This window comes from Candidatus Sulfotelmatobacter sp. (genome assembly GCA_036500765.1).
Lineage (GTDB): Bacteria > Acidobacteriota > Terriglobia > Terriglobales > Acidobacteriaceae > Sulfotelmatobacter.
The window spans coordinates 1-218189 of sequence record DASYBM010000013.1; the positions used below are offsets into that span (position 1 = coordinate 1).

Sequence of the window (218189 nt, forward strand, 5' to 3'; positions counted from 1 at the left end):
AGCGCTGGCGCATAAGGCCCTTCGCATCCACCGGCGCTTCGGTGAAGGCGAGCGCCTGATCTTCATAGATGACCTTATAGCCCTGCTCGAGCAGGTTCATGGTGAGGTCGGCGTCTTCCGCCACCGTGTTGATGGGATAACCGCCACCATGGCGTACCGCCTCCGTGCGCCATCCGCCGATGGCGCCTGGTATGACGGTGACCACGTTAAACAGATCCAGCGCGCGACGCTCAAAATTCTGGCTGGTGATGTATTCGAGCGCCTGCCAGCGCGTCCAAAGATTTACGCGGTTGCCGACTTTCGCATTGCCCGCCATGGCGCCGACTTTGGGATTGATGAAATGCGGCACCAGGCGCGAGATCGCATCCGGAGCGATGATGGTATCGGCGTCGATTCCTACGAAGATTTCCGCATCGCCGATGTGCTCGATACCGTAGTTGAGGGCTTCGGCCTTACCCGAGTTCGGTTTTCCGAGGATCAGAACTTTCCCCGCCGCGGTTTCCGCAGAGAAAGTTCTGCGCGCCACCTCGAGCGTGCGGTCTTTCGAACCATCGTCAATCACGATTACGCGCAGGTTGGGATAATTCGAGTTGAGCGCCGCGCGCACGGTGCGCTCGATTACTTTCTCTTCGTTGTAGGCGGGAATGAGCACCGCAACTTTCGGCCTGTAGGAAGCGACTTCAGCGGGTTTGCCGAGTATCTTCTCGCGCACACGGTCGTAAATCGCAGCCGCTCCAATAAAGATAAGACGACCGGTCATCAATACATCGCCGACAAGAAAGACCCAGGTGATCAAGGCGATTCCAGCCCCGAACAGCCAAAAACCGAATCGGTCGAGCCGGGCCCACCACAGTTCGCCCGCGGGCAATGGAGCCATTACGTCGGCGCGAGTTTTGCCGAGCAGTTCGTAAACCGGAGCGATCTCGTACCCGCGAGCCCGGATGCCGTCGATGATCGTGGGCAGAGCGCGCACGGTTTCGGCGCGATTGCCGCCGCCATCGTGCAGCAAAACGACGTTGCCACAGCGCAGGTTTTCCGGGCGGCAGGGCGGAAGATGTGAGAGCACATAGGCCGAAATCTTTTCGGCCGAAGGACTCCCGCTCCAGTCGTCGGGATCGATGCGGTTGCCGACGGTAACGTAGCCCATCTCCTGCGGAATCTCGAGCGGGCGCACCTGGTCCGCGGTATCGGGCTCCTCATCAATCGCATAGGGTGGTCGCATCAATGTGACGCGCACGCCCACCAGGCTCGCAAATAGGCGCTCCGCCAGATTGAGCTCTACCTTCACATAGGCGTTGGAGATGTTGCTGATGTCGGGATGCGTGAAGGTGTGGTTCCCGATGGTGTTGCCTTCGTTGTAAATCCGCTTCACGATTCCCGAAAACTTATCGGCCTGGATGCCGATCAGGAAAAAAGTGGCGGTCGCGTTTTTCTGTTTGAGCACATCGAGGATTTTCGGCGTCCACTGGGGATCCGGACCGTCGTCGAACGTGAGTGCAACTTTGTTCGGGCTGTAGCCATATCGACCCACGCGGTAAGGCTCGGGCAGGTTCTGGAAGACTTCATCGGCGATTAACTTGCTGGTGTCATCGCGGGTCAGGTCACGCGTACCATGCGCGGGCTTATCTTCGATGCGCAGGATTTCACCCTGACCCTCCATATCCACGCCTGCACCAGGGGGCACGTCGCGCAGTTTGTCAATTGCGCCTGCGTCGCCGGGTACGTCCCACACCCGCCACAAGGAGCGGTCTTCGCTGCCCAGGCGCCAGAGCGCGAATGTCTGGATGCCCAGGTTCTGCGCGGACCTCATGTGGTTCAGGGCGGTAACCGCATCCAGGAACCAGATATCGTGCTGCACGCTTCGTTCGTCGAGGTAGCTGAAATGCGGATTCATGGCGTCATCGTCAAAGTTGACATCTTCGTCGGAATCGCGCGCGGCTAGCCATGCATCCTGCACGCTGACAGTGCTGTCGTGTTCTTCGGGAGGCAGCGTTCCTTTTTTCGGTTTCAGGGCCCAGTCATAGCCATAATTTGCGATGGCGCAAATGATCTTTTCTTTGGGAATCACCTTCTCGGCAAATTTCAGGTTCTGTACGAACCAGTCTTGCGAAGCTACGGGACCGGACTCAGCCCCGGGATAATGCTCGTCGTAATTCATGAGCACCACGCCGTCGGCTCCCGAGGCGATCGCGGGATAATCGTATTCGTTGCTGTGCGGCGGCACGGCCACGTAGAGCTTCAGGCCGCGACTGTGCAGATCGCCGTACAATTCTTTCAACAGAGCCATATACCCAGCTTGGCCGCTCGGCGGAAAGGCCTCAAAATCGATCATCAGGCCGCGGTAATGCCCGGAGGAAAGAAACTGTCCGGTTTGCTGGCGAAAGTGAGCTCGCGCGTTCGGATCGTTGAGGAAGCCAACAATATCCCCGACCCAATTGGCGCCGTCTGAATTGTTCACCATAGGAAAGACTTCCATGGCGGGGTCTTCCGTCTTCAGAAACGGCATCACTTTGTCGTCGACCGGCAGGACCGAGTTGCCCTGCACGACGTCGAAATATTTATTGGTCTGGTCGTCGACGCCCTGGAGTCGTCCGTCTGGCGTGAGCACGTGAAGCCAGTCAGGATAAAGAATGTCAACCTGGTGGGCGTAGGCGCGCAGCGACGAGAAGCTGGCCGCATCCCAGGGCACATAGAAGGCCGCGCGAATTCCTTCCTCCTGATTCAATGTCACCTGCGACGCCGCCAGTTTGGATCTGCGGTGCGACCGCGCAACTATTTTTTTTAAGCGGTCGCGAGCTTTTTCCTTCTCACTCTCTTTCAGAGCTTTGAAGGCGCGCTTTTGCGGAGAGAAGAGAAGTTCGGGCAGTGGCTCGTCCCGCAGCGCGGTGTAGACGAAGAAAATAATCAGGGTAGAAACCAGGACCGCGGTAACGTCGACCAGGCGTCGCAGGCGTTTCCACCGGGCGCGTCGCGGATCATAGAAGACTGGCTGAGCCATGGGGAGGAGCAGTAACTGTTTATCGTATGCTGCCGAGCGCACCCGGTCAATTCTCGGCGACCGCAGGATGAGATTCGATTGCCCTTAGTTATGAGATGCAATTTCGCGCCACAGGGATTGCGCGAAACGCGCTATCATTCGCAGCGTGCGCGTGCAGGAACTGGCAAAGGATCTAGCAGGCAAGAAGGCACGTTTCTTTGTTTTGGCGAGTTTAGCGGCGCTGGGGTTGCGGCTATTCCTGGTGGTACGCTTTCCCGGAGTCGTTGACGATTCGCGATTTTATGCCGACATTGCAAACAACTGGCTGCATCACGGTACCTATGGCATAACCAACTCCGGGGCAATCGTGCCCACGCTCTCGCGGCTCCCCGGCTACCCCGCATTTCTGGCCGCGATTTTCGCGCTGTTTGGGACCGGAAATTTTCGCGCGGTCCTGCTGGTGCAGGTATTGTTCGACCTGGCCACCTGCTTTTTGATCGCCGATATGGCGCTTCGCCTTTTCTCCAGGCGAGCCGCGAAGGCGGCATTTCTTCTGGCCGCATTCTGTCCTTTTCTAGCTAACTATGCGGCTACGGCCCTGACTGAGACGCTGGAGATTTTCTTCACCGCACTCGCTCTCGAGTTGGCGTTGCGCGGGTTAGGGGCAGGCGAGGACGCCGCCTCGTACACAACATCACCGGCTCGTCTCATCTTGATCTGGCTCGGCTGCGGATTATCCGTGGGGGCGGCGATTCTGCTGCGGCCTGACGGAGGGATTTTGCTGGCAGCGATTGGCGGATACTTGCTCTGGCGGCTCGTGCGTCAGCTCAAGGAGCGAGGCGCTCTGCCGATTGTTGAACGAACTTCTGCTCAACGAACGCTTGCTCCTCGAACCATCCTCTGGGCCGGAGTGCTGCTCGCGGCCGGAGCCCTCGCTCCTCTGGTGCCGTGGACGCTGCGCAACCTGCACACGCTTCATCGCTTCGAGCCTTTGGCTCCGCGTTATGCCACCGACTCTGACGACATGGTGATGAATGGCTTCAATCGCTGGACGAAGACCTGGATTGCCGACTACGTCTCGGTACAAGAGATTTACTGGAGCGTCCCGGGTTCGGAAATCGATTTGACCAAGCTCCCCGATCGCGCATTCGATTCCGATTCACAGCGCCAGCGCACCGCGGCACTTTTCGCCGACTATAACCGCGATCACGACATGACTCCGGCACTCGACGCTCGCTTCGCAGCTCTCGCTGCCGAGCGGGTTCGCGCCGCGCCAACCCGATATTATTTGTGGCTTCCTGCACTCCGCATCGCAGATATGTGGCTGCGCCCGCGCACCGAACTTTTTCCGTCCGATCCGCGCTGGTGGGAGTTTAACGATGACGAACGCTGGCTCGCCGTCAGCCTGGGATTTGGCGCGATCAATCTCGCCTATGTGACGATGGCCGCTGCCGGCCTGGTGCGCGCGCGCGCAATTTTTGGCATCGGCCTATTCATTTTATTTCTGCTGCTGCGCTCGGCATTTCTCGGAACTCTGGAAAATCCCGAGCCCCGTTACACGCTGGAATGCTATCCCGTGGTCATAATTCTTGCGTCCGGGCTTTTTCACCGACGGGCATGAAGTTCCAAATCTGGAACGGAATCTGTGGAATGCCGTATTCAATCGTTTCAGGAAGCGCTAACTGCCGCAAATTCAACTTGAATATCGTGGCGATGAAGTTGCACAATAGCGCCCCAACAAGTCCCGGGGTCTTTTTGCCACGCGTTTTCGTTCCTGGGCAAAGGCAATTTTGTTATATGACTTTTTCACTGCGCATGGTAGTGCATGCGCTGGCGTTTCATTTTGTCCAGTTGGAGTTCGGGGGATAGCGCAATGATGATTCTGGGACGGGTTCGCGGGGTTCTCTCTTTGGTGGCAATGGCAGCCCTGTTTGTTGGGCTGGCCGCAGCGCAGGAAGCCACTGGCCGAATTGTGGGCAACGTAACCGATCAAACTGGCGCGGCGTTGGTCGGGGCCAAGGTCACGGCCACTAACCTTGGCACGCAAATCTCCAACTCGACGACCAGCGATAAGAATGGGTTCTACGAAATCCTCTCTCTGCCGATTGGCACGTACAAGATCTCGGTGGAAATGTCAGGATTCCGCCGGCAGGCCTTCGAACACCAGGCTCTCCAGATTAACCAGTCGTTGCGCCTCGATGCCAAACTGGTCGTCGGCCAGCTTTCAGAGGTCGTCGAGGTTACGGGGCAGGCGGCCAACGTCGAAACCGTCAATCAGACAGTGGGCACGAGCATTGTCGGCGAGACCATTCAGCGCGCCCCGTTAAATGGCCGCGACGTTCTCGATCTGGCGAAGCTCATGCCGGGCGTGACTGAGACCAATGACGACAGCACTGCGGCGGGTACCTACAGTATCGGCGGCGGACGATCAGATTCCGTGACTTTCCTGCTCGACGGCGCGCTCAATAATAACCTGCTCGACAACAGCGTCGTTTACAACCCTAATCCCGATACGATTGCCGAGTTCCGAGTCCTCGAGAGTAACTATTCGGCCGAATATGGACGAAACGGCGGCGGCGTGATCAGCGTAGTGACCAAGTCCGGCACCAACGATTGGCATGGAAGCGCCTTCGAGTTTTTGCGCAACGACGCCTTTAACGCCAATACTTTCATTAACAACGCTCAGGGCTTGCCCCGTAACGTGCTCAAGCGCAACCAATACGGCGCCACCTTCGGCGGCCCGATTAAGAAAGACAAGTTTTTCTTTTTTGTTGGCTATCAGGGCCAGCGACTCTCCGAGCAGACGACCACAACTCCCTTTACGGTGTACACGCCTGCGGAGTTGAACGGAGATTTTTCAACTGCCAATAATGGAAGCCCAGACCCAAACGTGGTCTGCTTTCTCACCGGTTATTATCCGGGTGGAACTGGCTGTGCCACGGATCAAAATGGAAACCCGATTCAGGGCACCCCGAATCCATACTTCCAGCAAAACCCTGCTCTGGCCGCGCAGGGCATTATTGATCCCACGACAATCGATCCCGTCGCACAGAATTACATCAGCAAAGGCATGATCCCCACCGACCCAACCGGCGTCCACGATTATCAGGGCGCGCAGAGCGACAACTACAACGAACTCACCATGAAGTTCGACTTCCTCGTCACCCAGAAGGACAAACTTTCCGTCACCCTGGGCGGGCGTCGCGAGCCTCTTCTGTTCCCGTTTAACTTCGCTACTGTGCCGGGCTATTCCAACATCAGCTATAACAACAGCTATTTCTCGAATCTCACCTACAGCCGAACCTTCACAACCAACCTGCTCAATGAATTCAGAGTATTTGTGCAACGAAATAATGCCGGGCAGGACGCCACCACCGGCGCGTTCAAGTCTCAAACCGCCGCTGCCATGGGCTTCGGGACGACGCCCGATCAGGCCACCGGTCCGCCGAACCTATGGTTCGACAACGGCCTGCAAGTCGGATACAGCGAACAAGGTCCCACTACGCTGGTCAGCAACACGTTTGGGTTTACCGAAGCTCTCACTTACATCCACGGCCACCACAACTTGAAATTCGGAACCGGCGTGTCCGCCTATCAGAACAATACACTTTACGACTACTATGTAAACGGAGAGTGGGACTTTTACGCCGGGGGAGCGGGATCGCAGAACGGGCTGGCCGATTTCCTGTTGGGCATCCCATCCGCGTATTACCAGTATCCCTCTGCGCCGTCGAACATTCGCAGCAAGGCTTATTACGGTTTCGCGCAGGATGAGTGGCGGATCGCTAAAAACCTCTCGGTCAATTTTGGGCTGCGCTACGAATACAGCTCGCCGAAGTTCGACACCCAGGGTCGTTCTTTCTCGGTGATTCCCGGAGTGACTACCCCGTCTATTGTTTTCCCTAACGCTCCGATCGGCATGCTGTTTCCGGGCGACCCCAACGCTCCGAAGGGAGTTAATTTTCCGCAGCGCAACAACTGGGGTCCGCGTTTCGGTTTTGCCTGGGACCCACGCGGCGACGGAAAGACCAGCGTTCGCGGCGGCATCGGAATGTTCTATGACGTCCTGAAGGGCGAAGACAACCTCCAGTTCAACGGACAGCCGCCATTCTTCTCCTCGGTGGGACTGTACTTCCCCAGCGTTTCTGGCGCTACTGGCCCGGTGGGCTACTACCAGGATCCCTGGGACGCAACCGGTACGGTGAACCCATTTCCATCACATCCGCCGGCATCGAACCTCGACTTTGGCGCTGCCGGATTTCTTCCCATAAATTCGGGAGGCTCGGTGTATCTGGTGGATCCCAATCTGCGCACCCCTTATACGTACCAATACAACCTCAGCGTGCAGCACGAACTGAAGGGCAATCTCCTAGCGGAAGCCAGCTACGTCGGCAGCAGTTCTCATGGCCTGACCTCATTACAAGACATCAACCCATTCGTGCTCGGCACTACGGATCGCATTTTGAACCTGACGCCCGGCAACAGTTCCTGCCTTGATGAAACCGAGACCCAGCGTGCGATAGATAACGGCACAAGCACGGGTCCCACTTGCAGCTTTGACAACTTGCTCGAATTCAGGAACGTCAGCCAGGCGGTCTACCACAGTCTGCAAGCCAGCCTCACCCGGCAATTTGCCGACGTGCGCTATATCGGTCACACTTATTTCACTCTGGGTTATACCTTGTCCCACAGCATCGACAATGCTTCTGGATTCCGTCAGCGGAACAGCAGCGTACCGACCTACAACACAGGTCTTTTCCGGGCCGACAGCGATCAGGACGTGCGCAACCGAATCACATTCAGTGGCGGATGGGACATGCCTTGGGATAGAGCATGGGAGTCCGGCCCAAAGCGCCTGACTCAGGGATGGAGTCTGTTCCCCATCGTCACGTATCATACGGGCTTTCCCTATGACATCTACGCGAGTCTGGGAGACCGATTTGATCCTCAAGCGGAAGGCCCATCGGCCGCCGGAGACCCCTACAACGTTCACGCAAATGTCATAGGGCCGTCTAATTCCCTGAATCCTCGCCATCCGCAGGACTTCGGGCAAGGTCCGGCTAACTACTGGTTCAATCCCAACAGCTTCAGCAACGCACAATGCCCCCCGAATAACGACCAGAATCAGCCCCCGGCCTGCACGCCGGGGCCGACTATGCTGCCCTCCAACGACCAAGTGGTGGCCAATCCTTCGCTGGCCACTTACGGCGGTTTGGCACGCAACTCCCTACAGGGCCCGGGCTTTGTGAATGTCGACCTGGCGCTGGCTAAAACGACTGCTCTGATCGCCGAGCGGATGAAGTTGGAATTCCGTGCTGAGTTCTTCAACATTTTCAACCACGCAAACTTCATCAATCCAGTGACCAACATCAATAGCGCCCAATTCGGCCAAGTGACCTCGACGCACGATCCACGCATTATCCAGCTGGCGGCGAGACTGACGTTCTGAACACTGCTGCGAGGAGTTATCACGCAGCGAAATGAAATTGGATTTTCTGAGCCGGCAACTGCGCCAGCAAGTGCGCTGCCGAAAACAACTTAGGAAATTGCCGAGGCTTCCGCCCGCTTACCCCAGCGGCGAGTCGCTCATGCGGAAGCGGGTGCGCACATGTTCCGAGATCAGTTCGATGGCGGGGCGGTTCTGCACCGGGTCGGCTTGTGCCAGATATTTCATGGCTTCGACCAGCAGGCGCTGGCCGTCGACATAACGAGGATCTGTGTTGCGCTCTCTGCGCTTATTTCCCAGCTTCGGGGGGACAGTAATCGTAAAAACCTTGGCCATGAATGGACTCAAACTGAAGGTTCAAGTATAGCGCGGTCAGTCTAGCTTCCCGCATGCAATTCTCTGCGCACCTTCATCCCTTTCAGATTCAATGACTTATCCCTTAGGTGAAATCGTTTGCGTCTTACTGGTCGTATTCAGTTTAAAAACGCTGTCGGGAATTTTCTTCTCGTTCAGCTGAATGTTGGAGTACTTGGTCAGGCGATAATCGCCCTGCGGCGTAATAAATTTCTGTTGCACCGAAATTCCCTTGTCGAGATCGATCCAAAGGAGAATCTTGTTGTAGGTGTTGCGAACTTTTTCAGATTTTGGGATCAATTGCAACTGAGCGGTGGCAACGCCGTTGACGGTCTCCGGACCGACATACGTTACGTCAAATGCCTTCACCAGATCCTGCCCGCTTCCGCCGAAGCCGAGCACGAGATAACTTTCGAACTCGCTTCTATTCTTGCCGAGATCGTAGACGGTCACCTGGTCGGGCTTGGGCTGATACATGCGGATGATGCCGTTGCTGAAGAGAACGTATTTAGGCTCCGGTTTCAGGTTTTTTGGATCGCCGCCCGCCTTCTTGACTTCGGCCATCATCTCGATGTCTTTGCCATTGCGACGGTAATAGATGGTTCCTGTCTCAATGTCGTCGAGTTCATCGATCACTTTTTCGTACGTATCCCATTCGAAATCGGCTTGCGTCGTGCGGAAGGTCGCAGAGGTCGAATCCATTTTTTTTAAAACCGCATCTAGTGGGGATGAAGTTGGCGCCTGCGGAAAAAAAAGAGAAAGACAGGAAATCAGCCCAATCGGAAGCACCAGCGAGAAACGTGTCATCTGCATTCGACCCTTGCGATTGCGATTCGGACGCCGCGCTCCAACTACTTGGCTCCTATTTTCAATCCCGCTTGGCCAGCACTTTGTAGCCTTGCACTTTTCCCTTGTGGTCGGAGACGGTTTCATAACTCACAATTGAAACCGCACCCGAAATCGGTTCGATAATCCGCAGCAACTGCTCGCGCACGGCCTGATCGTTGCCCGGCGAAATCGCGTTGGCCTCGACCTGATAGAAAAGATGGCCCTCGGCATCGGCTGACACGATAACGTCAGTCGGATGCGGAATCCGGGCGATGGGTTTGTCATTGAAGTTGATCACTCGCGGCGAGAACAGGACAAATAGGATGATCAGCGTCACCATTATGTCGTAGTGAAGCGTGCCCCGCTCGTATTGCCACAGAATGTATCCGCGAATTGTTCGCCAGACGGCGTTCATGGGCAAGGGCGCGCTGGGCGCGGTAGTCGTGAGTTCTATTCTTTGCAAGTCTACTCGTTCCTGGGTGAAAGCTTCTAGCTTCTAGCGTCTAGCTTGACACCCGGCTTACATTATCACGTTGTCACTCCGAACCGGAATTCTACGCCGGTGAGGAACCTGCTTTTCGCCGGCAGCTCAAAACTTCTTCGCCGTAATCCTATCCGCGCCAATATATGGCCGCAGCGCCTCGGGAATCACGACGCTCCCATCCGCCTGCTGATAATTTTCCACGATCGCAACCCAGGTGCGGCCGACGGCCAGCCCACTTCCGTTCAGCGTGTGCACGAAGTCGGTCTTATTCTTACCCTCCGGACGATAACGAATGTTGGCCCGCCGCGCCTGATACGACTCGAAGTTCGAGCACGACGAAATCTCCCGATACAACTGCTGCCCTGGCAGCCACACCTCAATGTCGTACGTCTTCGCCGAGGCCGCGCTCATGTCTCCGGTGCAAAGCTTGACTATGCGGTAATGCAGACCGAGCTTCTGGAGAACCTCCTCCGCATTGCGCGTGAGTGTTTCGTGCTCGTCGTAGGAATGTTCCGGGCGCGTGAACTTCACCAGTTCGACTTTCTGAAACTGATGTTGCCGGATAATCCCGCGCACATCTTTCCCGTACGATCCCGCCTCGCTGCGAAAACAAGGCGTGTAAGCGGTGAGCGAGAGCGGAAGCCGCGCCTGCTCGAGCACTTCGTCACGATAGAGATTGGTGACTGGAACTTCCGCTGTCGGGATCAGCCAGAGATCCTTGTCGCCGTGCGGCACGCGGAAAAGATCCGCCGCAAACTTGGGCAACTGTCCAGTGCCATACATCGATTCAGAATTCACCAGATACGGAGGAAGAACTTCGGTATATCCATGTTCGCGCGTATGAAGGTCGAGCATGAAGTTAGCCAGCGCTCGCTCGAGCTTCGCGCCCAGATCCCAATAGACTGCGAACCGCGCCCCGGACAGTTTCACAGCCCGCTCCAGATCGAGGATGCCAAGTTCCGCCCCCAGATCCCAGTGTGCCTTCGGAGTGAAATCGAACTTCGGCGCCGTGCCCCAGCGGCGCACCTCGACATTGTCCTCGGCGCTGTGGCCGATGGGGACGCTGGCGTGCGGCAAATTCGGAATGCCCGCGAGAATATCGCGCAGACGAGTATCAAGGTCAGCCGCAGTTTTTTCCAGCACCTGGATCTTTTCGCGCAGGTCCTTCGTCTGGCTCATCGCAGCGCTGGCATCCTGCCCACCTTTTTTCAGCTTCGCAATCTCTTCCGACGCCTTATTACGCTGCGCCTTGCTGGTCTCCGCTTCGGTAATGGCCTGGCGCCGCTCGGTCTCGACTTCCCGAAAGTCGCGCAGCACCGCAGCCGGATCCAGTCCGCGCTGGCGCAGCTTATCTTCCACAAGCGGTAGGTTTTCACGAACGAAATTCAGATCAAGCATGAGTCAGATCAGACCAAGTAAAGGAAACAACTAATGTATCGGAAAAGAGCCGCAGAATGCACGCAAGACTTAGCGGAGTCGGAGAAGAAAGGTCTGTACAAGGGTGTCCGAGAAAGGTTCGTATCAGGCATCCGACAAGGTTCGTATCAGGGCATCCGCTTTAGCGGTGCCGCCAGATGGCTCGGTTCCGACCCGGCTTCAGCCGCTGGGTTGCTGGGGCAGCGGCTGAAGCCGACTTTAGTCTCTGTCTAGATACGGCATGTCTAACGACATGCCCTGATACAACCCTTCAGTTAACTGCAACGCTTCGGAAAAGGCTTGTATCTGGGAGTTCATCGGTGGAATGATCAAGGGAAAGCGGAGGTGATCCATGGCCGCAGATCGGCATCCGGGCATCAGCATGCATAGACTGACAGTAGGCGGCGGATTGATGGGACTCGTATTCGCGATAGGCTGCGCTCTCATCTTCGTTATCGGATTCCCCGCACTCTGGTCCTTCGTCGCTTTCAGCGCCGCCTTCGGCATTGTCATCGCGATTGTTCTTCATTTGGCGAGCGGCCACCAATCCAAGCGCAATCAGCCGCTGTCGATTCTGTCCACCGACGAAAAGGGCGAAATGTCGGCGGCGCGCCCACGGGAAAAACGGGCGAGTCAGTTCCGCTCCACGGCTGTCATGTGCGCCCCATCGATTTTCCTGCGGCGCGCGTCAGCATCGCATTAGGCAGTGCACGGTTCGACTTTTCCCTCGACGACATCTTTGGCGTATTCCGCCCGCCTGTGTAAACTAACTGCGCGATGAGAACCTTCCCTCTGGGGAACGCGAAACCATGACCGCCGCGTCGGCTCCCGATCTCGGCGTGAGCGTGGCCGGCATTCCGCTGAAGAACCCGATTATTGCCGCCAGCGGAACATTTGGCTACGGCGTCGAGTTTGAAGACGTCGTGCATCTGGGCAAACTCGGCGGATTCGTCGTGAAGGGACTCTCGAAGGAGCCAATGATCGGTAATCCTCCGCCGCGCCTGTGGGAAACCGCGGCTGGAATGTTGAATGCCATCGGCCTGCAAAACATCGGCGCGCAAGCCTTTCTCGCGGAGAAGTTGCCGCACTTGCGCGAGATCAAGAACATCGTCGTGCTGGCCAATGTTTTCGGCTATACCCGCGAAGACTACGAGCGCACCATCGAGATCCTCAACGATGGCGAAGGCATCGCGGCTTACGAGTTGAATGTCTCTTGCCCCAACACCGCCCACGGAGGGCTGCAATTCGGCAGCGACCCGCGTTCGCTCGATGAAGTCGTGACCACCGCCAAACGCGTGGCGCGGCGTCCGCTGATCGTGAAGCTGTCGCCGAACGTGACCAGCATCGCGCAGATGGCGTATGTGGCGCAGGAAGCCGGCGCTGACGCCCTCTCGCTCATCAACACGTTCGTGGCCATGGCAATTGACCCTGAGACGCGCAAGCCGCGCATCGCCAACGTCACCGCCGGCCTCTCTGGCCCGGCGATCAAGCCCATCGCGGTGCGCATGGTCTACGACGCGGCACATGCCGTGAAGATTCCCGTGATCGGCATGGGTGGCATTTCCACTGCGGCCGACGTTGTGGAATTCTTGCTTGCCGGCGCCACCGCCGTGCAAATCGGCACGGCCAGCTATTGGGATCCCTGCGCCACCGAGAAAATTGTCGACGAGTTGCAGGAGTGGTGCGGCGATCACAACGTCGCCCGGCTTTCCGACTTCATCGGCGGTATGCTGCTGGAATGAACCTGGGTGTTAGGTCTTGGGTCTTCGCTCTTGAAAACCTCAAGCGCCGGCAAACCTAAGACCTAAGACCGGAAGTGTGGATCGGAGTTCCAGCGGCGTCCCAGAACGTACCATCGCGCAAAGCATGCGCCACTTCGAAAGCCCCCGGCTGGCTGCCACGTAGTCCAGTGAGTGCCGGCGGATAAACGGCTTCGCTCGAATGCCTGGACGAAGCGTCTGTCTGAGGGCTCTTGGCGAAACCGGGCAGCTTGGGCAATCCAAGTGCGCCAATGCCTACCGCAACCCCGTCGAGGAAATCGCGACGGGTGATTCGGCGTCCCATGCCCAATTTTTGATCGCGGGTACTTTCACTCATGACGCATGCAGGGATGGAAGGGGCGGCGCTCAGAATTCGAACGCCAGACGAGAGCGCTATCGGCCGTGAGTGTACCAGATCGAGCCAGGAGAGCGGTAATCGCGGCCTTCGCCCCACACCGCATGGGTCACGCCGTCGCCGTCGATGGCGAGGCCGAAGTAGTCTCCGAAAGGAAAGCGAAATCCGCGCGGCAGAATATAGTCATAGTCCGGGACGGGCCCGGAGAGCCGCGTTTCCGCGTTCCAGGTCGCACCGCCGTTGGTCGAGGTTCGATAATACGTGTTCCAGAGGCCGCGATTGGGATGGCCTGCCTCCGTCGCTCTGGCATCCATCCAGGCCACGCGAACGTCGCCGGACGCACCGGCGGCAATCGCAGGGAAGGCGTGCTCCACTCCATTCGCCGCATTCGATACAACGGTTCGCTCGGTCCAGCTCGCTCCCGCGCTGGTCGAAGAAGAGAAGTAGATGTGCTCTGGCCCGCCGTTTACCGAACCCGCGTTCCACAGAGCATAGATTGCGCCAGCGGCGTCCGAGGCCAACGCGATCTGCGGACCTAGGAATCCCGTTTCGCAGCTCTGCGCGGCACAGTCCGGAGGCGCGCTCGAAACATCCAGCAGAAGCGTGCCCCAGGTGCGTCCACCATCGTGCGAGCTGCTGACATACACGCTCACCGGGCGGGTCGGCATTTCATGGCGCGCGTAAGCGGTCCAGCCGAAATAAACGTTGCCCGCCGCGTCGACGGTGGCCCCGCCTGCCAGCGACCATCCGGGAGCGGGATTGGAATTCACCTGCACCATGCTGAAGGTCTGCCCGGCATCGTGCGAAGCCGCGACCAGAAATCTCTCTTCATGATTGAACCCGACATACACATCGGCTCCACGCACCGCCAGCACCGGCTTGTCGGTGTCTTCCCGGCCCCGTTCAGCCAGCGAGTAGGACCAGCTCTGGCCGAAGTCGAGTGAGCGCGCCACTACGATGTCGCGCTTGCTGTTCTGCATCCACGACGCATACACGGTCTGCCGGTCCACCGGATCGACCACAATCTGCGGATCGAACTGCCCGGTCGGAAAAGGTTCCAGGGCCTTCGAAGGCTGCCACGTCACGCCATTGTCATTGCTGACGACCAGGGCAACGCTGGGCGCCGTGCAAGTTGGACAATCCGGAACCGCTCCGTACTGCGGATAGAGAACGTACACGTGTCCGCGCCCGTCGGCGGCAATGGCCGGCTCCCATTGATCGCCGGTGTGATAGCCGATGCGCGTTGGTGGCGTGAATCCCGAGCCAGGCGCCGGGTCTACTGCCGCAGCGAATGAGTCTAAAGCCAAGAAAAACAAAGCCAATAGAATCAGCCGTGCGGAGATGCGCACAGTTCTTGGCCCGGCTTCGAAGCGGCGACTTTTGAATGCCACAGAACTTTCCCTGGGGGGAAGATTAAAACTCTGTCATGGACTTTACCGTGATTCTGAGGGAGCGTCAATCGGATCGACGGGGGATAGCGCAGGATTTTACAAGCCGGTGACTTAGTAGGTCCTAAATCGGCACCTGCTTATCTTTGCGTCCTGTGCGGCATTTCTTACCGTCCTTGCGGGTCAGGAGCGGTTGACTCTTGCCTCTGCCCGACGGAAAAAATTAAACCGCAAAGTGCGCCAGGAAATGCAGCAAAGGACGCAGAGGCTTCGAGACTACTAGACCTTGTTGGCGTTTGATCATCCAATGAGGCAGAATATGAACGTCATCACTGACCGACAGAACCAAGATCGACAGAACCAAGACCGACGCAGCCAAGACCGACGCAGCCAAGACCATGGAGCCAATCGCAATGGAGAAAGCCACTTTCGCAGCAGGATGTTTCTGGGGAGTCGAAGCCACCTTCCGGCAGATGCCCGGCGTAATTTCAACCCGCGTCGGCTACACCGGAGGCCAGACCGGGAATCCGACATACAAAGAAGTCTGCACCGACCGCACCGGCCACGCCGAAGCGGTGGAAGTTGAGTTCGATCCCGCGCAAGTGAGCTACGCCGATCTGCTCAAAGTTTTCTGGGAGAATCACGATCCCACGCAGGTAAACCGCCAGGGCCCCGATTGGGGATCGCAATACCGCTCCGCGATTTTCTTCTATTCGCCCGAGCAGGCTAAACAGGCGCAGGCCTCGAAAGAGGCGCTCGAAAAGGCTCACCGCTATTCGAAGCCAATCGCCACGCAGATCGTTCCCGCAGTGACTTTTTTCCCGGCGGAAGATTACCACCAGCAATATCTGGAAAAACGCGGCCTGGCCAGTTGCCACATCAAGGCGTAATCAACCGCGTGAGAAATACCCGCGCCCCGGTCAATGAGTGTAATGGGCGGCATTGCTTTAACTTAGCGGCGGCATTACGTTTGTAATTTGTTGAAGCCTGTCCTACTTCGTAATCTAGGGCGGAGTTTTATCATGCCTTCACGCCCCACCCTCTTCGGGCCGATTGTTTTCCTCGCCGTATGTATTCCACTTTGGATTAACGCCCAAGATGATTCCAGATGGCACATTTCCCCCACGGAGATGAATATCAAGATTGGCGACATTCAGCCTCTCCAGATCCTCGATGCTCAAGGCAGCGAGTTTCACACTGACGACTGGTCTGTCGACGATCCCGATTTGGCGCAGATTAGAGTAGAAAACGGCCACGCGGTTCTGTACGCCAAAGCTAGTGGATCCGTTAATGTCGCAGCATCGGCCGACGGAACGACGCTGGCTCGAAAAATCTTAATCTGGCCGCAGGGATCGAAGTTCAAGGGGATTCGCTGGAGTGTTCCGCCAATTGGTCGCGAAACTGGCACCCTACAGGCCGTGCCAGCCGACGATGGTCCGGATCTGTTCTCCCTAGATCAGACGGGTCAAGGAACTTATCTTCGTGCATTTTCAAACCGTGGATTGCAGCTTTGGTTGTATAGAATCCCGGAGGCATTTGGAAAAATCGAGTTTGTTTGTGGTGACGATCTCGGTGGCGCCGTATTAGCTGACGTTCACTCCGACTTTTACACGTTGTACGTGGTGAGCAAGGACGGAAAACCCCTTTGGCATCGCAAGTTCGAGGGGGTCAAGAAAGGGCATGCGCTTAACTACAGTAATTTGCTGCACCTGCTGAATCAATCCGTCGATGGAACTTGGGCTACGATAATCGGATTAGACGAAGCGACCGGGGCCGAGGCTTTCAGTCTCAAAATTCCAGGGTCCCGCGTGAGTGAGGTCAACATCACACGATCTGGAGACAAGATAATTTGTGCTCCCGGCCGTTCCGTTTCTAAAGCACTGCGTGTACTCACCAGCGGTCTCTTTGTAAATACCGATGGGGATGCTTACGCCGCGTTCACCGATAACGACTGGACTGTGGGCGCAGACACGTGTGCGGCGGGCTCTGTGGTTGATCCGCAAAAAGTTTCGTTTTCTCGCGACGACAAACTGCTTCTATGGCGAATCCATTCTGACGGCTCTCAGGAAACCAGCACCGTCGATGCATCCAAACATGAGCATTCTTCATTCAGCGCCCCGGTGACAGTTATGTCGCCGACTGGAGACATTATCCCGGACGGTTTTGACGGTGTCCTGTTGTCCGTTCGCGCAACGCACACAGACCTCTCACAAAAGGTAAGGGGCCCATCCGAGGAATTCGTTTATCGAATCACGAAAGACGGCGAGGTTGCCTACAGGTTCCCATTGCCCAGGTACGCTGGGGCCCTACACGACGAGATGGTGCTTGGAGAGAAGGATTTAGGTTTCGCGACTCGCGGTGGTACGCTAATCGCCTTTAACGTAGAAGATGGCAGCGAGGTTTGGCGCTGGAATTCGGGGGCCTCAGAAATCAAGATCAACATGGCAACGGCGGGAGGGGGATGTGCCGTAGATACACCCGAAGGATTGGTTCTCATACAAGACGGGATCAAGAAACGAGTGGTCGCTCCTTCAGGCTCGCAAATGTATACTCCCGGCGAATACATTCATACGGCTCAATGAGTCGATGTGAACTGTTGTAGCTCACTCGGGACGGCGTTAGCTCTTCCAAACCCATGCTGCACCCGCTCAGGCAGCGGTGAGAAGAATCGGCGCGCCCTTGGTGATCACAATCGTGTGCTCGTAATGCGCCGAGGGACGCCGATCCGCGGTGACCATCGTCCAGCCATCGGAAGCCATCTGCGACCGTCCCGATCCGGCGGCGATAATGGGCTCGACGGTTATGACGAGGCCTTCGGTAAGAATTTGGTCGGCTTTGGGATCGTGATAGTTGGGCACGATCGGCGGCTCGTGGATGGTGCGTCCAATGCCGTGGCCGGCGAGCTGGCGAATCACGGAAAAGCCGCTCTTTCGTACCTCGCGCTCGACTACGCGTCCAATTTCCGAGACGCGAAAGCCCGCCCGCGCCACCAGCATCGCTTTCGCGAAAGCGCGTTCCGCGCAGTCCACCAGCCGCTGCGCCTCCTCGGTGACTTCGCCCACGGGCACGGTAATGGCTGCGTCGGCCATGAACCCATCTTTTTCGATCGTTACGTCGAGCTTGACCAGATCGCCATTCTGCAGCGCGCGTTGGCTCGGGATGCCATGAACCGCCTCCTCATTCACGCTGATGCAGTTGACTCCGGGAAACTGATAGACCATCGCCGGAGCCGACTGCGCGCCCTGCTCGTGCATGACCGCTCCGCCCACATCGTCCAGTTCCAGAGTCGTAATGCCCGGGCGCACTGCGGCCTTCATCGCCGTCAGCATGGCTCGCACTACGGCCCCGGCGGCGCGCATGCCTTGCAATTCTGCCGGCCCGTCGATCGACATTCATGCCTCCGGTACAGTTGAGGAACTCACCGGCTGGCGAGGCCGGAAGAAGAAAAGCAAGATGAAGCCGCCTAAATAATAAGGCACGCTCTGCTCTAAGGTCGAACCCAGAAAGCGCTGGATCAGCCCAAACAAAGGCAGAGCCTCGCACAATCCGTAAGTGGCAAAGTACCCCGTTCTCCAATGATTCAGACTGATGCTGTCCTCAGGATCCGAGGCCAGACTTCCCTCCGCCCGCAGCGTCAGCGTGCGGCGCACCACGAAGATCACCCCAACCACGGCCACGCCCAGCGTGGTAAACAGGTAGCTCAGAGCAGGGTCGACCGTCCGCGCCGCGGGCCCAAGCGCTTCTCCCACGATTCCGCAGAGAACGATGCTGGCCAGCATCGACCACTGCACCGCCCGCAGTGTCTTCACGGCCTTGATCATGCACGTAATGCCATCGCAAAATGCGATCAGAATAACGCCGTTAAAATTATGTCATCCAAACGACATTGTTTGTCGCCGACAAGAAATTCTCGCGCGAATGTGGGGAGGACTACGAAAACATTCTACGGCGGAATCTGGTTTCATGAGAGATTTTTTTGGCGCTAATGAGAGTGAACCTGCTCCCGCCGTCCCGGCCGCATCCGTAAAAAGATCTGGAACGACACCGGGAAGTTGCCGTAGCTGGCGTCGAGCGCGGCGGGCTTGGAATAGATCGTCAGGTCGGCGCCCAGCCCGAGTCGCCACGCATGGTTTTGTACCAGGTCGCGCTCGCCGCCAAACGTGTAGGCGCCGATCCGATATACCGGGTGCACCGCCGCCTGCGGAAACAGTTCATCCTTGTCAACCAGTTCGACCCGCGAAAAAACGTAATTGCGTTGCCAAAAATTCAACGTCGATTCGAGCAGATAGCTGTTCAGCGTCGTGTTCGTGGCGATTTTATGCACACGCCCCCAGACCAGCGACGTCGCCCAATTACCGGATGCTTTGCCGCGCATCTTCTCGCTCAATAAGCCGGGCCGGCTGTATTCCACCGACGCCGTCTCGCGCCACTGGCTGCCCGGCTCCAGCGCCTCCGGATGCTCCAGACGCCCAATGCTGTATTGCGCCGTCCAGTTCGAGCTGGGCGCGACGAAAAATCGCCCCGACCAGGAGTCGAGCGGTGCCAGTTGAATGCTCCAGCGCTGTTCATTCGGCTCGCGCCCATTAAAGGCGGAAGCTTCCAGCTGGAAGCGATCGATCGCAAATCCGGTCGTGACGACCCCGAAGCTGGTGTGCGTCGAATCCTGCAAATGATGGCTCAACGGCGCCAGCGGCAGCTCCGACGCCGACGCGCGGTGCATGAAAGTCACCGGGCCCAGCGCGGGCTCAGCCGACGGCCCTCCGTACAATTCCCAGGAAATTTTCTTGGTCAGCGGCAGCGTGTAGAGCGCCGCCAGTTCCGCAAACACATTATGCGGATGCTGATGATCGACCAGCGGCTCGCCATGATACGTCTCTCCCGTCTGAAAGAGCTCGGGAAATCCCGGATGCGGCGAGGTCAGCGACTCGGCGGAAAACATCTGCCGGAAAAGAATCGTCCCCGCGCCCAGCCGGTGCTGTTCCATCAGCATGCCCCAGTTCACCGACTCGGCCTTGCCCTCGCCGCGAGGGCCGCCTTGCTGGTTGTAATCGATGAAGATCACGCCATGCGCCATCAGCATCCACCCGCCGTGCATCCACATCCACTCATTGCCCGGAACTGAAGCTGGTTGCCAGGATGTTCCGGAACCTTCATGCGGAGAAGGCAGTGGAGACGCCATCGATTCGTCCATCGACATCTGCATTCCTGCCATAGATTTTCCTGCCATCGAAGAGTCTTGGGACCTGTCCTGGGAAGTCGCTGCCGGACTCGCAACTGCCGAATCCGCCGGCGTGCTCTGCTGCCCCCAAGCCAGTGTGATCAAAAATAAAAAAGCAAATAGCTTCGCGAGAGGTAAGAGAGCAAATAGCTTCACGAAAACCTCGTTACGAATGCGCGGAAAAATCTCGTTGCGAATGTGAAGGAAGAACCTCGCGAGCGCCCGTAACGGGAAGGGCACGAGTTCACTCGTGCCGTTAGCGATCAAAAAAGTATCCGCGCTTTAGCGCCTGAGGGCAGCCTTCGGGTCAAATGGGGAAAAGCTTAAGAGAACTAGATTCGCAGCGGAGCAGCGCCCGGCGGGCTGTAGGAAGGAACGATGGACCAGGCAGAATGCGGAATCGGCAAGGCGCTGATGAGAACCTCCGCACCATTTTTCCGGCAGACTCGCGCCGTCAACGGTTGCGGCGAAAACGCAGCGCTCGGAATCGCCTCGTGATGGCCGCCGACACAGCAAGAAAAGTTTGTCGGCGCAGCAGGCGGAGCCGTTGGCCGATCACCCGGCTGGTGGCTGGGCTGATGATTATGACAGCCCCCCAAATGAGCCGGCTGCGTCTCAGGAAACTGCATCGCTGCGCCGGGCGAGACCGCGGCTAACGTAAACAGCAACCACGAGGCAACGATACCAGTGATCCCTTGCATATCGAAGTTAGGTTCCGGTAATTTTGACGCGGAGTTCTTCCGGCAGCCTCTGCCGGATCTCCTCCGGCAAGCGGTCGTGCACGCGCCGGGCGCCATGTTTGGCTGCGTCCAGGACTGTGACCGGAGCGGGCGTCGCTACGGCTACGCCCAGCCAGATTAGAGCCGAAAGGGCGAAGCCGGCCAGCGCGGCAATTTCCAACCAGAAGGCATGCCGTGGCCCCAGGCGCCAAATCACGCCAAAGGCCAGCAAAAAAACGACCGCAGAAATCGAAGCCAGCGCAATCAGCCCGACATCGATCATGCGATGGATCTGCTGGCGAGTGCGGCAGTATTCACAACCTGCGAAATGACTTTCATAGTCGCCGCACATCTCCGGCGCCAGGCCGGAAATATCATAGCGCCAGCCCGCCAGAATCTTGCCTACGATTGGATCGATGCACTGCTGACTCATGAGGATTTCGCGAAGCGCGCAAGCGAAATACGCCGACGAAATACGCCGACTAAGAGCGATCCTAAAGACCAAGCCCTAAAGATCCGTGGCCCTAAAGACGAATCGGCTCCATCGCCTCGTTCTGCGACGCCAGAAGTACGCGGTTCTGGAACAAACCACCCCGCGTGGCCAGAGCCTTTTCCGCCTCTCTCCGCGCTATTTCCGGATGATTGTTCTGCTCAGAGAGATGCGCCAGCACGACAAACGTTGCACTATTATCATAGTCGTTCAAAAAGAAATCGGCGAGCGCCAGGTTCGACAGGTGCCCCACCCGGCTCATCACCCGCTGCTTCACCGACCACGGATATGGCCCCCCCCGCAGCATTTCCAGATCGTGATTCGACTCCATGATCAACACATCGCACCCGCGCAGATGATCGCGCACGCTGACCGGCAAATATCCCAGATCGGTGGCGACGCCAACTTTGATGCCTTCGGCGTGAAAGGTAAATCCCACCGGGTCGGCCGCATCGTGGGGAATGGTGAAGGGCCTCACTTCAATATCGCCGACCTGAAAGCGATGGCCCGCTGCGAACGCTTCAAACTTCTCCAGCTTCGGACGCTCGCCCTTGTCGTTGCGCATGGCCCGCGCCCACGCCTGATGCGTCCCTCCGGTCATGAATACTGGGATGCGCAGCTTCTTGGCCAACGTTGCCAATCCGTAGACGTGATCGGAGTGCTCGTGAGTGATGAGAATCGCCGTGAGCGAGTGCGGATCCTCGCCCAGCGCCTTCATGCGCTTAAAAGTTTCCCGGCAAGAGATGCCGGCATCGACCAGAATTTTCGTGCACGCACTGGCCACAACCGCACAATTCCCGCGGCTGCCCGAGGCCAGCATCGCCACGCTTATTCCCACCGCAGCGGCTCCCACAATAACGCACCCATGTTCAACGCACCCATGTTCGCAGCATACGCGTCCATCCTGTGGAACGGGGAGTTACTTTTTGGTTAGCCAGCACTTAAGGGTGGCTTCCGGCTCTCGCCTTCGGCCCGGGAAGAGATTCCAATTTGTCTCCTCTGAGGAACAAGGTCCAACGCCTGAGGTCCGACGGCGCGTTCCGGAAGCCGGAAGCCGAAAGCCGGATCATTAATACGTGTAGAACCCGCGCCCGCTCTTCCGGCCCAGCCAGCCCGCGTCGACCATCTTGATCAGCAGCGGGCACGGCCGATACTTGGGATCGCCGAGCCCCTCGTGCAGCACGCGCAGGATGTCGAGGCAAACATCGAGCCCGATGAAGTCCGCCAGCGTCAGCGGGCCCATGGGATGCGCCATCCCCAGCTTGAACACTTCGTCGACCGCCTCAGCCTTAGCTACGCCTTCCATTACCGTAAACATGGCTTCATTCAGCAGCGGCATCAGCACGCGGTTCGAAACGAAGCCGGGCGCGTCGTTCACTTCCACCGGAGTTTTCTCGACCTTCAGGGATAGGTTGCGAGTTTCAGAAAAAGTCTCTTGCGAGGTAGCCAGGCCCCGGATGACTTCCACCAGCTTCATTACCGGCACGGGATTGAAGAAATGCATCCCAATCACTTTGTCGGGCCGCTTTGTGAGTGCCGCAAGCTTGGTAATAGAAATCGACGACGTATTCGACGCCAGAATAACTTCCGGCCGGATGAGCCGGTCGAGATCGCGAAAGATCTCAGTCTTGATCTCAAATTTCTCGGTCGCCGCCTCGACGACAAAATCGCAGTCCGCCAGCTGGCCGCGGTCGATCGCGATTTGAATTCGCCCCAGCGCGGCATCTTTGTCGGCGGCGGTAATCTTATTCTTCGCGACCTCGCGCTCCAGATTTTTGGCGATGGTCGCAATCGCGCGCTCCACAAAGCGCTGGTCCACATCGCACAACACGACGCTGAATCCGCCGCGCGCAAACACATGCGCGATGCCATTGCCCATCGTGCCAGCGCCCACCACACCGATTCGCTGAATATTCATGACACTTCCTCTCGGGAAAAAGTTCGAGTCTATCATTCAGCTTCATCGGGGAGGAGCAGGAATTAGCGCAGGAAAGGATCTAGATGGGCAGGGCTGAACTGCTCCAGGATAATGCCCGGCTTGAGATGCGGGCACTGGCGAGAATTGGGGGCGAGCGGTGCGGGCAAGAGGAGTGCGCGAAACCTCCATGCCAAGCACCCACGAGCACTGCCCGAGCCCCGCGCAAAGACCTCAGACGATCGGCGCTAAATCGCTCGTCGCAAGAGCCGGGCGTCGCCCCGGCCCGGTTCATCGCGCCGATAAAAGGCGGGCCTTATGCGTTCGAGCCCGAGAGGGTTCCAGAGGACGTAATCTTCCCGGCCACGCTGAACAGATAGCAGGCCTCGTGAATCGCTCTCCCATGGCTGTCAGTCTTGGCGGTTTCTACCGGGACGGGCTGCGAGCAGATCGCGCAATGCAGCACACTATGGGAAACCGGGTGGGAAACCGGCAGTTTGGCTTCCTTGCTCTGCGGAAGAGGCACGATGATTTCCTTCACGTTCCGCACCGGAATCTGTTCGAAGTAAGTTTCTTTCTTTCGCATGATGGGAGACTCCTTTGATTACGTCCAAACTTAGCAGCTCTCACTTCGTACGGGTCAGATCTTTTGGAATCTCTTTGGAGTCCGCACGGCGCATTTAGGGCCTCTACAGTTCGTCAACTAACGCCAGCGAATCGTTAAGTACCGCGTCGATTCCGCGCGGCCTCATCTGCTTGACGGGAAGGTCCGCCCGGCGAGAGGTCGAATCCTCTTTTTTAGGAGTCGTTTTTGTGCTTGCATATACCGTTACGTCATGATACGTTTACGTTACGTTCGGTTAACGTTAGGGTGAACGGTTAGGACAAATCCATGACAGCGCAAAACAAGAAAGCTCCGATGAACTTCAAAACCATGGTGCAGGTGGATGTTCCGCAGGGACGTAACGGAAAGCATAAGCTGGTTGTGACACGTATCCTCTCGGATCTCGATCAACTGGCGCCCGGCATTGCCTTGAAAGTGCCGCTCGCGGAATTGGTGGAAAGTAAGGAGAAGGTTCGCTCCGCGCTGAATCGGGCGATTCACAAAACCGGACGCGGCGTCGCCACGGCCAGCGATGCCACCTTCCTCTATGTCTGGAATGAAAGCGCGTAGTTTGTCGGCGTCCATCGTCGGGCCGGGCAAAGATCAAAGCGTCGAAAGCGTCGAAGAAGTATTTCCTTCTCGTGCTTCGCATAGGATCATAAGGCTCGATCACGGCGAGGCGGATGCACCCGAGATCCTCGCCGCCCTCCGAGGTGTAAAATGCCTTAGAAGACTCCTACTTTTCTCATCCCCAGTTCGAAAGGATCTCCCCCATGGCAACGTTGGAAGCCCCCGTCCGACCTCGCACTACGATGCATCTTGGGCCGTTTGTTACTGAGCCTTTTTACGATTTTCGCAACGAAGAGAACGCGCGGCGCATGCGCGCGGCCATCGCCAAAGTCCGAGGCCAGCTCGGACGCGAGTACGACCTGATTATTGGCGGCAAGCGCGTCAAGACCGCGGACAAGATCAAGTCGCTGAATCCGTCGCGGCCGTCGGAAATTGTCGGCATTCATCAGAAGGCGGGCAAGGATCATGTGGAGCCGGCCATGAAGGCCGCGCTCGCAGCCTTCGAATCGTGGAGCCGCATCAGCGTCGAAGAGCGCGCCAGCCTGCTGTTTCGCGTGGGTGACCTGCTGCGGCAGCGCAAGATGGAATACATGGCGTGGCTGGTCTTTGAGGTCTCGAAGAACTGGGCGGAAGCGGACGCCGATATTTCCGAGACCATCGATTTCTGCGAGTTCTACGGCCGCGAGGCGCTGCGCTTCGCCAAGGCGCAGACGCCCATCCAACTTCCCGGCGAGCGCGATACGCTGATGTACATTCCGCTGGGTGTGGGCGCGGTGATTCCGCCGTGGAATTTTCCCTGCGCAATTATGGCCGGGATGACCCTGGCCTCGATCGTCAGCGGCAACACGGTCATTCTGAAGCCGTCGAGCGATTCGCCGACCATTGCCGCGAAGTTTTTTGAGCTGCTCGAAGAAGCCGGGATGCCGGAGGGCGTGGTCAATTTCTGTCCCGGAGCGGGCGCGAGTTTCGGCGATGCCGTAGTCGCGCATCCCAGGACGCGCTACATTGCGTTCACCGGTTCGCGCGAAGTTGGGTTGCACATCAATAAAGTTGCGGCAACGCAGGCTCCCGGGCAGATCTGGATCAAGCGGACGATTCTCGAGATGGGCGGCAAGGACGCCATGATCATCGACGCCGACGCCGACATCGACTCGGCGGTCGAAGGCACGGCGCAAGCTGCTTTTGGATTTCAAGGCCAAAAGTGCTCGGCGTGCTCCCGCGTGATCGTCGATGAGCGCATCTACGATAAATTTCTCGAACAATTGAAAGCGCGAGTTGAAAAGATCCAGGTGGGCGACGTCACCGAGAACGCCGCCATGGGCGCGGTGATCAATGAAGGCTCGATGAAGACGATTCTCGAATACATCGAGCAGGGCAAGAAAGATGGCCGGCTCATCACCGGTGGCGAACGCGCTGCCGATGCGGGCGAAGGTTACTTTATCAGGCCGACGGTATTCGCCGACATTCCGCCGAAATCAAAGCTCGAGCAGGAAGAAATCTTTGGGCCAGTGCTGGCGGTGATTAAGGCGCGCGGTTTCGATCACGCGCTCGAAATCGCCAACGACACCGAGTTCGGCCTGACCGGCGCAGTGTACACCAAGTCGCGGGATAAGATCGACCGCGCGATTCGCGAGTTCCACGTCGGCAACTTGTACATCAACCGCAAATGTACGGGCGCGATGGTGGGCGCGCATCCTTTCGGCGGCTTTAATATGTCGGGAACGGATTCTAAATCGGGTGGCCCGGATTACTTATTTCTGTTCACGCAGGCGAAATCGGTGGGCGAGAAGCTTAGCTGATTTTCTTAGCAGGATTCCTTCCCGGGATACTGAGAAAATTCTCGGGACCGGATTTCCACAGCCCAAAACGGTCCTGCGAGTCAGCCTCCTGTATGAATGAATCGCATCGGGATTACCTGAACCGATTAAGATGAACCTATCAACATGAACCTATCGAGATGAACCGATCAAGATGAACCCGGCCAGCCAATATTCCGAGTCCTAATTTCCGTGTCAACATGAACTGGGCCCAAAGCATCAAACCGGAACACCGTCTGTGCGGAGGCGCCTATGTTGTATGTTCTGCGGTTGACGAGTGGAGACTGCATCGTCACCGCTGCCCGGAACGAAGTAAATGCCCGCGAGCAGGCCAGCAGTCTGGGACTGGAGGCGGGTGAGAGCGTCGCGAGCGCACGGCCGATGTCCAGATTCGCTCTGCGCTTGTCTCCTACCGACAACGGGTCTCTGGAGGTGAACTCCTGGGACGACTCCACGCTCGACGATATTCTGATGAACGAGTACCCCCTGTTGAATAAAGCGTTTCGAACCGCGAACTCGGTGCGGTTTATGCCATCGCCGAATTCGCAAAAGCCTCTGCTCGAACAACTGCGGGATGCGCACGAGCAGAACCTGGAGATCATTCGAAAAGGTCTGCACCAGGAGCTGGAAAGGCTGGTTCAGGAGTCGGCTGTCTCGGCACGAAAGGCAGCTCGCAAGTAACGCTGCTGCGGCAAATGTTCTTCGGGGACAATTGACAACAGCGTACACTCAGGCCGAGGTATCCCATCATCGCCTCTTCCGGCAGCTGCGCATGTGTTCTGGGCATGGTTCTGTGGGCCCTGGCCGCCATGCCGATTCTCAGCTGTGACTCTGCGAATACGAATTCGCCCCAAAATCTGAACTCGCTGCTCGATCCCATCCGCCAGAAATATGATTTGCCGGCCCTTGCAGGAGCCATTGTCACGAGCAAGGGACTCTCCGCTGTGGGAGCGATCGGCGATGCAAGTACGGGACTAACACTCCGGTCGGCGTTAACGACGAATTCCATCTCGGCTCCGATACCAAGGCCATGACCGCGACTTTACTGGCAACTCTCGTCGAGGAAGGGAAGCTCTCGTGGAGCACGACGCTCGATGAAGTGTTTCCTGAACTTGTACCAAAGATGAATCCAGCGTACCGGAAGGTCACGCTCGATCAACTGCTCTCGCATCGCGCCGGTTTTACGGATGCGAGCTGGCCCGCCGGAAAAACTTTCAGTGATGTGCACAGTCTGCCGGGGACGCCGCGGGAGCAACGCGCGGCTTACATTGCAATGATATTGAGCGAGCCTCCGGTCAACGAGCCGGGCAGCACGTTTCTCTACTCGAATCGCAGTTATGCCGTGGCCGGGGCGATCGCGGAGAAGGTTGCCGACATTTCCTGGGAAGCGCTGATGCAGACGCGCATCTTCGATCCGCTCGACATGAAGAGCTGCGGATTTGGCGCGATGGGAACTCCAGGAGCGAATACCGATCAGCGAAATATCGATCAGCCGTGGCAGCACAAGGTTGACGGGGGAACACACAACGCGATCGAACCCGGCCCGCGAGCGGATAATCCGCCGGCGATCGCGCCCGCCGGAACGGTGCACTGTTCGATCATCGATTGGGGAAAATTCATCACGGCGCATTTGCGCGGGGAGCAGGGTGAGGCGGGAATTCTGAAGCCGGAGACTTTCAAGCGTCTGCACACGCCGCCGTTCGGCGGAGACTACGCCTTCGGCTGGATCGTTGTGGATCGCCCCTGGGCAGGCGGACGCGCCCTTAATCATGCCGGAAGCAACCTGCAAAATTACGCCGTCGTGTGGATGGCGCCGGCAAAAGATTTCGCGGTGCTGGTCATGACCAATCAGGCCGGCGGCGATACCTTCAATGCCTGCGATGCGGCGGCCGGCACACTGATTAGTCATTACTCGAAGTAGTAAGCCACACAAGGGTGGAGAGGTCTACGTGGAGAGGTTCGTGTGGAGCGGGCACTCCTGCCCGCTGCTTTTGGCTCTGGCCCTTTGACTTGGGCCTAACCAACTCCCCTACCATATTCACTCTGCGCTGCCGAACGGCAAGGGATTGCGCTCGGTAAACTGGCGCTGATGCCAATAAGGATAAATTGGAGGCACGTCGGTGGCGCGGTCCAGTTCGGCTATTTGCCCGGATGTCAGCGCCCATCCGGTTGCGCCGAGATTCTGCCGCAACTGTTCTTCGTTACGCGCACCGAAAATTACGGTGGAGATTGTGGGCCGCTGCAGCAGCCAGTTCAACGCGACCTGGGTCACAGTTTTCCCAGTTTCCCTGGCAACGTCCTCGAGCGCGTCGACCGCCCTGAATAAATATTCATCCGGCACTTGTGGCCCCTTATCGGCAGTCTTGTGTAGTCGGCTTTCTTTCGGCAACGGCTGGCCGCGGCGAATTTTCCCGGTCAGCCGTCCCCAGCCCAGCGGACTCCAGACCAGCGCGCCCACACCTTGATCGAGACCCAGCGGCATCAGTTCCCATTCGTACTCGCGGCCGATCAGCGAGTAGTAGACCTGATGGCCAACATAGCGCGGCCAGCCATAGCGGTCGGACACGTTCAGCGATTTCATCAGGTGCCAGCCGGAAAAATTCGAACAGGCGATGTAGCGGACCTTTCCGCTCTCCACTAGTTGGTCAAGTGTGCTCAGCACTTCCTCGATCGGCGTGAGCGCGTCGAAGCCGTGCAAGTGATAGATGTCGATATAGTCGGTCCCCAGGCGGCGCAGGCTCGCTTCACACGCCTGAATTAGATGGTGACGCGATGAGCCCAGATCGTTCGGACCGGGCCCCATGCGGAACGTTGCCTTGGTGGAAATCAAGACCTTGTCGCGCCTCCCGGCGACTGCTTTACCGAGAATCGTTTCGGAGCGGCCGTCTGAATAAACATCCGCCGTGTCGAATAGATTTACACCGGCTTCCAGACAGATATCGACGAGCCTGGTGGCCTCGGCAACATCGCTGGCGCCCCAGGCTTTGAAGAATTCGGTGCCGCCGCCGAATGTGCCAGTGCCGTAACTCAAGGCGGGAACTTTAAGTCCGGATCGTCCAAGCTGCCGGAATTTCATGGAAGGTAGATGCTGGAGGAGCAGTAACGATGCACGCCAAGGGGAAACCAAGTCCGGAGCTGGCACTCTGGAATTTCACAGAGACGGTTCTACCGTCGTATTCGGCAAACAAATAAGTAAAACAATTCAATCCTTTCGGCAGCGGTAGTACGGGAGGATTCATTCCTTACGCAGCTTTAATATCGGATCGGGATGGCAACTTATACGGCACGACCGTCGAAGGGGGAACGGCCGGGGGGGATCTGTTTTCAAGTTCACGCCGTAGCTTCCGACGGAGAGATTCTCACGCTCTACAGTGCTGAAACTTAGAAACCAGAAAGGCCGCCCGCAGGCGGCCCTTTGAACATAACTGAAAGCTACGGCGCAACTCCTGCCGGCGGTTGTGGCACCGCGCCGGTTGTTGTGGCGGCTGCGGCTTCGTTCAGAATCCTGTGGTGAATGGTGAACAGCGCCAACTCCAACCGGTCCGACACGCCGATCTTGTCGTAGACGTTGCGCAGGTAATTCTTGATGACCTGCTCGGTGGTGCCAAGCTGCGTCGCGATTTCTTTGTTCTTGTAGCCCTGAACAATGAGCGCGACGATGCGCAGTTCTTTGGCGGTGAGGCGGTCGCGCACCCGCAGGCCGACCATATCGTTTTCGGTGAGTTCGCTGGGCACGGCGACATCCTGCACCCAGGTTTCGCCGCGCGCGACTTTGCGCACGCAATCGACGAGCGCCGCGCTGGTCACGTTGCGATAAACCACCCCGTGAGCGCCGTTCGACATGTGCCGCTGTGCGCTTTCGCCGGTATCGGCGAGCACAATCACGCGAGTCTTGGCTTTGTTGGCGGCGACGACGATCGCGGCGAAGTCATTATGAAATCCCGCGGCCACCACCAGCACCGCGGCGCGAAACTTGTCGAGGGCCATGAACATCTGTTCAGGCGTCTGGGCTTGGGCCACAATCCGCATTTCATCTTCCACGGCCAGCACTTTGGCTATGCCCGCCCGGAAGATCGCCTGGTTATCGGCCAGAATCAGTTTGAGCATGTTGTTAACGCTCCACAAAAGTCTTGTTCAGAATGACTTGGTCAAACTAGCTAGTATGTTCACGAAAAGAATCTTGTTCACACGCCTTCTCAACGGCTATGAGTTCCTGACGAACTCGTAGGAGTCGATCACGCAGGCTACGCCGCGCCCTTCGCCGCCCTCGCCGGTTTCATCGGCGCGCACCACCCGGCCCTTGCACTGGATGGTGACATTCTCCTGGCCACCGGTCATCTCCGGGGGCAGCGTGATTTCAAATTCCACCGGCGAACCGATTTGCATCGAGGAATCCGCGCGAATGTAGACTCCCGCCGCGCTCAGATTGCCGGTCACTCCTTTGGCGTCTCCGCCGGTTTCGCCCTGATGAATCTTAATCGGCAATTCCAGCGGGAACCGTTTTCCGGTCCGTGCTTCTTCGCCCACGGTACCTCCTCTAGGCTGGCCTGTCGTCTTCTTCTCGTCTGCGAATGAGGCCAACATTATTCCCATCACCCACGATTCGATCACACAATTGGACCAAGCTTCTGAAAACATTAGAAAGCTCGGCAAAACCAAGCTCCTGGCGGGCGCAAGCCCACTTTTGTGCTCACGCTGGGTTATATCACGAAAGACACTCGTGTAAAAGCCTGATAACCCATTAGTTAACGGTAGCAACTAGGTTCCCCCTGAGATGAGCGTATTAGTAGCGCCGCCGTCCCGGCGGCTGTCCGGCGGGCGTCTCGCCCGCCGCGCTAAAGCTACCCATGTTAAGAGTTTTTGGCCCATTCCGCTTACCCCACACCGGACGCCCTCGGGACAGCCGCGAGGACAGCGGCGCTACGATGATGCCGACTGAACGACGGGGGCAGGCCTTGCGTGATAGTGTTTTCTTCAGACAGCCTCGAGCGAAACAGGAGTGCATGAATATGACGATCTGGAATGGAACCAGCAATTCTCAAGTTCGATCTCTTCCAACTTTGATCGTCGTCATTGCGCTCTTTATCGCAACAATGGGAATCGCCGTCGCGCAAACCGCGCAGAAGCCCGCGGCCCAGGCTCCCGGACAAAAGAGTACCGTTCCGGCCGCCGAGGATGCGAAAGCTTCCGAGCCACCTAACGTTCTGGTGCAACTGAATGGCGCGCTGGAAGCTTTGGCGGCCAGAGTGTCGCCGGCCGTGGTACAGATTCTCGTGACCGGCTATGGACCCCTGCGGGAGGAGGATCGGTCGCAGACCGCATTGATCGTCCGCCAGCATGCGGTAGGCTCGGGTGTAATCGTCGACTCCAACGGTTACATCATGACGAACGCTCACGTGGTCGAAGGCGCGCAGCGCATTCGCGTCGCCCTGCCGCTTCCGATGGGCGATTCCGCCGGTCAGGTTCCCATTGGCAAGCGGAGAATTCTGGAGGCCCATCTCATCGGGCAACATAAAGAATCCGATTTGGCGCTGCTGAAAATTGACGAGACCGCTTTGCCGACGCTGCCATTGATCAGCCAACAGCGGCCGCATGTGGGCCAGTTGGTGTTCGCAATTGGCAGTCCGGAAGGCTTGCAGAATTCGGTGACCATGGGCGTCGTCAGTGCACTCGCGCGCCAGCCCGACCCCACGAAAGCTATTACCTACCTGCAGACCGATGCTCCCATCAATCCCGGCAACAGCGGAGGCCCGTTGGTGGATATGAACGGTGCCGTCCTCGGGATCAACACGTTTATTCTGTCTGAAGGCGGAGGCAGTGAAGGTCTGGGATTTGCCATTCCGGCGCGCATCGTCGATTTCGTGTATCGCAGCCTGCGCAAGCATGGCCACGTGCATCGCGTAGAAATTGGCGCGGGCGCGCAGGAGATTACGCCCACGCTGGCCGAAGGCCTGCATCTGCCGCAGCATTGGGGCGTGGTGGTGGTCGATGTAACGCCGGACGGCCCTGCCGCCGCCGCGGGTCTGAAAATTCAGGATATCATCCTTTCCGCCGACGACCGGCGCATCGAAACTCTGCCGTCGCTCACGTCAGCTCTATATCTGCATCGTCTCGATCAGGTGGTGAAGCTGGAAATTCTTCGCGGCAATGAAAAGAAAACTCTGTACGTGCCGGCCATTGAGGCCCGCGATCACATGGACGAACTTCTCGACACCGTGAATCCTGAGAATAGTTTGATTCCCCGGCTGGGAGTTTTGGGCATCGATATTACCGACGACATGCGATCCCGATTGTCGCTGCGAATTCCAACTGGAGTGATCGTGATCGGACGGGCCGCCGACCTGATCATGCCCGATACCGGTTTACAGGCTGGCGACATCGTTCATCAATTGAATACTACGCCGATCGATTCCATTGCGACGCTGCGTGCGGCGCTGGCGGCGCTGAAAACCGGCGATCCTGTGGTGCTGCAAGTCGAGCGCTCGGCAGGGTTGCTGTATGTGAGCTTTGAGCTGGAATAACTATGGCGCGGACCTTGGCAGTGGTTCAGTTTTGCTTGCTAAACTGGATTGTGATCCCCAGCGGAGCCGTTCTTCAGGCGCAGAGAGGGATCTCCCGCTTTACCGCCCGGTGCGAAGCCAAACTGCACCAAGACCGGATATTGCTCGCTGCTCGATAGTGATCTTGATTTGGGTAGGATTAGCTAACGCATCCAAAGCTGCCATGAAAAAGCTCACGACTCACGACGTCAAAACGACCGATTCCAACCCGATCGAAAAGCCGTGCGTGGCTGTGAAAGTGAGCCCTTCGAGCCGAAAGGGTCCTCGAAAACTAGGCATCTTGAAAGGCAAGCTGGCAGTCGGCCCGGAATTTTTCGAGCCTCTTCCGCCGGATGAACTCGCCGGCTGAGAATAATGTCATTCATCTCTCGCCCGACTGTCCCCTACTCTGCCCAGGCCAGGCCGTCGGCGTACTTGCCGGTAGCGATCTGCGCCTGAACTGTCCACTGCGCCAGATCAATCGCCGCAACTTTCCCCGCGCCGGCGCAGGATACATAAGCCACCTTCCCATCGGGCCGAATCAAAATTTCCTGCGGCTTCTCGCCGACGTCGATGTTGCGAGCGACTTTCATGGTTTGCAGGTCAATGACCGACACCTGGTTCGTAGCCGGTATCGCGATCAGCAGCCAGCGGCCGTCAGCCGTGGCCGCCGAGCCGTAACCAAAGCCTGGCAACGCCACCCACGTTTTCACTCTCCTGGCTGCCGTATCGATTACTGCCAGCTGCGGTTTGGTTTGATCGGCGGTGAATACCAGCTTGTCGTCGGCGGAGATAGAAATTCGCTGGGCCTCGCCCGACACCGGAATGATCGCGAGCGTCTTGCGGCCAACCATGTCGAGCACGGAAACAGTGCCCGGTCCCACGTTCGACGTGTATCCGAGTCGTCCGTCGTGCGACAGCACCAGCATGTGCGACTGCTCCTGCCCGGTCGGAACCGCGCCCACAATCTTTCGGGTGCGTGGGTCGATGATGATCACGGTCTTGTCCAATTCGGTCGTGACATAGAGCATTCCGCTCGCCGGATCGAGCAGCGGGAAGTGGGGCCGCACGCCGTGGCCGAAATCGATGTCGCCGACGATCGAGCGCGATGGCAGATCGATGACGAGCATATCGTGTCCATCGATACCCGGCTTGCCGACGCCGGTGTTGCCGTAGATCGGTACAAACGCCGTGCGGCCATCGGCGGAGGCCGCGATTTCGTGGCCATGCACCCCGACAACTTTCTCGTCGATGGTCGCCACCTGTTTCGCGGTGACGGGATCGACGATGCTCACATTGGTGTCGCCTTGATTCACGACCAGGAGAGACTGCGCCGTGACGCTGGCTGAAAGAAAGACAAGAAGAGTTGCCAGTGCTGAAATCGGAAGGAGTCGCATAGCGGGAAAGTATAACGCAGCAATGAGGTCCAATCCGCATGTAGCGCCGCCGTCCCGGCGGCTGTCCGGCGGGCGTCTCGCCCGCCGCGCTGGGAGCAAGCGTACCGCAAAAGGTTTTAACTTGATTTCGCTTTCTGCGCCGAGGGCGGGACGCCCTCGTGACAGCCGCCGAGACGGCGGCGCTACTTTGCTCCCGCGGTGGTGGCGACGGCTTTGGGTTTGGTCGCAGTTTCGATCGCGATTCCCATCCCCGCACCAATTTCTTCCACTACGCGCAGATCGTCTGGAGTGAACGCGTCGGCTGCGGCGCGATAGAGAGCCAGCACAGCCGCAACTCCAGCAGTTCCCTCGAGCGGCACCGCCAGAGCGGAGCGCAGCGTGCTGAACTTTGTATTCTGCTCGGTATTCTGCTGTGTATTCTGCCGGCTGGAACTGTTCAGATAGCCGGGCTCCACCGATGGATTGCCGTTGAGGATGGCTTTGTGATTTTGCGCGACCCAGCCCGAGAGTCCTTCACCCTCGGGAATTCTCAGCGACGAGAATAAGCGGAAATTATCGCCGCTCACGAACTCGGCTGCGAGTGCGCCATTCTTCGCGCAGTACACCGCCATGGAATCGTGCGGCACCAGCCGTTTTAGACGCACCGCGAGCAGGGAAAGAATGTCTTCGGACCGCAGCGCGGATCCCGATTGGCGGTTGAGATCGAGAATTTCACGTCCCTGCTCACGCGCCGCCGAAATGCGCCCCGTCGAATCCGCGGAGTCGGAAGCATCGGCCGGCGCTTCGGCAGACTCGGCGAATCCCGCGTCCGGAGCCAGGCCACGTTCCACCTTGATATCCGTCGACAACTTCGGCGGAGATTGCAACGGTTGCTCGTTGGCCAGTTTCTCGAGCTCGATGTAGCGGCGTCGCAGAATCTTCACCACTTCCGGATCGAAGGCTTTTCCCGCATCCGCCGCGACCTTTGCCATAGCTTCGTTCAAGGGCAGCGCCTTGCGGTATTGCCGGTCGGAAGCAAGCGCATCCAGACAGTCGACGGCGGAGAGAATACGCGCGCCAATCGGGATCGCCTCCCCGGCTAAGCCATGCGGGTAGCCGCTGCCATCCCATTTTTCGTGATGAGCGCGCACGATCGGCACCACGGGATACGGAAAATCGACTTGCTCCAGAATCTCCGCGCCCACGATGGGGTGGATTTTCATCTTCTCGAATTCTTCCGGCGTCAGTTTCCCCGGCTTCGAAATAATGTGTTCGGGAACGGCCAGCTTGCCGATGTCATGCAGCACGGAAGCGGCGCGCAGGGCTTCGGTTTCGTCCTCGCTGAGGCCCAGGTCCTTGGCGAGTTCCATGGCATAAACGCGTACGCGCTGCAAATGTTCGCCGGTGGTTTCGTCTTTGGCTTCGATGGCGAGTGCAAGAGCTTCGATGGTTCGCAGGTGAAGACTCGAAACCTGCTCGGCGTGCAGTTTCTCGGTTTCGAGCTTGCCCAGGTAAAGCCGATACGAGCGATACATCAAATAAATCGGCGGCAGAACCAACAGAGACGATTGCCAGCCGATGTGCCCGTTCAAGAAGTGAACCAGGCCCGCCGCCGCCGCTCCCACGATGTAGTAGGGAAATGACCAAAGATAAATGTCAGTCCAGACTTTAAAAACGGCCTTGTCCTCGGTCAAGCCGATGATTGTCGACATGGCGCCCGTATTGAGGGCGAAGTGCGTAATGGCGGCGACCAGAAGCGCGAGTGGCCCGGGTGCGTGCAAAATGTACAGCACCACGAGCTTATAGGCGCCGTAGGCTACCGCGCTCGATACCGTCACTTGCGAAAGATTGAAGATGAGTTGCACCAGCTTCACTTGGCGCGCGGGGCGCCAGTAAAACTGGCCGATCGTGGCCGCCAGCCCAATCAGCAAAGTTTCGGGCAGGCTTAGTTCGAGAATTCCGAGCAGGGTGAACAGGAAGTTCACCGACATCGTGCCTTCGACGCCCGGCAAGGTCACTTTGAGCGACGAGGCCAGCAGCGCCGCGATCAGGTAACACGCGAACTTCACCGGATCGCTGGAGTGCCAGTGCGAGAACGCCAAAGCAAAGCACACGGCCGCGGCAAATGCTACGCCGGAGATAAACACACGTGCGCCAATGAAACGTCCCCAGGACATGATAGTTAACTGAAATTTTCAACCAAGAATAGGAGGCTGTCCGCCCAAAACGTCGCTTTCCGATTACCAAAGGTTACCGGAGGGTTCCAAGTTAAATGAGTCATTTACAAAGGGAGCAACAGGGCCGGACGGGCGTCTGAACAGTTTCCACGTCGGGACAAGGTGTCCCACGCCCGCGCCATGGGACAAAGTGCCCTTTGTCTGTGCCAAGCAATACGGCCTAAGCCGCTGATAAGTAAGGGTAAAACTGTACCGCCTTTGGGCTTGCACCTGCATATCTATAGGTCACTTGCGGAGTAGTTACGCGCCCTGAGGCGCTCGAGTAGGAAATACGAGTGGGGGAATATGAAAAGAATCGTGCTTCTAATCTTGATCGTGCTGCTGGGGTCGGTAAGTCTGGCCCACGCCGGCACCGCCAGCAATCCAAAACTTTCGCCGGAACTGCAAAACTATAACGGCAGCCAGCAGGTCCAGGTGATCGTGCAATACGCACCCGGAACCCAGCTGAATTGCAGCGGGCTCCTCGGATTGGTCGGTTGCCTGCTCAATGACATTCTGAAGCTGGGGGGCACAATCCTCGGCGACTTGCCGCTGGTGAATGGCGTGGTTGCGCTGCTCGACGGCAACGGAATCCACAACCTGGCGAACCAGTCCAACGTGTTATATATCAGCAGCGACCGGCCGCTCGCGCCGTCGCTCAATAACGCCGCCGCCGCCGTAAATGCCGAGTATGCCTGGCAGTCCAATTACACCGGGGCCGGTATTGGCGTGGCCCTGATCGACAGCGGAGTGAGCAATAACCTCGATCTGTATGGCGGGCTGCTTTCGCGAGTGGTGTATCAACAGTCGTTCGTCGCGGGCGATTCGAACCCGCACGACCTTTACGGACACGGCACGCACGTCGCCGGCCTGATCGCTGGCGATGGCTTTAACTCCACCGGCTTTCTCTATAACAAGACCTTCAAAGGGATTGCCCCGGGAGCGAAGATCATCAATCTGCGAGTGCTGGATGCGAACGGCGCGTCCACCGACAGCGTTGTGATCGCCGCCATCAACCAGGCAATTTCTCTGAAATCGAAGTACAACATTCGCGTCATCAATCTGTCGATGGGCCGTCCTATCTACGAATCGTATACGCTCGATCCGCTGTGCCAGGCAGTGGAGAAGGCTTGGAAGAGTGGAATCGTCGTAGTCGTGGCCGCGGGCAACAATGGCCGCTTTCAGCAGACCGATGGCTATGCCACGGTTACCTCGCCCGGCAATGATCCTTACGCGATCACCGTGGGCGCGATGAAGACGATGGGAACGCCAACGCGAACCGACGACCTGATCGCCAGCTACAGTTCCAAAGGCCCGACGGTTGTGGATGCAATCGCCAAGCCCGACCTGGTCGCGCCGGGTAATTTGTTGGTCTCAATCGGGGCTCCGAATTCGACGCTCTATAACCAATATCCCGGCAATCAAGTGCCCTACAGCTATTACGTGAACGGCGGAAACAGTGCATCGTCGCCCAATTACTTCACTCTGAGCGGCACCAGCATGGCCGCGGGCGTAGTCAGCGGAGCGGTCGCGGACCTTCTTCAGAAAAGTCCCAGCCTTACTCCCGATCAGGTGAAGGCGCGGCTGATGTTGACGGCCTATAAGACGTTTCCGGTTTCCAGCAGCACCACAGATCCGACCACCGGCATCACCTACACCGACCAGTATGACGTGTTCACGGTGGGCGCCGGCTACCTCGACGTGGAAGCCGCGCTCAGCAGCACGGTAGTAGCGAAGGGAACCGCAATGTCGCCGGTAACGTCGTATGACGCGAGCACCGGCAACGTCTATCTCAACGACAACCCGACTGCCGTCTGGAATACATCCGCGACCTGGGCGAACTCGGCGGTGTGGGGATCGACGCAGTTCACCGCCGGTGCGCAGTCGGCGACCATGACCGGCACCAACGCCTTATGGGGCAGCAATGCCTTGTGGGGGTCCAATGCGCTCTGGGGATCGAACGCACTCTGGGGCAGCAACGCGCTGTGGGGAAGTAACGCCCTCTGGGGAAGCAACGCGTTGTGGGGCAGCAATGCTCTCTGGGGTAGCAGCGCCTCAGCCGGCGAACAGTAGAAGTTCAGACAACTCGCGAGACAAGGCCGCGATTCCGATCGCGGCCTTTTTTTCTTTGGGCATTCAAGGACAAAAGCATCCCACCCGCCATCTACGAAGATTTTCGTTGACACTACGAACATCTTCGTAGTATCGTCCTCTTCATGAAGCCGACTCCCGATAAACCCACCGCTTCCGAGCTGGAAATCCTTCGCGTGTTGTGGACCCGCGGGCCTTCTACGGTGCGCGAAGTGCATGAAGCTTTGAGCGAGAAAAGGGAACTGGGATACACCACGGTGCTGAAGCTTCTGCAAATCATGACGACAAAAGGCACGGTCCGGCGAAACGAAACCCAGCGCGCGCATGTCTATGAAGCATGCCTGCCGGCGGAGCAGACCAAACGTCAGCTTGCCGGGGACATGTTGCAGCGCGTCTTCGAGGGTTCGGCAAGCCAGCTCATGATGCATGCGCTGGCGGGAAGTAAGGCCTCGCAGGAAGAGATCAAAGAGCTGCGGCATTTGCTGGATGAGTATGAGCTTGGTGAATACGAAAGGAAGCGAAGATGATTACACCGGCGATGGCTACAGCGACGACCAGCGCTCTGACGAATTGGCTTTCCCCGGCGGCAATGCAGGCCCTGGGATGGGCGCTGCTGCACTTCCTGTGGCAGGGAACTGCTCTGGCCGCGCTGGCCGCGGTATTGATGGCATCGTGCCAGCGGGCATCGGCGCGCTATGTGGCGGGCGTGAGTGCGTTGGCGCTGATGTTGCTGGCTCCGGTGGCCACTTTCTTTTTCTACGCACAGCATTCCGCCGTTGCAGAAAGGCGTCTCCGCCCCACCTGGCCAATCGTGGCGGCGAATGGCCCGATTGCCTTGTCGCACAACGGATCGTCGAGCGGCGCATTTTCTAACGACGCAGCATCGCCCTGGCGTGCATACGACGTGCTGCCGTACCTGGTCGAGAGCTGGCTGCTGGGCGTGGCTCTCTTCAGCCTGCGTTCCGCGGGCGGATTCTTTCTGCTCGAGCGCAAACGGCGCAAGCAGTCTTTACTGGTAAGCGAACGCGTGCTTGAGATTTGCTACACGCTTCAGGATCGACTCGGATTGCGGCGAGCGATTGACTACTGCGAATGCAAGTGGTTGCAGGCTCCCGCGGTCGTTGGATGGTTCCGGCCGGTCGTCTTTCTGCCGGTGACTGCGCTCTCCGGGCTTTCGGAAGATCAACTCCAGGCGGTGATCGCTCACGAACTGGCGCACATTCAACGCCTCGATCCTTTCTTGAATGTCTTCCAGGTTTGCGTGGAGACGCTGCTCTTTTACCATCCTGCGGTCTGGTGGCTGAATAAGCGGATTCGCGCGGAACGCGAGCACTGCTGCGACGATGTGGCGGTCGCCCTATGCGGCAACGCCCTGGAATACGCGCGGGCGCTTACGCTGATGGAAGAGTGGCGCAGCGCACCCGCACTTGCGATGGCGGCGAACCGCGGTCCGCTCACCGAGCGCGTCGTGCGCGTCCTCGGTTTGAAAACGCTAGGCGCTGGAATGCGCGGCATTGGCGCGATCGGCGGCATACTCTGTTTGACTGCGGCGCTGGTTGCCGGCACTGCACTGTTGGGGATGGCGCATCCGCCGTCGGCTCGGGCTGCCATGATCGGGCAAGCCCAGGCTGTCTCCGCGGCCAGTTCGCCAGGCGTAGCAGCTTCGAAGCCAGCGCACCGCCAGAGCGACGCGCAGGCAGCGGCGAGAGCAACAGCGGCGTCGCCTTCAACGCCGGTATCGGCGTCCTCTTACATCGACGGCATGAAAGCCGCGGGCCTCGGCGATCTCACCGTCGACCAGTTAATCGCTCTGAAGATTCAGGACGTAACGCCGGAATATGTTCGGGAGTTGAAGCAAGAAGGCCTGCAGCCCGATGCGAATCGCCTGATCGGGATGCGCGTGCAGGGCATCACGCCGGAATATGTCCGCCAGTTGCACGCATCGGGTCTGAAGCCCGACGAGGAGCAGTTAATCGGCCTGAAAGTGCAGGGCGTCGACGGCGAATATTATCGCGGCCTGAAAGAGGCGGGATTGGATCCCGACATCGACCAACTCATCGGCCTGAAAGTGCAGGGCGTGACTCCAGAATATGTTCAGGAACTTCGAGCCGCAGGTCTTGCCGTCACCGCCGACAAAGTAATCGGCCTGAAGGTGCAGGATGTGTCTCCAGAATATTTGAAGGGCCTGCATGCGCAAGGCTTGCAGCCGAACGCCGACGAAGCGATCGCCATGCGGGTGCAAGATGTCACTCCCGAATATGTACGCGGGATTCAGGCCCTCGGCCTGAAACCGTCAGTCGACGAACTGATCGGCATGAAGGTGCAGGACGTAAGTCCCGAATACATCAAGGCGTTGCAGGCCGCGGGATTCAAGGTCGGCGTCAATGAGATTATCGGCGCCAAGGTGCAGGATGTCACGCCCGAGTTCATCGAGCGCGCCAGGCAGCACGGCTTCAAAGATCTGACGCTGCAAAAACTGATTCAACTGCGGCAGTTGGGAATTCTGGATTCCAAGGCCGACCTATAAACCGCTCATGGAGCGACGGACGCCTCGTCCGTCCAAGCCTGGGCGAAGCCCGGCGCAACGAGCACAGCGCCGCGAGTGTTCACTCTCGATTTCGATAAGGAGACGACTATGAGAATGCGCCGAACCCTTGCTTACCTGGTCTTTGCGTGCTGCGTAGTTCTGTTCGTCATCAAGAATCGCGCCGCAGAGTTGCGAAATGAAACGCGAAACGACGCGCAAGCTGAAGTGCGCAGCGGCGATTGGACGCTCAGCAAATCCGACGAACCCGGCAAAGTCGAATTCTCGCTGATCGAACATCATCATGGCGGAACTTCCAGCCATCAATCCGATTGGCCGGCGAATTCGTTTCAAGGCGTCGACTTCTCAAAATCTGGACGCCAGGACGTTCACTTCACCATCACGCGCGATGCGGGAAAAATTGAGTGCGAAGGGTTTCTGAACGATGGCGAGGGCGCAGGACTATTTCATTTTCATCCCGATCCGAATTTTCCGCGGGAGATGCAGGCGCTCGGGTTCCCGGTCGATGAAGAGAAGCAATACGGCATGGCGGTGATGGATGTAACCCTCGACTTCGCCCGAGAGATCAAGAACGAGCATCTCAGCAATCTCGACACCGACAAGCTGATTGCGTTCCGCATCTTCAAAGTGGACTCAGCTTTTATTCAGGCTCTGCGGGCGGAGGGATTGACGATTTCCGACAGCGATAAGCTAGTAGCGTTTCGCATTCATGGCGTAACGCCGCAGATGATTCATAGCCTGCATCAGGCGGGTTACTCGCCGGATGAAGACACGCTGATTGCGATGCGCATTCATGGCGCGACTCCGGAATGGATGGAACAGTTGAAGAAGGTCGGATACGATCACATCGAGTTGGAGAAGCTGATTGCCTTTCGGATTCATGGCGTTTCGCCGGAGTTCATCGCCAAGGTGCAGGGACTCGGCTTTGCGCATCCCGATCCGGACGAACTGATCGCGATGCGAATCCACAATGTAACGCCGGAATACATCGCCGACATGCGCTCGCGCGGAATTCACGACTTGAGCATCGACAAGCTGGTCAGCATGAGGATCCACGGCATCGACTAGGAAAGCGATTGCAGATTTCAGATTGACGATTTCTGATTCAAACTTCCCGGGTGCCCCATTTCTCGCGCGTGCTGTGCGCGAGAAGTGGCCTTTGATTTTTGGAAAGGCCCGTGCTCGCGACGATACAGCTCTTGTCATCCCGACCGAAGCCCGAGAGCCAGCGAGGACGTAGTGGGGGACCTGCTGTTGGCGGCCTCGCCAGATGAAACGAAAACCGCCCCGGCTCCCAATTCCAGTACTGCATTCCAGGCAAGCTTAGTGCGTGAACGCGACGTTCAGTCCAGTGGTGAAGATCAGGTCGTTACTCTTTGCGCCAGTCGGCGGGTTGGAGACATAAATGTCGCCGAACTGATTTTGCCAGCCCAGCCATTTGCTGATTTTTGTGACGGTGCCGAAGTTGAAGGTCGTGCGGTAATCGCTGGTGTCCTGGAGATCCGGATAGTAATAAAAGTTCTCGGTGATGACCGTGCTCTTGCCGAGTTTCTGGTTCAGTTCTTGGCCCAGAGTGAGAGCCGCGAACCGGTTGGTCACCCCATAAGAGGCGAAGGTGGGCGGATTCGTCGCCGGTAAGATCTCTGCCCCATTCGAATAAGTTTCATGGGTGTAGTTGAGGCCGCCGAGAATATTTAACACCGTCGCGTCGGACTTGATGGCGTGGTAGCCGAAGCCGCCGGTGTAGACCTGGCGCAGATCGAGGTACTGGAGCGCGTTGCTCATGAAGTCGCCGGCCCCGAAGACGAACAGGCGATCGCTCACGTTATGGTCATAACGAAGGCCGCCCTGAACCAGGTTCGCAACCGTGCTGGGCGTGGCAAGATTATTCTGGGTGTCGATCGAATTCGCGTACAGCGTGATCTTGTCGTTCAGCGTCGGATGGACGGCATTGAATCCGATGGCAAGATTTTCGGTCTCGCTATTGCCGCGGGCCACGGAAAATCCTACGTTCGCGCCGCCCTGCCAACCATGCATCAGTCCCGGATGCAGCGACTTGTCGTAGGCGGTCTGTTCGGCGTCGTTGCGGATTTCGGTCACATCGTCTTTGGCCGCTTCGACGGTGCCGGAGGTTTTGGTGACGATCTCAATCTTGCCATCGGTGGTCGTGACGGGGCCGACCGCGGTCTTGCCACCTTTCAGGCTGACGTGCAATTCCTGCTCGGTCTTGATCTCCTGAATCGTGTCGAACTTGAGAGTGACGTCTCCAGCGGCATCCGTGTGCAGGACCAGCGTTTTGCCGTCGGACTTCACGACCGTGCCCGTAAGCCGGTCGCCATTCTTCAGCGTGACCTGGTCGGCGAACAGAGCGGATGACAACGACAGCACGCCGAGCAGCGAGAATAATTGAAATAATCGAAATGTGCGCAACACGACCAACCTCCACAGGAAAAGAGTTTGAGAATAAAAGTTTAGCCGGGGTCACCCAAAAACGAGAACGGAACTCAATCAGAGAATTTAATTACGAAAATATGGACACGGTTGTGTCAAAGCGGAGACTTGCAGCCAGAGGATCTGCCCGCCATGCTCGATCACCATGTACGACCAGCGGGGCAGTCGGTCAGCGCTGAGCTAGCTCTTATGCTCGGTATTCTTGCTCTGATCGGCTGGAGGCTGGACCGGGGGTTGTTCCTTCATCCCGTCTTTCAGGCCTCGGATCGCCTCGCCCAAGCCCTTGCCCAACTCCGGTAACCTTTTGGGTCCGAACAGGATCAGGGCAACGATCGCGATGAGCAACAAATGTGTTGGTTGGAAAAGCTCTCCCACAAAACCTCCAAGGAACAGACAGCTATCGAATATCCCTTAACCCCTCTAGGTTACGGCGGGTTACTGGGGAAGTCAAACTTAGATATGCCAGGGTAGTGAGCAATTTGGCTTTCTAGAGTGCGGTGTCATCCTGAGTGTAGCCGTTTTTCAGGCGAAGCGAAGGATCTCAGGCTTAACCGGCGCGTCGCGTGAGCCAAATTGCGACACTGCCTAATGCCATCGGCGTTTCAGAGGCCAAACGCTCGGCCGGTTACCTCCGTGACCTTACCTCCGGACGCTTGGCCGGGCTATGTTTCCAGAGGGGCCTTCACGGCAATGGTCGGCCGAAAGCCGCCACCAGCAAGCGATCCAGTCTTAATTCAATTCAGGCGTTGGGGAGTCCGGTGAGAATCCAGGCGTTCATATATCTATTTCTGTTCAGTTTGGCGGCTGCCGCCGCGGCACAATCCACGGATGCGCAACGGACCGATCCAAAACCGTTGACCAGCATGCAGGTTACCGCCTGGCTGGTGGGCGGAGTTCCAGGCGGCCGGCTGGCCGGGCTGGTTGCGCAGCATGGTTTGGCAACGCTGCCCACGCAGAGCGAACTTCGGCAGATGGAGTCTGCGGGCGCCACTCAGCCGTTGATGCGGGCGTTAAGCTCGGGGAACGCCATGTCCGCGATGGTGGGTCCTGCAATTCCAGATGGGTTGGTGAAGGCCGCGGTGGAAGCCCGCAAACAACAGTTCAAAGAAGCGGAAGACGATTTGCATAAGGTGGTTGCCGGTGACGCGCAGAATTCCGCTTTGCATTTTGCGCTGGGCGTAATGTTGCGCCAGCAGGAAAGATGGGACGAGGCCTTCGACGAACTGGCGGAGGCGACGCGGCTGATGCCGGAGTTTCCAGAGAATCACGGCGCGCTGGCCTATCTTTTCTACCGCCTGGACGATGGCCCCAATGCGATCGCCGAGGCGCGCACGGCGCTCAGTCTCGATCCGAAGAATGCAGAGGCCTATCAGTTTCTGGGGCTGGGGTTGTACTCGAACGGCCAGTATGGGGCCGCGGTGCATGCCTACGAAGAGTCGCTGGCCCGCAACCCAGGCGACGATCGCGGCAATGCTGACACCTATTACGACATGGGTATTGCGTTGCACGCCGATGGAAACCTGCCCGGCGCCATTGCGGCCTACGAGCGGGCCCTTCGGTTGCGCCCCGAGTTCTGGGAGGCTCACGCGAACCTGGGGTTGATTCTGCATGAACAGGGAAATCTGAAACAGGCAGTGACCGAGTATCGCGAGGCCAAGAAGCTGGCGCCGGGCGAGGCCTCGATCCGCAACAATCTGGGCAATACGTATTGCGATCAGGGAAAATTCGAGTCGGCCATAGAGGAAATGAATGCGTTGTACCGGGAACATCCGGAATGGCAGCAGGGGCATGCTTGCCTGGCCAGCGCGTACATGGCGAAAAGGAAGTATGACGCGGCGGTGGATGAACTTCGGTTGGCGCTGCAACTGAATCCGACGGGATCGGCGGAGCACCGCGCCCTGGGGCAGGCGCTGCTGCTCGATAACAAGCCGGAAGAGGCGCTGCGCGAGCTGCGGCTGGCGGTTTCGCTGAATCCAGACTCGGAGGCGGCGCACCATCTGCTGGGAACTGTGCTCTATCAACGGCAAGAATTGCAGGCGGCGGAAAAGGAATTTCGCGAGGCGCTGCGGCTGAATGCCTCGGCGGACAACCACTATTCGCTGGCTGCCTGCCTGATGACCCTGGATCGATATGACGAAGCGCTGTCGGAACTGGAGGTTGCGGCGCGACTCGACCCCGAGCGCCAACTCTACCGCGCGCGACGCGAAGAGCTGCTCAAGCTCATGAAAGAACCGAAATCGCGTTAAGCGCAAATGATCTGCAAGCTGGCCGGTTGGCCAATGTCCCCGTTGTACTACGGTGCTTAGGCGAATCCTGAGACGGTCGATAGACTAAAAAGACCGGAGAACAGGACTGGAAGTCCGATGGCGACCAACGCAACCCGATCCCAGCAAGAGACCGTGAATGCCGTAGTGCATGCGGCTTTGGCCAAGGACGGCGCGTTGGCCAAGGAAATGATCCCCCGCGCCGAGGGCAGCGCCCCGCGGCGGGCTTCGGGATATGGTTTACCTTGTTCGAAATGCCATCTCTACTACCCGGCCGATCTCGATGCCTGCCCCACCTGCCACCACAATGAGCGAGTTTCGCCGGTAGTGGCGAAAATTCCAGTGAGAGCGGTGTCGAGCGAAGCCGATCCGATTCCCGATACGGCGGTGATCGAACAGGAGCGCGAGGAATTTCTGCGCCAGTTCAAGTCGCAACTTCTGGAAGCGCACGCCGACGTGGTCAAGGGGCCGGAAGCGTTCTGCAAGATTGGCGAACACCACTCGGGCGAGCCGGCCAGCGCGGAAATCTGCAATGCGTGCTACGAACGGTTACAGGAGCGAGTGGATGTATTCGAGGCGGCGCTGCATCTGGAGTTGAAAGAGGCGGCGCAGATTATTTACGACGCGGTCTGGGCGGATCCTTCCGATCCGAATAAGACGTATCAGAATGCCGCCAGCGCCCTGCTGACGGAGTTGCGCAAGCGCGCGGGAATGACTGCGGTGCTGGGGCCGTTTCAGCCGCTGGCGCACTAGGGTCGGTCGTTGGTCGTTGGTCTTCGGCGTCGGTACTTTCTCGGATTTAACGACTCATTTAACGGTCATTGTCCGTAAGTCGTTGCGTCTCCGTGCAAGTGATTGAAAAGTCGTAGAGGGCTCCTGGCAGGCTTCAAGACGCAGAGTTTTGCGCTGGATGAACCTTCCCCTATCCAGCCGATCGATCGTCGCAGCAATGGCCGTTTCCGGCTCCGGAAATGGCATCGTAGCCCCCCTCCTACAGCGTTTTGCCGGCTGCAAAGGGAATGGTGCGCCATGTAAGGCAGACCTGTACGTACAATTATGTATTAATATGAGATTACGCATCCCGCCAGGCGAATCGAAACGCTGCGCCCGCTTCCATCCCCTTGATATCGCAAGTTGATGCAGCAGGACTTTGGGGAGACGTTCGATCGACTGGCGGAATATCTGGCGAAGGGGTAGGCGCCTCGCTGCGCTCGGCGGGACGGGCGAAGGCGCCCGTCCCCACACAAGCCTAAGATTCCCAATTTTTCAATTTACCCGCGCAACAAAGGGCGGGTAAGGCAGGTGGGGCCGCCGCTGCCGTTGACGCAGAGTTCGCTGCCGGGGAAGGTGCGGACGTCGAAGCCGGCTTGGCGGAGGCGGGCGTTGGTCTTCTGATTTTCCTCGAGGGCCAGCAAGCGCTTGCCGCCGAGGGCGAGGACGTTGCAGGCGAGCGTGTCGCGTTCAGAGTCGTCGATGGGGAGGAACTGGAATCCGCGCGACTTGAGGAGTTCGACGGTCTCGACAGCGAGCCAGGGGAGATCGACGAGGGCAGTGTATTGGTCGAGCAGGCTGATGAGCGACATCAGGTGCAGACAGGCGGAGGGTCCGGAGCCGTAGGGAAGCGGCGCGGAGAGAACTTCCACGCCCTTCGGGGCGAGCAGGTCGCGCATTTGCGCGATGCCGGCGGGATTGGTGCGGTAGCCACAGCCGATCAGCAAGGTTTTCGAATCGAACCAGAGAATGTCTCCGGCTTCGGTGGTTCCGGGGGCGACGATCTTCGCCAAGGCCGGAATGCCGAGAAGCGTGCAGAACGAACCGTGATTGCGGCCTTCGGCGATGCGATTGGCCTTGCCGGGGCGCATGACGATGATGCCGAAGTCGGTGGCGAGAGATGCGTCGTGGGTGTAAACGGCGTCGAGCGAGAGATCGGGCGCGGGAGGGGCTTCGATCACCTCCGCGCCAGTGTTTTCGAGTTCGCGGCACAGGGCGTCATGCTGCGCCTGAGCCGGAGCGAAATCGGGCGCGCGGTGGAAGCCGAGGTCGCGCCAGCGAGCGGCCCGCTCAGGCTGGTTCCAGCCAGCGGTGCGAGGAGAGCAGACCAGCACGCGCTGGAGTGTGCCAACCATGGAATGGCCATTGAAAGTTGCGGCTGGGGAAGTTGTAAGCAGAGTGATCTCCTGTAAGGCGAAAAACTTTAGCAGCCTTAATTATTTTAAGGCAAGCGAAGTTGGGTCAAGAACTTTCTCGCGAGATGGTGGGGCTTACGCGCCGAAGGCGGTGAAGCGGGAGATCCCTTCGACTTCGCTCAGGGCGGGCTCTTCGCTTCGCCTGAAGAACGGTTCCGCTCAGGATGACCAGCATTTTTAGGAGAAGGAAGTGATGGGGAGGGCGGGGGAAGGCTGAAGCCCTTGCCAGAAGGACATTTCGAGTATGTCCCCTGGCCCCGCTAAACGCAAGTTAAAACCACCTCAGCGTCGAAATTTCCGTTGCCGATTTGCACTTTTCATGCTCAGCCGCTGCACAAAGCTTGCAACTTCTGTCATCCTGACCGGCGGAGAATCAAAAAATCGCCTGCGCCAGCGAGCGCGACCACTCGGCTGTTAAACTCCAGCCATGCGCGTGAAGATACTTGGCTCCGCTGCCGGCGGAGGATTTCCGCAGTGGAATTGTGCCTGCCCCAACTGCCTCGCGGTCCGGGCCGGAACCTTTCCCGGCAAAGCGCGCAGCCAGACTCAAGTGGCCGTTAGTGGCAACGACCGCTCATGGTTTCTGCTCGGCGCGTCTCCTGATCTGAGGGCGCAAATCGAAGCCACTCCGGAACTGCATCCCCGGGAACGTCATCCTGGGAAGATCGAGGGCGCGCGCAGCGTTCGTCAATCGCCGATCGCCGGCGCTGTGCTCGCCAATGCGGACGTCGACCACGTGCTGGGCCTTTTGCTGCTGCGGGAGTTGCAGCCGCTGCGGGTGCACGCGACCAGCTCGATCCGCCGCATTCTTACCGAAGACAATTCCATGTTCGCCATGCTGCGGCGCATACCTGGACAACTGACGTGGTCCGACTTCACTCCTCGGACATCGTTTGCTCTGGGCAAAGATTCCGGGCTGCGCGGCCGCGCGCTTTCGTTGGGCACCCACTATCCGGCGTACGTTTCAGCGCAGCGGCAATCGCAACTCGCGGCGGGAGAAGCGTCGTTGGGCCTGATCATTGATTCGAATCCCGATTCGAATGCCGATTCGAAAGTCGAATCGCCATCAGTCAAGCGGCTTGCCTACATGCCGGCCGTTCCTCAGATCGACGACACGCTGCTCGAAGAGTTCGAATCGGCCGACGTGCTGCTATTCGACGGCACGTTCTGGAGCGACGATGAGCTAATCCGGATTCAAGGGTCGGGACAATCCGCCTTACAGATGGGACATGTTCCGGTTTCGTCCGCGGAAGGCAGCATCAGCCGGTTGGCTGAGCTGCGGCGTCCACGTAAAATCTTTGTACATATCAACAACACAAATCCCATGCTGAACCAGGCCGGGCCGGAATACCGGCAGGTGCGCGAGAGTGGCTGGGAGATCGCGGAGGATGGATGCGAGATCGAACTATAAACGATCGACTTATAAACGATCGGCCTATAAACGATCGACCGGTAGACGATCGAACCGCGGATGCAAGCGCGGCCGACGCGGGCCTTCTTTCCTTCGATGGACTGCGCGCGCACTTGCGGGCCGTGGGCGAGGAACGCTATCACCACCAGCATCCGTTCCATCTGATGATGCACGAAGGCCGGCTGAACCGCGGACAGCTCCAGGCCTGGGCGTTGAACCGGTATTACTACCAGAGCATGATTCCGATCAAGGATTCGATTATTCTGTCGCGCGGGCCCGATCCGGTGTTCCGGCGCGCCTGGCGAAAGCGCGTGGTCGACCACGACGGCGATGCGACCAGCGAGGGCGGCATTAAGCGCTGGCTGAAACTGGCCGAAGCCGCGGGGCTGGACGCGCAGCAAGTACGGGCGGGGAAAGGCATCTTGCCCGCTACGCGCTTCGCGGTGAACGAATATCTGAATATTGTGCGCAGCCGTTCGTTGCTGGAAGCAGTGGCGTCATCGTTGACGGAGTTGTTTTCGCGCGACCTGATCACGCTGCGGATGGAGAAACTGCGACAGCATTACCCATGGCTGTCGGGCGGGCTGGCTTATTTCGAGGCGCGGTTGACGCAGGCGCCAGAGGATGCGAAGTTCGCCGTCAACTACGTTTACGAGAATGCGAAGACGCGAGCCGAGCAGGAGTTGGCGATTCAGGCGCTGCGCGACAAGTGCGACATTCTTTGGGCGCAGCTCGACGCGCTTCATTTCGCGTACGTGCAGCCCGGTTGGCCACCGCCCGGGGCGTTCATGATTGAGGGCAACTAGGTGGCAGCGCCTACAGATTCGAGCCAGCCGCGCCTCGCGCCCGGATGCCGTTGGGGCGGCACGGAGGAAGATCGCGTAATCCTGTTTCCCGAAGGCGCGATCAAGCTGCAGGGTACGGGGCGGCAGGTGCTGGAGCAATGCGATGGGCAGAGGACATTCGGGGAGATTATCGCGGTGTTGCAGAAACAGTTTTCGGTCGCGGATCCAGGGAAGATACGCGAGGACATCGGCAAGTTTCTGGAGCAGTTGCAGAAGAAGAGAATCGTGGATTACTAGTTACGGAAAATCGACTTCGGTATAACTGCCGGGCCTGGCTGCATTGATCGCCGCCGCCATGATCGGATAGCGGGACTGGCACATTGTGGTCAAGAAGAATGAGCATCGGCAGAGAAAGGGGCTACCCGGTCCACAGGAATCGGCGCGGCTACGCAGCGGGCGACAAACTGTAAAACCTCCATTATCTGCTCTTTGGAAATTTCGAACCACTCCGAGATTTCATCCACCGTGGCTCCGGCTTCGAGGTTCTCGAACACGACGGACACGGACAGCCGGGTGTTGCGAAACACCCACGCGCCGCTTAATCGTCCCGGCACGCTTTCCACGGCCGGGCAATGAGACCAATCGAGGGTCGACATATTTCACCTCCGTCATTTTAACCCTTATCGCGATTTGGAGGCTGCGTCGCGAGGGGATATGTGCGCATCGGTCACCAATCGCAATGGTCTCAGTATTCGTTGCTTATTGATCCCCCGTTATTAATCCATTGCTCCCAGCCCTCTCGCTCCCGATTCGGTTCCTTTACGCCAGTTGCTCCCAACTCACGTCGAGTACAGCACCCAGTTTCTTCCAAGTGTTGACCGACCCGGTCTTACGTTTTGTTTCAATCGCTGCGATGAGGGCACGTGATACTTTCGACTTTTTGGCGAGTTGCTCCTGGGTAAGCTTCCGATGCTCACGCCAAATGCGGAGCGCTGGCTCTCCCTTCATCCTGCGTTCGGTGATCTCGAGTGGTATGAGTTCGTCTTCGCCATTTTCAAGGCGCGCCTTTGCGGCATCGTAGGCTTTTACGTCGACGAGCATTTCCGCATCTTCCATCAGCTTTTGCAGATCTTCCACAGGAATCAGAGCAAATTCCCTGCCCTTACGGGTAATCGTTTCGATACGCATCAATAGATTCCTCCTCTCACTCCTACTTCCAAGACCCATAATTCAATGCGGTCGTCGTGCAACTCGTAAAGGACGCGCCAGTCGCCGATTCTCAGCCGATAGCCGTCTCGTCCCTGCAGCTTGGTAACATTGTTGTGCTGGGCATAAGGATCGGCGGCGATCTCTTTGATCTTGCTCACAATCCGCTTCTGCCAGTTCGCCGGAAGCCTGGAAAGCGCTTTGGCGAAGGATTTAGTCGTGACGACCTTATACACTGTACGATTGTTACCTCGAGTAACACTATCGTCAAGCGGGAAATGCGCCAGTAACCTTCCTCAGCGATGGCAAAAGCGGATATCTTAGAATTGGAAGGTCAACGATAATAAGACAGCAGAATTACTGAATTGTCGCCAGCAAAGGCTCATGGTTCCCAACCCTCTCGCTCTGATCGCCGAAGTCACGCATCGCTGCCCGCTGCATTGCGTCTATTGTTCGAATCCTCTGGAGTTGGCGGGCACGCGGGCGGAGCTTTCGACTCAGGAATGGGAAAGCGTATTCCGGCAATCCGGCAAGCTGGGGATGTTGCACGCGCATTTTACAGGCGGCGAGCCGCTGGCGCGTCCGGACCTGACGGAACTGATTGCGGCGGCTCGGTCCTCGGGTCTCTATACCAACCTCATCACGTCGGGTATCGGCCTCAACGAGACGCGGCTGGAGGCGCTGGTCGATGCGGGACTCGACCACATTCAGATCAGCTTTCAGGACTCGCGGGAAGAATCTGCGAACTGGATTGCCGGCGCTAAAGCGCATGCACATAAGATCGAACTGTCGCGGGCAATTCGCCGGCGGGTTGGGGCGAGGAAGCTCGCCTTCACGGTGAACCTGGTCGTGCACCGGCAGAATCTCGACCATCTGGAAGAGATGATTGCGTTCATCGAGCAAATGAATCCGGAGCGAGTCGAGATCGCTCACACTCAGTACTACGGATGGGCGCTGGCCAACCGCGCTGCCCTGCTACCGACGCGGGCGCAGCTGGAGAAGGCGGTGGCGATTGTCGCCGCCGCAGAAAAGCGGCTGGCTGGCCGCATGCGCATCGATTCGGTGGTGCCTGACTACTACGCGAAATATCCAAAGGCCTGCATGGGCGGCTGGGGACGAAGATTGATGCTGATCAATCCTGCGGGCAGGGTGCTGCCCTGCCATGCCGCGGAGGTATTGCCGGGGTTGTCGTTTGAGAATGTTCGCGAAAAGACGCTGGCGTGGATCTGGCAGGAATCGCCATCATTTCAGCGCTTTCGCGGCGAAGACTGGATGCCGGAGCCCTGCCGCAGCTGCGATCGCCGCACGGAAGATTTCGGCGGCTGCCGTTGCCAGGCTTTCCTGCTTGCCGGAGACGCGATGGTAACCGATCCGGCGTGCTCGCTCGCGCCCACGCATGAGTTGGTGGAAACAGTGGTGAGAGAAGTGAATGCGCTGGACGAGAATTCGGGCGCGACGGTAGCACAGGCTACGCCAGCTTCGTCATTTGTACAATTGCAGAAACAGAATACGGAGTTGTGGAGTTACCGCACGAATCCGGAGTAGGACCGGCTTCCGGCTCTCGGCTTCCGAAATTCTCAATACAAATGTGGAAGCCGGCTTCTTACCAGCGGACCCCGACGGTGATTGGGCGCAAGTCGATGGTAGTGCCGTTGCCTTTGCCGTGCAGATAGCGGAACTCGACGTAGAAGTCCATGTTTGGGCGAATCTTGCGGGTGATGCCGCCGCCGAAGCTTTCCCCATATTGATTCTGGCTCGACGACAGAAAATTACCGTTGACTGGAAGGCTGACGCTGGAGCAGGTTCCCCACCAACCGAAGAAGGGGTTGCAGGGAGAGCCCGGGATGGCGGACGAAGAATCGAGCTTGCCGGAACGATGGAAATACGCGGGTCCGCCGATGATGTACCCGCCCCAGTCCCTGGTGACGGGAATATTAATAATTGGGGATAGCAGCAGCGAGTAGACGTGGCTGGTGGCTCCCGGCGCCTGCGCGAGCGCGAGAGCCGAGTTGCGCAGCGGCAGATTGTCGAACTGGAAATCGACGCGCAAACCGAAATACTTGCTGTAATTGCGAGCAGCGCCGACCGCGGCGATGCCGCCTCCGCCGCGCACAAACTTCGCAGTCAAGCCGTTGGTTAGGCTCGCGCCGCCACCTACGTTGAACACCCAGTTTTTGTAGTCTTTCACTTTTGGCTTGCGCCCGGGCATGGACTCTTCCGGAGAAGCTTCCTGCGTGCCGGATTGGTTAGCGGGTTGGGCCTGTGGTGGCTGAGCAGGAGCTTGCGCGGCGGGCGGCTGCTGATCCGCAGATGGTTGCGACGGAACTGGTTGAGCCGGATCTTGTTGAGCGTGGACGGGTGGGGCTCCCGCGAGAATCGCCGCCAGAATCGTTACCAGGATTAAGGCCGGAGCGACGCTGCATCCGGGAACCGCCGCGAACTTTCGAATCATTCATTCTCCTCCCGCTGCCGGGGCGTGGTGGCGGACCGCAGCGCTCGGCCCGTTTGGGCAACCGAGAGGCGCTTTTGAAGGAACTTGTCCGCGATGCTCCCGCCGGTGTTGCACTCGCAGCAGGCAGGAACAATATTATCAATTTTGATGCGGATTCGGTCCAGGATGCCGCCCGCTCCTTACTGCCGAACCGAGGGGCGGACGAATGCGTCCGCCCCTGCGTGAGCATCTAGCTGGCTTGCGGTTTGCAGTTTCCGAGGCGCAAGGTCGCACGTATGATAGGGAATTCTATTTCTCAGCGGGAGATTGCTTGTCTAAGAGCACGTCGAAACCGGCGGTCGACACCACAGAGATCGAGCAAAGTTCCGCATGCCGCGTGGCGCTGATCGGCTTTGGAACCGTGGGTCGCGCGGTGGCGAGGATTTTGTGCGAGCGCGGCGACAGATCGCTGCGGCTTACATATATATGCAACCGCAACGTAGAGAGAAAGAAGCAGGACTGGGTTTCGAATCACGTTCCGAGCGATGTTATCTGGACCGACGACGTCGATTCTGTGTTGAATTCCGATGTTCAGATTGTGATCGAACTGATCGGAGGGCTCGAGCCGGCGGGAACGATTGTGCGCAAGGCGCTTGAGTCCGGGAAGTCGGTGGTCACGGCAAACAAGCAACTCATCGCGCGCCACGGTCCCGACCTGCTGGAACTGGCAAGCGGCAAAGGATGCCAGATCGAGTTCGGCGCATCGGTGGCGGGAGGAGTTCCGGTGCTTCCGGCATTGCGCACCGGACTGTGTGGAGACCGACTGCACGGCATCGCGGGAATTCTGAATGGGACGTGCAACTACATTCTGAGCCGAATCGAAAATGCGCGGATTCCGTTCAGCGAGGCGCTGGAGGAGGCGCAGGCTCGCGGCTACGCCGAGGCCGACGCGTCCGAAGATTTGGATGGCGGCGATGCGCGCGCCAAGCTCGCGATTCTGGCGCTGGCGGGATTGCACACGCGAGTCGCGCCGGAATCGATTCGGGCGCGGACGATTCGCGCCGTGGATGCGGTTGACTTTGATTATGCGGCCGAGCTGGGCAGTACGATTCGGCAGATATCGCGGGCCGATTTGAAAGAAAATACTTTATTCGCGGATGTGGGCCCGTGCGTGGTTCCGACCGATTCGCCGTTTGGCCGGGTGCAGAGAAATCTGAACCTGGTGCTCACTTCGGGCCACTATGGCGGCGATATGGCATTTCTGGGCGCGGGAGCGGGCGGCGATCCGACGGCCGTGGCCGTGATGTCGGACTTGATGTTTGTGGCGCAGAACCTTTCGGCCGGATCCAGAGATACTTCGGGCCACGCGTTCTCGCCGGCAAGCGCTGGTTCGGGGATCATTGCTCCGACCATCAGCAGCGACTTCGAGACGCCGTGGTACTTGCGATTTTTTGTGCGGGATCAGCCGGGAATCGTGGCGCGGCTGGCGCAGATTCTGGCGGCGCATCACCTGAACATCGATTCTCTGCTGCAAAAGCCGGGCTATGAGAAATCCTCGCTACCGTTTGTGATTACGCTGGAGCCTTGCCGCGATTCGCAATTGCGTCCGGCGCTGGAGGAAATGGCGGGGTTGGATTTCGCAATCCGGCCGTGCTTGTGTCTGCCTGTGTTGAAGTAGTTGAGTTGTAGCGGAACAAATTCAGCGCCGGTTATCACGGAATTTTGCGCGGCGAACCGGCGCTTGCCGAGATTAATTCCAGAAGGGATTTTTTAGACCGGCCGGCTTGAGCGCGCTGTCGGCGATCGCTTCCGTGCCGGATTCGTCCGAGATCTTCTCGTCGATAAAGCGGGACGGCGGCGGTGGAATCAACTCGTCTTTTCGTCCCGGCGTTGGGTCATAAGGATATTCAGATTTCATGCGTACCTCCCTGTTTATGATCTAGATTCATTAAACGCCTTTTAAGGCGGGCGCAGGCAGCGAAAGTTTGAATGGGTTGTATCGAAAAATGTGCGATTGAGGGATCGCGGTATCCGCGGGGCGGGATGTCATTTCAGGCGGGATGTTATTTCAGGTGGAAACCCTCGCGCGTGATTGCGTATAGCTTTTCGTCCGGCAAGCTATCTTCCGCAGCCGGAATCATTCGCTCGAATTGCAGACCGGCTTTCAGCATTACCCGTTCTGAGCCAACGTTGGTCGGGGAGCATCGGCCCTGAATTCGGGTAAGGCGGAGATTGTCGAATCCGAAGCTTACAATTGCGGGCAAGGCCTCGGAGGCAAAGCCTTGCCGGCGATCGGGCGGGGCAATGTAATAGTTGACTTCGCCGCAGTATTCGAAGGATGCCGCATCGGGTTCGTAGCCGATGCGGCAGAATCCGCAGTTTCCGACGATTTCGCCGGTCGGCTTTTTCACGAGGGCCCAGGGGCCCATGCCCCATTGGCGATACGACTGAAGGCAGAATTCGAGGAATTTCTCGGTGTGAGCCGTCCCTTCCCACACGGCCACGAGAGGCAGATCGGCTGGCCGGAATTCTCGCAAGCGCAGGCGTTCGGTCTCGAGTTCGGTCATTTTCAGATGCATGGGAGTAGAACGGTTATCATACTCAACGAGTTTCTGCATCATCTCAACCGAAAGGCCCTTTCATGAAATATCGCAAGCTTGGCCGTACTGGTTTTGACGTCAGCGAGGTGGCTCATGGTTTATGGGGAATGAGCGGGTGGAGCGGCTCGGACGATCGGGAATCTCTGGGCGCGATGCAGTTGGCGGTGGACCTGGGCTGCAATTTCTTCGACACGGCGTGGGCCTACGGCGAGGGCAAGAGCGACGGCTTGCTGGGCGAGGTTATGGCGAGAAATGCGGGCAATAGGATTTATGCAGCCTCGAAGATTCCTCCGGCGAACGACCGGTGGCCGGCGTTGCCGGAATACGAATACAGCGATGTGTTTTCAGCGCCGCACGTTTTCAAGTATGCCGATCTGATTCGCAAGCAGCTGCGTGTGGATACGATCGATCTGCTGCAATTCCATGTCTGGGATGACAGTTGGACCGACGAGCCTGAGTTCCGGTCGACGGTCGAGAAACTGAAGCACGACAAGACGATTCGATTCTTCGGGCTAAGCATTAATCGGTGGGAGCCGGAGAACGGGATCAAGGCTTTGCGCACCGGGCTGGTGGATGCGGTGCAGGTAATTTACAACATCTTCGATCAGGCGCCGGAGGACAAATTATTCCCCGTGTGCCAGGAACTGAATGTCGGAGTGATCGCCCGCGTGCCGTTCGATGAAGGCAGCCTGGGCGGCAAGATGACGCTGGAGACGCGATTCCCCGAAGGCGACTGGCGGGCGGGATATTTCGGTCCGGAAAATCTGCCGAAGACGATTCAGCGCGTCGAGAAGCTGAAAGAGATTCTGCCGGCGGAGATGACGCTGCCGGAGATGGCGCTGCGGTTTATCCTGTCGCATCCGGCGGTGAGCACGACGATTGCCGGCATGAGGAAGCCGGAGCATGTGCGGCAGAACATTGCCGCCAGCGACGCGGGCCCTCTGGACAAGAATCTGCTGGCGAAACTGAAGAACCATCGTTGGGACCGGCGGCCACAGAGGTGGTCGGATTAGGCTGTTCGTCGTGGTCGGTTTCCAATTATCTGTTCCCAATCTCTTCACCATGCCTGCGTCCGTCGAGTTGCCGTAACTGCACTTTCCTACGACTACTGGTAGTAGCTTGCTCCCGCAGGCTACGCTCCAGTGCTATCCCTAAATCCGACTGAAGGAATCTCTTTGCTCAGGAAATCGCTGCTGATCTTGCTGTCGGCGACTATGCCGCTGACCGCCATGCACGCCCAGAATCCCCGCGGATCGTTGCGAGGCGCGGTGCAGGACAGGACTGGAGCGCGCATTCCTGCGGCCAGGATTGTCGTGCAGGCCATCGATTCGCCGATGCAGCGCGAGGCCACCTCGGAAGACCGGGGAGAGTTCCGATTGGATGATCTGCTGCCGGGCGCATATCGGATGACTGTAACCGCCACGGGATTCGCTCCGGCGCAGGCCGAAGTTTCGATCGCGGTTAGTTCCGTGCGCGAGGTGACGGTCACGCTCCAAACTGCGGCCGCATCCGAAACGGTGAATGTGCGCGGCGAGAGTTCGTCGATTACTACGCAACCGATTGACCTGGTCAGCGTGGTGCATGAGGGAGTAATCAGCAGCCAGGATTTGCGGACGCTGCCGCTGGCGACGCGCAGCTTCGCCAATATTGCTTATCTCGCTCCCGGCACCGAGCCGGTCGAACCCTCGGATCCGACGAAGGCGCGAATCACTGCGGTTTCTACCGGGGGAAGTTCTGGACTGAACAACGATTTATCGGTGGATGGGGGGGATAATTCCGACGATTGGATTGGCGGATTTCTGCAGAATTTTTCCCCGGACACGATTCAGGAATTCGCGATGCGTACCGCGAACGAAGATGCGGATACGGGCGGGACGACGGCGGGGTCGGTCGTTATCACGACCAAGCGCGGCTCGAATGAATGGCATGGCAGTGGCGCGTTTTACGACCGGGCAGCAGCGCTGAATGCGCGGTTTCCGATTGAGAATCCAGCGCCGAGTCCCAAGCAGCCGTTCTCGCGGCAGAACTATGTTGGAACATTGGGCGGGCCGATCGCGCGCGATAAAGCCTGGTTTTTCTCTTCGCTCGAATATGTGCACGAAAATGCCAGCATCGCCTACAGCCCGAACAGCCTGTCGGAGTTCGAGGCGCTGGCGCAAATCGCGCAGGACGGACTGATCCCCGGCGTGCCGTCGATTACAGTGCCGCAGAATGTGCCGATTCCATTTCGCGACTATATCGGATCGATCCGCTTCGACTGGGCGGAGTCGACGAAATCGCAGTGGTTCCTGCGTTCGTCCGAAGACAGTTACTTGACACGCAATGCCTTAGTGGCGCAGGGCACGCTGCCCTCGACCGGGCTTACCACGCATAACAACTACTGGAACAACGTACTCAGCAATACCTACGAGTTCAGCCCGACCTGGCTGGGCACCTTTGTATTCGACGCCAGTTTGCTGCACCTGACCCAGACGCGCAACTCGACTCTCGGTTTCGCGCTGGCGTTTCCCTTCAGCTCAACGACGCTTACTGTGTCTGGCTTTGAGACTTACGGAGACAACCAGTTCGCCACACCGATCACTCTTTTTCCTTCGCTTCGTAATCAGCAGAAGTATCAGTTTCGCTATGACGTTGGGCATGCGACTGGCGACCACTCATTCAAGTTTGGAGTGAATTTTATTCATGAACCGGTGCTGAGTGGAGCGTTTCCCGGGAACCGGGAAACGCTGTACTCGTTTCCCAACGATCCGACGTATTACGCGCAGAATGCCAGCACGTTGGCTCAATTCCCCATCGACTATGCCAATGGCGCATCGACGACTCCTGCGGGCGACGGAAGTTTTTCGCAGAGCGTACAGCGGCTGGCGCTTTACGCGCAGGATTCGTGGCGGATGACGCGTCATCTCACACTCAACTACGGACTGCGCTGGCAGACGACGTTGGGATTGTTCACCGGATCCGGACGCAGCCAGGCGCAGAATCCTGCTTTCCTGACGTTGCAGGCGCTCCAGATTCCGATGACCGTGCCGCAGGACGACCGGAAGCAGTTCGGCCCGCGTCTGGGTATCGCCTACGCTCCGGGCAATAACGGCAAGACCTTGATCCGCGCGGGCTTTGGGCTCTTCTACAACGACCTCGCTCAGAACGGGTGGGCCACGGCTTTGCAGGGAGTCAATGCGCCGCCTGGACCATGCGTCGACCCCGTGCAGAATCCGGGCGGCCCCGAGAACGCAGGTTGCATCCCCGGAGACGCTTTTGGAGGCGCCGGCAACCTGATTGATGGGCGCTACCGTACGCCGTATGCCATTCACATCACGGGTGGCGTGCAGCACGCCATCAACCAGAATTGGACGCTGAGCGCGGACTACACGCACGAGCAGGGGAATCACGGCTACCGCGCCTACAGCTTCACCGGCGGCACCAATCTGTTCACGCCGCTGCTCGCGCCGACCGATCCCAATCAGGCCAGCTACGTCCCCGACTTGAATCTGTTTAAGTCCGACAATCGCTCCAGCTACAACGCTCTCATGCTGCACCTGCAAGGCAACATGTCGAGACACTTCAATTTAGTGGCGAACTACACGTTCTCGAAAGCACAGACGTGGGGATGCGTACTGGGCGAGCTGTTCGATTATGTGAATGGAGTCTGTAATCCCCTGAATCCGTTCGGACCCGGCGACTACGGTCCATCGGGCGAAGATGTCCGCCAGCGATTTGTTCTGGCGGGTATGGCTCATATTCCCGGCGGTATTGAAGTGAGCGCCATGTTCCAGGCAGAGGCGGCGCGGCCCTTCACTATTACGACTGCGGACAATAGCGGGCGCATCTCGGTCAACGGAGTGCCTACCGCGCTCGATGTTTTTCGCGGCACACCCTACATTCAGATGGACCTGCGCGTCGCGCGGCCGTTCAAGATCGGAGAACGCTGGCAAGTGATGCCGTTCGCCGAATTCTTCAATCTCTTCAACCGCGACAATCCGGGAGCTAACTTTGTGGCGAATATCGGTGCGCTGCCGCTGATTCCCCGCGATATTGCGACCGGCAACGCGACTACGATTTGCCTCGACTTCCCAACTTGCGCTCCGAACGAACAGGTTCCTGTTACGAGCTTCAGGCAGCTGGAAATTCCCGGCGGGGGATTGGGTGATTTCTTCGGACCGGGGACGACCGTGGGAATTCCGTTCGCGGCGCAGTTGGGTGTACGAGTTAATTTCTGAGTTTTACGCCTGCCTAGCGGACCAGCCATTCCGTCGCCGTGTGGAGGCTTGCGATCAACTGGCTGTAGGTGAAAGCGAACGCCGCGACCGTGACCACAGCGACGGCCAGCCCGTACCAGGGAGAATATCCACGATTCGAGGGGAGCCGGTCTTCACTTAGCAGTTCGCTCCACCGAATCAGGCGCTCGACGCGAGCGTTCATGATGGAAGCGGGGCTGTGCACGAGGGCGGCGGTTAAGTCCGTCGGTGGCACCACCGGAGCAAGCCGCGAAAGTTTAATTAGGGCGGCCGCCAAGTCGAGCGCCTCGCGGGCGTTGGAGACTGCGGCGTCATCGGACGCCATCTCCGTGGTTTCAAGCCATGCCCCTTCGAGAGCGGCCATTCCAGGAAAGGCGATGAAGCGCAGCAGCAATTTCTTCAGATTGTCGCGGCGGCGGACGTGCGCTAGTTCATGATTCAACGCCGTCTTCAATTCGTTCGCAGTCAGCAATGATTCGGCCGCGCCTGACAGCAGGATTCGCGGGCGAACGATGCCGACGGCGCTCAAGGGTGGTATGACGGAAAGGGGGGATGCCGGCGTAATTCTCAGCATCGGAACTGACGAAGAAGAGTCGACCAACTGGGTATTTCGAGCATCAATCGTTCGAGCATTGATCGTTCGAGCGTTAATCGTTTGAGCGTTAATCGTCCAGATGGAAATGGTGCGGGAAGCTCGGCGCAATGCCAGGCTGGCGTTGACGACTCCAAAAATCCCCAGCCCTGCGCCACAGATGCCAAGGGCCAGAGAAACGCCGCTCATGGGTTCATCGATCGCGCGAGGTTCGAGCAACAGAAATGAGGGAACGGTAAAGACCGCAGTAATGACGGCGGCTGTGATCAAAGGAAACATGCGCACCGCAAGCAATCGATCGGCAATGCGGTGCAGGGGAAGTCTCCGTCTCTGAATCGGCCAAGAAGAGCGTAGCCAGATGCTGCGCCAGCCAAGGCAGACGGCCAGCGACAGGACGCAGTACACCATCGCGAATACCGAGAAGGAAACGGCGAGGCCGCGCGCGGCAAACATGATCCCAGACATCAGGCTTTGTCCTTGTGGTGGGGATTGGCTGGGTTGGGCGCGTCCATACTACGAAGCTCACGTCGTTTCGCCTCGACGACGGCGCGCAGGTCATCGAGCAACTGGGCATCTCGGTCGGTCAGGATTTCCACGAGATACGAGAGCGGCAACGTCGAAGCCGGGCTCGCGTCCAGCAACTGACGGAAAGCTTCACCCGCCACTTCGCGATGCAGTTCCTCGCGGGAGAACCGGGCGGTGTAGCGGAAGGCGCGACCGTCGAGTTCGCGCGATAGCAGATTTTTCTTGAAGAGGCGGTCGAGCGTAGTCATCACCGTCGTGTAGGCCAGGTCTTTGCAAGCACCGTCGAGTACTTCGCGAACGGTGGCCGGGCCGCGCTCCCACAGAGCTGCGAGCAGACGCTCCTCGAGCGGGCCTAGCTGAGAGGATGAGGCGCGGAAGTGGAAGACGCGGTGCATGCGGCGAAGGCTGAGAGCAGGATTCTATCGCAGCAGCAAAGCTGGCGCTACGGGTCCGGGCGAATACGGGAGTGGCGGCCCCGGAGGGGCTCGAACCCCCAACCCTCTGCTCCGAAGGCAGATGCTCTATCCAATTGAGCTACGGGGCCGTGATGGCTTAACCCGTCGAGCTGCGCTCGACGGACGGCCGGGGGCGGCTGTCCCCACATTCACTCGTTTAGGGAAAAAATCTGGGGTGGGAAACGGGAATCGAACCCGCAACCGTCGGAGCCACAGTCCGGTGCTCTGCCAGTTGAGCTATTCCCACCACTGGCATTGATTATAGCAACTGCGGTGAGGGGATGTTAGAAGGGATTCGCAGTTGGGATTCGAGAATTCAAAAACAATCTGTGGCTGGGTGCGCCGGGCTTCGCCCAGGCTTGGACGGCCGAGGCGGCCGTCGCCACATGGATTTTTCTCCACTGGCTTCGTGCCCGCCATCTGAGTTCTTAGCCGCGGCCGATGCCTACGTATTCGAAGCCGAGGGCGCGGAGGCGGGTGGAATCGAGCAGGTTCTTGGTGTCGACAATCAGAGGCTTTTTCAGGAGATGCTTGATGCGGTCGAAATCGAGAGTGCGGAACTCGGGCCAGCCAGTGCCGACCACGAGCGCATCGGAGCCTTCGGCCGCGGCGTAAGCGGAATCGCAATAGCGCACGGAAGCATTGAGTTTCGTTTTGGCCTCAGGAATTGCCACTGGATCATAGGCGCGGACGTGGGCGCCTTTCGAAACTAAGTTTTCGGCCAGTCGCACCGACGACGATCCAGCCACGGAATTTGTGTTGGGCTTGAAAGCCAGTCCGAGGATGCCCACTTCTTTATTCTCGATGGAGTTCAGAGCGAGAGCAATTTTGTCGATTACGCCGTCGGTTAGGTGATGGTTCACGTCTCGCGCGGCGCTGAGCACTTTCAGGGGGACACCGTGGGCCTGGGCCAACTCCACTAGAGAGTCCATGTCGGACTCGGCGAAGACTCCGCCCATGCCTGCGCCTGGTTGCAGGCAGCGTGGAGCGATTTTCTTGTCGAGGCCGAGGGCCAGGGCCAGATTGACGGCGTCGGCATTCACGCGTTCGCACAGCGCGGCGACTTCGTTGATGAAGGAAATTTTTGTGGCCACGAAGGCGGTCGCGGCTTCGCGCACCAATTCAGCGGTCGACTGATTGGTCACGATAACGGGAACGCCGCGCATGACGAGAGGATGAAAAATCTGCTTGAGCATCTGCACTGCGTCGCTCGAAGTGGAACCCAGAATCAGGCGGTCGGGCCAGTTGAAATCCTCGACGGCACAGCCATCGGTGAAGAACATAGGCTGCGAAACTATGGTGGCTTGAAGTCCGGCGTCCTTGATGCTTTTTTCCAACGCGCCCGCTGTCCCCACGGGGGCGGGAGTCACAATCGTAAGAATGGGAGGCTTCGGGGCCAGCCGCGCGATGCGCAGGGCCACATCGCTCATGCCTTCGGCTTTGTCTTCCGCCAGGAAGATCACGGGAGTCTTGCGCGCGAACGATTCGATGTCGGTGGAGTAAGCGAGTCGGCCGGCGCGCACATTGCGCCGGATGATTTCTTTCAGGTTCTTTTCGAAGAAGGGAATATTGCCCTGGGCCATCTCCACCATGCGCGTGCGGTCGGGATGGCAGCAAGAAACCGGAGTGCCAAAATCTGCCAGACAGGCGGAAATCACTGTTCCAAGGTACCCTGAACCGTAAACTCCGATCTGCATTTGATGTGCTCTCCGTTCTTGCACCGGGAATCCGCGTCCGAAGTGGCGTTTGGTCGCGATCGCCGGAGTCTTGCCTACTCCTTATCTACAGGGATGGGTTCGGGTTTTCAACGCACGGGAGGGAGATGTACCTGGGCCCGTAGGAATGCGGCGGGAGTAACTTAACAGACGGTAACCGGGAGGGGATTACGACCAGTTATCGCGAAACGTAGCGCGAAACTTATCTCGAAACTTATTTCGAAAGTTATTTCGAAACCAGGGTACGACCGAGAAGAATGGGAGCCAGGTCCACCCAGCAATTGGGCCCATCTTCGCGGATTTCTTCGCGTACGAAGGTCAGTCTTTCCAGCAGGATGCGACGGCTGCCAGAGTAATGGGACCAGCGCGCGCGGGCTACTTGAAAGGCGCTCTGGGCGGCTGGTTCCGTGCCCATCTTTGCGATCGTAAGATGCGGAGTGTAGGACCATTCTTCCTTGAAGGCGAGCGCTTCGATGTTTAGCTTGCTGTGCAGGTGGCTCATGCCGCTGGCGGCGCCATCCACGCGAATGTAGATGGTGGGGGTCACCGGGACGAAGGATGCAACGTCGCCCAGGGTCACCTCGAACGGTTCCTCATGGCCGCAAATCCGCTCCAAGATCTGCAAGGCCTCCATTTCGGTGCCTCGCAGAGGGCGCGGAGGCAAGATGCTCAAATGAGCCGCTAAGTGGGGAAGGTCGGGATGCAGCTCGCGCCGGAGGTTCTCGACGAACTCTCCCGCGGCATTGTGAAGGTAGGCCACCAGCGCGTAACGCGGCTTCTGCATACTCGATGAAAATTATACAGCCGTCATCAGGTCGAGCCAGCGCATAAATGGAAGGCGACTCGCGACCGAGAGGCGGCGCGAAGGATCTCATTTATAATATGGAACAGTCGGGGCGTAGCGCAGCCTGGTAGCGCACCTGCCTTGGGCGCAGGGGGTCGTGAGTTCAAATCTCGCCGCCCCGACCAATGCCTCTCGTGATTTGAGCTGCTTACGCGACGCATTGCTGTTGCGGTCCGATTCACTCCGCGAGGATCGCACAGCGAAGAGGTGAAAAAGGCTCTCTGCTGTAAATCAGGGCCTTCGCGTAAGAGCTCGAACATGATGCGTCAGATCAAACTCTTTCCAACCCGGCAGGCTTCCCGGTCATTGTAAGCACCTGTTTTTCGAGCGTCTTTCTCTCGGCGACGCTGGTGTAGACTTCCACGGCGCTGGCAAAATCGCTGATTTGAATCGCTGGGGCATGAAGAGAACCGGTGTCGAATAATCGACGCAACTGGTCCATTCGAGCGGCAATCTCGGGGCCAGTGCCTTTCATCGTATCCAGACCGAACAAGCGAGATTGATTGTGGTAAAAGTCCACCAGATTGAATTCCACCTGGGCCTTTGCGGCGCTGGCAATCGCAATCTGCCTTCCTCCCGGCCGAAGCGCGCGGAGGCAACTCTCAAACAGCGATGCGCCGACCGTATCCAGCACCAGATCCACTAACTTGCCCTGAGTGGCGGCATGAATTTCGGTTTGCAAATCTTTTTGCTTGAGGTTGATGAATACGTCCGCGTCGGTGGCAGCGTCGGTGATGTCAGCGCCGATCACAAAGGCTTTTCGCCAGTGAGCCAGTTGGGTCGCGGCACGTCCCACAGCGCCGTTCGATCCCGTGATCAGGATTCGCTCGTCTGGCTGAAGCTGGCCGACTTCTACCAGAGATTGCCAGGCAGCCAAATATGGAACGCCGATCGCGGCTGCCTGCTCCATGGTCAAGGTTTCGGGCTTCTCTGAAAGCCACATTGTGGGGACAACGACAAACTCGGCATGCGCTCCTGGCCGCGTAACTCCGAACCCAGAGCCGCTTCCCCACACCTGCTTGCCTTCCCATCCATTGCCCTGAACATGATCCTGAACCACGACGCCGGCAAAATCGCGCCCGGGTGTATTGGGCAATGGAGATTTGAATCGCCCCGCGACGATCCCAATATCAGAGGGATTAATGCTCGAAGCTTTGACTTGAATGAGCGCGTCGCCGGGCGCAATCGATGGGGACGGCAAGTCTTCCATGGACAGCACGGAAGGAGGGCCATATTGGTGGAAGCGAAGCGCTTTCATGTGAATCCTCGTGATTATCGGAAACAATGATGATTATCCAAGTCGCCGGGCGATTCAAGTCGGCGGTAGAACTTTCGCCGCTCGGCCATCCTCGATAGCAAGAGTGCCGCATTCGTATTGAATTGGTTCGCGGCTCGTCGCTCTTGTTTGTGAACCGTAGAGTTCTTTTCGGCAACGTAAGGTTGCTCACTGTCATCTCAACGACACCAGCGACACGCCAAGGAGAAATGACTCCGTGAAAAAGAAGGGCAAGAATCAGAATGCCAGCGATGGCGAGCCCATGAATCAGAACGGCTCGGTTGACCAGATTCCACTCACTTCGTCGGCGGGGACCCGAAAGGGAGACATGCTTTACCGGAAACTGGGGCGAACCGGGGAACAGGTCTCGGCGATTGGGATGGGCGGGTTTCATCTTGGGCAGGACCGGCTTTCTGACAAGGATAGCTTGCGGCTGATACGCTCCGCGATTGATCGTGGCATTACCTTCATGGACAACAGTTGGGACTATCACGAAGGCCGGAGCGAGATCCGGATGGGGAAGGCGTTAAAAGACGGATATCGTCAGAAAGTTTTTCTCATGACGAAGATCGATGGGCGCACGAAGGAGGTAGCGGCGCGGCAGATTGAGACTTGCCTGGAGCGGCTCCAGACGGATCACATTGATCTCGTGCAACATCATGAAATCATTCGCTTCGACGATCCGGATCGCATCTTTGCCGAGGGCGGAGCTAACGAGGCGATGGTCGAGGCGAAGAAGGCGGGGAAGATCCGGTTTATTGGATTTACCGGGCACAAAGATCCGCATATTCATTTATATATGCTGAAAGTTGCGGCGGATCACGGTTTCCATTTCGATACGGCGCAGATGCCCTTGAACGTGATGGACGCGCACTTCCGCAGCTTTTCTCAGATGGTTCTGCCGGAGTTGGTTAAGCAGGGAATTGGTGTTCTGGGGATGAAGTCGATGGGCGACGGAGTGATTCTGAAGAGCAAAGTGGTGTCGGCGATTGAATGCCTGCACTATGCCCTGAGCCTGCCTACGTCGGTGGTGATCACCGGCATTGATAAGCCGGAGGTGTTGGATCAGGCCTTTGAAGCGGCCAAGACCTTTAAGGCGCTTGATCGCGAAGAGATGACGCAACTACTGGGCAAGACGAAAAAAGTTGCGATGGCGGGGAAGTATGAGATCTTCAAGACCTCATCGCACCACGATTCGACGGCGAAAAATCCGGACTGGCTGGGCGGGGACACCCCTGCGGTTCAGGCGCTGGCGCCGAGTGCGTGAGTCAGCGTCGGTCCCGCATTACCTTTTGCTGCCGCTATCGGACCTATGTGGTACTGCAGTTTGGCGTACGCCGGACCGGTTGAGCGGGAGATCCTTCGCTCCGCCTGAAGAACGGCTCCGCTCAGGATGACGTCGCGATTTGATAAGTCAGATTGATCCAGTACCCAGCAGGTTGATTCCTTGACAAGCGACAGCGAGTCGCCTAGCATCGCTGGCCAGACGTGAAACGTTGCCGCGAGGCCCAGATTTGTGTCGGTTGGTGAAGCGCAACTCACAGCTGAAAAACCTCCCCAGTTACCAGGTGAAGCGGCATGAAGTTGCTGTCGAGAGTGGTGTGGGCGGAAGGGATGTATCTGGCGCCGCAGCATTTTCAGGCGCAGAATCGCTACTTCGAGGAAGCCGTCCAATTTGCCACGGCCAGCTTGTGGAGAGATGCGTACGGACTGGCGGCCTGTCAGCTCGACGCCGATGCGCTGCGCAACGGAACTGTGAGCTTGCTGAGCGCACGAGGAATGTTTCAGGATGGCCTGCCTTTCGATATTCCTGAGTGCGATCCTCGTCCCGACCCGAAAAACATCGTGGAGCAATTTTTGCCCGCTACCGATAGCTTGACGGTTGCGCTAGCCGTGCCGCGCTGGGTGCAGGGGCAGCAAAATTGCGATCTTGACCCAATTCCCTCCGGGAGTGCCCGCTACACGAGCACCACCGAAATGGTGCACGACGAGAACACCGGTCTCGACGCCAAGCCGGTGAAGCTGGGGCGCAAGAATATCCGCTTGGTAGTGCTGCCTGCCGCAGATGAGAATCTGCTGACGATTCCCATTGGGCGGGTAATGCGGGATCAGTCGGGGCACTTCGTTTACGATCCCACGCACGTTTCGCCTTGCTTGCGGCTGAGTTCGAGTGAACGGCTGTCCTCGATGCTGAAGCGGCTGGTCGACATCCTCGAAGAGAAAAGCGCGGTTGTGGCCCAGGAACAACAGCAGACCGTTGGAGCATTTCAGACTGGGATGTCCGCGCGACAGGTTGCGCAATTCTGGTTTTTACATGCGATTAACTCGAGCCTGACGCCGTTGCGTCATATTTTGCTGGCGAAGCATAGGCATCCGGAGGAACTGTTTCGCGAAATGTCGCGGCTGGCTGGGGCGCTGTGCACGTTTAGTTTGGATAGTAGTCCGCGCTCGCTGCCGGCTTATAACCACTACGATCCGGGGCCGAGCTTCGCGGCGCTTGAGGATCACATTGTTCGGCACCTCGAGATTATCGTTCCATCGCAAGCCGTGGTGATTCCGCTGAAGTCGGCTGCGCGTTATTTTTACGAAGGAGAGATCCGCGATCAGCGTTGCCTGGGGCGCTCGCGCTGGATTCTGGGACTGAGGTCGCCGGTGGGCGAAGCGGACGCGATCTCAAAAACATTGGAACTGGTGAAGGTGTGTTCCAGCCAATTTGTTCCCGAGTTGGTGAAACGGGCGCTGCCCGGTCTGACACTAAACCATATGCAGGTGCCTCCGGCGGCGATATCGGCAAAGGTCGATGCGCAGTATTTTGTCGTCACCCGCAGCGGGCCGTGCTGGGAGCACATTATGCGAACGCGCAACGTGGGCGTTTACGTGCCCGATAAATTACCGTCGCCTGAGTTGGAATTGATTGTGTTGCTAGAAAGCTGACAGCTGCTATGGGATCTACGTCAGTTACGCCGCTAGGGAGTTATCGGGGATCAAGTCCGGCGATGGACCGGCGGGGCTGGAACCTCGCCTTGGGATTTCAGGAAGTGTTCACGGCTGTGGTGCGGTTGCGCTACAACCGGCAGGCGGTGCAGGACGCGGAAACATTTCGCGCGCAAATGCGGCAGGCGCTAAGGGTTGCGGACCAGGATGCGCGCACGCGCGGAGCCAGTCCGGAGGATGTGAAGCAGGTGATTCTTGCGGTGGTGGCATTTTTGGACGAATCGGTACTGAGTTCGGGGAATCCGGTATTTGCGAACTGGCCTCGGCTGCCCTTGCAGGCGGAATTATTCGGTCATCAACTGTTGGGCGAAGTTTTCTTTCAGGAATTGCAGAAGACTTTGAGCCGCAATGATTCGGCGGAGGCCGCTGATGTGCTCGAGGTTTATTACCTCTGTCTGCTGCTGGGGTTTAAGGGACGGTACGCGGCGGGCGGGGATCTGCGATCGATCATGGGCGCGATCCAGGAGAAGATCCGGCGGGTGAGGGGTCCGGCGGGGCCGCTGTCGCCGCGCGGGGCGATTCCGGCAGACGCGGTGCGGCTGGTGCAATCGGATCGCTGGAGCCGCAGGCTGGGAATCGCGGCGCTGATCACGGCCTGTCTGGCGGCGGCCCTGTTTGTGACGTTCAAGATTCTGCTGATGTCGGGAGCGTCGTCCCTCTCTGCGCTAGTCGCCGGGCTTGTGAAATAGGAATGAAATAGGGGGTTGGGATGTTGTACGTAATCACCACGCTCGTACTGCTGGTGTATCTGGTGGTGGTTTGGCTTCTCGGCCGGTATATGCCTCTGCACGGGCCGGCGGACGTTTGGATTCTGCGCGGCGTTCTGGCTCTGCTGGGGATCATCGGCGCGGCCGTCGCATATTTCTTCGTATACAAAGTAAACAAGGCAAAAGAAGGTTCCGAAGATGGCAGTGCTGCGCAGTCGGGCGGCGCTGAGGATATCGATGGGTTGGTGCGGGAAGCAGTAAGACGCCTGAAGCACTCCACGCTGGGGCGCGGCACCAACCTGGGCAGCCTTCCGCTGGTGTTTGTCCTTGGGGACGCCGGTTCCACCAAGACGACGGTGCTAATTCATTCTGCGCTCGATCCGGAGTTGCTGGCGGGGCAGGTGTATCGGGACAACGAAGTGTTGGCCACCTCAACCGCAAACATCTGGTATACGCGGCAGGCAATTTTTGTGGATCCCGCGGGCGGGATGATGGCACAAGCGGACCGCTGGAGACGCCTGGTACGACTGCTGCAGCCTGGACGATTTTCGGCAGCGATTGGCAAACGGGCGCAAGCGCCGCGGGCGGCAGTAGTGTGCTTTGATTGCGAAAGCTTTCTGCAACCGGGCGCGAGTGAGAGCGCGGTTTCGGCGGCGCGCCGGCTGTCGGTGCGGCTACAGGAGGTTTCGCAGCTATTGGGAATCAGTTTTCCGGTCTATGTATTGTTCACCAAAGTGGACCGGATCGCCTTCTTCGCGGACTTTGTGCGGGGAATGAGCAAAGACGAAGCCTCAGAAGTTCTGGGAACGACATTACCGCTGCGTTCGCTGAGCGCGGGCGTGTATGCGGATGAAGAGACCCGACGGCTCACGAAAGCATTCGATGAGATTTTCTATTCACTGGCGGAGCGGCGCATTGTGCTGCTGCAGCGGGAAAATGAAGGCGACAAGCTGCCGGGCATTTACGAATTTCCCCGCGAACTGAGGAAGCTGCGCACGCTGCTGGTGCAATTTCTGGTGGATTTGGCGCGACCGAGCCAGTTGGGTACGAATCCGTTTCTGCGAGGGTTTTACTTTACCGGGGTGCGGCCCGTGGTGGTGGACGACGTGGTGGCGGCGCCGGAAGTTCCGGTGGAAGCGGCAGACCCGGGATACAGCGGCGCCGGTGCTACGCAAATCTTTCGCGGGGTGGGTGCGCAACTACAAGTGGCGCCGGTGGCGGTGCGAACCGGGGGATCCCGCCGTGTGCCCCAGTGGGTTTTCCTGACCAGCTTGTTTAACGAAGTTCTGGTGAAAGACCGAGTCGCGCTGGCGACCAGCGGCAGCAGTTCGCGGGTGAATCTGCTGCGCCGCATCGCGTTGGGAGCGGCCGTTCTTATTGCGCTCATCTGTTTGACCGGCTTCGCGGTTTCGTTTTTTCGCAATCGAGCGCTCGAGACCAGTGTGCAGGATGCCGTTGCGGACTTGAGCACGGTGAAAGCCGTGACGACTCAGCCGGCAAGTTTGGACGACCTGAGAAAGCTGGACAATCTGCGGAGCGAACTTGCCGATCTCACCGACTACAAGGAAAATGGAGCGCCTCTCAGCTTGCGTTGGGGCTTGTATGAAGGCGACCAGATCTATCCAGATGCAAGACACGTTTATTTCGAGCGCTTTCGGCAACTGTTGTTGGCGGAAACGCAGAAGCGCGTGATTGACAATTTGCAGATCTTGTCAGGAAAGTCGGCGACCAACGCGTCCAATGAGAGTTATCAAAAGAGTTATGACGAGTTGAAGGCCTACTTAATCATGACCGATGGCACCAACGATCATGACTATGCCAAGAGCACGCCAAACTTTCTGACACCCGTTCTAGTATCCCATTGGATTGCCGATCGCGACATCGAGAAGGAGCGGAAAGATCTGGCGACTACGCAGTTCAATTTCTACGCCACAGAACTGGCGAAAGGAAATCCATATCCGACGGGAAACTCCAGCTATCTGATCGGCGGGGTGCGCGCTTACTTGAAGCAGTTTACGGGAATCGATCGGTACTATGCGCTACTGCTAGCGAGCGTGTCGCAGAAAGAGCAGAACTTTAACGAGCAGTTTTCCGATTCCAATGGAATTATCGCGAGCAGCCAAAAGGTGAAAGGGGCGTTCACGCGCGACGGCTTCGCGTCTGTGCAAAAGTATTTAGCCGACTCCGGTGCCTACACCGGCGGCGACGACTGGGTCTTGGGCCCGATTTCTAAAGACATGGACCAGGACATCCTTCGCCAAACGCTGACGGACAAGTACAACCAGGACTTCGTTAACTCGTGGAACGCGGTGCTGAAGAACTCGTCGGTTCTCGGTTATGGCAGTTACGTGGATGCGGACAAGAAGTTGAGCAGACTATCCGGGGTCACTTCGCCGTTGCTCGAGTTGTTGTATTTCATATCCCACAATACAGATCCCGCGTCGCCCGACATTAAAAAGCCATTTGATCCCGTAGCGACGGTTGAGCCACCGGGGCCATCGGACAAGCTTCCGGATCACTACATACTTCCCTCCAACAAAGATTACATCGATGCTTTAGGCAATCTGCAGGTCACGATCCATGCTCTGGCGCAGGGGACGGGTGCGCCCGATCCGGTCGAATTGGGGAAAGTAAACGACGCCGTCACCGCTGCCTATCAGGCCGTTGGAAAGGTAATCGACGTAGTGAAAGCGGATCACCAGTATGGGAACGAGAAGCAGGTACGAGCGCTGTTGGAGGAGCCGATTAAGAGCGTCGAAGCATTGATGAGCCGGGCGCCTGGCGACGTTGCGAACGGCTCGGCAAAAGGGTACTGTATGGCATTCGCAGGCGTGGAGCACAAGTATCCTTTCGACCCCGCTTCGTTGCAGGATGCGAAGGTCGATGATCTGAACTCGCTTTTCGCGCCAACTGGCGAGGCGTGGAAGAAGCTGAACGACGATGTCAAGCAGTTCGTGATCAAGAATGGAAGCCGATACGAAGTGAATCCTCAGGCCAAAGTAAAACCGACACGTGCATTCTTAGAATTCCTGAACAAAGTCGAGGCCTTGAGCGAGACCCTGTACTCAAGCGGCTCACCGCCGGCGCATTTCTCTTATATGTTGAAGCAGATGCCCAGCCATCTTGAGGGAGTCGTGTTGAAGATCGGACAGGTAACGCTCGAGGGCAAGGATGCGCAGCGTCAATTTGAATGGACCGGCGCAGCTGAGGAAGTTTCGGTCTCCCCAAAGAGCGGCGAGATTTCTTACGTCACGGAGAATGGACCCTGGGCGGTGTTCAGATTTGTGGCTCGCGCCAATCGATTGCCTTCGGGAACGCTGGAGTGGGTTGTCGAGAACAATGGGAAGCCTTCGACCATTCCAGGCGGAAATGTGATTGCATCGTATGACTATCAGTTACGAGTGGTGGGGAATGGTGGGAATCCGTTTAGCGATTTCCGCGGCATGAAGTGTGTGGGGCAGGTCACGCATTAGGAAGCCGAGCAGGTCGATGCGTTCTTCGATGCGTTTCTACGTTGAGGTTTTCTGGCCCGGTTGTCCGGATAGCCGGCCGAAGATGCGATCTTTCCACGAAGGGTGCATGGCGCGCAAGAGCAGGCAGGTAATGTTGTCGTCGCTATTGCCGCTTTTCGCCGCTGCAATCAGATCGGCGCAGGCCTTTTCGAGAGATTCCTGGTTGACGGCTTCGGCGATCTTCTCATTCTTCACGTAGCGCGACATGCCGTCGGTGCACAGCAGCAGCACGTCGTCGAGATTGAATTCGTGGTCGGCCAGGTCAGGCTCGACGGTATCGTCGGTGCCGAGGGCACGAACGATCACGTTCTGCATTTTGGATTGTTCCGCTTCTTCGATCGTCATAAGGCCGCGGCGGACTTGCTCCATCACAAGGGAGTGGTCGCTGGTGAGCTGGGTGATCTCGTTCTTGCGGATGAGATAAATGCGACTATCGCCGACATTGGCGATGGAGAAAAGATCGCCGTCGACGGCGACGGCCACAATCGTAGATCCCATGCCTGCCTGATTTGCGTTTCTGGCTCCGGATTCGTGGATGGTCTGATTGGCCAACTGGATGGCGCTGGCCAGGCTGATCGCTCGGGGCGAGACTGCCTCGAAGCTGGCTCCGCCTACAGAATCCACATTCGGTTCCTTGCGGCGGAAGTAGTCGAGAACGGTATCGACGGCGATCTTGCTGGCGATTTCTCCGGCCTGCTGACCGCCCATGCCGTCACAGACCACGAAAATTCCGTGGCGCAGGTCATAGCCGAAGTTGTCCTCGTTGTTTTTGCGAACGAGGCCGATGTCGGTGCCGCCGGCGGCTTGGATTACCAAACTCATGAACAGGAGTGCGAGCGGTAAATCCTATCGCACCTCAGGCTTTGGGTAAACAGGGAAGGGGGGTGGGATGTTCGTCGAGATAGGTCGAAGAGAATGGCCGACCTTCATCCGCGGCGCCTAAACATTTTATTTTTTTCCGCTTCCTTGAGAAGCGCCTGCCATTCCTCCTGCAGATTGTTGGCGGCGTAATGCGTGAAGTGTTTTGCCGATTTCAGTGTTATGACCGCCTGCTTGCGATCACCGGCTTCGATCGACGCTCGTGCTTGTGCCAGGGCGGACGACAGCTGCCGATCGGCGGAGAACTTGCGGCGCGTGGTGAAGATTGGAACGATGCGCGCGAGCAGCGGCAGCTCTGAAGCTCCAGGCCCGGGTAGCGTGTCAGTGCCGGCTTCGAGACGATCGAGAGCAGCGTAGGCTTTTCCCAGCGACCGAAGGGCGGCTAATTCATTCTCTTGTGCGGCCCGACATTGCTTCAGGGCAAGTTGAACCGTTTCGGAGTCGAGAACGGATGCTGGTTGCGATGCCAGAAATTCTACCGCCGCAGAATAGTGTTCCTGGCTGGTAAGAGCCTCGACCTTTCGCAGACAACCGTCGACTTCGCGTTGCAACGATTCCAGGCGGGTGCGCGCATCTTCCAGCAGAAAGAGAAGAGACGCGGCCGAGGGATCGTTGGCAACGGGAGTGAGCAGATCGACGACGGCGCGATAAGAACCGCGGGTCATCAGTTCCTGGGCCTGACGAAGCAATCCGCGAAGTTGGTTGGTCTTGAGATGTTGATCGGCTTCCTGGCGAGCGAAGTCCATCAACTCTGCGATCTCAGGAGAAGCGATGCCCTGCTTTTGGCAGATCTCGAGGAGGCGCAGGGCTTCAAGGTATCTGCCGCTGCTGAGGGCTTCATGCGCCCGCGTCAAATATTCAGCTCGGGAGAGTTCCGCGCTGTGCTGCGAAATCTGTGCCGTGATACTGGATTGGAGAGCCAGCAGGCGCTCGTTGCCTGGGACTTGCTGCAACTCGTCGCGCACGAGATTTAATGCTTCTTGGGGGGAAGTCTCGATCAAGCTGCGACAGCGCAGGACGACCTCATCGACGTGGCGGCGGGTTTGGGCTTCGCGGAGTTTGCGCGCCAAGTTCCCTTTGAATTTCATCAGGATGGGCTCGGTGGGCATGCGCTCGAGAGCCTCATCGACGAGTTGAGCGGCGCGAGTAAGCTCCTCCATGGTAGATGCGAGGGAGACTTCGTTTTGCAGTTGTTCGAGGATGCGGCGGCGCGCCTCTTGCTCGCGGCCGGACTTGGCTGCGGCCTGCAAGGTCATGAGCTCAGGATTCGATGGGTCGACGCGTTCGACTTCGGCGAGGGCTTCCATGGCGGCGGTGAAGTGGCGGGCGTTGATCTCTCGGCGGGCACTTTCGAGCAACTGTTTTGCTTTGGCCTGGCGAGCTGCTTCTTCGATCAGGCGGGCCAGGGCAACGTGGGCGGCGCGTACGCGCGAATCCTGGCCATCGACTGCGAGCGCCTTGGCAATGACGGCTTCGGCGCTTTGCAGATCGCCTCGGTCGCGGGCACTGTCGGCCTGACGCAGGTATCCGTCGATCAGTTCGCGGCGGCGCTTTTTCTGTTTAACGGTATCAAGCAGGTCGGACAGTTCCGAATTCGCGGGATCGAGACTGCAAGCCTCCTGGAGATCGCCGATGGCTTCTTCATACCGTTTGTCCGCGGAGGCTTCTTCGGCTTGATTGCGCAATTGGCGGATCTGTTCGGCACGCTGGCGGAGGGTGAGATTTTGTTGCACCTGCGCGATCAGTTGGCGTGCGCGTGTGTGCTGGCTGTCCACTTTCAACAACTGAAGCAGAACATCGCGCGCGGCGCCGTATTGCTCTTCCTGAACCAGGCGCTCGGCGCGTTCCATCCACTCGACTACCTGTTCCTTTTTTAGCTCGTGGGCCAGCGACGAAACTTCGGCGGCCATCTCGTCGGCAGTGGAATAGCGGTCATTGGGATTTTTCGCGAGCGAACGATCGAGAATACCCTCCAGCGCCGGGGGATACTCGTGCAGGAATTGGCGCAAGGGAGGATATTTCTCGGAGAGGATTTTCTGGACGATGCCATAGTCGCCGGTGAAAGGAAGTTCTCCAGTCAGCAACTGAAACATCACGATTCCGACGGAAAAAATATCGGACCGGCCATCGAAGGCTTCGTTTTTCAAGCGCTCGGGCGCCATGTATTGGAGAGTGCCGATGACGTGGCCGGTGCGGGTGAGCCGGCCGTCGGTTTTTTCCTGGCGTGCGATGCCGAAGTCCAGCAACTTCACTACGCCGTCGGGTTGAACAATGATGTTGGCGGGCTTAACGTCGCGGTGGATCACGTCATTGCGATGCGCGTATCCCAGGGCATAGCACACCTGCTCGATGATCTTGAGCTTGTGAGCCAAAGGCTGCGGGTGGGCGGACTGGATGACGCGGTCGAGAGGGTCCCCGGATAGATACTCCATCACGATGTAAGGGAACCCGTCCTGTTCGCCGAGATCGTAAACGATGACGATGTTGGGATGTTTCAGGGCCCCAGTTTTGGCGGCCTCGCGGTAGAAGCGCTGCAGCATTTCCTGGTCGCCGGTGAATCCTTCGGTGACGGTCTTGATCGCGACCTCGCGGTTTAGTTGGCGGTCGAAGGCGCGGTAGACCAGACCCATGCCCCCGCGACCGAGAAGGTCGATCACCTCGTACTTGCCGATGCGTTTGATAGGTGGCGCGCTCACGGGACTAAGTGATCTACTGGGGAGAAGGTTTGGGGGAAATGCCCTCTCGAACACCGACAAAGTTCAAACCAGTCTACTACGGAGTTGCCTTCGGGGCTAAACTCGCTAGTTTCCGTGGGACACATGGCGCGCAGCCAACCTTTTCGAAACCGTCAGATGGAGCTGCCAGGCCAGATCATGTTGAACTGATCGGCCAGGAATTTCTTGGCTTCTTCGCGCTCGGGCGTTGCAGCGTCTGGAGTGGAATTCAAGTACAGGATGTAGGCTTCAGCGGTGCCGTCAGTATCGCCGTCCATAAGACTCTTGCGCGCCCGAGCGTAAATTTTGCCGGGGAGGGTTTCGACTTTTTCCTTTACATCTTTAATCAATGCGATGCGAGCGTCGATCTCGACGTCGGTAAGGAACTGGACTTCATCGGGCGGCGCGTCGGATTGCTTGATGTGCTCGGTGTCCTCGGGCTTCACATTCTCGAGCACCACGAACTTCTTCTGGTTTGTTCGCTTGACGGAAGGATTAGTCGCAACGACAGCGCCATTCGAGTCTACGATGCGGAAGCCAACTTCGACAACGGCGCTCAAGTCGGTCGTCTTGCGAGTGTAGCTATAAGACTTGATGACGGGGCTGCGATTCGTTTTCGGGATGGAGTCGAGCTTACGATGCAAGTCCTCGACTTTTTTCTGTGCCGCTTCTACGGCGTCGTTCGCGTCCTTGATTTCTTTTTTCTTGCCGTGCGCCTGAGCGCCTTCCAGTATCTTTTGTTGTTTTTGCAGATCGAGGTTGGCGGCTTCGTAGTCTCGGTTCGCCTGATTCCATTCTTCGTTGGGAACCTCTCTATCGCCGGCATCATATTCGGAGGCGATGGACTCCACTGCCGGCGTTGAAAACGGCCGGTGCTCCAAGACATCACCGGTAAGCTGGAAGTTGGGTTCAACCCCCGGAGTGGCATCGGCGGCGCGAATGATTCTTACCGGCAGGTCAGTGGTCTCGAGGCCGGTGGCGATCGCGTCTGAAAGTTGATCGGCGAAACGCGAGCTGTCACGCCGCGAAGTCTGGTCGCGGAACCCGACTTTGATCGATAAGGTGGAACGGACGTTGTGAATCGCGATATTTTTAGTGCGCTCATCGCGCACATCGTCGCGGTTCTTGTACCGCAAAGCTTCGTTAAGATAGAGCCAGGCCACGCCGACCCCCGTGCCTAGCGGCTTGTCGAGGAATTTCTTCGCCTGCGCAAAATAATAATCGCTGAGAAACCCGGCAATCACCTCGAGGCGGAGTTTCAGATCCGCATCATCGGGACGCAGCGCACCGGCGCGTCGCAAATAGTCATAAGCCTTTTGTACTCCAATCTCGTTGACTCGTCCCTGGATCGGAATGTGAGCCGCTTTCAGCTTATTGGCTTCGTCGGAGGCGCTCTTTACATAGTCGGCCTCGAGAGCCGCCATCTGGTCCTTGACCAAGGCACGCTGCGCTTCCGGAAGGTCGGCGAGAACTTCGTAGGCTTCAATAAAATTCTTGTCCTGCTGGAATGCAACGCTCCGTTGTAACGCGTCATCGGCCGCGGCCCGGTTGCCAGACGAGACAAATTCCGCCTGGGCCTGCTGGAGCGCGGCGGTTGCTTCGGATGACGGTTTGAGCTCGGAGGCTTTCTGATAATCCTGAACCGCGTCGTGCCACTTCTGGCTGGCGGCCTCGGCTTTGCCGCGTTCGAAATGATACTTGTAAGTGGCGTCGATGATGGCGGCGATGCGGGGCTCTTCATCGGCAAAGGAACGGAACTCCGCGATCGCGGTTACGGCGTCATCATAGTGCTGCGCGGCGACCATAGATTCCGCGTGGCGCAAAGTCGTATCGACCCGTTTGCTCTCCGCCGCAATCGCGGTCTGAACGGACACGGCCGGCTCAAAGTGAGCATCGACTTCCAAGGCATGATCGGTCAAAGCGCGACTGCTGGCGAGATGAACATATCCCGCTGCGCGCCCGGAGAGGGCCTGCTTGTAGGCTTGCAATTCGGTGCGGGCTTTGTCGACAACGAGCGTCAATTCTGCGCGAACACTTTGCTGGAGTTTGATTGCGGCTTCGTTCCCAGGAAGCAGATCCTGCACTTGAGCTCCGCGCAAGAGGGCTGTCTTGAGCGCAGGGTAAGCCGGGGAATTCGTGGAAGCGGTCGTGCGATAAGCGGACAAGCCGTCGTCGCCTTCTTTCAGCAGGAGAGTTGCCAGGGACTGCTTGGCAGGATCGACGTGCGCGGCTTTCGGATAGCGGGCGAGATAATCCTGCCACTGGGCGACGGAATGGGCTCGATTGGCACGAAGGTATTCGCCAAGTTCGGTGTCGGGCGCGACCACGAAGACGATCTGCACGCCCGGTTTGAAAGGAGGAACCGCAGTGGTCCCGGCCGGCGATGAGCTCAATATTTGCCCAGTCAACGCCGCGCGATCCGCCAATTGCGAAAGAGTTAATGACTCGTCCTTGTCAAACTTTAGGTTAGAAGGAACCACGCACTCCGAGGCCGACCCGCGAGTAAGATTCATAACTCCGTCGGCGTTGCGCTCTATGGAAGTTACTGAGGAATTCAGCGGGATCTTGATGAGCTTGCCATAGTTGGACTTGCCGATCTTAGTCGCTCCGCCGCAGGAACGCACTTCAGTCTTGCCGTTGATTAGCAGATCGGTTATCTGAACGAAGGCGGCGCCCGTTTGTCCGTCAAATAATTCGATGGCCGTAATGGGAGCATCTTTAGAATAGATGGCAGAACTGGCCAGAACAATGAACAGCAAGACCGTGGCGGTCTTGCTTACACAGGACAGAAGACACAACTCTGCATGACATTTCTGACGTAGCGGCATACACTCCCCGGGATGACTGCAACTGCCATGGATCGCCTAGCAGGTGCCCCGTATCATACTCACGCGTCGCCCGAAGTCAAGCCTGCGCAAGTGGCGGGTGCAGGCACAAAAGTGCCACAAAATTCGATCGAGTAAGCATTGCTTAGGGTGCAGTTTTGGCGTAACCTACAACCCGAGTTAGAGCCACTCTCGACTAGAACATGGCGCCGTACGAGCCGAAAATCGACAGCCGGGAATTCGAGGTTGCCAACGCGGAGCAGTATCCGAACGCTTGGAGTGGAGAATCGCGCGCGGATATAACGGAGATCGCGTTTCGCCTTTGGGGTGCCGACCGGTCGCGGGGCAACGCTTTGACGTGGCATACCGAGAACGCCCTGGTGTATCTGATTGCCGACCTGGTGGGCGCGAGTGGGGGACGGATTGCCGAGGACGGTCCTACGATCATGGTGGCGCAGTTCAATAGTCCCGGCCAAGCACTGGTTTCCGCAAAACGCATTCAGACTTCGATTCTGGAGTTCGTAGCCTGCCGCCCGGGCGAACGAATCGGAACAGCGGTTTTTATGTACAAGCCGAGGTCGAGCGAACTGACCGGTTATAGCACTGAACTGGTGCAACTGGCGCTCGAAAAGGCTCTGCCCGGGCAGATCCTGTTAGCGGAGAGCATGTGTGATCGCTTGCGCGACCTTGCCGGTGCGGGATTTCGTCCGATTACAGAGGCGACTGGCGACGGGCAGAGCAGGCTCGTGGAGTTAATGTGGACCAACTCTGAGCGACTCGCTCAACTGCAAAGTTCAGCAGGCGATGAAGATAGACCGGTTGAACCGGTAGGGGGTAGCGGCACTCCGCTCGGCGCCACACGGATCGTCCATTCTCCGATTACGCGGCGCGAACCGTTGAATGAAATTGTCCCGCCAGTGGTCGGAACAGGAAATCTGATGGTTAAGGGAATAGGTGGCGCAACCTCACAGCGCACGGGCCAAGCTCCCAATAGCACGCACGACAGAGCTCCAGTATTCGAACGGTTCGCGGAGAGTCCCAGCCGGGCGTTCACAGATGGGCTGGACGAATTCCGAGATCGACCACTGTTCACGCGCAATAGGATTATCCTGGGCGTATTGGCGTTGGTTCTGGTGGCGGCGGTCGTTGCTGTCCTTTTCCGTCCAACTCAGGTGACGAAACGCCCGACTCAGCCGGTTGAGCCGCATCAAGACCAGATCGTTGGAGCGGAGAGTTCGGGTAAGCCGGCATCGGTTGGAACCGAATCCCCGGACAATAATGCACAGCCGGAAGCAGTGACGGTCAAGCCGAAAGCGAAGGAATCCCCAGCGGCCCCCCAGCAGCAAACGTCGAAAAAATCAACCGACAATCATAAGAGCAAGAAAGAAAATCCGGATGAGCCCGCGGCGCCGCCCTCCGAAGTTGGCGGGTACTCTCAAAAAGACATTCCGTTTTTGCTCACGACGGCTCAAGCGGATCTGGGGGCGGGGCGCTACGATGAGGCCAAGCTAAAATTTAAGAAGGTGCTGGCATTGCAGCCTAGCAATCAAGAGGCAAAAGAAGGGTTGCACAGGCTGGAGCTCTTTTCCAGGGATCAACAATAACGTTGGCCAACAGCGGTTCCGGTTGGCTGCTCTGACCTGTAATTCGTTGCCACCGTCTTTGAGATCGTTCCCCGAATTCGTTCTCCAAGTTCATTCATCGAGTTCGTTCGTCGAGTTCGTTCATCCAAGGACGGCTCTATGCCGAAACCATTTGACTTCGGTGCCATCAATCTGACGACGGGCGAGGATAGCTCAAGAGCGCATCCCACGCCGGAGACACCGTTTTGCGTTGCGATTCTGGGTGACTTCAGTGGGCGGGCGAATCGCAGAATTGTCAACGTCGAGACGATCGGCGAGCGCCGCGCCGTGTTGGTGGATCGAGACAACTTCGATGAAGTGCTGTCCCGCGCAGGCGTTGAAATTCGGCTGGCGATGGGTAACGATTCGCTCCAGTTGCGATTTTCCGAGCTGGACGATTTTCATCCCGACCGCGTTTTTCAAAATCTCGAGATCTTCGGGAAGCTGCGGGACCTCCGGGGACGCCTGCAAGATTCTGCGAGGTTTAGGGAAGCGGCGGATGAATTGGAATTGGGTTCGAGTGCTGCGGTACGAGAGTCTGAAAGGCTAGAAGCCTTGCCTGCGGCTGCCCCAGTCGCCTCTCGATTGGCCTCTGGCAGTCTGCTGGACGAAATGATCGAGCAGAGCGAGGCTCGCGCCATCACGTCTTCGTATGAGAGATCGAATGAACGATCTGGTAAACGGCGCGATGACGTGGGCGAGTTCGCGCGACGGATAGTCGCGCAGCACCTGGTGAACAGTCCTGATCCTCGGCAGCCGGAGGTGCTGGCCGTAATCGACAACGCGATCGGCGGCTTGATGAGCGCGATTCTGCACCATCCCGACTGGCAGGCACTGGAGGCGATCTGGCGGGCGACGTTTCTTCTGGTGCGGCAACTCGAAACCGGGTCGAACCTCAAGCTTTATTTGTTCGATATCACCAAGCAGGAATTGGCGGCCGACCTGGGTTCGGGAAATGACCTGAGGAATACGGGTACTTATCGACTGCTCGTGGAAAAGAGTGTTGGAACTCAAGGCGCTGAGCCGTGGGCAATTCTCGTGGGGAACTACCGTTTCGGTCCGTCGGAGGATGACACAAGACTCCTTTTTCGGATGGCCGAGGTCGCACAAGGAGCTGGCGCGCCATTCCTGGCCGAAGCCGAAGCTCAGCTTCTGGGCTGCTCATCACTCGAGTCCACGCCTCATCCCAGAGAATGGGCTCTGCCCGGGAAACTAGCTCGCTGGTCGGAACTGCGGCGGCAGACGGAAGCATCTGCGGTTGGACTGGCGCTGCCCCGATTCCTGCTCCGTCTGCCATACGGCAAGAAGACCTCAGCTTTAGAGTCATTCGACTTCGAAGAAATGACTGACAAGCGGGTTCACGAAGACTACCTGTGGGGAAATCCGGCTTTTGCGACTGCGCTCCTGCTGGCGGAATCCTTCAGTGAAGCGGGCTGGGAGATGCATCCAGGGAGCGTGGCGCAAATTGACAACCTGCCGATTCATGTCTACAGCCGGAATGGGCAGCTGGAATCGCAGCCGTGTGCCGAAGTTGCGCTGCCCGAGGATGCGGTCGAACGCATGATCGAGGACGGGTTGATTCCGCTGATTTCGTTCAAGGACCGGGACCTGGTGCGCGTGGCGAGATTTCAATCGGTCGCCGATCCAGCGCGGGGCCTGGCGGGACGGTGGGTGAAATAGCGGAGCCCGGATGCAACGTTCGCAGGATTACAAACACTATTCAGCGTGTGTAGAGGCTGATGGGGAGTGGCCGATTCCGCAAACAGTTCTGGAATCCAATAAAAAACGTCTTGGTGCTTGACTGCGGTTGGGGCTTGTGATAAACCGTTGCACCTACGACCCGTACGGCCCTTTGGCGAGAAGTTTTCCTGGACCGTATCGTTCCCCGGTCGCCTGCAATACCGGAATTAAAACAAGCGTCTAATTCAGTACTTCCTCGAAAACGCGAAGAAGTAGGGAGATAACATGGCAAAACCGAGCACGCAGCACAAATTAGATCGGGTGCGTCCGCCTCGCGTACAGATCACCTACGATGTGGAAACCGGCGGCGCGATTGAGATTAAAGAACTGCCGTTCGTCGTGGGAGTCCTGGGCGACTTCACCGGCCAACCCGAACAACCACTACCCAAGTTGAAGGAACGCCGGTTCGTCGAAGTTACCCCTGACAACTTCGATTCCGTGCTGGAAAGCATGAAACCACATTTGTCGTTTGCGGTGGAAAACAAGTTGAGCGAAGACTCGAATGCCGGCCAAATACGCGTCGATCTGAAGTTCAAGAGCCTGGAAGATTTCGAACCCGAGCAAGTAGCGCGGCAAGTAAAACCGTTGAAGGAGTTGCTCGACCTGCGCACGCGGCTCAACGATCTGAAGGGCACGCTCCAGACGAACGACAAACTGGACGAGGCTTTGCTCGATGCGGTGAGCAAAACCGACAAGCTCGACAAACTGAAATCCGAAGTCGGGAAGGGAGAACCCAATGCCTGAGACTGAGAAAATAGCTGGTAGTACAGCCGTAGTAGAACAGGCTGCTCCGTCGAGCCTTCTCGACCAGATCGTGGAACAGGGGCGATTCAGCGATGCGAGTGCGCGGGAGCGTGGCAAGGGGCTGATCAAGGAATTCGTGGCCCAGGTGCTGGAAGGTTCGATGACGCTGGGGCGCGACGCCGACCAGATGATTTCCGCGCGCGTAGCGCAGATCGATCATTTGATTTCGCTCCAGTTAAACGAAGTCCTGCACAATGCGCAGTTCCAGAAACTGGAGTCCACCTGGCGCGGACTGAAGTATTTGCTGGACCAGTCGGAAACCGGCAGTCAGTTGAAGATTCGTATCCTGAACGCCTCGAAGAAGGACTTGCTGCGCGACTTGCAGCGGGCGCCTGAATTCGATCAAAGCGCGATGTTCAAGAAGGTTTACGAAGAAGAGTACGGACTGTTTGGCGGCGAACCGTTCGGCGCCCTGGTGGGCGATTATGAGTTCAGCAAGCATCCGGAAGATTTGGAATTGCTGGAGAAGGTCTCCCAGGTGGCGGCATCGGCTCACGCGCCTTTCCTGTCGGCGGCTTCCTCAGAGTTGCTGAACATGGACAGTTTCACCAATCTGGATCAGCCGCGGGATATCGCCAAGATCTTTGACAGCACCGAGTACGCCAAGTGGAAGGGATTCCGCGAGAGCGAAGACTCTAAGTATGTCTGCCTGACTTGCCCGCGGGTCTTGATGCGTCTGCCGTATGGCAGAGATACTGCGCCGGTGGAGGGATTCAACTTCGAAGAGGGCGTGGACGGCACGGATCACTCGAAGTATCTGTGGGGCAACGCGGCTTTTGCGCTGGCCTCGAAGATGACGCAGGCGTTCGCCACTTACGGATGGTGCGTCGCGATTCGCGGCGTCGAAGGCGGCGGTCTGGTCGACGGACTTCCTTCGCATACCTTCCGCACCGACGAAGGCGATGTCGCTTTGAAGTGCCCGACCGAGATTGCCATCACCGATCGCCGCGAAAAAGAACTGGCGGATCAAGGGCTGGTTTCTTTGGTCCACTGCAAAGGCACGGACAAGGCTGCGTTCTTCAGCATCCAGTCCTGCAACAAGCCCAAACTGTATGACAGCGATGCGGCGACGGCCAATGCGCGGATTTCGGCGCAGTTGCCGTACATGATGGCGACCTGCCGTTTTGCCCATTACCTGAAGGCGATGATGCGCGATAAAATCGGCGGCTTCATGTCACGCGACGATTGCTGGCGCTTCCTGAATCGCTGGATCGGCCAGTATGTCACGCAAGACGACAAGGCTACCCAGACGACCAAAGCCAAGTTCCCCTTGCGCGAAGCGAGGGTGGATGTGGAGGAAGTCAAAGGCAAGCCCGGAGTTTATCGTGCGATCGCTTATCTGCGGCCTCACTTCCAGCTCGACGAATTGAGTGTATCTCTCCGGTTGGTGGCGGAGTTGCCGGCGGCAGCAAAGTAAGTAAATCCGTTCGTGGGCGTTTTAAACAGGGCTCGCTAAACAAGTCTGGATAAACGAAGTCTCGATAAACGAAGTCTCGATAAACAAAGTCTCGATAAACAAAGTCTCGATAACCAAGGCCCCCAGCGGGTCTTGAATTCAGCAGGTCGAATCAGGAGGAAAGCAAAATGCCAGGCGATCACTATCTTTGGATCAAAGGGGTAAAGGGAGAGTCGGCGGCGCAGGGCCTTACGCCTGACCCCGGCTCAGATGGCTACATTGAACTTAGCAGTTTTTCGTTTGGGGCATCCAATCCCGCCGATGTGGGCGGAGGCGGTCTGTCCGCGGGCAAGTGTTCGTTGTCGGACTTCAGCTTTACCTGCGACCTGGATTCCTCCAGCTACCAGATTCTGAAGAATCTCTACAACGGCACGCACATCGACACGTGCACCTTTATCAGCCGCAAGTCGACGGGCGCCGCCACACCGTTCACCTACATCGAGGTGGACATGTCCGATTGCTACATCACCAGTCATAGTACGGGCGGCGGATCGTCAGGAGTGCCATCCCAAAGCGTCAGCTTTGCGTACGCCAAGGTGGAGTTCCAGTACAGCACGCAAGACACGGATTCCGGCGCGGTTACCCAGGCCGGTGCCGCGACTTACGACATCCGCCTGACGCAACAGACATAGCTGGGCGAGACTGGCTTGGCAAGTGTTTGGCGGTTGTAACCTGGAAGTTGGAATACGCGAGGCATCTTCAGGGCGGGTCTTGCTCGGTACATGTGAGCCGCGCCCGGAGGTGCCTCGCCTTAATTGCAATAGCGGGTGGGCTATGAATGCGCAGGAACTATATCGGGCGGGCCGGTTGTCGGAGGCGATTACCGCCTTGGGCGCGGAGGTTCGCGAAAACCCGATCGACGCCCGTCGACGAACTTTTCTCTTTGAGTTGCTCTGCTTTGCGGGCGAATACGCCCGAGCGGACAAGCAACTCGAAGTTCTAGGCCAAGCCGGGCCATCGAGTGAAATCGGCGTCATGCTGTATCGCAGCGCTTTGTACGCCGATCGGCAACGTCAGGATTTGTTTGCCAACAGCGCGCCCGCAGCCGCGGCAGAACCTGCGGGAACGGCCACGGTCGGCATGTTCAACGGAAAGCAGTTCGAATCGCTCACCGACGCAGACCCGCGGATTGGGCCCAGGCTTGAACTTTACGCTGCCGGAAATTATCTCCTGCTGCCCTTCGAACACATCGCATCGATTCACATCCAGCCGCCGAAGCGGTTGCGCGATCTTTTATGGACGCCGGCAGCCGTCCGCACCAATTCGTCATTCAAGGGCGCGGAACTGGGCGAAGTTTTGCTTCCGGTGTTAGCGCCATTTTCGTGGAAGCACGCCGATGAGATTGTGCGCCTGGGGCGGGCAACGGTTTGGGAGTCGCAGCAAGGCTACGACGAGCAGATTCCCGTGGGCCAGAAGATGTGGCTGGTGGACGATGAGGAAATTCCGTTTTTGGAGTTGCGCGCGCTCGAGTTCGATTCCGCTGCCGTGGCCGCCTGATCCATCATGCCTTTTCCCGACGAACTGCTGAATCCTATCGAGGGGCCGAATCCCAGTGGCGCAAACCTTCGCTACGATCCCATTTACGACAAAATCAAAGAGGCTCGCAGGGAGGAAGATCAGCCCCCGCCGGGGATGACCGAGCGCGACCGCAAAGTCGCCGACAATAGTTCGGTCATCAAGCTGTCCACCGACGCCCTCACCAACAAAAGCAAAGACTTGCAAATTGCCGCGTGGCTCACCGAGGCCATGCTGAAGAAAAATGGTTTTGGTGGACTGCGCGGCGGACTGGCGCTCTGCCACGGCCTCATCGAGAAATTCTGGGACACGCTGTATCCGGAACTGGAGGACGAAGACTCCTCGTCGCGCGGCGCTCCATTGGGATTTATCGGCAGTAAGTTGGAAATTCCCGTGAAGCTGGTTCCGATGGTCGAAAAAGCCTCCTACGGTTTGCTCGATTACCAACAGTCTCGCGATGTTGGCTACGAAGATCAAGCCAAAGCGGACGATGCCAAAAAGAGGCGGGCAGCCGCTGTCAAGGAAGGGAAGCTCACCCCGGAAATTTTTGATCGAACCTTCGAGGAAACGCCGAAGAAGTTTTATGCGCAGGCGGAGAAAGATCTCGACGGTTGCATCGAAACGCTGGCTCAGCTCAAAAAATCGTGCGATCCCAAGTTCGGCGATGAGGGGCCATCGTTCGGCAAGTTGGAGACGGCGCTGACCGCAACCCGACATCTCATTCACGGCTTTCTGGAGAAGAAGCGCGAGAAGGAACCAGATCCGGTGGAAGTGGTTCCCACCGCCGAGATTGCTGAAGGCGCGGCGGCCGACGGTTCGGCTGCGGCTGCGAGCGGGGGATCGAGTCCAGTTCGAACTGGGGTTCTGATTTCGCTGGATAGTTCGTCGGAACCTCCCGACCGAATCGATGCGATTCGCAAAGTGGCTGAGGCCGCTGCATTTCTGCGGCGGCGCGAGCCTCAGAGCCCGGCCTCGTACTTGATGCTACGCGGTCTGCGTTGGGGAGAATTGCGTGCGGCCGTTGACCTGGCGGATCCGACGCGGCTGGAAGCTCCTCCAACCGAATTGCGCCGGCATTTGAAAAGGCTATTGCTGGATAAAAAGTACGATCAGTTGCTGGAAGCCGCCGAGAGTGCGATGGCGCTTCCGTGCAGCCGCGCCTGGCTCGACCTCCAGCGCTTCGTGGTAGAAGCATGCGATGGTCTGGGCAGCGGCTATGAAGCGATTGCCCGGGCGATTCGCTCGGAGTTGAAAGCGCTGATCGCCGATATTCCACAGCTGCTCGATGCCACTCTCATGGACGAAACCCCGGCGGCGAATGCGGAGACACGGGCCTGGCTGATATCTCTAAGCCAATCGCCAGCCGAACAGAAGCCAGTTGTTGAAGCCGAATTGACAGGCTCAGCAAATTCCAACGGAGCGGCGTCACGATGGCCGGGACAATCGACCGACGCTTATGTTTCCGCGCTGCAATTCTTGCGCGAAGGCCAGGAGCGGAAGGCATTCGAAATATTGCAACAGGATATTGTGCGCAAACGCTCAGGCCGCGAACGCTTCCGACGGCGAATGCAGCTCGTCCAGATTTGCGCTTCTACCAACAAAGGCAACGTCGCGCAGCCGATTTTGGATGATCTGGCTGCAGCCATCGAACTGCACAAGCTTGATGAGTGGGAGGACCCGGGTGTGGTGGCGAGCGCGTTGGCCACCATTATGAAAATGAGCACCAAGATTCAGGCGGACAAGGCCCAGCAGCAAAAACTATTCGAGCGCATCTGCCGGCTCGATCCGGCCCAGGCGCTGGGAGATGGGAAGTAAGTCATGGCCAGGCGCGATGCCAACGGACCGGTTACGCTCTCGGTGCTCGACCGGCTGATCGACCGCGATCCCAAAAATCGCTCGGAGATTCCCTTTACCCGCGCGCAGTCGTTGCGCGAGTTGAAACTGGGACTGAAGCGCGACCTAGAATGGCTGCTCAATACCAGAAAGACGATCGAACCTGCTGCGGACTCGGCGCGTGAGACCGTTCGCTCGGTTTACCACTACGGGTTCGCGGACATTTCTTCCAAGTCGGTCCTGTCGACCCGCGACCATAGCGATCTGCTGCGTGACATGGAAGCTGCAATCACCATCTTCGAGCCTCGCCTGAAGCGCCCCAAAGTTCGCATGGAGCAAGTGCAGGGCCGCGATCGGATTTTGAAATTCGTGATCGAAGGGCTGCTTTGCATGGACCCCGCGCCAGAGCCTGTGCGTTTCGATACGGTCCTCGAACTCGGCAAGGGCGAGTACGAAATCAAGGGGGCTGACCTTGCGCAATGAGCTAAGAAATTACTACGAGAGTGAGCTCACGTTTCTGCGCCAGATCGGAGCCGAGTTCGCCGACAAGTATCCTAAGATTGCGTCGCGCCTGGTACTCGAACCGGACCGCTGCGAAGATCCGCATGCGGAGCGGATGCTGGAAGCGTTTGCTTTGCTGGCGGCGCGGGTGCATCTGCGCATCGACGACGACTTTCCCCAGATCACCGAAGCGCTCCTGAACATTCTTTATCCGCATTATCTGAGGCCAGTGCCGTCGATGACCGTGGCGCAGTTCCATACGGACTCGGAACAGGGCAAGATGACCAGCAGCCTGAAGATTCCGAAGGGAACGGTTCTGTATTCGCGTCCCGTGGAAGGAGTACCGTGCAAATTCCGAACGTCCTACGAATGCACGTTGTGGCCCTTCAAAGTTTCCCAGGCTCAGTGGATGACTCCGGACCGCATACGCCCTGCGTTGCGCGCCTCCGAGGCCGCCGTCCTGCGAGTCGAGCTCGAATGCTTTCCCGACGTGTCCTTCGAAAAACTCGACCTCGAGACGCTGGCGTTTTACCTGAACGGCGAGAGCGCAGTGGTGCACGGACTGTATGAATTGCTGTGCCGAAACTGCGTTCGGATTCTGCTACGCGATCCCGCGAATCCGAAGGCGCCCGTGCGCGAGATTCCGGTGCGGAATCTGCAACCGATGGGTTTCGGAGAAGACGAAGACGTATTGCAGTATCCCAGGCGATCATTTGTGGGATACAGGCTGTTGCAGGAGTATTTTGCGTTCCCCGAGAAATTCTTCTTCATGAGGCTGAAAGGGCTTTCGGAATTACAGCGCGCGGGGCTCACGACGAAGGCCGAGCTTCTGTTTATGATCTCGCCGTTTGAACAGGATGGCCGCCATCAGCGCCTGGAAGTGGCTGTGAATGCCAAGACGCTCCGCCTGGGATGCACGCCGATCATCAATCTATTCGCGCAGACCGCCGAGCCGATTTTGGTAGACCAGACGCGTTATCAGTATCCGATTGTGCCCGACGCGCGGCGCCGGCAAACCATGGAAGTTTATTCCGTCGACGAAGTGGTCAGCACCGACGCGGAGACACATGAAACGGTACGGTATCACCCACTTTATTCGGAGAAGCACGTGGTGCAGGGCACGACTCCGGCGTACTGGTACGTGACCCGCTCGGCTTCGACGCGCAAGGGCGATGAGGGCACGGATGTATTCCTGTCGCTGGTCGATCTTTCCGCTCGTCCGATGCAGCTTGACTTCGACACGGTGACGGTGCGGAGTACCTGTACGAATCGCGACCTCGTTACGCGTCTACCCTTCGGCAGCGAGAACGGCGATTTCGAAATGACGGGAGGGGCGGCGATCAAGCGCATAGTGGCGCTGCATAAGCCGACGCGAACGCTGCGCCCTCCGTTGGATGGTAAGACGCTGTGGTGCCTGATCTCGCATTTGTCGCTGAACTATCTTTCGATTGTGGAAGACGGCAAGGAAGCGCTGCAAAAGATTCTCGAGCTATACGATTTCTCCGATTCGCCGGATACAAAAAAGCAGATTGGCGGAATCACCACTGTAGATGCGAAGCGGCACTTCACGCGAGTGATCTCAGAACACGGAATCGGTTTCGCCCGCGGGACGCGGGTGGAAATTGAATTCGATGAAGAGCAATTCAGCGGCGGCGGCGCTTACTTATTTGCCAGCGTGCTCGAAAAATTTCTGGGTCTGTATGTCTCGATGAACAGTTTCAGCCAACTGGTGGCGCGCAGCCGGCAGAGAAAGGAGCCGTTGGAAGAGTGGGCACCGAGAGCAGGACAGTCGGTACTAATTTAACGGCGGTTGATGCGGCGGCACCCGAGCAAGCATTGTCGGATCAAGCTTCATCAGATCGAGCCGCTCCTGATCTAGCTCTGTCCGAAGTCGCCGAGAAGCTCCGTCGCGAGCCTTTCTCCTTCGACTTCTTCCAGGCCGTGCGTCTGCTGGAGCGGTTTTTACCGGAGCGGACTTCAGTGGGCCAATTCGCGCATCCGGAAACCGAAGTGGCGCGCTTTGGAGCGAATCCCTCGCTAGCGTTTCCGGCCAGCCAGATCCAGGGAATGGAGTGGCCTGAGCAGAAGCCAGCGCACATGACGGTCAATTTCATGGGCTTGACCGGTCCCGAGGGGGTTCTGCCCAACCCTTATACGACCCTGCTCATTGAGCGGTTGCGGTTCAACGATTCGGCTCCTCGGGATTTTCTGGACATTTTCAATCACCGGATGATCTCGCTGTTTTACCGGGCGTGGAGAAAATATCGCTTCGATGTGGCATGCGAAGAGGGCGAGCGCGATTTATTTTCGCGCCATTTGCTGAGCCTGCTGGGATTGGGTACGGATGGTCTGCGCGATCGCCAAGCGGTGACCGATGACACGCTGATTTATTATGCCGGCTTGCTGGCGCAGCGGCCGCGATCGGCGCAGGCGTTGCAACAGATTCTGGCGGACTATTTCGAAGTACCGGTTGCGATTGAGCAATTCGCGGGAGGCTGGTATCGCCTGGATCGCGAGACGCAGTGCCGCTTTTCAGACGGCAAAAGCGAGAGCGATGAACTCGGCTTTGGCGCAGTCGTGGGCGACGAGGTGTGGAACCAGCAGTCGAAGGTGCGCGTGGTTCTGGGTCCGTTGTCGCTGGAGCGCTATGCGGATTTTCTTCCCGATGGCTCGGCTTGGGAAACGCTGCAGGCCTGGGTGCGTTTTTTTTCGAACGACGAATGGGATTTCGAAGTGCAATTGATTTTGGAACGCGAGCAGGTCCCGGCCTGCACGTTGGGGGCGGAAGGCGTATCTGGTCCGCAATTAGGCTGGGTGTCGTGGGTGAAGTCTGTTCCCTTCAACCGCGACCCGGACGATACCGTGCTGGCGCTGAAAGCAGCAGAAGGGTGACGCCATGAACCTGAAATCTTTAATCGGAAAGTTGAACGATTCTACACGCGCGACGCTGGATGCAGCGGCATCGTTCTGCCTGGCGCGCAGGCACTATGACGTCGAAGTCGAGCACTACCTGACGAGATTGCTGGATTCGACGGACAACGACGCGGCCGCGATTTTCAAACACTTCGAAGTCGATACCTCGAGATTTTCTGCGGAACTGGCGCGGGCGCTGGACAAGCTGAAAACGGGCAACGCACGGACGCCCTCTTTAAGTCCGACGGTTATGAGAATGCTGATTGAGGCCTGGACGATCGGCTCGATCGACTACAGCGCTGCGCAGGTGCGCACCGGCTTCACCATTCTCGCGCTGGCGACACATGACGAATTGGTGCGGCTGATGCGCGAGGTGAGCCGCGAATTTCAGAAGATTCAGGCGGATGAGTTACGCAAGGACTTCGCCTCCATCGTCGGGAATTCGATCGAGGAGGAACAGGCAGCGGCAGCAGTTGCCGCGGCGGCGGCCCCGGGTGCCTCTGCGAACGCGTCGCGCCCCGGCGGCAAGACTCCCAATCTTGACCAGTTCACTATCAATCTCACGGAGAAAGCCAAGACCGGGAAGATTGATCCAGTGCTGGGGCGCGATTTTGAGATTCGCCAGGTGGTCGACATCCTGATGCGGCGTCGGCAGAATAACCCGATTCTTACCGGCGAAGCGGGAGTGGGGAAGACCGCCGTGGTAGAAGGCTTTGCGCTGCGCGTCGCCGACGGCGATGTGCCTCCGCCGCTGCGCAATGTCACGGTGCGCACTCTTGATCTGGCTCTCCTGCAAGCGGGAGCGGGTATTAAAGGTGAATTTGAAAATCGACTGAAGGGCCTGATCGAAGAAGTGAAGGCATCGCCCATTCCGATCATTCTGTTCATCGACGAAGCCCACACCATGATCGGAGCGGGCGGGCAGGCGGGGCAGGGAGATGCGGCGAATCTATTGAAGCCGGCGCTGGCGCGCGGCGAGTTGCGCACCATCGCCGCCACGACCTGGTCGGAATACAAGAAATACTTCGAGAAAGATCCTGCGCTGGCTCGCCGTTTCCAAGTCGTAAAGGTGGAAGAGCCGGTTGAGATGCAATGTATGACCATGCTGCGCGGCATTGTCCCGTCGCTGGAGAAGCACCATAAGGTCCGCATTTTGGATGAGGGATTGAATGCCGCCGTGCATCTTTCACACCGCTATCTCGCGGGTAGGCAGTTGCCCGACAAAGCGGTGAGCGTGCTCGACACGGCGTGTGCGCGGTTGGCGCTGGGACAAAGCGCAACTCCGCCTGCCATTGAAGACAGCGTTCGGCAGATCGACGATTTCGCGGTGCAGAAACGCATTCTGGAACGGGAAGCCTTGGTGGGCACAGACCATCGCGAGAGACTGCAGGAAATTGCCACGAAGAGCGCGGAAATCGAATCGCGTCTGGCCGGCTTACGAACCCGTTTTGAGAAAGAACGCGACCTGGTGACGACGATTCGCGACTTGCGGTCGCAACTCGAGGGCGCGGCTGCCCAGAATGGCAACGCCGCTGCACATGCCGAAATACCTGGAGTCGCGACCGGGCCCTCAGGGTCAACCGCTCCGGGCGATGCTGCTACAGCTCCAGCCTCTGCTGCTTCGTCATCCTCTAGCACGGCGACCGCGGTCGAAGAAGCCCCCAAGGCCGTGGATGTAACCGCCATGCGCGCTCAATTAGCGCAGGCCGAGAGTGATTTAGCAGTGTTGCAGGGCGAGTCTCCGATGATCCGCGTCGCCGTCGATGCTCAGCTGGTCGGCGAAGTGATCTCGGCCTGGACGGGAATTCCCGTCGGCAAAATGATGAAGGACGAAATTTCTACGATCCTTTCTCTGCCGAACTTTTTGGGCCAGCGCGTGATTGGGCAGATCCACGCGCTCGAAATCATCAGCCAGCGCATCTCGACCTCGCGTGCGCGTCTCGACGATCCCAACAAGCCAATCGGAGTTTTCATGCTGGTCGGGCCCAGCGGAGTGGGCAAGACCGAAACCGCACTGGCGCTCTCCGATCTTCTGTACGGCGGTGAGAGAAATCTGATCACGATCAACATGTCGGAGTTCCAGGAAGCGCATACCGTGTCGACGCTGAAGGGTTCGCCTCCGGGCTACGTGGGATATGGCGAAGGTGGGGTACTGACCGAGGCAGTCAGGCGCCGGCCGTATTCGGTGGTGCTGCTCGATGAAGTCGAGAAAGCGCATCCCGATGTGCTTGAGCTTTTCTACCAGGTCTTCGACAAGGGACACATGGAAGACGGCGAGGGCCGCGAAATCGATTTCAAGAACACGATTATCATTCTCACGACCAATGCAGGCACTGACACCATGGCGAAACTGTGTGCCGACCCCGAGACAATGCCGGGGCCCGAAGGCCTGGTGAAAGCGCTGAAGCCGGAACTCAATAAGATTTTCAAGCCGGCATTTCTGGGTCGCATGGTGCTGATTCCGTACTTCCCCATTCGCGACGAAAATCTGAAGCAGATTATCCGGCTGAAGCTGGGAAAGATTCAGCGCCGCATGCAGGAAAATCACAAAATCGAGATGACCTTCGATGGCGCGCTGGTAGACGCGGTTGCGAGTCGCTGTACGGAAGTAGAAAGTGGCGCGCGCAATGTGGATAACATTCTCACCAACACGCTGCTGCCCGACATTTCGCGACAGCTTTTGGGACGGATGGCGGCGAATGAGCCGATGGAGCGAATTCATGTTGGCATTAGCGCCGATGGGGCATTCGATTATCGATAGCTTCGCCTATCAATATCCTGCATGTCTTGCAAGTAGTCAGGGAAGGACCGCTTCGTGCCGGACGACAACACTTACACACAAGATGACCGTCTGATTGCCCTCGATACTCCGCTGGGAAAAGATGTGCTCCTGTTGCAGCAATTGACGGGATACGAGGGGATTTCGCGGCTCTTCAATTACGAATTGGATCTGCTGGCCTACGATAACGATTCCATTGCCTTCGACAGTATCGTCGGGCAGAAAGTCTCCATCACGATCCAGCTTCCAGATGGCACGCCGCGCTATATCAGCGGCTACGTGAGCCGTTTTACGCAAGGGGACACCGACGACCGGATGTTCACGCATTACCGCGCGCAGGTTGTCCCGTGGTTATGGTTTTTGACGCGGCAGGCGGATTGCCGTATTTTTCAGAACCTCGCGGTGAATGACATTATTAGCGAGGTGTTCAATCTTTTCGATTTCAATGATTTCCGACTCAACCTTACGGGCAGCTACCCTGAGCTCGAATATTGCGTGCAGTATCGCGAGACTTCGTTCAACTTCGTTTCGCGGCTGATGGAAGAGTTTGGCATTTTCTATTACTTCGATCACACCACGGAAGGCAAACACACGATGGTGCTCGCCGACCAATCCAGTACGCTTCCGGCGTGCCCCAGTTCGCCGATCAGTTACGACACGCAGGTCGGCGGCCTCGAAGATGCCGAAGCGATCGACAACTGGCACGTCGGGCAGGAAGTGAGGACCGGGAAATACACGGTCACCGACTATAATTTCACCACTCCTTCCACGAGCTTGCTGGCGAACGACCCGACCGTGATCGACCTCTCTGCCAGTCAACCGCTGGAACTGTTCGACTACCCTGGACTGCACACCACCAAGGATGAGGGCGACACGGTGGCCAAGGTGCGCATGCAGGAAGAGGAGGCGGTTTACATGGTGGTGACTGGGACGGGAAACTGTCGCGGCCTGGTGTCGGGCTATTCGTTCGAATTGCAGAACCACTATCGCGATGACCAGAACACCAACTACGTGGTCACCGAAGTTCGGCACTTTGCGACGGTAGGGCAAACGTACACCGGCGACAAAGAGGGGACGGAAGAATATTCCAACAATTTCAGCTGCATTCCCGCATCGGTAACTTATCGTCCCGCGCGAATAACGCCAAAGCCATTTGTGCAGGGACCGCAACCGGCGTTGGTGGTGGGAAAAGCGGGTGAGGAAATCTGGGTCGACCAATACGGGCGCGTCATCGTGCAGTTCTACTGGGACCGGTTGGGACAACAGAACGAGAACAGCTCCTGCTGGATTCGTACCTCTCAACCGTGGGCCGGCGGAAACTGGGGAGCGATGTGGATTCCGCGCATCGGACAGGAAGTGCTGGTCAGCTTTCTGGAAGGTGATCCGGACCGTCCGGTCATCACCGGACGGGTCTACAACGCGAACCAGATGCCGCCGTATACTCTGCCGGATTACCAAACGCGCAGCACCTTCATGTCGCGCAGTTCCAAAGGCGGAGGCACATCCAACTACAACGAACTTCGTTTCGAAGATCTGAAGGGGCAGGAACAGATCTTCATGAATGCCGAGAAAGATATGGACCTACGCGTGGAAAACGACTCGCGGGAATTCATTGGCGCCAACCGGCATCTCATCGTGACCACGAACCAGGTCGAGCAGATCCAGACCGACAAGCATCTGCATGTACAGGGCAGCCATTTTGAAAAGATCGACACCGATATGTCGCTGAACGTTGGCGGAAATCAGATGGAGAGCGTGACCGGCAACAAATCGCTCAACGTAACGGGCGATCAGAAAGAAAGTGTTACCGGGAATGTCTCGCTCAGTGTGACCGGCAACCAGAGCGAGAGTGTAACCGGCAATGTATCGCTGTCGGTGACAGGGGGAAAAGACGACTCCATCACTATGGGTTACGCGATGACCGCGATGAGTATCCATCTCAGTGCAGAGACGGGCATCGTGATTGAATGTCCGCTGGGAATCACGCTCAGTTCGGGCGCCAACTCTATCGACATCGGACCCACGGGCGTGTACGTCACAGGAACCCCCTTTGCTTACATCAACAGCGGTAGTTCTCCGGCCAGTACCAGTGACCCCAGCGCCGGGTCGCCGGACAGTCCTGATTCTCCGACCGATCCCAACGATCCCGATACGGCCGACGACGGCAGCAAGGGTACGAAGTTGAATTGACTACGGCACCATCACCGTGAACTCGCCGGGAGTGACGAAAGTGATGACGCCGGCCCACATGCACATGTTCATCGAAGTATTGTCGAGAGTGGGCATGTTGCCGAGCATTACGGTCGGAGCTCCGGGCACCCAGGGCGAGGTGGTGGCCGGAATGCAGGGCATGGGAGTAAGGACGCCCATGGCGGCTGCGGTAGCCGCCGCTACCATGGGGTTCGCCGGCGACATGCACATGCCGAAGGGCATGATGTTTACCAGCGGAATATAGTCCATGATGTTGGCGTCAGGAACTTCGTCGGTCATGACGCGGTTGATGGGCAGAACCATGAGCGTGCTTGGAGCCATCCCCATGGTGCACATCATGGATGCCCCCATGCAAACTTGCATCGGCATATGAGAACCTCCTGCCAGCCGGTTGCACGGCATTTTAGCAAAGTTGGAAGTGAATGCAATGGAAAGGATCGGAGACTTGCCCTGGGTTTTTCGGGCTGGACGCTCCCTTCTCTCTTCGTAGAAGAGATAGGTTCTCAACCTGATGCGCACTGGTGAGGAAGCGAATGCTAAAACCCAAAGTTACGAAATATAGAGTCGTCGAAGGGGATTGTCTTTGGAAGATTGCGCAGGCCCAATACGGCAATCCAACGGTGTGGCCTGAGATCGCCGAGGTCAACCAACTACCCGATCCCGACCTGATTCTGATTGGGATGACGCTTCGCCTGGAACCGGTTCACGCACACCGCTATCATCCTCACTCTGCGCATCCCGGGCACGGCGCCGCTGGCGCAGCCAAGACCCCGCATTCGGTTGGAACCAATCCCACGCCGCCGTTCCGCCTCGATGCCCCTAACGCGGTAGATTCGGGTGCCGTGCCAAAGAGCGCCAAACCCGGGCAAACCGTGACACCGGCCGCGATGCCCCAGGGGCACCTTCAGCAGGCGATCAGTATGGTGCGCGGGACAGGCACCTCCCTCGCTCTCGCGGTGCTGCCGCCCGCGGTTCGATACAAATTCGACGATTTGGCAGCCATTACGTTGTCGAGCTGGGAAGTGGATATGGTGCTACGGTTTATTGGGGAAGTGAGCCTCCAACTGAAAGGAAAGATGACGGAAGTAGAGCTCAGCCAAAGAGGAACGCTGACTGGAAAACTGAAAACCCAATACGACTCGGAGTTCGGAAATCTGTTGGGACAGGTGAAGGTTGGATTCAATTCGCAGACCAAGGCTGCACAATTGTCCTGTAACTTGGCCGTGGCTGCCAAGCTGGATGGACAAGTGTTCGTAGTCACCCAATTTGAACCGATCCCGCCCAATCGCCTGAAATATTCTTATAAGCCGCGCGGCATCCAGGGCGAATTCGGAAAAATTACCTTTAGCGGCACTTTCGGGTTCGAATTGGAAGTAATCCTCAAGGGCCCCGGCGCTCCCCCGAGCGCGGAACCAATGCCCGAGCCCGAGCCGGCAGCGGTACCCCTCCGGCCAAGGCCTAGTTTCTGGACTCGAAATCTTGCCGACGCTCTGGTGGTTGCCGGGACCGCGATCATCATTGTCGATGTGGTTAAGGATGCCGCCACATTTGGAGCCGGAACTGTGGAATCGCCGCTTTCGTTCTCCGCCGCTGCGGCGCTTTTTGCGAAAGCAGCGGCGATGGCTCCGTAACAACATGAGTCGAAGAATCAGTGGAATTGTCGCTGTCCTAATCGGATTCCTGTTTGCGCTCCAAAGCCTGTGTTGCTTTGCTACCGCATCGTCCTTCGCCGCAATGTTCCGCGGGGCCCAGAATGTCAGCGCCAATGATCCCCTGCCCCAAGTGGTTTGGCAGTATGCAGTTGCCGGTTGTCTGTGGTTAACGGCAGGAATTATCTACCTTCTCAACCCAATGCGGATTCGCCGATGGTGCGTGGTACTGGCAGTGGTTGCTTTGTTTTACGGGTTACAAGGCTATCGTCAGACCGAACCGATCCTGCTTTCCTGGTCAGGAATTTTCCATGGGGATTTCGTTGCACTAGGAGCAGCCAGTGCCGCGATAACTTGCCTGCTCGGGGCACTGGGTATTTGTCACTGGGCGCTTGAGCGAAGATTACAATAAATGCTCCAGATTTGCGTCGGGCCCGGAAATCATGCCGCAGAAACCAAGGGCCGATTCGTTTTCATAGCTTCGCCTGGAGGGAACCCCTCCCGTTAACCCGGAAAGAACCTTAGTAACGTTGCTGCCAGCCCTAGCATCCTACACTATTGATAGATAGATACACAGAAGGTGGACCTTCTGGAGGGTAGGGTATGGCGAAAATCAAATTGACCTCGGGAATGTGGAGAATCGATCCCCAGAAGTGGTCGCGAGTGATCGATCGATGTGGGCAACCGGTGGCATCAGTCGATGCGGACGCAGATTCCAACGGTAATGCCAGCCTGATAGCCGCGGCGCCGGACATGTTCGAGTTGCTTCAGGAGTTGGAGAATGAAGCATCCATTTCGGAAGGAGTGCGGGAAGAGATTCAATTGGTTTTGCGCCGCGCGCGCGGCGATTTTGGCCTGGCGATTTTCTCCCGCAGTGCAGCCCGCGTGCTACGCGCCAGAACACAAGAGTGGCTCAAGTTCATGGAAGGCCTGTGGAAGTCGGGCGACGCGAAAGCATAACCGCTCCAGCCAGTTCCATCGAATCCGGTAGCAGCACAAACGACTGTCCATTCCTGGCGGCGTCGCATCCTTAAAATTCAGCAGTTCGGGGCTTTCCCGTGCATTCCATTCCTTCTCGGCGGATTTTGGGCTCCGAAACTTTTCGATCCTGATTTGCCCTTTGCTTCCTGGCGCAGGAATTGCTATCGTGGGCAACCGTGCCCAGAATGGCTTGGCATTGTTGTTCCGGGCCGGCCCAAGTGTTCCTCGCCGCGATTCTATGAAGCAGCTCAAGCCAGTTCTGTGGACGAAGGGAACATTCCTGACGCCCCAACATCTCCAGGTGCAGGATCGCTTCATCGAGGACGCGCTCAATTTTCGACTACAAGCGCTCAAGTTCTGTCCGTGGGGTTTTCGCGATCTGGCGATCAATGCGGAACTGCTGGCGGAAGGGCAGTTTGCAGTGACGCGCGCCACCGGCATTTTTCCAGACGGGCTGCTCTTCGAGATTCCGGAGGCCGACCCCCCGCCGCCATCCAAATCGCTGGAAGAATTCTTCGAGCCCGGGGTGAAGAGCCTCGATATGTACCTCGCGATTCCTGACTATCGGCAACGGGGATTGAATGTTTCGACCGGCAAGGAAGGAGGCACGCGGTATCTCGCGGAAGTTACCGAGTTTCGCGACGAAAATACCGGCAGCAGCGAGAAATTGATCCAGGTGGCGCGGAAGAATATGAGGCTGCTGTCGGATTCGGAGAACCGCGAAGGCTCTTCCGTGTTGCGCATTGCGAACGTGGAAAAAACTGCGGCTGGCACGTATCAGTTGAATCCTCGATTTATTCCACCACTGATCGAGATTGGCGCGAGCGAGTATCTAGTCGGATTGTTACGCGGCCTGGTGGAGTTACTCTCGGCCCGCAGCACGCAGCTTTCGGCCGGACGGCGGCAGAAAAACCAGAGCCTGGCCGATTTCACCGCTTCCGATATAGCCAACTTTTGGTTGCTGTATACCGTCAATTCCAACTTCCCGGCATTTTCCCATCTGTATGAGAGCAAGATGGGTCATCCCGAGGAGTTGTACGCGGCGATGGTGGCGCTGGGAGGATCGCTCACGACATTTTCTCCCAAGCTCCGGCCACGCGATCTGCCGCTCTACGTGCACGATTCCCTGGGCCCGATTTTCTCGGAACTCGATGAAAAGCTCCGCTTGTTGCTGGAAACGGTAGTGCCGACGAACCTGGTTTCGCTGCCGCTGAAGTTTGCGCAGGACTCCATTTACTCCACAGCCATTGACCACGATAAGTATCTGACGAATACGCGCATGTATTTGGCGCTAAGCGCCGAAACCACCGAAGAAACCATCATTCAGAAGGTGCCACAACTGGTGAAAGTCTGTTCGGCGACGCACATTGAGCACCTGGTGAGGCAGGCCTTACCAGGAATTCAGTTGCGCCATCTGACCAATCCGCCCAGCGCGATTCCAGTGAAATTGAAGTATCAGTATTTTGCGTTGAACCAATCGGGACCTGCGTGGGAGGCTGTAACCCGTGCCAGAAATTTCGCGGCTTATGTTCCGGGCGATCTTCCGAATCCCACCCTCGAATTGTTGATCCTCTTGCCCCAAGCGAACTGAAAGCCGCCGTTTGCAATTCGGCTACGCGCCGGGATTGGTTGGCCATGAGATCCCGCTCAGCGACGTGCTCTTAGCTTTCTCCTGAGAACGGATAACGCTCAGTACGACCCGCAGTGGTGAGACTTCCGACTCAGCGCTTGAGAACGAAGTAGAGCACCAGCAGAACGGCAATAAAGAAAAGCACCGTCAGTGTCAGGAATAGCGGCCAGTATGAGACCTGAGGCGCAGGAGTCGCTCCAGCGGCAGATGCGGGCGGCGGCGTTGGTGGCGGCGGAGCGGGCATGGCTGGTGCCGCAAATGCGGGCAGGGACGGCGAAGCGGTCGCAGCTTTTTGTGCCGGTGCGGCGTCGCCCGCCGGAGGCATGGGTTTCACGGAAATTACTTGCGTGTATGCGCTTGGACCGCTGGGGGCCGACGGTAATGGAACTGGCGTACCCTCGAAGTTTGGGCGAGAGAATGCGCTTGTAGCACCCGCGGATGGCAGAGACGTTGGTGAGACTGTCGGCGGCTTGGGCATTGGCGGATTGATGGACAACGGAGTCGGGAAAATCGGCGGAGCAGGCGGGACTGACACCGCTGGCGCCGGCGCGACAAACGGCGGGGCAAACGGAGGAACCATTGGCTCCTTCGTCGGCGGAGGAAGAACCGGATCAACTGTGGCTCGGGGTAGCCCTGTCGAGGGAGGCGGCGAAGTTGCACTCGAAGTCCGCGAGGGCACGTCGGGGCTGAACCAGCCGGTGAATCCCGTGCCAGACGGCTCGTTTCCGGCCATTCCGGCTGAGGGAGGCGGTTCTTCGGCCTGCGGCTTCACTGGGCCAAACATCGCGGTGAAATCACCAACGTTCTTTCTTGGAGGTTCCTGCCTGGGCGTGAGAGCCGGAGTTTCCGAAGGCCTGTCTCCGCGGAACGGTCCTTGAAAGAAGCTGGTAAATTCCCCGGGCTTGGGGCCGTGCTTGGCGGGTTGAGCGCTGACTGCCGGAAGGCTCTTGGCGATGTTTTCGGGATGGAAAGCCTCAGAAGGATTGCCGATACTGAATGGAATTCTTGGTGGGACGGAAACCGTTGCAGGCTCGGAATTCCGCGGAGCCGCAGGTCGAATGCCGGACTTGTCTCCCCAACTGCTCGCACCCGACAGAGGGGCCGAAGGGTGCTCTGGTTCGCTCGAAACTGGTTCGCTCGAAACTGGTTCGGTCGAAACTGGTTCGCGCGATGGAGAAGGGTTTGCACCTGACTTGGGTTGCAGGTCGAATTCACGGAACAGTTGCGTAACCGGACCTGGAGGACGTTCGAGAGCTTTGGGCTCTTTCTCGGTTACTTCCGCGGTTGGGGCTTCGCTTTCCAGGCTTGGGGTCGTGGGGATGCGAAACTCCTGCGTATCTCGCGCTTGATCTTCATATTGCTTCACCCAGGCATCCAACGTAACTTTTTCCGGAAGTCTGGAAACAACGTAGGCGTAAAGCGTCCCACTATAGCGGCCAGTCTCGAGTACGAGCCCCACGGGTTCGGGGGCAACACGGCGAAACGACTCGAGAACCCAGTGCACGGTAGGCTGGTTCGGTTTCTGCGGCTCACAATGCAGAATGTGCACCAGAACCCGCTCGCCTCTGACTTTGTCATTGGCGATGAAGGTTTCGACGCCACCGGTGGTGAGCGACTCCAGCAACTCGTACTTGTCCCCGAATTTCATTCTCGAGGCAGGATTATACCGCGGGAGTCGCTGAGACGATTGCCGTTGGCTTGTTTGAGCCGGAATTTTTTCTTGACTTGCTCCGACTCCAGCATCAAAATTGCGGTCGCTCCCCACCGCCGCAGGTGAGATAGTTCTCTGGAGTCATCGAAATCCTCGTCGGTGACCGCCAGTATGAATCGAAAAGACTAGATCGCACGGCCGCGACTGCACAACTCGTCCGGCTGGACCAAGTGAAAGCGGAGTGAAACGTTTCGGTTAGCGCCGTCACCATTCGAGAGGGATTTGTCTTAGCAGGAGTTCTCCATGAGTTTGTTTCCCATGAATTTGCTGCGGAACAGTGAGAAGAGCTTTCAGGCGGGTTTTGTGTTGTTGCTGCTGTTGTGGTTGGCCGGATCGGCTGTCAGTTTGGCGGGAGATCAGAAGAAGGCACCGCCGGCTCCAAAAGCGCCAGCACCCAAAGCCAGCACCCCTCGTGCTCCTACGTCGAAGCCTTCGACCAACCGTCCGGCGACGGGTACGCACACGACTAGTACCGGCAGGTCCGGAACTGCCAGCAAGAACAGCACACCGAGAAAAACTGGTTCCGGCTCGACGATGGGAAGGACAGGTGGCAACGCGCCGAGAGGGAACGTGACCAAGGCCGCCATGAAGCCCGTGCCTGGAAGACAAGTTTCACTCAAAGGCGGCGGTACAGCGAGCATTCGCCCGAATGGCCAAATCCGTTCGATTAATCGGAACGGGATGCGGATCGATCACGGCCTAAACGGAAGCCGCCATATCGAGAGCACGCACAATGGAGCGCGCATCGTAACCACGGGCAGAGGCAGAGGCTATGTTCAGCGTCCTTATGTCACGCGTGGTGGCCGTACTTATGTGTCGAGGACGGTGGTTGTCAATCATGTGGCCTACGCCAGGGTATACCGATCATACTCATACCATGGTTATTGCTGCTATTACGGTTACCACCCAGCCTACTACTATGGGCCCGCATATTACGGGTGGGCGTACCATCCGTGGGCGACGCCAGTGTATTACGGATGGGGCTGGGGTGGGGCGCCATGGTACGGATACTACGGCGGGTATTTCGCGCCGTATCCGACCTACCCTTCGGCGGCATTCTGGCTGACGGATTATCTGCTGGCGGCCAACCTCCAGGCGGCTTATCAGGCGCAGGCAGCATCGAATGCGGCAGCGGGCAATGCGCCAGAGAATGCTGGATCAAACGACGCTGCGCCATCTCAGGGATCCGGCGATACACAAGCAGCAAGTTCGGGCAGCGTGACGCTGACCCCGGAAGTGAAGGCGGCGATTGCGGAAGAAGTGAAGGCGCAACTGGCGGCGGAACAGGCCGAGGCCAAGCCGGCTGATTCCGGTGGCGGGCAGCAAACCACCCAGCCCTCGTCCACCCAGCCCTCGTCCACCCAGTCCTCGTCCACCCAGTCCTCGTCCACCCAGTCCTCATCCAGCCCAGCCACGGAAGAAGTCCCCGCTGCGCTTGATCCGGCGCGGCGCACGTTCGTCGTAGCCAGTGATTTAGCGGTAACCGGCGATGGCCAGGAATGCCAGCTCAGCGCAGGTGACGTCATCACCCGCATTACCGACACACCCGATGACGACCGGAAGGTTACCGTGAGTGTCGCGGCCAGTAAGAAAACGGATTGCGCCGCAGGCAAACAAGTAGCCGTCGCGGTCGACGATCTTCAGGAGATGCACAATCATTTCCAGGAACAGCTCGATAACGGCATGAAAGATCTTTCATCGAAGCAAGGAACGGGTGGTTTACCGAAGGCCCCCGATGCCACTCCTGTCGCTTCGGATGTTCCGCCGCCGCCGCCCGATGCGAGCGCGGAGAAGGCCTTGCAAGATCAGCAGGCCAGCGCCGATCAGGTGGAGGCGCAAGTGGCGAAAGAAGCATTCAGTCAAGGTTCGTGACGATGGCGTCTTGCAGATGCACTTAATGAGGTGAGCGCGTCCACAGGTAGGAACCCAGAAATTTGCGGATGCAGTTCAACTTCAGCGACGGTTCTTAAGCAATTCGTCCTCGGTCTTCTGGGCTCGCCGCGCGCGATCCAAGGCGTCTTTGGCGGCCTGATTGTTGGGGTCCAAGGCCGTCGCTTTCGAAAAGGAAGCGATCGCATCTTCATACTTCCCATCGTCCAGTAATTTCGTTCCGGCGCTGATGAGAGACTCGGGAGTCGCCGCGACTGGAACCACCGCTTGAACCAGCGGAGGATATTCGATTCGATTGATCACATTCGTGACGCCTTCCACGGACGCAGCCATTTTTCCTGCCGTGGCCGAGTCGTCTTGCGTCAGAACCTTGCCGTCCAAAATTACTTCCCGAGCGTCCGAGACTTGCACTCGGATTGCGGCTTGACTCAAGGTTGGCGACGAATTCAGTTTGCCGGTAACGACGCTTTCGATTCGAAGTCGCCGGAAGGATTGGTACTTCAAGTATCCGACGCCCGCGACCAGCACGCCCGCGACAACCAAGACTATCAGGGCCAGGACGTGCTTCAGTTGGACTTTTCGCGGCGGCACAAACACGTGCTGTGCGTAGCTGCTCGCCAGCGCTGGATCGGTCGACTGTGCGGCGGCTACGCTTAAGGATGAAGCCTGAGCGCTGACTTGAGACGGCGTCGGCGCGGCCGAGGGTGGCGGAGCTGCTATATTCCGCGCAGGAGAAGATTCGGATTTGGGCGGGGCCGCAGAGACTTGCGATGAGCGAATTTGTGCGCCGCTTGTCGAAGGCGGGGCCACATTCATAACCGCGGGTTGCCCCGCTTGGGTGCTTTCCGTCTGAACGTTATCCACGACCGCGTTTGCGGCCTGCCCTGTTGTTACCGCACCGGTTACTCGCGGGCCGGCAATTACCTGATCCAGCGCCGCGATCAATTCTTCCGCGGTTTGAAATCGTTGTTCTCGTGCTTTGTCGATGGCTTTCAGAATGATCCGCGAGAGCGATTCGGGAATGTGAAGGTCAGGAGCGAGTTCGTGCGGCGGGCGCACGGTTCCCTGCATGTGCTGCATCATCAGGGAATACGGAGTGTCGCCTTCAAAGGGCAATTGCGCCGTCACCATTTGATAGAGCACAACTCCGAGCGAATAAATATCCGTGCGGCCGTCAATTTCTCCGGCGGCCTTTTTGCCCATGAATTGTTCCGGCGACATGTAGAGCGGCGTGCCCACGACCATGCCGGTCATGGTCATGCCCGGCTGATCGCCGCCGGCGGCTTCGCGAAGTTTCGCGATACCGAAATCGAGAACCTTGGCGATCTCCTGACCCTGTTCGTCGTGAGCCAGCAGGATGTTGCCCGGCTTGATGTCGCGGTGCACGATCCCCAGCTTGTGAGCCATGCCCAGAGCCCGGGCCGCCTGTGTGGCAACGCCAACCGCGCGCGGCACGGGGAACGGGCCCTCTGCCTGAAGAACTTCGCCGATGTTCTTGCCCTCGACCAACTCCATCACGATGAAAGGGCGGCCGTCCTCGGTATAGTCGAAATCGTCGACCCGGACCGCATTAGGGTGCCGCAGCTTTCGCGTGACTACGGCTTCGGTCTGGAAGCGCTGGAGGAAGTTGGAGTCTCCGGCAATGCTGTCGTTGACGATCTTGATGGCGCACAATTCGTTGAATGTGAGGTGCCGGCTGCGGTAAACGACACCCATGCCGCCAATGCCGATCTGGTCCAGAATCTGATATTTATTGCGAATAATCATGCCGGGCTGGAGTTCGTTGGTGTTCTGCAGACCGGTTTGGTCCGCGGGACACACCTTGTACTCGCCCGGATAGGTCTTGTGGCACGCGGGGCAGTATTTCATCAGTCACGCGAGGCAGCAGCCGTAACAGGGTCTAAGGGCCGCCTGAGAATGGCCTAGAGTAGCATGAAATGCTGGTGGCAGAGGATTGGTGTTTAGTCCTAACGCGATTGACTTTGGAAATGGGCAGAACTAACATCGGCGTCGAGTACTCGCGACTGCCGATCTCGATCGCGTGAGACTCTGGGATTATTGCCGTCTTCCTGTGAACAAGTTTCGCCCATCTCGAGCTCGACTGTTTATGCTTCGTGGGATCCTATTTTTCGCTATTTCAAGTCTTACACACGTCACCGGCTTCGCGCAGACTTTGGATATCGCCTCGCTTAAAAAACAAGCGAAAGAAGGAGATGCCCAAGCTCAATACGAACTGGCAGATGACTATCTCGAAGGGAAGGGCATACCGATCAACGCGAAGCAAGGAGTCGAGTGGCTGGAGAAGGCAGCCAAGCTGGACCATGCCGGGGCACAGTTTGTCCTGGGTTACATGTATCTAAAAGGCGGCGGGCAAAACATTCCCAAGGACCCAAAGCAGGGACTGGAATGGTTGCGAAAATCGGCCGACCACGGCAATGCCAAGGCGGATTATGCCCTGGCGCTCTTGTATCGGGATGGAGATGACGAGACTGGCATCGCCCGCAATCCGCACGAGGCCGCAAAATTGTTTCGCGCGGCGGCCCGGCAACCGGATTCGACCAAGTCACAATCGGCTCTTCAGGAGATGCTCGACAGAAGGCTGATCTCGAAGCAAGAGGCGAACTGGCGCAGTCTTGAGCCGACGAAGGTCGCGGAAAAAGGGAAGCCCTTTACTCTCGCCGAGATCGAAGCCGGACTTAAAGGTGCAATCACCCCCGTGCGGATGGCAGCGCTCGTTCATATCTATAAAGTCGATTTCAAGCTCAGCGCTGCTACACGACAACGCCTGAAAAATGAAGGCGCAGACGATAATTTGCTGCAGATAATATCTGACTCGCAGAGGTCGTCATAATCGGCCGGCGATCGTTATCGCCTACGCTCAACTGTTCCGATTGCGGTACAGCGCAGGATCCACGGCCCGAGCCATCGCCTCGACATTTAACTCCAGCTCCAGGAAATCCCGCACCGTTTTTGCGGCGCCCGTCGGGTCGGCGAGCGTCTTGCGGTATCCCATCCGGCAAACCGAGATTTCATTTCTGTGTTCTAGCCAGGCGATGACTTGCCGCAGGTGATCGCCAAAAGCGGCCGCGATCCGCGCTTGATCCACCGGCTCGATTCCACCGCGACGCTTGAGCATTTCATCCTGCGAGGCGAGGACCTCGGGGAGCGGACGCTCCATGAAGATCACCTTGTAGTTCCTACCGTGGGGAAGAGAAAGCAGAAGTTGGGAAATCACTTTTACGGCCTTGCCTTCCGCCTCATCGATGCGATCCGGTTGCTTGGGCAGGAGCTTGATCGGCTCCCACTCGCAATAGCCGCGCGGGTTGTCGATGTCGGGTTTGCGTTCCCGATCGGTGAGCAGCGGAAGGCCGCCGGCGGCGAGCATTTGCATCATCAGCGATGTGCCGGAGCGAGGTAAGCCGGAGACGATGGTGATCACGATTCCGCCGCTCCCGTGAAGCTTCCGACCGTCCAAGGTTTGCCATCCATGTGTCCCGGAAGGGCCAGACCAAAAAGTTTCAGAACCGTGGGAGCGACGTCGACGATGGCGGGCTTTTCGTCGGTGATTTTTCGATTGCAGAAAAGCACTCCCGGAACAAGGCGCGGATCGATGCAATGGTCGCCGCTCCAGGCTTTCAGATTGTCTTCGAAGATTTCGCTAGTGACCTTGCCCATCACGGAATCCCAGGACGCGCGGTAACCCTCACCGTAACCGACGATCAGGTCGGGGGCATTATCGACATAAGGGCCGGCATAGACCGCATCGCAGTCGAAGACACCGGTGATGCCGGGGCGGCCGGATGCGGGGTCGAGGAGCCCATCAAGTTTGCACCGCAGTTCTTCTTTTAACGTGTCGGCGTCGGCGCCGGGTTCAACGATGCCCTCGCGCTCACGGCCTTTCAGATTCAGATAGAGTCCATTCAAGCCCATCGTGTAGGCGCGAGTGCGGGACCAATCTACATCCTCGAACCAGTCGCCGCTCTCACTCTTTCCCGCTTTCAGCGCGAGATATCCGTTCTGGTGCAGCCACGCATTCAAGTTGAAGCACCGCGCAAACGATTTGAAGCCGTGGTCGGAGACGACCATGAGCAGAGTCTTGTCGTCGATCTGCTTCATCACCCGGCCGATCAGTTGGTCCATGCGGGCGTAAAGATTCTGGATCACCGGCGGATGTTGATCGTGCGGGACATCACGGGCGGCGGCGGGATGGTCCTCGTCGAGATAGCGCCAAAACATGTGCTGCACTCGGTCGGTGGTGTCGAAGACGCAGGCGCACAGGCCTTGCTGCGTTTTCTCCAGCGCATCAAACAGCATGCGCTCGCGATCGTCATGATTGGCATAACACTGCGCGAGAAAGGCGCCGTCGTCGAGAACCTGCTCGTTGAGGGCCCAGGTATCTTCCGCAAGTCCTAGAGTTGCGTAAGGGCCAAACAATTTGGCGAGGTAGATGGAGTATGTGACCGGATGAGAGATGGGCAGATCCGGCCGGCTGGGATCGATGTTTACCGGTGTGACGTAGACCTCGATTTCGGGCGAAAGTTCCTTGAGATAGAAGCGACAAATTCCGTGCGCGCTGAAACCCACGCCCGCTTTGAACTTCACGGGAATCCACTCCGAGTACTCGCCGATTTTCAGAGTAAAGCTCTGCGAGTCAACGGTGACGCGGGCCTGCTTCTTTATCTCGTCAATGTGAAGTTCAAAACCCACCCGCAGTTCGTCATCGGAACCGGGTGTGAGCGGATCGTCAGGGCCGGGTATATAAGAACGGCAGATTGAGCCGGTACGCTCGACGGGAACGCGAACTCCACCTTCACGGAATTTGTCGCCGCGGGAGCGCGTGGTGCACAAACAGAACGTTCCCTGGCTGCCTTTCAGGTCCGGGACGCACATGCCGGAAAGCAGTACGCCCGAGAATTTTTCGGGAGGAAAGGTGACGGGCACGCGAATCACGGAACAAAAAATACCGGCCTCGCCCAGCCAATGCCAGAAAGGTATTCCCTTACGCATGCCTTTCATTCTCGGGCCGCCGAGGGGGATGGTGTATTTACCAATTTTCCAACTGCGCTTTGGCGCCTTAATTTTCGCCGAGGAAAGATATGGAAGATAGCTGCTGAGATCGCGCGCGAGAAAATCGTAAATGTTGTGCTTGCCGGGGTTCACCCCGGTCATGAAGGTGGACCACGCGACGGGGGAAATCGCCGGATAGGTGGTTCGCAATTTCCGGAAACTTCCCCGCTCGCGAAGCTGGGCGAGATTGGGCAGCCGGCCTTCGGCGATGAAGCGTTCCGTCAGTTCCGGATCCATGCCGTCGAAGCCGAGAATTACTGCGCGTTTGATTTGCGCTTTGCCATAAGCTTTGCGCCGCCGAAAGAAGCGAAATATTTGCCGGAAGGGCCAGACCAGAAAGGCGTAGATGGAATAGAGGAAAGCAACGAACAGCGTCCAGAAAGAAGAGAGGACGGCAAAACCCGCTCCTGGCCCGGCGTAGGCGCGGCTCGGTAGAGGCCATAGCAGGACGATTCCGAGAGCGGCTAGAAACAGTAGAATCCGACGGCGCTCCGTTGAGGAATTGATGGCGGGCCGATTCGTATCTTTATTCATATCTCAATTCCAAGGATACTCTTGAACAAAAAGCCTGCCACGAGCGACAGGACGAAAAAGAGCCAGATCCAGTTCCATTCAAAGCCGGCGAAGGCTATGGTGCGAATCGGATACTGTACTTCGATGGCGTCGATCAATTTATTCTCGGGAATGGCGCGTTCTCCAGAAATAAAGATGCGCTCCCAGAATCTTCCGCGCAGACGTGCCGGTGACAAGCGTGGCAAACCGGAGCCTGCCACCAGGCTCTTCGAGAAAGTCTGTCCAGACGCCCTGATAGTGAGGATGTAGTTCCCGGCTTTTTCCGCCACCACTCTCCACGCAATTTCGTTTTCCGAAGGCACGTGTACTGCGGGGGCCGTTACCGCCATTCCCTGCGGAAGTTGCAGCGTTACCTCATTCGATGCCTCGGCATCGGACACCGTCAACTTGACTAAGAATGTCTGACCCGCAGGCACCGGTCCAAAGCCGAGATATCTATCGACTTGCACAATAAGAAAAGTGATGGGCACAATGACAAACAGCAAAGGCTTAAAAGCCAGCCGGAGATAGCGCCCCGTCGCCAGCACGATCCGGGCATAGGAGCGCATGACGACCGGGATCTGATCCTGAAAAAGCCGAAGCGCCAGCAGGTGGGCCTTGAGCCGATCCTTCGCAACGTGGATTGCTTTCTGGTCGGAGGTGTAGCGAAACACGACCACCATCGCGAGACCGACGACCAGCGAAAGTACGAAGACGATCGCGGCTGGGATGTTGACTCCAAGAGAGCCCATAGGAGCGGAAAGCGGTGAGGCGAATGCTACTCGATATATCCCAGCCCCTGGAGCCGCTTCTTTATGATTTCCTTTGAAGTGGAACCGCCCTCGCTGGGAGGCAGCACCTTATTCACTTCTTTTTCGAGAGCATGCACCACGAATTCGTCAACGGAAGCATAGCCGCAGGCTTCCGCGCATTGCTTAACTTTATCGAGCAACTCGCCTTCTAACTTTACTCTATGAGAGCCGAACATATGTGCTTAGAGTCGATCTCCCCAATCGCGGGAAAAATTAGTGCGTCGTGCGCCGAAACACAGACTGTCCAATCATACCCTGTGCCTTAGCGATTCCAAACTCCGCGAGAATTGTAGGCGCAATGTCGGTGAGAGCGGGCGTGTCGGCGGAAATTTTTCGGTTGCTGAGCAAAACTCCGGGGACGAGAGTGTAGTCGATACAGTGATCGCCGCTCCAGGGATTGGTGTTGTCTTCGAGTTCATCGGTGGGGAAAGCGCCTAAGATGGTCCGCCACCCGGCGCGGTAACCGCGGTTGTAGCCGACAAGCATATCCGGACCCTCTTTGGCATACGGACCCTGATAGGCCTCGCTGGCCAGGTCGACGCGCGTGATTACGGACAGCTTTGTTTTAGGATCCTGCACCGCAAGCAGCTTTGCCCGAATCTCTGCCATTAAACTGTCAGCCCCAGTTCCCGGCTGAACGATTCCATTGCTCTCGCGTCCGCGCAGATTTAGGTACAGCCCGTTGAGTCCGAGGCCGTAGGCACGCGTCTGGGTCCAATCCACGTTCGGAAAGGGCTGCGTCGAACGGGACTCGCCTGAAGCCACACTATTTTTCAGCTTGATATAGCCCTGATTCAGCAGCCAGGTATTCAGATTGAACGATCGATAATAGGGCGCGAATCCGTGGTCGGAAAGTACGAGCAGAGTCGTGCGCTCATCCAGATGCGGCAGCACTTCGCCCAGTACCTGATCCATCTGCTGGTAGAAGTCCTCAATCGCCGACCCATTCTGCGCAGCCAGCGCGGCGTCGTACTCGGGATGTTTTGGATCCATCAGGCGCCAGAACATGTGCGAGTTGAGATCGAGGCTGGAGAAATAGAAAAAGAAAACTCCTCGATGAAACTTGGGAAACTCGGCGTCGAAGATGCGGCGATGCTCCGCCAGCACGCTTCGCGCCTGCTGTAGGTACTCGTTATCGTCGAGCATGCCGTCGGAAAGCGCTTTTGTGTCTTCGGCGATTCCCTGGGTGTGAAATTCTCCGGCTTCGTCGGTCAGAAGACCGGAGTAATTGGACGGCGTTGAAATCGGCAGCGCGGGAGATGCAGGGTCGATGTTCATGGGCGAAACGTACAACTGAAAGCGGGGATGCGCCTGCTTGAGATAGAACCGGCACATCCCTTTTACGTTGCCAAAGAAGGGAATCAGCTGAAACTCAACGCGAACCCAAGCGCTCCACTCCCCCTCGCGCAGAACAAATTCCCGGCCCTGCACCGCGACCTTGGCCACGGACTCCAGCGGATCGACCGCTACGGAAAAGGGTTCAGTGGCGGGCGGCGAACCTTTGCGAAACGAATTGTCAGGTCCGATCAGGTTGGCGGTTACGCGCGAGTTCGCGACTTGCACAGGAATAATTTGGCCACCCTCAACGGCACCGGAGGCGGTCGTCGGGTCGTCCGTGTAGAACGAAAATGTGCCGTAGGTTCCGCGCAGATCGGGAGTGCCCATCCCGGAGAGCGTTTTTCCCTTGGCGGGCACGGGCGGGAAATTCGAGGGTATGCGAAAAATTGTGTTGGGGATGGCGTGCTCATCGAGAATCTGCCAGAAGGCCGTGCCCTTCCGCAATTGTTCGGCGCTGCCACCGCCGAGCGGAATCGTCCAACTGCCAATATCGATCGAGTGCTTGGGGCCTTCGACGCGCGAGGCCGAGAAATAAAGCGACAGCGTCTTAGGATCGCGATGGATGAAATCGAAGAGGCCGTGACCGCCAGCATTCATGCCGGTTATCATGTTCGACCACGCCACCGGACTCTGCGGCGGGATGCTGCTGGTGAGCAGGCGGAAATCTCCCTGGCTTTCCAGCTTTGCGAAGTTGGGCATCTTGCCTTCGCGCATGAAGCGGTGCAGGAGCTGAGGATCCATGCCGTCGATGCCGAGAATGATCAACCGCTGATTGCTTGACGAATTCGCTCGCTCGGAGTGGCAGGAGCTCAGTATGCCCGCCGCGTTGAGCAGCAGGCACACACACAGTACTGGGAAGAGTTTCTTCAGAGATGCAATCCTTCGTCGTTCTTAGAAGTCAATACTGCTTCGTCCGCGCGCTGCTTGCGGCAAGCTCCGCTTGTGACAGCTTCTTGGAACGTTGTTAGACTGCTAGCCATGTTTCGGCGCTTGGGCTCATGGCTCTTTGTGGGCATTCTACCTCTGGTTGCTTTCCCGGTCGACTCTTCCGCCGCGAACGTCGCATCCAAATCTAGGCCGAATATCATCCTGATTACTCTGGACTCGACGCGGGCTGATCACATGGGATTTATGGGCGCTCGCGGCAACCTCACTCCCAGTCTCGATGCGATCGCGCATCAGGGGATGGTTTTTGCCCAGGCTTATGCGCAGGCTCCCGATACGGTGGCCTCGAACGCAACCGTCCTCACTGGCACATATCCGCAGAGCCATCGCGCGAGCGAACTCAGCGTTCCTCTGACGCCGAAGCTGCCGTACTTGCCGGACCTTTTGCACGTTAACGGATACTCTACCGCGGCATTTGTGGGATCGATTCTTCTGGATCCGCGGAACGGCCCGTTTCAAGATTATGACCGCGGATTCGATTCGTATGATGCCGGATTCCACGAGGCGCAGCGCGGCCAGAGCCGCTTTCAATCCGTAGAGCGCCACGGAGATCAGGTGGTAGCGCATGCGACCAAATGGCTGGCGGCCAATACGCGGCGGCCATTTTTTCTTTGGCTGAACCTGGCGGATGATCCTTATGCCGTTTCGTATGACCGCAGTGTCGCCGCTGTCGATGCCGTAGTTGGCAAGTTGGTCGCTTCTCTGCGAAACCAGTCGCTCTATGATGACGCTCTGATTGTGATGGCATCGTCTTATGGCGAGAGTCTAGGGGCGCACGCAGAGGACACGCACGGCATTTTTCTTTACGACGAAACCATCCATGTGGCGCTGGTGGTGAAACTGCCGAAGAATCAATTTGCAGGAAAGCAGGTGAAGAACCGTGCGCGCCTGCTCGATATTGCACCTACCGTCTTGGCTGAGGCTGGCATCGCTGTGCCTGCGCAGATGCAGGGGCAGTCTTTGCTGCGAATCGCGCTGGCCACTTCCCAGAGCGATCAACCGGCATACGCGCGCAGCGAACTTCCGCAGCAGGGCTTTGGATGCAGCGTGATTGAATCCTGGCGGGCGGGAAAATATTTGTACATCCGCGCGCCCAAGCCGGAGTTGTACGATCTATCCCTCGATCCGAACGCCACGCACAACCTGGTGCAAAATGCGAAAGCGACGCTTGACACCATGGCTTCGCAACTACAAGCACTGGATAGCCACCTAACGACCGAGGCCGGCAAATCGGCCGAGTCCGGGCTGACTTCGAGCGAGATGCAGAAGCTGGCCTCGCTGGGATATGTCGGACTACAGAAGGGCGGCGCGGGCGTGAAGGCTGCAACAGAGGGCAGCGATCCCAAAGACATCATCGCGGCCGTCAATAAGACTCTCGCTGCGATCTCTGAGCTGGACGATGGTAAGCCAGAAAAGGCGCTGCCCTGGCTGCGGCAAGTGCTTGCCTCACTTCCCAATACCTACCTCGCGCAATATGGCGCGGGTGTCGCATCGGTTATGCAGCAGCAATATCCGGAGGCGATTGCCTATCTGCACAAAGCGATCGAACTCCAGCCCAATTCTGCCTGGGCGCACTATCAGATGGGTCTCAGCCTGATGAAGACTGGCGATTTCAAGACAGCCGCTGTCCACCTTGAAATCGCGTCGGGGCGGCTGCCCGAATTTGCCGGTCTGCATTCTCTGCTGGCGGAGGCGTACGAGCGTCTGGGACGAAACTCCGAAGCAGCCGGCGAGCGGGCCAAAGCTTCGCATTAACGAAGCTCACAAGAAAGCAGGCGAGCTTCGCTCGGCCCGACCGGATCAACGACCCAGTCCGAGACCAGGTAAGAGTCCCATCCAACAATTCCGAACAAAATTTACGGCGCCGTCGCGTTGATGGTTCCTACCATGCCGGTGCGGGAGTCCTGCACCGCTAGTCGCAACTGGCCTCGCTTTGCGTCGAGATCCAGGTGGGTTGCCAGGCCCTTCTGCACGAGTTGCTGATAAGTATTTGCGTCGAAGACCTGGTCTATCTTCTTTCCGCCTTGGGCAACGAGCTTGCCGTCCGCATAGATATTGGCGTAGATATCCAGGTTCAATCGCTTTCCCCCCGATACATCTTCGGCGGAGAGAGTGCTCGCATCGACGAGGAAAGTCACGCCGATCTTGCCCGGCGCAGAGTTCTCGGCGGGAGGCTTCACCTGGGCCATGAACGCCACCATGGTGGAGGGAACGATATCCCCTAGCGCGCTGGCCACCTCTTGCTGCGCCTTGTAGCCTTTTACCTGCGTGGGATCGATGGCATAATAACCGCGCCGGTTGTGGATCTCGACTCCATCCCGCTTCACCTTTACTTTGATCGAATGATACTTGCCGTCGATTTTCTTATTGTCTGGATAGTAGCCGATGGTGTAGGCGGCCGACTCGTCGGCAAAGGCGCGCTCGACTCCCACCTTGATTTCGTTCTGGTTAACGTAGGCACGGCCGCCCGTCTCTCGAGCCATTTCACGCATCGTTTCCTGCGCGTCGATGTCGGTTGAGATGGACAATCCACGGGCGTCGACCGGATAGACCGCCACTTGTGCGCTGGACAGGCGAGAAGCGGTTTCGCGAATTTCTTCGGCGTGCGATTGCCGGAATGTCTCCGCGAGATTTCCCGCCGCGTGTTGCCCGACGCGTCGAGTATTGATGCCAGACTGGGCCTCCTCGATTTCGTCTTGCGTCATAGTTCGGTCTTCCGGAATGAGCGAGAAAGGAAGGTCGCCTGTGACCCAAATCAGATTTTTTCGCCCGGGCAGTCCTCCGAGAATGCGGGCCAGACTGCTGAGGGCGTTCAAGGTTAGAACAGCACGTTGATCTTCGGCGTACGCTACCTGAGCGCCTTCGAATGATAAGAGGGCCGCCTGGGCGCTGGCGATTAATTGAGCAGATCCTCCTCCTCCGCCACCCGTAAGGCCAGCATTGCTGCCGCTGTCGCTGAGCGGCAGCGAGCTTGCGTCGAGACTCGCGATTGTGGAGGAGGTTGTCGCAGGCCCGTCACCATTACTCTGCGCGATCGGCGTGCCGGGCGTAAGGTTCTGGGTTTGCGGCTTGTAGCGCTGAAGCGCCGTGTACAAAACCTGCGGGTCGCTGGTGAAATCCTGCAAGACGCTCAAGGAGCCGGTCAACGCGAAGAGGGACATGCGGTCGCTGGGCTTGAAATTCTCCCTTACGAAGGCAAGCATTTGACGGCGGGCATAGGCCTGATCGGTAAAGGGCGTGTTGAGGGCGTCGAGCAGCATAACCGTGATCGGTGTGCCGGTCGAGCGATACTGCGGCTTGTTCGAGTAAATGCCCGGGGGCAGTGCGGGAGCGGCAGGAGCGGTCTCGGCGGGCGTGCTGAGGCTGGCGATTTTCTGCACCTTGCCGTTCTCTTCTACAACGAAGTCGTCGGCGTGAAGGCCGTTCACCGCCTTCCCTTGTTTATCAGTGACGACCACGTCGACCAGCACCATGTGCGTGGTCACGCGGATGGTCGGAGGAGGGATCGGCGACACTGGTGGCGGGGCCTGTTGCGCACAGAGAGTGGTGGCCGCAAGAGCTGCGCAACACTGGCGCAGAAACTGTCTGGCAAACAGATGTGCCGACATAAATCGATCCTCCCAGATACGTCGCCAGCAACGCTATTATCTTTTCAACCCGAGTGCAACCACTTTGTTAGCATGTCGGGAAGGGATGTGTGGAAGAAGAACGCGTGGCAGAAGAATGTCTGGCGAAACAAATTTCGGGAGTCGCCTCTTGCGTTTTGCCGGCTTGCTGCTTGCGTTCCTGCTGCTTCTGAGCGCTGGAGCCCGGGCGCAGGATCAGCGCCTCGCGGTCCTGATTCGCGAAGGTAAAGAGGCTCTTGACGCGGGAGACTTCACTCGCGCGGCCCATGCCTTCGAACAAGCGCGGCAGCGTTCTCCAGACAGCAAAGAGGCAACTCGGGGGTTGTTGCTGAGTTATCTACAGGAAAATCGTCTCGGCGCGGCGGAAGAAATCGGGCAGGCTGCTGTGGCGCGCTGGGCCAAAGACGCGGAGCTGGCGCACTGGCTCGGTCTGGTCTACTTCAAACAGCATCGCAATGACCTTGCGGATTCCCAGTTTCAATACGCCGCGAGCCTGGATCCGACAGGCTATGACATCCATTTCGATTGGGCGCTTATGCTGCTGTCCGACGACAAATATTCCGAAGCCGCGAACGAGTTAGAGAAGGCGATCAAGATCGATCCGAAGGCCGCTCTGGCTCATGTGCTTCTGGGACGTGCATATCAAAATACGAATCGCAGCGTGCAAGCCGTGGAGCAGTTTCAAACTGCGTTGCGCATCGAGCCCAACCTGCCGCTGGGTCATTACCATCTCGGCTTTGCTTACGCGAGCCTGGGCCGCAATGACGAAGCGATCGCGGAATATGAGAAGGAGTTGCAGCATTCACCCAACAATCTGACCGTGCTGTACCAGTTAGGGCATTCCCAAGTCGCGGCGGGTGATTGGAAAGCAGCGATTGCGCATCTGAAGAAAGCGACGGAGGTTGATCCGCAAAACTCAGACGCATTCTACGACCTTGGAAAGGCGCTGCTGCTGCAAGGCGACGCAACGGGCGCGGTGCCGCCGTTGCGTCGTGCCATCGAAGTGAAACCATCCAATCCCAGTCCGCACTATCAACTGGCGCGCGCTCTGGAGAAACTGGGAAACAAAGAAGAAGCCAAGCGGGAGCTGGAAATCTTTTCCACGCTGAAGAAATCGCAGCCGGTCACGGGTGGAATGGCGTCCGGGCCGGTCCAATGACGTCCCGGAACATGACGACGCGGAAAACCGTGAAACCTTCAGCTCTGTGTCTGCTTGCGCTCTTATGCCCAGCCATCGGGGTGGCGAGCTTCGCAATTCCGCAGAGTTCCTCCTCTACGCACGCACATGCATCGGCCACAACTTCGGGCCTGCGAAAGAAAACAGCCGCGTCCGGCATCTCTTTCACGGATATAACGCGCGCCGCCGGAATCGATTTCCATCTCACTTGCGGCGGTCCGGACAAGCTCTACATCCCTGAATCGATGTGCGGCGGCATCGCCGTCCTCGACTACGACAACGATGGCTGGATGGACATCTTCCTGGTCAACGGCTCCACGCTCGAAGATATGAAAGCGGGTAAGTGCCATCCCAGCCAGCTGTATCGCAACAATCACGACGGCACCTTCACCGATGTTACGGCCAAGTCCGGCATCAACCATTGCGGTTGGGGCTTCGGCATTGCGGTGGGCGACTACGATAACGATGGCAACCAAGACCTCTACATTACCTATCTCGATGGCGCTGTGTTGTATCGCAATAACGGCGATGGGACTTTCACCGACGTGACGGCAAAGGCCGGCGTCGGCAACGCCGGGCATTGGGGAACCAGCGCTGCCTTTGGCGACTATGACAATGATGGCTATCTCGATCTATATGTCGCCAACTACGTCGATCTGGACCTCAACGGTCTTCCGGAATTTGGCCACGGACCTTATTGTCAGTATCGCGGGATCGCGGTTTCCTGCGGCCCGCGTGGACTTAAGGGCTCCCGCGACCGTCTCTATCACAATAACGGGGACGGCACTTTCACCGATGTCACCGAAAAACTCGGCATCGATCCCATCTCCTACTACGGGCTCGGCGCGATGTGGCTCGACTACGATCTCGACGGATGTCTTGATCTTTACGTCGCCGACGATTCGACGCCCAGTATGCTGTATCACGGCGACTGCAAAGGTGGATTCAAAGAAGTAGGGGCGGAGGCGGGAGTCGCGTACAGCAGCGATGGCCGCGAGCAAGCCGGTATGGGGACCGACTCCGCCGATTACGACAATGACGGTTGGCCCGACATTGCTAAGGCCAATTTCTCTGACGACAGTAACAATCTCTATCATAACGACCACGATGGCGAGTTCACGGACCTGGCGGGCCCGTCAAGCTTTGGTTCGATCAGCATCCCGTTTCTGGGCTACGGAGTTAAGTTCCTCGACCTGGACAACGATGGCTGGAAAGACATTTTCGTTGCCAATGGCCACGTGAACCCTCAGGTTGACCAGCACTCTTTTGGCGTGACCTATGCCGAGCCGCCATTGCTCTTCCACAATTTAAAGAACGGAAAGTTTGAAGAGATCGGCACCCGTTCGGGCCAGGCTATGTCGCGCCGCTATGTCGCGCGAGGTGCGGCTACAGCGGACTTCTTCAACGATGGCGGGCAAGATCTGTTGGTCAGCGTGCTCGATGCCTCTCCGCTGCTGCTGCGGAACCGGACGCGGCCAACTGGGCATTGGCTGCGGATCAAAACGATCGGGGTGCGCTCCAATCGCGACGGATTCGGATCGCGAGTGCAAGTAAAAGCCGGGGCGCTCACGCAGTCTGCCGAAGTTCGGGCTAACTCGAGCTTTGAGTCCGCGAGCGATCCGAGACTGCACTTCGGTCTTGGCTCTGCCATCAAAGTAGACTCCATCGAAGTTCGCTGGCCTTCCGGCACTGTGGACAAGATCGGTCCAATCGTCGGCGACCAGGAGGTCACGATAGAAGAAGGGAAAGGCGTTGTGCCAAAACCCGCAATCAAGCCGGCCGATTCCAGGCCAGATTCGCCTTCCAGCATGCCACCGCGGTAGCAAAAGTTACGATTTCGAGAATCGAAAATCCCACATTCTCACGGAGTCATCCTACTCGAGCCTTAGCCGTTAACTTGCGCTGCAAGTTGCCAGCATCCGCGTATGTCCTTCAAAGAGAATGGATTAAGAGATAGATACCGCCGCGACGATAGTCCAATTAACAGGCCAATTAACCCACAGACCCCAGGTTTCTCGGATACTGCCCTGGCCAACACCTTCGCGGCCAAGCTAAATAACTTGAACAATCTAAACATTTCTTGACAGTGGTCATAAGGTGGGAGCACAATGCCGCACATTTCACGGACCAGCGTCTGTGAACCTGTCTATTCGTATTGGGTTTGGCGTTCGGCGTTCAATTGCTGACCGGGGGCGTCTATGACTAAGTTGCGATTGTGTTTGATTTCGCTGTGCATTCTGACATTTGCGCTATCTGCGATGGCGCAGATTCAAAACGGCCAGGTCGCCGGCGTAGTTACCGATCCATCTGGCGCGGCCGTTGCCAATGCGAAGATCACCATCTCCAACTCGGCAACCGGCTTGTCGGTTACGGCCACTAGCAACGCGACCGGCGCGTTCGCGGTTCCCGAACTCCCACCCGGTACGTACAAGATCACAGTTGAGGCCGCCGGCTTCAAGACTTTCAGCGACGTCGGAGTCACGCTGAACGCGGGCTCGACCGCCCAGGTGAATCCGAAAATGACGCTGGGGCAAACCCGCGAAGTGGTTGAAGTCACGGGCGAGGCCGCGCAAGTGAATACGGAAGAAGCCAAGCTGGCCATCACGGTCAGCTCCACGCAGATCGAGAACCTCCCGCTCAATGGCCGCAATGTTTATGACCTGATGCAACTCGCTCCTGGTGCCGTGAACGTAAACGGCGTCGACTTCGAGGCCGGTCACGGCACGGTAGTCAATGGCCTGCGCGAAGATTTCAACGGCTTCCTCATCAACGGCGTCGCTAATAAAGGTCTCAGCGGAGGCGTCAATAACACGCCCATTGAAGATACAGTGCAGGAGTTTCAGCAATTACAGTTGAATATGTCGGCCCAATACGGCAACAGCGCCGGCAGCGTGAACAACCTTGTAACGAAGTCCGGAACGAACTCCTATCACGGAAGCGTCTGGGAGTATGTGCGCAACGACTTTTTCGACGCCAACCAGTATTTCCTGAATCAGCAGGGCGTGCCCAAGCCGCCGTTACGATTCAATCAGTTTGGCGGCACATTCGGCGGCGCAATCATAAAAGATAAATTGTTCTTCTTCGGCTCTTACCAAGGAGATCGTTTCAATACGTCGGGCGTACCGCAATCGACGATCGTGGAGTCTCCCGATTGGCGGCAAGCGGTCATTGCCGCCGAGCCGAATTCGGTTGCTGCCCTTCTGTATAGCAACTTTACTCCGTCTGTCGTTGGAAGTCCCACGGGGATAACGCTAGACGGCTATCTGACCCCGGACGCTAACGGGAACACCTTGGAGCCGTACAACTACACCTATGGCGACTACCTGTGTCCGGACTATGTCGGTTCGGCGCTCGCGGCGAAGTTTCAATATATGATGGGCGTGACTGCGGCCGACCAGGCCGCGATGGCCTTGCCACTCGGCAGCACGGGCAAACCATGTAGCGCCATTCCCGCGGTTCAAGCGGGCGCCATCTCACGCAGCACGCCTTTTTCCAACGTCAGCACCGCCATCTTTAAGTCCCAGGCGCAATCGCTCGGCAATCTTTTCAACGGTAACGAAGCCTCGGCGCGCCTAGACTACAATTTTAACGCCAACAACCGCGCATTCGCTCAGTTCAACTGGTTTCACTCCACGGACGCCTACGGTCCTTGCGATTCCGCATGTAGCCGCGGATTCACCAACCCCAGCAAGAGTTACTTCCCCAATGGCCAGATCAGCTACGTGCGCACGATTTCGCCCACGATCATCAACGAGGCACGCGCCGGCTACACTCAAAACAACACGGGAATCAAAACCGACCACCCCGGAGTTCCCTCTATTTACTTCGATGATGGCACGGTGGGGTTTGGCTCCTACAGCGGCTATCCGCAGTTCTTCAAGGAGCATGATTACAGCTACGGCGACATGGTCTCCATCAGCCATCGCAACCACAGCATTAAAGTAGGCGTAGACATCAAGCGCAATCTTGAAAACAGCGAATTCAACGTCGCCCGTCCATCGTTTGAGATGTTCGATCCTATTTTCTTCGCCGCCGATGCTCCTGCCGAGCAAGTGGCAGGCGTCGATCCCGGCTTTGTAGGCAACAACCCGGCGCAGTTGGCTACTAACGTTCGTCACTGGCGCAACCTCGAATTCGGCGCCTATTTCCAGGACGACTGGAAGGTTTCGAAACGCCTGACCTTGAACCTGGGTCTGCGCTATGACATCTTCACCCGGCACACGGAAGAGAACAATCTCGCAACTACATTCGTCCTTGGCCCTGGCAATGGTATTGCTAACCAAATAGCCAATGCGAATACACAAATAGGCGGACCTTTGTCTAACGGTAAGACCTGCAATCCCAGCAATCCAAACACTGTGATTTTGGCGGGTGTGTGCGGGCCGGGTGGCTTCGCGGCTTCCAGCACTCTCGGAAAGGGAGACCACAATGACTTTGGCCCACGGGTAGGGTTCGCGTGGGACGTGATGGGCGACGGTAAGACATCACTGCGTGGCGGCTTTGGCGTTTCATACGAGAGCACGCTGTATAATCCGCTCTCCAATTCCCGATGGAACCCGCCCTATTACTCTTTCAATTTAGCGACCGGAGACCTTAATGCGGGTGGACCCGGCTTGGGAGAAGCGTTGGTCTACGGACCCACAACCTGTAACTCGACCAGTTGCTCGCCCGCCACGGGAGTAGCCCCGACTTTCACCGGACCTCCGACAAATCCAGGAATGGGTGTCGGCGCACAGGCAGCGGGCAACCTCGATGGTTGGGCCTCGTTCAACCCCGACACTGCCTATCTCACTGGCATCATCCTGCCGCAAGGCATTCGCGATCCCTATGTCTACAATGATTTCTTAAGCATCCAGCGGGAGGTTGCTCCCAAGACGGTGGTGGAAATCGATTATGTGGGCACCATCGCCCACAAACTGTTTCGCGCCCAAGATATCAACCGTCAGGCCGGGGGACTTCTGCCGGATGACTCGTCGGGAAATCCGCTTTGTGTGACCGACAATCTCGGGCGAGACCTTTGCAGTCTGCGCACTGCCCTTAACCCTTCGGGGCGTCCCAACAGCAACTATGGAATCCTGCGCAATTGGCAAAACGCAGTGAATTCCGCATACCACGGACTGCAGGCTTCGCTTAATAGGCAGATGGGACATGGACTGTTGTTCAAAGCTAACTATACCTACAGCCACGTCATCGACGAAGGTTCTACCTGGCATAGCGGCGCCACCACCGCGAGCGGAGGGGCCGGAGGAGATGGTTATTCGACCGACCAGGCTTTGCCCGGCCTGGATCGAGGCAATTCAGTGTTCGATATTCGCCATCGACTGGTTCTGAACTACGTTTACGAACTCCCCGGAAAAAACTTGCATGGATTTGCGGGTGCTGCTTTGGGCGGCTGGCAATACAGTGGCATTTGGGCGATGCAGAGCGGCGCTCACTGGTCACCGTATGACTCGCGCTCTGCGCACGTCGTTTGCACGAATCCGGATGACGTGACTACCTGCACGAATTCGGGCGGCGACTACAACCTTGATGGTGGCAAGAATGACCGCCCGGATAGTACGATCGCGCAGTATGGCGGCGAATCGCGGAGCACTTGGGCGAATGGCTGGTGCGCGGGAGGAGGAGCGGTGTTGGGCGGATGTGCCAACGGTCCCGCGCAGGCAGGTATGCCGGTTCTTACTACGCCCTGTCTCGCTTGCACCGGAACCATGGGCCGAAACCAACTTCTCGGGCCCGGACAGTGGTACGCCGACATGACGCTGGCAAAGTCATTCAGAATTACCGAGGGGACTCACCTGAAGTTCGAGTGGCAGGCGTTTAACGTGTTCAATCGTGCTAACTTCCTGCTGGCCACGACCGGCGGAGGGGCGCACAATAAGGTCACTGATGGCATATTTGGCGAGGCGGCAGGAACCCTGAACGCCCGCAACCAACAGTTCTCCTTGAAGCTGAGCTTCTAGGTCAAGGGGATGCTGTAAGTGTCGTTTATGAGGATGATGGGCTTGTTCCATTCGGGACAAGCCCTTCTTATTCAGAGGTTGTTGTGAGTCGTCTAGGTCAGACACTCCATTTTGCGCTTGCGTCACTGCTCTTACTGTGCACTTGCCTCTCGCTGTGTGTTAACTCCCAAGCCCAAACCCAAGTGCTGGGCAATGTCGTGGGACACATCGCTGTGCTTCGGGGGGACTCGCCGCCGGAACGCATCCTGGTAACGCTTGAAGTCCGAGGCGCGCCGATGGACAGCGTGTACACCGATTCCTCCGGCACCTTCGGCTTCCACAACCTAGGCCCCGATCCGTATTACGTTGTCATCAATGACGATCATTACGACTCAATGCGGCGCTTGGTGGTGGTCGACGGGTCGATGCAGTCCCCGACGGTTTATTTGGAGATTACGCTGGTGCCGAAGCAGAAGGCCAAGGCTGATTCCGAGACCGGGGCGAAATCGAAAGGCTCTAATCCTGACATGATTGACGTTCGAGATTACGCCGACAAGTTTCCTAAGAAGGCGGTGAAGGAATTCGAGAAAGGGGTGAGCGCCGATGCGGAGGGCAAAGCCGATGACGCGATCCGGCACTATTTGAAGGCGATCGCAATCGCTCCCGAGTTTTATGTCGCCCATAACAACTTGGGATCGGATTATATGAGCAAGTCTGACTTCGCCGACGCGCGGCGGGAATTTGAGCAGGTGGTCAAACTCAATCAGAGCGATGCCAACGCGTATTTCAATCTCAGCAACGTGTGCATGCTGACCGGCGATATGGCCGAAGCGCAGCGATTTCTCGACGAGGGCTTGCGTCGCCAGCCGGATTCTGCCTTTGGTCAGTTCTTGTTGGGCACTTTGAACTTGCGGACAAAGAAGCCCGCGCTGGCGGAAATTGCTTTGCTCAGAGCTATTCAACTGGATCCCACCAAGGCGCAGTATCGTCTGCAATTGGTAAACCTTCTGCTGCAACAGGGCCGCAAAGATGCCGCCGCCGCGCAACTGCGCGAGCTGCTGACTACGCTGCCGGATAGTTCCTACGCAACGCAGGCGCGACAGGTGCTGCAAAAGCTTGACGCCAAGCCTACCTCGTAGAATGAAGGTTCTTCTACTGTCGGTTCACCCGCAGTCCCCACCCAGCCGCTATTGCCCGTGTTTCTTGATCAGTTCGCAAAGATCGGACTTTAATTCGCAGGCCTGCTTGTACTCAGCGGTCGCCAGAGTGTTTTCATGCAACCGTTCGTAGGCGAAGCCCAGGTTCAAGTGGGTCTGCGCCAGCTTAGGGTCGAGCGCCAGGGCCTGCTTGTAGCTCACCACCGCCTCGCGCAGCCGGCCGATCCGGCTATAGCAGATGCCCAGAGAATTGTAGAGGTTGGCTTCCTTAAGCCCAAGTTCCACCGCGCGCGAGAGATGCTTGGCAGCCTCGGAATAGTTTTCTTCCTGATATAGGAGTTGTCCCAAATCTCGCTGAAGAGGCGCGAAGCTGGGCTGAATTGAAACTGCTTTTTCATAGTCGGCGATGGCTTGCTTCTTGTCGGTGCGGGCATCGATGAATCCGAGTTGGTACCAGGCGCGGTAATTCTCAGGGTTATAGTCGATCGCCTTCTTTGACCATTGCCGGCCCTCATCCGTCTTCCCCAGAAAAATCAGAGCGCGCGCCAGGCCGAGCATGGCCTGATCAAAGTGAGGATTGAGATCGAGACACTTGCGTAGTTCGGTGGCAGCCTCGTCCCATTGTTGCTGCCCGAGCGCAGTCTCTCCCAGCACGAAGGGCACGACGTACAGTTCCGGATCTTTGTCGCGAACCTGTAGCAGCAGTGATTTTCCCTTGGCGACGTCCCCGGCGCGAAGAGCGTCTTCGGCTTCGAGAACCGAGTTGAACTCCCACAACTTGGTTTTGGGATCGGCCAGCGCGGCGAGGGCGTCGGCAGGCACCGGCGATCGGTAGGCCACATAGCCGAGCGCGCGCAATTTCTCGATCCCGTCCGCACTTAGCCCAGAGCTATTACCCGTCGTCGGTGTATAAGGTTTCTTACGCAGTTGCGTCTCCAACTTGTCTTTGAGAACGGCCACCGCTCCCGGCTGCTGTACTGCCACATTGTTATTCTCTTCGGGATCGACGCTGAGATCATAAAGTTCCGGCTGCGGTGCATCGATAAAGTGGAAACGGTTGGTTTCCAATGCATGCAGCGGACTCCACCCGAACGAACTAAAGGGATAAAAAGTTTCGCTGTAAGCTTCCGCGTCACCTGGAGGATCTTTTTGCAGAAGATCCCGGGAGGAGAACTGTTGCTCCACAGCGTCATGGATCCCCGATCCTCGCAGCAACGTCGGAGCGATAGCGGTGGTTTCCACTGGACGCGAGACTCGCCCCGGCCGAATCCCGCTACCGGCAGGCGGTTTGACGATTAGCGGCACGTGAATGGTGGAGTCGTAGATGAAGAATCCATGCTCGTGTTCGCCGTGCTCGCCCAGCGATTCTCCGTGGTCGCTGACAAATACAATCAAGCTCGAATCATAAAGCTGGTTGCGCTTGAGCCACGCCATCAAACGGCCGAGTTCGTGGTCAGCGTAGGCGATCTCTCCGTCATAAAGATGGCCTTGATACTGACTGTGAAAGGGCTCGGGGGGGTCGTACGGGCTATGTGGATCGTAAAGATGCAGCCAGAAGAAGAATGGCCGCTTCGGATTCTTCTTCAAGAATGCGAGCGCATGATCCACGCTCTCTCCTGCGCGGCGATCGACGAGTCCGAGATCTCGGTTGGCGAAAGCTTCGGCGGAGAAGGCGTCATCGTAGAAGGTAAAGCCGCGAGCTAATCCCCAGCTTCGATCCAACACAAAAGCGCTGACCACCGCGCCGGTGGCATAGCCGTTCTGCTGAAAGGCTTGTGCCACCGAGCGAAAGCGTGCGTCCAGAGGCTGCCCGGTGAAATCCTGCACGCCGTTCTGGAAGGGATACAGGCCAGTAAGGATGGCGGTGTGCGAAGGCCAGGTCAGGGGCACCTGCGAGATGGCGCGGTCGAAAACCACGCCATCATGCGCCAGGGCATCGAGAGTCGGAGTCTGAATGTTCTTTGCTCCGTAGCAACCCAGATGATCGGCGCGCACCGTGTCAACCGTAATCAGAATGACATTCGACGCGCGCCTTTTAGAGCCCGCCGCAGCCGCAAAAAAAAATTGCGCCAGCGCGAGCACAACGAGGAACGGTGTTAGGATTCGAGCGCAAACAGGAAAAGTCGCACGATTATCCGCCAATCGGACGCCCTCTCGAAATTGAGTCATCTCAGGTTTCCACAATCACTCTGTCCAAATGCGTTTCGTCCGCACCCCGCGATTTCATTGGGGATGCTGCGCCTTTCGCATCTCTTCATCGGCCTCCGCATTCATGCCTTTGGCAGCGAATGCCTTGGCCAGCGCCGCGTGGCTGCCCGGATCGCTTGGTTCAAGTTTAATGGCGTGGCGCAATTCGGCGACCGACTCGTCGACTTGACCCTGATAGAGCAACAACTCTCCTAAAGCTCGGTGAGCGGCAGGGTAGTCGGGATTAATGTTGATCGATTGGCGAAACGCCGCCGACGCTTCCGGAACCATCTCTTTCCTCAGGTATGCAGCGCCGAGGTTGTACGCTGCTGAAAAATTCGTGCGGTCCAACTCGAGCGCGCGCTTCAGCGTCTGAATCGCCTGATCGAAGTCGCCGGTTCGTGCGTAAGCGAGACCCAGATTGAAAACTGCGAGTTCATACTCGGGGCTCAGTTTCAGCACGTGCTGAAATTCGCCTACCGCGAGCCGAAATTCGCGCAGGCGGTAATAGTTCAGGCCCAGCAAATAATGGACCGGCACCGACTCCGGGTCGGTTTTGAGCGCGGCGGTCAACTTCTCCGTAGATGGTTGATATTCGCCATGCTGGCTCTCGGCGATCGCGTCTGATATGAGTTCGTAGGTGTCGATGCGGTCCTTCGGGTCCGCCAAGGAAGTGTCGCTCGCGGTTGACTTTCCCCCACCAGAGAAGCCGGCGTATCCCAAAGACTTCAGCCGCTCCATCAGCGCGGGATCAAGGCCCGTCTTCTCGGCCAACTCCTGGTCGGCGCTGAGTTGGTGAATCAGAGCGCTCAAGCGGGCCTGAAGTTCCTCGGCAACCGCCTTTTTGTCGGAATAAAGATTGTGAGTCTCCGCAGGATCCGTGCTCAGATCATAGAGTTCGGGCTTTGGGGCCTGAATGTATTGATACCTGTCAGTCTCGACCGACCGGAGTTCGCTCCAGTCGAAGTGGAGACGCGGCAAGAAAGTCTCGGCGTAGAGGCTGCGAACGTCCGCATCTTTTTTCGGCGACATCAAGGGCAGCAGATTGCGACCTTGAACCTGCGCGGGAATCTCAAATTTCGCTACCTGCAAGGCCGTCGGCATAAGGTCGGTCAGGCTGATTAGTTCTGGTACTACCCGCGGCGCGTCACTTCCCGGCAGATGGATGATAATAGGAACATGCAGCGTCGCGTTATAGATGAAAAATCCATGAGTCTTCTCGCCGTGCTCACCGAGGCTTTCGCCGTGATCCCCGGTTAGCACAATCAGCGTGTTCTCGTACAAACCCTTGTCCTTCAGAAAGGCGATTAGACGCCCGACCTGCGCATCGGCGAACGCGATTTCTCCATCGTAGGGCCGATCCTTGTACTGCTCGCTATATGGCGCCGGAGGCCGGTAGGGATAGTGCGGATCATAGAGGTGCATCCAGAGAAAGAAACTACTCTTATAGTTCTTACCGAGCCAATCCAGTGCGACATCGGCTACAACGTTTCCCGGGCGTTCCATCTCTTCCAAATTCGATTCTTGCAGGCGGTTGAAATCGAAGTGGTCGTAGTAAAAATCGAAACCTTTGTTCAGGCCGAAGCGCGAATCTAGAACGGCCGATCCAAGCACTGCGCCGGTTGCATATCCGTGTTGTTTCAGCACGAAAGCCAGGGTCGCTTGACTGGGATTTAGTTTATTGCCGCTGAAATCATGCATCCCGCTGAAGATGGGATAGGTTCCAGTGAAGATCGCGGTATGCGCCGGAAGCGTGACCGGTACCGGAGTGTAGGCGCGCTCAAAGCGCACGCTGTGCGCGGCCAGCGCGTCGATGTTTGGAGTGCGGATTTGCTTATATCCGTAGCAGCCCAGATGATCCGGCCGCAACGTATCGATGGTGATGAATACGATATTCGGCGGAGGCTTGACGGCCGCCCGCAGAGAAGGAACGAGAAGAAGGCCGGCTGTGCAAAGAAGCGAAAAAAGCCGGGAAGATGCCATGGGAAGTAGAAATTATACGCCAGAGCCGTCTTTACGGATCGCCCGACTGTCGTGGCTCTCAGTGTGCTAGTCTGATGCACTTGTGAGATGTTTTTCCTTTCCGATCGCGTTTTGCGTATTGGGGACGTTGAGTATCGCGGCCTCGGCTGCGCCTGCGAAGGCGCCACCGCCCGACATTCTTCTGATCACCATCGATACTCTCCGGGCGGACCACGTGCATTGCTACGGCTACAACCATGGCGCGACGCCTGCGTTGGACGCGTTGGCGAAAGACGGAGTCCGTTTCACTCAGGCGTTTACCGCCAGCCCGATCACGAATTCATCGCATGCCAGCATCCTCACGGGATTGCTTCCGGGCTCGCATGGAGTCACCGATTTTGGCGTGCCTTTAGCTGCCACGCACCCCACGGTGGCCGAGTTGCTGAAGCCGCGCGGGTACCATAGCGGCGCTTTCATCGGAGCGGTGATCCTCGATAGCAAAACCTTGGCCCCAGGATTCGATCGCGGATTCGATTTCTACGATAACTTTCCGGAACATTCTTCTACCAAATCACGCTGGGGGCGGCTCGAACGCCGCGGTATGGATGTGGTAGCGCACGCGGAAAAGTGGATGAGCGCGCACCCAGCGGGCCCGCACTTCATGTGGGTGCATCTGTACGATCCTCATGATCCTTACGAACCGCCGCCGCCGTATTCGCAGATTTACAAAACTCATCTGTACGACGGCGAAATCGCTTACGCCGATTCGGCGCTGGCTCACTTCGTTGCGTACCTGAAGACCGGTGGCAAGTATCGCAACGCCGCGATCGTCGTGGTTGGCGATCACGGCGAAGGCTTGGGAGAGCACCATGAGGAGACACATGGAATCTTCCTGTACGACTCTACGACCCATGTACCCCTAATCGTAAAGTTGCCTGGCGAAGTCAGCGCGGGCACCGTAGTCGCGGCGCAAGTCCGGACCGTGGATATCGTCCCGACGTTGCTGGAATTAGCTGGTGCTCCCGCCGCGGAGCGGCGAGATGGAGAGTCGTTGAAACCATACTTTGCCGGCAACAACGAAACGAATCGGCCCGCATTTGGGGAAACCGACTACCCTTTGCGTTTTGGCTGGGCGCCGCTAAGGTCGGTGCGGAGCGAAGGAAATAAGCTCATCGAGGCGCCACGGCCTGAGCTCTACGATCTAAAAAGCGATGCCGCCGAATTGAGCAACCAGTACGAGCCCGGCAATGCGCGCGTCGAAAAAATGCGTTCGATGTTGGCGGAAGTTCGCGCCCGAGAGGGACCACAGGACGCACCCGCAAATGCGCTGTCACTACCGGACCCGAAAGACAAGATCGAAGAGCAGAATCTGCTGCATGCTGCGATGCTCGCCGCGGAAGACGATCGCCCTGGCGATGCTCGCAAGGCACTAGAGACAGTACTCGGGCTTGATCCGAAATCGCCCACGGCATTGCGGCAACTGGGGGAATTGGAGTTGCACGCCGGAGATTATTCGCAAGCCGCACAACACTTGAAGAGCGCAATGGAGGTTCGTCCGGAAGACGCTACCGCTGCATTCTATGCCGGACAGGCATTGCAAAGGGTTCACGACGCGGCAGGCGCGCGAGACGCGCTCGAGGCCAGTCTAAAATTGACGCCCGGGCAGTTTCCGGCGCGTGTGCTGCTCGGCCAAGTATATCTAAACTTAAAGGATGCCAAAGCCGCCGAAGATCAGTTCGAAGCGGCGTTGCTGCTTCAGTCGAACAGCGCGGAAGCGCAGATTGGGCTCGCCGATGCGCAGCTATCCGAAGGAAAATTCGCAGAGGCGGCGCAAGCGCTGGAAACGTTGTCGAAGGCCCAGCCGAAGAATGCTGCCGTGTTCGAATCGCTGGCGAAGGCCTATTCCAGCCTAGGCAAAAAAGCGGAAGCGCAACAGGCAGAGCGGCGCGCCGCGCTTCTGCGCGGCAACAAGTAATCGTTAGAGGTAGTCTTCATATGCTCGTACTGGGGCGAATCAGCCGGCAGCGCGCGGCACTCCATCGCAACTGCTTCGCTGATCCGAAGCGCTCGATCCGCTGCCTTGACCTGTCCCAATGCGAATGTTAGCTTCGATTTCACGCGTAGTCCTCGAGGAAAATCAGCCTGCCGCAGAGAAGAACCCCTCCTCAGTTCGGCGATCTTCAGTTCGGCGATCCAGCCGCACATCGCCCCATTGATTTGCGCCGGCGCGACTTTCTCGCGCGCTTTTGTCAGAGCGCTGGAACATTCCTGATTCCTGCGAATCTCTGGGCAAGCGGGTTGGCAAGTTTTTCATCGTTATCGTCATCGTCATTACCGCCGTCATCACTAACGCCGTCGGAAGCTGAAGCCGAGTTTCATCTACGCCCTCACTATCGAAGCGAGCGGCCGCTCGATGCCACGCTGCTCAAAGTTCAAGCCGGCCTCGACGAGTTCATCACCGAAAACAAAGTAGATCAGATTGCGGCGGTTCTGGCGGAGTGGAGCACGAGCTTGTTGCAGTCTCCGCGCCAGGCGCAGGCAGTTGCGAAAGCACTTGCCGCCGATTTCTCAGGTGCATCGCTTCGGCCCCAGGAGTCGCAGTTGGTGCGTTCCAGCGCCGGGCTTCAGGTTCGCCGGAACAAGTTCGCGAGTCAACTCGCGCTCGATCGCGGAACGTTTCTTCGAGAATGGCTGGCCATGCTGAGTGAATTTTCCGGTATCGTGACTGCCGAATTTCAAATTACTGGAATCGATGCCTCTCCCGCGCAGTCCGCCGGGCAATGGAAGACGCAAGTACGTTATGAGATTGTGGGCGCCGGGTCGGGTTTCTACCGCGAGCAGCGAGTGGGCGACTGGGAATTGATATGGGAAACGTCCACCTCTGGAGGTTTCCTTCTCCGAAGTTGGCGGACACTCGATGAAACGCAGGCCCGCTCCAACGCGCCCGTGTATCTGGACATCCTCTTTCCTGCGCTCGGTCATAACTCTTCCTACGCGGCCCAACTGCTGCATGGCACTGACTACTGGCGCACGGTGCTCGACGGCGCATGCGGCATCGACATCTACGGTCACAACGGCGTCTCGGTGGCCGATGTCGACAATGATGGCTTCGACGATTTCTACATTTGTCAGCCTGCGGGACTGCCGAATCGCCTCTATCGCAACCGTGGCGACGGTACGTTCGATGACATTACCGAATCTTCGGGTCTCGGCATCCTGGAAAATACGTCCTGCGCTCTCTTCGCCGATTTCACGAACCACGGCCATCAGGATGCGGTTATCGTCCGCTCCAGTGGGCCGCTGTTATTTGTGAATGAAGGTGGCGGCAAGTTTCGTCAAAAAGCGGACGCTTTTCAATTCGCGAATCCACCGCAGGGAGCCTTCACTGGAGCAGCCGCTGCCGACTATGATCGCGATGGATGGCTCGACGTCTACTTTTGCCTTTACGCCTACTACCAGGGAGCTGGGCAGTATAGATATCCGTCTCCCTATCACGACGCCGAGAACGGTCCGCCTAACTTTTTGATGCGCAATAACCGAGACGGCACTTTTCGAGACGCTACCGAAACGTCAGGATTGAATCAGAAAAACACGCGCTACAGCTTCTGCTGCGGATGGAGCGACTACGATGGCGATGGCTGGCCGGACCTCTACGTGGTGAATGATTTTGGGCGTAAGAATCTCTACCACAACCAGGGCGACGGCACGTTCACCGATGTTAGTGCGGGGTTGGACGCCGAAGATGTTGGGGCGGGAATGAGCGTCTGCTGGTTCGACTACGACAACGACAGTGCTCAAGATCTCTACGTCGGCAATATGTGGACCGCTGCCGGGGAGCGCATCTCGAGGCAGCAGATATTTAAGAAGGACTCGCCCAGGGAAGTTCGAGCCCTTTATCGGAAACATGCGATGGGGAATTCGCTGCTTCGCAATAAGTTCGGGAGCGGCGGCGCGGCGTTCGGGGATACGACGACCGCTGCGGGCGTCGGAATGGGCCGCTGGGCGTGGTCCAGCGACGCGGTTGATTTTGACCATGATGGTTTCCCGGACATTTACATTGCGAACGGGATGGTCACTGGTCCGGCGCCTTCGGATTCTGCGAGTCGGGTTTCGACGTGTGAAGACCTCGACAGTTTTTTCTGGCGGCAGGTAGTGTCGCGCTCGCCCGATGAAGCCCGCGCCGCCCCGGAATACGAGCAGGGATGGAACGCGATTAATGAATTGATTCGCGCGGACAACACCTGGAGCGGCAGCGAGCGAAATGTGTTCTACGCGAACAACCGGGATGGCACATTTTCGGACGTTTCCGCGGCGGTTGGCCTGGACTTCGTGGAAGACGGTCGATCGTTCGCTCTCGCCGATTTTGATCACGATGGTCGGCAGGAAATATTTCTGAAGAATCGAACCGCTCCGCAGTTGCGGCTGCTCAAGAACGTAATCGAGGAATTGCCGCCGTCGATCGCGTTCCGGTTGCAAGGAACGAAGAGTAACCGCGACGGCATCGGTGCCCGCGTCACGATTGAAACTGGCTCGGGCCGCCAGACTCGCATGCTGCAAGCCGGGTCCGGCTTTCTTTCCCAGCACAGTAAGGATATTTTCTTCGGGCTAGGCGATGCGAAAGGTCCGGTGCGCGCATCGATTCACTGGCCCAGCGGACTTGTGCAGCCAGTACACGATCTTCCGGTCAACCACCGAATCTGGGTCAAGGAAGGCGCGGAACCTTCGCGGATGGAGCTATTCACGCCGCAGGCGAACAAGCATCGACTGCCGGAGGATGGTCCGGCAAAGGTCGAAGTCCTTCCCAGCCAAGTTGAAACCTGGCTTCTTGCGCCAGTCCGCGCTCCAGATTTTTCGCTCCCGGATCGATCGGGGAAGGTCTGCCAACTTTCCGCCGCGCGCGGCAGCGTGACCCTGCTTAACTTCTGGAGCGCGACGTCGTCCAATCCGCGGGAAGAACTGGCACAGCTTCAGAAATTGTATGCCGATTGGCGTAACCAAGGTCTGCAATTGATGTTGCTCGACGCCGATATCTTGTCTGCGGCGGATCTTCCCGGTCTATTCCAATCCCTGACGTTTCCGTTCCTGCGCGCGTCGGACGATGTCGCCGCAATCTACAACATTCTGTACCGCCAGTTATTCGATCGTCACCGCGATCTGAGCCTTCCAACTTCATTTCTGATCGATCGCGAGGGCGACATCGTCAAGGTGTATCAGGGGCCAGTCGATTCCGGGCACTTAATACACGACATTCAGAATATCCCCCGCACCGACGAGGAGCGATTGGCGGTGGGGTTGCCGTTTCCGAGCATGCAGTACACTCTGGAATTTGGCCGGAACTATCTTTCTTATGGCGCGATGTATTATCAACGCGGGTATCTCGATCAAGCCGCAATCGCGTTCCAGCAAGCCCTGCGGGACGATCCTTCGAGCGCCGAAGCCTTGTACGGCATTGGCAGCGTCTATTTGAATCAAAACCAAAACGCCGCAGCGCGGGAGATCTTCGAGCGAGTCGTGAAGCTGCGCGCCAATTATCCTGACACCGCGCCCGACGCCTGGAACAATCTTGGCGTCATTGCCACGCGTGAGGGACGCATGGACGATTCGATTCCAAGTTTTCTGAAAGCGCTGCGCCTCAACCCGCGTCATCTGCTCGCTCTCGACAATCTGGGCAACGCATACCGGCAGCAGAAGCGGTGGGAAGATGCCCGCAAGATTCTGGAACGCGCTATCGAGGTCGCTGCCCAGGATCCAGAGGCGAACTACAGCCTGGGGATGGTATTTGCACAAACTGGCGACAATGAAAAAGCTTACGGTTATTTGCAGCGTGCGCTAAAGGCGCGCCCGGTTTATCCCGAAGCGTTAAACAACCTGGGAATTCTATTTCTCGTGACCGAGCGGCACGATCAAGCGGTGGAGAGCTTCTGGCAATCCATCCGCGTGGCTCCGTCATTCGACCAGGCGTACCTGAATCTTGCGCGACTTTATGCCGCGGAAGGCGCGCGGGACAAGGCTCGCAGCGTTCTGCTCGATCTGCTTCAGCAACATCCCGATCACGCGCAAGCCAAGCAAATGCTCGAACAATTGCAATAAAACAAACTTACGGCTTCGGCGTCGGAGCGGCAAGCAAATCGACGAACATCTTGTAGAACTTTTCCGGATCCAGATCCACCTGGATCTCGACGGGCTGTCCCGTGATCTTCACTTTATCCTGGGGCTTGTCTTGCTCAGTCCAACTTAGCGTGGAGCCATAACCAGCGCCGCGGCTGAGGTCCATATCCAGATAGCGGGAGTCCTTCGCGGTAATCAGGGTGGGATCGAGCCACGCCAAGGCCGCGAGTTCGTCCCATAGGTAGTTATATTTGCCATATAGACGCGAGTACGAGCCGACATAACGAGCAGCGGGGGAGCTGGCAGCCTTGACCCGGTCGAGCAAGTCTTGCGTGAGCCGCGTCTTTACGGAAATGTCCACAGTGGTGGCAACAATTTTCTTCCAGGGCGCCGTCAGCACGATGTGTGCCGCCTCCGGATCGAACCACAGATTGAATTCGTGGCGGGGCGTGTTGGCGAACTCCGGATCCTCCGTCTTCGGGTTCAGACTTCCGCCCATAAATACCAACTCTTTGGCCAGGGTCGCGAATTCCGGATCGATCGTGATGGCGAGCGCAAGGTTGGTCATGGGGCCGCCTTCGTAAATCGTGATCTCGTGCGGATACTTTCGGACCATGCGCACCAGAAAGTGCGCCGCGTCTTCGGCAGCCGATTTTGTTGCAGGCTTACCCTCCGGCATATCTCCCAACTCGTCCGGCGGATGATAGCGCCGCGGAGTCCACGCGCCCACCCACGGCACGGTGCCATATTGCTGCTGCCACAATTCTGTCTCTTCTTTCCGGCGCACTAGCGGATATTCAGCGCCCGCCAGTACCGGGATGTCGGTGCGCCCAACGATCTCAAGCATGCGCAGAGTATGCGCGACTTCTTCTTTCAGCCAGGCATCTCCCGTCACCACCGTGATGCCCATAACGTCAGTCTGCGGAGATTGCACCAGCAGCAGGATCGACTGCTGATCCGTTCCTCCCGGGCCCGCCGCATCCTGATCGACGATGATCTTGCGCTTTCCCAAGGCTTGCTGACCCCAGGCAGCGCTGCATATCAACAACAACAGTGCACCCGTTATCCAGCGCGCCAGTCTCTTGCTGAACCCGCTCATCTCGTCCCTCTCCCCATCAGCTCTTTAATGAGCACAAAGCCTTGCATTCTATTTTGTGGGACGCTGCTTTAGCCAGCGATATCTTGGCAATATGTCCTCGGAAACCGTTTTTCCGAGCAACTCCAGGTTGCGAGCCGCGGGCCAGGCGGATAGAATGCCGACGAGGCGCCAGACTCGTATATCCTGATGGTATCGTCACAACCGCCTCTGCTCATGGGCTGTTCCAGCGCAGTTTCACATCAGTTCAAGGTTGCCGACGTTATCCGCCGCGTTTCCGCGCTCATTATTCTCAGTTTCCTCTTCCCGGCCCTGCACGCCCAGGAAGCGGCTTCCCTGCGCGGCGCCGTTCGCGACTCCTCTGGGACGCCGGTCGCTGGGGCGAACGTTGAGCTGCGCGCGAAGGATGCAACCGAGGCCCAAACGGTGCGCGCTGATGGCCAAGGCCACTTCACTTTTTCTGCGATGCACGGCGGGGTCTACACTTTGCGCGCCACTATGCCGGGATATAGCGATGCGGGAATCGCATCGCTCTTCTTCGCTCCTCACGAAGTTAAGACAGTGGACCTGACGCTGCTTGGGGGAAACATCCCCGCGTTCTTTGAAAAACCACAATTCACTGTCTCGGGAGTCACGGACACGACAAATCTCGGTGGTCACGGCTCCGGCCCTCTCAAGCGAACCCGGGATGCGCTTGCGAAAGAGACTTTTTCCCTGGGCAACTCCTCGCCCAATTCCGAGCCTGCATCCGAGACCGAAAAATCATTACGTGCAAACCTGGAACGCAATCCAACCAGCTTCGAGTTGAATCATCTCCTCGGAAAGGTGCTGCTCGAGAGCGGCAAGGCCCGCGAGGGCATACCGTATCTGGAACGTGCCACCCAACTCGCGCCCAGCGGCAACGAAACGGTTTATGAGAACGCCTACGACTTGGCTCGAGCCAATCTGCAAGCGGGCGATTACGCGCGTGCCCGCGATAGCGCACAATCGTTGCTGGCGCATTCCGACCAGGCTGCACTCCACCATTTACTTGCCGATGCTGACGAGAAGCTGGGGAATTCTCTCGATGCGGTGCGCGAGTATCAGCGCGCCGCCGACCTTGGTGCCAGCGAGGCTTACGTGTTTGATTGGGGCTCCGAACTTCTACTGCACCACGCCCCCGAACCTGCTGCGGAGGTCTTTAGCCGAGGCAACCGCCTGTTTCCTCGTTCCACTCGCATGCTGGTTGGCTGGGCAACGGCGTTGTTTGCGGGCGGATCGCTGGAAGAGGCGGTCGAGCGAATCTCTGAAGCCTCTGACTTGAACCCGAACGACTCGACTCCTTACAGGTTCATGGGCGCCATGCAAAGTTCGACGCGCATTCCGTCGGAGAAGATTGTCGAAAGGTTGCACCGCTTCGTCACGCTTGAGCCCGACAACGCGGAGGCGAACTATCATTACGCGGCCGTCCTCTGGAAACTGCGGAAGCCGGGGGACGCGGCCAGTGTGACGCCGGTGGAATCGTTTCTAAAAAAGGCGATTCTCCTCGATTCCGGTTTCGCCGCTGCCTACCTCCAGTTGGGCATTCTCCATTTCGAACAAAAGAATTACACGCAAGCGGTTTCCGATTACCAGCACGCCATCAAGGCGGACCCAGAGAGACAGCTCGAAGAGCCGCATTATCGCCTGGCCCAGGCTTACCGGCATCTTGGGGACAACGCCAAGGCTGCCGCGGAGATTCAGATCTACGATCAGATCGTCAAAGAATCGGCCCAGCAAGCGGAACGCGAGCGCCATGAAATCCCCCAATTCGTTTACGCTCTGCGCGACCCATCGCCATAGCTCTAGTAGAGGGGGCCGGACGCCTCATCCGCCCGCGGAGCGTAAACTCCGCGGCGTTTAATGTTCGCAAGCGCATCTTTGCACGCCATCGTCGCGATGGAGGTCGGCGTTCCGCGTTGCGCGCTCCGCACGCGACCCGTACGAGGGCGTCCGGGGCTCACACCGCTGCGAGTTCTCTTTCTATTGTGTTACACTTTTTGATTCATACCAATAAACAGTCGCACGCAGGACGCCCAATCCACAGATGCTTTTCTCCAAAGAGTATGTGGGCTATCTGGCCCGCGAAGTCACAAAGAAATTGATCGCTGGCAAGTTCATCGAGACTTCGGCGGTCCCCGCCGTCTCCGAGCGGGTGAACGCAGCTTTGGTCGACGAGTTGTCGCTCGAGGACCGCATCAATGACGAGGTGCGCGTGATCCTGGAAGCCTACGCCGACGAGATGAACAAGACTGGCGCCAACTACCAGGAAATGTTCCGCAAAGTGAAAACCGAGTTAGTGCGCAAATACAAGGCGGTGCTGTGAGAATCAGCCGCGACAAAGTGAACGTACTTGCTCGCGCGGTTTCCGATGTCCTCAAGCAGATGGACGAGGTCGAGTTCATCGAAGACCCCAACACCATCCGCCAGGAAACACGGAAGATTCTCGAAGAACTGCTCAACCAGGAGGCGCGCATCGACGTCGCCGCCCGCCAGAAAATCGAGAGCCAGAAGCGCACCATCCTTGAAGGCTCACAGGAGTGGGACATCCTCTACCGGAAGTACTACAACGAGGAAGTGAAGAAGCTCGGCGTGTAGTCGTTCCGTTCCGTCCCCTCTGCCGCGAGGTGATCGATGGCAAATTCCATCACCGAGATTAAAGCCGTTCTCCAGCGCGCCTCCCAGTCCGCCGGCTTCGACCTTTGCGGCATCGCTCCCGCCACCGACGCTCCTGACTTGAGTCATTTTCCCGAATGGATTGCGGCAGGCCGGGCCGGCGAAATGAAATATCTGGAAGCGCGCGACGATCATGGTGAGCTTAAGCGCTCATCGCTCGCCCGGGTCGTACCCTGGGCGCGGAGTGTGGTCGTCTGTGTTATCAACTACAACACTGCGCACCCGTACTCAACCCAGGTCCACGACTCCGCTCGCGGATGGATTTCTCGTTACGCCTGGAGCCGCGAAGATTATCACGATGCGGTCCTCCGCCGACTGAAGCGGGTGGAAGCCGCGCTACACGAAGCTGCGGGCGGGGATGCTCTCACGACTCGCAGCTACGTCGACACCGGGCCCATCGTCGAGCGCGTCTTCGCGAAATACGCGGGCGTGGGCTGGATCGGCAAGAACACCTGCATCATCAATCAGAAAAAAGGTTCGTGGCTTTTCCTCGGCGTGATTCTTACATCGCTGGAGTTAACGCCTGACTTGCCCACCCCCGACCGGTGCGGCACCTGCACCCGCTGCATCGACGCCTGTCCAACCGATGCGATCGTCGCTCCTTATCAACTTGATTCCAACAAATGCATCTCCTATCTCACGATCGAGAAACGGGGATCGATCCCGGAGGAATTGCGTGCCGGCATGGGCCATCACGTATTCGGTTGCGACATTTGCCAGGACGTCTGCCCGTGGAACCGCAAAGCTCCGGCAACGACTGCTCAGGAATTCGAAGCCCGCCCCGGACTCGTAAACCCTGCTCTTGCCTGGCTAGCCGAAATATCCGAAGAGGAATTCCGCACTAATTTCCGCGGATCGCCTATTCGGCGGGCGAAGCGCACGGGGATTCGCCGTAACGCGGTGATTGCCATGGGGAACAGCCGAAATCGAGAATTTCTGCCTCTGCTGAATCAACTGGCCTCCGACGACGACCAAACCGTTGCTGAAGGCGCTCGCTGGGCAAAAGGTCGAATAATGGAAGCGACGGAAACCGGACCTCTGCCGCAATCGGTCCCCGCAATTTGAAGTATGATTCGCCCTGTCTTCGCTACGTACCATCTTTTCCCTACAGGAAATTCTTTGCCCTCCCGTAACTGGTTTTGTGGATAAAGCGGCAACTAAACTCTGCCTAAGGGGTTCTTAATAGGCAGGTTAGTTCGTAAGTCTGAAGTGTATATGATTTCCCACCACATCCGAACAATGCGGCGCGCTTGTGGGAAGCTAGTGGTGGTGGTTTTGGCCTGTGCCTCCTTTGCCTGCGCCTCGGCCACGCTCCTTCTCGAGGAGCCATACGGCCACATGGGATTCTTCACCGCGACTGGTCATGCTGCCGTATATCTCTCTGGGGTTTGCGCTGAAACGCCGGTGGTGCTGCGCCACTGTGCGCCGGGAGAGACCGGAGTCGTGCTCAGCCGGTACGACGGCGTCGGAGGGTACGACTGGGTTGCCATCCCTCTAGTCCCCTACTTATATGCCGTTGAGCGGCCGGAAGACGTGCCACTGTTTGCCGACGCGAAGATGACATTGTTCCTGCGCGATCGCTATCGCCGCAAATATCTGGAAGACATCGCTCCCGACGCGAAAGATGGCAAGACTCCAGGCGGCAACTGGTACCAACTTGTCGGCTCCTCCTATGACCGCACCATTTATGGCTTCGAGATCCAAACTACTTCGAAGCAAGACGATGCGCTGATTCGCCATTACAATTCGAACCCCAATGAGTCTCATTTTCATCTCGTCTGGAATAATTGCGCCGACTTTGCCAAACATGTCCTGAATTTTTATTACCCCAAGTCTCTGCATCGCAGCCTGGTTGCCGATCTCGGCATGACTACTCCCAAGCAAATGGCTAAAATGCTGATTCGGTTTAGCGACCGGCATCCCCAGCTGCAATCTTCCCGGCTCATCATTTCGCAGGTGCCCGGCAGCATGCCGCGCAGTTCCTCGGTGCATGGGATCGTCGAGTCTTTCTTTACCTCTAAGAAATACATCGTGCCCAGCGTCGTGGCCAGCCCCATCTTTGCGGGTTGCGTGGCTGCCGTTTACGTTGGCACGGGCGCTCGACGTTTCGAGCCGGCTCGCAACGCTATGGTATTCGTTGTAGGGGACGAGCCGCAGCCACCCCTGGACCGCGAAGATCGCCGCGCCTATCAGCTTCAACTAAAGCATTTTCTCGCGGGCGCTTATCCCGAGAGGAGAAACAAGGCTGACAAGATATGGGAGAGGTTGCAATCGAAGGCCCAGACCGGCGTCGACGAACAGGGCAGCCCCATGCTTCAATTGCATGTTGGAGACAGCTTCGTGCAAATCGGCGCGGCTGCCAATAATGTCTTGAGCGGGCACGCTCCTCCAGAGCTTGAGCGCCAGCTTCTCATGGCTCGCCTCCAGTCGGAATTGCGGGGCCGATCCACGAGAGGGCTAACCGAAACCGATGTCGCGCGCGATTGGGATCTGCTTCAAAAGGCGATGGGCGAGTCCGAGCCGCCTTCCAGACAAGGGCGTCCGGAGTTACAACGCCCGGCGCTTCAACACGCGGGGAATGTTAGCGGCAACCAGCCTTAACCTGCGGTTGAGCCACCAAGGAAAAAAATAAGAAGGCCGGCCTCACCCGGTACAGCCCTTCTTTGATCTCGTAGATGGTTTGAAGCAAGATCGTTTTGAGTCTGGATCCTTTTGATTCAAGGTCGCCCATTCCAAATCATTGCTCTTGCTGATCCGGCTGAGGTCGTGGCGGCATACCGGCGCCCGGGATGGGCGGTTGGCCAGGCGGTTGGTTCTGTTGCAGCTGCAACTGCCGCTGTTGCATCTCCTGAAGCATTTCCTGCGGCGTCTTCACTCCGGGCTGATCGGTGGCAGGAGGCTGGGCTTGTTCTGCCTCTTGCGCCGCCTGGTCTGCTTCCTGGTCCGCGTTGTTATCTTCCGTGGCTTCGGCCTCATTTGCCTCTGGGCCCGGCTCCTGTTGCCCCGATACCGGACTAGCCGGCACGACTCCAAGCTGCTGCTGTTCCGCGAGCGATGGGCCCGCCGGGGGCACGACATCCGATCCCGTCTTGGCCACCAGCACCACGCGGGTCAGCAGCCCCTCATTTTCAGGGGAGCCGAGTAGAACGTAGTTGAAGCGCGATCCATTCAGCAATTCGGCAACGACTTCCCGCGCCGGTCCTGGTCCCAGATGAGTCACTACTCGCTCGGGCGCCGACGGTATTTCGATGTCCGCCCCAGTCTGTTTGCGAACCGCTCGCAAAATGTCGGCCAGGGTTGAGTTCGGGGCGACAATGGTTAACTTAGAATCTTGATAGCTCACCTGCGGCGCGACCGGCGCGATCTTATCCAGCGGAACCTGGTTCTGCAGCGGTCCGGTAGGTCCCGAGGGCAAAGGAGGAGGTGGCGGCGCTGTCTTTTTCGCTTTATGCTGCGTTGTCGCCGCGCTGGCCGGGGCGACGCCCCCAAGGCACACTACGGCGACGCACAGGACTAAGCCGCAGGCAATCATGCCTTTAGCAGCCATCTTGAGTTTCGATCCCGTGCTCATACAAATCCTCCCATAAACCAATATTAGTAACTGTATATTAGTAACGAAACGCCGCCGCACCTTCGGAATCTTAGCACCTGCCCCGAACGAGCCCGGCAGACCCAGCAGCATGCGCTAAGTAAGAACGTCTTAAGATTACTCCCTTGCATGATTTAGATGCTATGGCACCAAGCGGCGAACAGGTCCAACTCGATTGCAGTCAACCATTTCCGCACACAGAAAATCTTATAGAGAGTGCAGGAAAGTAAGCGTAAACTGGGCTGGCCTGCCAACCTCATGAAAGTAAAGGCGGATTTGACAATGGCATCCCTCGGCCTTGCTACGCTTCGCTGGATTCTGTTACTCGTTCTGGCATTCTCGCCTTTGAGCCTTCTTGCCCAGAGCTGCCAAACGTCGGGTGAAATGGACGAAGCTACTCGCGGAGCGATCACCGCGGCCGGCCAGCGCTATTTTGCCATGATTGCCAAGGGCGACTCGGCATCCCTGAAGCAACACGCCATCCCTAGCCTAGCCGCCGATTTTTCCGGAATCGAGACCACAATCAAAGATCATCAGCAGGATCTTGTCGGGGCGCAGGGCACGGTGAAGTCTATATTTCTGCTCGATGGCTCAACGCCGGTGCCTCACGCAGAGTTCTTTTGCGGAGTCTTTGGCAAGAACGGCCAGACCCCAGACAGCGCCGCATTCTATCTTGACAATCTGCCTGCCGGCAAATACGGCGCGGTTCTTCTGGATGCGGCGTCTGCGAAAGGCAAAATCATGGTTTCTCTGATTCTTCAACAGGAAGGCACGGACTGGAAGTTAGGCGGGCTTTACATTAAGGCCGCTGCCGTGGCGGGGCACGATAGCGACTGGTTTCAGGCGCGAGCACGCGAATACAAAGCCAAGGGTCAGGCCCATAACGCTTATTTTTATTATGAGGAGGCGCGCAGCCTGATTTCTCCTTTGAACTTCATGAGCACCATGGCCACCGATAAACTTTTTGACGAATCGCAGAGTGGCCAGCCCGCCGATGTGCCTGCCGCCGGCAAGACCGTCGATCTGGCGACTGGAGCCGCCACCTATAAGCTCACCGCCGAGTTCCCCGAGATGGTGGGCAACGATCTGGATTTGATCGTGAAATACCAGGCTGCGGACATTTCCAATACGACTCTGACCTACCAGAACAACGTAGCTGTCATCAAAGCCGTGGTCGCGAAGTATCCAGAATTGCGCGGGGCTTTTGCGGCCGTGGTCGCCCGTGCCGTCGATCCCGCGGGCCACGAATATGGCACACTGCTGGCCATGAAAGATGTGAAGTGAGAAGCAGTTTTCAGCTGTCAGCTCTCAGTTCTTCTATTAAGCATTCTTTAGGACTCTTATCATCTCTTAAACCGAGAAACACCGGGGCTCGAAGCTTTGGTCCGCTTCCTGCGCTCGTACCCTCAGTCCACTCGGCGAACTCAATCTCCGCCACCAATTCCGGCTTCACCCAAAATACCTTTCGCAAAGCCTCAACTTCTCCAAAGAATGGATTCTTCTTGGTCTCCAACTTTTTCAGTACCGCCGAGATCTCCGCCAACGATTTCTGATTGAAACCGCTGCCTGCTTGTCCTACATGAATCAGGCGCCCTTGCTTGTCATAGAGGCCGAGGACGATAGAACCGAAATGTGCGCGACTGCCTTCCGGTTCAGTGTATCCGCCGATTACACACTCGATCCTGTGCCGGATTTTTATCTTGAGCCAGTCTCGGCTGCGGCGTTCTTCATACGGACACTCCCGCTTCTTGGCCACAATGCCTTCCAGCCCGTTGTGCTGCGCCAGCTTAAACAGGGCCCTGCCAGATTGCGCGTGGTGGTCGGAATAGCGAACGCTGTCGCCCGTCGTCAGCAGCGACTCCAATTTGTTCTTACGCTTCTCCAACGGCACGCGCCGCCAGTCGTAGCCGTCGAGATACAGCAGATCGAAGGCGTAATAAAGAACCGTCACATCGGCGTTTCCCCCCATGCGACGGCCGCCAGGACGAAAACCGGTCCGCTGCTGGATCAGACTGAACGAGGCCCTGCCGTTCTCATCGAGGGCGACCACTTCGCCGTCCAGAATGGCCGTCTTCGCCTTGACGAGATGCGCCATGTCCTTTAACTCCGGATAGCGCGGCGTCAGATCATTCTGGTTCCGTGACACCAGCCGGACTTTGCCATCCGTGATAAACGCAATGGCGCGATATCCGTCCCATTTGATCTCAAACACCCACTCGGGTCCATCGAACGGCTCGCCGATTGATTCCGCCAGCATCGGATGGATCTTCGCGGGCATAGGCCGCTTCACGGGTTCGGATGGACTCAACGCAGAGGGCGCGGAGGACGTAGAGGATTTTGCAGAATTTGCCTTGGGTTGCGAAGTCGCCAATCCCGGGAATTTCTTAATTGCTGGTTTGTTGCCGTTATTCGACTGCTCTGCGCCCTCTGCGTTGTTCAGTTTTTCTTGTTTTTTTTTTGCCCGCTCCCAGCGGCTTTTTTCTGATCGAGTTTTGCTACTGCATCCGCCAGCCAAGCTGCCTTCAATTTACCGCGGCCGGCTGGGCGGCTCTTCCACTCCGCCGATCCCGCGTCTCCCGCAACATCCGCCAGAGTCCGCCCGGTGAGCACCGAATCCTCGATCCCTTCGATGTCGTATCCTTCCACGACGTGATCGTCGTGCTTCTTGATCATGAGCCATTCGTTGCCTTTGCTTCCAGGACGCCGGCCCTTCATTTTGATCAACGCGAAATCACCCTTGAGCCGCTTGCCGTTGAGACGAAACTTCAAATCCCCTTTGGCGATCATCGCCGCAGCTTCCGCTTCGGTGCCTGGAACGTACTTCCCATTCACCGCGACTGGCGAGAGCGGCTGCCAAGTCCCTACATCCCACACGATCACCGTTCCCGCGCCATAGTTATTCTCGGGAATATTGCCCTCAAAATCGAAATACGATACGGGATGATCCTCGACCTGCATCGCCAGCCGCTTGTCCGCCGGATCCAGCGACGGGCCTTTGGGCACTGCCCACGACTTCAGCACACCTTCCATCTCCAGCCGAAAATCGTAGTGCAGCCGCGTCGCGTCATGCTTCTGCACGACAAAGCGATTCCCCGCCTTGGTCGCCACCTTCGCAGGAGGCTCGGGCGTCTCCTCGAACCGCCGTTTCCGCTTATATTCTTCGAGTGCCATAAACGCCTACATTTAACCACAGAACGAGAAGTAACCACGAAGGACACGAGGTTGCACGAAGGAAATCGGGGCGCGTTGACCTTCGTGCAACTTCGCGTCCTTCGTGGTTATTGGTTCTGAGCGGTGCCACGATAGAATCCTTTCGCCATGCAACGTGAATTCCCCGAAATTCCCTTGGTCGGCGTCGGCGCCATTATCATCGAGAACTCTCGCGTCCTTCTCGTCAAGCGCGCTCACCCGCCGTTGCAAGCGCAATGGTCGATCCCCGGCGGCGTTCTCGAAGTCGGCGAATTCGTCCGCGACGCCGCCATCCGCGAGGCCCGCGAAGAAACTGGACTCGTCGTCGAACCCGGCGAATTGCTGGGGGTCTATGACCGCATCCTGCGACATACGGACGAGCGCGTCCAATATCACTATGTATTGATTGATTTTCTCTGCCATAGGGTTGGCGGAGAACTCCAGGCCGCCGATGATGCTACGGAAGTGCGATGGTTCGCGCGCGAAGAGTTGCCGCCGCTGAACCTCGCGGAGGACACGCAGGACGTAATCCGCAAGGGATTTGAGAAGTTAGGATTCTAAATCCGCGCTGTCCGCAGGTTCGTCCGTGGCGGCGACGTTCGCGGCACACTCGTCCAGAATGCGATTGGCGGCGTCGACATTCTCCGGATCGACTCGCAACTTTACCCCACCAATTGCGTTGGCATTGAACCAATCCATCCGGATCATATTGTCATCAAACAGGAAGCACTCGATGCCCGCCGCGTCGAGAGCGCCCTTTGCCAGTTGGGCTTCGAGAAGGTTCCAGTAACTGCGCACCACAGTCAAGTCGCGAAATTCGGGCTCGGGCCGACGGGAATCAGGCTCCTCGTCCAGCAGATCCTGGGTAAGACCTCTGGTCGACAGTTCCGTTCGCAGCGCCTGGATCGCGATATCGGTGAGGCCGTCACTCTGCCGTGCAATCGCCTCCAACTCCTCATCGGTCTGGTGAGAATAGGCTTCGACCAGCCGCGCGCGTTCCTGTGCAGGATCAATCTGGGTCATAGCAGGAAATCATACTCCAGGGTTCTATGAGTGGCTGGCCTTATCCGTGAGAATCCGTGGCCATGGTTTCACGAAAAAAATAGAACGGCCCGCAGACACTTGATCGCTCAAGGCCTGCGGGCCGCCCGGTGGACTGTTTGGGATTGACCAAGAGGTGGTCACTCTAACGTGGCCTCTACGGCAACTCCGGGTTCGCTTGGAGATTTTGTCTCGTCGGCGAGCCTGACCGACCTGCGTCAGGCGGAAATCAATCCTTAAATCACCGGTAGTGTGCGGGCTGTAGCTTCCGGCAATTTCGTTATACAGGTTGTACGACGAATTTGCCTGAAACCCCGCTTAGAGCAACCGCTCTAAGTCTCAGCCACCTCACCTGGTCTTTGATTACCCCAACTACTGCCTTCAGAACTTGTCATCCGACCACCTCCTTTCCGGTGTAATTGCAGATTAGTACGAAGGCGCGCTGTGCGTCAACCGGCGGCAAGGTAGGTAACGGGAGAGCCAATACGCTCCAGATGTTTCATCGGTTTGCGAGCGTGGCAATCTCTCCCAGTCCCGGGAGGTTTACGTCGGCAGTCACCAGCGTGAGATCAAGAACCTTGGCAGTTGCGGCGAGAAAGCGGTCCGCGGGATCGCGCTGGGGCAGAGACAAACGGCTAGAGGCCGCCACAATTTCGTGGGTTAGGGGCGCCATTCGAAATCGGGCGGTCGCATCCGCCACCCATTCATCCAGGTCTCCCTCCAGACGCACTCGCCCCTTTTCGTGCAGAACGAGCGCTTCCCACGTACTGATTGGCGAGAGCCACAATTCGTTGGCCGGATTGTCCAGTTCATGCTTTGTGCGCTTGCCAAGGCGATCAGGCTCACGCAAACTCCAAAGCCAGATATGAGTGTCCAGCAGGAGTCTCAATCGCGCAACACTTCCCAGTCGTCTGGATCGCCAGCGGGGCTTACGATGTCGCCCAAAATTTCCATCCGTCCCTTCATCGATCCGATCCAACTGCGGTCGTTCGTCGGCGAAGGTGGGCTAACCTCAGCCACAGCCTTCCCACGGCGAGTTATGAGAATTGGCTGCCTGGTCTTCTGCACCTCGTGGAGAACGGCGAGGCATTTGGCCTTGAATTCGGAGATTGCGATTTCTTTCATGACTACAATAGTAGATCATAGTCAATTCAATTGGTCAACTACAATGGTTATGGCAACCCAAATACATACAGCGCGCTTCCCGCCGCAATTGCCACATACTCTTTCCCATCCACGGCGAACGCCATCGGCGAGGCGTAGACCGCGCCGCCCATCTGGAAGTGCCATAGCGGCTTGCCCGAGGCCGCATTAAATGCGATGAAATTACCCTCGGCGTCGGCAGAAAAAACTAAGCCGCCCGCCGTCGACAGCACGCCCGACCACGTCGGAGTGGTGTGCTGAAACTTCCACTTCACCTGCCCGGTCGCGGGATCGATCGCTTTCAGGAATCCCAGATAAGGCCGGGCATCTTCCGACGGGAAATAAGCGCTGCCGTAATAGGCGTGGCCCGCTTCGTAGGGCTGAGGAGCCGTGCTGAAAATGTCGCATTGATCGCGCGCCGTCACATAGAACAGTCCGGTCTGAGGATCGTAGGTCGGCGCCATGTAGTTCGTCGTCCCGAGCGCACCCGGACACACCGTGTGTCCCTCCAGCGTGGGAGATGCTTCCTTCTTCGCCACGGGACGGCCCTGCGCGTCTTTCGTGTCGCTCCAGGTTGTCTTGCCGTACTCCGTCGCAGAGATAAGTTTCCCGGTTGCGCGATCGATTACGTAGAAGTACCCGTTGCGGTTGGCTTGCGCGATCCAATGTTTTGCGTCTTTGTCGATCATGATCGGAACCTGCGTGGCATCCCAATCGTGCTCGTCGTGAGGCGTGAATTGAAAATACCAATTCATCTTGCCAGTGTCGGGATCGAGCGCCAGCAGGGAATTGCTGTAGAGATTGTCGCCGGCACGCCCTTCGCCGCGATTCGACGGCGCAGGATTTCCGGTCGGCCAGAAAATCTGGTTCGTGATCGGATCGTAAGTTCCCGTCATCCAGGCTGGCGCTCCGCCAACTTTCCAGGATTCGCCTTCCCAGCTTTCATGTCCGGGCTCGCCCGGTCCCGGGACGGTATAGAAGCGCCACTTGCGCTCGCCGGTCCCTGCGTCGTATGCATCGATAAATCCGCGCACGCCATACTCACCGCCCGAAACTCCGATCACCACCAATCCCTTCACCGCCAGTGGAGCTCCCGTGAAGCTGTATCCGATGCGATAGTCCGCAGCGACCACGTCCCACACTACATTTCCAGTCTTCGCATCGAGGGCGATTACATGCGCATCCATCGTGCCCAGAAAAACCTTGTTGCCCAGAATCGCCAGGCCGCGATTCACGTGTCCGCAGCACGGACGAATGTCCGCCGGAAGCTGCCGCTGATACATCCAGATGGGCCGGCCCGTCTGCGCATCTAGAGCAAAGGCGCGGTCATCTTGCCCAGTGGCATACATGATTCCATCGACGACCAGTGGCGTGGCCTCAAGTTTTCCCGTTGCTCCAGTCTGGTACACCCACTTCGCGACCAGCGTGCGTGCATTCGTGATGTTGACTTGATCGAGCGCGCTGAAGCGCCGACCGGAATAATCGCCGGAATAGGTCATCCAGTTCTGCGGTTCTTTCCCAGAATTCACCAGTCGCTCAAAGGTGACTTGCGCGTGCGCGGGGACCACGAGACTGCCTGTGAGAAGCGCGATTGACGCGACAGCCACCTGCGCGATGGAAATGCCGCCGAGTGCAGTCCCGTGGAAGAGCGCCGCTTTAGCGCCGCGAGGAGATTTTATTATCGGGTTAGGCTTTAGCCCTTGCGGGGCTACCGCGGGCCTAAAGGCCAGCTTCTTCAGGGCCTGAAACGCGGTCCTGAAAGCGCCGCTCTTCCTCGTGAATTCTAGTGTCTCAGGCAGTGTTCTGCGTCCTCTCATTTCGCCCCCGCGCTGATCAGATAGGCCACGATATCCTCAAGCTCCTTGTCGCTCAAACTTTCGACCGCGTACTTCGGCATCGCCGACTCCCGGCTCTTGTGAAATGACAGCAGCTTGTCTTTTTGCAGCAGATGAATGTGCTCGCTCGAGTCCATGATCTGCACGCTGAAACTGTCTTCATTGAGCGTCACGCCTGAGATTTTTTTTCCGTCGGCCGTCTTCACCGTAACACTCTCATATTCCTGGGGAAATTCTTTCGTCGATTCCGTCAATCCCCAGGCCAGTCTGCGGCTGGGATTGCGCACCGAATCGACGATCGCTTCGCGCGTCCGCGATCCACCTACCGCCGTCAGCTCCGGTCCCAACCTGCCGCCTTTGCCCTCGACCATGTGGCACAGGGAGCAGTTCGCATCGCCATAAAATAATTCCTTGCCATGGGCGGCATTCCCCGCCGCCTGCGCCGGAGCTTTCACTTCCTGGCTGCGAATGTAGGTAATGATCTGCCAGATCTCTTCGTCGGTCATGCCGATGCCCTGCCCGTTGGTCCCGTTGCCTGGCATTGCAGTTCCCGCAATGCCGTTGCTGATCACCTGAAACATGTCGGCGTCGGAGTGTGCGTGTTTCTTCACCGCCCGCGTCAAATCGGGACCGCGGCCGCCGCCATGCGCCCCTAGTCCGTGACATAGCGCGCAGTTGATACGGAACTCATACTCTCCAGCCTTCGCCGCCTTGGCATCGCCCGCAAGAGGATTGCGATCATCGACCGCAAAGGCTACAGCGGAGATAAACATCGGCATCGCCAATAGCAGCAGCATTGTCGTGACTCGGGAAGGGGCAAAATCTCTTGCGTTCGATGAATACATGTGAAGGGATTGCATGAGGCAGAAATAGTAGCATCACGCCGCTGAAACAATTCAATAAATGGTCAATGTGCGAGAGATTTATTCTGAGTCTTGATGTGCTCGGAGCGAAAGCCCAAGCCAACGATGCGGGCAGGAATGCGGCGAAGCCACGGCCACCGACGCAGCATTCTTAGCGGGAGGGGGAGAGAAATTGGCTTTGAAGCGTTCAAAACGCTCTTAATGATTCGGTTTTGTATGGCGACTTGCAACTTCTGCGTGGCGCGAGTGGGAAAATCCCGGCGGCCTTGGACCGCCTCGAGATCGCCATCATCGACGGTCCCAGCGGCCAACTTGCCGGCCACGATATTTGCCGCGGCCACGGCATCCTGAACGGCGAGATTGATTCCCACTCCTCCCACCGGAGACATGGCATGGGCTGCGTCGCCGATGCACAACAGGCCAGGACGCCACCACCGCTTCAATCGGTCGACCTTGACCGTAAGCAGGCTCACATCGTTCCAATCCCGAAGTTCGCCAACGCGGTCGCGCACGAACGGCGCCAGCCTCTCAACTCTTTCCTGAAATTGTTCGATCCCCTGTTTGCGGATTTCGTCGGCCGCGCCTTTGCGAATGACATACCCGCATTGCCAGTAGTCCTCGCGAGCGATCATCACCAGTATGACCCCGGCTTCGACGCGGCCGAAAGTTTGTCCCGGATCGTCGGGATGGCGGCTGAGTCTCATCCACAGCACATCCATGGGAGCGCCGAGGTCCATCACCTCCAGATTGCCGCGTTGGCGAACAATCGAGTGGCGGCCATCGGCTCCGACGGTGAGAGCAGCTCGAATCTCGATCTCGCCGTCGGGAGTCTTCGCGCGCACGCCGGCGATCCGCCCATTTTCCTCGAAAAGATCGGTGACTTCGGCCTGCATTTTGACCTGAAAACCGGGATAGCGCCTGCCGTGCTCCACCAGAAAGTTGAGGAAATCCCATTGGGGCATCAAGGCGAGAAACTTGCAGTGCGTGGGAAGATGAGTGAAGTCGCCGATCGTTACGGTCTCGCCGCCAACCTGTCCCGCCAGTTCACGCACCTCCTGGTGAGGGCGCTTCAGAAAATCATCGAGCAGTCCCAGTTCGTACATCAACTCCAGCGTCGATGGATGGATCGTGTCACCGCGAAAATCGCGCAGGAAATCGGAATGCTTCTCCAGCACCATCACGTCGATGCCCGAGCGGGCCAGCAGAAAAGCCAGCATCATTCCCGCCGGTCCTCCGCCCGCGATGCAGCATCCGGTTTTTAAGGAAGTTGTCATCCCTAATCTGAGATGGCGATTTGCCTTCCGACGCAAGCGGGAAATTCCGTTCTCCCGCCCGTACATGTCCGGCGGGCATCTGCCGCGGTGCACCTTCGGCTCTCTACACTGAAATCCTGTCCTCAGATGCCGAGATTACTGGAAGGTGGACAGTTTTTTCCCTAGACCGACAAGTGATTGATCCGTCAGCCTTTCCAATGAAAGGCGTCGGGCTGGGGAAGGCCCACATGGGCCAGCACGCGGTAAGCAAACTCGCGCGCCATCTCATCTAAAGAAGCAGGACCGTAATAGAAGGCCGGAATCAACGGGAATATGGTGGCTCCGGCGTCGGCGGCCCGGTACATGTTGCGGATGTGGATCTTATTGAGTGGCGTTTCGCGCACGCACAGCACCAGCGGCCGCTTCTCTTTCAACGAGACGTCGGCCGCGCGTTCGATGAGTTGGGCGGCGACGCCGTTGGCAATGCGGGCCAGCGTGCCTACGCTGCAAGGGATGACGATCATGGCGTCGGCAGGATAAGAGCCGCTGGCCACGTTCGCTCCGATGTCGGCGTTGGATTGGAGCGCGATTTTATTGGAAACGATTTTGGGCGATGCGCGGCCGCCGGAAATCCGGCGGGATACGCCGGTGGAGGAAGTTTCGAGAAGAAGTTGACCGATCAGGTTGGAACGTCCAGCGATGCCCAATTCTTCGGCCATGACGCGCAACGCGCTGTCGGAGGCGATGAAGTTAACGGTTTGGACGCGCGCGTCGCGTGCCACGGCGAGCAGCAACTGCCGCAGAAAAATGGCCCCACTGGCGCCGGTAGTGGCGATGGTCAGATTTTGCGCGAAATGCTGGCCCGACGAAACGTTCGGCAAAACGGCTCCTGAGAGGCAGCGAAAGAACTGCCCCGGTTCTGGAGCATAGGTAGACGTTGCCACAGAAGTCAAGAGAACAAGGAGCTCAAAAGCCCGAAGCGCAAGAGCCGAAGCTAGAAGCTAGAAGCTAGAAGCTAGAAGCTAGAAGCTAGAAGCTAATCATGTCCTCGACTGCCAATCTTCGATCTCGCCGTAGCGCCGCTCAACTGCAAGCGCTGGCGGGAGTGGAGCGCGAGATTCGCGCTCAGGATTCGCATAGCCGCAGAAAATATCTGCGCGAGTTCAACCAAGCTTTTCGCAGCTATGACTCCTTGCTCGATGCGACACAAATTCAGACGGCTCTGCATTCCGCCGACATCGTTCTCATCGGCGACTACCACGCGTTGCCGGTCGCACAACGCCACGCCGCATCGCTGATCGAGCAGCGCGCGCTCGCCGGGGATCGCCGGGTCGTGTTGGGAGTCGAAACCATCTACGCCCGCGACCAGCACATTCTCGACGAATGGTGGCGTCGCGACATTGACGAAAACGAACTGCGCCAGCGCATCCGCTTCGATCTCGACTGGGGATACGACTGGGTGCCATTCTACGAACTGCTCGTCACTGCGCGCGATCACGCCGAAGCGCTCTATGGCCTCGACTGCATGCCCCGCGAGGATCTCCGCAAAATCGGAGCCCGCGACCGTCACGCCGCGGCCAAACTGGCCGAAATTCGCCAGCGCCATCCCGATGCAGTCATTTTTGTGCTCTTCGGCGAATCGCATCTCGCTCCAGGACACTTGCCCCGTGAGTTACGCGCGCAGCTGCCCGGCGCGAAGATCCTTACCGTCTTACAAAACATTGACGCGCTCTACTGGCGTGCCGCCGGAGAGCGCACCGATAGGGTGGAAGGCGTCCGCGTCAATGATGAGGTCGTGTGCGTCTTCAATGCCACTCCGTTGGAAAAATATGAAAGCTATCGCCTGTTTCTCGACCAGTGGAGCCGGTGCGACGACAGCCCGGACTTCGCCCCTACCATTTACAACCTGATCGACAGCCTGGCGCGTTTCCTCGAAATCAACCGCTACTCGCCGCATAACGGTACGCAGCCGAAATTTCTGGTGGACCTGTTGCCGGAAGTTTATGGCAAAGCATCGGAGGATCCGATGCTGCTCGGGCTATTGTCGCGGAAAGGCATCGCCGGAGCGGAACTCGAATCCATGCTGGTGAGCGTCGCCGAGCGTGGCAGCGCTTACCTCGCGCCGGTGAACGCCTTCGTCGTCCATGAGTTTCACATGATGCACGCTACAGAGGATGCAGCGCGTTTTCTACATCAGGCCTGCCAAGGTTTGCCGCAGCGCCGCAATGGCGACTCTGCGAAGTGCGCCGCGTCGAATGGTGACGGGGCGAATCCTCGCAGGACTCTGATCGATGAGTTTTATGTCCGCCTGATGGAGCATGCGGTCGCTTATTTCGGATCGAGAATCCTCTATCCTTCGAGGCCAGCGCCCGAAGAACAGTCGCCCTTATCCCGCGCGGCCTGCGAGAAAGCGGCACAGGCCGCAAGCCGTGCCGATAAAAACAAATTCGAGTCGTCTGCCCAAGAGTTGGGCTACCGTATTGGGGCGCAGATTTACGACGCCTACCTCGCTGGCAAGGTCGCGCCTCGCGGGCTGCGCCGCCTGTTTCTCGCTCACCTGAACGAGCCGGGCATGGCCCGCAAAGTCTGCGCCGCCGTCCTGGCCAAGCTCCGTTCGATCTCCAGACCGAAAACCCGCTTGGCGCACGCCTGAACTCAGATGTTCTCCAAAATGCTAATCTAAACCTCGTCCGCCTAAATGCTAAGTGCTAACTAGAACGTGAACGCAGAATCCATCCGCAAGCTTTTCGAAGAGGTGCGTCGCGGCAAACTTACGCCCGACGATGCCGTCGATCGCATGCGCCATTTGCCCTTCGAGGATCTCGGCTTCGCCAAAGTCGATCATCATCGAGCGCTGCGGGCCGGTATGGCTGAGGTCATTCTCGGGGAAGGTAAAACTCCCCAGCAGGTCGCGGGAATCTTCGCCCGGCTTTCGAAACATGGAGCCAACGTTTTAACCACGCGTGCGACCGAAAAACAATTTGTTGCAGTCCAGAAGAAAGTTCGCGGCGCCGAATATCGCGAACTCGCTCGCGCCATCGTTCTACAGCGGGATCCCACCAAATATGGGAAGGGCATTATTGCAGTAGTTTCCGCCGGAACCAGCGATATCCCCATTGCGGAAGAGGCAGTCGTCACCGCCGAAATCATGGGCAACGAAGTGCAGCATTTTTATGATGTCGGAGTCGCCGGCATCCACCGTTTGCTGGCGAATCGTGAAGCCCTGACCAAAGCCCGTGTCGTGATCGTTTGCGCCGGCATGGAAGGAGCGCTGCCCAGCGTGGTTGGAGGACTGGTCGGCGTTCCCGTAATCGCCGTACCCACCAGCATCGGTTATGGCGCGTCGTTCAAGGGACTGGCCGCCTTGCTCGGCATGCTCAACTCCTGCGCATCGAACGTGAGCGTGGTCAACATCGATAACGGATTCGGCGCGGGATACGTGGCCTCGCTCATCAATCGGCTGCCTTGAAAGCCGCATCCCAAAAACAAAAGGGCGCGACTCTCGCCGCGCCCAGGTTCACCGACACTAACTTAAGATTTTCCCTCAATCTGAAGCTTGTTTTCCACGCTGAACGCGCCGGAGATTTGGTTGGCTCGGATTCCGGCAAGTTCCTTGTCCATTTTGCTGTCGACCGAACCGTAGAGCGTCACGTGCCCGTTCATCACGATGATTCGTATCGGTCGCGCCGGGTCCGCCGCATACCGATTTAGAACTGAGTCGGCATAGATCGCGCGCCACGCCCGCACGCGCAGACCGTCGTCGAAAAACGAAACCGGCTCGACCGAGACGTTGTTGATCACGTCCTTCACCCCAGGCATGTTCGCGATGTCGGCCAGAGCTTCGTCGCGGCCGATGCCCGTGCGATCCTGCCCCTCGACCGTCACCACGCCGTCCTTCACTCCGAGCGCGAAGTAATCGAACGTATTGTCGTAGCCTACGCGCACGTACCGGAGCTTGGTCGCAAGTTTCTGCTCGAGTTGCGCGTCCGGCACGTCAGGACCGGCGACAGTGAGGAGGTTGCGAACCCCCTGCACATTCGCGGTCTTGCGGGCAGTCTTGGCCGCGTCGAGTTTGCGCTGGTAAAGATCGACGGTGCCCGTCAGGACCACAATCCCGTCTTCCACGCTTGCTTTGACACTGCCAAACTGGCTCTTGCCGGCCAGTTTCTGCGTCAGAGTTGTTTGAATTTGATTGTCGTAGCGGGCCGCTGCGGACGGTTGCGCCAACGCCATCGCGCTCATCAGCCCGATCGCCAGAATCGCACCCACCAGCCTCCCAAAAGATTGCTTACCTGCATTCATTTTTCTTGTAGTCATTGAGGTCACCTCCGACCCGTTGACATTTCTTTACGAATTAACCATCTGGTTAATTCATTCGATGCCGAGGGATAACGCCGAGATGCATGAGCTGACGACGCTGGGCATCGATGGCGCAGAACTTTTTGCGATGTAGCGGGTTCACACGAATACGGAGCCGAAGTGTGTTTGCCGGCGTTGCATTTGAAGAGAATTGCACTCCAACGGCAGCCCTCTAAAGTAACCAACCTAAAGGCTGGCCCGGAAAACCGCCATTTCGGGACCCGCCATTTTCGGGATTACTCCCGTACCCTTTCGACCGAGTACCCAAGCGTTCTACCATGCTCATGACCGCGAATTTCGAGGGGGAATTCGAGGATGGGCGAAGGTGTCTCCCAATCAGGAAGAGCGGACATTTCCCGCGCCAGCAGGCTGAAAAAAGCTCTGGAGAGCGGAGCTCCGCCTGCCTTCGTACCGGCGGAAAATGCCGACACGTCCGCCGATGGTTCCTGCTCCAAGTTCTCCTGTCCGCTGCCCGCCTTGGATGAAGTCCCCGCGAGCGGTCCAGACAAAGCCGACCCTCGGCTGCAATTCCTGGAACAAATGTTTCAGGCGTTTCCCGATGGATTGAGTATTGCCGACACCGAACATCGAGTGCTCTGGGCCAACGAAACCTTTGCTCGCATGTTCGATTACGCAGCGGGTGAGGTCATAGGCCAACCTCTGGAGAATCTCGTTGTCCCGGCGGATCGTTTGGCGGAGTCGGAGTGGGTGTCGGAGGCGCTCACCAGGGGTGAGCGCATTACGCTGGAAACGCAGCGCAGGAAAAAAGATGGAAGCCTGCTCGACGTTTCCGTCTCCTGTGCGCCTCTGCTGCTGGACGGTCAGATGGCGGGCTTCTACGCCGGCTACCACGACATTTCCGATCGCAAGCGCGTAGAGGCGTTGAGTTCGGCGCTCTACCGGGTCGCCGAAAAAAGCAGCAGCGCCCACGATCTGCAACAGTTCTTCGCAGCAGTGCACAGTATCGTCGATGAATTGATGTACGCACGCAATTTCTACATTGCGCTCTACGATCCCGCCACGGAGTTGCTGACATTCCCTTATTTTGTCGATGAGCAGGATTCTGCGCCGCCCCCGAAAAAGCTGGGTCATGGGCTGACCGATTACCTCATTCGCGTGGGAGAGCCGCTACTGGCTACGCCCGAAGTGCTCCAAGCCATGGAGGATCGCGGCGAAGTAGCCCGAAACGGATCTCGCTCTCTCGACTGGATGGGCGTGCCACTCAAAGTGAACAACCATACTTTCGGGGGGTTAGTTGTGCAGACCTATTCGAAGAACATCCGCTATGGCGAGCGCGACAAAGAAATTCTCACGTTCGTGGCACGGCAACTAGCGAGCGCGGTTGAGATCAAGAGAAACGAGCAGGCGCTACGGCGCTCTGAGGCCCGCTATCGCTCTCTGGTGCAAAGTTCGGTGTATGGCATTTACCGGTCGAGTCTGGAAGGAAGATTTCTGGACGTGAACCCCGCGCTGATCACAATGCTGGGATACAGCTGTGCCGAGGAAGTGCTCTTACTTGATCCGGAAAAAGATGTCTTCGCAAACTCCGAAGAACACACTCGGCTAATCGATGAGTTCCGCAAACGCGGACGCCTCGACGGGATTGAATTGAAGTGGAAGCGTAAAGACGGCGGCGCCATCACGGTGCGGATCAGCGGGCGCGCGGTAAGCAGCGCTGACGAGCCCGCCGACGTACTAGAGGCGATTGCCGAGGATGTTACCGACCGTCGCGTGCTCGAGGATCAGTTCCGTCAGGCTCAGAAGATGGAAGCTGTGGGCCGGCTGGCGGGTGGCGTGGCCCACGACTTCAACAATCTGCTGATGGTGATCAGCGGATACGCCGAAGTCATGCTCGCAGCTCTGGAACCAGAGCATCTGCTGCGCGAGAAGGCTGAGGCCATCCAGCAGGCGGCCGATCGCGCTACTACTCTGACCCGGCAGTTGCTGGCTTTCAGCCGCAAGCAACTGCTCGAGCTCAAAGTTGTCGACGTCAACGCGATTGTGCAGGACATGGAGCGGTTGCTACGCCCCCTGATCGGCGAAACCGTGGAATTCTCGACCTGCCTAGCCCGGGATGCGGCGCATACGCGGGCCGACGCCGGGCAACTGGAGCAAGTGTTGATGAATCTGGTGGTCAACGCCAAAGACGCCATGCCCAACGGGGGAACGCTCAGTCTGGAGACGTTAAATATTGTCGTGGAAGAAACACATCGCCGCGGCCAGACGTTCATCCGTCCCGGTGACTACGTCATGCTCGCCGTAACCGACACTGGCACTGGCATGGACAAGGAAACGCAGTCGCGAATCTTCGAGCCGTTCTTTACAACGAAGGAGAAAGGCAAAGGTACTGGGCTCGGTCTCTCCACGGTCTACGGGATTGTGAAGCAGAGTGGAGGATATGTATTGGTGCAGAGCGAGGAAGGCCGCGGTACGACTTTCCAGATTTATCTGCCCCGAGTGGAAGGCGTTGCCGAAAAGCAGTCTCCTCCAGTGACCCAAAATATCCTTGGCGGCACGGAGACGGTTTTATTGGTGGAAGACGAAGAATCGGTCCGTCAGTTAGTCAGGGAAACTCTGACCTTGAAGGGATACACCGTGATCGAAGCGGAAAGCGCCGAGGCAGGAATTGCCGCGGCGTCACGACATCAAGGCAGCATCGATTTGGTGATCACCGATGTGGTTATGCCTGGGATGGGCGGCCGCGAACTGATTAAGCAATTGGCGGAATCCCGCCCGGAATCGAAAGTCCTTTATGTCTCAGGTTACACCGAGGACGCGATCGAAGGAAGCATAGAGCGAGGCGCCGCGTTTCTGCAGAAGCCCTTCACCCTGCAAAATCTGTCGCGCAAAGTCAGGGAAGTGCTCGGGTAGAATCACATTGTCATTCCGAAAGAGGCGACGGCTCTCGGGCTCCTCCAAGCTGGCAGCCACTCATGTTCCGCGCTGGGACGCTCGGAACGGCGAACATTTCGAATCACCTTTTGCAATTCCTACAAGCGGGGTGGTGTTGGCGCCCAGCCTGGTTCCTTGCAACTTTTTCACGACCTAAGCGTCTTATCTGGTGGAAGATAGATGGCAAAATAAATCAGTCCACGATGGACTCGCGTACAAAAAACGTACTCGCGTATAAAAGAAGCGTTCTCATGCTGATCAAGAAGGCCGCAGACATTCCATCTTCGGAAATCACTCCGCGGAGTTTGTATCTCAATCGCCGTCAGTTTCTGGCCGGGGCGGCCGTCGCAGGAGCTGCAGTCGCGACCGGCTTTGGCATCCGCGAGATGGCCTCGCCTTCGACCACCGCGCTAGCCGGCAACAAAATCGACGGCATCAAGAAAAGTCCATTCAGCACGACCGAAACCATCACTCCTTACAAGGACGTCACTACCTACAACAACTATTACGAGTTCTCCACCGACAAAGACGGCCCGGCGCGGTTGGCCAAAAATTTCCGCACGCGCCCCTGGAAAGTAAAGATCGACGGCCTAGTCGATAAGAAACAAGAGCTCGACATTGATGCGATCCTCAAGATGGCTCCGCCGGAGGAGCGCATCTGCCGTCATCGCTGCGTCGAAGGCTGGTCGATTGTCGTTCCCTGGGTCGGTTTCCCGCTGAGCGAACTGATCAAGCGGGTGAACCCTACGAGCAAGGCAAAGTTTGTCGAGTTCACCACGATTCTCGACATGACTCAGATGCCCGGCCAGCAGCGCAATGTGCTGCAATGGCCCTACGTCGAGGGCCTGCGCATGGATGAAGCCATGCATCCGCTCGCGCTGCTCTGTTTTGGGATGTACGGGGAAGACCTCCCCAATCAGGATGGCGCGCCGCTGCGCATCGTGGTTCCGTGGAAGTATGGTTTCAAGAGCGCCAAGGCGATCGTGCGAATCCGTTTCACCGAGAAGCAGCCGCTGAATACCTGGAACATTTCCGCGCCGACGGAGTATGGTTTCTATTCCAATGTGAATCCAAGCGTGGACCATCCCCGCTGGAGTCAGGCCACAGAGCGCAGGCTCGGCGAATTCCGCAAACGCCCCACGTTGATGTTCAACGGCTACGAACAAGTAGCCAGCCTGTACAGTGGAATGGATTTGAAGAAAAATTTCTAGTCGTCAGTCGTCGGTCGACAGCCACCCGTGGCTTCGGCTCTTCATAACGACGTCTGTTCCGGGGACCTCATTGGTTTGCTGAAGACCGTCGACTGACGACCGAGAACTGGCATGCGCTACCTCAAACCCGTGCTCCTCCTGGCCTGCCTCACTCCACTAGCCAATCTCGTATGGCGCGCCTTGCATTCCCAGCTTGGCGCCAATCCTATTGAGAAGATCACGCACACCACGGGCGACTGCACGCTGACCTTTCTGCTGATTACGTTGTCGATCACGCCGCTGCGCAAACTCACGCGGCAGTATTGGCTGATCGGCCTGCGCCGCATGCTAGGGCTGTTCGCGTTTTTCTATGGCACGCTGCACCTGATGACTTATGTCTGGCTCGACAAATTTTTCGATGTGCACGAAATGCTGGCCGACATCGCCAAGAGAAAGTTCATTACCGCCGGCATGACGGCTTTTGCCCTGATGATTCCGCTGGCCCTGACGTCGACCAAGTGGTCGATCCGCAAACTCGGCGGCAAGCGCTGGCAAGCCCTGCATCGCCTGATTTATTTCAGCGCCGCCGCCGGAGTCATCCACTACATCTGGCTGGTCAAAGCCGACCTGAAGAAACCTCTGGAATACGTCGCGGTGCTGGGCGTGTTGATGCTATATCGGGTCGTGGGATGGTTCAGCGCGCGCAGCGCAGTAATCCCCAAGTTGGAGGCGACAGAAGGATGAATCGCCGGACGGTTCATGGAGGGGCAGCACCTTCGGTTGTCAGTGGAGGCGGTATCGGAAAACAAAGGGCGCGGCAACCAACTACCGCGCCCTTTACTAACTCTTTCTTACTGCCTACTTTTGCTGCCGGCGCTTGAGCGCCTTAGGCTTTGTTCCTGGCTTCAGGCTCAACACCTTCAGGTGTCGTGTGGCCGCGTTCGAACTGGCGCTGGCAGTTTGAGTCCCGAGCAGTCCCAGGGACACGAAGGTACCATCGCTGTCGATAGCTACGGCAGTTGGGGTACCCGCTCCGCCGTTCACAACATAGGTGATGAGGTCATAGGAATTCGATCCCGCCGCGACCGTACCGCGTCCTGAGACGGTCGAGTCGGCTGAATATGTGGACGAGAATGAGTTTCCAAAGCTGGTTGACCCTTCGTCGTTGACGTCGATCTTGCCGGGACTGAAGGTGCCGCTGGTATTGGTGAACTCGGCGATGTCGTCTTCCTCCGTATCAGAGTTGAAGTTAAACCCTGTCAGATTCATCCCGTACCCTTGCCCCGACGCCAATGATGGGCTCCCGCCTTGCAGATAAGCGACCCCGTCGGTCGCCCCGCCGCCGTCAACTTCCAGAATCTGAAGGCCGCCGCTCGACGGATATACGGCGAACTGGCAACTGCTGCACCCGCTTCCACTGTCACCCTTCACAAAGCCGTTCATCGTGATCAGCGAGCGTCCTCCGGTGAGCGTGCTGTAGCCGCCACTAAAGCCGGGCACTTCGAAGGCCGTACCGGCATCGTTGATATCCTGCACCGAAGAAGTGGTGATGTTCCCCGCCCCGTCGGTGACCAGCAGACCTACAGACGTGAACGGTGATCCAACTACAATGTCGAAGCCTGCCACCGCGAATACGTTATTGCCGGTGGGAATTGACGACGATTGTGAGAAAACTTCGCCGCTTACTACAGGAAGAGAATCGATTTCAATAAACTTCAATTCGGTGGGGCTTACCGGGTAGACATCAAAGCTGTAGGTGTTGCCGGCCGTGGTGATTGTGGCCGTGCCCGGAACCGTGCCTAAGTTGATTGAGCCACCGGTGATAGCGGTGCCGCTGGTTCCGTAAAGGGAAACGCAGTTGCTGTTAACGTCTTCAATCCCGGTGATGTTGCCACTAGAGTCAACAGTAAAGGCTCCAACCGTGGCGAAGGGTAGAGTGCCGCCGACGCTGCCATTGCCGCACACGGCCCCGGTTCCATTAGTGCTGGTGCCGCTGAAATTGAAAACGTAAGATTGCCCATTGATGCTGCTCTGCGCGACTGTGGTCTGCAATTCCAGCGTGCCGCTGCCACTGCCGTTGCTGTCGAACTCCGTGATCAGGCCGCCCTCGCTCGACGTGAGAACAAAGTCAAAGTTGAAAGTCCCTGCTGCGCTTGTCAGGGTGATCAGGCCGCTACCGCTTGATGGCCGTCCGTCCGCGCCGACGCTGTAGCTGCCTGCCGTGATCGCTTGGGCCGGAGCCACACCGATTGCGGGATCGTTAATATCCATGGTGCCGCCACTGATTCCGCCCTTGCCATCTGCGGTGAAACTTCCGGTAACTGCCAAGAGTTCGCCGGTTGTGCTGTCGCTGCCGGTCGTCGAAAAGACGTAGGTGCCGCTCAAGTTGCTGTCGCTGAATCCCCCGGTCGGAGGCGCCGAACCCGAGCCGGAACTGCTTCCGCAACCTGCGAGTGCGGCGAGTGAGGAAAGAATGATGGCTAGAACGAAGCGATTGCGTAACGGCATAACATCCCCCTGGAAGAGTTTTGGCGCAGAGCTGGGTCTTCTGAGCTCAGGTTAGCACGGTTGAGTTACCGCTAGCTTCAACCCGAACCCAGACGATTAGTAGCGCGGGAAGAAAAATATTTTCGAGATTTACATCTCTTTACGAATCAGTTTTTCTTGTGAAACGGCCTGGTACAACGAATCCCGTCACCGAGGGACTTCCGCCACCTGCGCGGCCAGACCGCGTAAGGACTCTTCATACGGAGCTCGCGCGATCCCTTTTTCTGTGATGATGGCCGCCACGTACTTTGCCGGCGTCACATCGAACGCTGGATTCTCTACTTCCACGCCGTCCGGCACCATCCGTTTCCCGGCGATGTGCGTAACTTCGCGACCGTTGCGCTGCTCAATCGGAATCCGGCTACCATCAGGACAAGCGAGATCGACAGTCGAAATCGGCGCGGCTACATAGAATGGAATGCCGTGCTCCTTCGCCAGGATGGCCACCGTGTATGTGCCGATTTTGTTGGCCACATCGCCGTTAGCCGCAATGCGGTCGGCGCCCACCACAATCGCCCCGATCTTGCCCTGGCTCATCATCGCCCCGGCCATGTTGTCGGAAATCACGGTGGTCGGGATGCCGTCTTTCATCAACTCCCACGCCGTGAGCCGCGAGCCTTGCAGAAACGGACGGGTCTCGTCGGCGTACACATGAATTCTCTTTCCCTGCTCAACGGCCGCGCGGATCACACCCAGCGCCGTGCCATATCCCGCCGTTGCCAGCGCTCCAGCGTTGCAGTGCGTGAGCACTCCGCCCGAGCTGGGCATAAGCGTTGCGCCGTGGCGTCCCATAGCCTGGTTGGCCGCAATGTCTTCCGCGTGCATGCGCTGGGCTTCTTCGATCAGGTCGCGCCTGATTTGCGGAATGGATCGGATGCGGATGTTCTCGAACTTTTCCTGCATGCGTCGAATCGCCCAGAACAGATTTACCGCCGTCGGCCGCGTCTTGCCGATGAGATCGCAGATCTGGTCGAAGTCGCGCTTCAGATCTCCGATAGATTCCGCGCCGGAATTGTTTACGCCCAGCGCGATTCCCATAGCGGCCGCCACGCCAATCGCGGGTGCGCCGCGCACCACCATGTTGCGAATGACATCGGCGACCTGCTCATGCGTCTTGCAGGTCACATAAACTTCTTCCATGGGCAGCTTCGTTTGATCGATGAAGCGTACGCCTTGGTCGGTCCATTCCAGGGTTTGAATCATAGGTCGGTCGTTGGTCAGTCGTTTGTCGTCAGTCGTTGCTCGTTGGTCGATGCATGCCGGCGTCGGTTTCGTCGTTTTGCAGCACGTGCTCTTTGCGTACATCGTTCGCCGTGAAAATCGAACTGAACGGAGCGGGTGCAGCCGCCTTTTCTACGTTCGGACGTCCCTTCGCTTCTTCCCGCTCCACCAGGCAGATCACGCCGACCACGTCGAATCCGAACTCGCGCGCCGCCTCAATCGCCAGCACGGTCGATGCCCCGGTGGTGCAGACATCATCGACAATCACGACTCGCGCGCCCTTCTCGCGGAAACCTTCGATACGCCGGCCGGTGCCGTGCTGCTTTTCGGCCTTGCGCACCAGAAATCCATCTAGTTCGCCGCTCACCACGGCGACCGCGACCACAATCGGATCCGCGCCCATGGTGAGCCCGCCAATGGCCCGTGCGTTCCATCCCCGCTGCCGGATTTCCTCCAGGAAAACTTCCCCGGTTAGTCGCGATCCCTTCGCGTCCAGCGTAGTGGTTCGGCAGTCGATGTAGTAATCGCTGGTCCCGCCCGAAGAAAGTTTGAAGTCGCCCAGGCGAAACGACTTGTGGGCAAGGGTGCGGAGCAGTTTCTGACGCGCCGAAGGCATGAAAATCTACGATATCACGAGGGAAGGCTTCGGGCTCTCGGCTTCCGGCGCACAAATGCGCGGCGAACGGGGCCTGCATGTTAACCTGAAATATTGCGGTCAGTTCGACGACGTGCCGCGGCCGGCTTCTCTCAGACTTAATTCGAGGTACGACATTGCAGAGTTTGCTCAGGTTTTCACGTTCCACTTATTCTGGACTTCTTCTTTCAGCGCTTGCGATCATCGCCTTCACAGCAGCCTCGTTCGCCGACGGCACTCGCACCTGGGAGCAGTCAAAATTCGAAGACCTCACTAAAGGTACGGCCACCGGCGTAGCCATCCGCAGCTCCGGCGGTCTGGAGCTGGCTCCGTCGTTCAAATTGCTGTACGCGACGCCGTCGACCTACATCTGGGCCGTTGCCGCGGATGATGCGGGAAATGTCTATGCCGCGACCGGCTCTCCGGCGCGAGTCTACCGAATCGCGCCGGATGGACAGGCGACCATCGTGTTCGAGCCGAAGGAACTTCAGGTCCAGGCGCTCGTTGTCGCGCCTGGCGGCGTAATCTATGCAGCCACGGCGCCCGACGGAAAGGTCTACAAGATCGAGCATAAGCCCCGGCAAAAAGCGGTCGCGCCCAAGTCAGACAAGAGTTCAGACAAGATTTCCGATAACGACACTCCGAAAGATCCCGCGAAGCCTGCGCTCGACCCAACCTGGAGTTCGTCAGAATACTTGGCGCCCGGCACCAAGTACATCTGGGATCTTGTTCTCGATAAGTCTGGAAATCTCTACGTTGCCACCGGCGATCACGGCGAGATCTACAAAGTGACGACGAAGGGCGAGCACTCCGTTTTCTTTAAGAGCGACGACACCCATATCCGGGTGCTCGCGCTCGATGCTCAGGGCAACCTGATTGCCGGCACCGATGGCAGCGGCTTGATCTACCGGATCTCTCCCGCGGGCGAGGGATTTGTACTTTACAGCGCTGCCAAGAAGGAAATCACGGCGCTGGCTCTCGATCGCGCGGGCAATATCTATGCCGCAGGGGTAGGCGAAAAGCGTGCCGGAGCGGCGACCTCCCCGGCCGGCACAACTTCTTCGATCATGACCATGAGTTCAAGCGCCGCGTCAAGCTCCTCGCCAACTCCGGGAATGACTCTCACGCTGACGCCCAGCCCGTCCCCGGCAGGCCAGTTCTCATTTCCCGGCGTCGGCGCAAGCGGCGGCTCCGACATTTATCGAATTGCCCCTGACGGTTCGCCGTCGCGGCTGTGGAGTTCACATGAAGACATTGTTTATGCCTTGGCCTTCGATTCGCATGAGCATCTACTGGCCGGAACGGGAAATCGCGGCCACATTTTCGCCGTGCAACGTCAGGATGAATTTTCCGATCTGCTGAAATCTCCGGCCTCGCAAGTGACCGGCTTCGCCAAGGCTCCCGGTGGGGGGCTCTACGCCGCCAGCAGTAACCTGGGAAAGATTTTTGTCCTGGGTCCGGGTCCAGAAAACGAAGGCACGTACGAAAGCGATGTGTTCGACGCAAAAATATTTTCGCGCTGGGGCCGAGCCGAGTTCCGCGGCACCGGCAACGTCGAGCTGTTGGCACGCAGCGGCAACGTCGACAATCCCGACCGCAATTGGAGTGCATGGAAGCAAGTGAATCTCGCCAAGGATTCTGAGACTGGGGTTCCCGCCGCACGCTACGCCCAGTGGAAAGCCGTGCTGCACGCGGGAAGCATGCGGCCCGAGGTCGACACCGTTACCTTGAACTACCTACCGAAAAATGTTGCGCCGGAGATCGAGGACGTTTCGGTGCAGGTAGGAGTTCGCTATCAGCCAATCCAGAAATCGGCCGGCCTTAATCTGGGCGCCGACCTGAGCGGATCATCGGGTGGACATTTCGAGTCGCCGGTGCCGAGCACGCACGACCGCGAATCCATTGGAGTGAAGTGGAACGCGCATGACGAGAACGACGATCAGCTCGTGTATTCCGTCTACTATCGCGGCGATGGTGAGACACGCTGGCTCCTTTTAAAAGATAACTTATCCGACAAAGCGTATTCTTTTGACGCCAGCCTGCTGCCGGATGGCGGCTATATAGTGGAAGTCGTGGCTTCGGATGCGCCGTCGCACTCTCCCGGCGAGGCCCTGACTGCGACCAGAGAGAGCCGCCGCTTTGAGGTCGATACGACATCCCCGCGCATCGAGAACCTGGCAGGGACCATTGAAGGCTCGCAGATCCACGTGCGCTTCCGCGCAGAGGATGGATTTTCTACGATCAAACGCGCCGAGTATTCCGTCGATGCCGGCGACTGGAAATACGTGGAGCCGGTCGGCCAACTGTCGGATGCGAAAACGGAAGACTATGATTTCAAAGTGGCGCTGGAGTCGGAGCGGGACTCGGTGATTAACTCGGCCATGGGTTCGGGGAAAGACGAATCCGAGCACGTGGTGGTGGTCCGGGTCTACGACAAGTACGACAACATGGGTGCCGCGAAGACTTTGTTGAAACGCTGATGGATTTATCCGGCGGCGAGATATACATAGCGCAGTACGAACAGCGCCGTCAGAATCCAAATCACGACACTCACTTCGCGTAACTTCCCGGCTGCCACTTTCACCAGCGTGTAAGAAATCAATCCGAAACTTAGACCGGTGGCGATACTGAACGTCAGGGGCGTGGCCAGCAACGTGACGAAAGCTGGAACCGCTTCGGTAAATTCTTTCCAGTCGACCCGGCCTATGGATTCTGTCATCAGCGCGCCGACGAGCATTAGGGCTGGGGCCGTTGCATATCCGGGGATGGCGGCAGCCAGTGGCGAACAAAAAACCGCGAGAAGAAAGAAGCCGGCGACGAACACATTGCTCAACCCGGTGCGCGCCCCCGCAGCAACTCCGGCCGCACTTTCAATGTAACTGGTTACAGTGGAAGTCCCGGTCAACGAGCCGATGATCGTGCCTACCGCATCCGAAACCAGAGCGCGGCCGACTCGCGGAATCTTACCGTCCTTCACGAATCCGCCTTGCTCACTGACTCCAACCAGCGTCCCGACATTGTCGAACAGATCGACAAACTGAAAGACAAATGCGATTTCAAGCAGGCCCAGGTGAAGAGCGCCGCGCACGTCGAGTTGCAGCCATGTGCTGGAAGGATGCGGCAATGAAAAGATCGAGCTTGGCCAGGCGGACATGCCGCGAAAAATCCCAAGCAGCGTGGTGGCAAAGATTCCGATCAGGATCGCGCCATTGACCTTGCGTGTCATGAGAATGAGCATGATGGCCAGCCCGACGCAAGCGAGCTGAGTCTCGCGATCGGAAAAGCTGCCGAGGCCGACGAAGGTCGCGGAGTTTGCGACTACCACCTTGGCATTGCGCAAGCCCACAAAGGCAATGAACATCCCAATGCCGCCGGCGGTTGAGTACTTGAGGCAATCCGGAATGCCGTTGACGATTTGCTCGCGAACCCGCACCAGCGTGAGGATCACGAAAAACACCCCGGAAATAAAAATGACGCCCAGCGCCGTTTGCCATGGCACATGCATGCCCAGGCAGACGACATAAGTGAAATACGCGTTCAGCGACATTCCGGGCGCCAGCGCAATAGGATAGTTGGCGTAAAGTCCCATGACGAGGGTGGCCGCGGCGGCAGCCACGCAGGTTGCGAAGAGCACGCCATCAATCGGCATCCCTGTTTTCGCGAGGAGTTGCGGGTTCACGACCACGATGTATGCCATGGTTATGAAAGTGGTTAGGCCGCCGAGAAATTCGCGGCGCACCGTAGTCCGATTCTCGGTAAGGCGGAAATAGCGTTCGATCAATGAGTTTCCCTGGTTGCGCGGTGTTTGTCTGAAGAAATGAAGCCGACATTCTACGGCATCCGCTGCGGAGAGGACCGCAAAGATACTTCTGTTCTTGATCTGTTTCTTGCAGGAATTAAGTTGGATCGGTGGTCGCCGAAGCCTCCACTTCGCTGCGAATGTCGCTGAGTTCTCCTGCCTGCCGCAGTTCCGGAAACATCCAGGCCCACACGACGATCACGACCAGAGTTCCAATTCCGCCCAGTACGACTGCCGGCACAGTCCCAAACCATTGCGCGGTCACGCCCGATTCAAATTGCCCGAACTCGTTGGAGGTCCCGATAAAAATCATGTCGACCGCAGTGACCCGCCCGCGCATCGCATCCGGAGTCGCCAATTGCGTAAGGGTCGCGCGGATAATCACGCTGATCATATCGCTCGCGCCCAGCAGCAGCAGCGCGATTAACGACACGATCAGGCTGCGCGAAAGTCCGAAGACAATCGTGAGAACTCCAAATCCCGCCACCGCCCACAGCAGCGCCAGTCCCGATCGTCCGCGTAGCGGCCAATGCGCCAGCAACACGGCCATGACGGCCGCGCCCACGCCCGGCGCAGCGCGCAGCAACCCCAGTCCCCACGGCCCCGTATGCAGAATCTCACGCGCGTATACCGGCAACAATGCAACCGCCCCTCCCAGAAGAACGGCAAACAGGTCCAGTGAAATCGCGCCCAGGATTAGCTTCTTGTTCCAGATGTAGTGCAGTCCCGCAAACACCGTCTTGAGCGACATGGGTTCCCGCGGACGCGTTTTCGCCTCAGGCCTGATCCAAAATGATGACACCGTAGCTCCCGCCGCCGTCAGAAGGGCAATCACATACACCGCCGCCGGCCCGTGAAACGCCGCGTAGAGAATTCCGCCAAACGCCGGACCAAGAATGGTTGCGGCCTGAAAGACGCTGGCATTCCACGCCACAGCATTCGGAAAATGTTCTTCGGGCACAAGCTGGGGCAGAATCGCTCGGCTGGCCGTGCTGGCAAACGATCGCACCACGCCGATCAGCACCAGCACTACGTAGATCGAATTGACCGACGTAGCGCGATGGGTCAGAGCTAGCAACAACGCGAAGCACACGGCATAGCCGGCATAACAGGCCGAAAGAACGTTTCTTCGTTCGAAGTGGTCGGATGCATGCCCGGAAATTGGGAACAGCAAAATTCCCGGCAGAAACTGCGCGAGACCGACATAGCCCAGATCGAGCGGCCGCTTCGTGATCTCGTAGACTTGCCAGCCCACGGCCACGGCCTGCATCTCGACTGCCGCGACAATCAGAAATCGGGCGATCTCGAACAGCACGAATCCGGGATGCGAGAAGGCGGCGCGTCCGGCCCTGGCGTCGGCGTTGGCAGGCATGAGCTATTTACTGTGCCATAGAAAGCGGTGCATGTGCAGACTTCGCGAAGATTGGTTAGCAGTTAGGTTTCTGCGTCTTGCGTTCTCGGCGTTCTTCTCTCTGCGAACTTCGCTGTCACAGTTTTATCGGGCAACGGTTCGAGGCGCATCACGTGATTACCGGCGTATTTGCAATTCCCGCAGTGCCGAACACTCTCCGGTAACGCTCAACTTCCGCTGGCGGACCCAAAGCCTTGGAATAATTATCGGAGAGCTTCACTGCCGGACGCCCTTCGACGTTCGAAACTTTGCAGATCAAGCTGATGGGGTCAAAACCGTCGCGGTTGTTGGGATTGCATCCGCGAAAATCGTTGGTCAGCAGCGTGCCCCATCCGGCGCTGAAGCGAACGCGCCGCCCCGGCGTCCACTTGTTGCGGTCTTCAAAATCCGCCGCGCTCGCAAAATCGGCGGGCGTAACGCCTTTTGCCAGCGTGCCGCCAAAATAAGCGTGCAGCCCCAGAATCTGATCGACATCGAGCATGTCCGACGCGATCAACAATTTCTCCCTCGGATCTCTCCCATGCGTCTTTAGCCACGCAATGTATTCATCTCCGGCGATATATGGATCCTTGCTGTCGACGCGCTGCCCGGTCCAGTCCGCTACCCATTCGGGTGCCCCGGCAAGAAACTGCGTTGTTCCAAACGTATCGGGCAACATCACGCGCAGGGCGCCCTCGTAGGTCTGCTGCCATAGTTCCAGCACGCGGTATTGCGATTCCTTCAGCGCGGCGTCATCTGGCGCGAGCGCAGCGACGACCATGGGAATTTCGTGGGCGTTGGTCCCAATCGCTTCCAGGTCATGTTTGTGCGCCAGGAACGCATTCGACGTTCCAATAAAATTGCTGTCCAGGTTTGCTGCCATGGCCACGACAACATATTCCTGCCACAAAAAACTGTGGCGGCGGCGCGTGCCGAAATCGGCCACGCTCAGTCCCGGGACGCCGCGCAGCCGTTCAATCTTGCTCCACAATTTCGTCTTCGCGCGAGCGTAAAGAACGTCGAGGCCAAACTCGCTCAGCGTTTTCAGCGCAGCTCGCGTTTTTAACTCGCCAAGAATCGCCAGCGCATACAGCTCCCACATCGTGGTTTCCGTCCACGTGCCTTCAAAGACCAGGTGGATCTGGCCATCGCGCACCGACAGCCGATAATCTGACAGTCGAAAGTCCTGCTCCAGCCACTCTAAAAATCCCGGCTCGAAAATTCCGCGGCGGCCGTAGAAAGTATTGCCCGCCAGCCACACCAGTTCCGATTTTCGAAAGCGCAGCCCACGAACGTGCTGCAGTTGAACCTTCAGCTCTTCAATGTTGATGATGTCCGCCATGCGCACCGAAGCGTGCCGGTTGATCAGCGAGAATTCCACTCGCGTTCTGGGAAAATGCTTCCAGATAAATTGCAGCATGAGCAGCTTGTAGAAATCCGTGTCAAGCAGCGACCGCACCACTGGATCGAGTTCCCAATTGTGGTTATGCGCGCGTTCTGCAAAGTTGACGATCATCGAAGGGAAGGGGCCCTCATTTCGGCTTCCGACTCCCGCTCTCGGCTCCGGAACGTCGTCGATCCATCTTGCCGTGGAAGCCGAAAGCAGGGGGTCGGAAAGATGACAGTCTAGCAGTTTGCGCGGCAGACGGGTTTTGGGAAGGGCTCGGCTTCAGCCGTGCCGCTAGGTACTCGACGGGTGAATACCGGCTTCAGCCCCTGAGGGTCCGCAGAATGTCGCAAGGTTCCGGACGCTCCGTGTAATCCTCGTTCGCCGACGCATGGAGCACGGTCCCGTCGCGGTCGAGAATGTACGTCGCCGGAATCGGCAACTCCCAGCTTTCATCGCCATTCGTAAATGGCAGATTGACGAAGGACTGCCGATATACCGCTTCCTGAGCTTGCGGCACGCGATATGTCAGCCCAAATTGTCGCGCGACCTTGTTGCCGGTATCGGAAAGCAGCGGGAAGCGTAGCTTGTGCTGATCGTGCATGAAGAACGATTGCCTCACGGTTTGCGGAGAAATGGCGACCAGCGTTGCACCCGCCTCCCCGATCTGCGGCAGAATCAGATTTACGGCCTCCATCTGACCGACGCAGAATGGGCACCATCGCCCGCGGATGAAGCAGATCACCAATCGTCCGTTGGCAATCAGGGTGGAGGAAGAAATGATCTCGCCGTCATGGTTGGGAAGTTCGAATGCCGCCGCTTGCGCACCGACCGGCAGGGTGTTGGCAGCGAGATGCTGCTCCTTGAGTTCGGCAACGGCCTGCGCATGAATATCTTGCGTCTGCGGTGAAACGTACTTGGCAATGAGTTCCTTGCGCTCGGCAAAAGTATCGCGCAAGGGGCGAATATCAAGACTGGGACTCGACTCTTCGAGAGAGCGCCATTTCATTGCAGTTAGACCGCCCGCTGGTAGCTGGGTACTGACCCTGATCCCTGATCCGCTCTCACATCCCTGGCAGCTTCATCCCCGCCAGCCTTCGCGCGAAACTCGGTTTGCCCATCTGCTTGAACATTTTCTTCATCTGCGCGTACTGGCGAAGCAGATTGTTCACTTCCTGCACGGTCGTGCCCGATCCGCGGGCGATGCGCTTGCGGCGGTTGCCGTTGATCACTTCATGATGATTGCGTTCGTGCATGGTCATTGAATTGATGATGGCTTCGACGCGGTTGATCTGCTTCTCGTCCACGTTGTCGGCGGCTTTTTGCAGGCCGGAGAACGGGCCGATTGAAGGCAGCATCCCCATCAGGCTCTTCATCGATCCCATCTTCTTGACTTGGCGCAACTGGTCGCGGAAATCTTCCAGCGAGAAGCCGTCGCCGGTCAGGGCCTTGGTGGCCATTTCCTGCGCCTTCTTTTTGTCGAGATGCGATTCCGCGCGCTCGATCAGCGACAGGATGTCGCCCATGCCGAGAATGCGCGAGACAATTCGGTCGGGGTGAAAGGGCTCGAGCGCGTCATATTTTTCGCCCACGCCGATGAACTTGATGGGCTGGCCGGTGACCTGGCGAATCGACAGCGCCGCGCCGCCGCGGGCATCGCCGTCCATTTTGGTGAGCACTACGCCGGTGAGCGATAGTTTCTTGTGGAATTCTTCGGCCGAGCGCACGGCGTCTTGTCCGGTCATGGCGTCGGCCACGAACAGAATCTCAGAAGGATTCAGCAGCTTTTTCAGCGACTGCATTTCGTCCATGAGCTGGTCGTCGATGTGCAACCGGCCGGCGGTATCGACAATGAGCACGTCGCAGCCGGAGACGATGGCCTCGCGGCGGGCTTCTTTGGCCAGTCGCTCAACATCGGGAGACTTCTCGTAGGAGCCGGCGCCTTCGTCATCCGCGCCCCGGACGAATGCGTCCGGGGCTACGTGACCTTCGTAGATGTTTGCCTTCACCGCCTGCGCCACAACTTTCAACTGCTCGCGCGCAGCGGGACGGTAGACGTCGACCGACACCAGCAGCGGACGATGTCCGCCAACTTTGAACCAGTTCGCCAGCTTGCCGGAGGTGGTGGTCTTGCCGGAACCTTGCAACCCGGCCATGAGCACGACTGTGGGCGGCTGCGAGGCGAACTTCATGCGCGCTGTGTCTTTGCCGAGAATCTCGACCAGTTCGTCGCGCAGAATCTTGATGACCTGCTCGCCGGGCGAGAGCGCAGTCATCACTTCCTGGCCGACCGCCTTGGCGCGAATCTGGTCGATGAGCTGCTTGACCACCTTGAAATTGACGTCGGCCTCAAGCAGCGCCAGCCGGATTTCGCGCAGCGCCTCGTCAATGTTCTCCTCGGTCAGCTTGGCCTGTCCGCGAAGCGACCTGAACGCGCGTTGTAGCTTTTCTTGTAGGTTCTCAAACATAAATGTATCCAGATATTTTAGCAGCCATGCTCACGTAGGGGCGGACGCGTTCGTCCGCCCCGCGTGAGCCCCGGGACGCGTAAGCTGACATTGGTTCGGTCGCAGAAGATGTAATTATGACCCGCCGGTCAGCCGGCACCCCGGACGAATGCGTCCGGGGCCACGTAAGCGGGTGGTGGCTTATTCACCAAGAACTTCTTTCGCCGCGACCACCGTGTTGCAGTGAATGGTTACCGTGTCTTCGACATTCTGCGCGTAGCCGCCGGCGTAGGTCACCATCACGGGAATGTCGCGGGCGCGGCACACGCGGAAGACGAGTTCGTCGCGCTTCTTCAATCCTTCAATCGTGAGATCGAGGCCGCCAAGCTGATCTTCACGGTAAGGATCGGCGCCCGCGACGTAGCACAGCATATCCGGCTCAAACTGGCGCAGGCCGGAACTGAGAGCGTTGTCGAGCCACGCCAGATAGTCGTCGTCGCCGGTGCCATCGGGCAGGTCGACGTCAATCGACGACGGCGGCTTCCACAGCGGATAGTTGTTGTGCTGGTGCAGAGAGATGGTGAAGACGTCGCCGGGGTGGGCTGCGCGCAGCTTAGTTGGCCTCACACCGTCTGGCCTCACACCGTAATGTGGCGCATTTGCAGGCTGCTCGACGGTCGATGCCGAAGACGATGGCAGCAGCGCGCTCGCGGTGCGGGTGCCGGCAAAAATCGCCGCAGTGCCGTTGCCCTGGTGCACGTCGCAATCCACCGTCATGGCGGTCTGAATTTTGCCGTCGTGCTGCATGCGCCGGATAGCCACGGCCACGTCATGGATCATGCAGAAGCCCTCGCCGTGATCGGGGAAGGCGTGGTGAAATCCGCCGCCAATGCTGATGCACGCGCGATCGGTCAGACACCGGCGTGCGGCCAGAATCGATCCGCCCGCCGCCAGCCAGAATGCCCTGACCAGCTCCGGTGAAAATGGAATCTCAAGCTCCTGCGCCTCCCGCGGGCTGAGCGTGCCGGCCTTCAGCTTCTGGACATACTCGGGTTTGTGGACGAGAAGAATGTCCTGGTCGGTCGCGGGCTGGGGTTCGAGGAAGTCTTTCGCATCGGCGATGCCCGTGGCGACCAGGCGATCGCGAATACGACGGTACTTTTCCGCGGGGAATACATGATCACCGATAGGCAAGTAATACGCGTCGCTGTAGATGAGCTTGAAGGGCAGCATCCGCACACCTACTTCTTGCGTCCAACCTGCACCGTCGGCGCCACCATCGGCCTTCGCACGGGCACGATCGCGCCCTTGGCCGGATCGGCGGCGGCGTTGGCGCGGGTGAGCACTTCCTGCTGGATGTATTGCACGAATTCCTGAATCTGGCGCTGCATCTCTTCCATGCGTTCGCGCATTTGCAGGATGATGGCCATGCCGCTGATGTTCACGCCCAGGTCGCGCGCCAGCGACAGAATGAACTCGAGGCGCTGCAAATCTTCGTCGGTATAGAGGCGGGTGTTGCCCTCAGTGCGAGAGGGTTTGAGCAGGCCTTCGCGCTCATAGAGTCGCAACGTCTGCGGATGAATTCCATACATCTCGGCCACCGCCGAGATCATGTACGCGCCTTTGGATTTTCGTTTGGTCACAGGGCTTTCTCGGTCATAACATCTTTGCCAGTTCTAGATCTCTCTTGATATTAGATCACGAGCATTTTTTCTTCCTAATGCAGCCAATAGAATCATGCCAAACCTCTGCGGCGTAGGCGCATCCAAGTTTCGGAGGCTATTATGGACGAAAATAACGCAATCAGTGTGATTGAAAATCTTATCGAAACCTGCAAAGACGGACAAAAAGGCTATCAGGACGCCGCGCAGCACGTGAAACGAAGCGACCTCAAAACATATTTCAACGAGCAGAGCCTGGAGAGGGCGCGCTTTGCCGGCGAACTCGAAGCGGAACTGGTACGTTTAGGCAAGCCGGACAAGAAAGTTTCCGGGTCGGCAGGCGCCGCTGTGCGCCGCGCCTGGATCGACACCAAAGTTGCTCTCGGAGGCGGCGACAAGACCATTCTGGAGTCGGTGGAGGCTGGCGAAGACAATGCCAAAGAGGCTTACCAGAAGGCACTAAGCGGATCGTTGCCCGGCAACCTGATGGAGATCGTCCGGCGGCAGGCCGAGAGCGTACAGCGTGCTCATGACAAGGTGAAGAGCCTGCGCGACATGGCGAAGGCGGCGTAATCACTAGCGGCAGAAAGCGAAGAGGACCGGAAGTTCCCCGGTCCTCTTTTTGTTGCAGCGGAATTTCAGCCAGTTAGATTACGCGGCGGGTTGTGCTTTCGATTCCGGCTTCGCCGTCCAGCCCGACGGCTTCAGCGCGTGGTTGACGAAGTAAACGAGGAAGCCGGCCGCGATCAGGATCATCCCGAAGGCGAACGAACTCATATTCCAGATCTGCTCGTGATCGCTGCGCACCACGGCGAAGCTGAGCAGGAGCATGGGCGGAATGCCGATGGCAATCGCCCCAAACAGGCCGCCCGGCACGCGGAACGGCCGCTTTAGATTCGGCTCGCGGAAGCGCAGAAACGCCAGCGCCATGAACTCCAGCAGCAGACTGGCACCATAGAGCAGGATGTCGATCGTGACCAGCCGGGCAAAGCCCAGGCCTAAGCACATCGCCCATCCGATGGCGAGCGCAATAATGGCAACCCACGGCGCCCGTGATTTTTTGTGGAGCTTGCCGAAGACTGCCGGGAGCATGCCGTCCTGAGCCATCGCCAGGGGAAGCCTCGAGTAGCTCATGACCAGCGCGTTGAACATGCCGAAGGCGCTAATCATGCCCCCGAGCACGACACCGATGCGCAGCAATGGGCCACCCACCAGCGAGGCGATATCCGCCCACGAACCGGTTTCCCAGGCGGTCGGCTTCAGGCCGGTCATCCACATGGCCGCGAAGGGCAGCACGTAGCTGGCGGCCACAATGCAGACCGCGACCAGCATCGCCCGCGGGTAGGTGCGCTGCGGCTTCTCGACTTCGGTAGCGATGGTCGAGGCGTTGTCCCATCCCATGTAGTTCCACATGCAGATGAGCAGGCCGCCGAGAATGTCGACGGTTGAAGTAGTCGGCTTCGTGACCGCGTGCACAAGCGCGCCCGCCTTGAACGGAGCGAGCACGATGATCGCCACAAACGGCGCGGACAGCGCCAGGAATAGCCATAGCGAGGTGAGGGAAACCACCTTGACTCCCGCAATATTCAGCAGCGCGCAGGCGATCACCACCGCAAGCGCAACCCACCATCCTCGATTGCCGTCCTGAAACCATGGGAACATTCGCGTCAGGTAGGTCACGAACAGTGTGGGATAAATCGCCATGTCGAAAATGGACGCCACCAGCGAGAGCCAGGCTTCCTGAAATCCCCAGAAGTTGCCCATAGCGCGGCGCACCCAGGCATAGTAGCCGCCTTCGAACGGCAGCGCGCTCGAAAGCTCGCCAATCATGAATGCCGTGGGCAGGCTCCAGAGCAGCGGCGTGAGCAGCAGAATCAGAATCGCGCGGCCATAGCCGGCGCCGTGCACGATGTCTTCCGTGCCATAGGTTCCACCTGACACCATAAAGAAGGTGGCGGCGACCAGGGGCCAAAGCGTGAGACGGACGAATTTTTTCCGGTTGGGGACCGCGGTAAGAGGCTGGGGATTTTCGAGTTGTCGACGCGGAGCGCTAGCTGTTGCCAATTTCTATGTCTTCCTCCTCAAGCGACTCACTCTCACCACCGCGTCTCTCTTGGTCTTCAGCATAAAAAAAGACTGAGGACTTTCTGTCGCGGCTCCCGGGTTCGATGCGATTCCCGGGCATTTCGGCGAAGTTAGTTCGCATTTTTGAGATTACGGGAAATTTCCACAGATGCAAGATTTTTTTGATTTATTTTTGCGAAATTTTGTAGGCGGAAGCCGTGACCGAGGTAACCAGCGCACCAAGTCGTGGCGGCTAACCAACGACGGCTTCCGTGGAGACATTGCTCGCAACGTCTCTTGCTGGCGCTGTGGCCGCTTATGGTTTGTTGGCGACGCTGGGCAGACACGGAGCGAGCTACGTCATTAGTGGTTGCACCGCGGGCAGCAGCTCGTTATCATGCCGCGAAAGTTTCTAGGAGGAGTTCAATGAGACTACCGTTTCTCGCTGTCGTATTTTCGCTGGTTGCGTTCTTTGCGTCGCAGCCATTACAAGCACAAAACGCCTTTACGCCCGATCAAGTCAAGTGGGGCCCAGCTCCGCCATTCGTGCCGCCGGGTGCGCAGCTCGCTGTGCTTGAGGGTAATCCCATGGCAGCATCCGGTGACTACACCATCCGCCTGAAAATGCCGGCTGGGTACAAAATCGCGCCTCACACCCATCCCTTACGAGAAAATGTCAGCGTGATTTCCGGCACTCTGAAAGTTGGCATGGGGAATGCGTTCGATGCCGGCAAGATGATGGATTTCGGTCCCGGCAGCTTCGCTTATATGGACCCGAGCGTGCCTCACTATGTCGAAGCGTCAGGAGAAACCGTGGTCCAGATTCACGGGCAGTCGCCGGTAAAGTTCAACTACATCAATCCGGCGGACGATCCCAGCATGAAGAAGTAAGTGAAATTGACTTTTCATCCTGACGCTTTTGCGGGCCGAAGAGCCCGGAGCGAAGTCGAACGGATCTATGCAGTGATTGCAGCGCTATTCTGGTCAGCAATTGCATAGATCCTTCGATTCGTTAAGGATGACAGTGCGCAATAAAGGAAGCTTTAAGAGATCTGAAGTTCTAAACTTTAGCCCACAATTCCGCCCGTGGGTCCTCCGGGTTCAGCTTAGCCAACTCCCGCAGCAGTTCTTTGGTGCGCTCGTCGCGCGGCATGGGGACGGTGACCGTGATCTCGACGATCTCATCGCCGCGGACGCCTTCTTTCGTGGCTGACGGTACTCCCTTTTCCCGCAGACGCAGTTTCTGTCCGGACTGTGTTCCGGGTGGGATCTTCAGCAGTGCCCGCCCGTCAATCGTCGGCACTTCAATCTTCGCTCCCAGCGCCGCTTCGGTAGAACTAACCGGAACGGTCAGGTAGATATCGTCGCCGTCGCGGCGGAAGAGAGGATGCTCCTCGGTGCGGATAATCGCGTAAAGATCGCCAGCCGGCCCGCCGTGAACTCCGGCGTTTCCCTTGCAGGGCAGGCGAATGCGCTGCCCATCGCGCGTTCCAGCCTTGATGCGTACTTCGAGCGGCTCGGTTTTCATGACGGTGCCTTCGCCGTGACAGGTGGGACATGTGGTCAGATTTTTGCCCGTCCCGTGGCAGCGCGGACACTGCACGTTGAACTTCATCCGGCCGCCGGTCTGAGTGATCTGCCCGGTGCCGTTGCACTCGGGACACTTGCCGGGGGCTTCCAGCGAGCCCTGGCCGTGGCAGGTCGCGCAAACATCCTGGCGCGAAATGTTCAGCCGCATGACGCCGCCGCGGATCGCCGTCCAGAAGGGAACGTTGACTTGATATTCCAGGTCGGTCCCGGGTTCAGGGCTTTCCTCAGCGCCTGCGGCGCCTTGCCCGCCGCCGAAGATCGAACCAAAAATGTCGCGGAAACTGCTGCTGCCGCTTCCCCCGCCGCTCCTTCGGGACCCGCGCGCGGCGCTGTCGACCAGATCGGAAAAATCAAAGCCGCCGAAATCGAAGGGAACACCCTGGCCGCCGTCGGGTGCGCTGCCTCCGGGAAATCCGCCAGGAAAACCTCCGCCTGCCGATGCGCCGCCAGCCCGCGCATAAGCCTCAGCCGTTGCGGGATCAATATTGTCGGAGTAGAACCCGACCTGATCGTAGATTTTGCGTTTCTTGGGATCGCTCAGGACGTCGTTGGCCTCGGAGAGCGTCTTGAACTTCTCCTCCGCCGCCTTGTCCCCGGGATTCACGTCGGGATGGTACTTGCGCGCCAGCTTGCGAAACGCCTTGCGGATCTCGTCCGCCGAAGCGCTCTTCTTCACGCCGAGAATTTCGTAGTAGTCCTTTTTGGGGGGAGTCGCCATTGAGTTCAATCAGAGATGAGAGCATCTTAAATCGGACTTGTATTGATCCGAGTCTTAATTCAGAATCCTCCGCCTCTGTTTATCTTCCACAACGATTTTCAAATCCTCGAGTTCGGCCTCGTCCACATAAACGGGGACGCGCCGCGTCCCGGTGTCACCCTCGACAAAAACGAGCCACCGCCGCTCATCCTCGGCAAGGCTCAGAAAATACGTTTCCCCATTGACCTGAAAATCCACTTCGATACCTCCCAACCGTGAACTTCATCGATCCTTGATTGCTTCTCCAGCGAATGCCATCTGGGCGCCCCACTTATCGGCCAAGTCTTCCCATCGTGGATTCTTTGCCTCGATCAACGCAATCTTCTTGGCTCGCGCCCAGCCCTTCAGCTGTTTCTCGCGGCCGATAGCCTTGTGAACGTCGTCGAAACCTTCGTAATACACCAGCCGATTGCATCTGTACTTGCTGGCGAACCCTTCAATCTCGCCGCGCTTGTGCTGCAAGGCACGGCGGTAAATGCTATTCGTCATTCCAATGTAGAGCGTCCCTGAGCCGCTGCAAACGATGTACACGAAATACTCGTGATCCTTCATCGGACACCACACAACTGTCATCCTGAGCGAAGTTGCCGTCCGCGAAGCGGGCGGCAACGCAGTCGAAGGACCCCCTACAGCTTGACTTACTACAGACTTTTCAGGGAGTTTCAACCACGAACCCGTCAGCATCGTGAGAACTCCTCGCAACGCTTATCTCACTACAAACGGGTACGGGGTCTTCGACTCCGTGGCTGCTTCGCTTCGCGAACCAGCCACTCCGCTCAGGATGACAAACAATTCGTGTCAACTCTTACTTCTTGTCTTCCACGTCCACGTATTCAGCGTCGATGACGCCTTCGTCTTTCTTCTGGCTTTGACCGTTGCTGCTGGTCTCGCCACCGGCAGTCGCACCGGGCGTTGGACCTGCTCCCGGCGTCGGCTGAGCGGCTTTATACATCTGTTCCGCCAGCTTGTGCGATGCCGCGGTCAGCTTCTCGCGGGCCTTGTCCATGGTCGCTTTGTCGTTCGACTCCAGCGCCTTTTTGGCGTCGGCGATGGCGTTCTCGACATCTCCGCGCTCTGAGCCGGAGATCTTGTCGCCCTGCTCCTTCAGCATCTTCTCGGTGTTGTAGACCATGCTGTCGAGCTGGTTCTTGGCCTCAATCGATTCGCGTTGCGCCTTGTCTTCCGCCGCGTGTGCGTCGGCTTCTTTCGCCATGCGCTCGACTTCTTCCTTCGACAGGCCGGAAGACGACGTGATGGTAATCTTCTGGTCTTTTTGCGTGGCCATATCTTTCGCGGTCACGTTCAGAATGCCGTTGGCGTCAATGTCAAAAGTCACTTCGATTTGCGGTACGCCGCGTGGCGCCGGTGGAATCCCGGTCAGGTGGAACTTGCCCAGAGTCCGGTTCTGCGCCGCCATCGGACGTTCACCCTGCAACACGTGCACTTCAACCGAGGTCTGGCTGTCGGCCGCGGTCGAGAACGTCTCAGTTTTTTTGGTTGGAATCGTCGTGTTGCGCGGGATCATCGGCGTCGCCACGCCGCCCAACGTCTCAATCGCCAGCGACAGCGGAGTCACGTCGAGCAGGAGCAGATCTTTCACTTCGCCGCCCAGCACGCCACCCTGAATCGCCGCGCCGATCGCGACCACTTCGTCAGGATTCACGCCCTTGTGGCCCTCGCGCCCAAACAATTCTTTCACCAGCCCCTGGATGCGCGGCATGCGCGTCTGTCCGCCGACCAGCACCACTTCGTTGATCTTGCTGGAATCCACGCCCGCATCTTTCATGCACTGCTTGCAGGGGCCGACCGACCGCTGAATGATGTCTTCCACCATCCCCTCGAGCTTCGCCCGAGTCAGCTTCTGCACCAGGTGCTTCGGGCCGCTGGCATCCGCCGTAATGAACGGCAGATTGATTTCGGTCTCCATCGTGGTCGAGAGTTCGATCTTCGCCCGCTCGGCTGCGTCGCGCAGACGCTGGAGCGCCATTTCGTTGCCCTTGCCGCGAAGATCGAGCCCTTCGTTTTTCTTGAATTCGTCAATGAGCCAGTCGACGATGCGCTGGTCGAGATTGTCGCCGCCCAGGTGCGTGTCGCCATTGGTGGCTTTCACTTCGATGACGCCGCCGCCGACTTCCAGAATCGAAATATCGAACGTTCCGCCGCCGAAGTCGTAGACCGCAATGGTCTCGTCTTTTCCCTTGTCGAGCCCGTACGCCAGCGCCGCCGCGGTCGGCTCGTTGATGATGCGCTTCACGTCCAGCCCGGCGATCTGCCCGGCGTCTTTGGTCGCCTGCCGCTGGGCGTCATTAAAATACGCAGGCACGGTGATGACCGCCTCGGTCACTTTCTCGCCGAGATAATCCTCTGCCGCCTTCTTCAGCTTCTGCAGGATCATCGCCGACACCTGCGGAGGCGTGTACTCCTTCCCCTGCGCCAGCACGGCGACGTGGTCGCCCGACTGCACCACCTTGTAGGGCACCATCTTGATCTCTTCCGAAACTTCGTCGTAGCGCCGCCCCATGAAGCGCTTGATCGAATAAACCGTGTTCTCCGGGTTAGTGATAGCCTGCCGCTTCGCGACCTGCCCCACCAGCCGTTCGCCGGTCTTGGTGAATCCTACGACCGAAGGCGTAGTCCGCCCTCCTTCTTCATTAGGAATCACTTTTGGCTCGCCGCCCTCCATGACCGCCACGCAGGAATTGGTAGTTCCCAAGTCAATTCCGATAATTTTTCCCATACAATACTCCTCCTAACTTGATAAGTGCTTTAAAATCAGTCCCGATATGATTGCGCCTTAAGCCATGCTAAGACTTGAGTGAGTCGCTGTCAAGATTTAGATGCACTGAGGAAACAGGAGGATGCGGGCAAAAGCTTCGCCGGAGCAAAATCACAGCCGACTTGGATTGACATGTGCTCCACATGCAAGTATGCTTAACACATGTCCAAGATGGTTCAACTTCGCAATGTGCCGGACGAGCTCCATCGCAGCCTGAAGGCCCGTGCCGCCTTGGCAGGGATGTCTTTGTCGGACTACTTATTGTCAGAAATTCGAGAGATCGCAGAGCGGCCGACTCTAGCCGAATTGCGGGAACGGTTGCATCGACGCAAGCCGGTGAACGCCGAACTTCACACCGTCCGCATTCTTCAGGAAGAACGCCGGAACTAGTGATCGTACTGGACGCATCCGCTGCAGTCGACTGGCTCCTGCACACACCCGCTGGCCTCCGGATCGAGACGCGGATCTACTCGCAAAACGAATCTCTGCATGCACCGCACTTGATCGATGTCGAGGTCGGGCAAGTCTTGAGACGATTGGCACGCGAAGGCACGGTTTCCACGAACCGCGCTGCGCAGGCAATCCAAGATCTGCTGGACCTTCGTCTGGCGCGCTATCCTCATTTCGTGTTGCTGCCCCGTATTTGGCAGCTTCGGAATAATTTTTCCGCCTATGACGCGGCCTATGTCGCGCTGGCGGAGGAACTCAACGCCACTCTGGTGACGCGCGACGCCGGAATGAGTTCTGCGCCGGGACGCTCAGTTTCGATTGAGTTGTTTTAATATCGGCTCGATGTCCGGTCGATGTCCGGCGGTTGGAGAGACGAGGGCCGCGCCACTCCGTCTACAATACCCTCGCCATGTACACGCCCCTCAACCGCCGCCAATTCCTCTACACCGGAGCCGCAGCCAGCATCGCGGGGTCGACAGCAGGCAAGCTGCTTGTTCGCCCAACTCCCACGCCCGAGCGTAAGTTCTACGCCAATCTGAACCTGGGACGGCTGGGGTTTCAGGCGAGTTTCCCCGAGTCCGTGGAGCTGGCTACCAACCATGGTTTCGAGGGAGTGGCTCCCAACGTGGGTTATTTCGCTTCGCTGAACGACGATGCATTGCAGCGTCTCCTCGACGATCTGCGAAAACGAAGGCTGAGGCTCGGGGCGGCTGATTTGCCGGTGGATTTTCGGAAGGATTCAGCGACCTTCGATGCCGATTTTGCGAAACTTCCCGCCGCCGCGGCCGTTCTGGAAAAGGTAGGAATTTTGCGGGTCAACACCTACATTCTGCCTTGCAGCGACGACCTCACTTACTTGCAGAACTTTCGCGAGCACACCCAGCGTCTGCGGCAATGCGCGCAAGTGCTCGCCGACCACAATCAGAAACTCGGCCTGGAGTATGTCTCACCGCGGACACTGTGGCGCAGCCAGCGGCAACCCTTCATCCACACTATGAGCGAAACCAAGGAACTGCTCGCCGCCATCGGCACGAATAATATCTGCATTCAGCTCGACAGCTGGCATTGGTTCAACGCGGAAGAAACTGCGCAGGATATTTTGTCGTTGCGCGGGCAGGATGTAATGGCCGTCGATTTGAACGATGCCCCGGCCGGCCTCACGCTCGATCAATACCACGACGACCATCGCGAGTTACCTGCTGCCACCGGAGTGATCCCGATCAAACAATTTCTCGATGCGTTGCTCCAGATCGGCTATGACGGTCCCATCCAGGCCGAACCGTTTAACGCCGCCCTGCGCGCAATGCCCATCGACCAGGCCTGCGCCGCAGCTTCCGCTGCATTGAAAAAAGCGTTCAGTCTGACTTAGCCGAGATGCGGGCTGACGCGTCAGTGCCCGACTCGCCTCGGCTCCGGAGGGCGAGAAAAAATCAAGTTATTTTGAAATGCGCGGTACTGGCCGGCCTCACTCCGTTTCCACCTTCCACAACGGCTCTCCGCCCAACGAATGGTAGAAGCCCCATCCGGCAATTGCCACCACGCTCAACAGCGCCGCGATCGACGTTGGCATGTACCACGCGGAGATGTCGGCGGAAAACGGCACATTGATTAACATGTCGATGGTGAAGATCGCGCAAGCCAGCGGTATCAGGCCAAAGCGCAACACAATCAGCAGCGCGATGCCATACACCAGAATCTGGGCTGGCAGTTCGATCGACATATAGGAACTGCTCAGTCCTCTGGGTACGGCAAAGATTGCAACAAAGGCAATGGCTGCTATCCATTCCTTGCGCAGCAACACCTTCAACCCAAGCAGTAAAAGAAAGAAGACAAGCGTGCTTTGAATCGACTGCGGCCATTCCCGCAGCCATCCTCCCAGCGCGACGCGTCCGCCCATGAGCACGTCGGTCGAGCCCATGCCCGGCGCTGCGCCCATGTGCATCATCGGGATGTAGCGAATGTCAAAGACCAGAATCCATCCCACACCCAGAGCCACGCCAAGCAGAATGTCTCGTCCTACCACGGGATCGCGCCACGTCCCGGCCAGCAGCCGACTCCACGAGATGATTGTCTTCGGCCATTGCCGTCGCACCCAGGGCTCCACGGCCATGTACAAAGTCCACATCACTGCCGACAAAAATAACGCTGTACTCAGCGCAATGATTGAGAGGCCGAGCGTGTCGCCGATGTCAGGAAGATGGCTGCGGCAGAAAAACAACGCCATCTCCATCAGGAATATGACGATCGCCAATCGAAGTGCACCCCGTCGATCTCCGCGGCCGTGACGATAGTTTCTGCGGGCCAGTAAAACCGACCCCACTAAGGCCGAAACCAGCAAGCAGATCCTGATGATGCGTTCCAGTTTTTCGCCGAAGCTTTTTGTTTCCGTGCTGATCATCCGCTCGGGCTTGGTCCACTCGCCGATCAGGGCAAAAGCTACGGGCTTGCCTTGGAACGACGCCGCTTCCACCCGCAGCGGGCGTGTTGTTCCCGGCCATACCCCGGTCCAGGCCACGCGCGTATCGGAAGAGGCCAGCGAGTTCCAGAGCGGCGGCGCGGGCTGAAATTTGGATTCATCAATACCAGCCGCGTTAAACAAAATGTTCCAGTCGTAGGCCGTTCCGGCGGGCGCAACCGCAGCGTCGGCTGCGTCTTTCTTGTCTGTCACTTTGTTTTTGTCCTGTAACTTCTCCGCCGGGATCGCCTGAAAATAGGTCAGCCGCCCCTGCGGATCGAGCCGCACATTGATCATGCCCGAGAGCACCGGCGGGGGATCATCCCAAGTCAGGACCCCCGGTGTCAGCAGATTGTCCCGGAAGCCGTTCGCGACCATGTCGTCCGGACTCTGCCGATACCAGTACGACAGCAGCGAAGGTCGAGCGGTGAGTACCGCGTTCCAATCGGGATGTGGTTTGTCATTCTTCTCCACCCAATCCTGGAAGTCGCCATCGATGTTGAGTCCATGAGCACTGTCCGCTGGCCGCCCGTCATACCCCAGCCGAGCAATCACCTCGCGGGATTTCTGCGTGAGAACTTCCGGAGTCAGATCGAGCCCCATCTTGTCGTAGGAGTTGTAATGAACAGAGAAGTAGATGGCTGCCACCAGTCCCAGCAGAACCCCCGCCAATATGGCGATTGCGACTCGTGGACGCAGTCCCTCGGTTTCTCCCGAAGCCGCCACCAGTTGGGGCGAGGGCGTTTCTCCCGCGGCCAGCGCCGCGGCCAATGGATCGCCGCCCGGCAGCGCCGCAGCTACAGCCAGCGCCGTCGCCGGACGCGCGGCTGGTTCGATCTCCAGGCAGCGTAGAATGACCTTCTCCACGATCGGATCGAGATCCTTCACTACCGAAGACGGCCGGCTCGGTGTGCGGTCGGCTGGAGCGGCCAGCGCGCCCACAGTCTTTTCCGCAAATGCCCGCTTGCCGGTGAAGACCTCATACAACACCAGCCCAAGCGCGTAAACATCGCTGCGCGTGCTGACTTCTTTGCCCGCCAGCTGTTCGGGCGCCATGTAGGCCGGAGTGCCGCTGCGCACATCCGCGGCGCGGATGTCATCGGCGATTCCCGCGAGACCGAAATCCGTGATCACAACCTGCCCGCGCCCGTCGAGCATAATGTTGGCCGGCTTCAGGTCGCGATGCAGCACGCCCTTAGCGTGCGCGGCGGCGAGTCCCGCGCAAAGATGGCGGGAGATGTCGAGCGCCTTATCTGGCGGAAGTCTTCCGATTCGCCGCAGCAGGGAAGCGAGATCTTCGCCATCTACATATTCCATCGTGAAAAACGTTTGACCATCTACCTCGCCCACGTCGTAAACGCGGCACACGTTGGGATGCGAGACCCGGCGCGCGATACGCACCTCATTGCGAAAGCGCTCTAACAGGCTTTCGTCCCGGGCCGCTTCATCGGGCAAGAACTTCAGCGCGACTGCCTGCCCAAGGGTAAGGTCATCAGCCCGATAGACCTCGCCCATGCCGCCCTTGCCGAGCAACGCGATGATTCGATAGCGCCCCAACAGAAGGCGTCCGGGAAGAAAGCGGCCTTCGTTCAGCGAGTACTCAGCGGAACTGGAATTCCGAGACGAAGACTGCCCCGACGAAGGCTGCAAGGACGAAGGCCGTCGTGACGAAGATCCAGAAGCCGGCCGCGGAGGCAGTGGGGAAGTCTGGGTGGCAAAGTCGATAGTGGCCGCATCGCCGCTATTTGCGACCGGCGCTCCGCAGGACGAGCAGAAGCGCATGTTCCCGGACAATTCAGTTCCGCAAGCAACGCAGTTGGCCATAATTTTCCCGTACAGTTTAACTCAGGCGTCGGGCATGGGGCGTCAGGCAACGGGCGTCAGACCTCAGACTTTACCTTTAAACCTCAGACCAATATTTGATGCGGCGCTTCTTGTTGTGCTCGCGGCCTGCGGCATCTGCGGTCCGACGCCCGAGGTCCGAGGGTCCGACGCCTGCCGTCCGACGCCCGCTTCTGTATTACCATCCAAGGCAATGACTTCACGCTTGGGGTACTGGCTGAAAGATCCCGTGATCTTGTTGTGCCTGGCTGCGGGATTGCTCGCTTTTGTAGTTCAGTCTGGCGAACTGGGCACGGCCGATACCATGCATCGGCTGCAAACCACCCACTGGCTCTGGACCTCGGAGCCTCAAGTATTTCCCAACGAATATCCTGAGTTCGGCCTTCCCGGCCGCGGGGGGCGCATCTTCAGCTGGTACGGCATTGGCCAATCTTTGCTTATGTTGCCCGCCGACATCATCGCCACTTGGGTTTCGCACTGGCATATTTTTTCTGGTTACGAAGATGATCCCGCCGTCCGCAGCATCATCGTCAGCTACAGCATGAATATTCTGTTGAACGTGCTCACCGCGCTGGTCGCCTTCCGCATCCTGCGTCAGTTGCGCTTCAGCCTCAAGGAATCCATCGCCGGCGTGCTTGCCCTGCTCTTCTGCACGACCCATCTGCACTACACGCAGAACATGCAGGAGAACAATTACATCATGCTGCTGACGCTGGTGGGATTCTCCTTCCAGTATGAGTGGCTTCGCACCGCCAGCCGCCAGGCCCTGTTCGTGGGTTCGGCTGCGCTCGGCCTGAATCTTTTGACTCGTGTTACGACCGGCCTCGACCTGATTGCGGCGGGCGTCTTCCTGTTGACGATACTTTGGCTGGAGCAAACTCGCGAACGGGGCCTGTGGCGGCGATTCGTGGCGTATTGCAAAATCGCGGTGCCGGTCTATGCTTTCTTTGCGATTCTCGAACGCCTCTACAACTTCTATCGTTTCGGATCGCTGACCGGAACCTATATCCCGATTTTCGCACGAGTGCAACGCCTGCAAGATCCTGCTTTGCCGACAAACTTTCCCTGGAGCACTCCCTTTCATGAAGGCGTTCTCGGCGCTCTCTTCAAGCCCGAAAAATCGATCTTCCTCTTCGATCCTCTGCTGTTGCTCGCGCTCGCACTCCTCGCACTGTTGTGGAAACGCCTCGCCGTCGAGGTGCGCGCTTACGCTGCGACTGCGCTGCTGCTACTCGCCGGCTACATCTGCTTCTATGCGCCTTACACCTACTGGGCGGGAGATTTTTCCTGGGGCGACCGCTACGTTTCTACCTCGGTCGAAATGGTCGCGCTTCTCGCCGTGCCAATCTTGTTGCAGCAGCGCGCGAATCTCAGATCATGGGTCTGGCGCGGCGGCATCGTGCTCATCGCCGTCAGCCTCGTCATCCAGATCGCATCGCTCGCATTCTGGCTGCCGCTGGAAATCTACCAGATGGAGACGCTCGGCCATCCCACGTTCGTGATCGCACTCCGCTTTAAAAACATCGTCGCATTCGTCCTCGGCAAGATGGATGCCTGGGGACTGAACAATGAAGCCATGACCCAGGACGCGTGGGACTACGTTCACATCACGACCTGGAATTTGTTTCCATTCCTGCTGCATCACGTGGGAGCGGTGGCGGGTTGGGTGGTGGCGACGGCGTTCGCGGTGTTGCTGGCGGGAATCGCGGCACTAGTGTTTGTGATGGCGCGGTTGCTACTTATGGTAGACTGGTAGAATCGTGATGGTAGAATGGTAGATATGAGTCTAAATATCAAGAATGAGAAAACCCACCGCCTCGTTCGGCAATTAGCGCGGATAACGGGCGAGAGCATGACGGCCGCGGTTGAGCAGGCGGTTCGCGAGCGCTTGGAGCGCGTGCGAAGGGAAGCCCAAACGGGAAGGGTGCAACGAATTCTGGAAATCGGAAAAGAGTGCGCTGCGCATCTTCCGGAACCTTACCGTTCCATCGATCACGGGGAACTATTGTATGACGAGAAAGGGCTGCCGAAATGATCGTCGATACGTCGGCAATCATTGCGATCCTGCGCGACGAACCGGAATCGCCGGTATTAGCACAAGCCGTGGACCGCGCAAAAAGGTGCCGCATTTCCGCGGTGAGCTATGTCGAGGCCGCAGTGGTCATCGACAGCGGCCGAAGCCCGATCTCAAGTCGCCGTTTTGACGACTTTGTCCGCGAACTCGAAATCGTGATCGAACCCGTAACCGCTGACCAAGCGCGGATCGCTCGGGATGCCTACCGGGATTGGGGCAAGGGGCGTCACAAGGCAGGCCTAAATCTCGGCGATTGCTTCGCTTATGCATTGGCAAAAGCAGCCGGTGAGCCGTTGCTATTTAAGGGCAATGACTTTCGGCATACCGATATCGAACCAGCCCAAGATTAGTGGCAAATTATCGTTTGACCGCTCTAATTCGGCATCACGCCTATTCCACCGTCACCGATTTCGCCAGGTTCCTCGGTTGATCCACGTCGCAGCCGCGTCGGACCGCAATGTGATAGGCCAGCAGTTGCAGCGGAACAATCTCCAGAATCGGCGCTAACTCCTCCGGTGCCGCGGGAACATATACCACGTGGTCCGCGGATTCTTTGATCTCTTCGTCGCCTTCGGTGGCCAGCGCGATCACCACTCCCGAACGCGCTTTTACTTCCTTCAGGTTCGAGATGGTTTTCTCGTAGCGCAGCACCGATCCGGGATTGTTCACGTCCCGTGTTGCAATGATCACTACCGGCAGATTCTCGTCGATCAATGCGTTGGGCCCATGCTTCATCTCGCCCGCGGGATATCCTTCAGCATGGATGTAGGAAACCTCTTTCAGCTTGAGCGCGCCTTCCAGCGCAATCGGATAATGAATGCCGCGCCCCAAGAATAAAAAGTCGTGGACTTTTTGGTAGCGTTTCGCAAGTTCGTCGCAAGCCGCATCCTCAGCCAGGACTTGCTCGAGTTTGGCCGGGATGCGGGTGAGTTCCTGCATCGCCGCCCGCGCCTGCTCTCCGGTCATCACGCCGCGCACCTGCGCCAGGTACATCGCGAAGACATACAACGCGGTAAGTTGTCCGGTGAAAGCCTTGGTCGATGCCACGCCAATCTCCGGCCCGGCATGGGTGTAAATCGTGCCGGCAGCTTCGCGCGTAATCATCGATCCTACGACGTTGCAGATGGCCAGCGTCTTCGACCCTTTGGCCTTGGCCTCACGCTGAGCGGCGATCGTGTCGGCGGTTTCGCCAGATTGCGAAATGACCAGCGTAATCGTCTGCTGTTCCACGATCGGATTGCGGTAGCGCCATTCGCTGGCATAGTCCACTTCGACCGGCACGCGCGCCAGCGTTTCGATCATGAATTTTCCCGCCTGCCCCGCGTGCCAACTGGTTCCGCAAGCAATGATGTTGATCTTTTCCGCATCGCGAAACTCGGCTTCGCTGATCTCCATCTGATCGAGAAAAATGTGTCCCGTATCCTGCGACACGCGGCCCAGGGCAGTTTCTTGAACCGCGCGCGGCTGCTCGTAAATTTCCTTGAGCATGAAATGCTTGAAGCCGCCTTTCTCCGCCAGAATGGGATCCCAGGTCACATGCTGGATTTGCCGCCGCACCGGCCGGCCGTCGAAATCCGAGAGATGCACTCCGTCCGGCGTCACCACGGCCAGGTCGCCGTCCGCCAGAAAGAAAATATCGCGCGTGTGATGCAGGATGGCGGGCACATCCGACGCCACAAAATATTCGTCGTTCCCTAATCCAATCACCGCGGGTGGACCGTTGCGCGCCGCCACGATCTTGTTCGGTTCGTCGGCTGAAATCACTCCGAGCGCGAAAACCCCGGTCAGCTCTTTCACCGCCAGTCGCACGGCGTCTTCCAGCGAAACATGCTCCTTTGAAACATGGCGTCCGTTTCCCGACGCCACGGAATACTTCTCCACCAGATGCGCGATGATTTCAGTGTCGGTCTCAGTAGTGAACTTGTGCCCTTCTTCGATGAGCTTCTTCTTCAGGCTGAGATAGTTTTCTACAATCCCGTTGTGCACTACCACGATCCGGCCGGTGCAGTCGCGATGAGGGTGCGCGTTTTCTTCGGTGGGGCGGCCGTGAGTAGCCCAGCGGGTGTGGCCGATTCCATAGCTGCCGTCCAGCGGCTTCTGCCGAATGACATCCTCCAGATTTCGCAGCTTGCCCTCGGCGCGCCGCAACTGCAATCCTTCGCCATCGCCGGCAACAGCTATGCCCGCGGAGTCGTAGCCGCGATATTCCAGCCGGCGCAGTCCCTCGATGATGACGGGGACCACACTCTTCTTACCGACATACCCGACAATGCCACACATGGAAAAACCTCAAAGGAATTCCCGGCCGAGCTTAGTCGCCCAGCTTACTCGGCCAGGGAGAAACGAAATTCTTCAATGACGGGATTGGTCAGCACTTCGCGGGCGATGCGCTCGACCTCAGACTGCGCCTCTTCGCGTGACAGGCCGCCGTCCAGTGTGAGCTCAAAATATTTCCCCTGCCGCACGCCCTCCAGACCCTTATATCCCATCTTTTTGAGCGCGCCCTGAATGGTTTTGCCCTGAGGATCGAGAACGCTTTTCTTGAGCGAGACGTAGACGTAGGCTGTCATAAAAAAATCATTATAAATGACTAACTTCGGGCGTCAGGCGTCAGACCTCGGGAGGCTGTAGTTCTTGGAAATTTGAAGCCGGAGTCTTGTTCTGAAGTCTCGAGATCGGATTCGCGGCCTAGCGCCTGAGGTCCGACGCCCAGCGCCCGCTCTTTCACTTCTTTAACTTCCCATCCAATTCAATAAGGGAGTCTTCGAGAAGTTTGCGGTGTCGGGAATTCTCAGTCGTCTCCAGTTGCTGAAGAACCCTTTGCCGTGCCAGACGCAGGATCTCTTTTTCCCGCCATTGTGCCGCCTCCTCCGCGCTCATCCGTCCCCGACTCGGGGACGGCTTCTCGCTCGCCTCCTCCTGCTGCGCCTCTACGGATTTGCTTTCCCAGCCGCGTGCCACCTGCTGATTATAGAGTGTGACGGATGGCTGCTTCACCAACTCAGAAGTCTTTCTCGGGAGTCTCTCTCGGGAGTCTCTGCCATCCTCGATGGAAACCAGATCCGAACCAGAACGAATCAAGAAAGGAACTTGTGCGCATTCGTTCATAACGGGTTTATAATGCGCATGTACCTGGGGACGTTCGGGGGCGACCGAACGCCAGTCTGCCTTTGAGGGGGAGGCAGCGAAGGTGGGATTTTTGTTCCCTGTTCACCCCTCAGCTCCAAGCGTAAAATCCGACTGCCTGTATACCTTCACACGTTCCCGCGTGGTGAAATCGTTATCTGTCGTCGATTTTCTCGCTCTCAGTCGAATCCAACAACCCATCTTCCGGCCGACGACCGTCGATTCTCGCTTCCCGGGAAAGGTTTCTTATGTCTGAACCTGCCTCCTTCGGATTCGACAACGCCCTTCTGCGACCCGCAGCCTTTTCCGACCCGGAGAGGGTACTCGAGGCCTATTACGGTTCCTCGACGGTCGGTCTTGCCATCTTGGACACTGAGCATCGCTATCTCGCGGTCAACTGCAGACTCGCCGAAATCAATGGTGTTCCTGCACCTGAACACCTCGGTAAGACGATCAAGGAAGTCCTGGGAGATTTCGCCGATGCGGTCGCGCCGAAGCTTCAGCGCGCGATTTCTGAAAGGGAACCGGTCAACTTTGAGATTTCCGCCATGCTCCCTGCACGAAACGAACCCGCCTGCTGGATCGTCCACTACCTTCCTATTCTGAACGCCACCGGAGATGTTTCGCGGGTGGGCGCCGTGGTGGTCGAAACCACTGCCGAAAAGATGCTGGAGCGATCCTTGCACGACGTTGACAGCAAATTACACAAAGAAATGGACCGGCTCCAGATGGTGCTCGACGTGAGTAAGATCCTGGCGACTACATGGAACTTGCAGCACATTTTCCCTCAGATCTCGGCCCGCATCCGCCGCGTCTTGTGGCACGAATACGCCGGGTTCGAGTTGTATGAGGCTAATACCGGGCTGCTTATCCGCCAGGCCGAAGACTTCCCGCTCGGCAAGGGCCTGCTTACATCCCTACCCATCAGTCCACACAACAGTCCCGGTGGCCACGCCCTGCAAATGCTCACCCCGCTAATCTTCTCCAAGGACCAGATGCTGGGCTTCGAGGCCGAGATCACCAAGAACTTTCTGGCCGAGGGACTGCAATCCCTGTGCTGCGTTCCGCTTGCCCTGCCCAATGGCGCGTTGGGAGTTCTGGAGCTTGCCAGTACGCGAGCCAATGCATTTCAGCCCGAAGACTTGACTCTGCTGAATCAGGTCGGCGCTCAATTTGCCCTGGCTCTGGAAAACCATCGAGCCGCAGCTGAGATTGAAACTCTCAAGGAGCGCCTCGCTGACGAGAAGAAATATCTGGAGGGAGAAACTCGCCCTAAAGCCCATTTCTCCGAGATCGTAGGCGATAGTCCCGCGCTCCACAAAGTACTCGACCAGATCTCTACGGTTGCTCCCAGTCATGCCACAGTGTTGATACTGGGAGAAACCGGCACCGGTAAGGAGTTAGTCGCCCGCGCTATCCATCGCTTGAGCCGCAGGGAGGAAGGACCCTTCATCAAAGTCAACTGCGCTGCCATCCCCACTGGCCTGCTGGAGAGCGAATTGTTCGGCCACGAGAAGGGCGCGTTCACCGGTGCGGTCAGCCAGAAAGTCGGGCGCATGGAACTGGCCGACGGCGGCACTCTGTTTCTTGACGAAGTTGGTGAAATTCCTCTTGAGCTCCAGCCCAAGCTGCTGCGCGTACTTCAGGATCAGGAGTTTGAACGGCTGGGCAGCAATCGCACGATCAAAGTGAACCTGCGTTTAATTGCCGCCACCAATCGAGATTTGGCCAGAGGAATCGCCCTGCATGAATTTCGCAGCGACCTCTTTTACCGTCTCAGCGTGTTTCCCATTCGCGTGCCTCCCCTGCGCGAACGCCGGGAGGATATTCCGCTGCTCGTCCGGCACTACGTTCACAAATTCGCTCAGCGCATGGAACGCCCCATCGAAACCATTCCCCGCGAAACCATGAAAGCCTTGACCGAGTGGTCCTGGCCCGGCAATGTTCGCGAACTCGAGAATCTCATGGAGCGCTCCGTCATTCTGAGCGACGGCAATGCCCTGCACGTCCCCTTATCGGAAATGCACAGTGAAGTCCATCTTCCGTCAGCCCAGAACCATACCTTGGATAGCGCCGAGCGTGAGCACATCCTTCGCGTTCTGCGGGAGACCCGCGGCACCATCGCCGGCCCCGACGGCGCTGCGCGCCGCCTCGGACTCAAACGCACTACCTTGCAGTCCAAAATGCAGCGCCTAAAAATCAATCGCCAGGACTACATGGGATCGTAAACGGTGTCCTTGTCTCAACAGGGACGGGTTCAAACAACTCCTAAAGAAAAATTAGGCAATACCCAGTGGGTGTCACCGTGACGGCTAATCGGCAGAGTGCCGATTTCTTAAGCCTTTTTTCCAGACTAGTCCGGCCTTTCTGTTTTGGAACTTGTTCCAAACACGGAAGTTCCCGCGTTCTGCCTCTCTTCCCGTTTACGGAACCCTGCGTGCACAGGATCAAATCACTCTGCTCTGGCCAGCCCATGTTCCTGTTCCTGCCTCGCAGAGTCGTCCGTTCCCCCAGAAATCAGTTCCCGGCGCATGACGCCGGTTGCTTGGGAGTAAAGAAGTGTTGGCCACTAACAAATGTTTAGCTCTGAACGCACCCTCGAGTCCGTTCCTTGAAACGGCTTCAATTCCGCTGCTCCCACCACAGCTCCCGTCGCGCGACCATTCCGACCTGATTACGGGATGGGCCCTGCGGAGGGCTCAGCCTTTGCCCGATAACTCGGGTCTCAATCGACCCGTCGCTCCAGACGTTCAACCCAGCCCATCGACTCCCCGAAGGGAAATCGATCCCCTTTATCTGTTCGCCTGCCGCCTGGCGTGGGAACAGCAGGAAGAGCCGAGCGCTGCCTGGGAGTTGCTGGCGGCCGCTCAGAGTTCCGACGGCGATGCTCGCGCTTATGCTCGCGCCCTCATCGCCAGTTCGCCTCAACTCGGAGGCCTGGGTACGAGTTCGGTTGGCACGACCAGACAAAAGCGGCAGGCCGCCAAGGAGAAAGATATGAATGCACCTTATGGACTCGACATAGTCGATAACTGCACCGAGTGTCCTTACACGAATGCCAGCTTTTTTTGTGGTTTTTCCGAGTCCGTACGCCAGGCGCTGAACGAAGTTAGTCACAAGAGCATCCTGCCGGCCGGAGCGATCCTGTTTGTCGAAGGGCAGAGTCCGCGCGGAATGTTCATCTTGTGCTCGGGCCGCGTCAATCTTTCCACCGCGTCCCGGGAAGGCAAGATCCTGATTCTGAAAAGCGCCCAAGCGGGCGAGGCCCTTGGCCTGAGCGCGACCGTTTCGGGCATGGGATACGAAGCGACGGCCGAAACGGCAACGCCCTGCCAGTTGAACTTTGTGGATCGTAACCACTACCTCGAACTGATGCAGGCACACAGCGAGGTCGGCCTGCACGCGGCGCAGTGTTTGAGTCGCGACTTCCAGTCCGCCTATCGCGACATTCACGATCTGGTGCTCACGCGTTCTTCCGCCGGAAAACTCGCCAGGCTGCTGCTCTCGCACTCGCCGGCGCAGGCCCCGGAAATCGCATCCGCGGAATCGCGCGTCCATTCGGCGATGACTCACGAAGAGATGGCGCAGCGCATCGGCTCGTCCCGGGAGACCGTCACTCGATTGTTAAGCAATCTCAGGAAAAAGCAGTTGATTCGTTTGGAGGGGCCGACCTTGATTATTCGCGATAGGACTGCATTGGAAGCTTTGGCCGTATAGCCCTCCCCCCCGGCTAAACCGGAGGGCGACTTTCTGGTTTGGAGTCGTCCTCCGGATGTTGAATTGTTCTAAACAATGCTCCGCGTTTCTTTTAAAGCGGAACAAAACGACTGAGAAAACAGCGACTCAAAAGAATGTATTCTGGCACCCTGATCAACGATCTGCTGACTATTTCTGAGCGAGTGCAAAACGGTTCGCGCGGGCCAAGCCCGGATGGCTCGGACACAGACTGCCATTGCCATGAGCGGCGGGGCCATGAGAGGCAGGAGAATGAGAGGCGCGGCCAGGAGCGGCGGGGAGCGAACTCAGAGTCCGAACAGTTCCCGCAGTCGCTTGGTCTGAGCCCGGCTGACTGGAATCTCAGTCTGCTTCTTATCATCCATGCGCAGCTGATACGAACTCTTGAACCATGGTACTACCTCGCGGATGCGGTTGATGTTCACCAGATAGGAGCGGTGCGCCCGCCAGAAAAGGTTCGTGTCTAAACTGTCCAGCAACTCCTCCAGCGTCCGGCAATTGGACTGGCCTTCCATTCCTGCCACCCCTCCGGTCACCACCGTGATCACGCCGTCTTCGATCCACGCATAACAGATATCTCGCTGGTCCACCAGGAACATGCGTCCCACAGTCTTCAGCAGAACCTTCGCCGCCGGCTGCTTCTGAGACTCAATCATCCGTACCAGGGTTTCAATCTTCTCTGCCGGCAACCCATCCGCGTCCTGCTTGGCTCGCGCCTTTTGGATCGCCTGCGCCACCCGCTTCTTGTCGAACGGTTTCAGCAGATAATCGACCGCGTTCACTTCGAACGCTTTCACCGCATACTGATCAAAGGCGGTGGCAAATACAATCTTGGGTAGCGGGACTTTCTTATCGAGCAATTTCTTGATGACACCGAAGCCGTCCAGTCCCGGCATTTGGACGTCCAGAAACACCAAGTCCGGATTGTGTTCCTTGATGAGGCCGACGGCTTCCAGTCCGTTCTTACCCTGCGCCACGACATCGACATCGTCGGCATTCTTCAGCAGGTAGGCAAGTTCGTCGCGCGCCAGTTGCTCATCGTCCACGATTACAGCGGATAAAGCCATCGTCGCTCCGGACGCGACTCAAAGAATCGCTGAAATGAGTATAGTGCCCCATTTTTCCGCGCGCAATGCATGCGATATTAAGCGAGCAATCGCGTTCGATACTGAGTTTATGGCCAGTTGGTTTTCAAGACTGCGATTGTCACCCTGAACCGAGCCGTTCTTCAGGCGTATGGAAGGATCTGGGGTTCAAACGATGTGTGGACAGCGCCCACGCTTCTGTGACCGCCTCCCTTAATGGGGCCGCCCACCCATCTGACCCATCATTGCGCCCATATCGACCTTCTGATATCCCGCAGGCACTTCGAACAGGTTCGACGGCTGCGATCCTTCTTGAATGTTTGTCAGTTCAATGCCCCCGCCCGTGCCGCCCTCCGTCTTGATGACGCAATGCAATTTCGTATCCACCCAGTAGTATTCCTTACTTCCTTGGGCAGAAACGCCTTCATATTTCACCGCGCTGCGTCCGTGCAGTGAATCGCCGCCTACTTTGGTGCAACTGCCCCAGTTGGTATTAGTTCCCGACTGCTCCGCAACTTTCTTCCAGTGCGTGCAGGCGTCGTTCACATCGTCGACCCGCCAGAGTTGTGTGATCAGAGGCTTCTTCATCATGGGCGGCCACGAATCCATATACATGTGCCGCTCCGGCAGGACGATCAGCCACTTATTCTGCGCCTCATCGACTATGGCCGCGATCGGCCCCATCGCCGGATTTTGCCCCTGGACTTCGTACCGGACCTTGTCTTTTGTCGAGTAAATCTTCTTGATTCCCTCAGCGTCTGGTTTCTGATTAATAACGTCGGCGGAAAAATCCTGGCCCACGGCGAAATGACCGACCACCAGCAAGGCCACGAAACAGGAAACGCGAGCGAAAGATCGAAGCATGAAAGATCGAAGCACGGTCGAACCTCCTCAAAATATTCTGTGCAAAATATTCTGTGCGGAATATCCTGTGAAGATAAGGAACGCCGCTAGGGCCGCAAAATCATAATCCGGTTCAGACCACGTTTTCAAGCGCCAGCGCCATTCCCATGCCGCCGCTTACACAAAGCGTGGCCACACCCCGTTTCGTATTGCGCTTCAGCATTTCATGCAGCAGCGTCACGGTGATGCGCGTACCCGTACACCCAATCGGATGCCCGATCGCGATCGCCCCGCCATTCACATTCAGCCGTTCGCGATTCATATTCAATGTCCGGTCGCAGGCCAGCACCTGTGCCGCGAACGCTTCATTCAACTCGATCAGTCCAAATTCGTGCAACCTCAAGTTATGTTTCTCCTCCAACTTGCGCAGCGCCGGCACCGGACCAATCCCCATCGTCCGAGGATCGACGCCCGCTGACGCGACCGCGACAATCCGCGCTAGCGGCTTCAGACTGTTCTGCTTCACAAAATGCTCGCCGGCGACGACCACCGCCGCAGCCCCATCGGTGATTCCCGAGGAATTTCCCGCAGTGATCGTCCCGCTTTTCGAGAACACTGGCGCAAGCTTGCCAAGTTTCTCCAGACTCGCATCGGCAAAAGGATGCTCATCCTTCGCAAACGTAGTCGCGCCCTTTTTTCCTTCAATCGTCACCGGAACAATTTCGGCATCGAACCGTCCCGCCGCAATCGCCCGCGCCGCGCGGCTTTGCGACAGCAAAGCAAATTCATCCTGCTCTTCGCGCGTGATCTTGTATTGCTCCGCCAGCACTTCGGCGGTCTCGCCCATCACCATCTTGGCCAGCGGGCAGAAAAATCCGTCGCGATACATCCCGTCGACCATTTCCTGATTGCCCAGCCGGTATCCCCAGCGCGCCCCGTCGAAATAATAAGGAACCCGCGACATCGACTCCGTGCCGCCCGCCAGAATGCAGTTGGCATCGCCGAGAAGAATTGACTGATACGCCAGCGCAATCGACTTCATCCCCGACGCGCAAGCCTTGTTGACGGTAAACGCCGGAACCTCCTGCGGCACGCCGCTGCGCACCGAAATCTGCCGCGCCACATTCGGCCCACCCCCCGCCTGCCGCGCGCAGCCGAAAATCGCCTCGTCAATCTGCGCCGCCTCAACCCCAGCCCGCTCCATCGCCGCCTTCGCCGCGACCACGCCCATATCCGCCGCGGTCAAAGAAGCCAGTGCCCCGCCAAATTTCCCAATCGGCGTCCGCGCGCCCGAAAGAATGTAGACAGCCTGCAAAGGGCGACCTCCAGAAGTAAGGGATAACGAATACGACCGCGAGTTAAATGCTCGCGATCAATTGATACTTCTTCGCGCTCGATTCCACTATCCTTCGCCTTCCATGCCCCGGATTCGGCATATAGCGAGTGCGCAGAAGGCCGAACGATTCCAGCAAGTCGATATCCCGGCTGACCGCACGAGCATTTCGATTCAGGGTTTCGGCTAACAGAGAGACTGACGTGGCCGTCTTGCTGGCTCGCAGCAACCGCAGCCGTTGCGCCGACAACACCTTCATCATTTCACTCGCGTCTTCGAACGAAATAACCAGCTCGGGCTCCAGCTTCCGGCCCCGGTCCAGCTTGCGGGCGTCTTCGCGAGCCCGGCTGAAAAACTCTTCGGTGCTTTCGGTCACCACGCGTACTTTAGCTTTTCGGCTCATCTTCGTGTCTCCAGAGATCGTTCACTCTTGTTGAAACCGTTTCAGAAGCGCTGAATAGCCGGTAAAATTCACCGATGAAACCTCACCCATGAAGTGTCGGTGATGATGTCCGTGGCTGTTGTCGTAACCGAGTATCCGGCCATTGTCCACGCCGCTGATTCGCGTGTTGATATAGGCCAGACTATACTTAACGACCTCGCTCCCGCGACTGTGGACCTCGATTTTTACGATCGCCCCGCGCCGTTTCCCGGTCAGGTGACGAACCGCGATCCGTCGTTCGATCGCGGCCGGAGTCCGAGATCTCTTTCCCGCTAACTCATTCTATCACAGCTAGGATGTTAGATGTGCGAACTGGATGCCTGCGATCCAGTGGATGTATACTATGAGCACCTAAAAAGGTGCCTAGGAGGATGATAAACGTGCTTGACCTTACCCAGGATATTCAGTCATTGACCACCTTCCGCCGTCGCTCAGCAGATTTCCTCAAGCAACTTCGAAAGAGCAAACGCCCGGTCGTCTTGACGGTGAAGGGTAAGGCCGCGGCGGTAGTCCAGGATGCGCAAGCCTACCAACGCCTGCTCGACATCGCAGCCGCCGCCGACGCCCGCGAAGGCATTCGCCAGGGTATGGACGACGTGAGGAAAGGCCGAACGCGCCCCGTGCAGGAGTTCTTCGCCGAGTTCGAAGCCAAGCATGGCATATCTCGTTAGAATCGCCGCTCGTGCCGAGCGCGACCTTGTGGGAATTTACGAGTACATCCGCGCAGGCGAATCTTCCGCTGCGCTCCGCTGGTATGAGGGCCTTAGGCAAGCGATCCTGACCCTCGCAGAACATCCGAATCGCTGCCCCGTCACTCCTGAGAGCAAGCAATTCCGTCATCTGCTCTATGGCAATAAGCCTCATGTCTATCGCGTGATCTACCGTATCCTGGAGAAGCCAAAGCGCGTCGCAATTGTCCATATTCGCCACGGTGCGCGACGCAGGTTTAGGGTCCAAGAACTTTTATAAAAGGCGCACGAGGACGTTGCATTCCCGCCTAACCTCCGGCATAATAAGAGTTTGCCTCGATCTCACCGGACTCTTCCGGAACAAGGATATAAGACCTGTGTTAATGATTCGTCTGGCGCGCCGTGGTGCGCGCAAACAACCGCACTATCGCATCGTGGTGATTGAGAAGGCGCGCGCCCGCAACGGCCGTCCGGTGGAAGTGGTCGGGACCTACAATCCCCGCACCAATCCCGCCAGCGTCGAGATGAAGCGCGATCGCGTCGAGTACTGGGTGTCGAAGGGCGCGCAAATGTCGGAGCGCGTCGGCAAACTGTTCTCGAAGACCCCGGCTCCGGCCGCTGCCGGCTCCGCCGCCTAGTTCGGCTGCCCAACGATGTGCCGAGGATTCGTATCAGGGCACGACTTTTAGTCGTGCCGTATACGCCGCAACAGACTGCGGCTTCAGCCACTGAGGGCCGCCCGACGGGCGTGTTGAATTCATTTCCACGGGTGAGAATTACTCTTATGACTGAGACCTCAGGAAACGTCGTAACGCTCGTCGAGCTGATTGCGAAGTCGCTGGTCGACGCTCCCGACGAAGTTTTCGTCGAGAAATTCGACGACGACGTAATCGAACTCGAAGTCGCGGAAAGCGATGTGGGCAAAGTAATCGGACGCCAGGGCCGGACCGCTCGCGCCCTGCGCGCCTTGTTGAGTGCCGCCGGCCATCGCGCCCGTAAGCGCTATACGCTCGAAATTCTCGAGTAAGGTATGGCCGATGCGCGCGGCGAGTTCATCACCCTGGCCCGCGTCGTGAAGACGCAAGGCCGACACGGCGAGGTTGCAGCGGAAGTTCACAGCAACGTGCCGGAACGCTTCGCCGCAGGCATGAAGTTGTTCGCGCTGGCAAAGTCGGCGCTCGCCAAGCCCGAAGATACAAGGCGCGAACTGGAAGTAGAAGATTTGTGGCCGCATAAAGGTCTGGTCGTTCTGAAGTTTCGCGGTGTTGATTCGATGAACGACGCCGAGTTGCTGATCGGCTCTGAGTTGCAGGTTCCGAAAACCGAACGCGCGCAACTGGAAGCGGGCTGGACCTACGTAAGCGATCTAATCGGATGCACAGTTTTCGATCACATCCGCGAAATCGGACGGATCGAAGACCTTCAGTTCGGAGCCGGCGAAGCCCCGCTGCTGATCGTTGACAACAAAGAAGGCAAGAAGTTCGACGTGCCCTTCGCTGAAGCGTATCTCGAGGGTGTAGATATAGCGCATCGTCAGGTGCGGATGAATTTGCCGGAGGGTCTGTTAGAAGTAAACGCCCCAGTAACGCCAGAAGAAAAGCAGGAACAGCAGTCAGAAAGAAATAAAAAGCATTGAGCAGGTTTCTTTGTGAACCTCAGTGCCCTCTGTGGTTAAGGGTTTAAGTTTTCAGGTCCATGAAAGCCGATATTCTCACGATCTTTCCCGGCTTTTTCGCTGGACCGCTGGATCACGGCATTACCCGCCGGGCCCGCGAGATGGGCCTGGCGAAAATCGAAGTCCACGATCTGCGCGAGTTCACGCATGACCGGCACCGCACCGTGGATGACCGCCCTTTCGGCGGCGGCGAAGGCATGGTGCTCAAGCCGGAACCGCTCTTTGAATGTCTGGAAACGTTGCAGCTGGCAAGCCGCGAAGTTCGCATGAACGAGCGAATCGCGGGCCGCGCGAAGCAGTCGGTAATTCTGCTGTCGGCGCAGGGCCAGCGCTTCACGCAGCAGGTCGCAGCAGAGTTGGCGATGTTGGATCGCATGGTTCTGATCTGCGGCCGCTACGAGGGCGTGGATGAGCGCGTCGCCGATTTTCTCGCCGACCGCGAGTTGTCGATTGGCGATTACGTGTTGAGCGGTGGGGAACTGGGCGCGGCGGTGATCATCGAGGCGGTGACGCGATTGCTGCCCGGCGCTGTCGGAAACGAAGCCTCGACGCGCCAAGAGTCATTCACGGCGCACCCCGAAAGAGAAGCTGCCGACGCGGCGGATTCGACCTGCGGTTCCGGCGGATTGCTCGACTATCCGCATTACACGCGTCCCGCAGATTTTCACGGGATGGCAGTGCCGGAAGTTTTGCTGAACGGCGATCACCAGGAAATCCGCCGCTGGCGCAAGGAACAAGCACTAAGAAAAACGCTGCGCAATCGCCCGGATTTGCTCGAAGGCGCCACGTTGAGCGAGGACGATAAAAAGATTCTGGATCTTATCAGGCGCGACGGAGCGAACAAAGATTGAAATGGTCGTAGGTCTTAGGGCGTAGCTCTTAGTTCAAGGCCAACGACCGACGACTAACGACCGACGACCGACGACCGACGATTTTTCACCAAGGATAAACGACAATGTCAAACCTAATCATCGAAAAGCTGCTGGCCAAATCGCAACGCACCGACATCCCCGGCTTCCATCCCGGTGACACCGTTCGAGTTCACGTCAAGATCAAAGAAGGCGACAAAGAACGCGTGCAGGCCTTCGAAGGCGTGGTCATCAAGCGAGACAACGGTCCGCAAGCCAGCTTCACCGTCCGCAAGATCAGCTTTGGCCAGGGCGTGGAACGTATCTTCCCGATCAATTCCAAGGTGGTCGACAAGGTGGAACTAATGCGCTCGTCCAAGGTTCGGCGCGCCCGACTGTTCTACCTGCGCGGATTGAGGGGCAAGGCCGCCCGCCTGCGCGACGTTGAAAAGAGCTAACGGTTCTGCTGTGTAGTTTCGCTTGTGTGGGGCCGGGTCGGAGCTTACCCTGCGCGAAGTCGAAGGGATACGGCCACTGCCAGGCAAGAACTCGCCTGGTTTTGCTTGACGCCGTTCGTCGGCGACTAGCTTGCCACTGCGGCCAGAGGCTCCCGCACTACTTCGACTTCGACGAACTCCTCGACCCGTTTCTTGCGGACTTTGCTCAACACATAACTAAGCAACGGCCGGTCGCCCCGGCGAATCTGCTGGAACTCCACACCCATGCTGAGATTGTCGACCAGATATTTCACCTGCGCCTTCACCGCTACGCTGATGTCGAACATGTTCAGCATAAGGCGGAAGTCGGTTCCGGGGCGCAGGATTTCCGTGGCAGAAATGCGCGCGCCATATTCGGAAATCTGCTGCACTTCGCCCGCTGCCCGCTGCACGCCGTCAATTACCTCGGCCTGGCCCTCGACGTAGAAGCGCGGCCGCCGCCGCCGGTTGGCATCGGGACGCTCAAATCCACGCATTGACTTGCCGAGCATCGACCTGCCGACTGGGGCGTCAAGAATAACCGGCTGATACTGCTCCTGCATCTGACGCAATTCATCCTCCCACGGAGTCCTCCCCTCAACGCATTGCACCGAGAACTGGCCGCGCAACGGAGAATCCGGATGCCCGGACCACATCACCTGGCAGATAGCTTTGTTGCGCCCGCGCTCCACCATCACCAGATCGCCGACGTTGACCTGGCGCGAGCTGAGCAACCTTGCGCCGTGCGGGTGGATGTCATAGGTACATGCCGTCTCGCTGGCCCCGCGGCCTTCCTGGCCCATCAAGCTCCAGCGTACGGGTATCGCAAGGTGCACCACCTTGCCGGTGAGCAGCCCATTCTGTTTCTCTTGTGGATTGGATTTGTTTTGCACAGCGACCTCTCCGCACTTGCTCTCGACTTGAGATGAAGTTACCAGTACATGTCCGGTCGGACAATGTACGTGCGTAATCTCAGTATGGTTACTGAGCGGTATTACTACCGTGGCTCAGGGCTGGCCCGCAGGTGGGACGGCATCGGAAAAGCGGTGGGCTAAGGGAAAAGTGGGCCTGGCGGGGAAAGTGGGGGCGGAAGGAAAAGTGGGGGCGGAAGGAAAAGTGGGGGGCTGGCGGGAAAGTGGGAAGCTAAAGGATTTGTCATTCCGAGCGAAGCGAGGAATCTGCTTTTTGCTTGCAGGATTTCGCACACTCGACGAAGATGTTGGACAACTGCCCATTTTGCGATGAAGTCGCCGCCTGCACGAACGCTGTCGCCCTCCGCCGCCAAGTTGCGCCTGCTGAAAAAACTACGCTGCACGTTGCGCTATGAAAAGAAGGCCTGGGCGTCGGGCGCGCGCCTGGTCGCGGGGGTGGACGAAGTCGGCCGCGGATCTCTGTTCGGATGCGTCGTGGCAGCGGCTGTAATCCTTGACCCGGCATACCGGGTGCGCGGGCTGCGCGACTCGAAGCTACTCTTGCCGGAGCGGCGGGAAGTACTGGCGGAGCGCATCCGCGAACACGCGGTCGCGTGGGCCGTGGCGGCGGTGGACGCAGCCCGCATCGATCAGATCAACATTTATCACGCGTCGCGGGCGGCCATGCGCGATGCGGTCATGCGCCTGGCGCCCGCGGCCGACCACTTGCTGGTCGATGCCTTGCGCCTGGATTGCGCGCAGCCGCAATACCCCATTATCCATGGCGACGCGCTCTCGGCGTCGATCGCAGCCGCATCCATCCTGGCCAAAGTCGAGCGCGACCGCATGATGTGCGACTGGGACGCCGTCTTTCCCGCCTACGGGTTGGCCTCGCACAAGGGATACTGCACCCCGAAACATCTGGCTGCGTTACGCACGCTGGGGCCGACGCCGTTGCATCGCCAGTCCTTCGCTCCAGTGTGGCAGAATCCGGTGCCCCAAGACGCCTTCGACTTCATGCAGGACGACGAACTGGTCGTGGAGGCAGCGGGGTAAGTTTTGCAAGTTTTGCACAAGTGTTCCTGCAGGAACACTTTTATTACGAGTGCGTACGTACAAATGAATAAGTATAGTGAGGCAAATGGCACAGAAAAAACGACTTACGAAAAAAGCAAGAAATGCCAGGCGCAGCGGGAAAAATGCGAGCGCGCGGCGGCGAACTGGGCGCACCGGTTTGAGCCTATCAGCCTCGGTCGAATCGTCGAATCCGGTCTCGATGAGAGAAGTGCTGGAGTTCTACAAGCCAATCAAGAAGCCGGTCACATTGCGTCTGGATGCCGACGTGCTGGCCTGGTTCAAACGCGACGGGCGCCGCTACCAGACACGGATCAACGGCGCACTGCGGATAGTGATGGAACGGGAGATGAATGAGTCAGAATGATTGTCACCAGGAGTCGAAATGGCCAGATCGAAGAAGCTGTTCGCCGTGCATCGGGGAGAAATCCTGAAGACGGAATTTATGGAGCCGTTGGGTATTAGCGCGTATGCTTTGGCAAGAACCTCGATTTCCTCGGTACTTACGAAGTAGTTCGCGGTGAGCGGGCGATCAGCGCGGATACTGCCATTCGGTTGGGAAAATATTTCAATCTGCCGGCGCAGTTCTGGCTCAATCTACAGAATGACTACGACGTGAGGATCGCAGCGGGCGGGCGAAGTGGCCAACGGGGTTAGGCCCTGCAGCAGGGCCCAGCTTCCGCCTCCAGTCGCTAGGGCTGGCAACTCCGAACGATTGCATTCCGACCTGACGTTGCCGATGAAAATCTGATGTCGCACGAGCCCTCTCGGCTGGGTTACGAAAGTGGAACAAGCTTTTTTGCCAGGGGTCGAATGCCCGGTACTGACCATGGGCATCTTACAAGGACTTAGGCGCGGGATGTTACGAAATCGGAACGCAAAAGGAGCAGGAGCGATTTTGCACAGTTAAGGCCGCTATCATGCCGTCCGTCGCGAATTCGAGGTCGCACAGTTCCGACAGTATTCGAGTGCTGTGCGAAGATAATTGGGAGGGACGATGAAATTGATATTGCTAGAGCTGGTGTTTTTGCTTGGTCTGAGCGGGGCCCTCTGTCATGCTTGCATGGAGACCCCAACTGTCTACGACATCTACTGCGAAGGGCCGAACTGTTCCGGCTCGGGGCAGATTATCGAGCCTGGGCCCGACTTCGCGTATGGGCAGTTTCCAATACTGGGATCTGTGCTATGCTGCGGCGAGAGTCAGCCCTCCGTGATTGGCGCTTACGGCAACTGTGTGGGAGCCGCCTTAAAGGTGCCTCGCGGAGAAAAGCGGTATGTTCAGCTAGCCGATTACTTAATCCCAGATTGTCGCGGTAGTTTCCGCCTACACCGGGGCTCCCGCCGCGACGGCTTTAGACCCGTGCCTGGTTTTGCTGGAATGATCGTGCGTAGGCAGGGGAGTTAGCCGTGTTGAACATCTTCCGAGTAGCAGTTCTAATCTTGCTATTGATCCAGGTGGGGGCTTCCCAAGACAAAGCGGCGAGATCCCGACCGGCGGCACCGCGGGCACCCACGCCTCTCTTTGATGTCGTCTTTGAGAGGGGCGAGCCCCTCGGGGGGTTGAAGGCTACTCCTGTGATGATGCTCCCGTTCGAGTGCACCGAAGACGGCACGGTGTTCGTGGGGATGTTCGATCCCGCGCCGGTTGTCAACTTCCAGGATTTAAGCGGTCGTTTCCTTGCTGCGATTCCCCGGTCCGGCGAGGTCCAAAAGTACCGACTCGCGGAGGCGCCCGGCCTTTACGACATTCAAGAACGCAGCCATTCGGTAAGCTCGTCCGGTCTTTTTTTTCTGGTTCGCGCGTCGCCTGATAGTAAACCAGAACAGCCCACTGCCGCGGTCTATCACGACTATCTTGTCGCGTTTGACCGAAGCGGCCAGTACCGGGGAAAGATGCAAATTCAGGACGACTTCCGCGCTTCCGAGGTGGGCGTTCTCGAGTCTGGCAATATTCTAATCTACGGATTTGCTGAAGCTGACCACGCACCGAAGCTCGCCTTTTTTAAAGACGATGGGACCCTGCTTCGCATGTTGCGCCCGGCAAGAGGAGCGATGCGTAAGTCAGCCCTCAGCAAAGGGCCCGGTAACGCAGACTCCGCTAACGTCGATTCCGGAGTCTACGTAGTGGCCCCGGTTCAGTTGGTCCCCCAAAAGTCTTCCGTCTTCGTTCTTCAGAGGGGCGCAGATCTGCCCCTGCTGGAGGTTAAAGAAGGCGGCGGGGTCCGAGCGCTCTATCCAAGACTACCTCCAAATACAAAGTTCGATAGGATCGTTGTCAGCAACCGCGACCTCTATCTGCACGTCAGTTCGGGAAAACGCAGCTTCATTTACCAGATTGACCCGCTGTCAGGCGAGGTTTTAAAGCGCTTCAGAGTCGATAGCGACGAAAGCGGGAATAATGTCGCTTGCGTCTACGATGGAGAGTTTCTCTCCTTCGCACACGATTGGGAGCACGGCCGTTTTCTCATTCCGTTGCTGGGAACTGAGGCGTCGGCTAAGTGACTCATCCCGGGAGTGATTACGCTGCTTCCGTCTGGTTGATGGACGCAGGTGGTTACTGCAGACTGTAGTTCAACTCGCCAATGAGTTTTGTGTTCTTCTCCAGGGCGCGCTGCAGGATTTCTGCTTGCTGCTTCGCCGTCGGCCAGTCTTGGGCTTCGACCGCTTCGGTCAATCCGGGTAACTCCAGGTGGGCGTAGGTGAAGCGGGCGCCGTAGAGGATATGTTTGAACCATGGGCGGCCGGGGATGCCGTCGGGGTTTAGCCAGTTGCGCTCGACTTGCATCATGCCGTGGTTGAGGGTTAGCGCGAACTGGGGATCGATTGGGCCGGAAGCGAGTTTGCGGCTTAGGGAATCGTTTAGCTTTTTTCCGGCGACTTCGAAGGCGTCGATAGCATCTTGCACCGGCTTCAGATCCAGCGGCGGCGACTGCCGGGCTTCGCCCGGCTGGACAGCCGAGGGCGGCTGTCCCCACATGTGATTTGCTTTAGCGAGATCATCCACGAACTGGCGGATGTTGCTGCCGTAGTTGGCGAAGTCAAAAGGGAGCAGATCAGCATTCGCGAGGCGCAGAGCGGTCACGCCCCACAGCTGCGACATGAGCGTGTGATAGCGGTAGCCGGGATCGCCGAAGTGGTTCATCCAGTAAAAGTCGTCGTAGCCGGAATGGTAGACGCCGTAGTCGCCGTCGAACTGCAAGCCGATCACGGGCATGCCGACGAAATTCAGAAACACCGTATGGTCCGAGCCGCTGCCGATGCGGGTGTCGGCGAGACCGGAATCTTTGACTCCGGAATCGTTCATCTGGCCAGTTTGCGTGCCTTCTTCTTTTTCGCGCTCTGCCGTGACTTTCCAGGCGTCGTAGAGGCTCTTGCCGGATGAATCCTGAAGCGTGCGGCTGGTTTCGACCAGCAAGGGCGCGAGCGAGGCGACGGCCTGCCCGTGGAAGTTGGGGCCTGATGTGGCTTCGTCGACGTTAATATAAGCGACGGCTTTGGCGCGGAGTTCGTCGGCAAATTGTTCTCCCCACTCGGTGGAGCCGGTGAGGCCGATCTCTTCTCCGTCCCAACTACAGATCACGAGCGTGCGGCGCGGGCGCATGCCTTCTTTCGCGAGTTGTCCCATGGCCCGCGTCAATTCCATCATCGACGCGGTGCCGCTCGATGGGTCGACGCCGCCGAAGGCCCAGGCATCGCGGTGGTTGCCGAGCACGACCCATTCATCAGGCAGTTCCGCACCGCGGATGTGGCCTTCGACCACGTAGTAGGGCTGGATGCCGTTGTCCATTTCGATCTTCAGATGGACTTTCGCGCGCTCGCCGCCGAGGTGATACTGAAGGGGCAGTCCGCCTTGCCAATTTTCTGGCGCGACGGGACCGTCCATGTTTTCGAGCAGAGGCTTGGCGTCGTGCCAGGACAGCGGCAGCGCCATAATTTTCGGCGCCGATGCGGCTTGCTCAATGGGAATGCGCTTCGCGCCTGGGACAGAAGCCCATCCCGGAGTGGTCGGGTCGCCGGGGACCATGAAGTCATAGGTAATCGAGCCGCGCTGAATTTTGTATTCCGGTCCCCACGGGCCATTGGGGCCGACTTTGCCTTTCTTGTAGCCGTCTTCTTGCGGATCGCTGTAGATCAGAATTGCGGCCGCGCCTTCGCGCTGCGCGGTCAGCGCTTTGAATCCGCGGTAGCTGTACGGGTTCGAGTAGCGGACAAGGACTATTTTTCCTTTGACGTTGATTCCATTCTTGCGCAGCAGATCGTAATCTTCGGGATTGCCGCTGTGCGCATAGACCACAGGCGCGGTGATCTCGCCAGAGATTGACATGCCGAGCCATGCGCCGCTGATTGCGGGATTGTTGGAGTCGGCATCGCCGGCGATGGGTTGTTCACGCAGGACTGCCCGGTAGTGGATGGGCGCGATTATTTCCAGCGACGCGCTTTTCGGATTGGTGCCGTAGACGTCGTAGCGGCGGATGACGACGTCTTCCAGTCCCTGCTTCTTCCATTCGGCGGCGATGTAGTCGGCGAGTTCGTTGTTGCGTTTCGATCCGGCGACGTGAGGTTCGGCGGTGAAGATGCGATGCTGGCGGCGTTCTTCATCGGGGGTGGGGATGGATTTATATTTCGTTTCCACGGCGGTTTCGTGGGCGGCTGAGGCGGGGGTAAAGCCGAGGATTTGGCCGCGGACTGAAGTGGCGAATAGAGCGGCGAGGCTGATGAGAGTGAGAGTAGCTCGGGTGTGGGTCATGGTTCTCGAGGACGCAGCTATGCTACAGCATCGGCTGTCAACACGATCGTTGTCATCCTGAATGTCGGCGCAGCCGGCGTGAAGGACCTCACGTGAGATGGGCGCCACGATGGCGTGGATGGGAAAGCTCTCACTGCATGCAGCGTGCAGGGACTTATGACTGCACACAGGTGCATGCTTTTCGTCAGGTCCCTCGGAGGGCTTGCGCCCTCTTCAGGATGACATCGCGCTAGCTTAGTTTCCGATACTGGCCCGTGTTGCGTCGCTAACTGACTTTACTGTCTGGTTGATAGCGGTGGCGTTGGTACCAGCCGTAGCTTAGATCTTTCCACTTTGGATTGGCTAACTCGATGAGGTCGATTTTTTCTTGGCGACGCCAGGCTTTCATTTCTTTCTCGCGCCGTATCGCCGTCAGGACGGAACCGTGGCGCTCGAAATAAACCAGGCTGCTTATATTGTATTTTGCGGTGAACCCGGCGAACGCGTGCGTCTTGTGTTGGAAGATTCGCTGTTCGATATTACTAGTCATGCCGATATAGAGAGCGCGGCGCTGGCTGCTGAGGATATAGACGTAGTAGGTCTTGGCCATGGGTTGAGCATGCAGATGCGGAGCAGCAAGAGTCTGTGACGGATGTCACATTCGCACTCTGGGCTTCCCGAAATAGGAATATAGCCAGACGGCCTTGTCATCCTGAATGGCGGCGGAGCCGGCATGAGGGACCTTACGTCAGATGGACGCCGCGATGGCGTGGACGGGAAAGCTCTCACTGCATGCAGCGTGGAGGGACTTTTCGACTGCATAGCTGCTGCCTGCGTTTCGTCAGGTCCCTCGGAGGGCTTGCGCCCTCCTCAGGATGACATCACTCCAGGGTTTTCTTGTTCGAGAACATCGCTGCTACGTCGCAGTCGGGTCGTCACTTCGCTTTCAATATCTCGCTCAGCAAATCTGGCTTGGACTCATCACGCACCAGATGGGGATATTTCTCGCCACCGTGGTAGTCGATGTTATAGGTTTTGTAATACTCGGCATTCTCCACCAGCAACTCGATCGGCGCTGTATTGTTTTTCGCGGCTTTGAGCGCGTCACGCAGGACTTCGCCGGAGAAGCGTCGGCCATTCACGGCTACCAGTCTCATGCCCGGTCCAATGCCGGCTTTCGCGGCGGGCATGCCTTCGATGGTGTCGGCGACTCCGCCATCGTCGTTCAGTTGCAGGCCGAGCGAGTACGCAGCGTCGACAAAGTGGAACATGCCCTGAGCGCTGCTGCTCATTTCAGAAGGGGTTTCGTCGTAGACCACTTTCCATCCCCCGCCTTCGATGCCGCCGAGGGGCGCGCCGGGCCCGTGGTTGGTGAGGCGTTCAGTCCAGAAGCCCCGCCAATCGTAGGCAACAACCTGGTTCAGGGTTTTGACCACGTCGTCAAAGGTATAGGTCTTAACCATCGGCGCGGTGCTGGGAGCGCCGTGAAAAAGATGGCAGAAATCGTCGATCGATTTGGCGCCTTTGGTTTGCTGGCGAATGATCACATCGACCCAGAGCCAGTCCAGCGTACCTTCCGCATAAAAATCGGTGCTGCGGCGCCAGGAGTACCAACTGTTCGATGAGAAATAGAGTTGTGGAGCGGCATCGGCGGTATCCTGCAGGTTGCGCCATTCGCGGCCGGGAAGATGATCGAGCGCGGCGGAGGTGCGCGCCAGATCTTGACGCTCCTGGTCGTGGGTGAGCAGGCCGCTGCGGGCGGTGAGCACTTCGCCGAGATAGTTGGTCAGGCCTTCATAGACCCAGAGCAGATCGTCCTGCATGGCTTGCTGATAGTCGGGAGTGGCGAGGTCGGCGGGGCGGCGGAATTTCCCGTTCCACGAGTGCACATATTCATGAGGCAGCAGAGTGGCCGACATTCTTCGCGCGGTGTCGTCGACCAGAGAGCGCTCGCTGACCCGGCTATCGTCGGATTCGTGATGCTCCAGGCCGAAGTGCGCCACGTGATCGCTCAGCGTGTAGAGAAAGTGGTAATCGCGGTAATGGTGCGCGCCGAAAAGTTTCCCGGCCTGATCGACCAGATTCCGGTAGTGATCCCAGACTTCCGGCGGGGCGTCGAGCGCGGCGGCGCTGTCGGCAGCGATATCCATTTCGGTGACGGGATCCTGGGCGAGCGGGACGACTTTGAGGAATTCTCCAGTGATGACCGGGGAGTCAACCAGCGTAGTAAGCGAGACCGTGGCGAACTTGATTTCGTTTCCGCTGTGGCCCGTCACTGGCAGGGCAGTGCCGAACTTCCAGCCATCAGGAAGCTTCAGGCTGGCGGAGTAATTGATGTCGTCGGACTTCCAGCCTTTGGGATAGAGCAGGACCTGGTTCCAACTGATGATCGCCAGCTTGTCGGTGGCCGAAGAACCGGCGGAGAATCCACTCTCGAAAGTGGCGGGAGAAAGAAAGTCGAGTTCGGCGGAAATTTCGGTCGTGCCTGCGGGGACTTCAACGTGGAGCGTGAAGCCGTCGTCGAGGGCGCGACGCCATTTCAGAATCTTGCCGCTCGCGCTGAACTTTAAGCCGGCAAGGTCGACGACGGGGCCGTCGGGGGCGTGTTCGCCGGGAATCCATTTGGGGTAGTAGAGGGTGAGGTCGCCTGGCGACGCGGGAATCTTGAGCGAGGCGTGGAAGATTTTGCGGGGAGCGGTGGTGGCGTCTACGGAGATGGTGACGCTGGGCGGAGTGACGGCCCACGCGGAAACGGCTAGGAACGCGATGCAGACTGCTCCCAAGGACTTGGAGAGGTTCATTCTTACTGGGCCCCCATGTTCGTGATGGACGGATTCTTTTGACGCGGAATTTATGACTATAGCAGCCGGAGAGTGCGGCGGTACAGGGTGCATGATTCGTATCAGGGCACGCCTTCAGGCGTGCCGCAACGGCAGAGTGCACGAGTCGGCTTTAGCCGCTGCGACTGCGTGGACAGCCAGCGGCTAAAGCCGTTCGCCCTTCGTGGCCTCAAGCGGCATCGCTGAAGCGATGCCCTGATACGAATCGCACATTCAGCAGAATCGCTGTCGTGGCTGCTATGATTTCGCAGGATGTCCCGGCGCGGAAAGTTCATCACGTTTGAAGGGCTCGATGGAACGGGCAAAAGCACGCAGATGCGGAAGCTGGCGGCGGTGATGCGCGCGGCGGGACACAAAGTCGTTGAGACGCGCGAGCCCGGCGGGACGCTAACCGGAGAGAAGATTCGCAAAGTACTCCTCGATTCCGGCACAGCGGGGCTGTCGCCGCTGGCCGAGATGGCACTGATGTTCGCTTCGCGGGCGCAGCATATCGCCGAGGTGATTGAGCCCGCGCTGGCCGCGGGCGGCATCGTGCTCTGCGATCGCTTTACCGATTCGACCGAGGCGTATCAGGGGCACGGACGCAAGCTGGGAAGCGCCGCGGTGCGGGAGTTGCATCGGGTGCTGTGCGGGAACTTGCAGCCAGACTTGACGATTCTTCTGGACTCCGACGCGGGTGCGAGCGTGAGTCGGGCGCGACGGCGGAATAAGCGAAGTTTTAAGGCTGCGAAGCCGGGGCACGCTGACGAGAACCGCTTCGAATCGGAGACGCGGACGTTTTTTGCGCGCGTGCATGAAGGATATCTGGCGATCGCGTCGCGGGACCACGGGCGGGTCGCGGTGGTCAACGCGCGCGGCACGCCGGGACAGACGCATCAGAAGATTGTGGAAGTGGTCCGTCAGAAGTTGAAGTTGTAGGAGATCATTCCGCTACCCGGGCTTCTAGCTTCTAGCCTCTAGCTTCTAGCTAAACCGACGAACGGTTCAGCTGGGAGCTAGAGGCTAGAAGCTCATGACCCCTAAGGCTTATGCCATTTTCTGATTTCTACGGGAACGCCGAGACCGTCCATCGCCTGCGCGACATGCTGGCGCGCGAGCGCTTTCCGCACGCGGTTGTACTTGCGGGCGGTGCGGGATCAGGGAAGTACACGCTGGCGCTGATGCTGGCGCAGGCGTTGAACTGTCTTACGCCTACGACCACCGATGGGTTGCCCGATTTTTGTGGGACATGCGCGAACTGCCGGCGCATCGCGCAGGCGGCCGATCTCCATGCGCGCTTTGCCGAGGCCGTCGAGGCCCGCGAGAATCTGCGCGAGGCCGACAAGAAAGAGACTCGGCTGTTTGTGCAGACCCACCCCGACGTGCTGGTAATTCCTCCCGATCCGCCGCAGATGATGATCAAGGTCGACCAGGTGCGGCGCGTGATCGAGACAATTTATTACCGGCCGGCTGAGGGCCGAGAACGGGTTTACATCTTCACCGATTCGGCGTTCATGAAGGAAGCCGCGAACTCGCTGCTCAAGGTGCTGGAGGAGCCTCCGGAGTTCGCCACGATTTTTCTGCTGACCGAGAATCCGGGCGAACTGCTGCCGACGATCCGCTCGCGGTCCATGGTGTTTCATCTGGCCGCGTTGCCGCCAGAAGAAATTGAACGCTTTCTGGCGGAGCATCGTCCGGAGTGGAAGGCGACCGAGAGTACGCTCGTGGCGCGGTTATGCGAAGGAGCAGTAGGACGCGCTCGCAGTTTCGATCTCGCGGCTTATGTTGCGTCCCGCGCGCACGCGCTGGCCATTTTGAGGTCAGCCTTGCTAGGTGGCGAGCACAGCGAATTGTTCAAGGTGACCGAGTCGTACCGTCCGGGGGCGGAGGGCCGGGAAAAGACGGAGCAGTTGATTCGCACGCTCTATTCGCTGCTACGCGATCTGGCGTCGATTGAGGCGCGCGTGCCGGAGTTGGTCAGAAATACCGACATCGCCTCGGAGTTGAAGCGTCTGGCCGAGTCCGCCGACTTCGAGTGGATCACGGCGGCGTCCGACCGCCTGGCCGAGGTGGAACGTGGCATGCGAAGGAACCTGCTGCGATCGCTATCGCTGGACGCGTTCGCGGCGGGGCTAGAGAAAGAGAAGTAGGTGTGTCAGGGAGTGTAATCGCGATTTAATCCGAGTTGGTTCGAAGGGGCTGACGGTCATGGCTGACACACGTGTGATCGCTCCCTCCGCCGCCTTCGGTACGAGGCGTCTAAACTTTTTCCCCACCGTGACGGCCAGATTCGACAATTCCCCATCCACGCCCCCATTTCCGCTGTTGAATTCAAACTCGGCCATTTAGGGTCAAAACCGTTGCGCCTTGGGAAGCGGTCTGTTAGCCTTTTTTGAGGACTTCTTTTCGCCTTTCGCTCATCGCGAGCGCTCAGGTACCTAGTCCGAAGTTTTTCGCCACGTGCCGCTCGCGACTCAACTCCCGCTGACACGTGCACTCAAGGAGAGATACAACTTGCCCTCTAAGAACCGTTATTTATTCACTTCTGAATCCGTGACCGAAGGCCATCCCGACAAAATCGCCGACCAGATTTCCGACGCCATCCTCGACGCCTGCCTCGCCGACGATCCCGCCAGCCGCGTCGCTTGCGAAACTCTCACCGCTACCGGCCTGGTCGTTATCGCCGGAGAAATCACCACCAAAGCCTACGTCGATTTCCAGCAAGTCGTTCGCGGCACCGTCCAGTCCATCGGATACGACAACGCCCTCCACGGCTTCGACTGCAACACCTGCGCCGTCATCTCCAGCATCAACAAACAATCGGGCGATATCGCCATGGGCGTCGACACCGGCGGCGCCGGCGACCAGGGAATGATGTTCGGGTATGCGGTGAATGAGAACGAGGAGTTGATGCCGACCCCGATTTCGCTGGCGCACAAACTCACGCAGCGGTTGTCGCAGGTGCGGAAGAATGGGACGCTGCCGTTTCTTCGTCCGGATGGGAAGTCACAGGTGACGGTTGAGTACGATGCCAAGGGAAATGTCGTGCGCGTGGATGCGGTCGTAATTTCGACGCAGCATGCGGAGACTGTGACCAACGACGAATTGCGGGCTGGAATTCTGAAGCATGTGATTCAGGCGGTGATTCCGGCGCATTTGCTGGATGCGGATACGAAGTATCACATCAATCCCACTGGGCGGTTTGTGATTGGCGGTCCGATGGGAGACACCGGACTCACGGGCCGGAAAATCATCGTCGATACTTACGGCGGCATGGGCCGTCACGGCGGCGGAGCGTTCAGCGGAAAAGATCCGACCAAGGTGGATCGCTCGGCGGCTTACATGGCGCGGTATATTGCGAAGAACATTGTTGCGGCGAAGTTGGCGGATCGTTGCGAAGTGCAGTTAGCCTATGCGATCGGCGTGGCGGAGCCGGTGAGCGTGCGCGTGGATACGTTTGGCACAGAGAAAGTGAATCCGGAAAGTCTTTCGGATTTGGTCCGCGCGAATTTCAAGTTGACGCCGCGCGGGATTATCGAGTCGCTGGATTTGCGGCGGCCGATTTACAAGAAGACCGCGGCGTATGGGCATTTCGGAAGGAATGATCCGGACTTCACTTGGGAAGCGACCAATAAGGCGGCGAAGCTGGCGAGCGATGCCGGTGTGCGGGAGCCGGTGGGAGTGCGGAAGTAAAGCGAGAGGGAAGCGAGCCGGACGCGCGGCTCGGGCAGATCCTTCGCGGCGTGAAAAGCGCTTGCTTAGGATGACAATAGTGTTATTCCCCTAAGAGTATTTTCAAGATAACGAATCCAGGTTTGATTCGTGTATTCTGACAGAGCACTTGTATCTGAACTATTCTTCGTCAACAAACTCAAATTCTTAGCATGAAGGCGCCACAGGAGGCGTATGTCGACAGCAGCACAGGTTAATTCCGATATCAAGAGTTTAGAACTGGCCGAACTGGGCAAAAAGCGCATTGAGTGGGCGAACCAGTCCATGAAGGTGCTGCAGATTATCCGCAAGGAATTCATCAAGAACCAGCCGCTGAAGGGAATGCGCATCTCGGCCTGCCTGCACGTTACGGCGGAGACAGCGAACCTGGCGATTTGTTTGCGCGACGGCGGAGCGGACGTGGTGCTGTGCGCGTCGAATCCGCTCTCGACGCAGGACGATGTTTCGGCGAGCCTGGTGCGCGATCAGGGCATCGCGGTTTTTGCCATCAAGGGCGAGGACAATGACACGTATTACCAGCACATCATGGCGGCGATCGACCACAAACCGCACATCACAATGGATGATGGCGCGGACCTGGTGACGATTCTGCACACCAAGCGCACCGACGCGCTCGA

General features: G+C 58.0%; 177 protein-coding genes, 3 tRNA genes and 1 pseudogene. 93 read left to right on the forward strand and 88 right to left on the reverse strand.

Features of this window, described 5'->3' with window-relative positions; all coding sequences use genetic code 11:
* On the reverse strand, positions 1 to 2998 hold a 2998-nt coding region (locus tag VGM18_15060; GenBank protein ID HEY3974323.1), incomplete at its 3' end, for a polysaccharide deacetylase family protein.
* Between the two features lie 202 nt (positions 2999 to 3200).
* On the opposite strand from VGM18_15060, the gene VGM18_15065 reads away from it, so the two are divergent.
* The gene (locus VGM18_15065; protein ID HEY3974324.1) at positions 3201 to 4598 is read left to right on the forward strand and encodes a glycosyltransferase family 39 protein; all 1398 of its coding nucleotides are present in this window, start codon (positions 3201 to 3203) and stop codon (positions 4596 to 4598) included.
* A 252-nt stretch (positions 4599 to 4850) separates the two neighbouring features.
* Positions 4851 to 8426, forward strand: coding sequence for a carboxypeptidase regulatory-like domain-containing protein (locus VGM18_15070; protein ID HEY3974325.1), 3576 nt, complete (start codon positions 4851 to 4853; stop codon positions 8424 to 8426).
* Positions 8427 to 8543: 117 nt separating this feature from the next.
* Here VGM18_15070 and VGM18_15075 read toward each other — a convergent pair whose 3' ends face one another.
* The 4 genes from VGM18_15075 to serS form a co-directional block, all read right to left on the reverse strand.
* On the reverse strand, positions 8544 to 8759 hold the full coding sequence (locus tag VGM18_15075; protein HEY3974326.1) for a hypothetical protein: 216 nt from the start codon (positions 8757 to 8759) through the stop codon (positions 8544 to 8546).
* Between the two features lie 96 nt (positions 8760 to 8855).
* The gene (locus VGM18_15080; protein HEY3974327.1) at positions 8856 to 9479 is read right to left on the reverse strand and encodes an outer membrane lipoprotein carrier protein LolA; all 624 of its coding nucleotides are present in this window, start codon (positions 9477 to 9479) and stop codon (positions 8856 to 8858) included.
* A gap of 166 nt (positions 9480 to 9645) precedes the next feature.
* A complete protein-coding gene (locus VGM18_15085; GenBank protein ID HEY3974328.1) occupies positions 9646 to 10068 on the reverse strand; it encodes a hypothetical protein in 423 nt (140 codons plus the stop codon).
* Positions 10069 to 10194: 126 nt separating this feature from the next.
* Positions 10195 to 11487: a serine--tRNA ligase gene (gene serS, locus VGM18_15090; protein ID HEY3974329.1), complete on the reverse strand. Its 1293-nt coding sequence runs from the start codon at positions 11485 to 11487 to the stop codon at positions 10195 to 10197.
* A 370-nt stretch (positions 11488 to 11857) separates the two neighbouring features.
* Here serS and VGM18_15095 point away from each other — a divergent pair, with 370 nt between their 5' ends.
* Together VGM18_15095 and VGM18_15100 are read left to right on the forward strand one after the other, a co-directional pair.
* Positions 11858 to 12208, forward strand: a complete 351-nt coding sequence (locus VGM18_15095) for a hypothetical protein (protein HEY3974330.1) — start codon at positions 11858 to 11860, stop codon at positions 12206 to 12208.
* 106 nt (positions 12209 to 12314) lie between these two features.
* Complete coding sequence (locus tag VGM18_15100; protein HEY3974331.1) at positions 12315 to 13247, forward strand: dihydroorotate dehydrogenase; 933 nt, start codon at positions 12315 to 12317, stop codon at positions 13245 to 13247.
* Between the two features lie 55 nt (positions 13248 to 13302).
* On the opposite strand, the gene VGM18_15105 is transcribed toward VGM18_15100, so the two are convergent.
* Positions 13303 to 13602, reverse strand: coding sequence for a twin-arginine translocation signal domain-containing protein (locus tag VGM18_15105; protein ID HEY3974332.1), 300 nt, complete (start codon positions 13600 to 13602; stop codon positions 13303 to 13305).
* 56 nt (positions 13603 to 13658) lie between these two features.
* Positions 13659 to 15011, reverse strand: a complete 1353-nt coding sequence (locus VGM18_15110; protein ID HEY3974333.1) for a sialidase family protein — start codon at positions 15009 to 15011, stop codon at positions 13659 to 13661.
* Between the two features lie 410 nt (positions 15012 to 15421).
* On the opposite strand from VGM18_15110, the gene msrA reads away from it, so the two are divergent.
* Both msrA and VGM18_15120 read left to right on the forward strand, forming a co-directional pair.
* Complete coding sequence (gene msrA / locus VGM18_15115) at positions 15422 to 15898, forward strand: peptide-methionine (S)-S-oxide reductase MsrA (protein ID HEY3974334.1); 477 nt, start codon at positions 15422 to 15424, stop codon at positions 15896 to 15898.
* 132 nt (positions 15899 to 16030) lie between these two features.
* A complete protein-coding gene (locus VGM18_15120) occupies positions 16031 to 17590 on the forward strand; it encodes a hypothetical protein (GenBank protein HEY3974335.1) in 1560 nt (519 codons plus the stop codon).
* 66 nt (positions 17591 to 17656) lie between these two features.
* Here the strand turns inward: VGM18_15120 and map are convergent, their stop codons facing one another.
* The 7 genes from map to VGM18_15155 all read right to left on the reverse strand — a co-directional run bounded on the left by map (position 17657) and on the right by VGM18_15155 (position 23936).
* Positions 17657 to 18400: a type I methionyl aminopeptidase gene (map, locus tag VGM18_15125; protein ID HEY3974336.1), complete on the reverse strand. Its 744-nt coding sequence runs from the start codon at positions 18398 to 18400 to the stop codon at positions 17657 to 17659.
* Positions 18401 to 18829 carry a hypothetical protein gene (locus tag VGM18_15130; GenBank protein ID HEY3974337.1) on the reverse strand — a complete coding sequence of 143 codons (429 nt, stop codon included), beginning with the start codon at positions 18827 to 18829 and terminating at the stop codon, positions 18401 to 18403.
* Positions 18830 to 18990: 161 nt separating this feature from the next.
* Positions 18991 to 20220 carry a hypothetical protein gene (locus tag VGM18_15135; protein HEY3974338.1) on the reverse strand — a complete coding sequence of 410 codons (1230 nt, stop codon included), beginning with the start codon at positions 20218 to 20220 and terminating at the stop codon, positions 18991 to 18993.
* A gap of 714 nt (positions 20221 to 20934) precedes the next feature.
* Positions 20935 to 21378 (reverse strand): hypothetical protein, encoded by a 444-nt coding sequence (locus VGM18_15140; GenBank protein HEY3974339.1) that lies wholly within the window; start codon positions 21376 to 21378, stop codon positions 20935 to 20937.
* Between the two features lie 91 nt (positions 21379 to 21469).
* Complete coding sequence (locus VGM18_15145; protein HEY3974340.1) at positions 21470 to 22273, reverse strand: MBL fold metallo-hydrolase; 804 nt, start codon at positions 22271 to 22273, stop codon at positions 21470 to 21472.
* Positions 22274 to 22504: 231 nt separating this feature from the next.
* The gene (locus tag VGM18_15150) at positions 22505 to 23353 is read right to left on the reverse strand and encodes a 3-hydroxybutyryl-CoA dehydrogenase (protein HEY3974341.1); all 849 of its coding nucleotides are present in this window, start codon (positions 23351 to 23353) and stop codon (positions 22505 to 22507) included.
* Positions 23354 to 23666: 313 nt separating this feature from the next.
* Positions 23667 to 23936 (reverse strand): hypothetical protein, encoded by a 270-nt coding sequence (locus VGM18_15155; protein ID HEY3974342.1) that lies wholly within the window; start codon positions 23934 to 23936, stop codon positions 23667 to 23669.
* Positions 23937 to 24242: 306 nt separating this feature from the next.
* Between VGM18_15155 and VGM18_15160 the strand changes: the two genes are divergently transcribed.
* The 4 genes and pseudogenes from VGM18_15160 to VGM18_15175 all read left to right on the forward strand — a co-directional run bounded on the left by VGM18_15160 (position 24243) and on the right by VGM18_15175 (position 28262).
* Positions 24243 to 24524, forward strand: a complete 282-nt coding sequence (locus tag VGM18_15160; protein ID HEY3974343.1) for a hypothetical protein — start codon at positions 24243 to 24245, stop codon at positions 24522 to 24524.
* Between the two features lie 203 nt (positions 24525 to 24727).
* Positions 24728 to 26323 carry an L-glutamate gamma-semialdehyde dehydrogenase gene (gene pruA, locus VGM18_15165; GenBank protein HEY3974344.1) on the forward strand — a complete coding sequence of 532 codons (1596 nt, stop codon included), beginning with the start codon at positions 24728 to 24730 and terminating at the stop codon, positions 26321 to 26323.
* A 270-nt stretch (positions 26324 to 26593) separates the two neighbouring features.
* Entirely contained in the window at positions 26594 to 27022 is a 429-nt protein-coding gene (locus VGM18_15170; GenBank protein HEY3974345.1) for a hypothetical protein, read from the forward strand.
* A gap of 304 nt (positions 27023 to 27326) precedes the next feature.
* Positions 27327 to 28262 (forward strand): annotated as a pseudogene (locus VGM18_15175) (serine hydrolase domain-containing protein).
* A gap of 117 nt (positions 28263 to 28379) precedes the next feature.
* Here VGM18_15175 and VGM18_15180 read toward each other — a convergent pair.
* The 3 genes from VGM18_15180 to VGM18_15190 all read right to left on the reverse strand — a co-directional run bounded on the left by VGM18_15180 (position 28380) and on the right by VGM18_15190 (position 30868).
* A complete protein-coding gene (locus VGM18_15180) occupies positions 28380 to 29417 on the reverse strand; it encodes an aldo/keto reductase (protein ID HEY3974346.1) in 1038 nt (345 codons plus the stop codon).
* A gap of 356 nt (positions 29418 to 29773) precedes the next feature.
* Positions 29774 to 30448: a response regulator transcription factor gene (locus VGM18_15185; GenBank protein HEY3974347.1), complete on the reverse strand. Its 675-nt coding sequence runs from the start codon at positions 30446 to 30448 to the stop codon at positions 29774 to 29776.
* Positions 30449 to 30544: 96 nt separating this feature from the next.
* The gene (locus tag VGM18_15190; GenBank protein ID HEY3974348.1) at positions 30545 to 30868 is read right to left on the reverse strand and encodes a PilZ domain-containing protein; all 324 of its coding nucleotides are present in this window, start codon (positions 30866 to 30868) and stop codon (positions 30545 to 30547) included.
* Positions 30869 to 31350: 482 nt separating this feature from the next.
* Here VGM18_15190 and VGM18_15195 point away from each other — a divergent pair, with 482 nt between their 5' ends.
* Both VGM18_15195 and VGM18_15200 read left to right on the forward strand, forming a co-directional pair.
* Positions 31351 to 32862, forward strand: a complete 1512-nt coding sequence (locus VGM18_15195) for a trypsin-like peptidase domain-containing protein (protein HEY3974349.1) — start codon at positions 31351 to 31353, stop codon at positions 32860 to 32862.
* A gap of 202 nt (positions 32863 to 33064) precedes the next feature.
* Positions 33065 to 33250 (forward strand): hypothetical protein, encoded by a 186-nt coding sequence (locus VGM18_15200; GenBank protein HEY3974350.1) that lies wholly within the window; start codon positions 33065 to 33067, stop codon positions 33248 to 33250.
* 34 nt (positions 33251 to 33284) lie between these two features.
* Here VGM18_15200 and VGM18_15205 read toward each other — a convergent pair whose 3' ends face one another.
* Both VGM18_15205 and VGM18_15210 read right to left on the reverse strand, forming a co-directional pair.
* Entirely contained in the window at positions 33285 to 34277 is a 993-nt protein-coding gene (locus VGM18_15205) for a cytochrome D1 domain-containing protein (protein HEY3974351.1), read from the reverse strand.
* Positions 34278 to 34459: 182 nt separating this feature from the next.
* Complete coding sequence (locus VGM18_15210; GenBank protein HEY3974352.1) at positions 34460 to 36433, reverse strand: HD domain-containing phosphohydrolase; 1974 nt, start codon at positions 36431 to 36433, stop codon at positions 34460 to 34462.
* Positions 36434 to 36778: 345 nt separating this feature from the next.
* On the opposite strand from VGM18_15210, the gene VGM18_15215 reads away from it, so the two are divergent.
* The 4 genes from VGM18_15215 to VGM18_15230 all read left to right on the forward strand — a co-directional run bounded on the left by VGM18_15215 (position 36779) and on the right by VGM18_15230 (position 42176).
* On the forward strand, positions 36779 to 38545 hold the full coding sequence (locus VGM18_15215) for a S8 family peptidase (GenBank protein ID HEY3974353.1): 1767 nt from the start codon (positions 36779 to 36781) through the stop codon (positions 38543 to 38545).
* Between the two features lie 143 nt (positions 38546 to 38688).
* Complete coding sequence (locus VGM18_15220; protein ID HEY3974354.1) at positions 38689 to 39090, forward strand: BlaI/MecI/CopY family transcriptional regulator; 402 nt, start codon at positions 38689 to 38691, stop codon at positions 39088 to 39090.
* Positions 39087 to 41090 (forward strand): M56 family metallopeptidase, encoded by a 2004-nt coding sequence (locus VGM18_15225; protein HEY3974355.1) that lies wholly within the window; start codon positions 39087 to 39089, stop codon positions 41088 to 41090. The genes VGM18_15220 and VGM18_15225 overlap by 4 nt, the downstream gene beginning before the upstream one ends.
* A gap of 108 nt (positions 41091 to 41198) precedes the next feature.
* Complete coding sequence (locus tag VGM18_15230) at positions 41199 to 42176, forward strand: DUF732 domain-containing protein (protein ID HEY3974356.1); 978 nt, start codon at positions 41199 to 41201, stop codon at positions 42174 to 42176.
* Between the two features lie 255 nt (positions 42177 to 42431).
* Here the strand turns inward: VGM18_15230 and VGM18_15235 are convergent, their stop codons facing one another.
* Together VGM18_15235 and VGM18_15240 are read right to left on the reverse strand one after the other, a co-directional pair.
* The gene (locus tag VGM18_15235; protein ID HEY3974357.1) at positions 42432 to 43541 is read right to left on the reverse strand and encodes a DUF481 domain-containing protein; all 1110 of its coding nucleotides are present in this window, start codon (positions 43539 to 43541) and stop codon (positions 42432 to 42434) included.
* 198 nt (positions 43542 to 43739) lie between these two features.
* A complete protein-coding gene (locus tag VGM18_15240; GenBank protein ID HEY3974358.1) occupies positions 43740 to 43934 on the reverse strand; it encodes a twin-arginine translocase TatA/TatE family subunit in 195 nt (64 codons plus the stop codon).
* 383 nt (positions 43935 to 44317) lie between these two features.
* Here VGM18_15240 and VGM18_15245 point away from each other — a divergent pair, with 383 nt between their 5' ends.
* Positions 44318 to 45805 (forward strand): tetratricopeptide repeat protein, encoded by a 1488-nt coding sequence (locus tag VGM18_15245; GenBank protein ID HEY3974359.1) that lies wholly within the window; start codon positions 44318 to 44320, stop codon positions 45803 to 45805.
* 117 nt (positions 45806 to 45922) lie between these two features.
* Complete coding sequence (locus VGM18_15250; protein ID HEY3974360.1) at positions 45923 to 46576, forward strand: hypothetical protein; 654 nt, start codon at positions 45923 to 45925, stop codon at positions 46574 to 46576.
* A 518-nt stretch (positions 46577 to 47094) separates the two neighbouring features.
* Here VGM18_15250 and VGM18_15255 read toward each other — a convergent pair.
* The gene (locus tag VGM18_15255) at positions 47095 to 47949 is read right to left on the reverse strand and encodes an arginine deiminase family protein (GenBank protein ID HEY3974361.1); all 855 of its coding nucleotides are present in this window, start codon (positions 47947 to 47949) and stop codon (positions 47095 to 47097) included.
* Between the two features lie 487 nt (positions 47950 to 48436).
* Between VGM18_15255 and pqqB the strand changes: the two genes are divergently transcribed.
* From pqqB to pqqD, 3 genes are read left to right on the forward strand one after another with little or no spacing between them, the layout of a single operon-like run.
* Positions 48437 to 49420 carry a pyrroloquinoline quinone biosynthesis protein PqqB gene (gene pqqB, locus VGM18_15260; GenBank protein HEY3974362.1) on the forward strand — a complete coding sequence of 328 codons (984 nt, stop codon included), beginning with the start codon at positions 48437 to 48439 and terminating at the stop codon, positions 49418 to 49420.
* On the forward strand, positions 49402 to 50226 hold the full coding sequence (gene pqqC / locus VGM18_15265; GenBank protein HEY3974363.1) for a pyrroloquinoline-quinone synthase PqqC: 825 nt from the start codon (positions 49402 to 49404) through the stop codon (positions 50224 to 50226). Before pqqB ends, pqqC begins: the two co-directional genes overlap by 19 nt.
* Positions 50227 to 50502 carry a pyrroloquinoline quinone biosynthesis peptide chaperone PqqD gene (pqqD, locus tag VGM18_15270; GenBank protein HEY3974364.1) on the forward strand — a complete coding sequence of 92 codons (276 nt, stop codon included), beginning with the start codon at positions 50227 to 50229 and terminating at the stop codon, positions 50500 to 50502.
* Between the two features lie 89 nt (positions 50503 to 50591).
* Here the strand turns inward: pqqD and VGM18_15275 are convergent, their stop codons facing one another.
* From VGM18_15275 to VGM18_15285, 3 genes are all read right to left on the reverse strand, one after another.
* Positions 50592 to 50861, reverse strand: coding sequence for a DUF433 domain-containing protein (locus VGM18_15275; GenBank protein ID HEY3974365.1), 270 nt, complete (start codon positions 50859 to 50861; stop codon positions 50592 to 50594).
* Between the two features lie 163 nt (positions 50862 to 51024).
* A complete protein-coding gene (locus VGM18_15280) occupies positions 51025 to 51393 on the reverse strand; it encodes a helix-turn-helix transcriptional regulator (GenBank protein HEY3974366.1) in 369 nt (122 codons plus the stop codon).
* The gene (locus VGM18_15285; protein HEY3974367.1) at positions 51393 to 51647 is read right to left on the reverse strand and encodes a type II toxin-antitoxin system RelE/ParE family toxin; all 255 of its coding nucleotides are present in this window, start codon (positions 51645 to 51647) and stop codon (positions 51393 to 51395) included. The genes VGM18_15280 and VGM18_15285 overlap by 1 nt, the downstream gene beginning before the upstream one ends.
* A gap of 148 nt (positions 51648 to 51795) precedes the next feature.
* On the opposite strand from VGM18_15285, the gene pqqE reads away from it, so the two are divergent.
* Entirely contained in the window at positions 51796 to 52956 is a 1161-nt protein-coding gene (gene pqqE, locus VGM18_15290; protein ID HEY3974368.1) for a pyrroloquinoline quinone biosynthesis protein PqqE, read from the forward strand.
* A 58-nt stretch (positions 52957 to 53014) separates the two neighbouring features.
* Here the strand turns inward: pqqE and VGM18_15295 are convergent, their stop codons facing one another.
* Entirely contained in the window at positions 53015 to 53863 is an 849-nt protein-coding gene (locus VGM18_15295; protein HEY3974369.1) for a hypothetical protein, read from the reverse strand.
* A gap of 310 nt (positions 53864 to 54173) precedes the next feature.
* Between VGM18_15295 and VGM18_15300 the strand changes: the two genes are divergently transcribed.
* A complete protein-coding gene (locus tag VGM18_15300) occupies positions 54174 to 55520 on the forward strand; it encodes a homoserine dehydrogenase (GenBank protein HEY3974370.1) in 1347 nt (448 codons plus the stop codon).
* Positions 55521 to 55592: 72 nt separating this feature from the next.
* On the opposite strand, the gene VGM18_15305 is transcribed toward VGM18_15300, so the two are convergent.
* Both VGM18_15305 and VGM18_15310 read right to left on the reverse strand, forming a co-directional pair.
* On the reverse strand, positions 55593 to 55760 hold the full coding sequence (locus VGM18_15305) for a hypothetical protein (protein HEY3974371.1): 168 nt from the start codon (positions 55758 to 55760) through the stop codon (positions 55593 to 55595).
* A 145-nt stretch (positions 55761 to 55905) separates the two neighbouring features.
* Positions 55906 to 56421 carry a GNAT family protein gene (locus VGM18_15310; protein HEY3974372.1) on the reverse strand — a complete coding sequence of 172 codons (516 nt, stop codon included), beginning with the start codon at positions 56419 to 56421 and terminating at the stop codon, positions 55906 to 55908.
* A gap of 62 nt (positions 56422 to 56483) precedes the next feature.
* Between VGM18_15310 and VGM18_15315 the strand changes: the two genes are divergently transcribed.
* Together VGM18_15315 and VGM18_15320 are read left to right on the forward strand one after the other, a co-directional pair.
* Complete coding sequence (locus VGM18_15315) at positions 56484 to 57455, forward strand: aldo/keto reductase (protein HEY3974373.1); 972 nt, start codon at positions 56484 to 56486, stop codon at positions 57453 to 57455.
* A 162-nt stretch (positions 57456 to 57617) separates the two neighbouring features.
* On the forward strand, positions 57618 to 60659 hold the full coding sequence (locus VGM18_15320) for a carboxypeptidase regulatory-like domain-containing protein (protein ID HEY3974374.1): 3042 nt from the start codon (positions 57618 to 57620) through the stop codon (positions 60657 to 60659).
* A 13-nt stretch (positions 60660 to 60672) separates the two neighbouring features.
* Here the strand turns inward: VGM18_15320 and VGM18_15325 are convergent, their stop codons facing one another.
* The 6 genes from VGM18_15325 to VGM18_15350 all read right to left on the reverse strand — a co-directional run bounded on the left by VGM18_15325 (position 60673) and on the right by VGM18_15350 (position 64748).
* The gene (locus VGM18_15325) at positions 60673 to 61734 is read right to left on the reverse strand and encodes a M56 family metallopeptidase (protein HEY3974375.1); all 1062 of its coding nucleotides are present in this window, start codon (positions 61732 to 61734) and stop codon (positions 60673 to 60675) included.
* Positions 61734 to 62189, reverse strand: a complete 456-nt coding sequence (locus tag VGM18_15330; GenBank protein ID HEY3974376.1) for a BlaI/MecI/CopY family transcriptional regulator — start codon at positions 62187 to 62189, stop codon at positions 61734 to 61736. Before VGM18_15330 ends, VGM18_15325 begins: the two co-directional genes overlap by 1 nt.
* Positions 62190 to 62261: 72 nt before the next feature.
* A tRNA-Arg gene (locus VGM18_15335) sits at positions 62262 to 62338 on the reverse strand.
* An 82-nt stretch (positions 62339 to 62420) separates the two neighbouring features.
* A tRNA-His gene (locus VGM18_15340) sits at positions 62421 to 62496 on the reverse strand.
* Positions 62497 to 62677: 181 nt separating this feature from the next.
* Positions 62678 to 63946 carry a nucleotide sugar dehydrogenase gene (locus tag VGM18_15345; GenBank protein HEY3974377.1) on the reverse strand — a complete coding sequence of 423 codons (1269 nt, stop codon included), beginning with the start codon at positions 63944 to 63946 and terminating at the stop codon, positions 62678 to 62680.
* A 244-nt stretch (positions 63947 to 64190) separates the two neighbouring features.
* Positions 64191 to 64748, reverse strand: coding sequence for a 2'-5' RNA ligase family protein (locus tag VGM18_15350; GenBank protein ID HEY3974378.1), 558 nt, complete (start codon positions 64746 to 64748; stop codon positions 64191 to 64193).
* A 108-nt stretch (positions 64749 to 64856) separates the two neighbouring features.
* Here VGM18_15350 and VGM18_15355 point away from each other — a divergent pair.
* Positions 64857 to 64933, forward strand: a tRNA-Pro gene (locus VGM18_15355).
* A gap of 146 nt (positions 64934 to 65079) precedes the next feature.
* On the opposite strand, the gene VGM18_15360 is transcribed toward VGM18_15355, so the two are convergent.
* A complete protein-coding gene (locus VGM18_15360) occupies positions 65080 to 66066 on the reverse strand; it encodes a zinc-binding alcohol dehydrogenase family protein (protein ID HEY3974379.1) in 987 nt (328 codons plus the stop codon).
* A gap of 235 nt (positions 66067 to 66301) precedes the next feature.
* On the opposite strand from VGM18_15360, the gene VGM18_15365 reads away from it, so the two are divergent.
* The 4 genes from VGM18_15365 to VGM18_15380 all read left to right on the forward strand — a co-directional run bounded on the left by VGM18_15365 (position 66302) and on the right by VGM18_15380 (position 73258).
* The gene (locus tag VGM18_15365) at positions 66302 to 67351 is read left to right on the forward strand and encodes an aldo/keto reductase (protein ID HEY3974380.1); all 1050 of its coding nucleotides are present in this window, start codon (positions 66302 to 66304) and stop codon (positions 67349 to 67351) included.
* A 311-nt stretch (positions 67352 to 67662) separates the two neighbouring features.
* Positions 67663 to 69018, forward strand: a complete 1356-nt coding sequence (gene tssK / locus VGM18_15370) for a type VI secretion system baseplate subunit TssK (GenBank protein ID HEY3974381.1) — start codon at positions 67663 to 67665, stop codon at positions 69016 to 69018.
* 8 nt (positions 69019 to 69026) lie between these two features.
* The gene (locus VGM18_15375) at positions 69027 to 69767 is read left to right on the forward strand and encodes a DotU family type IV/VI secretion system protein (protein ID HEY3974382.1); all 741 of its coding nucleotides are present in this window, start codon (positions 69027 to 69029) and stop codon (positions 69765 to 69767) included.
* A 20-nt stretch (positions 69768 to 69787) separates the two neighbouring features.
* Positions 69788 to 73258, forward strand: coding sequence for an ImcF-related family protein (locus VGM18_15380; protein ID HEY3974383.1), 3471 nt, complete (start codon positions 69788 to 69790; stop codon positions 73256 to 73258).
* Positions 73259 to 73294: 36 nt separating this feature from the next.
* On the opposite strand, the gene VGM18_15385 is transcribed toward VGM18_15380, so the two are convergent.
* The 3 genes from VGM18_15385 to VGM18_15395 all read right to left on the reverse strand — a co-directional run bounded on the left by VGM18_15385 (position 73295) and on the right by VGM18_15395 (position 79688).
* Positions 73295 to 74119 (reverse strand): Stp1/IreP family PP2C-type Ser/Thr phosphatase, encoded by an 825-nt coding sequence (locus tag VGM18_15385; GenBank protein HEY3974384.1) that lies wholly within the window; start codon positions 74117 to 74119, stop codon positions 73295 to 73297.
* Between the two features lie 104 nt (positions 74120 to 74223).
* The gene (locus VGM18_15390) at positions 74224 to 76872 is read right to left on the reverse strand and encodes a protein kinase (GenBank protein ID HEY3974385.1); all 2649 of its coding nucleotides are present in this window, start codon (positions 76870 to 76872) and stop codon (positions 74224 to 74226) included.
* 152 nt (positions 76873 to 77024) lie between these two features.
* Positions 77025 to 79688: a hypothetical protein gene (locus VGM18_15395; protein HEY3974386.1), complete on the reverse strand. Its 2664-nt coding sequence runs from the start codon at positions 79686 to 79688 to the stop codon at positions 77025 to 77027.
* A gap of 230 nt (positions 79689 to 79918) precedes the next feature.
* On the opposite strand from VGM18_15395, the gene VGM18_15400 reads away from it, so the two are divergent.
* From VGM18_15400 to tssI, 12 genes are all read left to right on the forward strand, one after another.
* The gene (locus VGM18_15400; GenBank protein HEY3974387.1) at positions 79919 to 81319 is read left to right on the forward strand and encodes a hypothetical protein; all 1401 of its coding nucleotides are present in this window, start codon (positions 79919 to 79921) and stop codon (positions 81317 to 81319) included.
* A gap of 138 nt (positions 81320 to 81457) precedes the next feature.
* On the forward strand, positions 81458 to 83017 hold the full coding sequence (locus VGM18_15405; protein HEY3974388.1) for a type VI secretion system contractile sheath large subunit: 1560 nt from the start codon (positions 81458 to 81460) through the stop codon (positions 83015 to 83017).
* Positions 83018 to 83302: 285 nt separating this feature from the next.
* A complete protein-coding gene (tssB, locus tag VGM18_15410) occupies positions 83303 to 83821 on the forward strand; it encodes a type VI secretion system contractile sheath small subunit (protein HEY3974389.1) in 519 nt (172 codons plus the stop codon).
* The gene (gene tssC / locus VGM18_15415; protein ID HEY3974390.1) at positions 83814 to 85298 is read left to right on the forward strand and encodes a type VI secretion system contractile sheath large subunit; all 1485 of its coding nucleotides are present in this window, start codon (positions 83814 to 83816) and stop codon (positions 85296 to 85298) included. Before tssB ends, tssC begins: the two co-directional genes overlap by 8 nt.
* A gap of 167 nt (positions 85299 to 85465) precedes the next feature.
* Positions 85466 to 85969 (forward strand): type VI secretion system tube protein Hcp, encoded by a 504-nt coding sequence (locus tag VGM18_15420; protein HEY3974391.1) that lies wholly within the window; start codon positions 85466 to 85468, stop codon positions 85967 to 85969.
* 142 nt (positions 85970 to 86111) lie between these two features.
* A complete protein-coding gene (locus tag VGM18_15425; protein ID HEY3974392.1) occupies positions 86112 to 86834 on the forward strand; it encodes a type VI secretion system accessory protein TagJ in 723 nt (240 codons plus the stop codon).
* A 6-nt stretch (positions 86835 to 86840) separates the two neighbouring features.
* Complete coding sequence (tssA, locus tag VGM18_15430) at positions 86841 to 88667, forward strand: type VI secretion system protein TssA (GenBank protein HEY3974393.1); 1827 nt, start codon at positions 86841 to 86843, stop codon at positions 88665 to 88667.
* Between the two features lie 3 nt (positions 88668 to 88670).
* Positions 88671 to 89168: a type VI secretion system baseplate subunit TssE gene (gene tssE, locus VGM18_15435; GenBank protein HEY3974394.1), complete on the forward strand. Its 498-nt coding sequence runs from the start codon at positions 88671 to 88673 to the stop codon at positions 89166 to 89168.
* Positions 89158 to 90990: a type VI secretion system baseplate subunit TssF gene (gene tssF / locus VGM18_15440; GenBank protein HEY3974395.1), complete on the forward strand. Its 1833-nt coding sequence runs from the start codon at positions 89158 to 89160 to the stop codon at positions 90988 to 90990. The genes tssE and tssF overlap by 11 nt, the downstream gene beginning before the upstream one ends.
* Positions 90954 to 92078 (forward strand): type VI secretion system baseplate subunit TssG, encoded by a 1125-nt coding sequence (gene tssG, locus VGM18_15445; protein HEY3974396.1) that lies wholly within the window; start codon positions 90954 to 90956, stop codon positions 92076 to 92078. Before tssF ends, tssG begins: the two co-directional genes overlap by 37 nt.
* 4 nt (positions 92079 to 92082) lie before the next feature.
* Positions 92083 to 94860 (forward strand): type VI secretion system ATPase TssH, encoded by a 2778-nt coding sequence (gene tssH, locus VGM18_15450; protein HEY3974397.1) that lies wholly within the window; start codon positions 92083 to 92085, stop codon positions 94858 to 94860.
* Positions 94861 to 94914: 54 nt separating this feature from the next.
* Positions 94915 to 97068, forward strand: coding sequence for a type VI secretion system tip protein TssI/VgrG (gene tssI, locus VGM18_15455; protein HEY3974398.1), 2154 nt, complete (start codon positions 94915 to 94917; stop codon positions 97066 to 97068).
* On the opposite strand, the gene VGM18_15460 is transcribed toward tssI, so the two are convergent.
* Positions 97069 to 97458, reverse strand: a complete 390-nt coding sequence (locus VGM18_15460; protein ID HEY3974399.1) for a DUF4280 domain-containing protein — start codon at positions 97456 to 97458, stop codon at positions 97069 to 97071.
* A gap of 164 nt (positions 97459 to 97622) precedes the next feature.
* Here VGM18_15460 and VGM18_15465 point away from each other — a divergent pair, with 164 nt between their 5' ends.
* The 3 genes from VGM18_15465 (at position 97623) to tssK (VGM18_15475) (ending at position 101310) form a co-directional block, all read left to right on the forward strand.
* Entirely contained in the window at positions 97623 to 98720 is a 1098-nt protein-coding gene (locus tag VGM18_15465) for a LysM domain-containing protein (protein HEY3974400.1), read from the forward strand.
* A 621-nt stretch (positions 98721 to 99341) separates the two neighbouring features.
* Positions 99342 to 99698 (forward strand): hypothetical protein, encoded by a 357-nt coding sequence (locus VGM18_15470; protein ID HEY3974401.1) that lies wholly within the window; start codon positions 99342 to 99344, stop codon positions 99696 to 99698.
* A 259-nt stretch (positions 99699 to 99957) separates the two neighbouring features.
* Positions 99958 to 101310: a type VI secretion system baseplate subunit TssK gene (gene tssK, locus VGM18_15475; GenBank protein ID HEY3974402.1), complete on the forward strand. Its 1353-nt coding sequence runs from the start codon at positions 99958 to 99960 to the stop codon at positions 101308 to 101310.
* 130 nt (positions 101311 to 101440) lie between these two features.
* Here tssK (VGM18_15475) and VGM18_15480 read toward each other — a convergent pair whose 3' ends face one another.
* Positions 101441 to 102997 carry a hypothetical protein gene (locus VGM18_15480; protein HEY3974403.1) on the reverse strand — a complete coding sequence of 519 codons (1557 nt, stop codon included), beginning with the start codon at positions 102995 to 102997 and terminating at the stop codon, positions 101441 to 101443.
* Positions 102998 to 103303: 306 nt separating this feature from the next.
* Here VGM18_15480 and VGM18_15485 point away from each other — a divergent pair, with 306 nt between their 5' ends.
* A complete protein-coding gene (locus tag VGM18_15485; protein ID HEY3974404.1) occupies positions 103304 to 104932 on the forward strand; it encodes a hypothetical protein in 1629 nt (542 codons plus the stop codon).
* Between the two features lie 81 nt (positions 104933 to 105013).
* Here the strand turns inward: VGM18_15485 and VGM18_15490 are convergent, their stop codons facing one another.
* Complete coding sequence (locus tag VGM18_15490; protein ID HEY3974405.1) at positions 105014 to 106819, reverse strand: protein kinase; 1806 nt, start codon at positions 106817 to 106819, stop codon at positions 105014 to 105016.
* Positions 106820 to 107021: 202 nt separating this feature from the next.
* On the opposite strand from VGM18_15490, the gene VGM18_15495 reads away from it, so the two are divergent.
* Entirely contained in the window at positions 107022 to 107801 is a 780-nt protein-coding gene (locus VGM18_15495) for a tetratricopeptide repeat protein (protein HEY3974406.1), read from the forward strand.
* A gap of 27 nt (positions 107802 to 107828) precedes the next feature.
* On the opposite strand, the gene VGM18_15500 is transcribed toward VGM18_15495, so the two are convergent.
* From VGM18_15500 to VGM18_15520, 5 genes are all read right to left on the reverse strand, one after another.
* On the reverse strand, positions 107829 to 108389 hold the full coding sequence (locus tag VGM18_15500; protein ID HEY3974407.1) for a sulfotransferase domain-containing protein: 561 nt from the start codon (positions 108387 to 108389) through the stop codon (positions 107829 to 107831).
* Positions 108386 to 110551 carry an alkaline phosphatase family protein gene (locus VGM18_15505; GenBank protein ID HEY3974408.1) on the reverse strand — a complete coding sequence of 722 codons (2166 nt, stop codon included), beginning with the start codon at positions 110549 to 110551 and terminating at the stop codon, positions 108386 to 108388. The genes VGM18_15500 and VGM18_15505 overlap by 4 nt, the downstream gene beginning before the upstream one ends.
* Positions 110548 to 111321: a hypothetical protein gene (locus tag VGM18_15510; GenBank protein HEY3974409.1), complete on the reverse strand. Its 774-nt coding sequence runs from the start codon at positions 111319 to 111321 to the stop codon at positions 110548 to 110550. Before VGM18_15510 ends, VGM18_15505 begins: the two co-directional genes overlap by 4 nt.
* Positions 111322 to 111347: 26 nt before the next feature.
* On the reverse strand, positions 111348 to 111521 hold the full coding sequence (locus tag VGM18_15515) for a hypothetical protein (GenBank protein HEY3974410.1): 174 nt from the start codon (positions 111519 to 111521) through the stop codon (positions 111348 to 111350).
* Between the two features lie 73 nt (positions 111522 to 111594).
* Positions 111595 to 113562, reverse strand: a complete 1968-nt coding sequence (locus tag VGM18_15520) for an alkaline phosphatase family protein (protein ID HEY3974411.1) — start codon at positions 113560 to 113562, stop codon at positions 111595 to 111597.
* 135 nt (positions 113563 to 113697) lie between these two features.
* On the opposite strand from VGM18_15520, the gene VGM18_15525 reads away from it, so the two are divergent.
* The gene (locus VGM18_15525) at positions 113698 to 115419 is read left to right on the forward strand and encodes a sulfatase-like hydrolase/transferase (protein HEY3974412.1); all 1722 of its coding nucleotides are present in this window, start codon (positions 113698 to 113700) and stop codon (positions 115417 to 115419) included.
* Positions 115420 to 115520: 101 nt separating this feature from the next.
* Here the strand turns inward: VGM18_15525 and VGM18_15530 are convergent, their stop codons facing one another.
* Entirely contained in the window at positions 115521 to 117272 is a 1752-nt protein-coding gene (locus VGM18_15530; GenBank protein HEY3974413.1) for a VWA domain-containing protein, read from the reverse strand.
* Positions 117273 to 117387: 115 nt separating this feature from the next.
* Between VGM18_15530 and VGM18_15535 the strand changes: the two genes are divergently transcribed.
* The 4 genes from VGM18_15535 (at position 117388) to VGM18_15550 (ending at position 125545) form a co-directional block, all read left to right on the forward strand.
* Positions 117388 to 118449, forward strand: coding sequence for a tetratricopeptide repeat protein (locus tag VGM18_15535; GenBank protein ID HEY3974414.1), 1062 nt, complete (start codon positions 117388 to 117390; stop codon positions 118447 to 118449).
* A gap of 29 nt (positions 118450 to 118478) precedes the next feature.
* On the forward strand, positions 118479 to 120290 hold the full coding sequence (locus tag VGM18_15540) for a CRTAC1 family protein (GenBank protein HEY3974415.1): 1812 nt from the start codon (positions 118479 to 118481) through the stop codon (positions 120288 to 120290).
* A gap of 375 nt (positions 120291 to 120665) precedes the next feature.
* Entirely contained in the window at positions 120666 to 124427 is a 3762-nt protein-coding gene (locus VGM18_15545; protein ID HEY3974416.1) for a TonB-dependent receptor, read from the forward strand.
* Between the two features lie 83 nt (positions 124428 to 124510).
* Positions 124511 to 125545 (forward strand): tetratricopeptide repeat protein, encoded by a 1035-nt coding sequence (locus VGM18_15550; GenBank protein HEY3974417.1) that lies wholly within the window; start codon positions 124511 to 124513, stop codon positions 125543 to 125545.
* Positions 125546 to 125593: 48 nt separating this feature from the next.
* Here VGM18_15550 and VGM18_15555 read toward each other — a convergent pair whose 3' ends face one another.
* Positions 125594 to 127645 (reverse strand): sulfatase-like hydrolase/transferase, encoded by a 2052-nt coding sequence (locus VGM18_15555; protein ID HEY3974418.1) that lies wholly within the window; start codon positions 127643 to 127645, stop codon positions 125594 to 125596.
* A 141-nt stretch (positions 127646 to 127786) separates the two neighbouring features.
* Positions 127787 to 129733 (reverse strand): sulfatase-like hydrolase/transferase, encoded by a 1947-nt coding sequence (locus VGM18_15560; GenBank protein HEY3974419.1) that lies wholly within the window; start codon positions 129731 to 129733, stop codon positions 127787 to 127789.
* Positions 129734 to 129815: 82 nt separating this feature from the next.
* On the opposite strand from VGM18_15560, the gene VGM18_15565 reads away from it, so the two are divergent.
* Together VGM18_15565 and VGM18_15570 are read left to right on the forward strand one after the other, a co-directional pair.
* Entirely contained in the window at positions 129816 to 131687 is a 1872-nt protein-coding gene (locus VGM18_15565) for a sulfatase-like hydrolase/transferase (protein HEY3974420.1), read from the forward strand.
* A 323-nt stretch (positions 131688 to 132010) separates the two neighbouring features.
* Positions 132011 to 135802, forward strand: coding sequence for an FG-GAP-like repeat-containing protein (locus VGM18_15570; protein ID HEY3974421.1), 3792 nt, complete (start codon positions 132011 to 132013; stop codon positions 135800 to 135802).
* Between the two features lie 7 nt (positions 135803 to 135809).
* On the opposite strand, the gene VGM18_15575 is transcribed toward VGM18_15570, so the two are convergent.
* Complete coding sequence (locus tag VGM18_15575; protein ID HEY3974422.1) at positions 135810 to 136919, reverse strand: nucleoside hydrolase; 1110 nt, start codon at positions 136917 to 136919, stop codon at positions 135810 to 135812.
* 186 nt (positions 136920 to 137105) lie between these two features.
* On the opposite strand from VGM18_15575, the gene VGM18_15580 reads away from it, so the two are divergent.
* From VGM18_15580 to VGM18_15600, 5 genes are all read left to right on the forward strand, one after another.
* Positions 137106 to 138737 (forward strand): tetratricopeptide repeat protein, encoded by a 1632-nt coding sequence (locus tag VGM18_15580; protein HEY3974423.1) that lies wholly within the window; start codon positions 137106 to 137108, stop codon positions 138735 to 138737.
* Positions 138738 to 138981: 244 nt separating this feature from the next.
* Positions 138982 to 139260: a DUF507 family protein gene (locus tag VGM18_15585; protein ID HEY3974424.1), complete on the forward strand. Its 279-nt coding sequence runs from the start codon at positions 138982 to 138984 to the stop codon at positions 139258 to 139260.
* Entirely contained in the window at positions 139257 to 139532 is a 276-nt protein-coding gene (locus VGM18_15590; GenBank protein HEY3974425.1) for a DUF507 family protein, read from the forward strand. The genes VGM18_15585 and VGM18_15590 overlap by 4 nt, the downstream gene beginning before the upstream one ends.
* A gap of 36 nt (positions 139533 to 139568) precedes the next feature.
* Positions 139569 to 140675 (forward strand): tRNA epoxyqueuosine(34) reductase QueG, encoded by a 1107-nt coding sequence (gene queG / locus VGM18_15595; protein HEY3974426.1) that lies wholly within the window; start codon positions 139569 to 139571, stop codon positions 140673 to 140675.
* A 174-nt stretch (positions 140676 to 140849) separates the two neighbouring features.
* Positions 140850 to 142211, forward strand: coding sequence for a hypothetical protein (locus VGM18_15600; protein HEY3974427.1), 1362 nt, complete (start codon positions 140850 to 140852; stop codon positions 142209 to 142211).
* Between the two features lie 136 nt (positions 142212 to 142347).
* Here the strand turns inward: VGM18_15600 and VGM18_15605 are convergent, their stop codons facing one another.
* Positions 142348 to 143181, reverse strand: coding sequence for a hypothetical protein (locus VGM18_15605; GenBank protein HEY3974428.1), 834 nt, complete (start codon positions 143179 to 143181; stop codon positions 142348 to 142350).
* A gap of 402 nt (positions 143182 to 143583) precedes the next feature.
* Between VGM18_15605 and VGM18_15610 the strand changes: the two genes are divergently transcribed.
* On the forward strand, positions 143584 to 144483 hold the full coding sequence (locus tag VGM18_15610) for a hypothetical protein (GenBank protein HEY3974429.1): 900 nt from the start codon (positions 143584 to 143586) through the stop codon (positions 144481 to 144483).
* 10 nt (positions 144484 to 144493) lie between these two features.
* On the opposite strand, the gene ligD is transcribed toward VGM18_15610, so the two are convergent.
* Entirely contained in the window at positions 144494 to 145477 is a 984-nt protein-coding gene (gene ligD / locus VGM18_15615; protein HEY3974430.1) for a non-homologous end-joining DNA ligase, read from the reverse strand.
* A 158-nt stretch (positions 145478 to 145635) separates the two neighbouring features.
* Positions 145636 to 146370, reverse strand: a complete 735-nt coding sequence (locus tag VGM18_15620) for a DNA polymerase ligase N-terminal domain-containing protein (GenBank protein HEY3974431.1) — start codon at positions 146368 to 146370, stop codon at positions 145636 to 145638.
* A 147-nt stretch (positions 146371 to 146517) separates the two neighbouring features.
* Between VGM18_15620 and VGM18_15625 the strand changes: the two genes are divergently transcribed.
* Complete coding sequence (locus VGM18_15625; GenBank protein HEY3974432.1) at positions 146518 to 146949, forward strand: NUDIX hydrolase; 432 nt, start codon at positions 146518 to 146520, stop codon at positions 146947 to 146949.
* Here VGM18_15625 and VGM18_15630 read toward each other — a convergent pair.
* The 7 genes from VGM18_15630 to VGM18_15660 form a co-directional block, all read right to left on the reverse strand.
* Positions 146938 to 147411, reverse strand: coding sequence for a DUF2007 domain-containing protein (locus VGM18_15630; protein HEY3974433.1), 474 nt, complete (start codon positions 147409 to 147411; stop codon positions 146938 to 146940). The two genes, VGM18_15625 and VGM18_15630, sit on opposite strands and share 12 nt — an antisense overlap.
* A 517-nt stretch (positions 147412 to 147928) precedes the next feature.
* The gene (locus VGM18_15635) at positions 147929 to 148318 is read right to left on the reverse strand and encodes a type II toxin-antitoxin system VapC family toxin (GenBank protein ID HEY3974434.1); all 390 of its coding nucleotides are present in this window, start codon (positions 148316 to 148318) and stop codon (positions 147929 to 147931) included.
* A complete protein-coding gene (locus VGM18_15640; GenBank protein HEY3974435.1) occupies positions 148315 to 148554 on the reverse strand; it encodes a type II toxin-antitoxin system Phd/YefM family antitoxin in 240 nt (79 codons plus the stop codon). The genes VGM18_15635 and VGM18_15640 overlap by 4 nt, the downstream gene beginning before the upstream one ends.
* Positions 148555 to 148601: 47 nt before the next feature.
* Complete coding sequence (locus VGM18_15645) at positions 148602 to 150140, reverse strand: PQQ-dependent dehydrogenase, methanol/ethanol family (protein ID HEY3974436.1); 1539 nt, start codon at positions 150138 to 150140, stop codon at positions 148602 to 148604.
* A 245-nt stretch (positions 150141 to 150385) separates the two neighbouring features.
* Positions 150386 to 151267 (reverse strand): c-type cytochrome, encoded by an 882-nt coding sequence (locus tag VGM18_15650; GenBank protein ID HEY3974437.1) that lies wholly within the window; start codon positions 151265 to 151267, stop codon positions 150386 to 150388.
* Positions 151268 to 151314: 47 nt separating this feature from the next.
* Positions 151315 to 152544 carry an FAD-dependent oxidoreductase gene (locus tag VGM18_15655; GenBank protein ID HEY3974438.1) on the reverse strand — a complete coding sequence of 410 codons (1230 nt, stop codon included), beginning with the start codon at positions 152542 to 152544 and terminating at the stop codon, positions 151315 to 151317.
* 185 nt (positions 152545 to 152729) lie between these two features.
* On the reverse strand, positions 152730 to 153404 hold the full coding sequence (locus tag VGM18_15660; GenBank protein ID HEY3974439.1) for a UbiX family flavin prenyltransferase: 675 nt from the start codon (positions 153402 to 153404) through the stop codon (positions 152730 to 152732).
* 161 nt (positions 153405 to 153565) lie between these two features.
* Here VGM18_15660 and VGM18_15665 point away from each other — a divergent pair, with 161 nt between their 5' ends.
* Entirely contained in the window at positions 153566 to 155176 is a 1611-nt protein-coding gene (locus tag VGM18_15665) for a ChaN family lipoprotein (protein ID HEY3974440.1), read from the forward strand.
* A gap of 66 nt (positions 155177 to 155242) precedes the next feature.
* Positions 155243 to 155992: a nickel pincer cofactor biosynthesis protein LarB gene (larB, locus tag VGM18_15670; protein HEY3974441.1), complete on the forward strand. Its 750-nt coding sequence runs from the start codon at positions 155243 to 155245 to the stop codon at positions 155990 to 155992.
* 62 nt (positions 155993 to 156054) lie between these two features.
* On the opposite strand, the gene VGM18_15675 is transcribed toward larB, so the two are convergent.
* Complete coding sequence (locus VGM18_15675) at positions 156055 to 156840, reverse strand: BON domain-containing protein (protein ID HEY3974442.1); 786 nt, start codon at positions 156838 to 156840, stop codon at positions 156055 to 156057.
* A 357-nt stretch (positions 156841 to 157197) separates the two neighbouring features.
* Here VGM18_15675 and VGM18_15680 point away from each other — a divergent pair, with 357 nt between their 5' ends.
* From VGM18_15680 to VGM18_15690, 3 genes are all read left to right on the forward strand, one after another.
* Positions 157198 to 159753: a PAS domain S-box protein gene (locus VGM18_15680; protein ID HEY3974443.1), complete on the forward strand. Its 2556-nt coding sequence runs from the start codon at positions 157198 to 157200 to the stop codon at positions 159751 to 159753.
* Positions 159754 to 160025: 272 nt separating this feature from the next.
* Positions 160026 to 160985 carry a protein-methionine-sulfoxide reductase catalytic subunit MsrP gene (gene msrP, locus VGM18_15685; GenBank protein HEY3974444.1) on the forward strand — a complete coding sequence of 320 codons (960 nt, stop codon included), beginning with the start codon at positions 160026 to 160028 and terminating at the stop codon, positions 160983 to 160985.
* Between the two features lie 111 nt (positions 160986 to 161096).
* The gene (locus tag VGM18_15690; protein ID HEY3974445.1) at positions 161097 to 161708 is read left to right on the forward strand and encodes a protein-methionine-sulfoxide reductase heme-binding subunit MsrQ; all 612 of its coding nucleotides are present in this window, start codon (positions 161097 to 161099) and stop codon (positions 161706 to 161708) included.
* Between the two features lie 114 nt (positions 161709 to 161822).
* Here the strand turns inward: VGM18_15690 and VGM18_15695 are convergent, their stop codons facing one another.
* The 3 genes from VGM18_15695 to pyrE form a co-directional block, all read right to left on the reverse strand.
* Positions 161823 to 163472, reverse strand: coding sequence for a hypothetical protein (locus VGM18_15695; protein HEY3974446.1), 1650 nt, complete (start codon positions 163470 to 163472; stop codon positions 161823 to 161825).
* Positions 163473 to 163658: 186 nt separating this feature from the next.
* Positions 163659 to 164714 carry an S-methyl-5-thioribose-1-phosphate isomerase gene (gene mtnA / locus VGM18_15700; protein ID HEY3974447.1) on the reverse strand — a complete coding sequence of 352 codons (1056 nt, stop codon included), beginning with the start codon at positions 164712 to 164714 and terminating at the stop codon, positions 163659 to 163661.
* Between the two features lie 28 nt (positions 164715 to 164742).
* Positions 164743 to 165348 carry an orotate phosphoribosyltransferase gene (gene pyrE / locus VGM18_15705; protein HEY3974448.1) on the reverse strand — a complete coding sequence of 202 codons (606 nt, stop codon included), beginning with the start codon at positions 165346 to 165348 and terminating at the stop codon, positions 164743 to 164745.
* 155 nt (positions 165349 to 165503) lie between these two features.
* On the opposite strand from pyrE, the gene VGM18_15710 reads away from it, so the two are divergent.
* Positions 165504 to 167846 carry a hypothetical protein gene (locus VGM18_15710; GenBank protein ID HEY3974449.1) on the forward strand — a complete coding sequence of 781 codons (2343 nt, stop codon included), beginning with the start codon at positions 165504 to 165506 and terminating at the stop codon, positions 167844 to 167846.
* Positions 167847 to 167851: 5 nt separating this feature from the next.
* Here the strand turns inward: VGM18_15710 and VGM18_15715 are convergent, their stop codons facing one another.
* From VGM18_15715 to VGM18_15745, 7 genes are all read right to left on the reverse strand, one after another.
* A complete protein-coding gene (locus VGM18_15715; protein HEY3974450.1) occupies positions 167852 to 169147 on the reverse strand; it encodes an NCS2 family permease in 1296 nt (431 codons plus the stop codon).
* Between the two features lie 115 nt (positions 169148 to 169262).
* Positions 169263 to 170537 (reverse strand): MFS transporter, encoded by a 1275-nt coding sequence (locus VGM18_15720; GenBank protein HEY3974451.1) that lies wholly within the window; start codon positions 170535 to 170537, stop codon positions 169263 to 169265.
* A 148-nt stretch (positions 170538 to 170685) separates the two neighbouring features.
* On the reverse strand, positions 170686 to 172071 hold the full coding sequence (locus tag VGM18_15725; protein ID HEY3974452.1) for a nicotinate phosphoribosyltransferase: 1386 nt from the start codon (positions 172069 to 172071) through the stop codon (positions 170686 to 170688).
* 193 nt (positions 172072 to 172264) lie between these two features.
* Positions 172265 to 172951: a peroxiredoxin-like family protein gene (locus VGM18_15730; protein HEY3974453.1), complete on the reverse strand. Its 687-nt coding sequence runs from the start codon at positions 172949 to 172951 to the stop codon at positions 172265 to 172267.
* A 55-nt stretch (positions 172952 to 173006) separates the two neighbouring features.
* A complete protein-coding gene (ffh, locus tag VGM18_15735; protein ID HEY3974454.1) occupies positions 173007 to 174410 on the reverse strand; it encodes a signal recognition particle protein in 1404 nt (467 codons plus the stop codon).
* A gap of 180 nt (positions 174411 to 174590) precedes the next feature.
* Complete coding sequence (locus VGM18_15740; GenBank protein ID HEY3974455.1) at positions 174591 to 175622, reverse strand: histone deacetylase; 1032 nt, start codon at positions 175620 to 175622, stop codon at positions 174591 to 174593.
* Between the two features lie 8 nt (positions 175623 to 175630).
* Entirely contained in the window at positions 175631 to 176002 is a 372-nt protein-coding gene (locus tag VGM18_15745) for a helix-turn-helix transcriptional regulator (protein ID HEY3974456.1), read from the reverse strand.
* A gap of 171 nt (positions 176003 to 176173) precedes the next feature.
* Between VGM18_15745 and VGM18_15750 the strand changes: the two genes are divergently transcribed.
* Positions 176174 to 176623, forward strand: a complete 450-nt coding sequence (locus tag VGM18_15750) for a PA2169 family four-helix-bundle protein (protein ID HEY3974457.1) — start codon at positions 176174 to 176176, stop codon at positions 176621 to 176623.
* A 78-nt stretch (positions 176624 to 176701) separates the two neighbouring features.
* On the opposite strand, the gene VGM18_15755 is transcribed toward VGM18_15750, so the two are convergent.
* The gene (locus tag VGM18_15755) at positions 176702 to 178114 is read right to left on the reverse strand and encodes an APC family permease (GenBank protein HEY3974458.1); all 1413 of its coding nucleotides are present in this window, start codon (positions 178112 to 178114) and stop codon (positions 176702 to 176704) included.
* A gap of 426 nt (positions 178115 to 178540) precedes the next feature.
* On the opposite strand from VGM18_15755, the gene VGM18_15760 reads away from it, so the two are divergent.
* A complete protein-coding gene (locus VGM18_15760; GenBank protein ID HEY3974459.1) occupies positions 178541 to 179005 on the forward strand; it encodes a cupin domain-containing protein in 465 nt (154 codons plus the stop codon).
* A 169-nt stretch (positions 179006 to 179174) separates the two neighbouring features.
* Here the strand turns inward: VGM18_15760 and VGM18_15765 are convergent, their stop codons facing one another.
* From VGM18_15765 to dnaK, 4 genes are all read right to left on the reverse strand, one after another.
* The gene (locus VGM18_15765; GenBank protein ID HEY3974460.1) at positions 179175 to 180422 is read right to left on the reverse strand and encodes a J domain-containing protein; all 1248 of its coding nucleotides are present in this window, start codon (positions 180420 to 180422) and stop codon (positions 179175 to 179177) included.
* A 54-nt stretch (positions 180423 to 180476) separates the two neighbouring features.
* On the reverse strand, positions 180477 to 180659 hold the full coding sequence (locus tag VGM18_15770; protein ID HEY3974461.1) for a hypothetical protein: 183 nt from the start codon (positions 180657 to 180659) through the stop codon (positions 180477 to 180479).
* 24 nt (positions 180660 to 180683) lie between these two features.
* On the reverse strand, positions 180684 to 181034 hold the full coding sequence (locus tag VGM18_15775) for a GIY-YIG nuclease family protein (GenBank protein HEY3974462.1): 351 nt from the start codon (positions 181032 to 181034) through the stop codon (positions 180684 to 180686).
* A gap of 232 nt (positions 181035 to 181266) precedes the next feature.
* The gene (gene dnaK / locus VGM18_15780) at positions 181267 to 183198 is read right to left on the reverse strand and encodes a molecular chaperone DnaK (GenBank protein ID HEY3974463.1); all 1932 of its coding nucleotides are present in this window, start codon (positions 183196 to 183198) and stop codon (positions 181267 to 181269) included.
* 201 nt (positions 183199 to 183399) lie between these two features.
* Between dnaK and VGM18_15785 the strand changes: the two genes are divergently transcribed.
* From VGM18_15785 to VGM18_15795, 3 genes are all read left to right on the forward strand, one after another.
* Positions 183400 to 183627, forward strand: coding sequence for a hypothetical protein (locus VGM18_15785; protein HEY3974464.1), 228 nt, complete (start codon positions 183400 to 183402; stop codon positions 183625 to 183627).
* Positions 183627 to 184019: a type II toxin-antitoxin system VapC family toxin gene (locus VGM18_15790; GenBank protein HEY3974465.1), complete on the forward strand. Its 393-nt coding sequence runs from the start codon at positions 183627 to 183629 to the stop codon at positions 184017 to 184019. The genes VGM18_15785 and VGM18_15790 overlap by 1 nt, the downstream gene beginning before the upstream one ends.
* A 77-nt stretch (positions 184020 to 184096) precedes the next feature.
* Positions 184097 to 185056, forward strand: coding sequence for a sugar phosphate isomerase/epimerase family protein (locus VGM18_15795; GenBank protein HEY3974466.1), 960 nt, complete (start codon positions 184097 to 184099; stop codon positions 185054 to 185056).
* A 96-nt stretch (positions 185057 to 185152) separates the two neighbouring features.
* On the opposite strand, the gene VGM18_15800 is transcribed toward VGM18_15795, so the two are convergent.
* A complete protein-coding gene (locus tag VGM18_15800; protein ID HEY3974467.1) occupies positions 185153 to 187966 on the reverse strand; it encodes a serine/threonine-protein kinase in 2814 nt (937 codons plus the stop codon).
* A gap of 211 nt (positions 187967 to 188177) precedes the next feature.
* Here VGM18_15800 and VGM18_15805 point away from each other — a divergent pair, with 211 nt between their 5' ends.
* From VGM18_15805 to VGM18_15815, 3 genes are read left to right on the forward strand one after another with little or no spacing between them, the layout of a single operon-like run.
* Positions 188178 to 189740 carry a hypothetical protein gene (locus tag VGM18_15805; GenBank protein ID HEY3974468.1) on the forward strand — a complete coding sequence of 521 codons (1563 nt, stop codon included), beginning with the start codon at positions 188178 to 188180 and terminating at the stop codon, positions 189738 to 189740.
* A gap of 24 nt (positions 189741 to 189764) precedes the next feature.
* Positions 189765 to 190019 (forward strand): type II toxin-antitoxin system VapB family antitoxin, encoded by a 255-nt coding sequence (locus tag VGM18_15810; GenBank protein HEY3974469.1) that lies wholly within the window; start codon positions 189765 to 189767, stop codon positions 190017 to 190019.
* The gene (locus VGM18_15815; protein ID HEY3974470.1) at positions 190016 to 190408 is read left to right on the forward strand and encodes a type II toxin-antitoxin system VapC family toxin; all 393 of its coding nucleotides are present in this window, start codon (positions 190016 to 190018) and stop codon (positions 190406 to 190408) included. Before VGM18_15810 ends, VGM18_15815 begins: the two co-directional genes overlap by 4 nt.
* 40 nt (positions 190409 to 190448) lie before the next feature.
* Here the strand turns inward: VGM18_15815 and glmS are convergent, their stop codons facing one another.
* The 3 genes from glmS to VGM18_15830 all read right to left on the reverse strand — a co-directional run bounded on the left by glmS (position 190449) and on the right by VGM18_15830 (position 193166).
* Positions 190449 to 192338 (reverse strand): glutamine--fructose-6-phosphate transaminase (isomerizing), encoded by a 1890-nt coding sequence (glmS, locus tag VGM18_15820; protein ID HEY3974471.1) that lies wholly within the window; start codon positions 192336 to 192338, stop codon positions 190449 to 190451.
* A 44-nt stretch (positions 192339 to 192382) separates the two neighbouring features.
* Positions 192383 to 192628 carry a phosphoribosylformylglycinamidine synthase subunit PurS gene (purS, locus tag VGM18_15825; GenBank protein HEY3974472.1) on the reverse strand — a complete coding sequence of 82 codons (246 nt, stop codon included), beginning with the start codon at positions 192626 to 192628 and terminating at the stop codon, positions 192383 to 192385.
* Positions 192629 to 192782: 154 nt separating this feature from the next.
* The gene (locus tag VGM18_15830; protein HEY3974473.1) at positions 192783 to 193166 is read right to left on the reverse strand and encodes a hypothetical protein; all 384 of its coding nucleotides are present in this window, start codon (positions 193164 to 193166) and stop codon (positions 192783 to 192785) included.
* Positions 193167 to 193432: 266 nt separating this feature from the next.
* Here VGM18_15830 and VGM18_15835 point away from each other — a divergent pair, with 266 nt between their 5' ends.
* Positions 193433 to 195412, forward strand: coding sequence for a sigma 54-interacting transcriptional regulator (locus VGM18_15835; GenBank protein HEY3974474.1), 1980 nt, complete (start codon positions 193433 to 193435; stop codon positions 195410 to 195412).
* A 478-nt stretch (positions 195413 to 195890) separates the two neighbouring features.
* A complete protein-coding gene (locus VGM18_15840) occupies positions 195891 to 196901 on the forward strand; it encodes a Crp/Fnr family transcriptional regulator (protein ID HEY3974475.1) in 1011 nt (336 codons plus the stop codon).
* A 305-nt stretch (positions 196902 to 197206) separates the two neighbouring features.
* On the opposite strand, the gene VGM18_15845 is transcribed toward VGM18_15840, so the two are convergent.
* From VGM18_15845 to VGM18_15860, 4 genes are all read right to left on the reverse strand, one after another.
* On the reverse strand, positions 197207 to 197986 hold the full coding sequence (locus VGM18_15845; GenBank protein HEY3974476.1) for a LytTR family DNA-binding domain-containing protein: 780 nt from the start codon (positions 197984 to 197986) through the stop codon (positions 197207 to 197209).
* Positions 197987 to 198217: 231 nt separating this feature from the next.
* Entirely contained in the window at positions 198218 to 198883 is a 666-nt protein-coding gene (locus VGM18_15850) for a hypothetical protein (GenBank protein ID HEY3974477.1), read from the reverse strand.
* A gap of 97 nt (positions 198884 to 198980) precedes the next feature.
* Positions 198981 to 200162, reverse strand: a complete 1182-nt coding sequence (locus VGM18_15855) for an acetyl-CoA C-acetyltransferase (GenBank protein HEY3974478.1) — start codon at positions 200160 to 200162, stop codon at positions 198981 to 198983.
* Between the two features lie 43 nt (positions 200163 to 200205).
* Positions 200206 to 200583 (reverse strand): HTH domain-containing protein, encoded by a 378-nt coding sequence (locus VGM18_15860; protein HEY3974479.1) that lies wholly within the window; start codon positions 200581 to 200583, stop codon positions 200206 to 200208.
* A 410-nt stretch (positions 200584 to 200993) separates the two neighbouring features.
* Between VGM18_15860 and VGM18_15865 the strand changes: the two genes are divergently transcribed.
* From VGM18_15865 to rplS, 7 genes are all read left to right on the forward strand, one after another.
* Positions 200994 to 201293, forward strand: a complete 300-nt coding sequence (locus VGM18_15865; GenBank protein ID HEY3974480.1) for a type II toxin-antitoxin system prevent-host-death family antitoxin — start codon at positions 200994 to 200996, stop codon at positions 201291 to 201293.
* Positions 201277 to 201591 (forward strand): type II toxin-antitoxin system RelE/ParE family toxin, encoded by a 315-nt coding sequence (locus VGM18_15870; protein HEY3974481.1) that lies wholly within the window; start codon positions 201277 to 201279, stop codon positions 201589 to 201591. The genes VGM18_15865 and VGM18_15870 overlap by 17 nt, the downstream gene beginning before the upstream one ends.
* 103 nt (positions 201592 to 201694) lie before the next feature.
* Complete coding sequence (rpsP, locus tag VGM18_15875; protein HEY3974482.1) at positions 201695 to 201949, forward strand: 30S ribosomal protein S16; 255 nt, start codon at positions 201695 to 201697, stop codon at positions 201947 to 201949.
* A gap of 146 nt (positions 201950 to 202095) precedes the next feature.
* A complete protein-coding gene (locus VGM18_15880; protein HEY3974483.1) occupies positions 202096 to 202338 on the forward strand; it encodes a KH domain-containing protein in 243 nt (80 codons plus the stop codon).
* A gap of 3 nt (positions 202339 to 202341) precedes the next feature.
* Entirely contained in the window at positions 202342 to 202947 is a 606-nt protein-coding gene (gene rimM / locus VGM18_15885) for a ribosome maturation factor RimM (protein ID HEY3974484.1), read from the forward strand.
* Between the two features lie 59 nt (positions 202948 to 203006).
* On the forward strand, positions 203007 to 203837 hold the full coding sequence (trmD, locus tag VGM18_15890) for a tRNA (guanosine(37)-N1)-methyltransferase TrmD (protein ID HEY3974485.1): 831 nt from the start codon (positions 203007 to 203009) through the stop codon (positions 203835 to 203837).
* Between the two features lie 104 nt (positions 203838 to 203941).
* A complete protein-coding gene (gene rplS, locus VGM18_15895) occupies positions 203942 to 204292 on the forward strand; it encodes a 50S ribosomal protein L19 (protein HEY3974486.1) in 351 nt (116 codons plus the stop codon).
* A 125-nt stretch (positions 204293 to 204417) separates the two neighbouring features.
* Here rplS and VGM18_15900 read toward each other — a convergent pair whose 3' ends face one another.
* A complete protein-coding gene (locus VGM18_15900) occupies positions 204418 to 205203 on the reverse strand; it encodes a PilZ domain-containing protein (protein HEY3974487.1) in 786 nt (261 codons plus the stop codon).
* Between the two features lie 348 nt (positions 205204 to 205551).
* Here VGM18_15900 and VGM18_15905 point away from each other — a divergent pair, with 348 nt between their 5' ends.
* From VGM18_15905 to VGM18_15925, 5 genes are all read left to right on the forward strand, one after another.
* Complete coding sequence (locus VGM18_15905; protein HEY3974488.1) at positions 205552 to 206277, forward strand: ribonuclease HII; 726 nt, start codon at positions 205552 to 205554, stop codon at positions 206275 to 206277.
* 85 nt (positions 206278 to 206362) lie between these two features.
* Entirely contained in the window at positions 206363 to 206662 is a 300-nt protein-coding gene (locus VGM18_15910) for a BrnA antitoxin family protein (protein HEY3974489.1), read from the forward strand.
* An 18-nt stretch (positions 206663 to 206680) separates the two neighbouring features.
* Positions 206681 to 206809 carry a hypothetical protein gene (locus VGM18_15915; protein HEY3974490.1) on the forward strand — a complete coding sequence of 43 codons (129 nt, stop codon included), beginning with the start codon at positions 206681 to 206683 and terminating at the stop codon, positions 206807 to 206809.
* A 41-nt stretch (positions 206810 to 206850) separates the two neighbouring features.
* On the forward strand, positions 206851 to 206952 hold the full coding sequence (locus VGM18_15920) for a hypothetical protein (protein HEY3974491.1): 102 nt from the start codon (positions 206851 to 206853) through the stop codon (positions 206950 to 206952).
* A gap of 969 nt (positions 206953 to 207921) precedes the next feature.
* The gene (locus tag VGM18_15925; GenBank protein ID HEY3974492.1) at positions 207922 to 208797 is read left to right on the forward strand and encodes a hypothetical protein; all 876 of its coding nucleotides are present in this window, start codon (positions 207922 to 207924) and stop codon (positions 208795 to 208797) included.
* Positions 208798 to 208849: 52 nt separating this feature from the next.
* On the opposite strand, the gene VGM18_15930 is transcribed toward VGM18_15925, so the two are convergent.
* The 3 genes from VGM18_15930 to VGM18_15940 all read right to left on the reverse strand — a co-directional run bounded on the left by VGM18_15930 (position 208850) and on the right by VGM18_15940 (position 213822).
* Positions 208850 to 211042 (reverse strand): M28 family metallopeptidase, encoded by a 2193-nt coding sequence (locus VGM18_15930; protein ID HEY3974493.1) that lies wholly within the window; start codon positions 211040 to 211042, stop codon positions 208850 to 208852.
* 265 nt (positions 211043 to 211307) lie between these two features.
* Entirely contained in the window at positions 211308 to 211631 is a 324-nt protein-coding gene (locus VGM18_15935; GenBank protein HEY3974494.1) for a GIY-YIG nuclease family protein, read from the reverse strand.
* 325 nt (positions 211632 to 211956) lie between these two features.
* Positions 211957 to 213822 carry a M61 family peptidase gene (locus VGM18_15940; protein ID HEY3974495.1) on the reverse strand — a complete coding sequence of 622 codons (1866 nt, stop codon included), beginning with the start codon at positions 213820 to 213822 and terminating at the stop codon, positions 211957 to 211959.
* Positions 213823 to 214113: 291 nt separating this feature from the next.
* Here VGM18_15940 and tmk point away from each other — a divergent pair, with 291 nt between their 5' ends.
* From tmk to VGM18_15960, 4 genes are all read left to right on the forward strand, one after another.
* On the forward strand, positions 214114 to 214779 hold the full coding sequence (gene tmk, locus VGM18_15945; protein HEY3974496.1) for a dTMP kinase: 666 nt from the start codon (positions 214114 to 214116) through the stop codon (positions 214777 to 214779).
* 110 nt (positions 214780 to 214889) lie between these two features.
* Positions 214890 to 215990 (forward strand): DNA polymerase III subunit delta', encoded by a 1101-nt coding sequence (locus VGM18_15950; GenBank protein HEY3974497.1) that lies wholly within the window; start codon positions 214890 to 214892, stop codon positions 215988 to 215990.
* A gap of 364 nt (positions 215991 to 216354) precedes the next feature.
* Complete coding sequence (gene metK, locus VGM18_15955) at positions 216355 to 217533, forward strand: methionine adenosyltransferase (protein HEY3974498.1); 1179 nt, start codon at positions 216355 to 216357, stop codon at positions 217531 to 217533.
* A 213-nt stretch (positions 217534 to 217746) separates the two neighbouring features.
* The coding region (locus tag VGM18_15960; protein ID HEY3974499.1) for an adenosylhomocysteinase at positions 217747 to 218189 on the forward strand (443 nt) is incomplete at its 3' end.

Bases quoted from the DNA above. Each gene is read 5' to 3' on its own strand.
- VGM18_15950 (HEY3974497.1), top strand. From the start codon at position 214,890: ATGCCATTTTCTGATTTCTACGGGAACGCCGAGACCGTCCATCGCCTG.
- VGM18_15330 (HEY3974376.1), bottom strand. From the start codon at position 62,189: ATGCACCGCGTCTTCCACTTCCGCGCCTCATCCTCTCAGCTAGGCCCG.
- VGM18_15465 (HEY3974400.1), top strand. From the start codon at position 97,623: ATGCTAAAACCCAAAGTTACGAAATATAGAGTCGTCGAAGGGGATTGT.
- VGM18_15745 (HEY3974456.1), bottom strand. From the start codon at position 176,002: ATGATCTCGGCGGTGGCCGAGATGTATGGAATTCATCCGCAGACGTTG.
- VGM18_15535 (HEY3974414.1), top strand. From the start codon at position 117,388: ATGTCTGGCGAAACAAATTTCGGGAGTCGCCTCTTGCGTTTTGCCGGC.
- pyrE (HEY3974448.1), bottom strand. From the start codon at position 165,348: ATGCCTTCGGCGCGTCAGAAACTGCTCCGCACCCTTGCCCACAAGTCG.
- VGM18_15800 (HEY3974467.1), bottom strand. From the start codon at position 187,966: ATGGCCAACTGCGTTGCTTGCGGAACTGAATTGTCCGGGAACATGCGC.
- VGM18_15915 (HEY3974490.1), top strand. From the start codon at position 206,681: ATGGCCAGATCGAAGAAGCTGTTCGCCGTGCATCGGGGAGAAATCCTG.
- VGM18_15425 (HEY3974392.1), top strand. From the start codon at position 86,112: ATGAATGCGCAGGAACTATATCGGGCGGGCCGGTTGTCGGAGGCGATT.
- VGM18_15160 (HEY3974343.1), top strand. From the start codon at position 24,243: ATGACAGCGCAAAACAAGAAAGCTCCGATGAACTTCAAAACCATGGTG.
- VGM18_15230 (HEY3974356.1), top strand. From the start codon at position 41,199: ATGAGAATGCGCCGAACCCTTGCTTACCTGGTCTTTGCGTGCTGCGTA.
- rpsP (HEY3974482.1), top strand. From the start codon at position 201,695: ATGATTCGTCTGGCGCGCCGTGGTGCGCGCAAACAACCGCACTATCGC.
- VGM18_15765 (HEY3974460.1), bottom strand. From the start codon at position 180,422: ATGGCGACTCCCCCCAAAAAGGACTACTACGAAATTCTCGGCGTGAAG.
- VGM18_15805 (HEY3974468.1), top strand. From the start codon at position 188,178: ATGACTTCACGCTTGGGGTACTGGCTGAAAGATCCCGTGATCTTGTTG.
- VGM18_15650 (HEY3974437.1), bottom strand. From the start codon at position 151,267: ATGCAATCCCTTCACATGTATTCATCGAACGCAAGAGATTTTGCCCCT.
- VGM18_15625 (HEY3974432.1), top strand. From the start codon at position 146,518: ATGCAACGTGAATTCCCCGAAATTCCCTTGGTCGGCGTCGGCGCCATT.
- tssK (HEY3974402.1), top strand. From the start codon at position 99,958: ATGAAGCAGCTCAAGCCAGTTCTGTGGACGAAGGGAACATTCCTGACG.
- VGM18_15680 (HEY3974443.1), top strand. From the start codon at position 157,198: ATGGGCGAAGGTGTCTCCCAATCAGGAAGAGCGGACATTTCCCGCGCC.
- pqqB (HEY3974362.1), top strand. From the start codon at position 48,437: ATGCGCGTGAAGATACTTGGCTCCGCTGCCGGCGGAGGATTTCCGCAG.
- ligD (HEY3974430.1), bottom strand. From the start codon at position 145,477: ATGCCCGCGAAGATCCATCCGATGCTGGCGGAATCAATCGGCGAGCCG.
- map (HEY3974336.1), bottom strand. From the start codon at position 18,400: ATGTCGATCGACGGGCCGGCAGAATTGCAAGGCATGCGCGCCGCCGGG.
- VGM18_15105 (HEY3974332.1), bottom strand. From the start codon at position 13,602: ATGAGTGAAAGTACCCGCGATCAAAAATTGGGCATGGGACGCCGAATC.
- VGM18_15360 (HEY3974379.1), bottom strand. From the start codon at position 66,066: ATGAAAGCGCTTCGCTTCCACCAATATGGCCCTCCTTCCGTGCTGTCC.
- VGM18_15210 (HEY3974352.1), bottom strand. From the start codon at position 36,433: ATGTCCTGGGGACGTTTCATTGGCGCACGTGTGTTTATCTCCGGCGTA.
- VGM18_15215 (HEY3974353.1), top strand. From the start codon at position 36,779: ATGAAAAGAATCGTGCTTCTAATCTTGATCGTGCTGCTGGGGTCGGTA.
- VGM18_15785 (HEY3974464.1), top strand. From the start codon at position 183,400: ATGTCCAAGATGGTTCAACTTCGCAATGTGCCGGACGAGCTCCATCGC.
- VGM18_15530 (HEY3974413.1), bottom strand. From the start codon at position 117,272: ATGTCGGCACATCTGTTTGCCAGACAGTTTCTGCGCCAGTGTTGCGCA.
- VGM18_15220 (HEY3974354.1), top strand. From the start codon at position 38,689: ATGAAGCCGACTCCCGATAAACCCACCGCTTCCGAGCTGGAAATCCTT.
- VGM18_15695 (HEY3974446.1), bottom strand. From the start codon at position 163,472: ATGCCGTTACGCAATCGCTTCGTTCTAGCCATCATTCTTTCCTCACTC.
- VGM18_15275 (HEY3974365.1), bottom strand. From the start codon at position 50,861: ATGTCGACCCTCGATTGGTCTCATTGCCCGGCCGTGGAAAGCGTGCCG.
- VGM18_15310 (HEY3974372.1), bottom strand. From the start codon at position 56,421: ATGCATCTGAAAATGACCGAACTCGAGACCGAACGCCTGCGCTTGCGA.
- tmk (HEY3974496.1), top strand. From the start codon at position 214,114: ATGTCCCGGCGCGGAAAGTTCATCACGTTTGAAGGGCTCGATGGAACG.
- VGM18_15730 (HEY3974453.1), bottom strand. From the start codon at position 172,951: ATGAAATGGCGCTCTCTCGAAGAGTCGAGTCCCAGTCTTGATATTCGC.
- VGM18_15665 (HEY3974440.1), top strand. From the start codon at position 153,566: ATGTCCTCGACTGCCAATCTTCGATCTCGCCGTAGCGCCGCTCAACTG.
- VGM18_15560 (HEY3974419.1), bottom strand. From the start codon at position 129,733: ATGGCATCTTCCCGGCTTTTTTCGCTTCTTTGCACAGCCGGCCTTCTT.
- tssK (HEY3974381.1), top strand. From the start codon at position 67,663: ATGAAGTTGCTGTCGAGAGTGGTGTGGGCGGAAGGGATGTATCTGGCG.
- VGM18_15690 (HEY3974445.1), top strand. From the start codon at position 161,097: ATGCGCTACCTCAAACCCGTGCTCCTCCTGGCCTGCCTCACTCCACTA.
- VGM18_15325 (HEY3974375.1), bottom strand. From the start codon at position 61,734: ATGTCTGGGATCATGTTTGCCGCGCGCGGCCTCGCCGTTTCCTTCTCG.
- VGM18_15315 (HEY3974373.1), top strand. From the start codon at position 56,484: ATGAAATATCGCAAGCTTGGCCGTACTGGTTTTGACGTCAGCGAGGTG.
- VGM18_15525 (HEY3974412.1), top strand. From the start codon at position 113,698: ATGTTTCGGCGCTTGGGCTCATGGCTCTTTGTGGGCATTCTACCTCTG.
- VGM18_15545 (HEY3974416.1), top strand. From the start codon at position 120,666: ATGACTAAGTTGCGATTGTGTTTGATTTCGCTGTGCATTCTGACATTT.
- VGM18_15835 (HEY3974474.1), top strand. From the start codon at position 193,433: ATGTCTGAACCTGCCTCCTTCGGATTCGACAACGCCCTTCTGCGACCC.
- tssC (HEY3974390.1), top strand. From the start codon at position 83,814: ATGCCTGAGACTGAGAAAATAGCTGGTAGTACAGCCGTAGTAGAACAG.
- VGM18_15305 (HEY3974371.1), bottom strand. From the start codon at position 55,760: ATGAAATCTGAATATCCTTATGACCCAACGCCGGGACGAAAAGACGAG.
- VGM18_15925 (HEY3974492.1), top strand. From the start codon at position 207,922: ATGTTCGATCCCGCGCCGGTTGTCAACTTCCAGGATTTAAGCGGTCGT.
- serS (HEY3974329.1), bottom strand. From the start codon at position 11,487: ATGCTTGATCTGAATTTCGTTCGTGAAAACCTACCGCTTGTGGAAGAT.
- VGM18_15255 (HEY3974361.1), bottom strand. From the start codon at position 47,949: ATGGTTGGCACACTCCAGCGCGTGCTGGTCTGCTCTCCTCGCACCGCT.
- tssH (HEY3974397.1), top strand. From the start codon at position 92,083: ATGAACCTGAAATCTTTAATCGGAAAGTTGAACGATTCTACACGCGCG.
- glmS (HEY3974471.1), bottom strand. From the start codon at position 192,338: ATGTGTGGCATTGTCGGGTATGTCGGTAAGAAGAGTGTGGTCCCCGTC.
- VGM18_15620 (HEY3974431.1), bottom strand. From the start codon at position 146,370: ATGGCACTCGAAGAATATAAGCGGAAACGGCGGTTCGAGGAGACGCCC.
- VGM18_15405 (HEY3974388.1), top strand. From the start codon at position 81,458: ATGCCGAAACCATTTGACTTCGGTGCCATCAATCTGACGACGGGCGAG.
- VGM18_15480 (HEY3974403.1), bottom strand. From the start codon at position 102,997: ATGAAATTCGGGGACAAGTACGAGTTGCTGGAGTCGCTCACCACCGGT.
- VGM18_15795 (HEY3974466.1), top strand. From the start codon at position 184,097: ATGTACACGCCCCTCAACCGCCGCCAATTCCTCTACACCGGAGCCGCA.
- VGM18_15860 (HEY3974479.1), bottom strand. From the start codon at position 200,583: ATGAGCCGAAAAGCTAAAGTACGCGTGGTGACCGAAAGCACCGAAGAG.
- rplS (HEY3974486.1), top strand. From the start codon at position 203,942: ATGTCAAACCTAATCATCGAAAAGCTGCTGGCCAAATCGCAACGCACC.
- dnaK (HEY3974463.1), bottom strand. From the start codon at position 183,198: ATGGGAAAAATTATCGGAATTGACTTGGGAACTACCAATTCCTGCGTG.
- VGM18_15880 (HEY3974483.1), top strand. From the start codon at position 202,096: ATGACTGAGACCTCAGGAAACGTCGTAACGCTCGTCGAGCTGATTGCG.
- VGM18_15935 (HEY3974494.1), bottom strand. From the start codon at position 211,631: ATGGCCAAGACCTACTACGTCTATATCCTCAGCAGCCAGCGCCGCGCT.
- VGM18_15180 (HEY3974346.1), bottom strand. From the start codon at position 29,417: ATGAAATTCCGGCAGCTTGGACGATCCGGACTTAAAGTTCCCGCCTTG.
- pruA (HEY3974344.1), top strand. From the start codon at position 24,728: ATGGCAACGTTGGAAGCCCCCGTCCGACCTCGCACTACGATGCATCTT.
- VGM18_15720 (HEY3974451.1), bottom strand. From the start codon at position 170,537: ATGCCTGCCAACGCCGACGCCAGGGCCGGACGCGCCGCCTTCTCGCAT.
- VGM18_15130 (HEY3974337.1), bottom strand. From the start codon at position 18,829: ATGATCAAGGCCGTGAAGACACTGCGGGCGGTGCAGTGGTCGATGCTG.
- VGM18_15280 (HEY3974366.1), bottom strand. From the start codon at position 51,393: ATGCGTATCGAAACGATTACCCGTAAGGGCAGGGAATTTGCTCTGATT.
- tssA (HEY3974393.1), top strand. From the start codon at position 86,841: ATGCCTTTTCCCGACGAACTGCTGAATCCTATCGAGGGGCCGAATCCC.
- VGM18_15505 (HEY3974408.1), bottom strand. From the start codon at position 110,551: ATGAATAAAGATACGAATCGGCCCGCCATCAATTCCTCAACGGAGCGC.
- VGM18_15610 (HEY3974429.1), top strand. From the start codon at position 143,584: ATGGACGAAGCTACTCGCGGAGCGATCACCGCGGCCGGCCAGCGCTAT.
- VGM18_15815 (HEY3974470.1), top strand. From the start codon at position 190,016: ATGATCGTCGATACGTCGGCAATCATTGCGATCCTGCGCGACGAACCG.
- VGM18_15100 (HEY3974331.1), top strand. From the start codon at position 12,315: ATGACCGCCGCGTCGGCTCCCGATCTCGGCGTGAGCGTGGCCGGCATT.
- VGM18_15830 (HEY3974473.1), bottom strand. From the start codon at position 193,166: ATGAACGAATGCGCACAAGTTCCTTTCTTGATTCGTTCTGGTTCGGAT.
- VGM18_15155 (HEY3974342.1), bottom strand. From the start codon at position 23,936: ATGCGAAAGAAAGAAACTTACTTCGAACAGATTCCGGTGCGGAACGTG.
- VGM18_15630 (HEY3974433.1), bottom strand. From the start codon at position 147,411: ATGACCCAGATTGATCCTGCACAGGAACGCGCGCGGCTGGTCGAAGCC.
- VGM18_15930 (HEY3974493.1), bottom strand. From the start codon at position 211,042: ATGACCCACACCCGAGCTACTCTCACTCTCATCAGCCTCGCCGCTCTA.
- mtnA (HEY3974447.1), bottom strand. From the start codon at position 164,714: ATGATTCAAACCCTGGAATGGACCGACCAAGGCGTACGCTTCATCGAT.
- purS (HEY3974472.1), bottom strand. From the start codon at position 192,628: ATGACAGCCTACGTCTACGTCTCGCTCAAGAAAAGCGTTCTCGATCCT.
- VGM18_15750 (HEY3974457.1), top strand. From the start codon at position 176,174: ATGGACGAAAATAACGCAATCAGTGTGATTGAAAATCTTATCGAAACC.
- VGM18_15250 (HEY3974360.1), top strand. From the start codon at position 45,923: ATGGCGACCAACGCAACCCGATCCCAGCAAGAGACCGTGAATGCCGTA.
- VGM18_15810 (HEY3974469.1), top strand. From the start codon at position 189,765: ATGAGTCTAAATATCAAGAATGAGAAAACCCACCGCCTCGTTCGGCAA.
- VGM18_15740 (HEY3974455.1), bottom strand. From the start codon at position 175,622: ATGCTGCCCTTCAAGCTCATCTACAGCGACGCGTATTACTTGCCTATC.
- VGM18_15605 (HEY3974428.1), bottom strand. From the start codon at position 143,181: ATGAGCACGGGATCGAAACTCAAGATGGCTGCTAAAGGCATGATTGCC.
- VGM18_15600 (HEY3974427.1), top strand. From the start codon at position 140,850: ATGCGGCGCGCTTGTGGGAAGCTAGTGGTGGTGGTTTTGGCCTGTGCC.
- VGM18_15420 (HEY3974391.1), top strand. From the start codon at position 85,466: ATGCCAGGCGATCACTATCTTTGGATCAAAGGGGTAAAGGGAGAGTCG.
- VGM18_15775 (HEY3974462.1), bottom strand. From the start codon at position 181,034: ATGACAGTTGTGTGGTGTCCGATGAAGGATCACGAGTATTTCGTGTAC.
- VGM18_15135 (HEY3974338.1), bottom strand. From the start codon at position 20,220: ATGGCAGGAATGCAGATGTCGATGGACGAATCGATGGCGTCTCCACTG.
- VGM18_15150 (HEY3974341.1), bottom strand. From the start codon at position 23,353: ATGAATATTCAGCGAATCGGTGTGGTGGGCGCTGGCACGATGGGCAAT.
- VGM18_15385 (HEY3974384.1), bottom strand. From the start codon at position 74,119: ATGAGTTTGGTAATCCAAGCCGCCGGCGGCACCGACATCGGCCTCGTT.
- msrP (HEY3974444.1), top strand. From the start codon at position 160,026: ATGCTGATCAAGAAGGCCGCAGACATTCCATCTTCGGAAATCACTCCG.
- VGM18_15400 (HEY3974387.1), top strand. From the start codon at position 79,919: ATGGCGCCGTACGAGCCGAAAATCGACAGCCGGGAATTCGAGGTTGCC.
- VGM18_15070 (HEY3974325.1), top strand. From the start codon at position 4,851: ATGATGATTCTGGGACGGGTTCGCGGGGTTCTCTCTTTGGTGGCAATG.
- VGM18_15225 (HEY3974355.1), top strand. From the start codon at position 39,087: ATGATTACACCGGCGATGGCTACAGCGACGACCAGCGCTCTGACGAAT.
- VGM18_15725 (HEY3974452.1), bottom strand. From the start codon at position 172,071: ATGATCGTCAACTTTGCAGAACGCGCGCATAACCACAATTGGGAACTC.
- VGM18_15675 (HEY3974442.1), bottom strand. From the start codon at position 156,840: ATGACTACAAGAAAAATGAATGCAGGTAAGCAATCTTTTGGGAGGCTG.
- VGM18_15470 (HEY3974401.1), top strand. From the start codon at position 99,342: ATGGCGAAAATCAAATTGACCTCGGGAATGTGGAGAATCGATCCCCAG.
- VGM18_15380 (HEY3974383.1), top strand. From the start codon at position 69,788: ATGTTGTACGTAATCACCACGCTCGTACTGCTGGTGTATCTGGTGGTG.
- VGM18_15075 (HEY3974326.1), bottom strand. From the start codon at position 8,759: ATGGCCAAGGTTTTTACGATTACTGTCCCCCCGAAGCTGGGAAATAAG.
- rimM (HEY3974484.1), top strand. From the start codon at position 202,342: ATGGCCGATGCGCGCGGCGAGTTCATCACCCTGGCCCGCGTCGTGAAG.
- VGM18_15580 (HEY3974423.1), top strand. From the start codon at position 137,106: ATGGTATCGTCACAACCGCCTCTGCTCATGGGCTGTTCCAGCGCAGTT.
- VGM18_15575 (HEY3974422.1), bottom strand. From the start codon at position 136,919: ATGAGCGGGTTCAGCAAGAGACTGGCGCGCTGGATAACGGGTGCACTG.
- VGM18_15170 (HEY3974345.1), top strand. From the start codon at position 26,594: ATGTTGTATGTTCTGCGGTTGACGAGTGGAGACTGCATCGTCACCGCT.
- VGM18_15195 (HEY3974349.1), top strand. From the start codon at position 31,351: ATGACGATCTGGAATGGAACCAGCAATTCTCAAGTTCGATCTCTTCCA.
- VGM18_15490 (HEY3974405.1), bottom strand. From the start codon at position 106,819: ATGAAATACTGCCCCGCGTGCCACAAGACCTATCCGGGCGAGTACAAG.
- VGM18_15080 (HEY3974327.1), bottom strand. From the start codon at position 9,479: ATGGATTCGACCTCTGCGACCTTCCGCACGACGCAAGCCGATTTCGAA.
- pqqC (HEY3974363.1), top strand. From the start codon at position 49,402: ATGCGAGATCGAACTATAAACGATCGACTTATAAACGATCGGCCTATA.
- VGM18_15845 (HEY3974476.1), bottom strand. From the start codon at position 197,986: ATGGCTTTATCCGCTGTAATCGTGGACGATGAGCAACTGGCGCGCGAC.
- VGM18_15185 (HEY3974347.1), bottom strand. From the start codon at position 30,448: ATGCTCAAACTGATTCTGGCCGATAACCAGGCGATCTTCCGGGCGGGC.
- VGM18_15095 (HEY3974330.1), top strand. From the start codon at position 11,858: ATGGCCGCAGATCGGCATCCGGGCATCAGCATGCATAGACTGACAGTA.
- VGM18_15640 (HEY3974435.1), bottom strand. From the start codon at position 148,554: ATGAAAGAAATCGCAATCTCCGAATTCAAGGCCAAATGCCTCGCCGTT.
- VGM18_15905 (HEY3974488.1), top strand. From the start codon at position 205,552: ATGAAGTCGCCGCCTGCACGAACGCTGTCGCCCTCCGCCGCCAAGTTG.
- tssE (HEY3974394.1), top strand. From the start codon at position 88,671: ATGGCCAGGCGCGATGCCAACGGACCGGTTACGCTCTCGGTGCTCGAC.
- msrA (HEY3974334.1), top strand. From the start codon at position 15,422: ATGGAGAAAGCCACTTTCGCAGCAGGATGTTTCTGGGGAGTCGAAGCC.
- VGM18_15460 (HEY3974399.1), bottom strand. From the start codon at position 97,458: ATGCCGATGCAAGTTTGCATGGGGGCATCCATGATGTGCACCATGGGG.
- VGM18_15940 (HEY3974495.1), bottom strand. From the start codon at position 213,822: ATGAACCTCTCCAAGTCCTTGGGAGCAGTCTGCATCGCGTTCCTAGCC.
- VGM18_15200 (HEY3974350.1), top strand. From the start codon at position 33,065: ATGAAAAAGCTCACGACTCACGACGTCAAAACGACCGATTCCAACCCG.
- trmD (HEY3974485.1), top strand. From the start codon at position 203,007: ATGAAAGCCGATATTCTCACGATCTTTCCCGGCTTTTTCGCTGGACCG.
- VGM18_15205 (HEY3974351.1), bottom strand. From the start codon at position 34,277: ATGCGACTCCTTCCGATTTCAGCACTGGCAACTCTTCTTGTCTTTCTT.
- VGM18_15510 (HEY3974409.1), bottom strand. From the start codon at position 111,321: ATGGGCTCTCTTGGAGTCAACATCCCAGCCGCGATCGTCTTCGTACTT.
- ffh (HEY3974454.1), bottom strand. From the start codon at position 174,410: ATGTTTGAGAACCTACAAGAAAAGCTACAACGCGCGTTCAGGTCGCTT.
- queG (HEY3974426.1), top strand. From the start codon at position 139,569: ATGGCAAATTCCATCACCGAGATTAAAGCCGTTCTCCAGCGCGCCTCC.
- tssB (HEY3974389.1), top strand. From the start codon at position 83,303: ATGGCAAAACCGAGCACGCAGCACAAATTAGATCGGGTGCGTCCGCCT.
- VGM18_15870 (HEY3974481.1), top strand. From the start codon at position 201,277: ATGGCATATCTCGTTAGAATCGCCGCTCGTGCCGAGCGCGACCTTGTG.
- VGM18_15865 (HEY3974480.1), top strand. From the start codon at position 200,994: ATGATAAACGTGCTTGACCTTACCCAGGATATTCAGTCATTGACCACC.
- pqqE (HEY3974368.1), top strand. From the start codon at position 51,796: ATGGTTCCCAACCCTCTCGCTCTGATCGCCGAAGTCACGCATCGCTGC.
- VGM18_15585 (HEY3974424.1), top strand. From the start codon at position 138,982: ATGCTTTTCTCCAAAGAGTATGTGGGCTATCTGGCCCGCGAAGTCACA.
- VGM18_15295 (HEY3974369.1), bottom strand. From the start codon at position 53,863: ATGATTCGAAAGTTCGCGGCGGTTCCCGGATGCAGCGTCGCTCCGGCC.
- VGM18_15120 (HEY3974335.1), top strand. From the start codon at position 16,031: ATGCCTTCACGCCCCACCCTCTTCGGGCCGATTGTTTTCCTCGCCGTA.
- VGM18_15345 (HEY3974377.1), bottom strand. From the start codon at position 63,946: ATGCAGATCGGAGTTTACGGTTCAGGGTACCTTGGAACAGTGATTTCC.
- VGM18_15910 (HEY3974489.1), top strand. From the start codon at position 206,363: ATGGCACAGAAAAAACGACTTACGAAAAAAGCAAGAAATGCCAGGCGC.
- VGM18_15655 (HEY3974438.1), bottom strand. From the start codon at position 152,544: ATGACAACTTCCTTAAAAACCGGATGCTGCATCGCGGGCGGAGGACCG.
- VGM18_15140 (HEY3974339.1), bottom strand. From the start codon at position 21,378: ATGAGTCAGCAGTGCATCGATCCAATCGTAGGCAAGATTCTGGCGGGC.
- VGM18_15760 (HEY3974459.1), top strand. From the start codon at position 178,541: ATGAGACTACCGTTTCTCGCTGTCGTATTTTCGCTGGTTGCGTTCTTT.
- VGM18_15350 (HEY3974378.1), bottom strand. From the start codon at position 64,748: ATGCAGAAGCCGCGTTACGCGCTGGTGGCCTACCTTCACAATGCCGCG.
- VGM18_15375 (HEY3974382.1), top strand. From the start codon at position 69,027: ATGGGATCTACGTCAGTTACGCCGCTAGGGAGTTATCGGGGATCAAGT.
- VGM18_15485 (HEY3974404.1), top strand. From the start codon at position 103,304: ATGAGTTTGTTTCCCATGAATTTGCTGCGGAACAGTGAGAAGAGCTTT.